Genomic DNA, 230686 nt, shown 5'->3' on the forward strand with positions numbered 1-230686 from the left:
GATGCAAGACCGCCAGCAGCATGGCCAAGCGGTTTTGATCCAAGCCCACGGCGACGCGGCGCGGATTGCTAAAGGCGTCATCGACTAAGGCCTGCACTTCTACCAGCAATGGCCGCGTGCCCTCGCGCGTGATCATCACCACCGAGCCGGGAATGGGCTGGTCGTAGCGCGAGAGAAATATCGCCGAGGGGTTGGATACTTCGCGCAGACCGCGATCGGTCATGGCAAACACGCCGAGCTCATTGACCGCGCCAAAGCGATTTTTCACGGCGCGTATCAGGCGAAAACGCGAGTCGGCCTCGCCCTCAAAATACAACACGCAATCGACCATATGCTCGAGCACGCGCGGACCAGCAAGCGAGCCCTCTTTGGTGACATGACCAACCAAAAATAACGCACAACCCGAGCGTTTGGCATAGCGCGTGAGCATTGCCGCCGACTCACGAATTTGCGACACACCGCCGGGCGCTGAGGTCAGGCTATCGGTGTAGAGCGTTTGAATAGAGTCCACCACCAAGATGCGCGGGCGCTCCTGCTCAGCCGTAGCGATGATCGTCTCCACTTGCGTCTCGGCCATCACGCGCAGCTTATTGAGCGGTAACTCCAAGCGCCGGCCGCGCATGGCTACCTGCGATAAAGACTCCTCGCCGGTGATGTAGAGCGCCGGCGAGCTTTGCGCCAAATGCGTCAACGTTTGCAGCAAAATGGTGGATTTACCAATACCGGGGTCGCCACCAATCAGCACGACCGAGCCCGTCACTAAGCCACCGCCCAATACGCGATCGAGCTCCGAGAGTCCGGTGGCAATGCGCGGTGCGTCCTCGGTCGCAATGGCATCGAGCACGCTGACCTGCGCCACTGTGCCGGCATAGCCGACCGCCCGCGCTGCGGCTTTGCTGACCACGGCGCGCTGCTGCTCGGCGAGCGTGTTCCATTCGCCGCAGTCAGCGCATTGGCCACCCCACTTGCTGGCTTCTGTGCCGCAGGCGCTGCAAACAAAGACAGTGCGCACTTTAACCATTGGCTGGAATCTCCGTGCGTCGCACGCGTGGCGTAAGCCGACAAAATAATTCGTAACTGATGGTGCCTGCCGCTGTGGCGACCTCATCGGCTGGCAAGCCTTCGCCCCAGAGCACCACCTCGTCGCCGACATTGACGCTGTCATCGACTTGCACGGTGATCATATCCATCGACACACGACCCACGAGCGGGTGACGACGGGCATTGATCAATACCGGCGTGCCCGTGGCTGCATGGCGCGGATAGCCGTCGCCGTAGCCTACCGAGACCACCGCAATGCGCGTGCTCTGTGGCGCTTGCCAGCTGGCACCATAGCCCACACGCTCGCCGGCCGACACGGTAAAGACGCTAATCACCCGGGCGCGCAAGGTCATGGCAGGTCGCAAGCCAAACTGTGCTGCCGACCGATCGGCAAATGGCGAGCTGCCATACAGCGCGATGCCCGGGCGCACCCAGTCATCGGCGGCCTCAGGCCATGCCAATACCGCCGCCGAGTTTGCCAAGCTACCCGCCACTGGCCCGCCTTTATCGGCAGACAACGCTTGTTGTAGTGCACGAAAGCGGCCAATTTGCTGGTCGGTCATGGCCAGTACCGGCTCATCGGCGCAGGCAAAATGCGTCATAAGGCCTAAGCGATGTACGCCCACGCACTGACCAATCCGCCGCCACGCCAGCAGCGCTTGCGTTGGCCGAAACCCCAACCGATTCATGCCTGTGTTGACTTTTAACCACACCGCCAAAGGCCCGGTGGCTTCGTCGGCCTCGAGCACGGCAAGTTGCTCTGGGCTATGCATGACCAAGGTTAGGTATTTCGCTCGCGCCTGCGCCAGTTCTTCGGCATTAAAGACGCCCTCCATCACGGTGATGGTGCCGCCTACGCCGTGCTCACGCAGCGCCAATGCCTCACTCATGCACGCCACGCCCAAGCCATCGACGTGATCGACTAGATGACGCGCGACAGTGACCATGCCATGGCCATATGCATCGGCTTTCACCATGGCCAAGAGCTTCGCTTCCGGCATGTGTTCGCGCAGCACCGACACGTTATGGGCGAGTGCTTGAGGGTCGAGCGTTAGCCAACAGTCGCGCATGATTTAGTACTGCTCCGAGTCTTGATAATAGCCGGCGGCCAAATCCTCAAAACGCGTGTACTTGCCCAAAAAGGCCAGGCGCAGACTGCCAATTGGACCATTACGTTGCTTGCCAATGATGATTTCCGCGGTGCCTTTATCGGGCGATTCGGGGTTGTAGACCTCGTCGCGGTAAATAAACATGATGACGTCGGCATCTTGCTCAATAGCACCGGATTCGCGCAAGTCCGACATCACCGGGCGCTTATTGGGGCGCTGCTCAAGCGAGCGGTTGAGCTGCGAGAGCGCGATCACGGGGCATTCCATCTCTTTCGCTAGGGCCTTCAGCGAGCGCGAAATTTCCGAGATCTCATTGACACGATTGCTCTCCAAGCCGGGCACGCGCATGAGCTGCAAATAGTCGACCATGATGAGGCCAATACCGCCGTGCTCACGCGCCACGCGACGCGCGCGCGTACGCACATCGTTGGGACTGAGTGAGGCGGAGTCATCAATTAATAGCTTTTGCTCGGCGAGCATGGTGATGGTCGAGGTTAGCCGCGGCCAATCCTCTTCCTCGAGCTTACCCGAACGCACGCGACCCTGATCGATACGCCCGAGCGACGACAGCATCCGCATGACCAGCTGCTCTGCAGGCATCTCCATGGAGTACACCAACACGGGCTTGTCGGAGCGCATCATGGCGTTTTCCACGAGGTTCATGGCAAACGTGGTTTTACCCATCGATGGCCGTGCCGCGACAATCACCAAATCGCCTTTTTGGAGGCCTGAGGTGCGCTCATCGAGATCATTAAAGCCGGTACTCAAACCCGTGATCGACTCATCGGACTGAAACAGGGTATCGATACGATCGAGCGCCTTGGTCAGCAATGGCTTCAGCGCCTGCGGGCCGCCCGACTTTTGACTTTGCTCAGCAATCGCGAAGATCTTGCGCTCGGCTTCATCGAGAATGGCTTGCGCGCTCGCGCCTTGTGGCAAAAATGCCGAATCAGAGACTTCATTACTGATGCGAATGAGCTGACGCAGCACCGAGCGCTCACGCACGATGTCGCCATAGGCCGCAATGTTGGTCGCCGATGGCGTATTACGCACCAGCTCACCGAGATAGGCCATGCCGCCCGCATTTTCCAGCTCGCCCAAGCGCGTTAATGTCTCGGCGATAGTCAGCGCATCCCGTGGGCTGCCCTCGGTGGCCAGCAACATAATGGCTTTGAAAATCAGGCGATGATCGCGGCGATAAAAATCTTCCTCGCCAACACGATCCGAGACACGATCCCAAGCCTGATCATCGAGCAATAAACCGCCCAATACGGCCTGCTCAGCCTCGAGCGAATGCGGCGGCAACTTCAGCGCAGACAGCACGGCATCATCAGTGGATATAGGTGAGTTAGTCATCGGGCACATCTGAGCAAATAATGCCGTTAGCTTAGGCGGAAAGCCCGCCGCGACCAAGGCCTTGACAGCAATATTGCCGTCTCAGAAAAACAAAAAGGCGCTGGAGTTAGCCCCAGCGCCTTTTTGGTGAAGCCAGTGGTTGCGGCTTATTCGGCCGTGATCACCAACTTCAGTGTCGCCGCCACATCGCTGTGCACATACACAACAATGTCGAACTCGCCGGTATGACGCAGCGGGCCTTCAGGCAAACGCACTTCGGTTTTGTCGACCGCAACGCCAGCAGCAGTCGCTGCATCAGCGATATCACGGTTGCCAATCGAGCCGAACAGTTTGCCTTCATCGCCAGCTTTCGAGGCAATGGTGACAACCAATTCTGCCAATGAAGCGGCACGTGCATTGGCCGCGGCCAGCACTTCAGCTTCTTGACGCTCTAACTCAGCACGACGCACTTCGAAGTCGGCTAAGTTTTTGGCGGTGGCTGGCAACGCTTTACCCTGTGGGATCAAGAAATTGCGGCCATAGCCAGGCTTTACATCAACCTTGGTGCCAAGAGCGCCGAGGCCTTTAATTTTTTCTAACAAAATAACTTGCATCACGCACCCCAGCCTTAGATGTGGTTATCGGTGTAAGGCATCAAGGCCAGGTAGCGCGCTTGCTTAATAGCAAGAGTCAGCTGACGCTGGTAACGAGCCTTAGTACCGGTGATACGGCTTGGAACAATCTTGCCGTTTTCCGTGATGAACTGCTTCAGTGTCTCCACATCTTTGTAATCGATGTAGGTGACTTTATCGGCCGTGAAACGGCAGAACTTACGACGACGGTAGAAACGCGCCATGGCTTCCTCTCCTTAATCCTGTCTATGCAGTGACTGCGCATGCAGCACCAATTGCTCTTGGTCGCGATGGCTGGCCGTCGCCAGAAATCCCATCGTCTCCACTCGGTCGCCTAAGCCAAAAGACCTCAGCGCATCCACTAGGTCAGCGGCCACATGGACCTTGAGCACTAAATGGACTTCGCGTGCCGCACCCGCCTCTGTTTGTTTCGAGCGATGGCGCATTAAGAAATCTTGATGCGCAATGCCCGCAGGGCTCGTACGGCGTGGGTAGATTTTTTCAATCACCCCGCTAAACCGGAGCAGGTTTTGCTCCACGCAAATCGCTCTGCGAATCAGCTAGCCGACGCTGACGAATCTGAACCTTCATCGGCACGAGCGGCTTTACGAGCACGCTTCTCTTCTGCGCCTTTGGCAAGGATTGATTCTTCAGTGATGGCTTCTTCACGACGGATGATCAAGCTGCGGATCACGGCGTCGTTGTAACGGAAGGCTTCTTCCAGCTCAGCACGCACTGCATCTGAACACTCAATGTTGAACAGAATGTAGTGGGCTTTGTGGATTTTGTTGATTGGGTAAGCCAATTGACGGCGACCCCAATCTTCTAGACGGTGAATGCAACCGCCTGCATCTTTCACGATCCCGGTGTAACGCTCGACCATGGCGGGCACTTGCTCGCTTTGATCGGGGTGCACCAAGAACACGACTTCATAATGACGCATCGTATTGTGCTCCTTACGGATTAGTCAGCCCCGCCGACAGCCGGCAGAGCAAGGAGTACGAGTGTTTCGCTGGCACTAATAAAGCGCTGGCGAATGTCTCGCGACTTCAATGGGCTTGAGGCCTTATTGAAGGACGCGCGAGCGTATCGGAGTTGTGGTGAAAATTCAAGCAAAAGGTGGATTTGCTTATGTGCGTGGGGCTTATGGCTCAAAGAAACGTAACGAAGCCGAAGGCGAGAAGCACGCAGCAGGGAGGAAACCATGCGAGGCATGGATGCCGAGCTGAGCCCCCACGGATGGGTTCACGGCGAGTTTTATCCCTGCTGCGTGCTTCTCGCCGTCTCCCTTACTTACCCGTCCACTGGATCTTATAAAGATCCCGACGCCGATCCAAATAATTACGCACCGACCCCTCATTCTGTAGCTTCTTCAGCTTATCCAAATCCAAATCCACAATCAGCGTCATCTCTGTATTGGGCGTGGTCTCCGCCATAATAGCATCGTGCGGGAAAGCAAAATCTGAAGGCGAAAACACCGCCGACTGCGCGTACTGAATATCGGCGCCATCGACTTTCGGCAAGTTGCCCACGCTACCAGCAATCGCCACATAGCATTCGTTTTCAATCGCCCGCGCCTGCGCACAGCAACGCACCCGCAAATAGCCATTTTTGGTGTCGGTCCAAAAGGGCACAAAGAGGATTTGCATGCCCTCTTCGGACTGCAAACGCGCGAGTTCGGGGAACTCCACGTCGTAGCAAATCAGCACCCCGATTTTGCCGAAGTCGGTATCAAAGACTCTGAGATCATTGCCGCCCTGCATAATCCAGGCGCGCTTTTCGTAAGGCGTGGGATGGATTTTGTGCTGCGCCTCAATAGTGCCATCGCGGCGACACAAATACGCCACGTTAACAAGCTCATCGTCTTCAATAACCGGCAATGAGCCGGCAATGATATTGATGTTGTACGACACCGCCAGTTTGGAAATCGCCTCGATGATCTCCGGGCTATAGCGCGCCAGAGCTTTCACCGCTTCAATCGAATTCACATGGCTTTCAATGCCCATCAGTGGCGCGTTGAAAAACTCCGGAAACAAGGCCAAGTCGCATTGGTAGTCCGAGAGCGCATCGACAAAAAACTCGACCTGCTGAATCAGTTCTTCAACCGACTTCAGCGGCCGCATTTCCCATTGCACGCAGCCAATACGCGCTGAACTTCGCGTGGCGCCAATCAGCGGCGTTTTGCTGGCGTCGTAATATAAGTTGTTCCATTCCAGCAGCGTGGCGTAGCCGTGCGACTCTTTGTCTTCAGGCAAATAATTTTTTAATACGCGCTTGACCTCAAACTCATTGGAGAGCTGAAAAGTCAAAATAGGGTCGTAAATCTCTTTCCGCTTCACTTGCTCAATATAGGTCTGCGGCGACATCTCGTGCGCATAATCTTTGTACTTGGGAATCCGCCCACCAGCGACAATGCTCTTGAGATTTAGGCTCTGGCAAAGCTCTTTGCGCGCCTCATACAAGCGGCGCCCTAAACGCATGCCGTGATAATCCGGCGAGACAAAAACATCAACGCCATACAGCACATCGCCAAGCGGATCGTGCGTGGTCAAGTAGGCATTGCCAGTGATTTCATCGTAGGTGTGATGATCACCAAATTTGTCATAGTCCACGATGATGGCAAATGCAGCCGCCACCACCACGCCATGATCTTCGATGCAGATTTGTCCTTCCGGAAAGACTTTCAGCTGCGCACGAAACTTCTTTTCTGGCAAAACAAACGTGCCGCCCAACACAGGGTAGACCTTGTCCATGATGGCTTTAAGGTTGGCGTAGTCATCGAAGCAGAGTTGCCGCAGGCTGAGCTTATGTTCGGACTCATCAGTGGTCGAGGTAGTCATGGCTCATCTCCTATTAGATAGATTCGGGCTTAGTGTTTGCGCTGGCGTACCGCCTCAAACAGCGCCACACCGGTCGCCACACTGACATTGAGGCTTTCGATTTGGCCGGCCATGGGGATATACGCCAAATGGTCGCAGAGCTCGGCGGTGAGGCGGCGCAAACCACTGCCCTCCGCACCCATCACAATCGCGGTTGGCGCTTTCAAATCGGTCTCAAAAAATGGCTTCGCGCCAGCTTCCAAACTGGTGCCCACGACCCATACGCCCGCCTCTTTCAGCTGCTTCAGCGTGCGCGCCAAATTCGTCACCTGCATAAATGGCACGAGCTCCGCTGCACCACAGGCCACCTTGCGCACCACTGGCGTTAAGCCTGCGGCTTTATCGCGCGGGGCCACCACGGCATGCACACCGGCGGCTTCGGCGGTGCGCAAACAGGCGCCGAGATTATGCGGATCAGTGACGGCATCGAGAATCAATAAGAGCGCCGGCTCGGTGAGGTTATCGAGTAGCTCGGCGAGGTCATTGTCATCGCCGGGCTGACGCTCGCGCACACGCGCCAACACGCCCTGATGACGTCCGCCTTCGGCGAGCTGATCGAGTGCTGTGCGTTCACGAAAAGCCACGGCCAAACCAAGCTGGCGCGCCATTTGCACGATGGGGTTGAGCCGTGCATCTTCACGCGTGCTCAGCGCTTGCAGCTCCAGCACGCGCTCGGGCTCATTTTCCAACAAGGCTTGTACTGTGTGCAGGCCATATACCCAAGACATTTTCGACATAAAAAAACTCTTACTTGCGTTTGCGGGTACGTGGCTTCGACTTTGCGCCGCTGGGCGCTTTCGTGGCGGCCCGCCCTTTATCAGATTTTTGGGTCGGCACATCGCCCTCACGCAGACGTTCCCGCAATGAGCGCTTGCCCGTAGCGCCGCCGGTGAGCAACTCGAAGTCCATTTTGCGCTCGTCGAGATTCACCGCCGCCACCTTGATGCGCACCGGCTCGCCGATGGCATAGCGCTTACCGGTGCGCTCGCCGACTAGGCGATGGAAAGTGGCATCGAACTGGTAGTAGTCATCGCGCAATTGGCTGATGTGCACGAGGCCTTCGACATAGACATCCTTGAGCTCGACAAAGAAGCCAAAGGCGGTCACTGCAGCGATCACGCCATCAAAATCCTCACCGACACGATCTTGCATGTATTCACATTTCAGCCAAGCCATGACGTCGCGCGTGGCTTCATCGGCACGGCGCTCGGTCATGGAGCAATGCTCACCGAGGCTGACCATTTGCACCTCGCCCGCCAGTGGCTCGACCTTGCCGCCGAGCGCGCCTTTCACGGCACGGCTCATGCGCTGGCGGAATGTCGTCTCTGATTCACCGGCAATAATCGCGCGAATGGCGCGGTGCGTGAGCAAATCGGGGTAGCGACGAATCGGCGAAGTGAAGTGCGTGTAAGCCTCATAGGCGAGGCCAAAGTGGCCGATATTTTCCGGCGCATACACCGCTTGAGAGAGCGAGCGCAGCAGCATGGTCTCAATGATGTGTTTGTCTGGACGGTCTTCAATTTGCTTAATGAGCGCCAAGAAATCCGCTGGCTTCGGTTGCGCTGAGGCCGTAAAGCGCAGGCCCATGGCCTGCAGCGTGACGCGCAGCTTATTGAGCTTCTCGTTTTTCGGGCCTTCGTGGTTACGAAACAGCGCCGGCATTTTCGCTTTCAGAATATATTTCGCCGAGGCCACGTTGGCGGCGAGCATCATCTCTTCAATGAGCATGTGCGCTTTATTGCGCGTGACTGGCACGATACGTTCAATTTTACGATCGGCACCAAAGAGCAGGCGCGTCTCGCCGCTATCGAAGTCGAGCGCACCGCGCGCTTCGCGAACACTACGCAAGGTATTAAATAGCGCATACAGCGTGTGCAATGAGTCTTGCACCGCCGCCGGCCAGCGCTCGCCCAAGGCTTTAGCGGCCTTGCCATCGGGGCGCTCTAAAAAGTCACTGACTTGGTTGTAGGTGGTGCGCGCTTGCGAATGCATCACACCGGGATAGAACGTATTGCCGGTCATTTTGCCCGCGGCCGAGAAGGTCATGTCGCAGACCATGCACAGACGATCGACGTGCGGATTCAATGAGCACAGGCCATTGGAGAGAATCTCCGGCAGCATGGGCACCACGTGGCCGGGGAAATACACCGAGTTGCCGCGCGCTTTCGCTTCGGTATCGAGGGCGCTATCGGGGCGCACATAATGTGACACATCGGCAATCGCCACGACCAAGCGGAAGCCGCCGCCACGACGCTTTTCGGCATAGACCGCGTCATCGAAATCTTTGGCATCTTCGCCGTCTATGGTCATTAGCGGCATGGCGCGGATATCGACGCGGCCCGCCTGTGTCTTAGCGGCTTCATCGACCTCGGGCGATAGCGAGGCGACCTCGGCCTCCACCGCATCGGGCCAGGTGTGCGGGATCTCGTAGTTGCGCAGCGCAATATCGATTTCCATGCCGGGCGCCATAAAGTCACCTAATATCTCGACAATTTTGCCGCAGGCCAGGCTGCGAGCCGTGGGGTATTCGGTGATTTCAATGCTGACAAACTGATCAGGTTGGGCGCCAACAGGGCCAGCTTGCACAAGAATATCTTGCGTGAGTCGCGGGTTATCGGGCTGCACATAGGCCACGCCGTCTTCCTCACGGTATCGGCCAATGATGTGGCTGTAACGACGCGTCTCAACGCGTGCCACATTGGCCTCGCGGCGGCCTTTATGGTCGTAACCGGCAATGCGCGCTAGTGCGATATCGCCGTCAAAGAGCACGCGCATTTGCCGTGATGACAAAATCAGGTCGGCACCGCCTTCATCGGGAATCAAAAACCCGAAGCCATCTTTATGGCCTTGCACACGGCCGCGGATCAAATCTTCATCGCTTAATGGCTGATAGCTGCCGCGCCGGTCGGACTGCAGTTGGCCATCGCGGCTCATGGCGATTAGGCGTCGGCGCAACGCTTCCACGCGTTCGTCATCGAAAAAACCAAAGTGCTTGGCGAGTTGCGGATGCGTCAATGGCTTGCCCAACTCCTCCAACGTGGCCAAAATCAGCTCACGACTGGCCACCGGATTGTCGTAACGTTCGGCCTCGCGGTCGGCGTGCGGATCATCGGCATGGGGAGTGTTGGGGGGCTGTACGGTCATAAGCAATCTCAATAATTTTGGCCATTCTACACCAAGACAGTTGACAGCCCGAGGTTGCCTCACTATATTTCGCGGCCTCATCTGCCCGGATGGTGAAATTGGTAGACACGCCAGCTTCAGGTGCTGGTCCTCGCAAGGGGGTGGAGGTTCAAGTCCTCTTCCGGGCACCATATTGAAAAAGCCGATCATTGGATCGGCTTTTTTATGGGCGCAATTTGTTGAGCACAGCGCTTAATCGCAGCGCTTCATGCTCTCCATCAACTCGCTCACTAGGCGCTGATCACGCGGCAACAAGCCGTTATAGCTCGACATGACGCGTTGCTGCACAACAATATAACTTGATGGAACATCCTTCAGCGCAAGGTCTGTTTGCTCTGCCAAGTACTCCGCCAACAGAATAATGTTTGACACCGGCAGCCCAATGACCACGGCTATTTCGGACAGAAGCCGAACGCTCGGCATTGCTGATCCACGCTCAATATTTGAAATCCGGCCAGTACTTGAGTTCAGCTGATGCGCCAGTTGCTCTTGCGACAAATAGGCACTTTTGCGCAGCTGCTTAATGGCCTGGCCAATAAATTCATTCATAAGCCTATTGTGTGAATCGGCGACAGCGTACTCCATGGCAGTTTTGGTGTATTTTGAAATAGCAAAACTACTCGTATTTGGTTGGCTCAGGGAGTAGCCCATGACACAGCTTCATCACGGCAAACGCACAAGCGAGTATGTCACCGAATGGCCAGTTGGCGCGGCTTTAATGCGGGTTTGCTGGCAGCCGCCGTGCCTCATTCATGCCGTTAGCATCACACGGCAGCGAGACGAGACGACTGAATCTAGCCCGCCGCAGGATGACAAGGTGCTAGCGATGGTGTTTTGGCAAGCACTGGTTATCGCAGGGCATCGTTTAAGCCTAGATGATGGCTTGCAAGCGATGGTGGCGCAGGCGCGCCTAGAATTGGAGCGAACGCTCTTGAGCGCGGTGGCTTGGCATGACCAACGACCGTGTGATGACACGGCCGTTGCCAGACTTCCGCTTACAACATGAAGTGAATTTGCATCTCACCAACGAGGAAACCGAGCACCGCACCAACGGTAATCAAGGCCCATTCGTCTTCTTTAAATGCTGGCCGCAACATGCCTTCAAACTGCTCAGGTGAAAGCTCTTGCATGCGAGTGACCAAGGTATTGCGAACGTCCATGGCGTCGCCAGCATAGTTCTCAACATATTTCATGGTTTCCGGCATCTGATCCATGATGCGTTGCGCAATGACCCCTTTCATTTCAATATAGGTCTGGCTGCCCACGGCGTAGACCACCAGCGGACGCACCACGCCAGTTTGCTCATCGACCATCATTTTCACATTCTTATGGATGAGCTCCATGATGCGGTCGGCAAAGGCGCCACGAAACAGCTCTTCCATCATGTTTGCTGGGGTCAGTAGCTGCTTGGAAATGAGGTCCGCATAATCGGCGGCCACCTCTTTCTGACGCTTCAAAAACAAACCCTGCACGGTGAAGCCGAGAATCTTTTTCGGCAACTGCGGGCGAAACATCATCTGCAGCGCAATCCAGTCGCTGAAAAAGCCGACGAAACCGCCAAAAGCCGGCAACATCCACGGCTGCTTAAAGGCCAGCCAACAGACCATCTGCACCCAACCAATCGCGAAACCAAAATAAAAGCCAGCGTTGCTGAAAAACTTGAACTCTTGGCGGCCCACTTTTTGGAAAATCTCATTTAAGAGCTTTTTGTCGCGCATCAAGTTGGTGATCACCATGTGCTTAATATCGAAGTATTTATCGATATTGCCTTGCACCTCAGACATGATTTTCTCAACCATCATGGGCGCTTCCGCTTTCACCCGCGTGATGATTTTTTGTCGTGCAAACTCCGGCATGCCTTCCCACAAGCCCGGCTGATACTGCTGCGCTACTTCGCGGACAATATCTTCAGAGGCGGCCATCATGGGCACTTCAATTTCTTTGGCAATGCGTTTCGGGTCGAGTCGCGCAAAAATTTCGGCAGGCTTGATGAGCTGATTGGTCATCAGGTCGACCGAGATCATCGCCATCTTTTCCGCTTTGCGCGGCACAATGCCCTGCCAGCCAAAAAATGGCTTGATGCCGATAAACTCCATCGGCGCAAACATCATCTTAATGGCCACTACTTTGGTGATGTAGCCAATAAAACCGCTAATGAAGGGAATCGAGATGTAAAGCCACATATCGGCTTTAAAGTCAGTGATCATCTGATCTAGCATGGTGTCTTTCCTTAGTTATTATTTTCGCGAGATTATCCGCTCGCTCTGCATTACATAATGCCTAACTCAGTCGCAATGACAATAAACATCATGCCAAATTTTCATACCGCTCAGCTAAGATTTCACGACTCACGGCTTCATTCTGCGCGGCTTTAGCACGAATATCATCGGCAATAATGCTCGCCAACTTGCTGCCAATCAGCGGAATACTGCAGCTCACATCCCAGTGCAGCGTATTGGTTGTAATGCCCTCGCATTCACTAAGCTGCATGCTCGCCGCAATACTCAGCGCCGACACCGACTTATTAATCAGCTGCAATGAACCGCTGGCCGTTTCACGATCCCAGCGGTCGGTTTGCTCAACATCAACGGCTTGCTCACTGCTAATGAACTTTTGCGCCAACGCCGGCAGCTTCACACTGGGCTTGCCTGTGACTAGCGCGGTCAGCGAAAAATGCCGGCCATCATCGCTCGTCGATAACACCTCAAACGCCTCATAACCCATCCGCGACAAGCGCAAATGGGCATACTCGGTGCTTGAGATCATTGCCAGCACGCGCGCCAGTGGCGCCGGCCAAGTCATTGTAGTGACAAACTTCATGGCCGGACCTTAGTGAAATGGGTGGCGCAACACGATGGTCTCATCGCGATCTGGCCCCGTTGAAATAATGTCGATTGGGCAGCCCACCAAGGCCTCGATCCGGCGGATATACGCGCGCGCATTTTCAGGCAGATCTTCAAGCTTTTGCACGCCCACCGTGGACTCCGTCCAACCCGGCATTTCCTCGTAAATCGGTGTCACCCCAGATAGCGCGACCGCATCGCTCATCAAGGCCTCAATAGAGTCCGCCTCACGCGTTTCATATCCGGTGCAGACCTTCACCGTGGCCAGGCCGTCAAGCACATCGAGCTTGGTCAAACACAAGCCGGAAATCGAATTCAGCTCCACGGCACGGCGCAGCACCACGGCATCGAACCATCCGCAACGACGTGCACGGCCGGTAGTAGAGCCAAACTCATGACCCACTTTCGCTAAGCGCGCGCCGGTTTCATCAAACAGCTCGGTAGGGAATGGCCCAGCGCCAACACGCGTGGTGTACGCCTTGGTGATACCCAAGACATAATCCAAATACAGCGGGCCAACGCCCGAACCCGTAGAGACACCACCGGCTGTGGTATTGGAGGAAGTCACAAAGGGGTAGGTGCCGTGGTCGATATCGAGCAATGAGCCCTGCGCACCTTCGTACATAATTTGGGCGCCTTCGCGACGCAAATCATGCAGGATGCCCGGTACGTCGGCAATTAAACCGCGTAACTGCTCGCCCCACTCCAGCGCCATATCCAAAGTTTTTTGGAAGTCTACTGCCGGCACTTTGTAGTAATGCGTGAGCTGGAAATTATGATAATCAATAATTTCGCCGAGCTTGGCGGCTAATGTTTCACGGCGATACAAATCACCTAAACGCAGGCCACGGCGAGCCACTTTGTCTTCATAGGCCGGGCCAATGCCGCGACCCGTGGTACCAATGGCCGACGCGCCGCGCGCCGCTTCACGCGCCTGATCGAGCGCCACGTGATAGGGCAAAATCAGAGGGCAGGCAGCAGAGACCTTCAGGCGCTCGCGCACCGGCACGCCCTTGGCTTCCAAGTACGCCATTTCTTTCAAGAGCGCATCAGGCGCTAACACCACGCCATTGCCAATCAGGCATTGCACGCCAGCGCGTAAAATGCCCGAGGGAATTAGATGCAAGACGGTTTTTTCGCCATCGACAACGAGCGTATGGCCGGCGTTATGACCGCCTTGAAAACGCACCACCGCGCGTGCGTTATCGGTGAGTAAATCGACGATCTTACCTTTGCCTTCATCACCCCATTGGGTACCCAACACCACCACATGATTGCCCATGTTTTAACGCTCTCTTAATCAGTTAGGACGCCACTGCGCGTACTTGCCAGCACGCATCAGCAAAATAAAATTCACGATCGCAACCTGCTTCGCCGGCGCTCAATAAGGCACCGGGCAATTGCTGCACCACACGCTGCCCATGCGCGCGCGCTTGCGCGATGGCCTCGCGGAGCAAGGGCTCATCGCCAATGGGCGCGAGAATACCCTGCGCAGACAGAGCCGGCTGACTAAATGCCAGCCATTGCTTCAAGTCAGCACTAAAACCGGTCGCTGGTCTGGCGCGACCAAAGGCCTCGCCAATGTGATCATAGCGCCCGCCTTTGGCGATCTCGCGGGCATGGCCCGGCGCATATACGCTAAACACGAGCCCAGTATGGTAGTGATAGCCGCGCACATCGCCGAGATCGAGGGTCAGCACAACGTGCGGATGCGACTGCTCAATGGCATGGATGACGGCCTCTACATCGGCCAACGCCTGCGCCACCGCTGACGGTGCCGATGCCCAAAGTTCGCGCGCTTGAGCCAACACGGAGATATCGCCAGCCAGCTCAGGAAGTGGCAACAAAGCAGCCTGATGCTCAGCGTCAACACGTGCCGGAATCGCCTCACGCCATTCGGGCAATGATTTTCGCGTGAGCATGTCACGCAGGCTAGCTTCTGTGTCGCCATCGAGAGCGGCAAGCGCGGCCAACGCGCGAAACACACCCACATGACCGAGGTCGAGATGAAGCTGCTCAGCGCCAGCAATCGCTAGGGCATCGAGCAATAAACGGATAATTTCAATGTCACTTTCAACGCCGCTGTGGCCATAGAGCTCAGCGCCAATTTGCACCGGGCAACGCGAGGCGGCAATGCCCATGGGGCGTGTATGCAGCACGGTACCGGCATAGCAATAACGCGCGGGGCCTTGGCTAGGCAGGCAATGCGCATCTAAGCGCGCGACCTGCGGCGTGGTATCGGCACGCACGCCCATCAAGCGGCCACTGAGCTGATCGGTGATCTTGAACGTTAAGTCAGCAAGATCACGGCCCGAGCCAGATAGTAGGGACTCGAGATACTCCATGAGCGGCGGCAACACCAGGGCATAACCCCAGCGGCCAAAATGATCCAGCAACAGCCGTCGCAACGACTCTAAGCGCGCCGCCTCGGCTGGCAGCACATCGGCAACGCCATCGGGCAGCAGCCACGCATCCACGGGTTTTACCATGCTTCTCGCCACTCATTAGACACAAAAAAACCGAGCAGCACTCGGTTCGGTGGAGTTTATCACAGGCTTTGCGCGCTTGCCCAAACTCGGCGGCTCAGCGTGTAGCCGAGCCGCCGCAGGGGTTATTTACCCGGCTTGCGCATGTACTTTAGGAACTCACTGTCGCCCTTCAATACCAGCACGTCATCGCTGCGGTTAAAGCTGTTGCGATAGGCCTGTAAGGAGCGATAGAAGTCATAGAACTCGGCATTTTGACCAAACGCTTTCCGCGCAATGGACGCGGCATCGGCATCACCTTCACCACGCAGCGTCTCCGCCTGACGATAGGCATCCGCCAAAATCACACGCTGCTGACGATCGGCATCTGACTTGATGCGATCCGACATTTCCGTACCTTGCGCGCGATGCTCACGCGCCTCACGCTCACGCTCGGTGCGCATGCGGTTATAGATGGATTCTACGGTGGAGTTGGGGAAATCGACACGTTTAACGCGGACATCGACTACCTCAATACCAAATTCGCGCATGGCGACCGTATTCACTGCCTTGGTCAAGTCTTGCATGAGCTGCTCACGCTGACCCGCAACCACTTCATGCACATCACGCTCAGAGACGCGGTTTTTCAAGCCATCACGCACCAATGGCATGAGGCGTGACTCGGCTTCCAACGCCAAGCCGCCGGTCGCGGTGAAATAGCGCTTCACATCATTAACGCGCCACATCACATAAGCGTCGATGATCAGAAACTTGCTTTCTTTGGTCAAAAACTCGGTGCGTTCGGCATCGCTAACTTGCAAGCGCGCATCAAAACGACGCACCTCATGCACCAAGGGGATTTTGAAATGCAAACCGGGTTTCAAATCAGCATCGACGACTTCACCAAAACGCAGCAGCACGGCGCGCTCAGTCGCCTGCACGGTGAAAAACAAGCTGTTCGCTATAAATAAAACAACGAGGGTGGCGTATAACGCCGACATATTACGCGATGGCATTAGCGGGCTCCATCCAGTGAACGACCAGGACGTTGAACGTCTCGCAGGCTACCGGTATTTGCCGGCGGAATGTACTGCGCAGCACCCGAGTTCGGTACGGGTGACGTTGTTGAAGCAGCGGCCGCGTTGAGTTTATCCATGGGCAAATAAAGCAGCGGTGATGCGCCACCTGGCTCGACCACCACCTTGCGGTTTTGTGACATAACCGACTCCATGGCCTCGAGATACATACGCGTGCGCAGCACTTGCGGGTTCAGACGATACTCAGCCAACAGGCCTTGGAAGCGCGAGGCATTACCTGTCGCACGATCCACGACCTCTTGCTTATAGGCACTGGCGTCGGCGATTAAGCGCGCAGCCTGACCACGCGCTTCTGGCACGATGCCATTGGCATAGGTTTCGGCTTGGTTTTTCAAACGCTCTTTATCTTCTTTGGCGCGAATAACGTCATCAAATGCCGATTTCACATCTTTCGGCGGCAAGGCCTCCAAAATATTGACATTACGCACACTCAGGCCCGAATTGTAGCGATCTAAGTACGACTGCAAACGCGGCAACATGTCTTGCGCCAACTTGGCACGACCTTCGCCCAGAACTTGTGTCATTTTTGCGCTACCGACTTCATGGCGCAACGCTGACTCGGTGGCATGCGCCAAGGTCGACTCGGGGCTAGCGATCGCCAAGACATAACTTTTCGGATCGGCAATGCGGTATTGCACGGTCAACGAAATATCCACGATATTTTCATCTTCAGTGATCATGGTGGCATTTAGAGGCATCTGCTCCGTACGCTCCACGTTCACTTTGCGAATATTGTCCATCAGCGCTGGACGCCAGTGCAGGCCAGCCGCTTCCATTTTCGAATACTCACCGAAGCGGAACACCACCGCACGTTCGGCCTGTTCCACACGGTAAAAGCCAAACAACGCCCAGAGCACCACCGCACCCACCAGCAATAAGCGCGTCAGCTGCTTCTCGCCATCAGGATCGCCGCCACCAAATACTTTCTGCAGCTTATCGACCAAGGGGTTGCTACCACCACCTGAACCGCCGGATGGCTTGCGGCCACCCCACGGATCGCGATTACCGTTGGGGTCTTGCCCCGAACCGGGTTGATTCCACGCCATCTGGCACTCCTACTATTACGTCAATGTCTTAGCTTAGGTCGTTTTCCAACACGACATCTGCTCGAACCAAGCCTTCGCGTGCGAGGCATTGGGCTAAATCGGGCGCCTGAATGCGAACGGACAAACGGCTACCACCACAATCATTCGGAAGCTCTGACTCTACCACTCCTAACTCGTAGAATCGCGCCCGTAATCGCCCCAAATGTGGCGTCATGGCCAACACCAGCTGCTCCCAGGGCGATGACACACAGGCTTGCATCGCTTGCAGCAGCGCATCAACACCAACGCCGTCACGCGCGGAAAGCCACACAGCGTGCGGCCTGCCATCGTCATCATAATCAATGCGTGGCGCTTGATCGGGCAGTGCATCGAGCTTGTTGTACACCAATAAAACCGGCGCCGTGGCACCGACCTCCGCCAATACCGTCTCAACGGAGTCTAAGTGTAGCTGTCGATCAGGACTCGCCGCATCGACGATATGCAGGAGCAAATCGGCCTGCGCGGTTTCTTCTAGTGTGGCGCGAAATGCATCGACTAATTGATGGGGCAAGTGGCGAACAAAACCCACGGTATCGGCCAACACGACCGGGCCAATACCCTCTAAATCGATGCGCCGCAGCGTGGGGTCGAGTGTCGCAAACAACAGGTCTGCGGCATAGGCATCAGCACCTGATAGCCGATTAAACAAGGTCGATTTGCCGGCGTTGGTGTATCCCACCAGCGAGATGGTTGGCACACCGGCCTTTTGCCGCGCCGCACGGCCTTGCGCCCGCGTTTGACGGACTTTATCGAGCCGCTCTTTCAGCGCCTTAATGCGCAAACGCAGCAAGCGGCGATCGGTTTCCAGCTGAGTTTCACCGGGACCACGCAAACCGATACCGCCTTTTTGCCGCTCAAGGTGAGTCCAGCCCCGCACCAAGCGCGATGACAAATGATCAAGCTGCGCCAGCTCGACTTGCAATTTGCCCTCATGCGTACGGGCACGTTGCGCGAAAATATCCAAAATAAGCCCTGTGCGATCAAGCACACGGCATTGCAACACACGCTCTAAATTACGCTCTTGCGCCGGCGTCAGGGCATGATTAAAGAGCACCACCTCGGCGTTTAGTTGTTTCACGGCCTGTGCGATTTCTTCAACTTTGCCGGTGCCCGCATAAAATTTGGGGTCGGGACGTTGGCGTGAGCCGGTAATCACCGACAACACCGAGACATCCGCCGACTTGGCTAATAGCTGAAACTCGTCGAGATCTTCATCTTGGCCATGTTGGCGCAGCGATAAATGCACTAAAACGGCACCTTCGCCGCCGCTGGGGCGCTCAAAATATTCCATGAAAACTCTTAAGACAGACGCAATTGCGCCGCCAAAATGGCGGCGCTAAAACCACACAAGCGGGTTTATACAAATGCTGGCTGGGTATCGTCATCATCGTCGAGATCTTCTAGCGACGACCCCGGCTGACCCATTGCAGCGCCCATGGGCGCAAGGCTGCCCGGCAACGCAGTGCGCGGGTTACGCGCGGGCACCACGGTGGAGATGGCGTGCTTATAGACCATTTGGCTAACGGTGTTTTTCAACAGCACCACGTATTGGTCAAACGACTCAATTTGGCCCTGCAACTTAATGCCATTGACCAAAAAAATAGACACTGGAATGCGCTCTTTACGCAGGGCATTTAAGAACGGGTCTTGCAGGGTTTGACCTTTTGACATGGATAACTCCGGTGGCGAACGAGGCCACGTACGTAAAACAGCGTATAACCGCGATGGCGGCTCTCTGCAAAGCAGAAATAACGACACTCAAATCAGCGCGCCTACAAACACTATGGGGCCACTGCCGACTTTTTCAAGCACTCCGCGACAAAAGGTCTTCAACTCGCGTCTGCGTATCGGCAGCTAATGGGTCGAGCCAGATGGCTTCGGTGAAGCTGCGCAGCCACGTGAGCTGGCGTTTGGCGAGCTGACGAGTGGCGAAAATGCCGCGATTGCGCAGCTCGACGCGATCATAATGACCGTCTAAATGCTCCCACGCTTGGCGATAGCCGACCGAGCGCATCGAGGGCATGGTAGGCGCTAAGTCACCGCGCGCGCGCAAGCACGCCACCTCGGCAAGAAAGCCCTGCGCGAGCATGGCATCAAAACGCTGCGCGATGCGCTCATGCAGCACCGTGCGATCCGGCGGCGATAGCGCCAGCCAATGCATGTCATAAGGCAAAGGCATGGGCTCAGGCTGCTCGGCATGCCATTGCGTGAGGGTTTTGCCGGTGAGCATCCAGACCTCCAACGCGCGCTGCAGGCGCTGGCTATCGTGCGGGTTTAGACGCGCAGCGGCAGCCGGGTCGACCGCCTGCAGACGCGCATGCAGGGCCGGCCAGCCATCGCGCTCGGCATCACGCAGGAGCTCGGCACGCAGCTCGGCATCGGCCTCGGGCAGGCGCGCTAGACCATCACGCAAAACTTTAAAATAAAGCATGGTGCCGCCGACTAAAATCGGCACCTTGCCATTACTGCTAATGTCCGCCATGGCCGCCAATGCATCGCGACGAAACTCAGCCGCCGAGTAGGCCTCAGTCGGCTCGATGATATCGATAAGCCGATGCGGCGCCCGCGCAAGCTCATCGGCGCTGGGCTTGGCGGTGCCGATGTCCATGCCGCGATAAATGAGACTGGAGTCGACCGAAATGATCTCGCCAATGCCTTGCTCCACAAGCGCAATGGCCAGCGCAGTTTTGCCCGCCGCCGTCGGCCCCATGAGGCAGAGTGCCGGCGGCCGTTTTAGCGCATCCGATGGCTCGCTCACGACGACAGCACCGCACGATAGATCATGCTCAACGGCCCCGCATAAACAGTCGGTCAAGCTCGGCCATGCTCAGCCGCGTCCACGTTGGGCGGCCATGATTGCATTGACCGCTGCGCTCGGTGGCCTCCATATCGCGCAGCAAAGCATTCATCTCAGGGATGCTCAGCTGGCGGTTGGCGCGCACCGCGCCGTGGCAGGCCATGGTGCCGAGTAAGGTATTTTGCTGCTCCTGCACGCGCCGGGTTTGACCATGCACGAGCAAATCCGCCAGCACATCGCGCAATAGCGCAGCGGCATCGGCCTGCGCCAATACCGCTGGCAGCGAACGCACCAGCACCGTCTCGGGGCCCATGCGCTGCGTCTCAATGCCCATGCGCATGAGCGCTTCTTGCTCGGCCTCGGCAACATCGGCCTCGCGCTGACTGAGCGCGACACTCAATGGCACCAATAAAGGCTGGCACACGACACCGGCATCGGCCTGCTGCTGCTTGAGGCGCTCATAGACAATGCGCTCATGGGCGGCGTGCATGTCGACGAGCACCAAGCCCTCAGCGTTTTGCGCCAACACGTAAACACCATGTAGTTGCGCAATGGCATAGCCCAGCACCGGCGTGGTCGCGGGCTCGATGACCGCCGGCTGATGATTTTTCCCCGCACTTAAGTAGCTCGCGAACGCATCGCGCGCCGGGGCATTGCTGCGCCAGTCGAGCCCACCTTGCTGTGGGGCATAGTTGGCTTGCCATGCAGGCATGGTGGCTTGCGATCCAGCCTCTTGAGTCGCCGCGCCTTGACCTAACGCTGCCGCTCGTGAGGCGCCGTCTGTATCAGCCCCCGATGCCAATGAGCCCGTCGGCGGCGCATCATCGGGGCGCACCTCGGCCAGCGCACGATGCAGCCCGCGATAAATCAGGTCATGCACCAAGCGCTGCTCGCGAAAGCGCACTTCATGTTTGGTCGGATGCACATTGACATCCACCGTGCCCGGGTCGATATCCAAAAACAGCACAAAGGCCGGATGGCGCCCGTGATAGAGCACATCAGCATAGGCCTGGCGCACCGCATGGGAGACAACTTTGTCGCGCACCATGCGACCGTTGACGAAGAAATACTGCAAGTCAGCCTGCGCCCGCGAAAACGTCGGCAAGCCTAGCCAGCCATGCAGACGCGCGCCCGCAGCTTCTTGATCGAGCGGATGCGCGGCGGCGACAAACTGCGGCCCGCAAATATGACTTAAACGCCGCAACATCTCGGCCTCAGTCGTGGCCGGCTTGAGTTGCCAGAGCACGCGGGCATTGTGTGTGAGGCTAAATGACACCTGCGGTGAGACCAGCGCCAAACGCCGCACCACTTCTTCTAAATGGCGAAACTCGGTGGCTTCGGTGCGCATAAACTTGCGCCGCGCGGGGGTATTAAAAAATAAGTCGCGTACCTCCACCGAGGTACCGCGCGGATGCCGCGCCGGCTGGACTACCGCCGACATCTCGCGGCCCTCTGTGCGCACCGCCCAGCCTAAGCCACTGCTGTCGGTGCTGGAGGTTAGCGTCAGGCGCGATACCGAAGCGATAGATGCCAGCGCCTCGCCACGAAAGCCTAAGGTGGCCACCGCCTCTAGGTCATCGACATGATGGATTTTGCTAGTAGCATGGCGCGCCAAGGCCAGCGGCAAGTCGTCTTGGGCAATGCCATCGCCGTCATCGCGCACCCGCAACGAGGCTAACCCACCCTGTTCGACGTGCACATCAATGGCGCGCGCGCCGGCATCAAGGGCATTTTCAATCAGCTCTTTAATGACCGATGCCGGCCGCTCCACCACCTCACCGGCGGCGATTTGGTTGGCAAGCCGCGCCTCAAGTAGCGCAATGCGAGCCATCAATCAGCCTCGGTCAAACCATGTGCCGGGCACTGGGAATTGCTGGCAAAAGCGCAGCACCGCCTCGCCAACCGCTTGGGCAATATCACGCTGATAGCGCGCAGTAATCAGCTTACTTTCTTCACCTGCGTTAGAAATAAACCCAGTCTCCACCAGCAACGACACCATGCCAGGCTCTTTCAGCACAGCAAAGCCGGCTTGCTCAACACGCTTGCTGTGTAGGCGCTCCACCACCGTTGGTAAGGCCTCCAAAATGAGCTTGCCCATTTCTAGGCTGTGCTTCAGCGTGCCCTCGACCATCATGCCGGCGAGCATGTCGTTAAGGTCGTCGTTTTCAGCCACCACGCCGCCAATTAAATCGGACTTGTTTTCTTGCTCAGCCAATTGCTGCGCAAAGCGCGAGGTCGCACCTTTGGCCCCCTTCAGCGATAGCGCAAACACTGAGGCACCATGGGCTGACCGGTTCAACGCCGAGTCGGCATGAATCGAAATGAAAATGTCTGCTTTGTGGTCAAAGCGCGCAATCTTGCGGCGCTTTTGTAGCGGAATGAAGAAGTCTTGGTCGCGCGTTAGCCGTGTGCTAATGCCCTTTTGCCGACCCAAATAATCCGCCAGTGCTCGCGCAATGGCGAGCGTGACGTGCTTTTCATAAGTGCCGCGTGCGCCGATAGCACCGGGATCTTGGCCACCATGGCCGGCATCAATACTGACAATAATGTCGCGGCCACCCGGCTTGCCGGAAAAGATGCCGCCAAAAATACTATTTGATGCCGGTTTTGGCGCTGGTGAGGCAGCCGCCGACGCCACTTGCCCGGCGCTCACGGTGTCGAGATCTACCACCAAGCGATACACGCCCTCAGCGTTTACCGGCAGCATAAAAATCGACGCTTCGGCCTCTTCATTGAGGTCAATCAGTAGCTTTTGACCATCGAGGCTCATGCTCTGCAGCGGCCCCACGCGGCTCGGGAAATCATTCCGCGATAAACGCGTGCTCGCGCCCGGCACCACCACCACCAAGCGTCCCGGCGACGTTTCTTCACTGACACGAAATGCCGTGTTGCTAGCAAACTCAATGACCAGTCGCGTCTTGCCCTGAAAATTGCCCGTGCGTGCGCCCACCAATTCAGCCGCCTGCACCACACCTGCCAGCCCACAGACCATTAGCAGCAACGCGTGCTGCACCCACTTTTTCATATCAATCTCGCTAATAATTTCTCACCACGCGGCGTGTGCGCCGTGATGGTGGCTATTCGCCCGTCAGCTAGCTCCTCACTCACGGGCATTAATGTCATCTGCCAATCCGGCGTTGGCAACAACGGCTGGCCTTGACTCGGCCATTCCACCAACGTCAGCTGATCGGCCGAAAAGTAGTCGCGGAAACCGATCAGCTCAAGCTCTTCAGGGTCAATTAAGCGATACAGGTCAAAATGATTAACGCGACGCCCCTGCAACTCGTAAGGCTCAACCAACGTGTAGGTTGGACTTTTTACCGCGCCCTGATGCCCTAGGGCGTGCAGCAACCCGCGCACACACGTGGTTTTGCCAGCGCCCAAGTCGCCCTGCACATAAATCACCGCGCCCATGGCCTCGGCATCAGCCGCCGCGAAGCAAGCACGCGCAATATCTGCGCCTAAGGCCTCAGTGGCCTCGGCATTGGGCAAGGCGCGCGTGAGGCCCGCAGACACGGCTTGAGCAGAAGATAAACGACCTAACATGACAATGGCTTACGCATGGTGACTAACCGCTAAGGATGTCAGAATGTGCGCCATGACGCGAATCCCTTTACGCCCCGCCGCGAATTTATCGCCCCCCGACCTGCACGCACTAAAGGCTGACATAGCCGACTGGGCGCGCGCTTTAGGCTTTCAACAAATGGGAGTCAGCGGCATTGATCTTGGCGAGCATCCCGCGCATCTAAAGCGCTGGTTGGCGCAGGGCTTTGAGGCCGGTATGGGCTGGATGCATGAGCCTAAGCGCGCCTCGCCCGCCGAGCTGGTGCCCAACACACAACGCATCATCAGCTTGCGCATGGATTACTTGCCCGCCGACCCGCGCATTCTTGAGACGCTAGCCGATGGCGAACGCGCCTACATTGCCCGCTATGCGCTGGGCCGCGACTACCACAAGCTCATCCGCAAACGCGTGCAAAAGCTCGCCGATCGCATGAGCGAGGCCATTGGGCCATTTGGCTATCGCGCCTTTGTTGACTCGGCACCGGTGCTGGAGAAGGCCATTGCTAGTCAGGCGGGCCTGGGCTGGATGGGCAAGCACACGCTGATTTTGAATCGCCACGCCGGCTCGTATTTTTTCTTGGCCGAGCTATTTACCGACGTGGCGCTGCCCGTGGATGCGCCGGTCAGCAGCCATTGCGGCAGTTGTTCGGCGTGCATGAACATCTGCCCAACGCAGGCGATCATTGCGCCCTATGTGCTCGATGCCAATAAATGCATCAGCTATTTGACCATTGAGCATCGCGGTGTGATTGCCGAGCCGTTGCGGCGCGCCATTGGCAATCGCATTTTCGGCTGTGATGACTGCCAGCTGGTGTGCCCGTGGAATCGCTATGCACGCGCTAGCGCAGAGCCCGACTTTGTGCCGCGCCACGGCCTCGATGGCCCAGCTTTGCTGGAGTTATGGCACTGGGATGAAGCCACCTGGCAGAGCCGCACCGAAGGCATGCCGCTGCGCCGCACACGCTATGAAGGCTGGCTGCGCAATGTCTCGATTGCCTTGGCTAATGCACCAGCCAACGCAACAATTGTGCAGGCGCTTGAGCAACGCCGTGAGTCATTGAGCAGCAGCGAGCATCTCAACGCGGTGGTCGCCGAGCACATCGACTGGGCTATCAGCGAGCAAGCACAGAAGCTCAGTCTTCGCTAAAGCCCGGCAGCTTGAAAAAATACTGCCGGTAATAGCGCAACTCCTCAATTGAGTCTTTCACATCATCGAGCGCCAGATGCGAGCTTTGCTTGGTAAAGCGCTGCAATAAATCCGGATACCAGCGCCGCGCCAGCTCTTTCACCGTGCTGACATCGAGGTTGCGGTAATGGAAAAAGGCCTCAAGCTTGGGCATGTGGCGATATAAAAAGCGACGATCTTGGCAAATCGAATTGCCGCAAATGGGCGACTTTTTCGGATCCACAAAACGGCTTAAAAACTCCAGCGTTTGTGCTTCGGCCTCGGCCTCGCTGAGTTTGCTGCGGCGCACCCGCTCAGTGAGACCCGACTGGCCATGCTGGCGCGTATTCCACTCATCCATGGCATTGAGCACGATGTCTTTTTGGTGGATGGCCAACACCGGCCCTTCGGCCAAGACATTCAAATGCGCATCGGTGACGATGGTGGCCATCTCAATAATGCGGTCGGTGTCTGGATTAAGCCCGGTCATTTCCAAGTCTATCCACACTAAATTGCCGGCCTTCTGATGATTCATGGACACTCCTCGTCGCCGTCGATGGCACAATGACACTCGGTGAGTGCTGCGCGCGAAAAATGCAGCATAGCAGAGCGCGCCGACAAGTCAGCGCCCTGTTCATCGCTGTATGATCAGCGGTGTTTATTTTCTGGCCAATACCGGCCGCAAGAGCATGAGATCAGGCCATGAGCCAACGCCGCATCAGCCGCCAACAAAGTTTTCGCATCGATCGCATTCAGGCCGAACGCATTGCCCGCGCCAGCAAACGCGAGGCCAAAGCCGAAGCGCTGCTCGAAGGCGGCGCACTCGGCGCCGAGCAGCGCGGCCGCATCATTGCCCACTATGGCGTGCAGCTATTGGTTGAAGCGCTCGATGGCGAGCTTGCCGGCCAGCGCTTTCGCTGCCATCGCCGCGCGAATTTAGACGCCTTAGTTACCGGCGATGAAGTGATTTGGCAACCCGCTACCGAAGCCGCCACCGGCGTTATCACGGCGTTACTACCACGCCGCTCGGTACTGGTGCGCCCCGACCCCTACCATAAGCTCAAGCCAGTGGCCGCCAACATCGATCTGATTTTGCTGATCATTGCGCCTGAGCCGACACCTTCGGCAGAGCTCATCGATCGTTACTTGATTGCCTGCGAGGCAACCGACATTCAGCCTTTATTAGTACTTAATAAAGCCGACTTAATTAGCGAGGGAAATCGCGACAGCTTAACCGCCCTGCTCGCCAGTTTTGCCGCGCTAGGCTACGACACCCGCACACTCTCGGCGCACGGCGATACCGGCGATTTGGCCAGCCTCGTAGCGCAACACACGGTGGTGTTTGTTGGCCAATCCGGCGTCGGTAAGTCGTCGCTGATCAACACCTTACTGCCTGATGTCGCGCAAAAAGTGAAAGAAATATCCACCGGCTCCAAGCTCGGCCAGCACACTACCACCACGGCCTGTTGGTTTGATGTACCCACTGGCGGTGCGCTCATCGACTCGCCAGGCATCCGCGAATTTGGCGTCTGGCACATGAACAAAGACGAACTCTTGGCCGGCTTTATTGAGCTACAACCCTTTATTGGTGCCTGCCGCTTTCGCAACTGCGCCCATGCCAGCGAGCCGGGCTGCGCCTTCCAACAAGCCGTGCTCGATGGCCATGTGCAAGCTCGGCGCCTCGCTAGCTTCAAGCGCCTCGTCAGCGATATCGGCACGCGCTAAACAGCAAGTGCTAGAGCCTAAGGGGTGGCTTGCGTATACTGGCCGACTTTCACGCCACACTGAGACAGATCATGGATCGCGTTATTGAGTTTGCTAGCAATCATCTTTACTTAGTTACCGCCTTTGTGGCGCTTTTGGCTGCTTTTGTGTTTACCGAAATGCAGCGCGGCGGCAAGCGCATCTCACCCGCCGATCTCACCCGCTTGGTCAACGCCCAACAGGCTCGCGTAATTGATTTACGCAATGCCCCTGAGTTTCGTGATGGCCACATCACCGGCAGTGAAAATCTGCCGTTTAGTCAGGTCGCCAAAGAAGCTGAGAAGCTCGCCAGCGCCGGCAAGCCCATCATTTTTGTCTGCGCCATGGGGCAGACCTCAGGCAATGCTGCGCGCAGCGTCAAGCAAGCCGGCCTTAATGATGTGCATATCTTAAGTGGCGGCATTTCCACGTGGCGCCAACAGGGTCTGCCGCTGGTTCGCTAAACCGGCCAGCGCTGTTTATTTATCGAGACAGGAGAGACGAATGGCTAAGGTTATCATTTACACCACGCGCACATGCCCATTTTGCGTACGTGCGAAACAGCTACTGCGCAATAAAGCCATCAGCTTTGATGACATCGATGTGAGCAATGACCCCGAGCAACGCGCCGCGCTAACTGCACGCAGCGGCAGTCGCACCGTGCCGCAAGTATTTATTAATGACACCTTTATGGGCGGCTGCGATGAGCTTTTTGGCCTAGAGCGCAGCGGCCAACTCGACCAACTGACACAGGCCTAGCGCCACACTACTTGGCACTTTTGCCACTCACCGCCACACAATAAGAGAGATGACATGGCTGACAATCAACCGCAATTTGCCCTCCAACGCGTGTACCTGAAAGACACTTCATTTGAAGTGCCCGGCGCACCCAAAGTGTTTCTGCAGCAGTGGAATCCTGAGGTCAATATTGATCTCGCCACCGCGCATCAGCCACTCGAAGATGGCAAGCATTATGAAGTGCAGCTGGCGATTACCGTGACCGCAAAAAACGAAGGCGCTACCGCGTTTTTGGTGGAAGTGAAGCAAGCGGGCATCTTTCAAATCGAGGGTGTGGCTGAGGCTGAGCTCGGCCCACTGCTCGGCGCTTATTGCCCGAATGTACTGTTTCCATTTGCCCGCGAAGCCATCTCCGACCTAGTCGGCAAAGGCAGCTTTCCGCAGCTACTGCTGCAGCCGGTCAACTTCGACGCACTCTATGCCGATAGCCTACGCCGTAAAGCCGAGGCCGACGCCGGCGCTGAAGCCGCCGACACTACTCGCCCGCAATAAACCCTTGCTGGCGCCAAGCCTCATAGGCCATGACCGCCACACTATTGGATAAATTCAAGCTGCGACTGCCCGCCACCATGGGCAGTCGCAGTTTGTTTTCTGGCGCAAAGGTGGCGAGCAACTCGGCCGGCAAGCCGCGTGTCTCAGGACCGAAGACCAGCACATCGCCCTCGCGCAGCTCCGCGGCAAATGCCGATTGCGAGCCCTTTGTGGTCACCGCCCGCCAGCGTTTATCGGCCAAATAATCACGCGCCGCCTGCCAATTGGCGTGCACCTTAAGTCGCGACCATTCGTGATAATCCAAACCCGCACGCTTTAATTTGCTATCACTGAGCTCAAAACCTAACGGCTCAATAAGGTGCAGACGGGCGCCGGTGTTGGCACATAGCCGGATGATATTGCCGGTGTTGCCGGGAATTTCGGGCTCATAGAGCACAATGTCGATCATTCACTTTTCCAATACAAAGTCTGTGCTTATTTTAACCGTGGCGGCGTCAACCGCGCGCTAATTATGGCGTTCCTGTTCTCAGATGGCGAAAACGCCAGCATGCAGGAGTGAAGTGCCAATTATGCATCTTGTCGCCGAGGCCGGTCTCGCCTATGGTGTGCGCAACGCGCCACCGGTAAAACCCGCCATGCCAGCACGACCCGCCCCGCAGTCTATCGACGCCTTTTTACATGGCGTGAGTCGACGGGCACGCCTGAGCGCTGAGCTCGCTACCCGCGATCCCGACGCGGCCCAAGACATTGTGCAAGAAGCCATGCTCACCTTGGTGGCGAAATACGGCAATCACGACCCAGGCAGTTGGGGACCGCTGTTTCATCGCATTTTGCATAGCCGCTTAATGGATCATTTCCGCCGCGAAACCCGCAAGCGCAAATGGTTCACTAAATTAGAACCACTCGATGATGCGGGCGAAGAAGACCCGTGGCAGCACATCCCCGATCGCGTCGATAACAACCCGATCACCTTGCTGCAACGTGCCGACAATATGGATACCGTCTTAGCGGCGGTGGGCGAGTTGCCCTTTAGACAGCAGCAAGCCTTCTTGCTGCGGGCCTGGGAAGGCTATGACACCGCTCAGACAGCCGAGGCCATGGGCTGCGCTGAGGGGAGTGTAAAAACCCATTACTTCAGGGCCTTAAATAAAATTCGCGCCAAGCTCGACGGCGTTGGCACGACCGCGGAGGACATGACATGAACACTACCCCAGAGCTTTCCTTGGAAGATGCCCGCTTGGCTAAGCGCCTTGGCGAGACCCTCGATCGCGCCATCGCCGATGCCGATCCCTTGTGGGATGCGCGCGTCGCGCAAATCGTCGCGCAGGCGCAGCGTCAGCAGAAAAAGACGCATCGCTGGCAATGGTCAGGCGGCCTCGCTTTGGCCGCCAGCGTGGCATTTATGGTGGTGCTGCCCGGCGATTGGTTGATCAAAACCAGTGGCACGGAAACCACACAGGCACGGCCGGCGAGCAGCAGTATCGATGGTCAAATGCTCGAAGAAATTGACTGGCTGATGTCAATGGAGGAAGTCTCTCGTGACCAGCGCTGATCTTTGCCGCGGTCGCTGCGCGTCTCGACTGCTATTGCTAAGTGTGCTCGCACTGCCTGGCGCTGCGTGGGCAAACGATCTGAGTTGGGCGGCGCTGAGCGCAGAGCAACAAGTCACCTTAGCGGATTTTGAAGGCCGCTGGGATGCGCTGGATGAATCACGGCGTGCCCATTTGCTGGATCGTGCCGAGCGCTGGCGCAGCCTGCCCGATGCGCGTCGCCAAGCCATCATCGCGCGCTGGAATGAACTCAAAGCACTATCGCCGGAAGCGCGCCAAGCCCTACGTCAGCGCTGGAACTCACTGAGCACAGACGAGCGCCGGGAAGCGCTCAGCGCATCGCCGGCAGCGCAAGATGGCACCCTAACGACCTCTCTGGCGAATTAATCCTCGTCGTCATCCAGTGTGGCACTAAGCCCTAGCTCCTTGAGCTTGCGCGTTAGCGTGTTGCGGCCCCAGCCCAACACCACCGCAGCATCACGCCGCCGCCCGCCAGTAAACTGCAATGCCTCCGCTATCAGCACCCGCTCAAACGCCGGCGCGGCCTGATCGAGCAATGGCTCATGTGGACGCTGCTGTAATGCCTGCCGCGCCCATAACGCTAAGGCCTGCTCCCAGTTTGGCAGCACCGCATCGGGCTCTTGATCACTGCCGGGCTGCAACTCTGGCGGCAAATCACTGACCAAAACCTCGCGGCCCGTGGCCATTACGGTGATCCATCGGCAGGTATTTTCGAGCTGACGGACGTTGCCCGGCCATGGCAGTTTTTGCAGATACGCAGAAGCTTCGGCAGTCAATGACTTCGCCTCGACCTGCAGCTCCTTGGCCGCGCGCGCCATAAAAAACTGCGCCAAGCGCGGAATATCCACGTTGCGATCACGCAGCCGTGGAATGTGCACGCGAATGACATTGATGCGGTGAAATAAATCCTCGCGGAACTTGCCATCAGTCACCAGCTTTTCGAGGTGTTGATGGGTCGCGGCAATGATCCGCACATCCACGCGCACCGGCACATGGCCACCGACACGGTAAAACTCGCCATCGGCCAGCACGCGCAGTAAGCGCGTTTGCGTATCGATGGGCATATCGCCAATTTCATCGAGAAATAAAGTGCCGCCATCGGCTTGCTCAAAGCGGCCGGCGCGCTGCGTACTGGCGCCAGTAAACGCCCCTTTTTCATGGCCAAACAACTCCGACTCCATGAGATCCTTCGGAATCGCGGCCATATTGAGCGCAATAAATGGCTTACGCGCACGCGGCGAATGCTCATGCAGCGCACCCGCCACCAACTCTTTGCCGGTGCCCGACTCACCATTGATGAGCACGGTGATATTGGAGTTGCTGAGCCGACCAATGGCGCGAAAAACCTCCTGCATCGCCGGTGACTCGCCAATAATACTGGTCGAGCGCACCGCCTCCACGACCGCCTCAAGTGCCGGTGTGACTTGCTCTAAATGGTGCACCACGGCGCGCTGCACCAGCGCCACCGCCTCATCGACATCGAAAGGCTTGGGCAGGTATTCGAATGCGCCGCCCTGATACGATGCCACCGCCGAGCTCAAGTCCGAATGCGCGGTCATGATGATCACCGGCACCTGCGGATACTGCTCGCGCACCTGCGCCATAAACGCCAAGCCATCAATGCCAGGCATACGAATATCGCTGACCAAGGTCATGGGCTGCTCATGCGCGAGTTTCGCCAATGCCGCGCTGGCGTCCTCGAAGCTCGTCACCGCCATGCCTGCCTGCGTCAGCGCGCGCTCAAGCACCCAACGTATGGCGCGGTCATCGTCAATAATCCATACCGTGTGTTTAGTCATGAGGCTTTTCCAAAGGCAAATAAATGCTAAATAGCGTGCGCCCTGGATACGAGTCGCACTCAATTAAGCCGTTGTATTGATGAATAATATCTTGCGCAATCGACAGCCCAAGGCCATTGCCAGCGGCGCGACCACTAACCATCGGGTAGAAAATCGACTGTTTGAGCTCGGCGGGTATGCCCGGGCCGTTGTCTTGAATATCGATGCGCAGCACCAGTCGATGGCGCTTCGCACCGATGGTGAATTGGCGCATGGGCCGGGTTTTAAAGAGCAGCACCGGCGGATGCTTGCTGGGGTTTTCCAGCAGCGCTTGCAGGCCATTGCCACCAATATTGAGCATGGCTTGAATGAGCTGATCAGGGTCGGCTTCAATGTCCGGCAGCGAGGGGTCATAGTCGCGCACAATACTCACGCGACCATCTGCCTCGGCCTCCAACAGCCTCACCACACGCTCCACACATTCGTGCGGGTTCACCGTGCGCAATGTCGGCAATCGCCGTGGCCCCAACATGCGATCAGCTAGCACGCGTAGGCGGTCAGCCTCTTCAATAATCACGCGTGTGTACTCTTTCAGCTCGGCATCGGGCAGTTCGCGCTCAAGCAATTGCGCTGCGCCGCGGATGCCGCCGAGCGGGTTTTTAATCTCATGCGCCACACCACGCACCAACTTACGCATGGCCTGATGGCTGGCGAGCATGGCTTCCTCGCGGGCGATTTTCAGCAGCCGATCGCGCGGCTGAATCTCTATCAATAGCTCCGCTTTCGCGCTCGGTGTGGTGAGCAATGACACCGTGTAGTCCACGGTAATATCGCGCAGACCCACGCGTAATCTCGCCTCACGCTTGGTGAACTGATGACCACTGCGCAGTGTCTCGGCGAGCGCACCACCAGCATTATTTTCAAATTCAATGAGCACATCACTGAGCGGCAGGCCCACCGCACGGGTGTGACTGATGGCCAGCAAGCTCTCCGCCGCCGGATTCACATACGCCAACTTCAAGTCGGTATCGCACAGCAAAATGGCGGTGCTCAAACTCTCCAGCAGGCGTTTTGGTGATCGCTCGTCGCGCATACGCTGCTCTATTGTGGTAATGACCTAAGACTTTGCAAAATCCACACCATCTCGTGCAAATGCCGCACGCAAGCGGCCTGCACCAGCTAAGGACCGCTAACACGCAAACAAATGCACAATTTTAGTGCGTAAATCGGCGCACCAGCCTCGGCATTATGCACTGTTTTGGTGCCGGCGTAGTGCCCACTCATTTGTACCGCGTAGCCACCATCGACAGCATCGCCGCTCTATCGATTTACGCTACAATGCGCGCATTCTGATCACCCGGTTTGCCCCTCATGTCGCTCACTAATCCCCGCGTAGGTTTTGTCTCTCTTGGCTGCCCAAAAGCCCTAGTCGACTCCGAGCGCATCCTCACCCAGCTGCGCACCGAGGGCTATGAAATTTCCGCCAGCTACGATGGCGCGGACTTGGTGGTGGTCAACACCTGTGGCTTTATCGACTCGGCCGTGCAGGAGTCGCTCGACGCCATCGGCGAGGCATTAGCGGAGAATGGCAAGGTCATTGTCACCGGCTGCTTAGGCAAAAAAGCTGATGTCATCCGCGCCGCACATCCGAGCGTGCTTAGCGTCACTGGGCCACAGGCCTACGAAGCAGTCATGGGCGCTGTGCATCAATTTTTGCCGCCCAAACACGATCCGTTTATTGACCTCGTGCCGGCTCAGGGCATCAAACTCACGCCCAAGCATTATGCGTATTTGAAGATTTCCGAAGGCTGCAATCACCGCTGCACGTTTTGCATTATTCCGTCTTTGCGCGGCGATCTCGCCTCGCGCCCCGTGGGCTCGGTACTCACTGAAGCCGAGAACTTGGCGAAAGCCGGCGTCAAAGAAATTCTTGTGGTCTCGCAAGACACCAGCGCCTATGGCGTGGATCTGAAATATAAGCTCGATTTCTGGGGCGGCCGTCCGGTGAAAACCCGCATGCTCGAGCTCTGCGAAGCACTCGGCACACTCGGCGTCTGGGTTCGCCTGCATTACGTCTACCCTTATCCGCACGTTGACCATGTCATCCCGCTGATGGCCGAAGGCAAGATTCTGCCGTATTTGGATATTCCGTTTCAGCATGGCAGCCCGAGTGTTTTGAAACGCATGAAGCGCCCCGCGCATGCCGAGAATACGCTCGAGCGCATCAAGCGCTGGCGCGAGATTTGCCCTGATCTGATCATCCGCTCAACGTTTATTGTCGGCTTTCCCGGCGAGACCGAAGAGGAATTTCAAGATCTGCTCGACTGGCTGAAAGTCGCCCAGCTAGATCGCGTGGGCTGCTTCCCTTATTCGCCGGTTGAAGGCGCGCTCGCCAATGACGTGGCTGAGCCGGTGCCCGAAGACGTGAAGTTAGCGCGCCACGAGCGTTTTATGACGCTGGCTGCAGAGATTTCAGCGGCGCGATTGCAACGCCGAGTGGGTCGCGTGGAGCAGGTCTTGGTCGATGAGATCGATCATGAGGAAGGCGTGGCAATTGCGCGCTCGAAAGCCGATGCGCCGGAAATTGATGGCAATGTGTTTATTGAAGGCGCGGGTGCGGCGCAGTTGCAGCCGGGTCAGTTAGTGATGGTGCGTGTGACTGAGGCGGATGAGTATGATTTGTTTGCGGAGTTGGTGGTTGAGTGAACTGCTGCCTGGACCGAGGCAGACTGAGGTGGTGAAACACGCCGTGAATACGTCCGTGTAGGCTCGCAGGCGCCATCCATGGCGCCTGACGGTTTCACCGCCTCAGTCTGCCCCGGCCATCAAATATCAATTACGCTATCATGTGCTCTAATTTCCAATGGATTGAGACACTAGCGATGCCGTCAGCAACAATTAAGCTTTTCTTGACACAGGGCGACTCGAAGCGACTTTGTACTGCGGAAATGTCAAATTGGAGCGGCAAAGCACTTGGCGCTCCGCGCACTGAGTTTGATGAGTTTTTGTCGCGGGATGAATTAACGCAGTCCGGTGTTTATATTTTGACCGGCTTTAACCCAACATCCGGCGCGCCGCTAGCCTATATCGGAGAGGCCGAGGTACTAAAAGAGCGCTTGAAGGCGCATAAAAATAAGGAATTCTGGGTTCAAGCGATCGTATTTACTAGTAAAGATGAAAATTTAACAAAGTCGCACATACGATACTTAGAAGGTCGATTGATCGCCGAAGCTAAATCAATAGCACGTTTTGAGCTAGACAATGGTCAAGCTAGCGGATCAAGACTGCCTGAGTCTGATCGCGAAGATATGGAAATATTTCTGTCTAAAATTAAACAATTATTGCCAGTTTTAGGCTCTGAGCTACTAACCCCCATAGTGACTCGTGATAGTGACTTCACTGTAAAGGCTGACAAGTTAGTTTGCTTAATCAAAGGATTAGAAGCATTTGGCGAGCAAACCGCTACAGGCTTTGTCATTTTCAAAGGATCACGCGCTATTTTAGAGGAGCGACCTTCAGCGGCCACGCAACATCCTTTTGTGGTGACACTTCGGCAGAAGCTAATTGCCGATGGCAACCTGATACACGACACGGGCAGCTACTTGTTCACAAAAGATACCGAGTTTACTAGCCCAAGTTCAGCTGCAGCGGTTGTTCATGGTGGCGGAGCAAATGGGCTGACGGCATGGCGCGACTCACAGGGCAAAACCTTAAAAAGCCTAGAATCTTAGTCGAAATAAAGGCCTCTCTCAGCGAACGCAAAATTTACCTGGGCAATCAAGTACCGTGAATATCCAAAGCCGAGCGGTGGTGTGGGCTGCGGTGGTGAAACCGTCAGGCGCCATGGATGGCGCCTGCGAGCCTACATGGACGTATTCACGGCGTGTTTCACCGCCTCAGCCCACACCACAGACCATCTCAGCAAAACGAAATCCGCTCACCACCCTGCTCCACCACCACCCGCTCAAGTAGCGTTTGCAAACTCTCACCAGTAGTGCGGCAAAACCATTGTTCATCCTGCCAGCCGAGGTGGTAGCCGCCCGAGCGCGCCGCCACCCAAATCTCACAGGTCGCGACTTGGCGGTTGATGATGATCTTGCTGCCATTTTCGGCGGTGAGCGTAAGGATGCCCGCGCTCATTTCAAAATCGAGCTCGGTGTCGGCGTCTTCAACCTGCTGCTCAATGCTCAATAAAGTGGCCTCGGCCAAGGCGTTAAATTCGGATTCGTTCATAGGTCCTCGCAAAGATCGTGGGCTTGGGGAAATGCCAGCGCTGCCGCATAATAGCGCACTCTAATTTGGCCGCGGGATGATTGCCATGATTCGCCTCACGATGTTGCTAGCGGTTGGCCTACTCAGTGCCTGTGGCCAAAAAGGCCCGCTGTATTTTCCACCGGCCAATGCCGAGCCTTATCAAGCACCTGAGCGTAGTGCACCGCCGGAGTTTCCCGAGGCACCGGCAGCGACCACTGCCGAGCCAGAAGCGCCCGCCCAATAAATACTGACTAGTTAGGATTGCCATGACCGCGCTGCCCCTCATCGATGGCACACGCCAGCTCGAAGCCATTGCCCTAGAAAGCCTTGCCGAGCGCTTCGGCACGCCGCTCTACGCCTATTCGCGTGCGGCGCTGACCGCCAATTATCAGGCTTTCGATGCAGCCTTTGCCGGCGTTGATCATCAGGTTTGTTTTGCCGTGAAAGCCAATTCCAATATTGCCGTGCTCAATGTGCTGGCGCGTTTAGGCGCGGGCTTCGATATCGTCTCGGGCGGCGAGCTGGAGCGTGTCATTGCTGCTGGTGGCGAAGCTAGCAAGATCGTATTTTCGGGCTTGGGCAAAACCGAGGCGGAGATTGAGCGCGCGCTGGCACTGGGCATTGCCTGTTTTAACGTGGAGTCAGAGGCTGAGCTGGAGCGCATCAACGCCGTGGCAGCACGGCTGAATGTGCGCGCGCCGATTAGCCTGCGCGTGAACCCCGATGTCGATGCGCAAACGCACCCGTATATCTCCACCGGCTTGAAAGAAAATAAGTTTGGCGTGGCCATTGAGCGCGCGCCTGAGGTCTATCGCCGCGCCTTGGCGTTGGGGCATTTGGATGCCGTGGGCATCGATTGCCATATTGGTTCGCAGCTGACCAGCACCGCACCATTTTCCGATGCGCTCGATCGCGTGTTGGCGATGATTGAGCAGCTGAAAGCGGAGGGCATCGCGCTCACGCATATCGATATCGGCGGCGGCTTGGGCGTTTGCTATAAAGACGAGACGCCACCAACGCCGGCCGACTACGCCGCGGTGTTATTGCCACGCTTAAAGGCCGCCGGCCTGAAGGTTTATATGGAGCCAGGCCGCGCCATTGCCGCCAATGCAGGTGTGCTGCTGACGCGTGTGGAGTTCATCAAGCCCACCGAGCACAAGCACTTTGCCATTGTTGATGCCGCCATGAATGACCTGATCCGCCCGGCGCTGTATCAGGCCTGGATGGACATTGTGCCGGCCACACCGCGCAGCGAGACGCCAAGTCAGCGCTACGATGTGGTGGGCGCCGTGTGCGAGACCGGCGACTTTTTGGGCAAAGATCGTGACCTGAGCATTGCCGCCGGTGATTTGCTGGCGGTGACGGGCGCCGGCGCCTATGGTTTTGTCATGAGCTCGAACTACAACACGCGGGGCCGCGCCGCCGAGGTCATTGTTGATGGTGACCAAGCCTGGCAAGTGCGCCGTCGCGAAACCACCGCCGATCTCTTAGCGCTTGAATCGTTGCTGCCCTAACAACACAATGGACGGGTTCGCGAGTCGCTAGGCCATCAGGCCGCCAGACTCGCCATTAGTTTATGGAGGCATCGATGCGTCTGGAATTTACCAAGATGCATGGTCTCGGCAACGACTTTTTGATGCTGGACTTCGTATCGCAACGTGCGCGTTTGGATGCGCCGCTGATTCGCCGCCTCGCCGACCGCCACACCGGCGTAGGCTTTGACCAACTCTTGATTGTCGAAGCGCCAACTCGCCCCGATGTCGACTTTCGCTATCGCATTTTTAATGCCGACGGCTCCGAAGTGTCGCAGTGCGGCAATGGTGCGCGCTGCTTCGCGCGTTTCGTGCGCGACCGGCGCTTGACCAGCAAAACCGAGCTGCGCGTGGAAACCGCCAGCGGCGTCATTGTGCTCACTATTGCACGCAATGGTTGGGTCACGGTCGACATGGGCCAGCCGCGCCTCATACCCAATGACATTCCGTTTCAAGCCGAGGCCACAGCACTCGATTACGCGCTGCTGGTGCCTGAGTTAGTGGCGATCGACACTTCCGCAATCATCCCCGCGCCAAGCAATCAGACTTTGCGCATTGCCGCGGTGAGCATGGGCAATCCGCACGCAGTCTTGCGCGTGAGCGCCGTGGCACAGGCACCCGTGTCGACACTTGGGCCACTCATTGAGTCGCATGCGAGCTTTCCCGATCGCGTCAATGCCGGCTTTATGGAGGTTGTGCATCGCGGCCATATTCGCCTGCGCGTCTATGAGCGCGGCACTGGCGAGACGCAAGCGTGCGGAACCGGCGCCTGCGCGGCGGTGGTGGCCGGCATCCGTTGGGGCCTGCTCGATGCCGAGGTGCGCGTATCGCTACCGGGCGGCGAACTCAGCATCAGCTGGGCTGGCGCTGGCCATTCGGTACTGATGACTGGCCCCACGGCGCGCGTCTTTGATGGCCTGCTGCGCATTGGCGAGGGCGGATCATGACCGATGCTGACGTCGCCGCTTGGCTAGCCGATCACCCGACCTTTTTTGAGCACCACCCGGAGCTGCTCGCGACGCTGCATATTCGCCATGAACATCAGGGCCGCGCGGTGTCACTGATTGAGCGCCAAGTCACGCAGCTGCGCCGCCACAACGAAGAGCTCAGCGAGCGCCTCGAGGAGCTGGTGCAAACCGCTCATCTGAACGATGTGCTATTTGAGCAGCTCGGCAGCGTACTGGTGCGAGTGGTTGGCAGCGCCAGTATTGCGCAAATGGGCACGCGGCTCTTTAACGAGCTACGCGAACCCTTTCATTGCCAGCAAGTCTCGATGATTTTGTTTGCTGAAGATGCGCCCATGCCTTGGCGCGCCGTGGCCATGACACAGTTTGAGCAACGCCTTTCTGGCGTGCTCGGCAATCGTCGCGCGCTGGCTGGCAAATGGCGCCGAGAAGAACTGCGCTTTCTCTTTGGTGATGATGGCTTGCAGCTCAGCTCGGCGGCGATCATTCCGCTCTGTGCTGGCGAGCACGTCATTGGCGTGCTCAGCCTAGGCTCCACCGAAGCCAGCCATTTCCGCAGCAGCATGGACACGCTATTTATTTCGCACTTGGGCGATGTCATTGGTGAGCTGCTGGGACGCTTTTTACGCCACCCAACCGATGCCATTGCGCGATGAGTACGCGCGCCGATATTGATGCGTTTCTGCGCTACTTAAGCAGTCAACGCTTGGCCTCGACGCACACCATCAAGGCCTATTCCCGCGACCTGCAGGCGTTGGCTGACTTTCTCAGCACGCAGGGCATTGCGCAGTGGCGAGATTTTAACCGGCCGCTCCTTGAAGCGTGGATCGGCGAATGCCGTGACCGTGACTTAAGCACGCGCAGCATTGCCCGCCAGCTCTCGGCGGTGCGGCGCTTCTATGACCATCTCTCGCGCACAGAAGATGTTGGCGAGCATCCCGCTCGCGGTTATCAGCTCAAACAGCAACGCGTGGCGCTACCGCAAGTGCTCGATGTCGATCACATTCAGCAGCTGCTCGATGCGCCCGCGCCGCACGACGAAAAAGCGCTGCGCCTGTGGCACAGAGACAAGGCCTTGCTCGAGTTGTTTTACTCTTCCGGCCTTCGACTAGCCGAGCTTGCGCAACTGACGCTCAGCGATATTGACCTTCGTGCAGGCCTAGTAACGGTGCTGGGCAAGGGCCGAAAAGTACGGGTTTTACCCGTTGGCAAATTAGCCCGCGCAGCCATTGTGACGTGGCTCGGTACACGACCGGAGTTTGTTCGCGAAGGCGGCAATAACGCCCTCTTTTTGAGTCAGCGCGGCGATCGCCTGAGTGAGCGCAGCATTCAGGCGCGCCTGGTACATCAAGCCGCGCGCGTGGGCTTGGATAGAAAGCTCTATCCGCATTTGTTGAGGCACTCATTTGCCTCGCATCTGCTAGAGTCAAGTCACGATTTGCGTGCCGTGCAGGAGCTGCTTGGCCATAGCGATATTCGTGCCACGCAAATTTACACGCATTTGGATTTTCAGCACTTAGCGGCGGTTTACGACCAAGCTCATCCGCGCGCGAAAACTAAACCTTAAAGCGCTTAGGCGCGGAGTTTCTTGTGACCCCGATTCGCCTCATTACATTTGATTTGGATAACACGCTCTGGGATGTTGAGCCGGTGATTGTGCGCGCCGATGCCGCCATGAATGCGTGGCTTATCAACGCCCACCCAGCATGGCAGACGCTCGACCATTCGGATCTCTCAGCGTGTCAACGCGCTGCCCGCGAGCAACTGGCCAATGAGCACCACAACCTCACCGCGCTGCGCATTGCCACACTGGAAATAGCGCTTACGCAATGCGGTTTGGACGCCGAGCAAGCGAGCACTTCGGCGCGTGCGGCATTTGCCGTATTTCATGCGGAGCGCAACAACGTCACACTATATGATGACGCAATCGACATGCTGCAAACACTGGCCAATCGCTACGATATTCACGCCATCAGCAACGGCAATGCCGACATCACTCAGATGGCCATTGCGCCGTATTTTCGCGCGCACTTTTCTGCGGAAAGCGTAGGCGTGGCAAAACCGGATCCGGCTATTTTCGAGGCGGCACTGACGTATGCGGGCATTAGCGCCACTGGCGCCGTGCATGTTGGCGATCACCCAGAGCAAGATATCGCAGCGGCTCAAGCCGTGGGCATGCGCGCGATTTGGTATAACCCCAGCGGCGCGCCCTGGCCGTTAGCCGGCGCGCCGGATGCGCAAGTGCAATCACTGGCGGCACTGCCCGCAGCCATCATCGCCTTGGGCTAAACGAGGGGGATGCCTTAGTGGCGTTCGCGCTCCGCCATTGGCGCAAGATGTAAGGTAATGTCGCACTCGGGCAACACCGCCCGCACCGCATCTTCAAGCTCATCGCAGAGGGCATGTGCCTCGCCAACGCTGAGCTGGCCAGGCACGAGCAAATTGCCATCAACAAAGCGCCGGCGACCAGACTTACGGGTGCGCAGGGCACTAATAGCCGCATCGGTGGGCAAGGTGCGGGCCAGCGCTGCATCGAGCTTGCGCAGCTCATTGTCGGGCAATGCTTCATCCATCAGCCCAGCAATCGCTGGCGCAATCACGCGCAAACCCGTCATCAGCAGGTGTACTGACACTGCCAAGGCAATCACCGGATCGAGCCATGCTTGTGATGGCAGCAGCCAAATCACGAGCAGACCCGCCACGATCGCCATAGATGTCCAAACATCTGAGAGCAAGTGCTCTGCATCAGCGCGCAATACCAAGCTGTCTTCTTCGCGCGCAACACGAAATAGCTGCCACGCGGTGGCACCGTTGAGCAGCGAGGCCGCGACGGCAATCAACAAGCCGATGCTCATTTGGGTGAGTGCGGTAGGGTTTTGCAAGCGCGACCACGCAGCCAACATGATGCCAACGGCGGCAATTAAAATCAGTAAGCCTTCAGCGGCGGCAGAGAAGTATTCCGCTTTGTCATGGCCAAATGGGTGCTCGGCATCGGCGGGTTGGGCCGCGACGGTTAGCACATACAACGCGAAGGTCGCCGCCGCCAGATTGACCAATGACTCAAGCGCGTCGGATAAAATACTCACTGAGCCAGTCAGTGACCATGCCCACGCTTTGAGGGCCATGGTGGCAAACGCGGTGGCAATAGAGAGCAAAGCCATTTTTTGTAGGCGTGACAGGGCTCCCCAAGACCACCGCGATGAATCAATCAATCTTGCGAATCCGCATCCGGCGCGACTTCTCGGATACGCCCGCCCGACGCTAAAAACCGCTCCATTTCTGCCTCGAGTTCGCGGCGTAATGATTCTTTAGCGGAAGGGCTCAGGCTTTCTGCCTCAGCTATTTCACTGCGCTTGCGTGCAGCAACCTCAGGATCCACATCAGCCTCTGGCACGGCAGCGTCGTTGCTGTCATCGCCGTTGTCTTCGGTTTCATCGTAGTCGTAATCATTGTCAGCCATGGCGTCATCTCTACACACAGTTCAGTTGTAGATGCTGCAACGCTCGCCGGCGTTTGACTAGTGTTCTTGCGTAAAAAATGCACCATTGATCGAAATAAAAAAAGGGAGCCCGTAGGCTCCCTCGCACGTGTGCTCAACACGTTGCAAAACTTAAGCTCGCGTTATGACACTTTGCCGCGAGTAAACTCTGGGTAGGCTTCGAGGCCGCACTCGGCAGTATCGACACCGTTGTACTCTTCTTCTTCGCTAACGCGCAGACCGAAGACCACTTTGATAATGCCCCAGACGATCAGGCTGGCAAAGAATACCCAGGCAAAGATGGCGCCGATACCGAGCAGCTGAGCGCCCAGTGTGGCATCCGAATTGCTCAGGCAAACCGCCAACAGACCCCAGATACCGACCACACCGTGGACCGACAAGGCACCCACTGGATCATCGATTTTCAGCTTGTCGAAAGCTAGGATCGAGAACACCACCAGCACACCACCAATCGCACCAATCAGCGTCGACAGACCCGCACTTGGTGTTAATGGCTCAGCGGTGATAGCCACCAGACCAGCCAGTGCACCGTTGAGTGCCATGGTCAGGTCGGCCTTACCGAACAAACCACGTGCCAGTAAAAGTGCGGCCACCAGACCACCAGCAGCGGCCATATTGGTATTCACGAAGATGGCTGCCACGGCATTGGCATCATCGAAGGTCGACATTTTCAGCTGTGAACCGCCATTGAAACCGAACCAACCCAACCACAGAATCAGAGTACCCAAGGCCGCTAATGGCATATTGGCACCCGGAATCGGGTTGATCTGGCCATTGGGACCGTACTTGCCTTTACGTGCACCGAGCAATAACACACCCGCTAGCGCAGCAGCCGCACCCGCCATGTGCACCACACCGGAGCCGGCGAAGTCCAGGAAGCCGGCTTCGTTTAACCAGCCTGAGCCCCATTTCCAGTAGCCTTGCACGGGATAGATGAAACCAGTCATCACCACCGCAAAGGCGAGGAATGCCCAGAGCTTCATGCGCTCAGCCACGGCACCGGAGACAATCGACATACAGGTCGCAACAAACACGACTTGGAAGAAGAAGTCCGACATCACCGAGTAGTAGGGAGCATCGTCGCCCACCATGGCATCAGCGGTGTTTTCTGCGCCAATCATAAAGCTCAACGATGGCATCCAACCGGCTTCCGCACTGCCGTACATGATTTGGTAACCCACCAACATGTACATGATGCAGGCAATGGCATACAGCGCGACGTTTTTGGTGAGGATTTCAGCGGTGTTCTTGGCGCGAACCAAGCCCGACTCCAACATCGTGAAGCCTGCTGCCATCCACATCACCAAGGCGCCGCACATGAGGAAGTAAAAGGTATCAAACGCGTATTGTAGTTCAGTAAGTTCAGTCACGAGACTTCTCCTTAGATGGCATCGACGCCGGACTCGCCGGTACGAATGCGAATGACCTGCTCCAGCGCCGTGACAAAGATTTTGCCATCGCCGATTTTTCCGGTGTTGGCGGCCTTAGTGACGGCTTCGATGACTTGATCGACTTGCTCGTCGCCAATGGCGATATCAATTTTCACTTTAGGTAAGAAATCCACGACGTATTCCGCGCCGCGATACAGTTCGGTATGACCTTTTTGACGGCCAAACCCTTTCACTTCAGTAACTGTGATGCCCTGAACGCCTATATCTGAGAGCGCTTCGCGAACATCATCGAGCTTGAAGGGCTTAATGACGGCAGTGACCAATTTCATGGTGGCGTACTCCATTTGATGGAAGTGACTGCCCCGAAGGGCAGCCGAGTGTGCGTGGGATTAGAAGGATTTGGAGGCGGTGAAGACCATGCGGCCATCAGCATTTTCGCCATAGCCAGTTACTTCATCAGAGGCAATAGAGTCCGAACCGATATAAGCCGCCTCGAGGCCAATGCCTTTGAGTTCGGTGCTTAGCCCGACTTTATAGTCAAAGTAGGCATCGCTATTGCCACCAAGGAATGTGTTAGTGGCATCGTTGTCAAACTTGTTCCAACCCACACTAACGCTACCGCTGAGGTTTTCCATCAGCTCGGTGCTATAACCGGTATAGACATATAAATACTTACCAGTTTCGCCGAAGTAGTCATCCGAATACGCCACACCGAGCTTTGCGCCCGAGTAGGAAACAGAACCATAGACTTCGTTGTAGCTAATTGTCGTACCGGCATCATCGGCGCCGGGGTAGTTGTAGCGCATCACACCGACGTCATAACCCACGCCATCGGCGGTTTCACCGGCATAGCCAACGAGCGTATCGAGCTCTAAGCCAGAGGACGACGACACACCAGTTGCCTCAGTGCTAATGCTTGAGCCCCACGCGGTGAAGTACAAACCGGAATCGTGCGAGACCGTGAATGAACCTTGCACAGCCATGTTCTCGGCTGATTGCGAAATACCGCGGAATAAGTAATCGCTGGTCAAAGCCACCGAGCCCGAGGTGGTGATTTCAGCGTGCGCCATGGCACCAGCAGTCATGAGCGAGGCAGCAATTACAGCGTGTGATAATTTGGACAACTTCATGGTCAAACTCCGTTCACTCTAGTTAGGATGACTCGCGGTATTCGTTCCGCGATGTGCACTAGAGCCTTTGCAGCCGGCGTGCCAACTTTTATTTTTTGTTTGTTAATGACCGCGAATAGCCGCGATAAGCCGCGTAAACGCTCATTATATTTTTTCTAAGCCCCACTCATGCCCCGTCAAATCCAACACATGTCACAAGCACCAAAACGGTGCATGTCAGCCATTTATCGCTCCGCCAACTGGCAAAAGCACTGCTTTGGTGCGCGCCAGTAATCCTCGTCAGCGACGACTGCCATGCAGTAAACTGCGGACAATAAGGAGAGTGTTATGGCTCATGAAACATTGATTAATAAACTCGGTCAGCAGTTTGGCGAGCGCCTGCCGAGCAGCCTGCAAACCGCCAGAAGCGAGCTTGAGGGCACACTAAAAGGCCTGCTGCGCGATGCCCTGTCGCGCATGGATTTGCTCACGCGCGATGAGTTTGATGTGCAACAAACCTTGCTCGCGCGCACACGCAACAAAGTCGATACGCTAGAGACGCAACTGCGTGCGCTCGAAGCACAACTCACCGCCATCGAAAAAAAATAACGCCCGCGCCCTAGCGCGGTGGCCATCGCTGAGCCATACCTAGTGGTATCAGGGATGGAGAACTGCCGTGGCCTTAGCCAGTGTCGACAGCCGCGCCAGCGTTGGCCTGCAATCGCCGGCGGTGCGCATAGAAGTGCATTTATCGGCGGGTTTGCCGGGCTTGGCGATGGTCGGCTTACCGGAAACGGGGGTGCGCGAAAGCAAAGATCGCGTGCGCTCAGCCATCATCAATAGCGGTTTTACCTTTCCACAGCAGCGCATCACCATCAACCTAGCGCCCGCGGAACTGCCAAAAGAGGGCGCGCGTTTTGACTTGGCCATTGCGCTGGGTATTTTGGCCGCCAGCCAGCAATTGCCCGAGTCAGCGTTAGATGAACTGTGCTGTGTTGGCGAGCTCGGCCTGTCGGGCGATCTGCGCGCGGTGAAGGGTGTTTTGTCAGATAGCTTGGCGGCAGCGCAGGCAGGCCAGCGCTTACTGGTGCCGCAGGTGAATGCATCTGAGGCGCGACTGGTGAGTGAGGCGCGCGTGTTTTCGGCGAGTACCTTGAGTGCAGTCGTGGCTTTTCTGCGCGGTCAGTACGATGCGATTGAGCACCACGCCGCACACGAAATAGCCGTATCTAATGCCGCTTTTAGCCACGACCTGAGTCAAGTCAAAGGTCAATTCGGCGCGCGCCGGGCGCTGGAAATTGCCGCTGCCGGCGGTCACTCGTTGCTATTGTGTGGGCCACCGGGCGCAGGTAAAACCCTACTGGCCAGTTGCCTGCCAAGCATTTTACCGCCGCTCAGCGCCGAGCGTCAGCTGCAGGTCACGGCGCTGCATTCATTGATCAACCAGCCGCGCGCACTCTCCAGTCAACCGCCGTTTCGTGCACCACATCACAGCGCTACACGGCCAGCCTTGATTGGTGGCGGCTCAGGCATTCCGCGGCCTGGCGAAATTTCCTTAGCCCATGCCGGCGTACTATTTCTCGATGAATTGCCCGAATTCGATCGCCATGTGCTGGAGTCTTTGCGCGAGCCACTGGAGTCGGGCGAGGTGTGGATTGCTCGAGCCAAGCATCAGCTGCGCTATCCCGCGCAGTTTCAACTTATTGCCGCGATGAATCCGTGCCCATGCGGCCAAAAAGGGGCAAAGCCCGATACTTGTCGCTGCACACCAGAGCAAACCGCGCGCTATAGCGGTCGCATCTCTGGGCCATTGCTCGACCGCTTGGATTTATCGATCCGTGTGGATGCGGTGCCGCTGACCTTACTGCAAGCCAATAGCGCCGATGGTGAATGCAGTGCGGCGGTACGCCAGCGGGTATTAGCCGCTAGAGCGCGGCAAACCATACGCCAAGGCGAGGTACTGAATGCAAACCTGCCAGCGACCGACCTGCAAACGCACTTGAGCGCCAATGCCCAAGCCTTTTTGCAGACAGTTGGTGAGCGCATGGCGCTGTCGGCGCGGGCCTACCACCGCGTGTTACGAGTGGCACGCACGATTGCCGACCTAGCCGATGCCAGTGAAGTGGCGGAGACCATGGTGGCAGAAGCGCTGACGTATCGCCAACGGCCAAACTGAGCGCTGCCGCCAAATGCATCAGCTTTTGTTAATGCCAGCGAAAAAACTCAGACTCATCGGCCAAATAGCTGCGCGACAACACCATCTTATGGATCTCGCTGGCACCATCGACCAAGCGCGCTTGGCGAGCGTAGCGGTAGACCCATTCGACCAAGGTATCTTTCGAATAGCCTTGCGCACCCAAGAGCTGGATGGCGGTATCGGCGGCTTTGTGGAGCGTATCGGCAACCTGCACCTTGGCCATGGACACCTCTTTGCGGGCAAAGTCGCCTTGATCGAGCATCCACGCGGCGTTCATGGTCAATAGGCGGCCGATATGAATATCCATGGCGGCCTCGCCGAGCATCCACTGCACGCCTTCGTGTTCAGCCAGCGTGATACCAAAGCTTTGGCGCTGGCGGATATACGCACCAGCAATTTCCAAGCAGCGCTTGCTCAAACCCAGCCAGCGCATGCAGTGCGTGAGGCGGGCAGGGCCAAGACGAATTTGCGTGACTTTCAGGCCATCGCCGACCTCAAGCAGGCGCTGCTCATCGGGGATCATCAAGCCATCGAATACGAGCTCGCAATGGCCGCCGTGCTCCTCGGGCCCCATGATGGCGATGCGCCGCTCAATGCGCCAGCCGGGCGAGTCGGCATCAAATAAAAACGCCGTGAGGCCTTTGCGCTCGTCATCACTGGTGCGGGCAATGAGGATAAAGGTCTGCGCCCCCTCAGCGCCGGTGATAAACCATTTGCGCCCCGTGATGCGCCACTGATCACCGACTTTTTCGGCTTTCGTGTAGGTCAACGATGGATCCGAGCCGCAGCCTTTGGGCTCCGTCATGGCAAAGGCTGAGCGCACCTTGCCATCGATGATGGGCTGTAACCAGCGCTGCTTCAGCGCCTCGGTTTTCAAGACCTTATTGAGCACCTGCATATTGCCGTCATCAGGCGCCGCGCAGTTAAACACCACCGGGCCAAAGGGCGAGCGCGCCGCTTCTTCGTAGACCGCCGCCATGCCGACATGATTTAAGCCGCGACCGCCGCGCTCAATAGGCATTTGAAAGGCCCACAAGCCCTCGGCTTTGGCTTTCGCCCGCAAGCCGTCAAGCACGGTCTCGTCGATATTTTCGTGGGCATCCATAAAGCCAGTTTGCGACTCCAGCGGCAGCAACTCACGGCTAACAAACGCGCGTACCTGCTGGCACAACGCCTGTAACTCTGGGCTTAGCGAAAAATCCATTAGAAGGTTCCGATATAAAAGTCGCGTTGAATGTTGGCAAGCTGCGAAGGGTCGTTGGCGTAATGATCAAACTCGCTGACACCGACATGACGCAGCGCGGTTTCATCGAGCCAACACACTTCCGCACCAAAATGCTCACGCTCATTGAGTAGCGCGTAAGCGGCATCAGCCATGATGCTGGGTTTGCGCGACACCGCCAAGCCCGCCTCGCCAGCCGTGAGGCCAACCGCGGCAGTGGCAATTAACGTGGCGGGCCACAGTGTACGTACCTGCACGCCGCGTGCGCCGGCTTCCTGCTGCAAGCCTAAGCTCAGCAGCGTCATACCGTATTTGGTGCTGGTGTAAGGCGCAAACGCACCGAGCCAGCCGGGGTCGAGATTGATCGGCGGGCACAGATTGAGTACCTGACCGTTGCTGGCGGCCAAGTGTGGCAAGCATTCGCGCATGGTAATCATCGGCGCGCGCGTATTAAGGGCATGCATGAGGTCGTAATGCTTGGTTTGCGTGGCGGCAATCGGCGTGACGCCCAAAAAGCCGGCGTTATTGATGAGCACATCGATGCCGCCAAACTCGGCAACGGTCCGCGCAATGGCAGCGACTAGCTGCGCCTCATCGCGCGCGTCGACCACCAGCGCTAAGGCGCGGCCACCGGCAGTGTTTATTTCCTCAGCCACGCTGTGCACGGTACCCGGCAAGCGCGCATGCGCTGTGTCCGTTTTCGCCGCGATCACCACATTGGCGCCTTCACGCGCAAAGCGCAGCGCTATTTCGCGGCCAATACCGCGACTGCCGCCGGTCATAAAAAGAGTTTTGCCTTGCCATGCTGCCATGATGGATTCCTTCAGAGTGTTTGCTAATGCTCCGGCAGGCCGGCATTAGCAGCGAGGTGAAACGGATGAACGTACGATCGACCAGAGCACCGAAATACCATGAAAATTACGCGTGAAATGACGCGAGTCAAACAAAGCACATAACATAATGTGAAGATTACTTCGCATTCAATTCGCATTTGCATAAACCACAACAGGCTTACTGCAGTGGGCCCTATCTGTGCAAAAACCGCAACACGCGCACGCTCGCCAAAAATCCGACATGCTAGCTTGTCAATTTAAGTCATCGGTGTATATTTGACCAATACCGACAAATGGTGAGTTAGCCATGACTTCTCAAGCGAAAATTCTCAATCTGGTCAATCGCCCCACGCCACGGCGCATGGATTATGTCTTTGATGACAGCATTCCCATGGACTGGTTTGGCGGCAGCCCCTTCAAGTCCATGCTGTTAACCGCACTATCGGCGACATTCCCCGAAGGTGAGCGCTTTTTTGTCGACTCCGTGCGGCACTATCAAAAGCATGTGAACCCAGACCTCGCCAAGCAAGTCAGTGGCTTTATTGGTCAAGAGGCGCATCATGGCCGCGAACACACCGCCTTTAATGAGTTTATGGGCCGTAAAGGTTTGCCCATGGCCGAGATCGATGCTTTCGTTAAAAAAGGCCTGACATTCATGCGAGGCAAACTCTCGCCTGAGCGGCAACTGGCGATGACCTGCGCACTCGAACATTTCACCGCCGTGCTGGCCGAGCTGGCCTTGGAAAACCCCGAGTTTTTCGCGCCCATGGATGATCGCGTAAAAGCGCTGTGGTACTGGCACGCCATTGAAGAGAGTGAGCACAAAGCGGTGGCCTTCGATGTCTTCCAAGAGCAGGTCGGCAGCTACTGGATACGCAGCTCGCAGATGGTCATCAATACCGTGGAGTTCGCGTTTTTCTCGAGCTATCACACCTACCAGTTACTGAAAGCGCGTGGCATTCAGCGCGATTGGAAAATGCATCGCGAGGGCCTTAAAGAGCTGTTTGTGAAGCCCGGCTGGTTGCGCAAAATGGGCAAGGCGTATTTGTCGTATTACAAGCCCAGTTTTCATCCCTGGCAGCGTGACACCACGGCCGCGATGAATCATTGGAAGGCTGTCTACGGCATCGAATAAGCCTCTGCGTGCGAGACCGCCGCGGCGACCCTCGCATGCCACGCGCCAACCTCACACCCAACATCTGCTCGCAGGCGTGGAATAACCGAGCCCAGCCCACTACACTATCGCCCCGCCGCCCAGCTGCCCGGAAGTGTGTGTGAATCAGCTTAATCCTCGCCAACGCGAAGCCGTCTTAGCCATCTCTGGCCCCGTGTTGGTGCTCGCCGGCGCCGGCTCCGGCAAGACCTCGGTCATCACGCAAAAAATCGCCTACCTGATTACTGAGTGCGGCATTTCGGCGAATAAAATTCTCGCGGTGACCTTCACCAATAAAGCCGCGCGCGAGATGAAAGAACGCGCCGCCAAGCTGGTCAGCGGCCCAATTGCGCGCGGCCTCAGCGTATCGACCTTTCACACGCTCGGCTTGACCATGATCAAGCGCGCGCCCGAGCAGTTTGGCTTAAAGAAGAATTTCTCGATTTTCGATGCCGAAGACTCCAACACGCTACTCGGCGAGCTGTTGCACAAAGAAAATGCCAGCGACAAAATCAAACTGGTGCGCAGCCTCATCAGCAATTTTAAAAATGAATTGATCACGCCCGCTGAGGCCATTAGCCGCGCCGAGAGCGATGGCGACTTGTTTGCCGCCACCGTTTATGAAGCCTATGAGCGGCATTTACGCGCCTACAACGCCGTTGATTTTGATGACTTAATTGTCCGCCCCACGCTAGCCCTGCGCGACAACGACGCAGTGCGCGAGCAATGGCAAAACAAAGTGCATTACCTCTTAGTCGATGAGTACCAAGACACCAACTCCGCCCAGTATTTGATGGTCAAGCTCTTGGTCGGCAGTCGCGCCTGCTTTACCGCCGTGGGCGATGACGACCAATCGATCTACGCGTGGCGTGGCGCGCGACCAGAAAATATGGCGGAGCTGTCGAAAGACTATCCAGCACTGAAAGTCATCATGCTTGAGCAAAACTATCGCTCGACCAGCCGCATCTTAAAAGCCGCCAACGCGGTGATTGCCAACAACCCGCATGTGTTTGAAAAAAAGCTCTGGAGCCAGCACGGCATGGGCGCCACCATCCGCGTGGTGCAATGCCCCAGCGAAGATGCCGAGGCCGAAAAGGTCGCCACTGAACTGCTCAATCACAAGCTCATGCAACGCACCGAGTTCCGCGACTACGCCGTGCTTTATCGCGGCAATTTTCAGGCGCGCGCGCTGGAAACCAAGCTCCGTGAATTTCAAATTCCTTACAAAATCTCCGGCGGTCAATCATTTTTTGGGCGCTCGGAAATCAAAGATGTCATGGCCTATTTGCGGCTGGTCATCAATCCCGAAGACGACAACGCGTTTTTGCGTATTGTGAACACGCCAAAGCGCGAAATTGGCCCATCAACGCTGGAAAAACTCGGCAGTTATGCGCAACAACGCGAGTGCGCCATGCTGCTCGCCTGCGATGAGCTCGGGCTTGGCCTGCATGTGGGCGATCGTGCGCTGAGTCGTTTACAGGAATTTTCAGCGTGGATCGCTAGCACGGCGCGCGAAATCATTGATGGCAATGAGCCGCTCAACGCCATCAAGCAAATGCTCAGTGACATCGATTACAACGACTATTTGCTCGAACAATCAGCAACGCCGCAAGCCGCCGAACGCCGCATGGAATCGGTGAATAGCTTTTTGGCCTCGGTGCAGCGACTCTGGGAAAAGGCCGAAGACGAAGAAGATCGCGACATCGAGGCAGTAATCCGCAAGCTGGTTTTGCTGGACTTGCTCGAGCAACAAGCCGAGGAAGACGACAGCGACAAAGTTCAGCTAATGACCCTGCACGCCGCCAAAGGTTTGGAGTTTCCGCACGTGTTTTTGGTCGGGCTTGAGGAAGATTTATTGCCGCACCGCAATAGTATCGAGGCCGATACCGTGGAGGAGGAGCGTCGTCTGATGTATGTCGGCATCACGCGCGCCAAGCAAACCCTGACGCTAACTTATTCGGCCAAGCGCAAAGTTGCCGGTGAGATGTTACCGACCACGCCTAGCCGTTTCCTCGATGAGCTGCCCGCCGATGATCTCGACTGGGAAGGTAAAAGCAGCGGTAAAAGTGTTGAGCAAAAGCAAGCGATTGGTCGGGCGCATTTGACTAATTTGCGTGACTTGCTCGGTTAAACAATAGGGCGCCGAAAACAACCATGCCTTTAGAGAGCGGCATAAAAAAGCCGCCTCACTGGGCGGCTTTGGGGATCGGCAAATGCTTATTTCGCCTGTGCGATCATCACGTCAACTGCCGCGATGATTTCGTCATCGGAGCAGGTGCCGCAACCGCCCTTAGGCGGCATGCTACGAATGCCTTCCACGCCATGCTTGTGCAGTGTGGCGGTACCTTGTGCCAAACGCGGCGCCCATTGGACTTTATTACCAATGACCGGAGCACCCATCACACCGGCATTGTGGCAGCCTGCACAAACGGCGGTAACAATTTCATCGCCTGAGCGCGGACCGGCGGCAACGACAGGCGCCGCCACTGCAGCGGCGGCACAGGGATCGCCCTCATAGCAGACCGTACCCACCATATCGATACGTTCAATGGTTGCACGCTCGCTGAATAAGCCACGCTCACCCAACGGATATTGCGATATTTCTTTGGTCGATTTCGCTTGGGCTGCCACCGACAACACCAAACCAACGCCAGCCAGCATCAATGCAAATTTTTTCACGTCAACCTCACTTGGGCAAAGCGGTGGACCTACGGCCCTACCGAAACGGGAAAAGTATACCCGCATTTAGAGTGTGCCAAAAGCCTTTGCTGCTCAGCTACACAGACGTTAATCAATAGGTGTAATTCATACCAAATGTCACCTCGTATTGCCGCATATCGAGCGCTATTTCTTGGTCGCCACTGTCGATGCCCGCCGTCACCAAATTGCCATTGAGCAGCTGCACATTGCTCAATGGGTTGCGGCCACGCACCGGATCAGCGTCGGCATACATCATGCTCAAGTCGAAGCCCCAGCGCGGTGATGCCTGCCAATTCACGCCCAACGTGTAGTGCTGCTCGACCACGCCGGGCGCGAGAATATTCAGCGTGACCTCGCTCGATGGAATCGGCTGCGAATTCGGTTGGCTATAGCCGGCGCGCCACGTCCAGTCACCTTGGCTGTACTGATAGCCAAACTTGTAAATGTCCATGTCCTGCCAGCCAAAGCCGGGGCCGGTGTCGGCACCCAAGCACGACGGGCTCGGCGAGCTCAAGCCAGTAACTTTGCCCGCCAGTCGCGGCAATGCGCATTGGCTGACAAACGCCTGCGGGTTCAATGGCCGGCCAACAGAGGCCACTTCATTAAACGAGATATGCTGATAGTCGAGCAAAAATCGATGCTGCGGATGCGGCTGCCAAGCGAGGCCAAGATTCCACGCCGAGGGGATATCGAAATCGCCTTGTTCGGGAAAAAGGCCGGCGTACTCCTTGAATTTAGTCATGTGAATGCGCGACTGCCATGACGCACCAAAATCTAGGCCCGGTGCAATGGTGGCGAGCATGCCAATGCGGCCGCCACCGCCATAGGAAAAGCTGGTGCCATTGTCGGTGACTTTACCGGGCGCATTGGAAAATGGCGCGAAGGCGCTCAAGCCTTTGGCCTCGAAACGCTGCACAGCGAAAATCGGCGACAGACCAAACGACAAGCGCTCACTAACATTGATGGCCAAGGTTGGCGTGACAAATAGCTGGATCAGATCGACCGACGCTGTGCCGTTGCCATTGCCGCAAAAGCCCAGTAGATCGGGGTTGTTGGCCAGCGCATCACCACCACCGAAGGCGCCCTGGCAGCGGCTGCTGACCACGCCACCGACCAAGTTACCGGGATTTACGCCCAACCCATTTAATAAATTGCCAACCAAACCGGTATTACCCGGCTGGGCGGTATTCACGCCAAAAAACGTCGCGTTCGTCTCGCCTTGTTTGTAGACCGTGTTCAAACCGCCATTGCCATAGACCGCCAAACCGGCCGACAACGTGTCATTGATCGGGCCGGCAATGGCAAAGCCCGGAATCGCAAATAAGTTATGGCTACTTTTAACGCGGCCCGCATCGGTGGCGAAAATACCTAGGCCGGTGGCGTCGGGCGCTGTGGCCTCGAATTCGCGGCGCGGCACGAAGAGACTTAGGTTGGCATCCCAACGCAGGCTTTTTAAGCGGCCAATGCCGGCGGGGTTGATCGTCGCGATCAGCGCATCATCGCTGGTGGCAGTGCCGGCACCGCCCTGGGCGCGCTGCGAGGCGCTGTAGCCGTGGGCAAAATAGCCGTTGGTGGCAAATGCAGCGTTACTGCTCACAGATAAAATAACAACGGCCAATAGGCGTTTCATCTAATATTCCAAGCAGCCTAACGCCGCGACAAATCGAATTAGCGCGGATAATTCGCGTTTTTCATCGCGCTGTAAAATACTTTTACACCATGAGCTCATAAGTAAACGCTATAAGCACCATGGACGGCCTCAATGCCAATCGTTATGATGCGCAGCCTTAAGTTGAGCGACTTAAGACGATTTGCTCGCTATGCGCCCGTAGCTCAGCTGGATAGAGTATCGGTTTCCGAAGCCGGTGGTCGTGGGTTCGAATCCCGCCGGGCGCACCACCTTTCTGCTCGCGATGGCGTGTCCTATGGAATCGCTACTTCTCATTCCTATTTGTTTGTTTCTCGGTGTTGTGGTGGCGCGCGTGGCCACACCACCGGCCAATATGGTGCCCGCACTGAATTGGTGGGTGATCCAAATCGCGCTACCAGCTCTCGTGCTAGACCTGATTCCACGCCTGAGCTTCTCCGCCGACCTGTGGTTTTTGGCTGTCTCGCAATGGCTGGTGTTTATTGGCGCCGCCGTGGTGCTGCATAGCATCGGTCGCGTACTCGGATGGTCACGCGCTCGCATCGGCGCCTTAATCTTGGTTTGTGGCCTCGGCAATACCTCATTTGTTGGTTACCCCATGCTCGAAGCGCTTCGCGGCCGCGAGGGCTTGGCGCTTGGCGTGGTCGCCGATCAGCTCGGCTGCTTTATGATGCTCAGCATTGGCGGCGTGATGGTCGCGGTGATATACGGCGGTGCGGCCACTAGCCCCTCGGCTATTGCCAAAAAAATCCTCCTATTTCCTGCCTTTATTGCCCTGATGATCGGCATGATGGTCGGTCAACTGGGCGGATGGCCAGCGTCGGTCGATACGATACTGGCTCGTCTTGGCGCCACGCTCACGCCACTGGCCTTGTTTTCTGTGGGGCTGCGCCTACGCTTAACGCTCCACGCATATCAATTCGCGCCGGTAGCTATTGGGCTCAGCTGGAAGTTGCTGATGGCACCATTACTCATACTGAGCTTAGGCAGCCTGATGGCAGTTTCGGGCTTAACGTTAAGCATTTCAGTATTGCAAGCAGCCATGGCGCCGATGATTTCAGCGGCCATCTTAGCCGAGCAATATGACCTCGAGCCGGACTTAGCTAATGCCGTGCTTGGTGTTGGTATTTTGTTATCGCTCATTAGCGTGAGCGTCTGGAATCTGGCACTTCCCTAGACAAAATCGCTGCGCCCAGTCACATAAGCTATACAAAAAGTACCGTTCAGCGCACATTTATGCAGCTCATCGGATCTGGCACTGTCTAACTTGCCTTCTGTTTAGTTAATGATCAGTATTTCCCGACTTGTGTCAGGAATACAAAAATCATGCAAAAAATTTCAAAAACTAAACTCGCTCCGCTCTTCCTTGTTGGTACCACATTAGCACTCGCTGCGTGCGGTGGTGGATCCAGTGGTGGCGGCGGCTCCAGCGGCGTTAGCGCTCGTGAAACCGGCCAAGCCAACATCTCAGAACCAGACTGCGCTACAGAAGATTGTGCGCAGGTAGGTGGCTTTACACAGCCATTCGTAGAGCCTTTGGGCCCGAGCTCAATGAAGGCCGCAGCACGTGAAGTGGCGGACGAAGAAGCGGCAGCCGAGAGCAGTAATCCGCTCGATATGCTTAGTGGCCTGCTTGACTCCATGGGCTTGCTGACATCCAAAGGCAACCTAAAAAATCCATTGAAAATGGTGCCACAAGACGACCGCTGCTTACGCAATGAAGACGGTCGCCCAACCGAATGTAAGCCGACAGCTGGCTCCATGGCGCTTTTAGAAGATGACCGCATCCTCTACTTCAACGCCCTTGAAGGCACCGAAGATGCTGAGTTCTCCATCTTCTTTGAAGCCGGTGCTGTAGTCACAAACGACCAAACTCGGGTCATGAGCCTGCGCGGCCGCGAAGCAGGCTGGATGCAGCCCACACCGGTGGATGGCGGTGCCAATCCCGATGGCGCCGACTCCACAGTGCTACTCCCAGGCGGCATCCTCGATACCGCGGGTGCTCGCAACAACAACGATGGCGCGCTATTTTGTGCCGACCTCGAAATGCTTGCCGATGGCCGCATCATGGCCGTTGGCGGTACCGACTACTATTTTGAACCAGGCCTCGAAGGCCCGATTGCCTTTGGCTTATCAGAGTTAGAAGGCGTGAAGCAAGCACGTATTTTTGACCCAGCCGATAACAGCTGGTCAAAAACTGGCGACATGAAAAATGGCCGCTGGTATCCCTCGCTTACCACACTCGCAAATGGTGATGTCTTTGTAACATCCGGCGTTACCAAGCTTATTAAGCCTATATATCCCGAAAACCCACTGACGTCCGGCCGTAATGTCACCGAATCTGAGACTTATGATCTCGGTTGCGGTACCTGGTCGAGCAATGGTGGCGGTGGCGAACGTTCTTTACCACTCTACCCACGCCAGCATTTATTGCCTAATGGACACGTACTTTATAACGCCGGTGGCCAAGCCTTTAACCCCTTCGGCCAAGCCTACGACCAAGCCCTGTGGAATATCCTGGCTGCCTACAATCCAGACACGCAAAAATGGACTGACCTAGGCTATGCCGGCCTACCTCTTAAATTCAATAAAATGGGTTTAGATCGTATTGGCTCAGCACTGAACATTACTAACCCTGATGCAGTCGCAGACATTACTTCAACGCTGACCGGATTACTCGGCACAGTATTACAGGATCCAATGGCAGCACTTGAGCCATTAACCGATGCGCTAACTGGCGACCCTGTTGGCACGCTGATGAATGCGATTGGCTCTGGCTTCCGTGGCTCTACATTCTCCATCCAAATGCCGCTAAAGCCCAACGATCAGGGCCGCTACGATCACGCTGAATTCCTCACCGGCGGTGGCGTTTTGGGCTTGGTTACCGTAGGTAGCCCAGGCTCATACTTCCCCACCAACTTGTCGCGTATTGACCGTATCAATATTGCCGAAGACGACAGCATGGAATACGTCTCGCGCATCACCGGTAACATGACTGTGCCACGCTGGTACGGTACCGGCGTACTGCTACCAACCGGTAAAGTCATGGTGTTCTCAGGTGCTGACCGCGATGAAGTGGTGCTGCCCGGCTTGGGTGGCCCGATCAAAAAGTCGGAAATGTATGATCCCGAAACGGAAACATGGACTGAAATGGCAACGGCGCATAACCCACGCACCTATCACAACACCGCCATGCTGCTGCCCGATGGCCGCATCTTGATCGGTGGCCATTCGCCCATCAACACCGCATACCTGTTCTCGATCAACATTCCGGGTTTATCGCCCAATGACGGCCGTGACCCAAGCTTTGAGATCTACAGCCCACCCTATGTGTTTGGTCCGCGCCCCAGCATCACCAGCGCGCCATCGCGTGCCACACACGGCGACAACCTGAACATTGGTGTGGCTAATGCAGACAACGTGGTTGATGTGGTGTTAGTGAAACGCACCACCCTTACGCACATTGTCGATGGTGACCAACGCACGGTGTCATTACCGTTTACACGCTCCGGCAATACGCTTAATGCGCGCATGCCAACGCAAAAAGCGGTGACACCTGCAGGTGCTTACATGGTCTTTGTGATTACTGAAAACGCCAATGGTGAGCGTATTCCATCCGAGTCAACATCGCTGCGGGTGACCTCACCTGAAACCACCAATCCGGTCTGCACCGCGCAACCGGCTGTTGCGCAACGATGAACTCTTCACGCGTCGCAACGCGGCCAGGCTTACGCCTGGCCGTTGTTGTTTTAACTAGCCTTTTTAGCATTCAAGCGTGGTCTCACGGAGCCCATAACGAAGATCGCCGAGCCGCCATCGACCCGTTACCAAAGGCCCTCAATGGGCTCACCGTACAACTTGTCGACACCCTTGGCGCGCAACTCGTGATCGACAACCCAACCAGCAAGCCCTTGGTTATTTTGGCCAATGATGGCAAGCCGTTTTTGCGCATCAGCAAAGCCGGCGCTGAGGCCAATGTGCGTCATCAAACCTGGCTCGATAGCTACTTACCGGGTGGCCTGCCGCATCGTGAACCGGTGGCGGGTGAAGGCGACAAGCCGGACTGGCGTTTTGTTCGTAAAGCCTCGCATTGGGGCTGGTTTGATGAGCGCCTAAAAGCTGAGGTCGCGGAAGGCGATAGCTGGCGAATTCCTGTGCGCTATGGTGATACAGAGACGGCCATCACCGGCACGTTTGTTGCCGCACTGGCCAATGGCTTGTGGCAGGCGAACTGGCATAGCGCGCCGAAGCTACCGAAAGGCATCACGGCACTGCTGATTCCTGGACAGCCATTTGGCTTAATGCTGAGCAATAAAACCACGCAAACGGTTGAGGTTTTGGATAATCAAAAGCAACCATTTTTGCGTTTAAACGCTGAAGGCACGTTTGCTAATACGCACAGTGCACTGTGGCGAGAAACCGCGGCCACACCGTCATTGCGACAGATGCAGGTGCAGGCTTGGCAAAAGGTCTCAGACTCACCACGCTACACGTGGGTAGAGCCGCGCACCCTGCCGGCAGCGAATGCGTCGACTAAGAAGGTACAACGTTGGAATATCACCTTGAAGATTGATGGCAAACCAACAACCTTGGCAGGCTCAAGCCGCTGGGTAAAAGCGGCAAAACGCGATATCACACCAAGCACTACGCAATATCAGCAGTAACGCATGCTGCAACAAGTCCATCAGGCTTGTTGCAGTAGTTGCACCACCAATGGCTCGAGTTTCGTCAAGCCAAAGCGTCGGCCTTCAGCCAGCGCTTCCTCAACGCTCATGCCATTCAGCCAAAAGCCGCGTAGCGCAAACAGCGCACCGACACGGTTACCACTCATGCAATGCACCAATACGGGTGTCTCGCCGACGCTGGCGAGCAGTGCATCGAGCGCTTCAGCATTGTGGCGGTTGAGGTCGTGACCACCGACGATGGGCAAATGCACGTAGTAAAGACCGAGCTCCGCGGCTAAGGCGGCCTCATCGAAGCCGCCGTGTTCATGCTCGGGCAGCATATCGATGACGTGCGTGAAGCCACACGCCTTCACATCAGCCATCGTCTCTGGAGAGACAAAACCGGCGCTAAACTGATTTGGCGCGCCTTGCATGAGGTTGGGAATACTCAGGGTGGTGACATCAAGAGTCATAATAGTCTCGCGTTGTGCTAGAAGTCTTAGCGATTGGCCATTAAACGGTCATGAATCCACATGCCCGCCAGCAGCATGGCACAGAAAAACAATACATCGCCTTGGCCCGTGCCGATATTGACCAATGCGGGCCCGGGGCATAAGCCAGACAGCCCCCAGCCAATGCCAAATAACATCGCACCAATGACCAACTTGCGGTCGATGATACTGCTGTTGGGCCAGCTAAAGTGCGCCGCAAACAATGGCTTGGCGAGCTTACGCAGGAGCGCGAAGGCCGGCACAGTCACCGCCACCGCGCCACCCATAACGAAGGCCAGGGTGGCGTCCCATTGACCGGTAAGATCGAGAAAGTTTTGGACTTTATAGGGGTCGGACATGCCCGAATAAATCAGCCCCCAACCAAACAATGCGCCGGCGAGCAAGGCCATGATAATACCCATCTTAGAAGCCTCCATGACGCAGCAAATAAACGGTTACAAAGCCGCTGGTCATAAACACTGCCACGGCAGTCAGCGAGCGCATTGAGCGCCGCGCCAGACCACAAACACCGTGACCCGATGTGCAGCCGCTGCCTAAACGAGTGCCGAAGCCGACCATTAAGCCAGCCGCACCGAGTAGCCAGAAATTACCTTCGGTGGGCAGACTCACTGCTGGCGCCATCAGCGCGCCAACACCAATGAGCCCGACCAGAAAGGCGATGCGCCAAATACGCTCATCGTTGGGAAGGCGTTGCAGCAAACTGCCGGCAATACCGCTAATGCCAGCAATGCGACCGATGCTGAGCATCAGTACCACCGAGGCAAAACCAATCACCAGACCACCGACTAAACCAGCGTGAAAACTCTCGGGCAGACCCATTGCGCGCGCTCCATAATTTATATTTTTGTATTATGTGGGGCGATGATGCGTTTGTACACCCTCGGCACTGCCGAGCAATAAAATATCAGCCGGGCGCGCCGCAAACAGGCCATTGGTGACCACGCCGGTGAGATTATTGAGGCGCTGCTCGAGCGCCACGGGGTCGCTGATGTGCAGACCATAGGTGTCTAAAATGACGTTGCCATTGTCGGTGACAAAGCCGGTGCGATAGACCGGGCTGCCGCCCATTCTCACCAACTCGCGGGCGATCATCGAGCGCGCCATGGGAATCACTTCAATGGGCAATGGAAAGGTGCCGAGCGTGGTGACCCACTTGCTGGCATCGGCGATGCAAATAAACTTATCGGCCAACGCGGCGACGATTTTCTCGCGGGTGAGCGCACCGCCGCCGCCTTTGATCATTGCCAAGGCCGGCGTGATTTCATCCGCACCATCGACATAAATGCTGATGCGGTCGACCTGGTTTAAATCCACCACCTCAATGCCAATGGCCTCAAGGCGCTTGCGCGTGGCCTCACTGCTGGCTACCGCAGCGCGCACACGGCCTTTAATTGAGGCCAAGGCGTCGATAAAGGCATTGGCCGTAGAGCCCGTACCCACACCGAGGATTTCGCCGGGCTGCACATAGGCAATGGCAGCCTCAGCAACGGCACGTTTGAGGGCATCGGCAGACATCACAGCGGGCATAACAAACTCCACGAACAGCACAGGCAATGTCGCGTAGTATACTCACTGCCATTGCTTAAGGGTTGCCCAACCATGCTCGACGCTGTCGTCAAACGCATTTTACAAGCGCGTGTTTATGATGTGGCCATTGAAAGTCCGCTTGATGAGGCCGCGCAATTATCGAAGCGCCTGAAAAATCGCGTGCTTATTAAGCGTGAAGATTTGCAGCCGGTGTTTTCCTTTAAGTTGCGCGGCGCTTACAACAAAATTCGTCTGCTGCCTGAGGCCGATCGGGCGCGCGGCATTATTGCGGCGTCGGCGGGCAATCACGCCCAAGGCGTGGCGCTGGCGACCAAAAAGCTGGGCATTAAAGGCGTCATTGTCATGCCGCAGACTACGCCAGATATCAAGGTCAATGCCGTGCGAGCGTTGGGCGCGCAAGCCGTGTTGCATGGCGATAATTACGACGAGGCCTTCGCGCACGCCCAGCAACTCATGGCCGAAAAAGGCTATACCTTTGTGCATCCCTTCGATGATCCCGACACCATTGCCGGTCAAGGCACGGTGGCGATGGAGATTCTCCGCCAGCATAGCGGCGAGATCGATGCGGTGTTTATCCCCTGCGGTGGCGGCGGCTTGATGGCCGGCATGGCGGCATATATCAAGCATGTGCGCCCAGAGATTCGCGTGATTGCCGTGGAAGCCGAAGATTCCGCGTGCTTGGCGGCGGCCATGCAAGCCGGTCAGCGCGTGACCTTGCCCAGCGTCGGTTTATTTGCCGATGGCGTAGCGGTCAAGCTCATCGGCGAGCATACCTTTGCTATCGCGCAGCATTGCGTCGATGAAGTCATCACCTGCACTACTGATGAGATTTGCGCGGCCATCAAGGATGTTTTTGATGAATGCCGCTCCATCGCGGAGCCTGCCGGCGCGTTATCGATCGCTGGCCTGAAAAAGTATGTGCAGCGCGAGGGCGTCACGCAGCAAACCTTGGTGGCGATCAATTCCGGCGCCAATATGAATTTTGATCGCCTGCGCCATATTGCCGAACGCACCGAGCTCGGCGAGGGCCGCGAGGCCGTGCTGGCGGTGACAATTCCCGAGAAAGCCGGGGCGTTTAAGGCGTTTTGCCAGGCCATCGGCAAACGTAACGTCACCGAGTTTAACTATCGTTATTCGAGTGCGGCAGAGGCTCATGTCTTTGTCGGGGTATCGCTAAAACCCGGCCTCGATGCCCGCTTGGAGCTGGTCGGCAGCTTGCGCAAAAAAGGCTACGAAGTCTTGGATTTATCCGACGATGAAATGGCGAAATTGCACACGCGCCATTTGGTCGGCGGCCATGCTGGGCTTACCGATGAGCGTCTGTTTCGCTTTGAGTTCCCCGAGCGCCCAGGCGCACTCATGGCCTTTCTCAGCGAGCTTGGCGGGCAATGGAATATCTCGCTATTTCATTACCGCAACCATGGCGCCGCCTATGGCCGCGTGCTCATTGGCTTGCAGCTTGGCGATAAGCCATTGCGCGCGTTAATCAAGTCGCTGGAGGCCGTGGGCTACCCTTATTCGGATGAAAGCGATAACCCGGCCTATCAGCTGTTTTTGCGCTAAGTATCGAGCGCTTTAGTTTGTAGTTGATGGTGCACATAACCGACCAACTCGGGCGGAATCTGCACGGCAAAGCGCAGCGATTTCATCTCTGGGCAATTATAAAGCAAGCGCTCGACAAAGCTGTCATTGACCACATATCCCGCCGGCGCCATTAGCAAGCCACGCGGCGTATGCACGGCATCGAGCAACACCATGCCGGCGCGTAGCATAGTTGGCGGTAATTTCAGCTGCCGCGAAATATCCGACTGCGGCCCCAGCACCTCAGCCAGTATCGCCACCAGCTGCGCTTGATCAGCATAACGCTCGGCCAAGGTCGCCAACGCCACCTTGCTTGGCAAACCCGAAGCCTCTAATTGCGCATAGTGTTGTACTAGGGCAATGATCGCCGCCTGAGCCATGACGCCATCACTCAGAGGCCGCTGCTGTTTGTCGTGCAAGCTCGGCTCGATCGCTGCCAGCAGCTGACGCACCGGCTCAATGCGCGGAATCTTCGCCAACATAGCCCACGTACGCCGATGCGCTTGTGCGACATCGACACGCTCAGCAGCGCTTAATGCCAAGCCGCACATGACTTTTTCTTGCAGCAACTCAGGCAGTGCCACCAGGCCTAAATTTGCCAGCATGACCGCCATCGAGCTCGCCCATGACGGCGGTAGCTGCTGTGTCTGCATGACATCACGCACCAAATCGGCCATGCGCTGCGCTTGGCCAAAACTGGCTGGGCTAGCCATCGCCAAAGCATCGACCAAAGCCTGCATACAGCCCTGAACGGTTTGCTCAAGCAGCTCTTTTTCCGCCGTACGTAGCCGATACTGCTCCACGGCATCGTGTACGGATTGATGTAGCAGCTCGCGCGGGCACGGTTTGTTGAGAAAGCGGAAAATATGACCCGAGTTAACCGCGCGCATGGCGGCATCGATATCGCTATAGCCGGTGAGCAAGAGCCGCGTGGCCAAGGGCCGGCGCTCGCGACACGCCGCTAACACGGCGTCGCCGGCCATCACGGGCATACGCATATCGCAGATGATCGCCGCCAAATTTGGCAAACTATCGAGCATCGCTAGGGCTTGCTCGCCACTGCTGGCCGTATGTACTTCGCCGAGTTGCCGCAACGATAGCTTCAGGCCCTGCAGCACCTGCTCCTCGTCATCGATGCATAAAATCTGCACTAAATCGCTCATGCTCACGCTCCGTGTAAGGGTAGTTCGATAATAAATGCCGTGCCCTGCGGCAGTGCTGACTCGCACCACAGCCGGCCTTTGTGTTGATCGACAATTAAGCCACGACTAATGGGCAAGCCCTGACCCGTGCCTTGGCCAACGGCTTTGGTGGTGAAAAACGGATCAAATATTCGGTGGCGCATGGCCTCAGGGATGCCACAGCCATCATCCGCCACGCTTAGCCGCAAAACCTCACCCACCGCACGCAATGTAATACGAATATGGCCGCGCGCCGACTGAGTTTTCTGCCGTGTCGCGATGGCGTGTGCGGCGTTGGTGAGCAGGTTAATCAGGACCTGTACGATGTGGTCGCGACGGCACAACACCATCGGTACCGGTATTAAATCTAAAATAACATCAGCAACTTGGCGTATTTCATGGGTGGAAATAGTCACTGCCTCATGGATGAGCACAGCTAAGTCTTCCGCCAAAATGCCCTCGCTGATGTGCGTGAAACTGCGCATGCTATTGGTGATTTCGCGTACGCGTCGCACGCCATCGTGACTGCGCTGCACCGCCGCCGGCAGATTCTCACGGATAAAATCAGGATCCATCCGCCGCAGTAATTGTGCGAGCTCAGAATGGTTGCTGGCCAACGGCTGTACCAGTGCCAGCAGCGCCAATAAATCGCGGCAAGCCTCATCGATAAAGCTTAGGTTATCGCCCAAATATTGCAGCGGCGTATTGATCCCATGGGCAATGCCAGCGGCCAAACTGCCCATGGCCTCAAACTTTTGGGCCTGGCGCTTGAGCAGCTCATTGCGGTGATAATCGCGAAGATCGATGCCAATCAATACATATTGCCGCCTATTTTGCGCATCTCGCTCCTGCGCAATCGACAGCAGTAAAGGCACTGGCTCGCCGTCATAGCCACGAAACTCAGCTTCAACGGTGATTTCGGCATCGGCGGAATGCTGCACTTGCGCCATCAAGGCTGATGCCGTTGGCAACACCTCATGCAGCGGCCGCCCAAGCAAAGCCAGCGATTGCACACCGAGCAGTTTGCCGGCCTGCTCATTGGCATGCTGGATAGACCACGCCGAATCGATCACCAGCCACAAACCCGGTACTGGGCTTTTCAGGCCAGCAACACGCGCTGCAGCCTGGCTTAATGAGGCCTCGGGCGTATGCTCGGCAATCTCGTCAAGCGCACGCTCAAACAGCGCCACCTGCTGTTGCAGCAGCGCATGTGCAAGCTCCTCTTCCGACAAGGCATGCAGTAATTCCGGCAAGAGAACCTCGCGCGATAAACGTAGGGGTAACTACTGTATCGACACGCATGAGGCTTTCTTTAATAACCGCTGCTAGATCGGCAGCACCCGTGCAAACACTGCCTTCAGGTATTCGGTCTCTGGGATGGCCGGATGAATCGGGTGATCCGCGCCCTGATGGCCGTGATGAACAATCTGTGCTTGCCGATCGATATGCCGTGAGCTGGCGCGGATGACGTCGACGAGTTCGTGGCGGCCTAAATGCATCGAGCAAGAAGCGCTAACTAGTAGGCCATCGCGATTGAGCAGGCGCATACCGAGCTCATTGATGCGGCGATAGGCCTGCAGGCCAGCCTTGTGATCTTTGCGACGCGTAATGAACGCCGGCGGGTCGAGCACCACGACATCGAAGCGCTCGCCATCCTGCTTGAGCGCGGTGAGCGCGTCGAAGGCATCGCCCTGCAAGGTCTGCACGCGCGACTCGACGCCATTGAGCTTGGCATTGCGCATGAGCTGGTCGAGGGCTTTCTCGGAGCCATCGACACAATGCACTTCCGAGGCGCCAAAGGCCGCCGCTTGCACGCCCCATCCGCCCAAATACGAGAACACGTCGAGCACGCGCTTGCCTTCGACGAGGCCCTTTAAGCGGGCGCGGGCATCGCGGTGGTCGTAGAACCAGCCAGTTTTTTGGCCATCGCGCACGAGGGCCTCAAAGGCCACACCATTTTCGCGCAGGGCCACGCGGTCGGGCACTTCGCCGTAAGCGACTTCAACATAGGAGTCGAGCCCTTCAACGGCGCGCATCTTGCCATCGTTTTTAAAGAGCACGCCGCTGGGCTTGAAGACCTTCACCAGCGCATCGACCAAGGCCGACTTCAGGCGCTCCATGCCGGCGTTGGAAAGTTGCACCACGAAGATATCGGCAAAACGATCAATGACTACGCCCGGCAGGCCATCGCTGTCGCCATAAACTAGCCGATAATACGGCTCAGTGAACCATTGCTCGCGCAGGCTGGCGGCAATTTGCAAGCGGTGCACAAAGAGTGATGCCGACAACGGGTGCGCACTATCGCGGTTAAACAATCGTCCGCAAATCAGTGCATTAGGATTCACAATAGCCAGACCTAAAGCCTTGCCTTTGCTGTCCTCAACGAGCACTTGATCGCCGGCATTCATGGCTTTTAATGGCGTGGCAGCAATGTCGACTTCATTGGAGAAAATCCACACATGGCCTTCGCGCAAGCGGCGCTCTTCATTGATTTTTAAGCGCAAACGGGGCAGATCGGTCATGGCATTCTCACAATAAACAGCGTTTCAAAAAGGAGGTAACGTAAACAACAAGCCCCCAAATGGGGGCTTATCGCAGATCAGTTTAGCGTCTCTAGGCGGTTAAGCCTGTGGCCGCCACACCAGATCAAGCTCGCGGGCGGCGCGTACATCATCAAGGCGACGCACCGGCATGGTGTGCGGCGCATTGCGCACCATATCCGGTGTGGTGCGGGCCTCTTCCAAGATCTTGATCAAGGCCTCGGCAAAACCATCGAGTTCATCCGGCGACTCGGTTTCCGTAGGCTCGATCAAGAAGCACTCGGGAATAAGCAGCGGGAAGTAAGTCGTCGGTGCGTGATAGCCGTAGTCGAGCAGGCGCTTGGCAATATCCATCGCGCTCACGTTGAGCTCTTTAGCTTCTTTCGCGAAGCTGATGATGAATTCGTGCGAGGCGCGGCGCTCAGGATAGGCAAGCTGGAAGCCGGCATCGGCCAAGCGCTTCATCAGGTAGTTGGCGTTGAGCGTGGAGTATTCACCCACGCGATGCAATCCTTCGCGACCCAGCGCATAGGCATAGTACGCGGCGCGCAAGAGCACGCCGGCATTGCCCATATAGGTCGATAACCGGCCAATGGTGCCGGGAATGTCCTGCTCGGTGAGCCAACGATAGCTGCCATCGGTATTTTTACCGGCAATGGGCGTGGGCATGTAGGGCAGCAAGCGCGCACTGACACCGACGGGGCCGGCACCGGGGCCACCGCCGCCATGTGGCGTGGCAAAGGTTTTGTGCAAGTTCATGTGCAGCACATCGAAACCCATGTCGCCGGGACGCACTTTGCCCAAAATCGCATTCAGGTTGGCGCCGTCGTAGTACAGCAAGCCGCCAGCGGTGTGCACGGCCTCGGCGATCTCTTTGATCTGCTGCTCAAAGACGCCACAGGTCGATGGGTTAGTCATCATCAGGCCGGCAGTTTGCGGGCCAACGGCGGCTTTCAGCGCGTCGAGATCAACATCGCCATTGGCTAAGACCGGAATCTCGCGGACTTTATAGCCGCACATCACGGCGGTGGCAGGGTTGGTGCCATGCGCAGCAGCGGGGATGAGCATCTCGGTACGCGCGCTGTCGTTGCGGGCTTCGTGGTAGGCGCGAATCATCGCGACGCCGGCAAATTCGCCCTGCGCACCGGCCATCGGCGTTAATGACACGCCCTTCATGCCGGTAACTTCCATCAGCGTTTCTTGCAAGTCATGCAAACACGCCAAATAGCCTTGCGAATGCGTTTCAGGGGCTAAAGGATGGCGCTGCAAAAAGCCCGGCAACATGGCGGCACGATGCGCACCGCGCGGGTTGTACTTCATCGTGCACGAGCCGAGCGGGTAGAACATCGTGTCGATGGCAAAGTTTTTGCGCGACAGATTGGTGTAATGACGCACCACTTGCAGCTCCGAGACTTCCGGCAAAATGGCGCGTGTGCGGCGGCGCATGGCGTCTGGAATCGCCTTCAGCTCAACGCGTTGTTGTGGCGCTTGTGAGCTCGCGCAACGACCGGCTTCACCACGTTCAAAAATTAAAGTCATGATGATTACTCCGAAGCCAAAGCGGCGCTAAGCGCGGCATGGTAGCGCGCCAAATCGGCGGCATTTTTCGTCTCCGTGGTACACACCACGATGGCCGAACCCAATTCCGGATATTCCACACTCAAATCGACACCCGCTAATACGCCTTGCGCAGCCATCGCCGCTAAGACTTGCTCAGCAGGCTTGCTCAAGCGAATAACTTGCTCATGAAACACTGGCGACTCAAAGGCCTTAGTCGCACCAATGGGCAAGTCATCGGTAAGCGTGAGGATGTTGTCGTGCGACGCCAAAGCCACGCGCTCCAAGCCTTCAGCGCCCAATAAGCTTAGATAAATGGTCGCGGCGGTCATCGCCAAGCCTTGGTTGGTGCAAATATTCGATGTCGCTTTGGCGCGGCGAATGTGTTGCTCGCGCGCCTGCAGCGTGAGCGCATAGCCGGGCTTGCCATCGAGATCGACGGTGCGACCAATGATGCGGCCGGGCATTTGGCGGATATGCGCCATTTTGCAGCACATAAAGCCGCAGTATGGGCCGCCTGATGACAGCGGAATACCAAAAGGCTGAGCTTCGCCAACGACAATGTCGACGCCGCTCGCGCCCCATTCGCCCGGCGGCGTGAATAAAGCCAGGGCCATCGGATTCACCACAGCAATGACCAGCATGCCCTGCGCCTGTGCCCAATCGGTGAGCGCGTTCACATCTTCGAGCACACCAAAAAAGTTCGGCTGCGGAATCACTAACGCGGCAAAGTCTTCACCGTCAAACGCACCCAGTGAAGCCACATCGACACGGCCTTGGGCATGGTCATAATCAAATTCGACTAGCTCAATATCTTGCCCTTCGACAATGGCGCGAGCCGCGGCGCGATACATCGGCGATACCGTGCGTGGCATCAAAATGCGCCGTGATTTCGAGCGCTTATTGGCGCGAATGGCCATCAGCACAGCCTCTGCCAAGCCCGAAGCGCCGTCATAGACCGAGGCGTTGCTGGCATCCATGGCGGTGAGGTGGGCCATCATCGACTGAAATTCGTAAATGACTTGCAGCGTGCCCTGCGAGGCTTCGGCCTGATACGGCGTGTAGGCGGTGAGAAACTCGCCACGCGAGGCCAAATCCCACACTGCCGCCGGAATGTGATGCTCGTAGGCACCGGCACCTAAAAAGCACAACGCGCCGGCATCTTGCTCGCTACGCTCACGCATCATCCGCGTCACGTCCATTTCCGATAGGCCATCGGGCACGCCAGTCAGCGGCTTGCAGCGCAGCGCCTGCGGAATTTCATCAAACAGCGTGTCGAGCGATTCGGCACCAATGGTGTCGAGCATGCGGCGCACATCACCCGCGGTATGTGGGATAAACGGCATCAGTAACTCCGGCAGGCCAGCTTAGGCGCTGCGTATTCAAACGCCCTGAGTCATCAGGGCCGTGGGGACTTAGTGGTCTTGCTTAGCGGCGTATTCTTCAGCGCTGAGCAGCTCGCCTAGCTCGGCGGCATCGCTAATTTTGATCTGATACAACCAGCCACCGGCATAGGGCTCGGTGTTGACAATTTCTGGGGCGTCAACCAAGGCGTCATTGATAGCAATAATCTCGCCCGAGACTGGTGCGTAGATGTCTGAGGCGGCCTTCACCGACTCCACCACACCGGCTTCTTGGCCAGCGCTAACAGCATCGCCCACGTTGGGCAGCTCAACATAAACCAAGTCGCCGAGCGCATCTTGGGCATGATCGGTAATGCCAACGGTGACCACATCGCCATCGAGGCGCGCCCACTCGTGGCTGGCGGCGTATTTTAATTCAGCAGGTAATTGGCTCATGGTTTCTCTCATGCGGCCGAGGCCGTCTCACTAGGGTTTTAAAATTAACGGATGGCCGCGCCGCGGCGAGCAAACACGGGCTTCACAATGCGCACAGGCAGGAGCTTGCCACGCACTTCAACCTGCGCCTGCGTGGCATTGGTGACTGGCACGCGGGCGAAGGCGATGGCCTGCTCTAGCGTCGGCGAGAAAGTGCCGGAGGTGGTTTCACCATCGCCCACACCCTCAATAATCACGCGCATGTGCGAGCGCAACACCCCCTTGCCCTCAAGCACGAGACCCACGAGCTGATGGCTCACGCCAGCGTCGCGCTCAGCCAATAACGCCTCTTTGCCAATGAAGTCGTGACCCCAATCGATGCTCCAGGCAACGTTGGAGCTCAGCGGTGATTCGTTTTCGCTCAAATCATTGCCATAAAGCGGCATGCCGGCTTCTAAACGCAGGGTATCGCGCGCGCCCAGACCACAGGGCCGCACGCCAGCATCCACGAGTTGCTGCCAAAACGCCTCGGATTGCTCGGATGGCAGGAGTATCTCCAAACCATCTTCGCCGGTATAACCGGTGCGCGCGATAAACCAGTCATCACCACAGTCGACGCCCTGAAACAGTGCCAGCTCAGCAATACGCGCGGCTCGCTCAGCGCCAATCAGGCCAGCCACTGTGGCGCGGGCGTTCGGACCTTGCACGGCGATCATGGCCAGATCGGTGCGCTCTTTGAGGCTGATGCGAAAGCTCGCGGCTTGGCGCTGCATCCAGGCAATGTCTTTGTCGTGCGTGCCGCAATTGACGATGACGCGCCAGAGCTCGGGCTGCTCGGGTGTCGGCGCATAGGCGATTAAGTCATCGAGCACGCGGCCTTGCTCATTGAGCATCAGCGAGTAAATAGCCTTGCCCGGCAGCGTAATTTTGGCCACGTCATTGGCTAAAATATGGCGCAAATACGCCAGTGCATCGGGGCCGGTGAGCTCGAGCACGGTCATGTGCGAGACATCGAACATACCCTGATCGCGGCGCACGGCATGATGCTCATCGAGCACGGAAGTGTATTGCACCGGCATATCCCAGCCGCCAAAATCCACGACCCGAGCGCCCAGCGCGACATGTGCTTGATACAACGGCGTACGCTGACCCATCGAAACTCCTGTCATTAGCCCAGCGAACGTACCGCGTGGACTAATCTCTCATTCACAAAGTTGAGCATTTTACCTGCAGATGCCCACCGCTGACCACGGGCAAGCGGCGAACAAGTGAAATTCATTTACTCGCCATGGCTTTGGTCGCAGATCGCGGTTTTGTCCGCACTTTTGCGCCCCACAACAGGGCAATTTCGCATATAATCTGCGCGAATTGCCGTCGTCCTTTGGGTAAGCCACGTATCTTGTGTGGTCTGTTGCCGCAGGCACGGTTGTCATTCCCCTGCTTTGAGAGTTGTCATGACCGTAAATGCTCCCGCCTACGTCAAACATGCACGCCTAGTGGCGTGGGTCACTGAGATGGCCGCGCTGTGCAAGCCTGCCGCCATTCATTGGTGCGATGGCACCGATGCCGAATACGATGCCCTGTGCGAATCGTTGGTCGCCGCCGGTAGCTTCCGCAAGCTCAATCCCGAGAAGCGTCCCAACTCTTACTTGGCTTGGACTGACCCATCCGATGTCGCCCGCGTGGAAGACCGCACCTATATTTGCTCCGAGAAAAAAGAAGACGCCGGCCCCACCAATAACTGGATGGCACCGGCCGATATGCGCGCCACGCTAAACCCCTTATTTGATGGCTGCATGGCCGGTCGCACCATGTATGTGGTGCCATTTTCCATGGGGCCGCTGGGCTCACCGATTGCCCATATTGGCATTGAGCTCTCTGACAGCGCCTACGTTGCGGTCAACATGAAAATGATGACTCGCATGGGTCGCGCAGTGTTTGATGTCCTCGGCCAAGACGGCGACTTTGTACCCTGCATGCACACCGTGGGCGCCCCGCTGCAACCCGGCCAAGCCGATGTTGCGTGGCCCTGCAACCCCACCGAAAAATACATTGTGCACTACCCCGAAACCCGCGAAATCTGGTCGTATGGCTCGGGCTATGGCGGCAATGCCTTGCTGGGTAAGAAGTGTTTTGCGCTGCGCATCGCCTCCACCATGGGTCGTGATGAGGGCTGGTTGGCTGAACACATGCTCATCTTGGGTGTGACCAACCCGCAAGGTAAAAAATACCATGTGGCCGCCGCGTTCCCATCGGCCTGTGGTAAGACCAACTTCGCTATGCTCATTCCGCCAGCAGGCATGCCCGGCTGGAGTGTCAGCACCATTGGTGACGACATTGCATGGATTAAACCCGATGCCCAAGGCCAGTTGCGCGCCATCAACCCGGAAGCGGGTTACTTCGGTGTCGCCCCCGGCACCAATATGAAAACCAACCCCAACTGCATGTTGTCGTTGAACAAAGACGTGATTTTCACCAACGTTGCGCTGACTGATGACGGCGATGTTTGGTGGGAAGGCCTGGGTGAGGCGCCAGCGCATCTGGTCGATTGGCAGGGTAAGGACTGGACGCCCGATTGCGGCCGCAAAGCCGCGCATCCGAACTCACGCTTTACGGTGTCGGCGATCAATAATCCCGCGCTCGATAGCGAATGGGACAACCCCGATGGCGTGGTCATTGACGCGTTTATCTTTGGCGGCCGCCGCTCCAACACCATGCCATTGGTGACCGAGGCGCGCGACTGGGTCGACGGCGTCTATATGGCAGCGACCATGGGCTCTGAGACCACCGCCGCTGCCTTTGGCGCGCAGGGCGTGGTACGGCGCGACCCCTTCGCCATGCTGCCCTTTGCTGGCTACAACATGAGCGACTACTTCCAACACTGGCTCAACCTCGGTGCCAAACTCGAAGCTGCCGGCGCCAAACTGCCGCGCATCTATAAAACCAACTGGTTCCGCAAAGATGCCGACGGTCAATTCATCTGGCCGGGCTTTGGTGAAAACACCCGTGTCTTGAAATGGATGATCGACCGCATCGAAAACGAAGCGCAAGGTTGTGAGCACGCCATGGGCATTAGCCCGCGCTACGAAGACATCCGCTGGAATGGTTTAGACTTCGACAAGACGCTGTTTGAGCAAGTCATCAGCCTCGATAAAGCCGACTGGGATATCGAGATCAAACTGCATGAAGAGCTGTTTGAGAAACTCGCGCATAACTTGCCGCAAGACTTGGTGAAAGCCAAAGACCGTTTAGTGGAGCGCTTGGGCGCTTAACCATGCCGGCGGGCTGTCTTAGCAGATGGTGATGCAGGTAATAAAAAGGGCGCTTAAAGCGCCCTTTTTATTGGCTGAGACATTAGTTTTTAAGGGGTGCCAGCGCAGAATTCAACACAAAGCGGCCTTCCGGTACCGTGACAAATAAGCTGCCTGCCACTAACCCCCCCAGCGCACTAAGATTTGCAGACAAACGCACGCGATCAACGTTAATCAATCGCGCCGTTAAACGACCGTCTGGCAAAAACTCTACCGTACCACTCACGGCTAAGTTGGTAATGTCGGTATTGCTGCGTACGTCTTGCTCAATGGGAATGCCCAACAGACCAGTAATATCGCTCACGACCGGAATGCCAAGATCGGTAAGCGTTTGCAATAAACCCACATCAGCGCGCGCATCAAGCTCCGGAATATCGGTATAGAGGCTAATAGTTGTCGACAACATCGGGTTGTTGGGCACTCCATTGGTGCAACTACCGGTAATTTTCCCTGGGATACGCTCAGCCCGTATCGTGCCCGATAGCTGGCCATTGCTCTCTAGTGGTGCCAAATGCCGCATACGGAACACCAAAGGGCCGGTGAACAAGGGTTGCTCGACGACGATGGGAACAATCTGGTTCAGCACATCGGCGCCTTGCGAAATAGCGCCTGTTAAAATCGGCCCTAACACCGGGATTAAATTAATCAGCTCATTGACGACATTCGTGACTGGCGTTGCCTGTAGCGACAAGCCCAGTTCGGCATAGATATCGGGGCCATTGGTGACAATTAAGCCCGGGTCGATCAACACATCGATGCCGCCGCCCGTGGTAGCGGTTGCTGAGCATAGCGTGGCGAAGTCACTGGCCGTAATGGCGGTGTTGTCAGTTTTCGTAAAGCCTGACAGCGTTGCGGATAACGCCGAGCTTACGCGCAAGAACTGACGATCCTCGCAAACTCCACCGGTGGCTCCACGAGGGCAGCCCAAGGCAAAACTAGTGGCGGCACCGTTAAACGATGAGCCATTATTCGGTGAGCCTTCACCCACCGTTGTGTCCGGCAGTAGCAATGCGCCATTGGGTGTATCGCACGAACCGGAGTTTTCATTTTGCTCCACCACATCGCGGTCGTAGCTTTCATTGAAGCAAATAGGGCGTACCTCGCCACGGGCGGGCTCGTACCGGAAATTCGCATCCACATCCGCATTTGGCAAAAGACGCAACGCCACCACTGAGCCTGTTGCCGGAGTGGGCGAGACCTTAAACACGATCTCCATGGGCGGCCCGCCATGCTGTGGATTACTGACACTGGCAAATGACTGTGAGATCAACTGCGTTTGCAAGGGCAGATTATTGGTACCGCAAATACTGCTGGCGCTACAGGTCGCGCTGGATAAGCCGCTGGAGCCTAAGACATAGCGATAGACCTCGCCGGTCTGCCATGGATCATCGGGCGTAAATTGCAGCTCGCGTACGGTACCTGACAGCTGCCCAGGCACTGGCGCAATACAGTTTCCTGCCACGTCGATACGCTCTACGCGGAAATTGGCATTTGGGTCATTACACACAGTGCCCGTTTTCACCGCATTCATACCCGTGCGCTGAACACTTTGTGACAAGGTGACGGTGATGGCACGGCGGCTATCAATAAATGGCAAGGGGATGTCTTCATCGCTCATTTTGCCGCCAGCGCATTTGCCCTGAATATTGGCCGATACATTTCGCGTGCCCGCCATGACCCCACACGGGTAGCCCGGATACACACCCAACACAACCGGCGGGCGGCGAGTATCGGGACCACCATCGGGATTGGGCAAAGCATCTCCGGCCGCTAATGCTGGCAGTGTAAAGCTCAAATTTTGAGCCATCAGCGGCTGCCCATTTAAGGCTTTAATGGCACTGCCTAATTGCACCTGATACGACTCGCCATGCGCAAACGGCACCTCGGGCGTAATAATCAATGACACCCCGTCGAGGCGCCAGCTAAAGGGCACACCCGCACCGTTACGCGTCAGTCGCACGGAGGGCATGGCACCGGTGGATGTGAAGCTATTGATATCCATGACGCGGTCAAAATTCACAATGACCGGATCACCTGGGCGCAATAACTGACCACCTGCGACACGACCGCTGGCCGCCGACAAGATTTGGTTGGGGCCGGTATTAGCCGCATTGGCATCAACGAGCGGGATGCTTAGCTCATCCCGCAGACGAACAGTCTCACCGGGCACCCATGAGTCAACTTGTGGAGCCACACCGTCATCAGCAAACTCGGCATCGACGATAGGATCAGGCTTTAAATCGACGACCAGTTGCAGTGCTAAGACACCAATCGCGTTATCGGTGCCTAAAATTTTCAGCTCAATGGTGCCAACGGCATCGATGGTAATCAGGTCATTTTCAGGGTCAAAGGTGGCGAGTCCAGACACCGGCACATGCATGAGGTTTTGTGTGAACGCACCATTGGAGGTTTTATTTTTGGCCCCTAGCGCAATGTCCATCTCCAGTGTTACCAAGCTAGGCGCAACCGGTGAGCGGCTGTAGCGATTAGGCAATAGAAAGCCATTGGCATCTGAGATCATCTTGATGGTGAGCGTGTCTGTCTCGAGGTTTGCAGGCACTACGCCATCGAGCTTGACCACCAAACTGGCCGCTGTTAATTGACTATTTTTTCGCACCCGCAAAGGTGCCAATGCCGCATTAAACTGCAGATTCGCGGGCAGACCTAAATCCGCAATAAGCTGGCCTTGGGCCTGTGGTTTTGGTGCTCTGTCGCCTTGACCCAGCAAGGGCGAGGCCACAGGCACTTGATTGACCGGCGTGCCCAACAATAACGACAAACCCGACGTGGGAATTAGGCTTTTCGCGCTGGAGGCCTGCGCAGATGGCAGCGGTAGAAATTGAAAGTTAGCAAACGCTGATTGCGCACTGAACCGCTGACCTTTGAGGCTCATTAACTCCGAACCGATACGCAGACTGTACTGCTGCGATGGGTCGAGGTCAGCAATGGGGTCAATGGATAGTTGATTGCCATTTAATAAGACAGTGGCAGGTACAAGACCACCCGAGGCATCAAGCAAGCGCACCGTGTCGGTACTGGCGCTGCCATAGCGCAGACTTTTTGCGTTAATGGGCTGCGTAAACTGCAAGCGAATAGTGGAGAAGTCGAACAGACCAACCCCCTCATTGCCAAGAAAAAAGCTGCTGGGGTTGGGTGTGAGATGCTCAACATCAAAGCGTGCCGTATTGGTGCTGCGCGCATTAACCGGCCCCTCTAATGCAGCTCGGGTAGTGAAAATCAAGGGCTCGCCTAAGTTAGCAGCCTGCACAGAGACATTTCTTAACGTGCCCGCTGTACCATTTTCACCGGTATCGAGCATCAGGTTATTGCTACTCAAGCGATACTGGGTGCGCTCCTTCAACTGTTGCGCAGGCGTTAGAATCACACCACGGCGATCAACCGTTGTGCCCGAATTGGGCACAAAACGCGCCGACAAAGCCACACGACCAGTCGCCGAACACACGCCTTGTGCATTGACTTGTGCCTCCTCGCACAAGGTAAATGCAGCAGCCAAATTACTCGAGTTAAACTCAATGCCCACCGGATGTGAAAAACGCAAGGCAATTGGGGTCGCTGGAATGACTTCTGTTTGCCCCGGAGCAGGATAGGCATAAATCAAGCTTCGCTGCTGTGGCAAAACCTCGGCATTGGGCCCTGGCATGTCAGGCACGACGGGCGTTAGCGGGTTACCGCCCCCGCTGCCCCCACCGCTGCAGGCTGCAAGTACTAGGCTGGCTGATAGTGCTACTAACTTAATCCGCATAGTCATCTCTTAAAACGCCAGGTTTACTGAGGCATTGAACGCATGCACATTGCCACCGGAGGTGATGACTTCACAGCGCACGTTTTGGTTGCCATTGCAGTTTGCCGGTGGTGTTTGGTTGCCTGCTCCGGCATCCGTTACTAAGAGGAAATCGCGATCATCCAAAATGTGGTACTGATAGCCAAAATCCATACGCAGCGGCATCGATAAGAAAAGGGCCTGCTCGATTAAATAAGAGAAGCCAAAACCCAGCGTGACACGGTCATTGTCAACATAGTTCACATTCAATGAGTCCAGCGTTTCGAGCGGTGACTCTTCATAGCTCACCCCACCAATGATGCTAAAGACATTATTGAGGCGATACTCAAAGCCGGCACGTGGCACGATAGTATCTTTAAAGCGCAGATCGGCTTGATCTTTGATGGTGTCATTACGAAGCTTATCGTTGAGACCCGACCAAAGCTGATAATCCGCCGAAGCAGCTAGGCGAATTTTGTAAAAGTTGTACTGAATGCCGGCTGAAAACATCTCGGGTTGGTAGGAATCGATGGTACGAATCAGCAGTGGTAAATTCGATACCGCATTGCGTACGCTGGCATTCGCCGAAACGTTGGTGGAGAAGTCAGACTCATAGCGGTAGGTGAGTGCTGTCTCTAAGCCATTCGCCCAGCAGTATTTATCTTCAGGGCAGGCCAGCTGACCCCAGTTAATGTTAGCGCTCAAAATGGGCTGAATGGATGGTTTTGCGCTCACCACAAGACCCTCAGCGCTGGTTTGGCCATTGAGGCGCGCCTCGGCGCCTAGTTCAGCCTCAGCAGCCAACGTAATGCGCGTTGACGCACCCACATCGAGACCTGGAATAACGTTTAAACCCGCGCCCACACTCAAAAATAGTGACTGCTGCCCATAGCGCAATGATTGCGGCAACTGTGAGGTTGTCGATTTGAATGACAATAACCGCTCACCGGTTCGCTCAGCACCCAGCTGAAAGCCTAAGACCATCGCGCGATCACTTTTCAGCATCGAACTGAGGTCCGTTTTCAAGCCAAGTAGCACATTGTAGTTCGACGAGTCTTCAACCGTATCACCCGACTGAATAATGCTGTCGGGCATACCCCAGCCTTTCGCCGTAATGTCTTGCTCGGTAAATAAAAAGCCAGCGGACAACGCTCCACGACGATCCCGTGCTAAATACGCTGGGTTGTAATAGACCGCCGAGGGTTGATTACTAAACATCGACAGCGCTTGCGCCGAAGCCGTATCGGTTGGCGTTAACCCAAAATTCGTAGCAATAGTCCCCATGGCGGCCATGGATGTCATGGGCACGGCGGCGAGCAAGGCAATAGCAAGACGAGAGGCGGACGAAGTCATGGACGGCTTCCTAGTTATTGTTGTTGTGACTTATTAGTCGTTGGCTGACACTGTAGCTAATCATGCGCATGGTAGTCCAGCACGCGTGTGTTATCAATTTGTTACGCAACCACTGCCATTCACAACACATTGACATAAAAAAGGCGCTATCGGCGCCTTTCAGGGTATATCGGGCGGCGCTGATGGGCCGCTAAGGCGCCATCATGGCTACCGGTGCTTGGGCGGCGAGCTCAATTAAGGGCTCAGGGTACACACCAATCAAAAACATCAACCCCGCCATCAATAACACCATGAGCCCACCCACACGAAAGCCCCAGTTATTGGCAGCTACCATGCGGCGCGAACCCGGCGCTGGCATGAACAACGTAATGACCACCCGCAGGTAGTAATACAAGCCAATGGCGCTACCGACGACCAGCGCGGCCACCAGCCACCACAGGCCGGCATCAACCCCCAATGCGGCCACATAGAACTTGCCAATGAAACCCGCGGTCAGCGGAATGCCCGCCAGCGACAGCATCATCACGGTCATCACCGCGGTCAGGTAAGGATGGCGCCAAAATAAGCCGCGATAGTCATAAAGCGCATCGGCATCTTGCTGCTTATAGGGGCTGGAAGTCAGAGTCACGACCCCAAAGGCGCCAATGGTAGTCACCACATACGCGACCAAATACACCGCAGCAGCTTCTAGCGCGAGCTGTCCGCCGGCAACCACGACCACGAGTAAATAGCCGAGCTGCGCAATCGACGAATAGCCCAATAAGCGTTTGATATTGCTTTGATTTAGCGCAAGTAAGTTGCCAAGCACCATCGAGGCAAAGGCAATGACCGCAAAAATCATCCCCCAGACACTGCTGTGGGCGGCCGGTGCTTCAATAAGCAAGCGCAGCAAGACGGCAAACACGGCCACCTTACTGACGGTCGCCAAATACGCGGCCACCGGCGCAGGTGCGCCTTCGTAAACATCAGGTGTCCACAGGTGAAATGGCGCCAGCGATAATTTAAACGCCAACGCCGCCAAAATCAGCGCAATGCCAGCATAGGCATAAGGGCTCAGCATGCCAGCCTTGGCTAAGTCGCCGCCGATATCGGCCAGCAGCATGGAGCCGGCATCGGCATAAAGCAGCGCCATACCAAAGAGCATAAACGCCGAGGCCGCTGCCGATAAAATCATGTACTTAATGCCCGCTTCCAGCGTGCGCTTATTGCGGAAGGTGTAGGCCACCAAGCCATAGACCGGCACGGACATCAATTCCAGACCAATAAACAAGGCCGTTAAGTGGCGCGCACTAATGAGCACAAGCGCACCCAATACCGACAAGGTCAGCAGCAGGTACATTTCCTCTTTGTTGTCGTCATAGCCTTCAATGTAGGCGTGCATGAGCGTGGCGCAAGCGAGCGTTGCAAACAGCGCAATGGCCATATACAAGCACGCATGGGCGTCAATCATCAGCAATGGCGTGACTTGCTGCGGACCACCCTGCCACGCGAAATACACCGACACCAGCGCGGCATTAAGGCCAATCACGGTGATCGTGGCATTAACGTCGTGTTGGCGCTTAATGGCAATCGACAGCATGACCAACACCGCCGTGGCGCCGGTAATTATGATGGGCAATAGCGCAATGAGTTGTGCAACCGAAATCGTCATGGCGCTTACCAACCTGCAGTGGGCACAGTCGGCAACACCGACTGGCTATAAACGGAATGAAGAAATTGCATGCTCGCCACACTGGTGTCGAGCACCGGCTGCGGATACACGCCGAGACCCAGCAGCAACAAGGCCAATAGCACCAAGGTGCCCAGCTCACGCGGCGATAAGTCAGGCAATGCCGCCTCGCTTTTTGCCGGGCCATAGAAGGCTTTTTGCATAAACAGCAGGCCGTAAATGGCCGCTAAGATCAGGCCACCGGAGGCAATGATGGCGACCGTGGCATTGGCTTGGAAGGCACCGAGCAAGACCATAATCTCGCCGACAAAGTTGCCCAAGCCCGGCAAGCCTAGCGATGCCGCCGTGAACACCAACGCGATCGGCGGTAAATAGCGCAGACGCGTCCAGAGACCGCCCATCTCGCGCAAATCACGTGTATGCAGGCGTTCGTAGATCTCACCGCAGAGAATAAACAGCGCACCGGCCGAGAGGCCATGGGCGAGCATTTGCACCACCACGCCTTGCAGCGCGACCATATTGCCGGAGTAAATACCGATCAGCACGAAGCCCATGTGCGAGACGCTGGTGTAGGCAATTAAGCGCTTGATATCGGTCTGCGCACAGGCCAACACAGCGCCATAGAAAATGCCGATTACACCCAGCCACATGGCGATTGGCGCGAACTCCAGCGAGGCATTGGGAAATAGCGGCACGCCAAAGCGCAGCAAGCCATAGCCAGCCGTTTTCAGCAGCACACCGGCCAAGTCCACGGAACCGGCGGTGGGCGCTTGCGCATGGGCATCGGGCAGCCATGAGTGAAATGGCACGACCGGCAACTTCACCGCAAAGGCAATGAAGAAGCCGAGCATGAGGATCATTTCCACGGCCGGCGCCATGGGGGTGTTGAGTAGATCCATGTAGTTGAAGCTGAGCACACCCGTAGTTTGCGCGTTGATCAGCACCAAGCCGATGATGGCGAGCAGCAGCAGCAAACCGCTGGCTTGCGTGTAGATAAAAAACTTGGTCGCGGCACTGATACGACTGCGGCCGGTGGCGCCTTTATGGCCCCACAGCGCAATCAGGAAGTACATCGGCACCAGCATCATTTCCCAGAAGAAAAAATACAGGAATAGGTCGATGGCCAAGAACACGCCGGCCACGCCGCCTAGGTTCCAGAGCAGGTTTAAGTGAAAAAAGCCGACGTTTTTATCGATCTCTTTCCATGAGCAGGCCACTGCGAGCATACCGAGCAGGCCGGTGAGCAAGAGCATGATCAGCGATAGGCCATCGAGCGCTAAGTGAAAGCTGATGCCAAAGCGCGGAATCCAGTCACGTTGAAACTCGAGCTGCCATTGCGGCGTATTGCCGATGGCGTCGATGACCGCGCCGCCGCTATAGCCACCTTGCAGCCACAGCAGGCAGGTAATCACGAAGAAGCCGAGCATGGTCAGCAGGGCAATCCAGCGTGGCAAGGCGGCGCTGATGCGTTCAGTTTGCCAGGCCAATAAGCCGCCAATAAATGGAATCAGCAGCAACCACGGCAAAATTTCGGGAGCAAATACAGTCATGGTTTATACCAACAACATCACGGATAAAATGGCGAGGGCACCGAGCGCAAACGACGCGGCATACCAGCGAATCGAGCCGTTTTCAGTGCGCACCATGGCACGATGGCCAGCCTGAGCCAGCGCGGGCACGACATTGACGGCGGCATCGAGTGGGTCGCGCCGCCACCAGTGCACCAGCGCCATAAAGGGCCGTACAAAGACGCGATCATAGAGCCAATCGAAGCCCCAGGCATTGAACCAAAGCGGTGTGAGCACACGACCCACAGGGCTCGCACTAATGGCCTTCACCCAGCGGCGATCGCCGTGGTAGAGCACAGCGGCGAGCAAGATACCAAACACCGCGATGCTGCCGGAGACCCATTCGAGGTGATGACGGCCTTCGGTGGCGTACTCCAGTGCCAGCGCGGCCGATGGCATGGCTGGCAGTACATCGCCCAAAGGCTGCACCACCAACGCACCAACGGCAGTCGACAGCACCAACAAGACCGCCAATGGCAGCCAATACGACACGCCCTTGATGGGCTCGGCATGACCCACGGCATCGCCATGGAAAGCCACGAAAATGAGCCGGAAGGTATAGACCGAAGTCAGGAAAGCGCCAAGCAGGCCGGCATTGAGCAGCATGTCGTGACCGCCCGCCCAGACTTCAAAGAGGATTTCATCTTTCGAATAAAAGCCCGAGGTCACCAGCGGCAGTGCGGCAAGTGCGGCGCCACCGACCAAGAAGCAGACATAGACAAATGGAATCTTGTGGCGCAGGCCGCCCATTTTGAAGATGTTTTGCTCGTGATGCATGCTGACAATCACAGCACCGGCCGAGAGGAACAGCAGGGCCTTGAAAAAGGCATGGATCATCAGGTGGAAAATCGCGGCCGACCACGCGCCAACGCCGAGCGCGAGGAACATATAACCGATTTGGCTCATGGTCGAGTATGCCAAGATGCGTTTGATGTCGGTTTGCACGAGCGCGGCAAAGCCCGACAGCACCAGCGTGATGGCACCAATGATGCCGACTAGCAGCAAGATATCGGGCGCTAACAAAAACAGCTCGTGGCTACGGGCAATTAAGTAAACGCCGGCGGTGACCATGGTCGCCGCGTGAATCAGAGCCGACACTGGCGTGGGGCCCGCCATGGCATCGGCAAGCCAAGTTTGCAGCGGTAATTGCGCGGACTTGCCGACAGCCCCACCGAGCAGCAGCAGGGTCGCCCAGGTAATCCAGGTATCGCCTTCACTGACATATTGCGGCGCTAAGCGCATCACGTCTTGGATATTCAGCGTGCCGAGTTCGCGGAAAATAATCATCAGGCCGATGGCCATGAAGGTATCGCCAACACGCGTAACGATAAAGGCTTTGCGCGCCGCTAGGCCATTGGCGGCGTCTTTGTAATAGAAGCCAATGAGCAAATACGAGGCCAGACCGACACCTTCCCAGCCGAAATACAGGAAGAGAAAGTTATCGCCGAGCACCAAAAACAACATGCTGGCGACAAACAAATTCATGTATGAGAAAAAGCGGCCGTAGCCATCATCGCCGCGCATATACCAGGAGGCGAAGACGTGAATAAGGAAACCAACGCCGGTGATCACGCCCATCATGGTCAATGACAAACCGTCGAGGCGCAGCGCGAAGGTGGCATCGAGGCCATCGACAGCAATCCATGACCACAGCACTTGCGTGAAAGCACCGCCGTCGGGCGTGTGCTGCAAGAAGTCATAGCCCACGTATGCCGCCGCCGCTGCGGAGATGGCCATGCTACCGACGCCCACGAGGGAAGCCAGTTGCTCACTGATACGCCCGCGTGCACAGGCGAGAATCAAGAAGCCAATCAGCGGCGCCAGAAAGGTCAGGAATAAAGCGTTCATCCGCGCATCTCGCTAGCCGAATCGATATCTAGGGTTTTAAAACGGCGATGCAATTGCAGCACGATGGCGAGCGCGACCGACGCTTCCGCGGCAGCCAAGGACAAAATCATGATGAACATGATTTGGCCATCGGGCTGAGCCCAACGCGCGCCTGCCACGACAAACGCCAGCGCCGCGGCATTCATCATGACCTCCAAAGACATCAACATAAATAAGATATTGCGGCGCACCAGCAAGCCAATCACGCCAAGACAAAACAGCACAGCGGCCAACGCCAGGCCATGCTCCATGGGCACTCCAGTCATCACGAGACATCCTCCGAACGACCGAGGTGGTAAGCCGCCACCAAGGCTGCCAATAACAAAAATGAGGCCAGCTCAACCACCAACAAATACGGGCCAAATAAGCTCACGCCGACTTCGCGAGCATCGACCACGGTGTGGCCAGCGGGATTCGTGCCCATGCTATTGAGCGTGTAGAGCAGCACGGCAAATAGCGTGAGCGCGAGCAAGGCAGGCAAAATCCAGACTTTCGGACGCAGCCACGCGCGCTCTTGCGCCACCGTGGCGTCGCCTAAGTTCAGCATCATCACCACAAATACAAACAGCACCATGATGGCACCGGCGTAAACGATGACTTCCAAGATGCCGGCAAAGGGCGCGCCGAGGCTGAAAAACACCACCGCCACGGCAAGCAGCGAGACGATCAAGCTGAGCAGCGCATGCACCGGATTGGTATTGGTAATGACGCGCACAGTGGCCAAAATCGCCACCACCGCCGCTACATAAAACATAATATCCACGCGAGATTCTCTCTGGTTGGTGGCTTAGGGCATCAAGCCCTTAACACTGACGGGTGCGGCTTCATTTTGCGCGCCGCCTTTGGCTTTACCAGCAATGGCCATGCCCGCCACGCGATAGAAGTTGTAGTCAGGGTTTTTGCCGGGGCCGGAAATCAGCAGGTTTTCTTTCTCGTAGACCAAGTCTTGGCGGTTGAACTCGGCCAATTCAAAGTCAGGCGTGAGCTGAATAGCCGTGGTCGGGCAGGCCTCTTCGCACATGCCGCAGAAAATGCAGCGCGAGAAGTTGATGCGGAAAAACTCCGGATACCAACGGCCATCTTCGGTTTCGGCTTTTTGCAAGGAAATGCAGCCCACTGGGCAGGCCACCGCACATAAGTTGCAGGCCACGCAACGCTCTTCACCATCGGGGTCGCGCGTTAAGACAATGCGGCCACGGTAGCGCGGCGGGACATAAATCGGCACCTCTGGATACATCAAGGTCTCGCGCTTACGAAAGGCATGCGAAAACACCATGACAATGCTGCGGAGCTGCGTATAAATCCCGACCAAAATACCTTTGAGTGTCATGATCGTGTCCTCACTGCGGCGTATTGAGCAAGATGACCGCCGCGGTCACCAGCAGGTTAATCAGGGTTAATGGCAGGCACACCATCCAGCCGAATGTCATCACGCGGTCATAGCGCGGGCGCATAAGGGCACCGCGAATCAACACGAAAAACATGATAAAGAAGCCAGTTTTGGCGGCGAACCAGAAAAATGGTGGAATGCCTTCAAGATAGGGGATTGGCAGCGGCAGCCATCCGCCCAAAAACAGCGTGGCCAGCAGCGAGGAGACAACAACCACGCTAACGTATTCGCCGACAAAGAACATGCCCCATTTCAAGCCGGAATATTCGATGTGATAGCCTTCGGCGAGCTCCTGCTCGGCCTCGGGTTGGTCGAACGGATGGCGGTGTGTGACGGCGATACCGGCGACTAAAAACGTACAGAAGCCGAAAAACTGCGGCACGATATTCCACAGACCTTCTTGCGCAAAAACGATATCGCGCAGACTAAATGAGCCGGCTTGCGCGACCACGCCCAATAAGGCGATGCCCATAAAGACTTCGTAAGACAGCGTTTGTGCCGAAGCACGTAGGGCGCCGAGCAAGGCGTATTTGTTGTTACTGGCCCAGCCGGCAAAGAGCACGGCATAGACCGCGAGGCCGGCCATGGCGAGGAAAAACAGCAGGCCAATATTCAGGTCAATGACCATCCAATCGGGCGTAATTGGCACCACGGCCATGACCATCAGTAGCGATGACAGCGCAATGGCTGGCGCCAACCAAAAGATCATTTTATCGGCAAATGGCGGCGTCCAGTCTTCCTTGAAAAACATCTTGAGCATGTCGGCAGCGAGCTGCAACAGACCAAATGGACCAACGCGCGTAGGGCCGTGGCGGTCTTGCCAGAGCGCCAACAAGCGCCGCTCCACAAAACTCAAGAAAGCGCCCGAGAGCACCACGGCGAGCAAAATGATCACCGCTTTCGCGACTTGCGTGACGATGCTGATGAGGTCGGGCGTGAGCCAATCGAAAGTCATTAGGCATGATCTCCAGCAAGCGTGGCCCAGCTCGTCAGCGTCATGGCATAGCCCTGCGGCAGGCTCACCGCGCCATCGGCCAAGGTGTCACTGATCTGTACGGGCAGACTCAGCGCTTGGCCATTGAGTGTGATGCTGAGTTGCTCGCTGGCGTTGAGCTGAGCCGCCGTGGCCGCCGACAAGCCCGCGTAGGCGCTCGCGAGTTGCGGCGCCACCACCTCGGCGCGCGCGCTAAGCTCATCGCTACCGAATAAATGGTGGCGCGCTACGACGCGCAATTGGCCGCTAACAGCGGCAAACGCGGCAGGAATATCATCGAAATAAGCACTCTCAAAAGCACCGCTAAATAAGCGTGTGCCCTCATCACCACCACGCAGATGACCACCGACTTCATCTTGGAACTTGCTCCACGCCTGCGGCGAATTCCAGCCCGGCGCATGCGCAAATGGCACCAGCGGCGAGTTCTCATTGGGGCCGCTATAGCCTTCCATGGAAAACGCCAAGGCGGTGTCGATGTCTTGCGAAGCGCGCGGCTCATGCACGGAGATATTCGCGCGCATGGCGGTACGGCCCGAATAACGGCGCGGCTCACGGGCAATCTTCAGGCCTTTGATGCGGAAATTAGCGCCCGGTGCGGCATCAACAATCGCGGCTAAGGCCGGATGATGCGCGGCGGTCGCGCCAGTGGCCTCATCGAGCTGCGTCCAGCGCACATCCTGATCGATTAATGTGCTGCGCAAGGCATGCAGCCAGCGCCAAGACTCGCGCACCAGCACAGCGGCGTCGTAATAGGATGGGTCATAGACTTGGAAGAAGCGCTGAGCGCGGCCTTCTTGGCTGACCACCGTGCCATCGCCCTCGGCAAAGCTGGCCGCCGACAAAACCCAATCGGCGGCGTCTACGGTGGCCGTGTGTTGATGATCAACAACAACCACGGCGGCATCGGCTAAGGCCGCGCGCACCACATCGGCATTGGCGCGCAGAGTCAGGTCATTTTCCAAAATCACCACGGCATCGGCGCCACCGCTGCTGAGCTCAGCCAACGCGGCATCGAGCGATTGGCCACCGAGCAGGGTGGTGCCAAGGCTGTTGACCTCACGCACCACCAAGCTCAGGTTCGCGGCTTTCTCGCGCGCCACCAAGGCTTTGGTGATATTGGCGGCGGCTTGAATGACACCGGCGTGTTGAGCGCCGGTGCCGGAGAGCACCAGCGGCGCATCGGCCAGCAGCAGATCATCGGCAATGCGTTGTGCCAAGCTCGCGGTGACGCTATCGAGATCAGCCACCGCTGGCGCATTGGCATCGATGGCATGCGCCACCGCAAAGCCCAAGCGCGCGATGTCTTCTGGCGTGGCCTGATGCGTCGCAGCCGCGACATCATCCAAGCGGGTCGCCTCTACGCTGGCAATGTACAGCGGTGACAACGCACGCTGGCCAATATCGCGCACGCCAAGCGCATTCCAGGCCTGAATCTTTTTCTCGGCGGTCATGGCAATGGCTTTGTTTTTCACCGACTGACGCAAGCTCAGCGCCAAGCGCGGCGAGGTCTGCGTCACGTCTTCGCCGAGCACCAACACCGCATCATTTTTCTCGACCGCGCGCAGGGTCGGCACGCGATCGGCGTGCTGCTGCAATAGACCGAGTACGAGAATGTTTAGCGCTTGCTCGTCGGCATTGACGCCGGCATAAAAATTATCAGCGCCGACCAGCTCGATGAGCGCGTGATTGGCCTCGAGGCTGGCGCGTGGCGAGCCAATGCCGATCACGCGCTTGGCGGCTTTTAGTGTGCTGGCGATGCCATCGAGCGCGGCATCAAGACCACGCTTCTCGAAGCTACCGGCGACTTTTTGCAGCGGCTGGCGCGGGCGGTCATCGCGATTGACGAAGCCATAGCCGAAGCGGCCACGATCGCAGAGGAAGTATTGATTGACCGAGCCATTAAAGCGGTTTTCGATGCGACGCAGCTCGCCATAACGCTCACCGGGGCTAATATTACAGCCCGCCGCGCAGCCTTGGCAGATACTCGGCGCAAACTGCATATCCCATTTGCGGTTGTAACGCTCGCTATGAGTTTTGTCGGTAAACACGCCGGTCGGGCAGACTTCGGTGAGGTTGCCGGAGAATTCGCTTTCCAGCGTGCCATCTTCAACACGGCCAAAATAAACGTTGTCGTGCGCACCAAACACGCCCAAGTCGCCGCCACCGGCGTAGTCGTTGTAATAACGCACGCAACGATAGCAGCCAATGCAGCGATTCATTTCGTGATTAACAAACGGGCCCAAATCTTGGTTTTGGTGGGTGCGTTTTTGAAAGCGGAAACGCCGCGTGTTGTGGCCGGTCATCACCGTCATGTCTTGCAAATGGCAATGGCCGCCCTCTTCGCAGACCGGGCAGTCGTGCGGGTGATTGGTCATCAGCCATTCCACCACCGAAGCGCGGAAGACTTTCGCCTCCTCATCTTCAATGGAGATATAGGTGTTATCGGTCGATGGTGTCATGCACGACATCACCAAGCGCCCGCGCGTATCGTCGGCGTTGGCGTATTGCTTGACCGCGCATTGGCGGCAAGCGCCCACTGAGCCGAGCGCCGGATGCCAGCAGAAATAAGGGATATCGAGGCCTAACGACAAGCAGGCGCGCAGCAGGTTATCGCCGCCGTCTACTTCGTATGATTTGCCGTCTACGTGGATGGTTGCCATGTCGGGACCGTCTTAAAGCTAAAGGTGATTACGCGTTTGCCGCGGCGGCAGGGATTGCCACGCCAGCGATAAACTCATCGCGAAAATATTTGATGGCGCTGCCCAAAGGCTCTACCGCGCCAGGCGCGTGTGCACAGAAGGTTTTGCCAGGGCCCAAATGACCCACTAATTGCAGCAACGTTTCGATGTCTTGGGGCTGGCCTTCGCCACGCTCTAAGGCGCGCAGCAGCTTCACGCTCCACGGCAGGCCATCGCGGCAAGGGGTGCACCAGCCGCAGGATTCGCGCGCGAAAAACTCTTCCATATTGCGCAGCAGCGAAACCATATTGACGGTGTTATCGATGGCCAAGGCTAAGCCCGTGCCCATCCGCGTGCCGACCTTGCCAATGCCGCCGGCATACATTTGCGCCGATAAATGCTCGGGCAATAAGAAGCCGGTGCCGGCGCCGCCTGGCTGCCAGGCTTTCAGCGTATAACCATCGCGCATGCCGCCAGCGTAGTCTTCAAACAACTCTTGCGCGGTGATGCCAAAAGGCAATTCCCAGACGCCGGGGTTTTTCACTTTGCCGGAGAAACCCATCATTTTGGTGCCGTGATCTTCACTGCCAGGGCGCGCGATGCCGGTATACCACACCACGCCATTGCCGATAATCGCTGGCACGTTCGACAGCGTTTCAACATTATTGACGCAGGTGGGCTTGCCCCAAACGCCCACCGCTGCCGGGAATGGCGGCTTCGAGCGTGGGTTGGCGCGGCGGCCTTCCAGCGAGTTAATCAGCGCGGTTTCTTCGCCGCAAATATAGCGACCAGCGCCGGTGTGCACATACAACTCAAAGTTCACACCGGTACCGAGAATGTTTTGGCCGATATAGCCTTTGGCGCGCGCTTCATCGAGGGCGCGATTTAAGTTGCGTGCGGCATCAACGTACTCACCGCGAAGAAAGATATAGCCGGTCTCAGCTTCCAGCGCGCGCGCACTGATGATCATGCCCTCGATGAGCAAATGCGGCATTTGCTCCATCAGCAGACGATCTTTCCAGGTGTTCGGCTCCATTTCATCGGCGTTGCAGAGCAGGTAGCGCGGCGTCACGCCGTCATTGGGCGGCATCAAGCCCCACTTCACGCCGGTCGGGAAGCCCGCACCACCGCGGCCTTTAAGGCCCGCATCTTTGACCTGCGTGGCAATGTCTTTTGGCGCCAGGGTTTGCAACGCCTTTTTCATGGCGCTGTAGCCGTCTTTGGCTTCGTATTCGCTCATCCACACCGCATCGCCGTCATCACGCAAGCGCCACGTGAGCGGATGGGTTTCCGCCGAACGCGCGATGCGATTGGCCGGACCAACAGAAGAAAGCATCATGAGTACTGCTCCAACAAGCCAGGAATGACTTCAGCATTGAGGCCGCCATGGGTGTCGTCGTCGATCATCATGGTCGAGCCTTTGTCGCAATTGCCCAAGCAACACACCGGCAGCAGCGTGTAGCGGCCATCGGCGGTGGTTTCGCCGTAGCCAATGCCGAGCTTGGCGGTGATGGCGGCGAGCACGTCTTCATGGCCATTGACGTAGCAGGTCATGGAGTCACACAGGCGCAAAATATGGCGTCCGACCGGCACACGGAAAATCTGGCTATAAAACGTCGCCACGCCTTCCACATCGGCCGCCGGAATACCCAAGACCTCGGCAATCGCGGCAATCGCGCCATCGGGCACATAGCCGTGGTTGGCCTGAACGATTTTTAAGGCATCGATGCTGGCGGCGCGGGCGTCGGGGTAATGCCCCTTGGCATGCTCCATATCGGTGCGTTCTTGTGGCGACAAAGTGAATCGGCTGGTCGCAATCAGCGCTGAATTATCTGTTTGCATTATCGGTCAACGTCGGCCATTACGAAGTCAATGGATGCCAAATAGGCGATAAGATCCGGGATCATCGCACCGCGAATCACCGAGGGAATTTGCTGCAAATGCGCAAATGACGGCGTGCGGATACGTGTGCGATAGCTCATCGTGTTTTTGTCCGAGGTCAGGTAGTAGCTATTAATACCCTTAGTCGCTTCGACCATGATGCTAGCTTCGCCCTCGGGCATCACCGGCCCCCACGACACGCTGGTGAAATGATGAATCAGCGTTTCAATATCTTGCAGCGTGCGATCTTTCGGCGGCGGCACCGAGAGCGGATGATCGGCCTTGAAGGGGCCGGCCGGCATATTATCGACACATTGCTGAATAATGCGCAGCGACTGGCGCATCTCTTCGATACGCACCATGCCACGATCGTAAGCGTCGCCATTGTGCGCGAGCGGCACCTCAAACTCGAAGTTTTCATAGCCCGAATACGGCCGCGCTTTGCGCAGGTCGAAGTCGACGCCGGTGGCGCGCAAACCGGGCCCAGTCACGCCCCACTCAATGGCTTCCGCTGCGGAGTATTTAGCAATATCGATGGCACGATTTTTTAGCACGCTATTTCGCATGGCGGCTTTTTCGTACTCTTTCAAGCGCTTAGGCATCCACGCCAAGAACTCACGCACCAAGCGCTCCCAGCCTTGCGGCAGGTCATGCGCCACACCGCCAATGCGGAACCAGGCCGGATGCATACGGAAACCGGTCACGGCCTCAATGACGTCATAGGCCTTTTTGCGGTCAGAGAACATAAAGAAAATCGGCGTCATGCCGCCGAAATCTTGGATATAAGTGCCCAAAAACAGCAAATGCGAGGTGATCCGGAAAAACTCCGACATCATCACGCGAATAGTCTGTACGCGCGCCGGCACCTGAATGCCGGCGAGCTGCTCGACCGCCAGCACATAGGGCATGTTGTTCATCACGCCGCCGAGGTAATCAATGCGGTCGGTGTAGGGGATAAAGCTGTGCCAGGTCTGGCGCTCGGCCATTTTTTCCGCGCCGCGATGGTGGTAGCCAATATCCGGCACGCAATCGAGAATTTCTTCGCCATCGAGCTGCAGCACAATTCGGAACGCACCGTGTGCGGAGGGATGGTTGGGGCCAAGATTGAGGAACATGAAGTCCGACTCATCATTGCCTTTTTTCATGCCCCACTCATCGGGGTTAAAGCGCAGCGCTTCCTGCTCTTGGTCTTGGCGCAAGGCGGTGAGCTGGAAGGGGTCAAACTCGGTGGCGCGCGCGGGGTAATCTTTACGCAGCGGATGACCCACCCACGTTCGCGGCATGAGCAGACGGAAGGGCTGCGGATGGCCGGGAAAATCGATACCAAACAGATCAATGATCTCGCGCTCATACCAATTGGCATTGGCAAATACTGGCGTCACCGTGGGGATGCTCAGGTCATCGGCAGAGAGCGCGACCTTGATGCGCACGTCACTATTTCGCTCAATCGAGAGCAGGTGGTAGAACACCGTGTAATCCGCCGGTGGCAGGCCATAGCGGTGTTTACGCAGGCGCTCATCCACAGCCGACAAGTCATAGAGCATGCTGTAAGGCTTAGGCACTTGCTTGAGGAAGCGCAGCACATCGCGAATCAGGCTGCGCGGCACCCACAGTGTGGGCACACCGTCTTTGGTGGGCTGGAACACCAGCTGATCGCTACCAAAACGATCGCCGAGTTCGCGCACCACAGCAAACTCTGCGCCGGCTACGGGCGCGGCATTGGAGGTTATCGACAGGTCATCAGCCATCAGTCTAGTCGTCGCTCAAAAGTAATCGGGTAGGCCTTAGACGCTATCGGGGGTGCGTAAATTCACCACCTCGATGCGCTCAGCATTTTTCTCGTCGCGCTTGGGCGTGAGCTCGGGCTTATAAATGCCTTGATCGCCCACGACCCACGACAGCGGGCGACGCTCTTTGCCAATTTGCTCTTGCAAGGTCATCAAGGCCTGCAAAAATGCCTCAGGGCGCGGCGGGCAACCGGGAATATAGACATCGACCGGCAAGAATTTATCGACACCTTGCACCACCGAATAGATATCGTACATGCCGCCCGAGTTGGCGCAGGCGCCCATCGAAATCACCCATTTTGGCTCGAGCATTTGCTCATAGAGACGCTGCACCACGGGGGCCATTTTCATGAAACACGTGCCGGCAACCACCATCACGTCGGCTTGGCGGGGCGAGGCGCGGATGACCTCAGCACCAAAACGCGCCACGTCGTGCGGGGCGGTAAAGGCGGTGGCCATTTCCACATAGCAGCAGGAGAGGCCGAAGTTATACGGCCACAGCGAATTTTTGCGGCCCCAATTCACGGCACCATGAATCATGTCTTCGAGGCGGCCAAGGAAGATGCTCTTGTTGACCTGCTCTTCGACAGGGTCCATGACACCTTTGGTGGTTTGCTGAATAGGGTAAACGTCGTTGGCGGCGTTAGGATCAACTTTGGTGAGGGTGTATTTCATGGGCGTTGCCTCAGGATGCTTTTTTGTCGGCCGCTAAACGCGCCGCACGCTTGCGTCTAGCTTCGGGCGCCCAGTCGAGCGCGCCAATACGCCAGAGATAAAACAGACCGGCGAGCAGTACAAAAATGAAAATGGCGGCTTCAATAAAGCCCATCCAGCCGGCTTCGCGAATGGAAATGGCCCAGGCGTAGAGAAATAAGGCTTCAACATCGAAGATCACGAAAAACATCGCGACCAAATAAAACTTGGCGGAGACGCGCAGGCGCGCGCCACCTTGGGGCACGATGCCGGACTCGAAGGGATCATTTTTGGCTCGACCCCAATCACGACCGCCCAGCAAAAAGGGGACAAACAGCATGAAGCAACACATGCCGACAATGCCGAGTAGAAAGATGCCGAAAGACCAATAACTGGCTGTTTCCATGACGTCTGGCGTCATTGCTCACTCCTCAGTCGCACCGCTGTTAATGGCTGCTTTTCAGGCAAATAGGAAATTTGCTCAAAAATCAGCCACCACGAACTAGATTTGGCGCGGAGGATACGCTTTCAGGCGATTTAATTCCACACCACGATGGTGGCAATTAGCTAGCTGAGCATGACTTTTAAGCCGCCGTTACGCGACCCTCGCTGCCAAGGTCCTGCTCAATTTCCGCCAGCGCCTCGCCCAAATACACCGCAATTTTTTGCACATGTGGCAATGCCACGCGGCACGCCGTGAAGCCAAAGTGTAAATGGCCATCGTAAGACAGTAGCGTAATGTTGAGCGCCTGACCGTTGAAGATCAGTGACACTGGGTAGGCGCTGAGTAAGCGTGCACCATTTAGGTACAAGACTTCCATGGGGCCGGGTACGTTGGAGACCATGGTGTTGTACATGGGACGCTTGGTGCGCGCCGCCAAACCGGTCATCTGGCCAATCATAAATGGCGCCATGAGCAAGTTGGTGTAGAGCGTTAGCGCTGGCTTGGTCATGGTGCCGAGCAAGTCTTTATTGGCCTGCATGGACGCCTTGATGTGCTGAAAGCGCGCCTTGGGGTCGGCAATATGGGTACCGAGCGAGGCCAGTGCGAGACTGATGCCATTGCCTTCGCCCGCCTCTTCGCGCGTACGCAGCGACACCGGAATCGATGACACCAGCGGCTTGGCCGGCAAGTCGCCTTGCTCCAACAGATAGCGCCGCAGCGCGGTGGCACAGACCGCCAGCACGATGTCATTGAGTGTGCCGCCGGCGCGCTCGGCCACGGCTTTCATGCGATCGATGGGCAGACTTTGGGTGGCAAAACGGCGTTGCGGACTAACCACGGCATTGAGCGAGCAACTTGGCGAGCGGTAGGGCCCGATCAAGCCAGACTCGGGGGCGGCGCGCAGCATGCGCATCCACGCGCGAAATGACTGGCCCAAGACACTAAGCACGCTGGTGCGCGCCAAGGCTTGCGCCGACTCGGCAATGGCTTTTGGCACGGCGGCACTGGCGCGCTTGAGTGGCGGCATCGCCCAAAACGCGGGCATATCGAGGTTGCTGGGGTCGGGGCTTAGGCAGCGGCTCATGGTGCGCGAGCCGGACATGCCATCCATTAGCGCGTGATGAATCTTGAAATACAACGCGAAGCTGCCATCGTGCAGGCCTTCAATAACCGTGCACTCCCACAAGGGCCGATTTTTATCGAGCGGCTGGCTGTGCAAGCGCGAGATCAGCACGCCGAGTTCGCGTTCGCCACCCGGATGCGGCAAGGCGGCATGACGCAGGTGATAGTCAATGTCGATGCGCTCATCGGGCTCCCACGCCGGCGCGACTTTGCTGCCAACGCCGGTGCGCAAGCGCAGATTAAACGGCGACTGGTCGACCGGATACGTTTTCATGCGCGCGACCATTTGGCCGACCCACTCAGGGCCCGCGCCTTCTGGCAGCGCGTAGCGATGCAGCATGGCGACATGCATATAGGCATCGCGCGATTCGGCGTTAAGAAAAAACGAGTCGGCGAGACTGAGGCGCTTAGCGGCCATGGGGGCATCCTGCGGTGTTATTATTTTGCGCTAGGTTAGCGAACTCAGGCGCGTCCCTGCAATGCCGTCTGTGCTATGCGCTGTTTGATAAGGCCACTGTGATCAAACAGGCTCATGCCGCGATTACGCAGCACCCGCAGGGCCGGCAGCTCGCTGGCAAACAGCGCGTCGAATCCGCTCATGGCATGCATCATCAGGCTATTGTGACCGCGCCGGGCACGGCTGTACTGGCGCTGCGCCCGCTCATGCGACCACGGCAGACCGGCATGACGTTGCGCCACCAGCGCCTGCACCAGCGCCGCCGCATCAAGAAAGCCTAAGTTCACGCCCTGACCGGCGAGCGGATGAATGCTGTGCGCGGCATCGCCAATCAGCACCACACCATCGCGGCAATAATGCTCGGCCTGCTGTGCCACCAGCGGAAAACTCGCGCGCTCACCGAGTAGTTTCACGCCACCAAGCTGATGCTCAAAGGCCTGCGCCAAGGCCTGCTCAAACTCAGTCGTCGGCAGGGCTTCATAGGCCTTGGCCTGCGCCGCTGGCAAGGTCCACACAATCGATGACTGCTGCGGATGATCGGTGGGCAAAAATGCCAGCGGCCCGGTCGTCAAAAAGCGCTGCCACGCCGTGGCCTCATGCGGCTTGTCGTGGCTGACCGTGCACACCAAGCCGCGCTGATGATAGTCGCGCCGCGCCACGGCGATGCCGGCGGCCTCGCGCACGCGCGACTGCGCGCCATCGGCAGCAATGATTACTGGCGCGCTCAAGGTGTCGCCATTGGCCAAGGTCAGCTGCCAATCGTGTAAGCGACGCTCAAGACTCGTCCACGCCTGCGGCGCGTACACGTTTAAGCCCGGATCGGGCGTGAGTTGCTGCCAGAGCGCGGTTTGCAGCGCGGCGTTTTCCATCAACACGCCAAGGTGCTCAACGCCGGCTTGGCGCGCGGAGAAATGCACACGGCCGGTGCCATCGGCATCCCAAACGCGCATATCGCCATAGGGTGATGGCCGCAACAATGACCAATGCTTTTGCAGCCCCGCATCCTGCAAAAATTGCACACTCTCCGGCGACAGCGCCGAGACCCGCAAGCCCCAAGGCGCGTTGGCAGCGGCTGGTGTCGGCGGCAACGCCTGCTCCACCACGGCAATACGCAGATCGCGCGCAATGGCATGCTGGCGCAACGCCAAGACACAGGCGCTGCCGACTAAGCCAGCGCCAACCACAATGAGATCAAACACCGACGGTGTCGGCTCGAGTTCAGACATGGCTGAGCCCCATGGCATAGCGCGCCAACGCGGGTTTGGCGCCGGGCAGCACATCAAAACCGACCAGACCTACATTACGCAGCCAACTCACTAGCGGCTGCGCCGTGGAGAAGCCGCGCACCAAGCTGTCGGAGAAACGAATAATTTGCGACTGATCTTGCTCGCGGGCGGCGGCATAAGTAGCTAAATCGCCAGCATCGCCCAAATCTTTGCCCTGCTGATGAGCTTCGGCAAGCTGCGCACTCAGCACCAGGGCATCACGCACGCAGAGGTTATAGCCCTGACCGGCAACCGGATGCAGGCTGTGCGCGGCATTGCCCAAAATCACCGCGCGGCCTTGCACTTGCTGGCTGGCGACCATCAAGGCCAATGGGTAGGCGTGGCGCTGACCAACACGGCGAAAACGCCCTGCACGACGACCAAAGGCCTGCTGCAAGGCCTGCATAAAGCCGGCGTCATCGAGCGCCTGTACGCGTGCCGCTTCGGCATCGCTCAGCGCCCACACCAGCGAGCGCCGACAGCCGGGCTGGGCGGCATCGATGGCATCTGGCTGGTCGGGTAGCGGTAGCAAGGCAATCGGGCCATCGGCGGTGAAGCGCTCGAAGGCAACTTGCGCGTGCGGCAGGCTGGTTTCGCAGGCGGTCACAATAGCCGTTTGGCCATAAGGCTGACTGCGCACATCGACACCGAGCCAGGCGCGACTTTGCGACTGCGCGCCATCGGCGGCAATGAGTAGTGGTGTGGTTAACGTGATGTCGTCTGAGGCACTCATCGGCGCATTGATGGAAGCGCTGCTTGGGTCACTCGCAGCGGCCATGCTCGACGACATTTGTGCCGCTGGCCGATAGCGTACCTGCGCCATCTCACCCGTGCTCGTCACCTCGGTGACCTGCACACCGTCGATCAGCGTCACCGAGGGGCATTGACGCAGCGCCGCCAGCAACACCGCACCGAGCCAGGCATTTTCCACCACATAGCCGAAGCTATCGACATACTCTTCAGCGGCATTCAAACGCGCCATGCCGAAATGACCTTTGTCGGACACATGAATCTGATGAATCGGCGTGGCATGCGGTGCCAACTGCGGCCAGACACCGAGGTCTTTAAAGGCCTCAATGCTGCGCCGCGACAGCGCGGTATTGCGTGCATCAAAACTCGGCGTGTAGCTCGGCATCGCACCCGGCGCCAGCGCCGGCGGCAAGCGCGCAGCCTCTAGCAGGGTCACCGGCAAGGTTGGCGCGGCCTTGGCCATCAACAGCGCCAAGGTCACGCCCACCATGCCGCCACCAACAATCACCACGCCCGACTCACTCATGCGCTGCCCACCAAGGCTTCAATCTCGGCAATGGTCTTTGGCGCTTTCGCGGTCAACACCAGCGGCCCGGTCTCGGTGACCAGCACATCATCCTCAATACGAATGCCAATGCCCCGCCAACGCGCCTCCACGGTGTCGTCATCGGGGGCGATATACAGCCCCGGCTCCACGGTCAGCACCATGCCCGGCGCCAGCGCGCGCCACTGACCATCCACACGATAATCGCCGACATCGTGGACATCCATACCCAGCCAATGGCCGGTGCGGTGCATATAAAAGCGCCGATAATCGCCCGCCTCAATGACCGCCTCAAGCTCGCCTTTAAGCAAACCCAGGTCAAGCAATCCCTGACACAGCACGCGCACCGCCGCTTCGTGTGGCGCTTGCCAAGACTGGCCCACCTGCACTACCGCAATGGCCGCTAGCTGCGCCGCCAGCACCACATCATATAAGGCCTTTTGTTCAGCCGAGAAACGGCCATTGACCGGGAAAGTGCGGGTGATGTCGGCAGCGTAATACTGCAATTCGCCGCCAGCGTCGATGAGCACTAAATCGCCATCGCGCAGTTCGGCGTTGTTGTCGGTGTAATGCAAAATACAGGCATTCGCGCCGCTACCGACAATGCTGCCATACGCCGGCGCGATGCAGCCGTGGCGCGTAAAGCTATGCAGCAACTCGGCTTCGAGCTCATATTCATAGCGGCCCGGCTTCGCCACCGCCATGGCGCGGCGGTGGCCCTCAGCGCTCAAATCCGCCGCCGCCTGCATGATGGCAATCTCTGCAGCCGACTTAATCAGCCGCAGCGGGTGCAACGCGCTATCGATCGCGTGTAATGACTCCGGCGCTTGCACACCGGCGCGGCTTTGCGCCCGCACGGCATTCATCCAGCCGGCCAGCGTGCTATCAAAAGCTGTGCCCATGGGCGCAAAGACGCGCTGGCGGCCAGCGAGAAGGCCGGGCATCTGGGTGTCGGCCTCAGTCATGACAAAGGCCTGATCGGCGCCATAGTCACGCACGGCGCCCTCAGGCCCCGCCCGATAGCCATTCCAAATTTCCATGGCGCGGTCACGATCGCGGCAAAACAGCACAAATTCACCTTCTGCGCGACCGGGCAATAACACCAGCAGCGCCTCCGGCTCAGCAAAGCCGGTGAGGTAATAAAAGTCCGAATCTTGGCGATAGCGATACTCGGTGTCGCGATTGCGGCGATGATGCACAGCGGCGGCAATCACCACCGCAGCATCGGGCCCCACGCGCGCCATCAGCGCCGCGCGGCGGGCAGCAAATTCTTCTGGCGAAATGCCAAGCTGCATAAAAACCTCAGTGCAAAGTAGGGTCTGTGGACTCTGGCGCGTCGTGGGCATGCTCTTCGCGCGGCGCCATTTCCTCAAATAAATGCATGGCTGCCAAGCGCACAAACTCGTGCAATTCTAAATACGCCGCCTCACCTTCTTCATCATCGTCATCGACTGTATCGACTTGGGTGATGTGCGCGAGATCTTGCAAGGTCTCGCGCATGGTTTCCTCGGCCAGCACCGGGCTATTGGCCGGCGCCCCTAAGCCAATGCCGGCGAGCAGCCCGCGGCAAAAATCGGCGAGCGCCACCACACGCGCCGCAAGCGGCTCTTCGTCATCCGGCAACATGGGCTTATAGGCCAGCTCATCCGCGTTGAAGTCTTCTAGCGTTTGTAATTGCAACTGCCAGAGACTAGCGATCATGGCATCGTTAAATGCTTGCGCGGGATCGGCATGGCTTTCGAGCGTCTTAATTAAGGCATGACGATTGAGCCGTGCGCCAGACGCCAACAGCCCAGACATTAAGCCGTGCAGCTCCGAGCTACTGCAATCGGCATTTGCCTCGGTTAACGCGAGCGCGAGCGATTCAACGCTGGGCAAAAGAGCTGCTTGCATGATGACGGCCTCCTGTTGGCATGAGCTGAGATGAATCTTATAGTAGCGGCTGACTTTCTTCACGGCGAACCGAACATGCGTGAACAAGATTTCCAGGCACTGAGCGGTCATCTCGAGCAATTATTGGCGCGTTACCACGCCAGCCAACAACACTGCACGGCGCTTGAAGCGCGCATTCAGGCGCTAGAAAACGAACGCGAAGATTTAAAGCACCGCAATGAGGTGGCGCGCGATCGCGTCGAAGCCATCATTACGCGACTAAAAGCCCTCGACACATCGAGCTAATGCACACTTGAGCGCAGACCATTTATGAGCAGCGAACACCACACGCTCGATATTTTTATCCTCGACAAGGCCTATAAAATTGCCTGTCCGCCTGCCGAGCAAGACAACTTGCAGCGCGCTGCGCAGTTTCTCGACCGCAAAATGCGCGAGATTCGTGGCAGCGGCAAAGTTTTGGGCCTTGAGCGGATTGCCGTGATTGCCGCGCTCAACATTAGCCACGAATTACTCAGCCGCCAACAAGCTGAGCATGAGCCGCAAGTCGGTGCCGACGCCGTCGCTGGCCTATTAAAGCGTCTAGAAACTGCGCTGGCTGAGGACACATCAAGCACTTAGGCACTAAAACGCATTTGTTAGCAATCTCAGCACTGAAGAACAACGGTTTTATAACAGACAAGCCTTAGCAATCTGGCAGCAGATGCGTATACTAAATTTCTTCTCTGGGGTGTTCGCCAGTTTGTCAGATCCCCTGAGCCGATGTTTAAACCATTGGGATGCGTTCGTTTATAGCGGTGTGCATGTCCGCCCGTCGGAAAGCCTAATGTTATGACGCCGCCTCCCCCTTGAACCGCAGGGTTCAAGGGTGACGATAAACAGCGGCACGCTCGGAGAAACTTCGCTTCATGGACTTTTCGTTCAAGCACACGAAACACGCCCTCCGCCAGCATTTGCGCGCACAGCGCAGACAATACTCCGCCGCGCACCAGCAGCGCGCCGCTCAGCGACTTGCCTACTATTTACAGCGACTTGTCGGCCAGCACCGTTGGCAGCATGTCGCTTTGTATTGGCCCAGCGATGGCGAAATTGACCCCAGCTTGTTTGCTCGCTATTTACAGCGTCGCGGTGTGCGGTTGTATTTGCCGGTTGTCCTGCAGAGACACGGTCTTCGCTTTGTTGAGGCGCCCGCGCAAGCGTTCAGCGTGCGCCATCGTCAACAGTTGCGCCAACAACGCTGGCCCGGCAAACGCAATCGCTATGGTTTACGCGAGCCGATTGGGCGCGGCGCCATTGCCGCACACCAGCTCGATGCCCTGCTCATGCCATTGGTGGGGTTTGATCGCCAAGGTCAGCGCCTCGGCATGGGTGGTGGTTTCTACGACCGAGTCGTGGCGCGCTTGCATCGCCGCGTACGGCGCCCGCAGCTCATTGGCTTGGCGCATGCTACTCAAGAACACACGCAGCTAGTTAGTGAGCCGTGGGATCAAGCCGTCGATGTGGTGGTTACGGACGCGGGGCATCGGCGTCGCTAGCGAGCAACTGCAAACGCTCATTGGCGAGTACATCAAGCACGTGCAGCTTTTGCTCAAAGGTCATGCTTGGAATCAAATCCGCCCATTGCGTGCGTTGCTCGCTCGCGCGCTGATCAGCCTGCGTTAGGACATCGGTGAGCGCCGCATTGAGACGCGCAATGTCTTGATCTTGGGCAATTTCGGCAATGACTTTGTCTTTTTCTGCTGCGGATGCGCTCAGGCGCGTGGCATCCCGCGAGGTCAAGCCACTGACGCCGTTATTGAGACCGGCCCATTGCAAGCTGCATGCTGCCAATAACATCACCACACCAAACAAGCTGATTATGCGACGCATGATGATTCCCCAAGGCTCATTAAGCAGCTGACTTAATCACGAAGACTGAGTTGTTGCCAGCCCCGCTCATCGGCAATGCGTGACAACACGGCATCGGCATCGACTGCGACGGGATGCGCCACGCACTCGAGTAGCGGCAAATCATTGCGCGAGTCGGAGTAAAACCACGCTTCGTCGAGGCGGCCATGATGCGCGTTTATCCACGCCTTGAGGCGCGTGATTTTGCCTGCTTGGAAGCAGGGCGTGCCGTGCAGGCGCCCCGTGTAATGGCCACGCGCATCTTGCTCGGGTTCAGTGGCAATCAGATGCTCAACACCCAAGCGCTGCGCAATCGGCGCGGTGACGAAACGATTGGTTGCGGTAATGATGACCAGCGTATGGCCAAGGGCACGATGCTTGTCGAGCAACGCCTGCGCTTTCGGCAACAGCATGGGCTCAACACGCTCACGCATAAATTCAGCGTGCCATTGCGCCAAAGTCGCTGGCGTATTGCGCGCCAACACAGCAAAAACAAACTCGCAAAATGCGCGAATATCCAGCGTTCCGGCCTGATAATCGGCGAAAAAGCCATCATTAGCACGTGCATAAGCCGCTGCATCAACATGGCCTTTTTCAGCCAAAAATTCGCCCCATGCGTGGTCGGAATCGCCGGCCAACAGCGTGTTATCTAAGTCAAACAGTGCAAGCGTCATCGTCAGCTCAGCTTATGCGTTTAAGAATGCCAGCTAAGGATAACCACTTAGTGCGAAAAAATCGCGGCTCATCCTTGCCGATATGACGGCGCTGCGGTACTAATACAGTCAATAAACTCAAGATTTTCAAGGACTCTCCAGTGATCGACGGGGACGGCTTCAGGCCCAATGTGGGCATCATCATTTGTAATGCCATGGGCGATGTGTTGTGGGCTAAACGCTATGGTCACGACGCGTGGCAGTTTCCACAAGGCGGCATCAGCGAGGGCGAATCGCCAGAGCAAGCCATGTATCGCGAGCTCTGGGAAGAGGTGGGGCTAGAGCGCGATGACGTTAAAATCCTCGCGCAGACCCGCGGCTGGCTGCGCTACCGATTGCCTAAGCGCTTCATTCGTAACGATAAACCGCCGTTATGCATTGGCCAAAAACAGAAATGGTTTTTGCTGCAGCTGGTCGGCGCTGAGTCGCGCATTGCCCTCGATAAACAGCGCCCCGCCGAGTTTGATCGCTGGCAATGGGTGAGCTACTGGTACCCGCTCGACCAAGTGGTGTCGTTTAAACGAGAGGTCTACCGCAAGGCCTTAAAAGAGCTCCAGGCACGCGTGCCGGTTGCCACCGCCCAAGCAGGATAAGCTCATGCCATTGACCACCGAGCCGAGCATGCTGGAAATTCTTCGCCGCATCGTTCAGGAAGTTGACTCCGCTCCAACATTCCAAGCGGCGCTCGACGTGCTCGTGGCCTCGGTGCGCGACACCACCGGCACCGAAGTGTGCTCCGTGTATCTGCTCGACGAACGCAATAATCGCCTCGTGCTGATGGCCAACGAAGGCTTCAATCCGCGCTCCATTGGCGTGGTGAGCATGGCCATGGATGAGGGCCTGGTGGGCCTGTGCGCCAGCCGCGAAGAGCCTATCAACCTGCAAGATGCCGCCAAACACCCGCGCTATCGCTACTTTCCCGAGACCGGCGAGGAGCATTACAACGCCTTTTTAGGGGTGCCAATCATGCACCGCCGCAAGGTATTGGGCGTGCTGGTAGTGCAACAGTTTGATAACCGCCGCTTTGATGAGGGCGAGGTGGCCTTTATGGTCACGCTCTCGGCGCAGCTTTCCGGCGTGGTGGCGCATGCCAAAGTGCTGGGCCAGCTTGAGATTGTGAAGGGTTCACGCGCCACGCCAACGCAGGTTTATCAAGGCCTCACTGGCGCAGCGGGCGTCACACTTGGTCGCGCCGTGGTGCTCTACCCGCCAGCCGATCTGGACCAAGTGCCTGATCGTGCGGTTGACGATGTGGATAGCGAGCTGTTGCTGCTGAAAAACGCGCTCAATACGGTACGCGCCAATGTTCGCGCCCTCGACGAGCGCATGGGCGACAGCTTAATGCCCGAGGAGCGCGCACTCTTTGATGTGTACTTGCGCATGCTCGATGACAACGCGCTGGGCGGTGAAATTGCCGAGCGCATTGAAGGCGGCAACTGGGCGCAGGGCGCGCTGCGCGAAGTCATCGATACGCATATGCAAAACTTCGCCATGATGGACGATCCGTATTTGCGCGAACGCATGTCGGATGTGCGCGATCTTGGCCTGCGCTTATTGGCCCAGCTGCAAGAGCAAGAAAGCGATGAAACCCGCGAGTTCCCCGACAATAGCATCTTGATCGGCGAAGATATCTCCACCGCCATGCTCCTTGAAGCACCGCTCGATAAAGTCTGCGGCGTGGTCTCAGCCACCGGCGCGGCGAATTCACACATGGCCATTGTGGCAAGAGCACTGGGCATCCCGACCGTGGTGGGCGTGAGCGATATGCCCATCACCTCGCTCGATGACGCCGAGATGATCGTCGATGGCTATGTTGGCCGCGTTTATGTGCAGCCCTCGCGCGTGCTGCGCAAACGCTACAAAGACATCATCAAAGAAGAGCAGCAGCTGACTGCCGGCCTCGATGCCTACAAAGACCGTGAAGCGGTCACGCCCGATGGCTTTGCGGTGTCGCTGTGCGTCAATACTGGCTTGATGGCCGATGTCGCGCGCGCCAAAGAGCGTGGCGCCGAGGGCGTCGGGCTGTATCGCTCAGAAATTCCGTTTATGTTGCGCGAGCGCTTTCCCGGCGAGGAGGAGCAGCGGCAGATTTATCGTCAGCAGCTAGAAGCCTTTGCACCAAAGCCGGTGACCATGCGTACGCTCGATATTGGCGGCGATAAAGACCTGCCGTATTTCCCGATTGAGGAAGATAATCCGGCGCTGGGCTGGCGCGGCATTCGCATCACACTCGACCATCCTGAGATTTTCATGGTGCAAGTGCGCGCCATGTTAAAGGCCGCTACTGGCCTGAATAACCTGCACATTTTATTGCCCATGGTGACCTCGGTCAGCGAGGTAGAAGACGCCGTGGCGCTGATTCATCGCGCAGTGGAAGAACTGCAAGAGGAAAATGAGTTTGCCGTGAGCCTGCCGCGTATCGGCGTCATGGTTGAGGTGCCGGCGACCATCATCCAAATTGCCGATCTGTGCCGTTTGGTCGACTTTGTCAGCATCGGCTCCAATGACTTAACGCAATACCTGCTTGCCGTGGATCGCAACAACGCTCGCGTCGCCGACCTTTACTCGCCGTATCATCCGGCGGTGTTGCGCGCGGTGCGCTATGTGGTCAATGAAGTGCATCGCGTCGGCAAGCCGGTGAGTATTTGTGGCGAGATGGCCGGCGACCCGGGCACCGCCATTTTGCTGATGGCCATGGGCTTCGACACGCTGTCGATGAGCGCCAGCAACCTGCTGAAAGTGCGCAAAGCCATTTGCCTAACGCCGATGGCACAGGCGAGAGCCTTGCTCGAGCGGGTGCTGGCTTTCGATAAGCCCGAGGATATTCGCGCCGAAGTGGAAGAAGAACTCACGGCGCTGGGCTTGATTGACCTACTACGGCCGAGCACCAGCGCGGCGTAGCGGCGGAACCTATACACGCACAGTGCTAATGCTTACCGATCAATGCCAAACTGCAGTCGCTGACCGGTATTAAAATCTTCCTCATGCCAGCTAATGTGCTCGCGGCCAAGTCGCAGCCACGTTGAGTTACGCGTGCCGTAGGCCGATGTGCGAATACAAATGGGCGATAACGTGCGCTCCATGTCTAGGCCAACGCCGGTATCCGGCAGCTCGGCATCGGCTGCCGGCGACGTATCACTCAATAGCGCCAACGCGGCATCGGCTGGCGCAGCCGCATCAGCCCGCTGCTCGGCAACAAAGGTTTGCGCGCCCGCCAGCAAGCGCTGCAATTTCGGCCACGGCGTATTCACACGCGCATTCGACAAGCCATGCCAGCCAGCATCTAGCGCCTGCGCGTGGCCGCGATCATCGACACACCAGAGCTGCTGCGCATCACACAGCAATAAGTTAAAGCCTGCATAGTCAGATGCTTGCTCGGCAATGCGCGTGGCTGTAATGAAAGCCGACTCGTCGCCGGTTAAAAATTGCGCCACCAGCTCGCCACGACTGCGCAAGCCACCCTCACGCGTTGGGTCACGATAATTGGTCAATGCGGCAAAGCGCCCTGTGCGGGTTACACCCATCCACGTACCGCCCGCCACCAAGTCGCGACCGGCCAACACCTGCGGCGCCTCCAACCAATATTGTGTGGGTGCCGCCGGACGCGCGAGAAACTCATCGCGATTGGCCCACACTTGCAATGGCAAATCGCTATCAGGCTGCCAGTGGAACGCTAGTAAACACATGCGCATCTTCCTGTGTAAAAAAGCCGTGCAGATCGTCGCGCGATCAACCGCCACGCATGACCAGAGCCACTAAGTGTCTTATGATGCAGGCAGTTTGTAAAAGGATGCGTTCATGCTCACTTACCCGCATATCGACCCAATTGCCCTCAGTCTCGGCCCACTCAAAGTACATTGGTATGGCCTCATGTATTTGTTTGGCTTTGGCTCGGCTTATTTGCTCGCTTTGTGGCGCGCCAAGCGCATCGGCTGGAGCAATGACCAAGTCGCTGATCTGATTTTTTATGCGGCCATGGGTGTGATTATTGGTGGCCGCTTGGGCTATGTTTTTTTCTACGGCTTCGATCGTTTCATTAACGATCCGCTCTGGGCCTTTCGCCTCTGGGAAGGCGGCATGAGCTTTCACGGCGGCTTCTTGGGCGTCTTGGTCGCGGGCTTTTTATTCGCCCGCCGCTACAACACGCCCTGGCTAGAAATCACCGATTTATTTGCCGTTATTGTGCCACCCGGCCTGATGTTTGGCCGCCTGGGCAATTTTATCGGTGGTGAGCTGTGGGGCCGTCCGGTGACCAATCCCGAGCTACCGTGGGGCATGGTATTTCCGCATGTCGATGCGCTCGCGCGTCATCCCTCACAGCTTTATGAAGCGCTATTTGAAGGCTTGCTGCTGTTTCTGGTGATCTTTATTTTCACGCTTAAACCGCGCCCACGCATGGCCGCCTCGTCGCTATTTCTGATTGGCTACGGCCTCGCGCGCTTCATCATCGAGTTCTACCGCGAGCCCGACGTCGACCAAGGCTTTGTGCTATTCGACTGGATGACCAAGGGCCAAATGCTCACCGCGCCGATGATCGTGCTCGGCGTGGTGTTGCTGGCCATTTCCTATCGCAAAAGCAATGTCGCGCGCGTGGCTGAGCAAACACGAGCAGCACAGGCGAAACGGAGCCGCTAATCATGCAGCAATACCTCGACTTACTGGCTCGCGCCCGCCATCAAGGCACGTTTAAAAGCGATCGCACCGGCACCGGCACCTACTCCGTGTTTGGCCATCAAATGCGCTTTAATTTAGCCGATGGCTTTCCAGTGCTGACCACGAAAAAATTGCACTTGAAGTCCATCATCCATGAGCTGCTGTGGTTTTTGGCCGGCGACACCAATATTGCCTATTTGAAAGAAAACGGCGTGCGTATTTGGGACGAGTGGGCCGATGAAAACGGCGATCTCGGCCCAGTCTATGGCTATCAATGGCGCTCGTGGCCAGCGCCCGATGGCCGCCACATCGACCAAATCAGCCACGTGGTCAATATGATCAAGACCAACCCCGACTCGCGCCGGCTGATTGTTTCCGCATGGAATCCGGCGCTCGTCGATGACATGGCGCTACCGCCATGCCACGCGCTATTTCAGTTTTACGTGGCCGATGGCAAGCTGTCTTGTCAGCTTTATCAGCGCAGCGCCGATATCTTTTTGGGCGTGCCGTTTAACATCGCCTCCTATGCCTTACTCACGCTGATGGTCGCGCAAGTCTGTGGCCTGCAAGCCGGCGATTTTGTTTGGACCGGCGGCGACTGCCATCTCTACAGCAACCACGTGGAACAGGCCGATACGCAGCTCGCGCGCACGCCAGGTCCACTGCCATCACTGCGCATCAACCCCAATATCACCGATCTTTTTGCCTTTCGCTTCGATGACTTCACGCTCGAAGGCTACGAAGCGCAAGCGCATATTGCCGCCAAGGTAGCCGTATGAATCCTGAACTGCTGCGCGGGGAAGTCCCCGACGACCTGCAAGACTCATTGCCCGATGATGCCGTGCGCGTCTCGCTGATTGTCGCCATGGCCAGCAATCGCTGCATCGGCATTAATAACGAGCTGCCGTGGAAGCTGCCGGAGGATCTGAAATACTTCAAGCAGGTCACCAGCGGCAAAGCCATCATCATGGGGCGCACCACGTTTGATTCCTTAGGTCGGCCACTACCCAATCGCACCAATATCGTCATGACTCGCGATGCGCACTGGGAAGGCCCGATTGGCACGCGCGTCGTGCACTCGCTGGAAGCCGCGTTGGCGCTGGCCGAAGCCGTGGCGGTGAGTAACTATCAAGATGAAATCGTGGTGATCGGCGGTGCTGAAATCTACGCACAGCTGCTGCCGCAAGTTGACCGGCTCTACATCACCGAGGTGCATGCTGAGGTGGCCGGCGATGCTTTTTTCCCTGAGGTCGCCGCTACCGACTGGCAAGAGGTGTCGCGACGCGCCTGTCGCGACGAGACCAGCGGCATGGGCTACGACTTTGTCGTGTATGAGCGCGTGCTCGCCGCCTAACACATCGCCTTGATGGACCATCGTTGCTAACAGGAGTGGCCGCCATGGCGCACAGAAATACCGAATTTTTAAGCCATGTCGATGCCGCCGTCGATGCCATCATTGCGCGAGTCGGCAAGCGCTTGGTCGTCGGCATGCCGCTCGGTTTGGGCAAGCCGCCCGAGCTCATCAATGCGCTGTTTGAGCGCGCCAAAGCCGACCCAACGCTGTCGCTGACCATCCTCACCGCGCTCTCGCTAGAGATCCCTTCGCCGGGCAAAGGTCTGGAAGCTAGGTTCATGGCGCCGTTTTTAAACCGCGTGTTTGCCGGCGTGCCTGAGCTCTCTTATATGCGCGCACTGCGGCAAAATACGCTGCCGGCCAATATCGTGGTGTCGGAATTTTTCTTCAAACCTGGCAGCTTTTTAAACCACGCCCATGCCCAGCAGCACTACATCAACAGCAATTATTCGCACGCCGCCCGCGACGTCTTTAACAACGGCTGCAATGTCGTCATGCAGGCCATCGCAAAAACCGGCGAAGGCGCCAATGCGCGCTACTCGCTAAGCTGCAACCCCGACACGGGCCCTGAGTTGCTGGAGCTACTGGAAGCCAGCGATCGCGACTTTATGGTGCTCGGCGTGGTCAATACCGAGCTGCCGTTTATGGTCAACGATGCCATCGTTCCGGCATCCACCTTCGACATCATCGTCGACGACGCGGCGTATTACAGCGCGCTATTTTCGACGCCCAAACAGCCAGTGACTACGCCCGACTATTGCATCGGGTTGTACGCCAGCAGCCTCATTAAAGATGGTGGCACGCTGCAAATCGGCATCGGCGCACTCGGCGACGCCATTGTCTACGCCACGCAATTACGCCATCAGCACAACGCCCGCTACCGTGAGGCGCTCAACGACTTGGGCGCCACCACTCAGCATGGCGAATTGATCGAGCAGGTCGGCGGCGTTGCGCCCTTTGTCGAGGGCTTATACGCCGCCACCGAAATGTTTGTCGATGGCTTTTTGCACCTCATGGATGCCGGCATTTTAACGCGCGAGGTCTATGATTTTTGGGCGCTGCAAGTGCTCATCAATGACCAACGGCTCGACCCAAAAGCCATCGAGCCTGAGGCCTTAGAGGCACTGGAGTCGCTCGGCGTGCGGGTGATTCGCACGCAAGACTTCCAGCGCTTGCAGCATCATGGCTTTTTTAATGAGGCCACTCGCTACGACAACGGCTATATCATTGCGCCCGATGGCACCCGCGTGATCGCCAATGTCGCCGAGCCATCCGCGCGTGCGGTGATGGCTGCGCAATGCCTAGGTTCGGCGCTGAAAAATGGCGTGGTGCTGCACGGCGGCTTCTTTCTCGGCCCGCGCAGCATGTACGAGGCCATCCGCGCCATGAGCCCTGCCGAAAACGCGCGCATTTGCATGACTGGCGTCAATAAGGTCAACCAGCTCGACCTCAACCCGCGCTTGTATAAAGCCCAGCGCATCCACGCGCGCTTTATGAACACCGGCATCATGGCCACGCTCTCCGGCGCACTGGTCTCCGATGGTCTCGCCGATGGCCGCGTGATCAGCGGCGTCGGCGGCCAATACAACTTTGTCGCCATGGCGCATCAGCTGCCCACCGGCCGTAGCGTGCTAATGGTCCGCGCCGTGCGCGAAGGCGATACGCCGACCAGCAATATCGTCATGAATTACGGCCACATCACCATCCCGCGGCATCTGCGCGACGTCGTCATCACCGAATACGGCATTGCCGATTTGCGCTCAAAATCCGACGCCGACGTCATCAAAGCGCTGCTCAATATCAGTGACTCGCGCTTCCAAGATGGCCTGCTCGCCGAGGCCAAAGCCAGCGGTAAAATCGCCGCCGACTATGCTATTGCTGAGGCGTATCGCCAGAACTTCCCCGCCACACTCACGGCCAAACTCAGCGCGCATGCCTTGCCGAGCTTCCCGCTCGGCAGCGACCTAACGCCCGATGAGCTGCGCCTCGGCGCGGCGCTGAAGGCCATGAAAAAGCGCGCCGACGTCACGCCTAAATGGCGCTTATTGCTGGCACTACTGCGCTTTAAACCCGCACATATTGAACCAAGTTTAGCGCCGCTGCTCGAGCGCATGGGCTTAGCACAACCCATCACACTCGAAGATAAAGTCGCTCAAATGCTCTTGTGTGACGCACTTACGCAATAGCTACAGGTGCAACACAAATATTACAAATCCTTGTATTTGTAGGATAAATGCTACCTGAGCGTTTTTTATACGCATGCTCGCCTAAAATTAGACTCATCATGAGAGCATGACGAGTCACAGACATGGACAAGCACTGGCAGCACCCAAGACAGCGCGGGGCGACACTGATTTTTACGGTGTTGTTCATGATGCTGGCTGTCTTGAGTTTGGCGCTAGTCGTCGACACCGGCCGCTTGTATGTGGAAAAACGCAACCTACAGCGCATTGCCGACATTGCCGCCCTTGAGATTGCCTCACGCGGCGGCTGCGCACTCGATACTGCGCAAGACATTGCTGTCGAATCTGCTGCTCGCAACCAGTTTGTCAGCTCAGAAAGCCAGCGCATCACGGCGCGCTGCGGCTATATTACGGTTGAAAATCAGCTCCGCGTATTTACTGAAAGCGCAAGTGACGACCAGGCCGTAGAAGCTGAAGTGAGTCGCGACGTACCGGCCAGTCTTATTGTCGGTGGCGCATTTCGCGACCGCATTCGCATGAGTGCGCGTGCAACCGCCCTAAGTAGCGCGCCCACCACCGTGTTTCGTATTGGCTCCAAACTCATCAACACGAATCCAGCGGCACCGCTGATGTCGCTGGTCAAACTCGTGGGCCTCAATCTCGACGATACCTTAATCGGTTCCTACGGCGGCCTAGCAAATATTAAAGTCACACCATCTGGCCTGCTTAACGCATTAGGCATTCCGGTCGCGGCCAATATCACGGCGGCCGGCCTCAACGAACTGCTGGCGGTCAACACACTGAGCGTAGGTGATGTGCTTGATGCCGTGGTCACCGTAGCTGGCCAAGATGGCTTATTAGGTGCCAATGTTCAGCTCCTCAATGCCATTGAAGCCGACCTCGGCATTGATGATTTAAAAATTCAGCTGGGCACAGATCCCAGCATCAATAGTACCCCGGGCTTATTTGCCGTGGTCGACACCGTGAGCTCATCAGCCTCGTCGGCGCTCGATGTTGGCGTTGATGCCTTAGGGCTTGTCACGACGGCGCTGGGCATTGCCACCAAAGAGCAGGGCATCAAGCTTGATTTAGGCGGCAATAATATTTTGACCGGCCTGAAAGCCGGTTTGCGCGTGGTCGAGCCACAGTCGATTGGCGTTGGCGGCGTGGGCACGACCGCCAATAACGCGCAAGTACGGTTAAATATTGACCTCAACACCAACAATGGCTTAACCGGCATTTTGCAGTTGCTCGGCACCAGCATTAAGTTGCCGATCACCATCGATACCGTTCAAGCCGTGGGCACTGTGACGGAAATTAACTGCCAAGCTAGCCCGCGCACAGCGACTATTCGCGTCGACTCTGCTGTCGCCAACGCTTGCCTTGGTAAAATCGCGCCGTCAGCGATGTGGTCAACCAAAGAAGTCTGCGCGAGCTCCTTGCAAGACGAGACCTTTGTGCGGCTGCTCGGCATCAATATTTTGCGCGGTCAAGTGGAGCTGCCGGTACTCGCCGCCACGCCGGAGTTTGTCACGCTAGAGGTCGGTGAAACCAAATCCACATCGGCCAACACACTGGCGATTGGCACGCTGCTCGGTGACCTACTCGATGAGCTGCTGGATCTTTTAGGCAATAGTGATTTTGCTAGCGAGCCATTGAGCGAAAGCGACGCCACGCAAATTGCCGATACCTATTTGAGCTTGCCTGAGCTCGCACCTACAGGCTCCGGTGGCGCCTACGATGCTGGCGATTTGAATAAATTGCAAAACCGTTTAAACAACGATGGTATCAACTGGGATCGCCCCGCGTTTTTATTTACGGGCAATATGCTGTCGCAATGGCGTAATAGCGTAAACACGGGCTGCTATAATTTGTTTCCCTTACGCTATCGAACCGACTGCGTGCGTGACAGGCTCATCGATTCCTTGCAAACCGATGCCGCTCCCGGCTTCCTCGGCGCGCTACTGGGCGGCCTATTTGGCAGCGTGATTAAGCCGTTATTGGGCGCAATTTTATCGCCCATTGTCGACCTGCTCAGCGGCTTACTAAACGGCATCGGCAGCTTACTGTCGAATATTCTTAGTAATATCGTCGGTGTCGACCTTGGCCGCAGCGATGTCACCTTAGATTCGCTGAGCTGCGGTGCACCTGAGCTGGTGATTTGATGGCAAAGGACTGCTCGCAGATGTAATTTATGTTGTACGACAGCAGCACGAACATAACGACATTGGCGTCGTTTGGCGCTAATAAAGTTCCCTCTCTCACCCCGGAAAACTACAATCCATCTACTCGCGTGCTGCCTCTACCGTAAGTTGTAGTTCCCTCTCTCACCCCGGAAAACTACAATTGCATCCCTTACACCTACTTCCACCGTCTAGTTGTAGTTCCCTCTCTCACCCCGGAAAACTACAATCGCATAGGCTGTAAGTCCTCATCAGTCCAGGTTGTAGTTCCCTCTCTCACCCCGGAAAACTACAATCTTAGCCAAAGCAATCGCCCTGCACGGCATGTTGTAGTTCCCTCTCTCACCCCGGAAAACTACAATCCGCTGAAATCGATCACGAACGAGTGGCCGGTTGTAGTTCCCTCTCTCACCCCGGAAAACTACAATGGGGATTAAGCCTCCATCAATCACTGACTGGTTGTAGTTCCCTCTCTCACCCCGGAAAACTACAATACGGCTGGAACGAGCCACACACACCGGCGCGTTGTAGTTCCCTCTCTCACCCCGGAAAACTACAATCGCGGCTTGCGCAGGAATGGCCTCGCGTTGGTTGTAGTTCCCTCTCTCACCCCGGAAAACTACAATCGTAATGAATCTGAACAGTAGAGCCGTTCAGTTGTAGTTCCCTCTCTCACCCCGGAAAACTACAATCCGCATCGCTTTTTATATGCGCGAAGAGACGTTGTAGTTCCCTCTCTCACCCCGGAAAACTACAATAATTAGCTCGATTGAACCCCGATCATCGCCGTTGTAGTTCCCTCTCTCACCCCGGAAAACTACAATATTGATGAAATGATGCCGCCCACCGTTGACGTTGTAGTTCCCTCTCTCACCCCGGAAAACTACAATAAGGGCGCTGCGCAGGCTGATTATTTTCTGGTTGTAGTTCCCTCTCTCACCCCGGAAAACTACAATTTGGTCATCGGGTTTGTTTGCAGCCACCCCGTTGTAGTTCCCTCTCTCACCCCGGAAAACTACAATGTGACTTGTACAGTTCCGGCGCCGGCATTAGTTGTAGTTCCCTCTCTCACCCCGGAAAACTACAATTGTAACGACGGCCAAGTCATTAGTGGGTAGGTTGTAGTTCCCTCTCTCACCCCGGAAAACTACAATAGCATTGAGCATGGAGGAGCGAAAACTGTTGTTGTAGTTCCCTCTCTCACCCCGGAAAACTACAATGTGGCGAACGGCCAACTAGCCAGTCAGCATGTTGTAGTTCCCTCTCTCACCCCGGAAAACTACAATGCGACTTAATGCCGAGCAGGCCGGTGAATGTTGTAGTTCCCTCTCTCACCCCGGAAAACTACAATCAGGCGTGCGCCCACACTCTTTAGCGATCTGTTGTAGTTCCCTCTCTCACCCCGGAAAACTACAATCATTGGTTTGTGCTGCTGTGATGCGCTGCTGTTGTAGTTCCCTCTCTCACCCCGGAAAACTACAATAAGGAAAGATGCAGCACCTTATGCAGTTCCGTTGTAGTTCCCTCTCTCACCCCGGAAAACTACAATGCATTAGGCAAAACATCCTGCCAACGCTGAGTTGTAGTTCCCTCTCTCACCCCGGAAAACTACAATTCGAAGATTCGAGCGTTGAAGACTCGCTGCGTTGTAGTTCCCTCTCTCACCCCGGAAAACTACAATCGCTTTGATCTGTGCCTTGCTGATCTTGATGTTGTAGTTCCCTCTCTCACCCCGGAAAACTACAATCTGTGTTGAAGAATAACCAGAGTAATGATGGTTGTAGTTCCCTCTCTCACCCCGGAAAACTACAATCACTCATCCCACACAACCACACAACTCCACGTTGTAGTTCCCTCTCTCACCCCGGAAAACTACAATGACTCAAGAAGTATCGGGGGTCGATCTTGCGTTGTAGTTCCCTCTCTCACCCCGGAAAACTACAATCGTATACGAGCGGCTTAGCCTCTCGCACCTGTTGTAGTTCCCTCTCTCACCCCGGAAAACTACAATAGCCGTCTAATCTTCAATAACGCCTCAAGAGTTGTAGTTCCCTCTCTCACCCCGGAAAACTACAATATGAAGCCCGAGACAGTCCAAAACAAAGCTGTTGTAGTTCCCTCTCTCACCCCGGAAAACTACAATCGGCGAGCTTTTCAGCCTCTAGCGCGTCGATTCTGGGTTGTAGTTCCCTCTCTCACCCCGGAAAACTACAATGGTGGCGCAGTTCACAAGCATTCACGCAATGTTGTAGTTCCCTCTCTCACCCCGGAAAACTACAATACCCCCAATCCAAACCCTTGTAGCGCTTGCGTTACAGGGGTTTTTACTTAGTAAAAAGGCGCGCTAAAACAACAGCATTTGATCAGCATTAACCTTTTTTTCCTGTATAGATCGCGTGCCCACAAGCAGCTTCATGCTGGTAAACTGCTTCTCAGTGAGTTGCAAATAACGAATTGAGCCTTCTTTGGGCAGGTTATTTGCCAATCGTTTGAGGTGTTTTTCGGCACTATCGGTGCCGTTTACCACGCGGCCATACACCGACCACTGGATCATATCGTATCCGTCTTTCAGCAAAAACCGACGAAACACCACATAGGCACGCTTAAATGCCGGCGTAGTCACCGGGAGATCAAAAAAAACCAGTAGTCGCATAAATCGCCTCGTTTGCTTACTCATAAGTTAGCAGTCCTTCCCAACTAGTCTTGGCAACACCAGAGCGGGCAGTGACTTAGCGCCATCGCCGTGCATAAATGCTTTGACTAAGCTCATCACGGCTTTATCTATTGCCACCAAGATTGAACACTCGCCCATCGGGCCTGAGACGAGCGCCACATCGCTGTGCAATAGACCAATGAGCTGCGTCTTTTGCGCGGTCGTGAGTATGTCGTCAGATGGCCTTGGCATATTGATCACGCATTGATCAACAAAAGGCCGAAAAGGCTCAATGACGTCATCGGCTAAATTAAAGCTATTTTGCTCACTGCGATGAAACACACCGAGTGCAGGCAAGCAGCCATAGGCCACCAGGGCGCGAGCAATAGCAGCACGAAACACGGCATATCCATAATTTGAGGCGGCATTGAGCCAGTTAGTTTGCTGGCGCGTAAAATCCGCGCCATGCAATACTTTAAAATAGGCCTGCGCACCTTGAGCCTCTAAGTTGTCTGGGTCGCCTGAGCGCACCGCTTTCGACAGCCGATGCAGAAACTCACTACCACTATGCTCTTTCACGCGAGCCAAAAGACCGGCTTGGTTAGCGAGTTTTTGACGAATAATTTCTTGGTGTAGGCGCTTCGCTGCAGGCTCGCTCAGCGCCATTTGTGCGCGTAGTACTTTGAGCGCTCTGGAGTGGGGCAGAAAGGGTAGCAAACACCCATTGGGTAAAAAGCTTTTACCCAATGTAATCAACACGATTTGCGCATCTGCTAGCGCAGACAGGAGCTGACCCGTTAAGGTGATTTGCTGACTTTCCAGCACCAACACCGCGATATCTTCCAGCGGCACTTGAGCCTTTTGACCCGACTGGGCAATGCACAGCGCTTCATGCCCTAAGCTCAGCGCAGCGGGCTTGCTGATAACCACGCTGCGCCAGCTCATGATCAGATTAGCGGCTTGCCAGGGCGCGCTTTGCGCAACGGCTGCCTGACTTCTGGTTTGGCAAGAAATAAGCGACCGAGAAGATCGACATGGCACTTTTCAACTTTTAAGGCTGTCTTTATGCCATTGCTTCGTAACAGTCCATCCTTTGCAAGCTTTGTATTTCTATCATGTAGCCAGATATTTATATTCCCCGTAGCGCGATCTAAGCCTCCAAAATACCCCTCGCGAGCAGGCTGGTTTTTCAAAATAACTCGCACCCAGTCGCCCGAACACAAACTAAATAAAAACTGATAAGTCTCATCCATGTCAGGCCATTCACTTTCAGGCTTTGACTGTACAACGGCTCTATTCGGTAGCGTGTCGGCCACAGCATCGGCCACATAAAGCGGCACGGCATAAAACTTACCGGCTTTAGTAAATATGTCTACGCGTATCATTGCGCCGTTATCGGCAATACCGTGACGCACCGCCATGCCACTTTTTTGGGTGGACAAAAGCTTCACCGAGCGAATGACAGGTGCCACCTTGCCCGGCTTAGAGGGTTTCAAAAGGGGCGGCTGATCTGGCCCAAAGGCTTTTTTGCCATCGCCGCCGTAGGCTTTTAAGCGCTCACGCACAGCGTCAATGAGGCCTGCATTTCGGGGGTCTTCGGCACCGACAATTTTGTCTACATCTTTTAGCGACAAAGCCGACAGTGGGGTATTGATACTGGATTTGTTATCGGCCAGCAGTCGAGCCTCTTTGCCAGTAGAGCGAATCGTTTCTTTGTGCGCCTGGCCAATATTTCGACGCTGCGGTGCGCGGGATACACGAACTGGCATTAGATCACTTGGCCGCAACACATCGGGCAGCTTCTCTTCAAAGTAGCGGATGGGGTTGGGTGCTAATCGAGCCTCTAATTCCTGCCGGAAGTATGGCCAGGGTTGCGGAAAGCGATCGTCGAGCTTGAGCGCTTGTTGCTTCCTAAATGCGTCTATATCGAGGATTTCGCCTGTATCAGGGTCTATGTAGGACTCTTTGACCATCGCGAGCTCTTTTCGTTTGGCGTGCTCGGCCATGCGCTTAACAAAAGATCGGCTGGTTGCCGCCACCACGGCGGCATCTTGTGCATGATGCAAATCGCCATTTTGGCGCACTTTGGTAATGCCCCATCGCGCCCGCAGCAGAGACGTCAGTCGGCCAGCTACGACCACGCAGCGCTCGTGCCCCGCCGCTGATTCATGCCAGGTCAGGTGTGTCTCCAACATCTGCTTAAACTCGCGGCAGATATAACGCGTGTCGTTGAGATTACGGTCGCGGAACTCCTCGGCTTCTTCTTCGCCAAAGTGTTTGCGCAATAGTTTTAGTCTTTTGGGTTCTCTGTAAGCTGCCGTGCTTTTTACCCATGCTGAAAATGCCAACCACCGTGGGCTGTCGTCACTTGAGCCGAAGTACTCCCACGGGGTTCGGTTGCCTTTGTTGCGATTCTCCGCCGTTAACACCAGTACTTTATTGCTTAGGCTGTCATCGAAGCTGCGCGAGTAAGGCAACACATGGTCAACTTCCACATAGCCAGGCTCTTGAAGGCGCGCCGTATCAATTGGCTTTTGACTATATGCACACTGACCATTTTGCTCTCGGTACAAGCGCCACTTGAGCATATCTAAGCCATTGGGCTCTCGACCAAACTGCTCGGCATACATATCTCGAGCACCAGCGCGCTCGGCTTCATATTTCTTTTGATCGCTCTCAATTTTCCGGCGCTCGACTGGCCCGCGGCTTAAATCTCTGGCTAATTCAATATGAATAGCGGCAGGCGGGCCGTACTCTCGGACAATGGCATTAACCAATTTGCGGGCTTGGTTTAGCGCCCGATAAACAACCGGATTGATAATTTTGTCGCGGTCGGGAGCGGGCAAATACGTCGTACGTGCATTGGTGACTTGTACCTGACTGTGGTGATAGCCGGCACTGAGCACAGCTTCATCGTAACGCTGCCCTTGCTGCAAATAAGGTAAAATTTTCGCTAATGCTTTTTGTGACAAACGAATAAAGTCATCGAAGCTTTCCTCGAGCAAACTGTCGATCAATGCGTCATCAAAGTGATGTTCGAGCAGCCACGCTTTGCATTCTTTGTCATCTTTAAAGCAGGTCAGTGCGTAAGCAATTTGATCTAGTCTCTCGCCGTGATACACATCTTTTTGCCAGTCTGACGTGCGGCCAATACGTTCATACGCTTTAGCTAACCGGTGAAATGAGCCACTCTCGAAAAAAGTCGTTTCTTCGGGGTTTTTCCCGTTCGCTGAGCGATAGCTGAGTAAGTTAAAGCGCGTGTGTTCCGGCAAATCTAAAACCTTTCTCACTTGCTTGAAGGTCAGCTTCTTTTGCGTAAATGGCAGATTTTGGAGCGCCTCGCGCTGTGTCGCACTGAGCTCAACAGACTTACCACTGGTCACGATCTTTAGGTTATTAAGCTTGCTCAACCAAATAAAGCGCTGAGCCGAGTAACTCGCTTTGGGTGCTCTAAACTCTGCTGGCTCAAAAGTACATTTGCCAACCATTTTGAGCAGGTTTGCACCCGAAAGCGTGGGCCGACGCTGCAAAAGCAGCTCATGTACGCGATCGTGCAATGTCGAGGTGGCTAAGACATTACCCTGCCGCTGCTGCGCAGCAAATACCTCCGCCAACTCATACACAAGGTCCGCGCGCGCAAAGGTATGCGTGTAGGAACCGCCTTTATTACGCTTCGCTTCCTCGTAGGCGGCATCCTTTGCTGCCATTTCGCCTACCGTGCGGTAGTTTTTTTCTGTCATTAAAGCTTGGTTGGCTTTTACGCCACTGAGCATTTGGCCTGCTTTTTCATCAGACTTAAGCTCACTTTTTCGGTTCGACATAAAGCCGCGATGCTTGACCATGTGGTAGATGACCACAGCCAACTCTTGCCCAGTGAGCTTTTCATCTAATGATTTTGCGCGAAGCGCCCAAGGCGTGGCTGGCGTATAAATCAGGGCCATGGGGTCATTGGTGCTCAACAGGCCCTCGCGCTTTAATAAACGTCTTAGCCGCAATAATCGAAACGCCCGGCGACGAATGCGCCGTCGCGTAAGCCGTGACTCTCGACGCACTAAATTAAGCGAGTCGCCTTCTTTAGCCGTCTCAGCTTTATCGAATGTACGAACATGAAGTGCTTTGATGCTGTCGGAGTCAAGCAGGGCAGCACCAACAGAGGCCATGCCAATATCGAGCCCAAGGGTATAAGAAGTAGTTGTCATGAAGTCCATTTCCAGTTAATTTCGAATCTTGTAGTTTTCCGGGGTGAGAGCCGTTACTACAATAAGGTAAATGCCTTAGGGCATTACACCGAACCCGACCCAGCTGGTTTCAGCTGGGTCTTTTTATTTATACCCGCTTTACTTTACTTTTCAATCCCTTGAGCATTTGGCACGTTGTCCTTCATATTTCATTAGCGGTCATTAAATCGTTTTGCCAGAAAGGGTCGCTATACCAAGTGTCTTGAATGCCCATTGCCTGCAAATCAATTTCTATATACTCATTGAATAAATCCGCAAGGCACTTGCACCATTGAGTATGCGGACTCACCTGCCGCATGAAGTGCTGCAGAATCGCCAACACCATCGCAACACGAGTGTGCTGGTTTTCACCGCGAAGATAATCTGGCCACGAAAAGCCAGCCTGCTTAGGTCTTACGGGCTTAATAGCGAGCTCACGATTCCAGATTCTTGCATGGTGAGCACAAATATTGCGCACGACAGTAAGCGTATGTAGCCAAGAGTCTAGCAATGGCGAAGGGGCAGCAAGCTGCTGGCCAATAAATTTGCGGTCATTATCTTTGGCCAAGCCACGATATAAGTGTGATAAATCACCGATGGTCAACTCTTCCAACATGGCCCAACCGGGCATCAGCTCTGGAGAGTCATAAGTTAAAGCATAGTGTCGGGCATAGCTTTCATGAGCACGCCGATTTTTTAGCGCTTCCTTGCGAAGCGCGTCGGCATTAGTTAGGCGATCAATACGCGCTACTTCTCGGCGATAGTCTTGAAGTGCTTTTTGTTGCGCGTTCTCAATGGTGCTAATTAATCTCTCGTGATCATAGCGGTCTTTAAAATGTGAACGATTCAAATACCAGTGTGGACCATAAGCAGGCCCCATATAGTTTGAGATTGCCGACCTGATTGCCACCTCCGTGCGTTCAATCGCGTCCATGAGTAGCAATCGCAGCCGACGATCGAACTCATAAAGCTGGCTTATTTGACGAAAGCGGGTGCCTGGTAAAAAGGCATGATCTGCGTAACTCACCACCTGAAACGGACGCATATAAGGCGTAAGACGAAAGAAACTTACAGCGCTCAAAAAATCGGCTGCACGTGCTTCGTCACGAATATAAAGACCGCGACTTTTGAGCAGATCTACCTGCTCCAAAATAGAAATAGCGGGCTTAGCGAATGACCTCACGTCAACGCCGACTTTTTTAAAACAATAAAAAACCCGCACGATTTGAGCATGTCTACCGAGGTAGTCATAGGCTTGGCGGGTATGTTACAAACGAGTATAAGCAATCGATACGAGCTGAACAAGACAGCGCTGACTTCAAGACAAAAGCTCGTGCTAAGCGGCAGCCAGTTTAGCGCTAGGCCAAAGTCACTACTTTTCCTGTGCATTGCATACAAATCCTTTTGTAATAATTAATCAACGTTATAGTGCCGCAAACACCAAATCAACCAATCAGTCCCTCATGCCCACCACCCACATTTTTTGCAGCGTTATCGATAATTTCGGCGACCTTGGCGTGTGCTGGCGCTTGGCGCGGCAGTTGGCGGCCGAGTTTAGCGCTGAGGTCACGCTGTTGGTTGATGACCTCAGCGCATTTGCCGTGCTTGAGCCGAGCATCGATCCGGCGCTATCGGTGCAACCGCTGGGCGGCCTCACGCTCATGGCGTGGCAGCGCGATGCAGCACTTGCGCTGAGTCCGGCAGCGCTGGTTATTGAGGGGTTTGCTTGCACGCTACCAGCGACTTATCGCGCGCAAATCACCGCGCAAACGGTGTGGGTCAACCTCGACTATTTAAGCGCTGAGGCGTGGATAGACGATTGCCATGGCCTGAGCTCGCCGCAAACGCAGGGCGCCAGCACCACGTTTTGGTTTCCCGGTTTTAGCGCGCGCAGCGGGGGACTGTTGCGCGAGGCTGAGCTCATTCAGCGTTTGCCATCGCACGATGGCTTTTGCAACGACTCGCCGCCACGCATCTCACTTTTTTGCTACGAAACCGAGTCTGTGCAAGCGCTGCTGGCGGCACTGCACACCAGCCCCTGCGAACTGCTTATTTGCAGCGGCAAAGCCTTGCAAGTGGTCAATGCTCATGTGTCGCTTGGGGTGGGTGAGCGCGTGCGGCATGGCGCCAGCACATTACAGGCCTTGCCCATGCTCAGCCACGATGATTTCGATGCGCTGCTGGCCAGCTGCGACCTCAATATCATCCGCGGAGAAGACTCGTTTGTGCGCGCGCAGTGGGCGGGTAAGCCGCTGCTTTGGCATATTTATCCGCAAGATGAGCTCGCTCACGAAACCAAGCTCGCGGCCTGGCTGGCGCGTGTGACCACGCACGCAAAGGCACAGACGCACTCTGCTACGCGGCCAAAAGCTGCGCAGCAAACGCGTGCGCTAAGCAGCTGGCAAACCGCGCAATGGGCGTGGGTGCGCGGCACGCTCACGCCCGACCACCTGCACGCGCTATTGGCAGTGCTCAAGCCATTACACGAGGTCATGCTGCACTGGCGTGATGCGCTGACGGAGCAGCCCGATCTCGCCACACAACTGATGCGTTTTTATGCAAATCAGGTAGAATCTGTGCCCGAGAAAACCCACCCGGATTAGCTTTATGAAAACAGCGATGGAATTCCGCGCCGGCAATGTCATTAACATTAACGGCCAACCGATGATTGTCTTGAAATCGGAATACAACAAATCAGGCCGCAACTCGGCCGTCTGCAAAATGAAAATGAAGAACTTGCTCACCGGCCAAGGCCAAGAGTCGGTCTACAAAGCAGACGACAAGTTCGACCAAGTGATTTTGGACCAGAAAAAAGCCACCTACTCTTACTTCGCCGACCCCATGTATATTTTCATGGACGAAGAGTACAACCAGTACGAGGTGGAAAAAGACAACTTAGGCGATGTCATCAACTTCATCGAAGATGGCATGGATGATGTCTGCAACGTGGTGTTCTACAACGAGAAAGCGATTTCCGTTGAGCTGCCCACCACCATCGTGCGTGAAGTTGCCTACACCGAGCCCGCTGCACGCGGCGATACATCGGGCAAGGTCATGAAAACCGCCAAGCTCAACAACGGCTTTGAGCTGCAAGTGGCGGCGTTTATTGAGACCGGTGAAAAGATCGAAATCGATACCCGCGACGCCACCTTTAAGTCACGCGCCAAAGCCTAAGCCTTGGCAACTCGGCACACCTTAAGCGGGTGTGCCGGGGCGTATCACTGCCCGCCACAGCCTATGCCCGACCGGGCCGGCGCGACTAATCAGCAGCGCCATCAAGATCAAACTGCAGCCCACCAACTGCCAGCCGCTCATGGTTTCGCCAAGCCACGCCGCCGCCAGCAGCGCCGTCCATACTGGCTCAATGACCATAATCACCACGCCATGGCTGTGGTTCGACAAGCTTTGCGCATAGGTTTGCACCAAAAAACGCATGGATGAGCCAATCACCGCACTCGCCAATACCCAACCAATCATGGCGCCCGAACGCGATTCCCAGGTTGGCAACCACGGCTCAGTCAGCGCCGATAGCCCCGTGGTCACCACGCCCACCGTGGTCAGCACGATGGCGGTGAGCGCCAACGGCGGCACTTTCTCTTTCGCCTTCGATGTCTCGGTCGATGCCACGGTATTGGAGGCGCGCGTGTTGAGAATAAAAAACAGCGCAAAAATCACCGCGGCAACAATAAACCAGAGCTGACCCTGCGCCACGCTGAGCTCATGCTGCAAAAACAAAAGCGCCAAACCGGTACTGGCAATGGGCAGCGCCACCCAGGTACTGCGTGGCGTGGCCTCGTCGAAAATCAGCCAGGCCATGACCGGCACCAAGACCACGCCAAGACTGGTCAGAAACGCGCCTTCGCCAACATGCACGCCGGACTCGAGGCCCATGATCCAGCAGCTCATGCCGGCGGCAAACACCAAACCCACGCGCGCGCCACGACGCCATTGCGCCCGATGCAGGCGTTGTAGCTCGCGCCACCCCAAGGCCGCCAGCAGCAAGCCGGCAATCAGAAAGCGGCAGGCCATGAATAACAACGGCGGCATCAGCGCGATGGCCTCTTTCGAGAACATCCAACTCACCGCCGCCAGCAGCGTGACCACCACCAGCAATACATCGGCTTTTAGCTGCGCAGCAATCGCCATGGTCGCGCTCCTTAGGGAAAATGCGTTTTAATGCGCGACATCTTAGCGCATCTATTGAGCCAACTTATGACTTCCGGTAACTCCAAGGGCCGCGTGCTGTTTGCCAGCCTGATTGGCACCACCATCGAATTTTTCGATTTCTATATTTATGCCACGGCGGCGGTGCTGGTATTTCCCACGCTATTTTTCCCCAATGCCGACCCCACCACCGCCACGTTGCAATCACTCGCGACGTTTGCCGTGGCGTTTTTTGCGCGGCCTCTGGGCTCGGCCGTGTTTGGTCATTATGGCGATCGCATTGGCCGCAAAGCCACACTGGTGGCGGCGCTCTTGACCATGGGCTTATCGACGGTGGCCATCGGCTTTTTGCCAACCTACGCGCAAATCGGCGTGCTGGCCCCGGCCTTGCTCGCGCTCTGTCGCTTTGGCCAAGGCCTTGGTTTAGGCGGCGAATGGGGCGGCGCGGTCTTGCTCGCCACCGAAAATGCACCACCGGGCAAACGCGCCTGGTTCGGCATGTTTCCGCAGCTCGGCGCGCCCTTGGGCTTTTTGCTATCGAGCGGCACCTTCCTAGCACTCACGCATTTTCTCAGCAATGACGACTTCATGAGCTGGGGCTGGCGCATCCCCTTCATTGCCAGCAGCTTGCTGGTCTTTGTTGGCCTCTATGTGCGCTTGCGCATCACCGAAACGCCGGCCTTTACGAAAACCCTCGCTCGCAATGAGCGCGCCGAAGTGCCCATGGTCACGCTATTTCGCGAGCATGGCAGCGCGCTATTTCACGGCACAGTGATTGCGCTCACGGTGTTTGTGGTGTTCTACCTAATGACCGTCTTCACACTGAGTTGGGGCACCACAGCGCTCGGTTATAGCCGCGAAACCTTCCTCAAGTTGCAAATGTTCAGCATGGTGTTTTTCGCCGCCACCATCCCACTCTCGGCCATTGTTGCCGACCGCTACGGCCGCCGCGTTACCCTCATGGTGGTGGGCGCACTGACCATGCTCTTCGGTCTGGCCTTTGAGCCGCTGTTTGTCGCCAACGACCCCATCGCCTGCTTGGTATTTCTGATTTTAGGCTTAAGCGTGATGGGCTTGGGCTATGGCCCGCTGGGCACGTTATTAGCCGAGCTATTTCCCACGCGCGTGCGCTATACCGGCGCCTCGCTCACCTTTAATTTGGCGGGCATCTTCGGTGCGTCATTGGCACCGTACGCGGCGACATGGCTGGCCACGGATTTCGGTTTGAGCGCGGTGGGCGGCTATATGGCGCTGGCGGCAGGTTTATCGCTGTGGGCATTGAGCCGCACGCCGGAAACGCAGTATCGCGACGATTAAAAAAGGCCCGCCACTGGGGCGAGCCTTTTTGGGTTCACCGACTTAGTTTTTAAGCGGCCTCGACCTCATCCTCGCTCACTGAGCTGCGAATCAAATGATCAAACGCCGATAACGCCGCCTTCGAGCCTTCACCCATGGCAATGATGATTTGCTTATAGGGCGAGGTGGTGGCGTCGCCGGCCGCAAACACGCCGGGCACGGAGGTTTGGCCTTTAGCATCGACCTCAATCTCGCCGCGCGGGCTCAAGGCCACCGAGCCTTTCAGCCAATCGGTGTTGGGCAGCAGACCGATCTGCACAAAGACGCCATCGAGCGCAAGTTCGTGGGCGCTGTCATCGAGGCGATTTTTATAGGTCAGGCCGGTCATTTTGTCGCCATTGCCCAACACTTCGGTGGTCAACGCCGAGGTGATGATGGTGACGTTGCTTAAGCTGCGCAGCTTTTTCTGCAGCACGGCATCGGCACGCAGCTCTTTATCGAACTCAATGAGCGTGACATGCGCAACGATGCCGGCGAGATCAATCGCGGCCTCTACGCCGGAGTTGCCGCCGCCAATCACGCCGACTTGCTTGCCCTTAAACAGCGGGCCATCGCAATGCGGGCAATAGGCCACGCCACGGCCACGGTACTCTTGCTCGCCGGGCACATTCATTTCACGCCAGCGCGCGCCGGTGGCAATAATCACTGACTTCGACTCAAGCACCGCGCCATTGGCGAGCGTGATGCTCACTTGCTTACCGGCGCTCAGGGCCGTGGCGCGTTGGGTGTTCATGACATCGACGTCGTAGTCTTTGACATGCTGCTCCAACGCGGCGACCAGTTTCGGACCCTCGGTTTGGCTCACCGAAATAAAGTTTTCAATGCCCATGGTATCGAGCACCTGGCCACCAAAACGCTCGGCTACTACACCCGTGCGAATGCCTTTGCGGGCGGCATAAATAGCGGCGGCAGCACCGGCGGGGCCACCACCCACAATCAGCACGTCGTAAGGTGCTTTCGCGTTGAGCTTTTCGGCATCGCGGGCACCGGCATTGATGTCGACTTTGGCGAGAATTTCTTCCAAGGTCATGCGGCCTTGGCCGAAGCTTTCACCATTGAGATGCACGCTGGGCACCGACATGATTTGCTTGCGCTCAACTTCGTCTTGAAACAGCGCGCCATCGATCATGGTATGCGAGATGCCGGGATTAACCACGGCCATCAGGTTGAATGCCTGCACCACGTCGGGACAGTTGTGGCAGCTCAGCGAGATGAATGTCTCGAAGTGCAGGCCGGCGGGTAACTCGCGGATTTGCGCCAATACGTCATCGCTGACTTTGGGCGCGTAGCCGCTGACCTGCAACAAGGCCAGAACCAACGACGTGAACTCATGGCCCAAGGGAATACCGGCGAAACACACGCCCGATTCCTCGCCCGGCTTATTGACCGCAAACGAGGGCCGGCGCGCATCACTGCCGTCTTCGCGCACAGCGATTTGCGGGTTTAGCGCGGCAATGTCGTGCAGCAAGGCCAGAAGCTCTTGCGACTCAGCACGCTCATCGAGGCTGGCAACCAGCTCAATGGGGCTGACTAAACGTTGTAAGTACGCGGCTAATTGGGTTTTCAGTTCAGCATCTAACATGATGGGTCTGCCTGGTTACAGAGGTTTACGGTCACTCCGGGGCTTGTGGCCCCGAAGCGTTTTACGCAACGCGGCTTAGATTTTGCCGACGAGGTCTAGCGAGGGCTTCAATGTTGCCGCGCCTTCTTTCCACTTGGCGGGGCAGACTTCACCGGGGTGAGCGGCAATGTATTGCGCGGCTTTGACTTTGCGCAGCAGCTCGCCGGCATCGCGGCCAATACCGTTGTCGTGCACTTCGCAGAGCTTGATTTCGCCTTCGGGGTTGATCACGAAGGTGCCGCGGTTAGCCATGCCATCTTCTTCGATCATGACTTGGAAGTTGCGGCTGATACGACCTGTTGGGTCACCGATCAATGGATATTGCACTTTTTTGATGGTGTCTGAGGTGTCGTGCCAAGCTTTGTGGGTGAAATGCGTGTCGGTCGATACGCCATAGATTTCCACGCCCATTTTTTGGAACTCGGCGTAGTTGTCAGCCAAGTCACCCAGCTCGGTGGGGCAAACAAAGGTGAAGTCGGCAGGATAGAAAAATACCACCGACCATTTGCCGGTCAGCGTGGCTTCCGTGACCGGCACAAATTTGCCTTCGTGATAGGCGGTGGCGGTGAAGGGCTGTACTTTGGTGTTGATCAAATTCGTCATTTAAAAGCTCCTTAGGTCGTACTCGGCCAGTGGGCTCGCTTTCTGGGCGCTGGCCAGTGGGATCAGGGAATTCCTGCCCGAGCATAGTAACCAAGGATGCTAATAATGTTAAATTGATTATTTGCTGGATTTCGATAGGCATTAGCTATGAATCTAACCTACGCCAGAGAAGGCCGCACAGACTGTGCGCGAAAACATATCGGCCACAAAAAAGCCCCGATCACGGATCGAGGCTTTAAAGTTTCAATAGATGGTGGCCTGGCCCAGAATCGAACTGGGGACACGCGGATTTTCAATCCGCTGCTCTACCAACTGAGCTACCGGGCCACACGAGGGGCGTATTAAAGCTGCGCGAAGGCCTAGCGTCAAGCCTAACGAGCCTTAGGTGTCCAGTTTTTTCGATTATCGGGGGCTGGCACGCGTGCATCTGCTGCTTTTTTGCGCGATAAGCGCGTGCTCAGCGCAGGTGTCGCGCGCCGTAACCATAATTCTAAACTCACCAAGCGCGCCACCAACCACACCCACACCACGGCAATAAGCACCGCCAGCACCAAGCTCATCTCAAGCGAGGTATTACCCCAGCTAATCAATACATAGCCACTGTCTTGACTCATCGCCGTGACTGACAGAGTCAGCACGACGACCAGCACACACAACCACGTCAGTAATCGCATGGCTAGCGCTCCCCACCCAAACTAGGCAATGCCGTTAACGCGGCGCGACTAATCAGCGCCGGCTCATCGCGGGTAATAATTTGCGCCTGCAAATCCTCAAGCTCAGTGAGTAATGCTTCAGTTTGGGCCACTGGCAATGCCGCTAGCCGTGCCTGCACGCGACGCATCGCGGCGGCTAATGCTTCCCGGTAAACCGTCGCATCACCCTGCAAAAGCGCCACTTGCGCCTGCAAAACCTGGCTATCAATTTGGCTGCGCAATACATCCAGGCGTGCATCATCGAGCACTGGCGCCAATGGCTCGTCGTGGTGACGCACAACAATGAGCTGGCGGAATTTCGCCACGCCTTGTTGCCATAAATCAGCCATGGCGGAGTTTTCTTGGGGCGATGTCGGCGCCGGCTTAGGCGTCGGCGCGCGCACAGTGCTGACCTTCAACGCGGCAATGTCTTGCTGTACTGCCGATAACCGCAAGTACAGCGCGCTGGTATCGATCGGCTCAAGTGCCGCGAGCGTCTTGATGTCTTGTTTTAGGGCGCGATGCAGTGCGTCGAATGACTCAAAGCGCTGCTCATTAAGCAGGGCATCGACACTGAGCAAAGCACGGCGTGCGGCCACGGCGTCATGGCGCAGTTGCAAGGCGCGCTCGGCAACTGTCACGGCGGCATCAATGCGATCGGTGAGCCAGCGTTGGCGCAGCGCCGGACCATCGAGCAATAACGTCTGAATAATATCTTGCTGTTGCTTAAGCTGCGCGTCACGCAGCGATTCCCGCAAACCCATCGACTCTAATTCGCCACTGACCCGCGCCAATGACGCATCGACTGCACGCAAGCTACTGCGCGCGCGCTTGTGCTCCTGCTCGCTATGCCACGCCATGATGCCGGCCGCAATCGTGAGCAGCGTCAGAAACAGCAGCACCAGCTTAAAACCCATACTTAATGGCCGTTTAATGGCGACCGAGGTCACCAAGGGTTGACGGCTAGAAGATGTCGCCATGAGATTGTCCTTATTATGCTCAATGACAGGATGTCTTTGCTTACTCGCCAGCCAATGCTTGCACTGCGGCGAGCCAATGCGCCGGCTGCGCACCACCCGCGCAGAGCACACGCTCAGCACCAGCGTCACGCACGCGATCAGCCAAACGCTCACTGACCGTGATCAACCAAGGCTGCGTGGCCTCAGTGCCGGCAATCTGCTGCCAGTTTTGCCACATCATGGCGCTGCTTAATATCACCGCATCGGGTCGAGGATAGCAGCTGGCCCATGCGCCGCGCGCAGCATCTGGCAAAAATCGCCGATAAAGCGCCAAGGTGTCGACGGTTGCGCCGCGCGCACGCAGCGTAGTTGGCAATAATTCGCGGCCATCCTCACCCCGACAGACGAGCCAGCGCTGACCAGCTACCTGCTGTAAAACAGCAAGCGCAAGCATACCCTCGCTGTCTTCTTGCGCGGCAATATGCACCTGCAAGCCCTCGGCTTCGAGCACCGCCGCCGTGGCCTGACCAACCGCCACGCAGGGCAAAGGCTGAGGCCATTGCGGCCAATAATCCGTGATCGCGCTGACCGCGTAGCGCGCGGCATTGGCGCTAACAAAAACCACGCCATCATAGCGATCAAGCGCCATGATCTGGGCCCGCGCTTGTGTGCTCAATGCGAGCGGCTCAACCGCCAGCAACGGCAGCTCAATCACCGCATGGCCCGCGTCGCGCAAGGTCTGCGTAAGCGCCGCCGCTTGCCGCGCCGGGCGTGGATTAAGAATGCGCATTAGCGCGTACTCGAGCGCCCATACACGGCATCCAAAATCTCGCCAGCACCTTGCGCCAACAGCTTTTCAGCCAACTCAACACCGAGGGCTTCCGCATCATGTTGCAGGCCCTGCACACGGTCAATAATCATGCGCTGACCATCGACACTCCCCACGCGGCCTTCAATCATTATGTGCTCGCCATCGAGCGTGGCATAGCCGGCAATCGGCACTTGGCAGCCGCCTTCTAAGCGCGTATTCATGGCGCGCTCAGCCATCACGCGGATGGCCGTGACCGGATCGTGCAATGGTGCAAGCAATGCCTGCGTTTGCGTGTCGTCGCTGCGGCATTCGATGCCAACAGCGCCTTGGCCTACCGCCGGCAGCATCAGCTCAGGATCGATGCTGCAGCGAATGCGGTCGTGCATATTGAGACGCATGAGTCCGGCGCAGGCCAAAATAATCGCATCGTATTCACCGGCATCGAGCTTGGCTAAACGAGTTTGCACATTGCCGCGTAAATCTTTCACCACGAGGTCGGGGCGCGCGCGGCGGATCTGGCACTGGCGGCGCAGACTTGAAGTGCCCACCACAGCACCTTCGGGCAGCGCCTCCACCGATGCCGCGTGATTGCTGACAAAGGCATCGAAGGGGTTTTCGCGGGGGCAAATCACCGACAGGCCGAGGCCATCGGGGAAGGCCATGGGCACATCTTTCATAGAATGCACGGCGATATCGGCACGGCCATCGAGCATGGCGGCCTCCAGCTCCTTAACGAACAAGCCTTTGCCGCCAATTTTTGCCAATGGCACATCGAGGATTTTGTCGCCTTGGGTGACCATGGAAACCAGCTCAACCACGAGGCCGGGGTGGTGACGACGCAGCTCATCGGCTACGTAATGAGCCTGCCAAAGGGCCAGCGGGCTTTGACGCGTGGCGATGCGCAGGGGCTTCGCCGATGTACCTATGGACATAAAAAACCTCGGAACCGATCACTGCGAGCGAGTGTATCAGCCCCGAGGCATTGCTGCGTGAAGCAGGCGACTTAGACGCGGTGCAGGGTTTCGCGTAGCTCGGGCAAATGCCGGCGGCTAACCACTAAACGTTCGTCGAGACCGCGAATGCGCACACGGTATTGGCCGGTTGAAATGACTTCGAGGCCTTCCAAGAAGTTCAATGACAACAGGGCATTACGGTGGATGCGAATGAAACGATCACCGAACTCTTCTTCGAGCTCTTTGAGGGTCTCATCAATCAAGACTTCGCCTTGCTCATGACGCACGGTGACGTATTTATGATCGGCGAGAAAATAGCGCACTTCATCGATAGGAATTAGCTCGATGCCGCGATGCGTACGCGCGGTGATGTGGCTGCGATGTGTGCTGCGCTCGGTGACCGCCGGCTGCTGACGCAAAACGCCGAGCTGTAATTGGCTCACGCGGCAAGCGCGCGCTAAGGCCTCACGCAAACTTTCACGGTTCACTGGCTTCAGCACATAGCCAGCAGCGGTGACCGAAAAGGCTTCGAGCGCATGCTCATCGAAAGCGGTGCAAAAAATGATCGCCGGCGGCGAGTCACGATCGGCGAGTTGGCGGGCGCAGGTCAGGCCATCCATCACCGGCATGCGCATATCCATGAGCACGATATCGGGCGCGTAGTCATTTACTAGCTCGATGGCTTGCTCGCCATGTTCGGCTAAGCCAACAAGCTCATAACCACCAATATCTTCAAGGAGTCGCACTAAGCGTTCGCGTGCTAGACGTTCATCATCACAAATAATGACCCGTGGTTTCATTCCCTAAACCTCACTTTTTTCTTGTTATGGGCGGCCTTGTGGCTCGCTCTTTTTTTATTAAGCCAAGTGTCGCGGGTAGCTCAACTCGGTGACAAAATAGCCTGCCTCTGGCGCCGCATCAAGCTGCACGTCGGGACCAAAGCGCGCTTTTAATCTCAGCAGCACATTGCGCATAGACATTTGATTGCCTGGACGCGCCGGAGACTGCGGCAGCGGATTCGTCATTCGTATCCTAACCCAATCGGGCGAAATCTGAACAGCTAATGTGATTCTGCATGGCGTTGAAGATAACTCGGCGCCATGGCGGATGGCATTTTCCAAGAGCGGCTGCAGCGTTAATAGCGGAATCCGCACGCCGCCAATATCGGCCGGAATTTGCCAATCGATATTGAGGCGATCGCCCAAACGCAGCTCTTCAATATTGGCGTAGCGCCGGCACAGCGTTAGCTCATCGCGCAAACTCACGTCGGCGCTGTCTTTGAGGCTGGCACGAAATAGCGCCGATAAATCCTCGACGACCTGCTCAGCCTTGTCAGGATCCGAAGCAATTAAGCTGGCAATAATGTTCATCGAGTTGAATAAAAAATGCGGCTCAATGCGCGCCTGCAAAGCTTCTAAGCGCGCCTGTAATGCAGCTTTTTCGCGATTTCTGAGCTGCGCTTGCAAGGTTAAATAGCGCATAAATAAGCCGGCAAATAAGCCACTCATCAGCAAATGTCGGAAAATCGCGGCATATTCATTGCTGACAAACGACAGCATGGGCAGCTCTAGCGCATCGAGCAGCATAAAACCGCCCAAGCTCAGCCACAGCAAATTAATCATGATGATGGCAACGACGGTCGCCGATACGGCCAAATGTCGCCACGCCATCATGCGTTGCCGCCAGCGACATATCAGAAAAAAGCTGGTGCCCATGACGCTGCCGGTCAGCAGCAATAATAAAATGTAGTCCCAGAGCGGGAAGGGCCATAAGACGGGCGTTTGCGCGAGCAATAAAAAAAGCGAAATCACTACGCAGATCACGGCGATACGAAACGTGAAGGTGCGCGAACAGAAATCGGGCAGCCAAAACTCATTGCTGTTGAAGTCGGCGGGCGAATGGATGAGCGTGGATTTATTGTTTTTGGACATGAACTCAGTGTGCCCGAGGCAGCCCCGCGTTCACAAGCAGCGCACAGCATGGGTGATGTATACTAAGCGACTTATTTTTAAGCGCATGGCTTACCCGATTTCCGGAGCCCTGCTTATTTTGAGCAAGACGCGCCCAGCAGGCGCCATAAGGTTTAGTCATGAGCACCCCATCATCGTCCATGTGGGGTGGCCGCTTTGCAGAGGCCACCGACCAGTTTGTTGCGCAGTTCACGGCCTCCGTGCAGTTTGATCAGCGCATGTATCGCCAAGACATTCGCGGCTCTATCGCACACGCCACCATGCTCGCCGAAGTCGGCGTGCTGAACGTGGCTGATCGTGATCTGATCATCGATGGCCTGAACGCCATTGAAGCGGAAATCGCGCGCGGTGAGTTTGTCTGGCGCGTGGAGCTCGAAGATGTGCACATGAACATCGAAAGCCGCCTCACCGATCGCATCGGCATTGCCGGCAAGCGTTTGCACACCGGCCGCAGTCGCAACGACCAAGTCGCCACCGATATTCGCCTGTATTTGCGCGATGAAATCGACGCTATTCGCGGTGAATTAAAGCGCCTGATGACCGGCCTCATTGATCTCGCCGAGCGCGAAGCCGAGACCATCATGCCCGGCTTTACGCATTTGCAAACCGCGCAGCCGGTGACTTTTGGCCACCATTTATTGGCCTGGTTCGAAAACATTAAGCGCGATGACGAGCGCCTTGTTGATCTGCGCGTACGCGTCAATCGTATGCCCTTGGGTTCGGCCGCACTGGCCGGCACGACCTATCCCATCGACCGCCGCATCACCGCCAAACTGTTGGGCTTCGATGGCCTCTGCGAAAACTCGCTCGATGCCGTCTCCGACCGCGACTTTGCCATCGAGTTTTGCTCCGCCAGCGCCTTAATCATGATGCACCTATCGCGCTTCAGCGAAGAGTTGGTGCTGTGGGCCTCGGCGCAGTTTAATTTTGTCGATCTGCCAGACCGTTTCTGCACGGGCTCGAGCATCATGCCGCAAAAGAAAAATCCCGATGTACCCGAGCTGGTGCGAGGTAAAAGCGGCCGCGTGTTTGGCCACCTGATGGCGCTGCTGACGCTGATGAAAGGCCAACCGCTGGCCTACAACAAAGACAACCAGGAAGACAAAGAGCCGCTGTTTGATGCCGCCGATACCGTCATGGGCTCCCTGCGTGCCTTTGCCGATATGGTGCCGGCGCTGGTGCCGCGTCGCGAGGTCATGCGCGAAGCCGCACGCCGCGGTTTTGCTACCGCCACCGACCTCGCTGATTATTTGGTGAAGCGTGGCTTAGCTTTCCGCGACGCCCATGAGGTGGTCGGCAAAGCCGTGGGCTATGGCGTTTCAAGCGGCAAAGATTTAGCTGAGATGAGCCTCGCTGAGTTGCAAAATTTCTCCGCCGATATTGGCGAAGATGTCTTCGATGTGCTCACGCTCGAAGGCTCCGTCAACGCCCGCGACCACATCGGTGGCACGGCACCCAATCAAGTGCGCGCCGCTGTGGTGCGCGCCCGTCAACGTATTAATTGAGATGATATTGATGAAAAAATTTCTCGTGATCGCCGCTACCTGCATCAGCTTATCGGCCTGCGCTGGTCTCGGCGGCGGTGGCAGCACTGGTTCCGCCAACAGTGCCTCGCAAACGCAATCGTTTATTCAAGCCGTGGAAGCAAAACGCGGCACGGCGCTGGGCGTGGCTGAAAAGATCCAGCTGCAAGGCCTGGTCGGGGCCACCAAATCCGGCATCAATGGCGTGCAGGATAAATTTCTCGACAATGTGGCGTCACGTATCGGCCTCAGCGGCCCAGCCGTGGCCGCATTATTTCCTGCAGCCGGCACGCCGATCAGCGAATCATCAGCCGTGGCGAAAGTTGAGAAAGCCTTGGGTTCGCGCTTAAGCGCGGCCGACAGTGCCGCCGTGAAAGCCGCCACAGCGCTGCGAAATGACACCGGCGAGAGTCTGAAAACCGGCTTATCGAAGCGCATCGGTGGCTTAGTCGGCCTTGATGGCGCATTCATTGAATCGCTGTTGCCACTGCTCGGCTTCTAAACGTTATACCTCGGCGGGCCAATGTGCCCGCCGCCCATCTGCGCGCTTGCCGTGCTGGAGTGATGTGATGAGTTTGCTACCGCCGGTCGCCAAAACACCGCTGTTTGGTTACGACCGCTATTGGGCGGAATGCTTTGGGCCGGCGCCATTTTTGCCCATGTCGCGCGCCGAGATGGACCAGCTCGGCTGGGATTCTTGCGACATCATCATTGTCACCGGCGATGCCTATGTTGATCACCCAAGCTTCGGCATGGCCATCATTGGTCGCTTGCTCGAAGCGCAGGGCTTTCGCGTCGGCATCATCGCGCAGCCCGACTGGCAGTCTGCCGATCCCTTTAAAATCTTAGGCAAGCCCAACCTATTTTTCGGCATCGCCGCCGGCAATATGGATTCGATGATCAACCGCTACACGGCCGATCGCAAAATCCGCTCCGACGATGCCTATTCGCCTAATGACGAAGGTGGCCGCCGCCCCGACCGCGCCAGTCTGGTCTATGCCCAGCGCGCACGCGAGGCCTATTCCGATGTACCACAAGTCCTCGGCGGCATCGAAGCCTCGCTGCGCCGCATCGCACACTATGACTACTGGCAAGATAAAGTTCGCCGCTCGATTTTGCTCGATGCCAAGTCCGATATTTTGCTCTATGGCAATGCCGAGCGCGCCATCGTTGAGATTGCTCATCGCCTAAGCCGTGGCGAAAACATCCGTGACATCACGGATATTCGCGGCACGGTATTTTTGCGTCGCGATACACCGGCCGGCATGTTCGTGCTCGACTCCTCGCGGGTCGATGCACCTGGCCGCGTCGATCGCATTCTCAACCCGTATGTAAACACCGCCGATCTCGCCGCCTGCGACATTGAAAAGCAAAAGGGCGCAGCCACTTATGCCGGCAGCGCGTTTTCCAGCGAGCTCAGCGACGCGGCTAGCGAACGCGGCTTCGGCACATTTTCTGGCAATAGCATGCCCGGCGCCAATGACATCGGCGCGCCCATCAAGGTCACGCCCGGCGCTTGGGGCGAGCTTGGGGCATTGCCCGAAGACACCACGTTGGTTGAGCTTTTGCCATCGGGCAGTGACAGCAAACGCAGCAAGTTACCCGCGCGCGATGACACGGTGATTCGCCTGCCATCCTATGAAAAAGTCAAAGCCGACCCGGTGCTCTATGCCCACGCTAACCGCGTGCTGCATTTGGAAACCAACCCCGGCAACGCTCGCGCGCTAGTGCAGCGTCATGGCGAAAATGATGTTTGGCTGAACCCACCGCCGATTCCCTTGACCACCGAAGAGATGGACTACGTTTTCGATCTGCCCTATGCCCGCGTGCCGCACCCTGCTTATGGTGGCGCGCGCATTCCGGCCTACGAGATGATTCGTTTCTCGGTGAATATCATGCGCGGCTGCTTCGGCGGCTGCACCTTCTGCTCGATTACTGAGCATGAGGGCCGCATCATCCAGAATCGCTCGGAAGACTCGATCATCCGCGAGGTGGAAAAAATGCGCGAGGTGCCGGGCTTCACCGGCATCGTCTCCGATCTCGGCGGCCCCACCGCCAATATGTATCGACTGGCCTGCAAGAGCCCGGCCATTGAGGCCGCCTGCCGCAAGCCATCGTGTGTTTATCCGGGCATTTGCGAGAACCTCAATACCGACCATGACCCGCTCATCAAACTCTATCGCCGCGCCCGTGAGCTCAAAGGCGTGAAGAAGATTTTGATTGGCTCCGGTCTGCGCTACGACCTCGCCGTGCAATCGCCGGAATACGTGCGCGAGCTGGTCACGCACCATGTGGGTGGCTATTTGAAAATCGCGCCCGAGCATACCGAGGGTGGGCCGTTGTCGAAGATGATGAAGCCCGGCATTGGCAGCTACGATCGCTTCAAACAGCTGTTCGATAAGTTCTCGAAAGAGGCCGGCAAAGAGCAGTTTTTGATTCCCTACTTCATCGCCGCGCATCCCGGCACTACCGATGAAGACATGATGAATCTGGCCATGTGGCTGAAGAAAAATGGCTATCGCGCCGACCAAGTGCAGACCTTTTATCCATCGCCAATGGCCACCGCCACGGCGATGTATCACAGCGGCAAAAACCCGCTGCGCAAGGTCATGCGCGACTCCGAAGCGGTGGATGTGGTGAAGGGCGACAAGCGCCGGCGCCTGCACAAAGCCTTTTTGCGCTACCACGACGCCAATAATTGGCCATTGCTGCGGGAAGCCTTAACGGCGATGGGGCGCGCCGACTTAATTGGCAATAGCAAACAGCACTTGATCCCGACCTGGCAGCCCGCCACCGATGGCCAGTACGCGAGCCCGCGCAAGAAGAACGGCAGTGCTGGTGATGGCGTGTCGCTGAAGGTACAGAAAACTGGAGGCTCGGCACAGCGGCCAGCACGCGTGCCGCGCAAAGGCCAGATTCAGACGCAACACACCGGCTTGCCGCCGCGTGATGATGGCAGTCGGCCCGCGCGGCGGCCCCAGCGTTCGCGCTAAGCCTCAGTCCCAGCGCGCTGGTCCGCCAGCGCCATGGCAATCTGACGAAACACCTGCGGGCTAAACACCATGCCTAAATGTGAGCAGCGCGCCTCCACGTGGCGCGCCTGCGGCGTGACTCTATCGATGGTCGCCGGCCAACTCACCACGCCATCAACGCGACTAAAAATCAGCGTCATCGGGCATTGAATCGGCACGCTGTCGCGGCTAGCGATATCGCGCTCAATGGCGTCTAAATCAAAACCCATCTTAATGTACTGCTTGGCCGTGAGCGTGTATTTCGGGCCACCCACCACCGGCGAGCCCAGTGCGATCACGCCAGCAATTTGCTCTGGCATATCGCGGGCTAATTCGCGGGCAATATAACCACCCAATGACCAACCAATAAGACTCACCGGCTGACCCAACTGCGCTGACCAATCGCGGATGCGTGTTTTTAGCGGCGGGACGAGCTTGTGTACTGCCCCATGATTTTTGCCCTGACCCCATTGCCGCACCACATAGCCTAGGCTGCGCAAACGCTTCGCCAACAAGCCCATAGCCCGCTCACTGGTGCCATAGCCCGGCAGCAACATGACCGGATGGCCCGCGCCAAGTGGTAGGTCATTGAGCAAGCGTTTGCGCAGGCGCAGGCCATCAAGCAGCTCCAAACCCACGCGCGCCTCGGCGGCCACCTCAAACCAGCGTGGGGTTTTGCTCGGCAACTCAGCGGGCAGATGACTCAAGTAACGCATGCGGGGCTCTCCGGGGCATGAGATTGCAAGTCGCGACGCCGTTTACGGGGTGTTGACTACGGCTTTGCAGACTAGGAAGCCATCCATGCAGATGGCAGAATGAACGAATATACCTCAAGTGAGCAGCGTATGAATGAATCAATAGTGGTGTTAGGCGGCGGCTGCTTTTGGTGCCTCGATGCGGTCTATCGCGAGGTGCCCGGCGTACTCGAATGCGTCTCCGGCTATGCCGGCGGGGCGCGCCCCAACCCAAGTTATGAGCAAATCTGCACCGGCGCCACCGGCCATGCCGAAGTGGTGCGACTGCGCTACGACAGCGCGGTAATTTCGCTCAATGAGCTGCTGCGAATTTTCTTCACCATACACGATCCCACCACGCTCAATCGCCAAGGCAATGATGCCGGCACGCAGTATCGTTCTGTGGTGTTTTGCCAAGATGATGCCCAGCGCGCAGCAGTCACTGATTATATCGATGGCATTCGTGGCGATTACAGTGCACCGATTGTGACTGAAATTGCCGACGACACGCCATTCTGGCCAGCCGAGGATTATCACCAAGATTATTTCCGTCATAATCCAGGTCAGGGCTATTGTCAGTTTGTGGTGGCGCCAAAAGTGCTGAAATATCGGGCCATGAGCGCGCGCTGACTAAAGCCAGGCATAAAAAAAGCCCTCTAAATAGAGGGCTTTTTCATAGCGCACAACGCGTTTATTTGCGCTTCATCATGTCGAAGAATTCGTCGTTGGTTTTTGCGTCTTTGAGCTTGTCGAGCAAGAACTCAATGGCCGCGACTTCATCCATTGGATGCAGCAGCTTGCGCAAAATCCAGACCTTCTTCAATTCATCATCGCCAATTAAGCGCTCTTCGCGACGCGTACCCGACTTCTTAATGTTGATGGCCGGGAACACGCGCTTCTCAGCAATGCGACGGTCGAGATTAACCTCATGGTTGCCAGTCCCTTTGAACTCTTCAAAGATGACCTCGTCCATTTTCGAGCCGGTGTCGATGAGCGCGGTGGCGATAATTGTCAGCGAGCCACCCTCTTCGATATTACGCGCGGCACCAAAGAAGCGTTTCGGTCGCTCCAGTGCATGCGCATCGACACCGCCGGTGAGTACCTTGCCCGAGCTCGGAATGACGGTGTTATAGGCACGCGCCAAGCGAGTGATGGAATCGAGCAAAATAATCACATCTTTCTTGTGCTCAACCAAACGCTTGGCTTTCTCGATGACCATTTCGGCGACTTGCACATGGCGCATCGGCGGCTCATCAAAGGTGGAGGCAATCACTTCGCCGCGCACCGTGCGCTGCATTTCGGTGACTTCCTCTGGGCGCTCATCAATCAGCAGCACGATCAGATACGCTTCAGGGTTATTTCGCGCAATCGACTGTGCCAGCGTTTGCAGCAACATGGTTTTACCGGCTTTTGGTGGCGCCACTACTAATGAACGCTGGCCTTTACCGTATGGCGACACCAAGTCGATAGTACGCGCGGTTAAATCTTCCGTGGAACCATTACCCAGTTCCATAATTAAACGCTGCGTAGGAAATAGCGGCGTTAAATTTTCAAATAGGATTTTATTGCGCGCACTTTCCGGCGCATCCAAATTGATTTCATTAACTTTCAGCAGCGCGAAGTAGCGCTCCGATTCTTTCGGCGGTCGAATAGTGCCGGCAATCGTATCGCCGGTGCGCAAATTGAAACGACGAATTTGCGAAGGACTAACGTAAATATCGTCAGGGCCGGCTAAATACGAACCTTCGGCGGAACGTAAAAAGCCAAAGCCATCGGATAAAATTTCTAAACAACCATCGCCAAAAATTTCTTCGCCGTTTTTCGCGTGCGTTTTTAATATGGCAAAAATGATGTCTTGTTTACGGTTACGGGCCATGCCTTCTAAGCCCATGGATTCCGCAATTTTAATGAGTTCGCCTATCGGCTTTTTCTTGAGTTCGGTGAGATTCATACCGTGCTGTCAATTGGAGGGTAAGGGCAACCCAATCACTCTATGGCCAGTGCGTGGCGAGGTCGTTCAGCAGGAATTCACTGCGCAGCACAACGGCGGTCGGCTGGAGGTCGTGGGGAACGTAAAAGAGTAATCTGAGTTGAAACGAGGCGATGGTGCCGGGAGCAGCCATCGCCAATAGGACTTATATAGAGGAGTCGATAAACGCTGTCAACTGTGACTTAGATAGTGCGCCCACTTTCGTGGCAGCAATTTCGCCCGATTTAAACAGGGTTAGCGTGGGAATACCGCGCACACCAAACTTGGCGGCTGTCGCGGCATTTTCGTCAACATTGACCTTAACGATCTTCACGCGGCCTTGATACTCGCTGGCTAACTCATCAAGCACGGGTGCGATCATTTTGCAGGGACCACACCATGGCGCCCAATAATCAACCAATACAGGCACGTCGGCTTCTAATACATCGGCGGCAAAATTCGCATCGCTGGTGTTGACGATCAGCTCACTGCTCATCATGGCACTCCGTTTTATATGGATAAATTAACGAGGTGATACTAGCACACCGACGAGAAAATCATGCAAGTGCCTCGCGGTGCGCTACAATTATCGACTGAATTTTTCATTGTTGGGCCACCAGGAGCATCCTTATGCCGCGTAGCCAGGCTTTAGATGACGGCTTGATGGCCGCTGTTGATATGGGCTCCAATAGCTTTCATTTGGCCATCGCGCGGCTCGATCATGGCGTGGTGCGACTCACCGACAGCCTGTCTGAAAAAGTTCAGCTCGCCGCCGGCCTTGATGAGAACCAGCAACTTACCGATGAAGCCATTGACCGCGCCATGGCATGCCTCTCGCGCTTTAGTCAGCATCTAGCCGGTGTTGAGCCACAACGTTTGCGCATTGTCGGCACCAATGCGCTGCGGGTAGCGCGCAATGCCCGACGCTTTGCTCGCGCCGCTCAGGAAGTGCTCAACCATCCCATCGAAATTATTGCCGGTCGTGAAGAAGCCCGTCTGATTTATGTCGGCGTCTCGCAAACGCTGGCAGGCCAAGGCAAACGGCTGGTGGTTGATATTGGCGGCGGCTCGACCGAATTTATCATCGGTGAACGCCATGAGCCGCTGCTCACCGAGTCCTTACACATGGGCTGTGTCAGCTACACCCAGCGCTTTTTCCCCGATGGTCAAATCACTGAAAAAAGTCTGAATCGCGCCATCACTAGCGCACAGCAAGAACTGGCCTCCATTGCGCGCGCGTATCGCGATATGGGTTGGGATAGTGCCGTTGGCTCATCGGGCACCATCAAGGCCATTCGTCATGTGGTCAATAGCTTCGGCTGGGCCACGCCCGAGGGCCATATACCTGCCGATGCAATCGCGAAACTACGCGAGTTATTACTGAGCGTTAGCGATATACGCGAGTTACAGCTGCCTGGCCTGAAAGATGATCGCCGCCTACTCATGCCTGCGGGCTTTGCCATTGTCAGCGCTATGTTTGCCTCGCTGCATATCGATACCCTTGGTTTTTCCGAGGGTGCGCTGCGCGAAGGCGTACTTTACGACATGCTTGGTCGTTTCGGTGAGGGCGACATCCGTGAACGCAGCATTGTTTCCCTGCAGCAACGCTATGGCATTGATGGCGAATTCAGTACTCGCGTGTGCAACACCGCCAGCGAGTTGTTTGCACAATTACAGCCCGTCTTTAATTTTAGCGAAGATGATCTAGGCACACTGCTTCGAGCCGCACAGCTGCATGAGATCGGCAAAGCCATTTCGCACACCGGCTACCACAAGCACGGGGCGTATCTACTTTTTCATGCTGACTTAGCCGGCTTTTCCAAGCCCGAGCAAGAAGCGCTCTCGCTGATGGTTGGCTCGCACCGCCGGCGTCTACGCACGGAAAACATTGATGCGTTGAAAGCCGCTGGCGACGTAGTGCTGCTGCAACTCACTCTGATCTTGCGCTTAGCTGTGCTGCTCAATCATAGCCGCAGCCGCGATGACGCTGCACTGCCAAGGGTACGCTCCGATGGCCAACACTATCGTCTCGATTTCGCCAAAGACTGGCTCAAAACGCACCCGCTAACACTCGCTGATCTTGAGCAAGAAAGTGGCTACTTTCAAAGCGCTGGCTTTAAGCTCACGGTATATTAAGTGAGCTTTTCCAATAGCTGCTGCTGGGCATTGCAAGGCTTGCTGTTGCCGGGTGTGGCCCGTTGCCAACTGCCGTCGGGCTGCATATCCCAAGCCTGCGTGTTGTCTTTCAAATAGAGCATCAGGCCTTGCTCGATAACGCGCTTTTTAGCCCCCGGTTCAAGAAACGGAAAGCAAGTCTCCACACGCTGATAGAGATTGCGATCCATCCAATCGGCGCTTGAGCCATAGACCAAGGGCTCACCGGCATTTTCGAAATAAAACACCCGCGTATGCTCCAGAAAACGCCCAACAATAGAGCGCACACGAATATTGTCGGTGACACCCGCCACCCCCGGACGCAGACAGCAAACCGAGCGGATAATGAGATCTATCGACACGCCAGCCTGCGACGCGCGCATTAAGGCTTGCATCAGCACCTGCTCAGTGAGCGCATTGACCTTAATAATAATGCGCGCCGGCACGCCCAACTGCTGATTTTTAATCTCCTGCTCAATCAAGCCGAGCAGTTTTGGATGCAGCGTAAATGGGGCGTGCAAGAGCTGCTTTAAACGCAGCACTTTGCCCATGCCCGTGAGCTCTTGGAAGATTTTATGGATGTCCTCACAGACCTCTTGATTCGCCGTGAGTAGGCCATAGTCGGTGTAGAGTCTGGCATTGCCAGCGTGATAATTACCGGTGCCTAAGTGCCCATAACGCATGAGTTTTCGGCCTTCACGACGCACTACTAAAATCATTTTCGCATGCGTTTTATAGCCCACGATGCCATAGACCACGATAGCGCCGGCTTGCTGCAGCTTGTTGGCTACCTCAATATTTGAGGCCTCATCAAAGCGAGCGCGCAACTCAATGACGGCGGTAACTTCTTTGCCATTACGTGCAGCATCGGCAAGCACATTGACGATTTCCGAGTCAGGACCCGAGCGATACAACGTCTGCTTGATGGCCAATACATGCGGATCGCGTGCGGCTTGGCGAAGCAGATCTATCACCGGCATAAACGACTCAAACGGGTGGTGCAAAAGAATGTCGCCCTGGGCAATGGTCTCGAAAATATTTTCTGACTTCTGCAGAATATCTGGCATACGAGGTCGAAATGGCGTGAAGCGCAAACGTGGTCGATCAAAGTCTGTTAATAGCCGCGACAAATTTACTGGGCCATTGACTTGATATAGCGCCTCGTTTGTTAGCGAAAATTGTCTTAACAAATAATCAATAATTTGTCGCGGACAGTTATCAGCCACCTCAAGACGCACCGCGGCGCCATAGCGCCGTGACAATAGCTCGCCTTTGAGGGCCGAGGCTAAATCTTCGGCATCTTCATCGACTGTCATATCGGCGTTGCGCGTGACTCGAAATTGGAAGCAGCCATTGGCTGTCATGCCCGGAAATAATTCGGAGACATGCTCGTGAATAATCGATGACAGCATGACGTGCTGGTCGCCGCCATCGACAATGTCATCGGGTAGGCGTACCACGCGCGGTAACGAGCGCGGCGCCGGCACCACAGCCAGCGACATTTGTCGGCCGAAGGCATCTTTGCCATCGAGCGAAACGATAAAATTCAACGACTTATTGACCAAGCGCGGAAACGGGTGTGCCGGGTCAAGGCCAATCGGCGTTAGCACTGGCAACACCTGCTCTTTAAAATATCTACGCACCCAAGCCGACTGCTTTTCTGTCCATTCGTCACGACGCAAATAGCAAATACTTTCAGCTGCTAGCGCCGGTAGTAAGTCCTCATTGAGGATGCGATATTGACGCTCCACCGCGGCATGGCAGATATCGGATATGAGCTTCAATACCTCCTGGGGCAGTAAGCCATCGGGGCCCGACTTAATATGACCAAAGGAGACTTGCTGTAGCAGTCCAGCCACGCGAATTTCAAAAAACTCATCGAGATTACGCGAGAAAATTAGCAGAAAATTTAAGCGTTCAATGAGTGGATGGCTAGGGTCAGTGGCTTGCTCAAGCACGCGCATATTAAAGTCGAGAATGCTTAGCTCACGATTTAAATACAGCTCAGGACTGGTTAACTCAAAAGCCTCAGTGCTCATGGTAAATCCTACTAAAAATAATTTTTCATGCTATCGCCGCTCGATGTCAGTTCGATGACGCCTGCAATAATCGTGCGGCGTCCACCGCAAAATAAGTCAATATGCCATCGGCACCGGCACGCTTAAACGCCAGCAATGATTCTAAAATCACGGCATCGCGCGCTAACCAACCACGCTCAAACGCCGCCATATGCATGGCGTATTCGCCACTGACTTGGTAGGCAAATGTCGGTACTTGAAACTCTGCTTTCACCGCCTGCAAGACATCGAGATAGGGCATGCCAGGCTTGACCATGACCATGTCGGCGCCTTCGGCTAAATCCAGTGCGACCTCGTGCAACGCCTCAGCGGAATTACCGGGATCCATCTGATAGTTTTTCTTGTTGCCGCCTTTAAGATTGCCGGCCGAGCCGACTGCATCACGAAATGGCCCGTAGTAGCTTGAGGCGTATTTGGCGGCATACGACAAGATACTCACGCGCTCATGGCCAGCGGCTTCCAGTGCGGCTCGAATGGCACCGATGCGGCCATCCATCATGTCGGAGGGCGCAACGATATCGGCACCAGCCTCGGCATGCGACAGCGCTTGGCGCACCAGTGCCGCCACGGTGATGTCATTGGCGACGTAGCCGCTGTCGTCGAGAATGCCATCTTGGCCATGGGTAGTGAACGGATCGAGCGCCACGTCGGTGATGATACCGAGCTCAGGATAAGCCGCTTTCAGCGCACGGGTGGCGCGCTGCGCAATGCCATCGGGCGACCACGCGGCGGCGGCATCGAGGCTTTTGTGCGCGCTTGGCGTGACCGGAAATAAAGCCAAGGCCGGGATGCCCAGCGCCACCCATTCGGCGGCGGCCTCAACCAGCAGATCAATAGACAGCCGCTCAACCCCGGGCATTGAGGCCACGGCTTCGCGCCGCTGCGCGCCATCGAGCACGAACACCGGATAGATCAGATCATTGACGCTGAGCTGATGCTCGCGCACCAAGCGGCGCAGCCACGAATGAGCGCGGGTACGGCGAAGACGGGTGGCAGGGTATGGCGCACGGCTAGCAACGATCATGGTCAGCTCTCACAAAAGAATGTCAACAGCTTAGCTGAAAGCGCTGCGCTTTCGTAGCAAGCGCACACCAACGAATCCTGATGACGGCTAAGCCTAGGCTTGCTACATTGCATTACACATTTTTGGCACTTTAAGCATATGAGCGAAACAAATACCCTAACACCAGAGGCTCGTGCTGAGCGCTTGGCACAGCGTCGTCAACAGCTCATCGACGGCTTCAATAACATTCCATTTGTGGTGCATGTTGGTGCTCAACTGGTCTATCTCGGTGAAGATGAAGTCCGTGCCGAAGTTGCCATGGCACCTCATTTGGTCGGCAATACCTTCCAGCAGATTTTGCATGGTGGCGTGATTGCCACCTTGCTCGATAGCGTTGCTGGTGTGGCCAGCATGGGAGCGGCTTATGCGCGACTGAAAGGTCAGCCGCGCGAAGAAAAAATGCGCCGCATGGCCCAGCTCGGTACCATCGACATGCGCATTGATTATTTACGCCCCGGCCGCGGCGAGCGTTTCATCGCCGGCGCGAAAGTCGTGCGCATTGGCAGTAAAATCTGCGCCACGCAAATGACCTTTCACAACGAAAAAGACGTACTGATTGCCACCGGCAATGCCGTGTTTCATTATTAAGTGTTGAGCTGCTCCAGCAATTCGCTCGCCGCTAACCACTCGGCCTCCGCCTGCTCAAGATCTTGCTGCGCCGCTTTTTGTTTCTGCAGCACCTCGGCCAGCTCGGCGCTATTGGCCGGCTCATAAAGTGTGCTACCGCTAAGTGTTGCCGATAGCCTTTCAAGGCTGAGCTGGGCATCAGCCAGTGTTTGCTCAGTTCGCGCTACTACTTTTTGTGCGGCACGAATGTCGGCTGAGCGCACAGGCTTTTTCGCCACCATGGCCTCTGGCGCTTCGGGAGCCTGCGCGGCGGATTTAGGAGTGGTTGTTGCTGCTATGGCAGCTGCCTCAGGCAAGCTCGCTGGCGCTGCAGCGGCCTCAGCCACTGGCACCACACTGCCGGCGCCGCCGGTCGCGGCTTGCTTCGCACGCCAAGCACGCAGCCATTGCGCGTAGTCATCTAAGTCGCCATCAAAGCGCTCGGCCTTGCCACTGTTGATTAGCCACAGCTCATCACAGGTCACAGAGACCAAATGTCGGTCGTGTGAGACCAACACAATCGCGCCCTCAAAGGCTTGAATAGCTACCAGCAATGCATGACGCAACGCCAAGTCGAGGTGGTTGGTGGGCTCATCGAGAAGCAGCACATTGGGGCGCTGCCAAATAATCAGCGCCAACGCCAAACGCGCTTTTTCGCCCCCTGAAAATGGTGTGATTTCGGCGCAGACGCGATCGCCGCCAAAGCCAAAGCCGCCAAGGAAATTACGCAGCGTCAGCTCATCGACCTTAGGACTTAAGCGTTGAATCAAGACCAATGGTGTTACCGAGGCATCGAGATGGTCGACCTGATGCTGGGCGAAGTAGCCTATGCGTGTGTGCTCGCTGATTAAACGCGTGCCTGAAAGTAGCGGCAAATCGCCCACTAGCGCGCGCACTAAAGTGGTTTTGCCGGCGCCATTGGGGCCGAGCAGACCAATACGCGCACCCGGATACAAACCCAAATCGACATCGTTAATTAAGGGTGTTTTCGAATGCCCAATAGCCGCCTCATCAAGCCGCAGCAGTGGGCTGGCCAAACGATCCGGCGCACGAAAACGAATATCGAGGCCTGATTCAATTTCTGCTGGTGCACTCAATGTCATGCGCTCGAGTGCTTTTAGGCGACTTTGCGCTTGCCGAGCTTTGGTGGCCTTTGCGCGAAAGCGATCAACATACGACTGCAAATGCGCCACCTGCAGCTGTTGTTTATCGAAAGCTTGTTGCTGCTGCGCCAAACGCTCGGCGCGGGTGCGCTCGAACGTCGAGTAATTACCGCGATAATGCGTGATGGTGCCTTGCGCCACATGCAGAATATGCTCAACCACGGCATCGAGAAAGTCGCGGTCGTGCGACACCATGACCAAGGTGCCGGGATAGGCGCGCAGCCAATCTTCCAACCACAAGATGGCATCGAGATCGAGATGGTTAGTCGGCTCATCGAGAAGCAATAAGTCAGAGCGACACATCAACGTTTGCGCCAAGTTCAACCGCATGCGCCAACCGCCAGAAAAGGCGGCGACCGGGCGCTGCATATCAGACTCGGAAAAACCTAAGCCGGCAAGGAGCTGGGCGGCGCGTGAAGGCGCGGTATAACCATCAATGCTTTCGTAGCTGGCAAATACATTGCCCATGGCGATGCCATCAAGCGCGTCGAGATCATTCAGCTGATTATCGAGCTGACGCCACTCGGCATCACCATCGAGCACATAGTCCAACGCCGACCGATCGACCGCCGCCACCTCCTGCTTCATATGCGCCACGACCCAGCCTGCTGGGCGCGACAAACTGCCGGTATCGGCTTGCAGTTCGCGCAATAGCAAAGAAAATAACGAGCTTTTGCCTGCGCCATTATTGCCAGTAAGACCAACATGCCAGCCGGGATGGATAGCAAAGCTGGCGTCAGAGAATAAGGGGCGGCCGCCGCGAAGCAGTCCGATTTGCTCGGCAAGAATCATGTGTGTCTCAAGAGGGCTGTGCGAGTTTAACCGTGCAGAAATGACAACGGGCCCGAAGGCCCGTTGCGCATACTAACCGAAATCGCTTATTTGGTCGTATTGGTCTCGGCTGCATCAGCTGCTGGCTTTGCAGCCGGCTTAGCCGCTGCGGGCTTTGACGCTGGCTTCACGGCGGGCTTCACGGCGGGCTTTTTAGCCACTGGCTTTTTCGCGGCCGGCCTTGCTGCAGGTTTGGCTGCAGGTTTGGCTGCAGGTTTGGCTGCAGGTTTGGCTGCAGGTTTGGCTGCAGGTTTGGCTGCAGGTTTGGCGGCGGGCTTAGCGACAGGATTTTTTGCAGCAGGTGTAGCCGCTGGCTTAGCGGGCGCTTTTGCTGCTGCCTTGGCCGCTGGCTTCGCTGCCGCTTTTGCAGGCGCTTTGTTCGCTGGTACTTTGGCAGCCGGCTTTGCACTGACGCCTTTCAATTTCGCCTGCAAAAATGCCTTTAATTCACTTTTTTGCGAAGACTTCAAAATCGCGCGGCGCGCTTGATAATCTTTTTTAGCCGCGGCAATCGCAGCTTTTGCTTCCGCCTGAACTTGTCGAATGCTGTTTTTGATCATCGCAACCATTTCTTTATCGCCGGCGGCTTTTTTCAACTGCGCTTGCAATTTATCAATGGCATCTTTGGCACTGGCTTCAGCTTTCTCAATCAGCTTCATGCCGGCCTCAACATAGCTTTCAGCTTCTTTCTGCGCTTTGTCGACAGCTTGTTGAAGTTGCTCACCAAGCTTGCCAGCGTGCTTTTCTACGTCGGCTTTGATTTTTTCCACTTGGCTCGCTGCTTTAGCAGCGTTGGCCTTAATGGGCGATGCTTTTTTCTTTGCAGCGGGCATGGGAAATTCCTCTAATGGTCTATGCAAAGTGGAAGTTAAACGAAGATCGTACAAATTGCGAGGATGACGCACGACCTTTTGCGTCATTCTGTCGGAACTTAGTCAATTGGCCAGTGGTCACAAGCAAGTCTTGTGCTTATGCTGAGTGAAATTTTTCAACAAGGAGTTATTCATGCGCCGCCTCTTATTAGCTGCAGCCATTGTCTTCAGCTCGACTATCGCCCAAGCCGAAGCCGACATTGCGCCGAGTCGTTTTGCACCCGCGCCGACGCTGGCACCCAACGATGGTAAAAAGCCGGTTGTCGATAAATCACAGTTTGCCTATAGCATTGGCTATATGAATGGCCAAGGCAGTGCAGAGCAAATCCCTGACCTAGATGTTGAAACGTTTATTCGCGGCTTTAAAGATGCTGTGGCTAAAAAGCAAAGCCTGCTGACTGAGGAAGAGCGCAGCACGGCCATTAATCGATACAAAGCGCAACGCATGGCGCAATTGGAAGCCGACCTAAAAGTCATTGCCAAAGAAAATGCTATTACTGGTGCGGCATTTTTAGCAAAAAATAAAGATGCCGATGGCATCACCGTCACCGCATCGGGCTTGCAATATCGCGTGTTAAAAGACGCCCAAGGCAAGAAGCCTAGCGCTAAAAATACGGTGAAAGTGAACTACGAGGGCGCCTTTCTCGATGGCACGGTGTTCGATAGCTCCATCCAGCGTGGTGAGCCTGTAGTGTTTGCCATGGATCAAGTCATTGCCGGATGGACCGAGGGTTTGCAGCTGATGCCCATTGGCTCGATTTATGAGTTTTTCATTCCCGCTGATCTCGCCTATGGCGAAGAGGGTGCCGGACCTATTCCGCCCAATGCGGTACTGAATTTCCGCATCGAACTGCTCAGCCTTGAGAAGCCTGAGGCGGCGAAAAAGAAGAAGTAGCTTGCCCTGATGTGCAGCAGCTGATGCTCAGAGCTGCTGCATAGGCCGCATCGATTAATGCGGCACTGTCTTCTTAGACCTGCATAGTTTTAACGGCGAACGAGCTGATACAACGCCACCGCCGTCATGCCGACAAACATAGCGAGTGTCCATTCTGGCAAGCTCAAGCCCAACAAGCTCCAGTCAATCACCGCACATTCGCCAGAGCCTTTAAAAACCTGATCAATGACCTGCTTTAAAGGCAGCGCTTCCAGCCAATAATCCAAGCCCGGACCGCAGCTCGGCACTTGGTCGGCGGGTAAATGTTGTAGCCAGACATGTCTGCCCGCGACCACGATGCCGGCGGCGCCTGCCAGCGCTGCCAAAAATGCATATATGCGTCGGCCCACGCCTTGGCGATTATGCGCAAAGGCCATCAGGCTGATGGCACCGAAAGCGATCACCGCCACGCGCTGAAACACACACAGCGGGCAGGGCTCAAGACCTTGATAATGTTGAAGATATAGAGCAAAGGCCATGGCCACACTGGCACTGAGCATCATGGCGAAAAACACGCGTTGCGTCGTCAACATTTAGGTCACTCCGGTTGGGCTATCGGCAAAATACTGTCGCAAAAACTCGTCAAAACTGGGCGCGGGCTGTGTTTCCAAATCGGCTTGGCGCTGCAATGAGGCTTCGGCGACATCGCGGAAAGCCTGCGCGCGTTCAGCGGCCAATGGCCGTTGCGCATAGTGCGCTTTCACGCGCTCAGCACGGTCCATGGCGAAGCTGTAGAAGCAGCCCTGCCATTCGTCCAGCGCCTTAATGACCATGGCCGAGCCGGTCAGCGCCGGCTCTTGCAGCTTGGCAATTTGCGCGGCCAGCGCAGCACTGTAGGCACCAGTCACGTGCGCGGCGTCGAGAATGTCCGCCACCGGTCGCAGCTCGGCAAATAGCTGCGCGGCCAGGTCACGAAAGCGTCGCGACTCAGCGCCCATATCGAGCGTTAAATCCGGGTTACGGCCCGCCTCGACCATGGCCTGTTGGTTTAATGGCAGGCGCTGATAGTCGGCCTCGCTAAACTGCGGGCTATCCGCCAACAAACAATGCAGCGCAAAGACCTCGAGAAAATGCGCACTATCGCGGCTAATACCGAGCGGCTCAAATGGATCAAGGTCAACGCAGCGAAGCTCAACATATTCCACGCCACCACGTGCCAGCGACTGTGTGGGTCGCTCACCCGAGGCACCATTGCGTTTCGGGCGAATCAGCCCGTAATACTCATTTTCGATCTGCAAAATATGGCCGTTGATTTGGCTGTAGCCATCGCCTTTTTTCACGCCCATGGCCTCATACGGCGCATACGGTGTGCGGATGGCCCGATCGAGATCGCGCACATACTCATCGAGGTGGTTATAGGAGACTTTTAAATCCGACTGCGCATCGTTTTGATAACCCAGCGAGCTCATGCGCAACGAGGTGGCATAGGGTCGATACAACGTGCCCGACGGCATGCTGTCGAGGCCATGATTACGACCCTCTAAAAACGTGCCGCAGACCGCCGGACTGGCGCCCAGTAAATACAGCAGCAGCCAGCTACGGCGTTGAAAATTGCGAATTAAATCGAAGGATTTTTCCGAGCGAAAATCGACGAGGCTTTGCGTGCTGCCACTGGCAGTTTGCCACGCCTGCCAAAAGCTATCGGGAAATGACAAGTTGTAATGAATGCCGGCAATGGTCTGCATGCGCCGGCCATAGCGCAGGCCCAGGCCATGGCGATACAGCGTTTTCATGCGGCCAATATTAGAACTGCCGTATTGCGCAAGCGGAATTTGCGCATCGGGACCGAGCTTGCAGGGCATGGAATTGACCCACAGCCGCTCACTGCCAAGCTGCGAATACACATAATTTTGCACTTCATCGAGGTAGCCAAACGCTGTGGCAATGCTGTCGCACGGCGGCGTGATGAGCTCCAGCAGCGCCTCCGAATAATCCGTGGTGATGCTTGGATGCGTGAGCGCCGAGCCCAGCGCCGCCGGATGCGGGGTTTGTGCCAACCAGCCATCACTGTCGATGCGCAACGACTCTTTTTCCAAGCCGCGCTTCATGCCCTGCAAGCAACTGGCTTGCTGGCTGAGCCAATCAAGCTGCGTACGTAATTCGCGGTCCATCGACCTCTCCTCAATCACTCGTTTTCGAGTGATGACAATCTATTAATTCGAGACACCGGCTTTGCGAAATAAATCGCCGAGCGTCCCCGACTTCAGCGGCGTGCTGCCCTGCGTTTGTCGGCCAGATGAACCCTGGCGCGATGGCACCTTACGCTGGCTGGCATTGGCAGGTTTTTCGCTCGGCAGTGGGGCATCGAGCTTGCACGATAACGCAATGCGCTTACGCGGCAAGTCCACCTCCATGACTTTCACCTTAACAATATCCCCGGCCTTCACTACCTCGTGCGGATCCTTCACGAAGCGCTCGGCCAAAACCGAAATATGCACGAGACCATCTTGATGCACACCGACATCGACAAACGCGCCAAACGCGGTGACGTTGGTCACCACCCCTTCGAGCACCATGCCGGGCAGCAGATCTTTCATCTCGGTCACGGCGTCATCGAAGGTGGCCGCGCGAAACTCGGGGCGCGGGTCGCGGCCAGGCTTTTCGAGCTCGCTGAGCACATCGGCCACGGTAATGGCGCCAAACTCAGCAAACTGCTCGGGCTTGAGTGATTTCAGCAGCTTTACGTTGCCAATGAGCGCCGCTAAATCGCAGTTTGCCGCCGCTTGAAACGTCGCGACCAGCGGGTAAGACTCCGGATGCACCGCCGAGGCATCGAGCGGGTTGTCGCCCTGCGCGATACGCAAAAAGCCGGCGGCCTGCTCAAAGGTGCGCTCACCCAAACGCGGTACCTTTTTCAAATCTTGGCGGTTGCGGAACATGCCATTGGCATCGCGAAAACTCACGATGTTTTGCGCCAGCGTCGCATTGAGACCGGCAATGCGCGTGAGCAATGCCGCGGAGGCCAAGTTGACATCAACACCCACAGCGTTCACGCAATCCTCCACCACGGTATCGAGCATGCGCGAGAGCTTGAGCTGATTGACATCGTGCTGATACTGACCGACACCAATGGCTTTCGGGTCGATCTTCACCAACTCGGCTAGCGGATCTTGTAAGCGCCGGGCAATCGATACGGCACCCCGGAACGTCACATCGAGCGAGGGAAACTCTTGTGCGGCTAATTCCGAGGCTGAGTACACCGAGGCGCCGGCCTCGCTCACAACAATTTTAGTCAGGCCTAGGGCCGGGTATTTTTTCATCAGCTCGGCGACAAGCTTGTCGGTCTCGCGAGAGGCCGTGCCATTGCCGATGGCCACGAGCTCCACACCGTGCGTTTTGCAAATCTCCGCCAGCGCGTGCACGGAACCATCCCAATCGTTACGCGGTTGATGCGGGAAAATCGTGCTATGCGCCACGAGCTTGCCGGTGCCATCAACCACCGCCACTTTGACGCCGGTACGCAAGCCAGGATCCAGACCGAGTGTCGGTCGCAGGCCTGCCGGTGCCGCCATCAGCAGATCTTTCATATTGCGCGCAAACACGCGAATAGCCTCTTCCTCGGCCTGCACGCGCAGCTCACCGAGCAGGTCACTTTCCAAATGCGTGAGCAATTTCACCCGCCAAGTCCAACGCACCACTTCGGCCAGCCACGCATCGGCGGCGCGACCAGCCGCCTCAATGCCGACATGATGAGCAATTAAATGCTCACAGGGATGCACGCCGTCATCACTGTCGGGCAGCGTGAAATTGAGCGACAAAAAGCCTTCGTTGCGGCCACGAAACATGGCTAGCGCGCGGTGCGATGGCACTTTTGCAAAAGCCTCATCGTGGGCAAAATAGTCTTGAAACTTCGCCGCGGCCGACTCTTTGCCGGCTACCACGTGCGCACTCAGTTGCGCTCGTTGCGACAAGTATTCACGCAACAACGCCAGCAAATCCGCCTGCTCAGCAAAGCGCTCCATCAAGATGTGCTTGGCGCCATCGAGCACCGCTTTTACATCGGGATAGGCCAAACCACCTTCGGCTGCCTCAGTCACGATAAACGCCTGCGCCTCAGTCTCGGGCACACGCGTCGGCTCGTTAAAAAGCAGATCGGCCAATGGCAACAAGCCCGCGGCAATCGCTTGCTGACCCTTAGTCACGCGCTTGGGCTTATACGGCAGGTATAAATCCTCCAAGCGCGCCTTGGTCTCTGCGGCCAAAATCTGCTCGCGCAACGCATCGCTGAGTTTGCCCTGCTCCTCAATGCTGGCGAGGATGGCCGTGCGCCGCTCCGTCATTTCACGCAAATAGCCGAGCCGCTCTTCGAGCTTGCGCAGCTGCGTGTCATCGAGCGCACCGGTAATTTCTTTCCGATACCGCGCAATAAACGGCACCGTGGCGCCGCCATCTAACAGGGCAATAGTGGCCTCGACCTGCTCGGGTCGTACGGCTAATTCACGGGCAATTTGCAAGGCTAACGCAGACATACTCACTCACTGTTCACAAACGGTTTTACGTTGCGCAATTAAAGCACGCGCACTGCCGCCTGTGTCAGCCAAAAGCGGGCGTGTTCAAATGCCGTGGGCCTGCGTACACTCAAGGCATTGGCTTATACCCCGAGATGAGGATGGCATGGACAGCGATGCCCAGAAGATTTTAGTCGTCGATGATGATGTGCGCCTGCGTACGCTGCTGCAGCGCTTTTTAGAAGATCAGGGCTATGGCGTAAAAACCGTGGCCGATGCCGTGCAGATGGATCGTGTGCTTGGCCGTGAGCTGTTTGCGCTCATCGTGCTCGACTTTATGTTGCCCGGCGAAGATGGCATTGCCATTTGCCAGCGCCTGCGCGAGTCCGGCAATAACACGCCGATCATCATGCTTACCGCACGCGGCGCCGACAGTGATCGCATCAACGGCCTCGAGGCCGGCGCCGATGATTATTTGCCGAAACCGTTTAATCCGCAGGAGTTACTCGCGCGCATGAAAGCCGTGCTGCGCCGGCAAACCCGCGAGCTCCCCGGTGCGCCCTCGCAAACCAGTGAAGTGGTGAGTTTCGGGCCATGGACATTGGACTTATCGACCCGCCAGCTTAGCAATGCCGGCAACTCTGTCTCGCTCACCACCGGCGAATTTGCCGTGCTGAAAGCGCTGGTGCAGCATCCGCGCGAGCCATTAACGCGCGATAAGCTCATGGCCTTGGCTCGCGGGCGAGAGTGGGGCGCCATGGAGCGCTCCATTGACGTGCAAGTCTCGCGCCTGCGCAAACTCATTGAGACCAACCCCGCCAACGCCCGCTACCTGCAAACCGTGTGGGGCGTGGGCTATGTGTTTGTGCCCGATGAGCTGAGCTGATGTTCAGTACACACGCACCGACCGAAGCGAAACGCGGCCTGCTGCAATGGCTGAAGCCGCGCTCGAGCGCCATGCGCACTACCTTGGTCATTGGCGTGGTGGTGTTGATTAGTCAGGTGCTATCGATCGCGTTTTTTTGGCAGAACTTATACCTGCCGGAGATTCGCCAACACGCGCATAGCTCGGCAATTAAGATGCTCAAACTACGCGATGCCGAGCGCCAAGGGGTCGCCGCCGAGGTTATCGATACCGCGTTGCGCGAATACGGCAATGTTGAAGTGGTACGCGATGCCGAGCGTTTTCCATCGCCGCGTGAAAAATGGTTTGCCGAGCTCTTCACTGACCGCTTCCAAAAGCAGTTGCGCCGCGAAATTAACTACCCATCGCTGGTGTATTTTGAGTTTCGCCCGGTGCCTACATTGTGGATCAGCGCCGATACCGAGCAGCCCATGTGGGTACGCGAAGAGTTGTCGTTTATGCAGCAATACAGCCCCGGCATTATTTTGGGCTGGGTGTTTGGCGTGCCGCTGCTGTCGGTGGTGGCGATTGTCATTTTGGCGCGGCAGCTCAACCGCCCCTTGAAGCGCCTACAGCTTGCCGCCATTCGCGTGGGTCGCGGGCAGCACAGCACGCAGCTTGATGTGCACAGCGGGCCCACGGAAATTCGCGCCGTGAACCGTGCATTTAATCAAATGACGCGGCAAATCCATCTCGCCGAACAAGAGCGCACGGTGATGCTCGCCGGCATTTCGCACGATCTGCGCACACCGCTGACACGCTTACGTCTCACCGCCGAGGTCATGCGCGATCGCGAGCTGGCTGAGGGCATGATTACCGATGTCGAAGATATGGATGCGATTTTGGATCAGTTCATCGCGTTTATGCGCGATGGCTCCGAGGAGCAGGCCGATCTCATCGATCTCAATGCGCTGGTGCGCGAGGTCACGCAGCAATTTGGCCATTTGGCACGCATCGACACGGCACTCAGCGATATCCCGCTGCTGCGGCTGCGTAAGCTCTCGTTTAAGCGGCTCATTGGCAATTTAATTCAAAATGCGCTGCGCTATGGCCAAGCGCCGGTGCTGTTTAGCACCGAGGTGTTGCCGCAGAGCATTGTGCTGCGCTGCCGCGATCATGGCCCCGGCATTGCTGAGGCGCGCATGACCGAGCTGCAAGAGCCGTTTCGGCGCGGCGATAGCGCGCGTGGCTCGCAGGGTTCGGGACTGGGCTTGGCCATCGTCTCGCGCATCGTGCAGCAGCATCGTGGCCAGCTGCATTTGAGCAATCACGCCGGTGGCGGTCTTGAGGTGAGCATCACGCTGCCGAAGCCACGACTCTGGCAGCGCAAACTCAGCTAGGCCTCACTGAATATGATTGGGCGCATCGCTCACGGGCTGAAACAGCTGCTCAATATCGACGCTATCGAAGCGGTAGACTTGATGGCAGAACTGGCAATCCACAGCTATCTCGCCGCCTTGCTCGGCGGCAACGTCACGCAGCTCATCGAGACCGAGTGAGGCCAGCGCATTCGCACTGCGTTCGCGCGAGCAAGAGCAGCGAAACGCCAGCGCACTCGCGGCAAACAACTCCACGGTCTCCTCGTGAAATAGCCGATAGAGCAACTGCTCCGGCTCAATGTGCAGCAGCTCGTCGTCTTTTACCGTGGCGGCGAGTTGCGTGACGCGTGGCCACAAATCTTCGTCGTCGTTATGGCCCGGCAGCACTTGCAGCATCATGCCCGCGGCCATATCGGCAGTGGCGGTAAGCAGAAACTGTGTCGGCAGCTGCTCGGATTGTTGAAAATAATAGCCTAAGGCGCTCGCCAAACTATCGCCCTCAAGCGGCACAATGCCCTGATAACGCTCTCCGTCATCAGGCTCAATGGTCAGCAGCAAACGGCCCGCGCCAGTCAGCGCCGTCCATTGGGTATCGGTGTAGGCAGCCTGCTCATCAAAGCGCGCAATGGCACGTAGCTCACCCCGCTGATTGCACTCGGCCATGATCAAACTCACCGGGCCATCGCCCTGTATTTGCAAAATCAAGCTGCCCTCGAGCTTCAATGTCGCAGTCATTAAAGCCACCGCGGTCATGGCCTCACCGAGCAACTCAGCGACCGGCTCAGGGTATTGGTGCTTAGCGCGCACGGCCTGATAGGCCTCGCTCAAACGGCATAACTCACCGCGCACTGGCGTGGGTTGAAACTGAAAACGTTGGATAAAATTAGGCGCCATAAAAACCACTTTGGTCGGATTAAATCGAGTAATTACGCCATGTTGGCGCATTGAACTAAACTTGACCAGTTTACCTCATGGCATTACTCTACGATTCGTTACATCTAGTAATTATTTGTTTACAAGGATATTTGACTATGAAATTGCATCGTCTCGCTGTGGCAACCTTCCTGGCTACAGCTGCCATGGCAGCTCATGCCGAAATCACTGTCAGCCCTATGGTCGGCTATCACATGTTCGACAACGATAAGAATATTGATGACGAAGCTGAATCATCTTTGGCCCTTGGCTACCGCGTTAACCCCAACGTGGGCTTAGAACTGCGTTATGGCTTTGCTAACCCAACCAGCAAAACCAGTGGTGCCGGCGACGTTCGTCATGAAATGGCAACGTTAGATACCTACTACCGTTTCAACGTTGAAAACAAACTGCAGCCATACGTGTTGATTGGTGGTGGTTTGGCTCGCGGCACCGGTTCTGGTGGCGCTGGCTACGTGGAACACACCATTGCTAACGTCGCAATCGGTACATTCTACGAAATCTATGACAACTTAGCGTTCCGTGCTGAATTGCGTGGCGTTGAAGATATGCAAGAAAGCGATCACGACGGCATTGCATCGATCGGTGTTACGTATAGCTTCGGAGGCGCAGAGCCAGCCGCTATTGCACCAGCTGCAGTTGTCGCGCCAGTGGCTGTTAAAGTCGACGGTGACGACGACAAAGACGGCGTGCTCAACAGCGCCGACAAGTGCCCAGGCACACCAACTGCTGTGGTTGTTACAGCCGATGGTTGCCCGAAAGTGCTGATGGAAACTGTTAGCCGCGAAATGCGTGTGCTGTTCGACACCGACAAATCAATCGTGAAGCCTGAATTCAATGATGAAATTGAAGGCGTGGCCAAACTGCTGAAAGAATACCCAACCGCCACGGTTGAGATTCAAGGCCACACCGACTCACGCGGTAGCGCTTCTTACAATGACGCGCTGAGCCAACGTCGTGCCGATGCAATCGCCAATGTCTTGGTGAAAAACTACGGCATCGCTGCAAACCGTATCAGCACCAAAGGTTACGGCGCTAGCCAACCTGTTGCCGATAACAAAACTGCCGAAGGCCGTGCGAAAAACCGTCGCTCAGTCGCTGTTGCTGAAGGCGAAGTGAAAGTCACCGTTAAGAAGTAATTCTTAATGTGATTTGAAAAAAGCCACCTTTGGGTGGCTTTTTTTTGCCTTAAACTGGCCCGCAAGAAACAGCAGGAGAATTGTCTCAAGAACTCAGGTATACTTTGCGCCCAATTTTTGACCGCTGCGCGAGACCTATCTTGTCTATCAAGCAAATCCGTAACATCGCCATCATCGCCCACGTTGACCATGGCAAAACCACGCTCGTTGATAAGCTCCTGCAGCAGTCCGGCACACTAGGTGACCGCGCTGGTGACGTTGAGCGCGTCATGGACTCCAACGATTTGGAAAAAGAGCGCGGCATTACTATTTTGTCGAAAAACACCGCAATCAAATGGACTGACCCACGCGATGGCCAAGAGTACGGTATCAATATCGTCGACACCCCTGGCCACGCCGACTTTGGTGGTGAAGTTGAGCGCGTACTGTCGATGGTCGACTCGGTGTGCTTGCTCGTCGACTCCGTTGATGGCCCCATGCCGCAAACCCGCTTCGTGACCATGAAAGCCTTTGCCCGTGGCCTCAAGCCCATTGTTGTACTGAATAAAGTTGACCGTCCTAGCGCGCGTCCGCATTGGGTCATGGACCAAGTCTTTGAGCTCTTTGATAACCTCGGTGCTACCGACGAGCAGCTCGACTTCCCCGTAGTCTACGCCTCAGGCCTCAACGGCATCTCTGGCTACGAAGCCGATAAACTCGGCGATGACATGACCGCCTTGTTCCAGACCATTATCGATCGCGTCAGCCCACCCGCTGTGGACCCTACCGGTCCATTTCAGATGCAGATCTCATCGCTCGACTACAACAGCTATGTTGGTGTGATCGGCATCGGTCGTGTGACGCGCGGCTCAGTGAAAACCAACACGCCTGTGGTTATTGTCGATAGCGAAGGTAAACGCCGTAACGGCCGCATTTTACAAGTCATGGGCTATCACGGCCTCAACCGTGTTGAAGTGCCTGAAGCCGAAGCTGGCGATATCATTTGCGTGACCGGCATGGAAGGCTTGGGCATTTCAGACACACTCTGCGATCCACAATGCGTCGAAGCCTTGCCCTTGCTTTCGGTCGACGAGCCAACCGTGAGCATGACCTTCCAGGTTAACAACTCGCCATTTGCTGGTCGCGAAGGCAAATATGTGACCTCGCGCAATATCAAAGATCGTCTCGACAAAGAGCTGATTCACAACGTGGCATTGCGTGTTGAGCCTACCGACAGCCCAGACCGCTTCAAGGTCTCAGGTCGTGGCGAGCTGCATTTGTCAGTGCTGATCGAAAACATGCGTCGCGAAGGCTTCGAGATGGGCGTGTCGCGTCCCGAAGTGATTTTCAAAGAAATCGATGGCGTGAAATCTGAGCCGTTCGAAAACGTCATTTTTGATGTTGAAGAGCAGCATCAAGGCGGCGTCATGGAGCAAATGGGTCACCGCAAAGGCGACATGACCAATATGGTGCTCGACGGCAAAGGCCGTATTCGCATCGAAGCCACGGTGCCATCACGCGGCTTAATTGGCTTCCGCTCCGAATTCCTGACCATGACCTCCGGCACCGGCATTATGACTTCCAGCTTCTCGCATTATGGCCCGCTGAAGTCGGGTGATGTGGCGAAGCGTCAGAATGGCGTGCTGATCTCCATGGTCCAAGGTACCGCGCTGGGCTATGCGCTGTGGAACTTGCAGGAGCGTGGTCGCCTCTACCTTGGCCCACAAACTGAAGTCTACGAAGGCATGGTCATCGGCCTAAATGCACGCAGCGATGACATGGTCGTCAACCCCACCAAAGCCAAGCAGCTCACCAACGTGCGCGCTTCCGGCACCGATGAAAACATCGTGCTGACACCGCCTGTTCGTTTCACGCTGGAGCAAGCACTTGAGTTCATCGAAGATGATGAGCTGGTGGAAGTCACGCCCAAGTCGATCCGCTTGCGTAAGCGTCATTTAACCGAAAATGATCGCAAACGCGCTAGCCGCAACTAAGCCTTGCACATAAAAATGCCGCTCATTGAGCGGCATTTTTGTTTGCCCCATGAGCAGCTCTAGGTCAAAGCCGCTAAGGCCTCTCTGAACCAAGCCGGCATCGCGACTTTACGCCCGGTCTGCGGACTCACGCAGACCTGCGTGGTCTCGGCCTCAGCCGCCACACGCTGCATGTGCTCGCTAAACAGCGCGTAATGAAAAACGATTTTATCTTCACCTAATAAGGTAACCCGCACGCCAATATGCAGCGTATCGGGATACACCACAGGCGCTTTGTAGCGACAACTTGCATCGGCAATGACCAAACCTGTGCCTTCATGAAACAGTCGCGGGAAAATGCCCAACTGCTCCATCACGCCCAGTCGCACATCTTCTAGATAGCGAAAATAAGTGACGTTGTTCACGTGACTGAGCGCATCCATATCGCCCCATTGCACCTTGCGCGCCACGATCATTGGGTACAAGGCCTGCAGCGCATCTAAGGAAGCCGGGCCGCGTGTTGGCGGCAATGTGCTCATGAACTTTTCTCGGGCGTCCAGCCTTGTGGCCGCTCATAATCATCGCCACTTAAAAACTTCTCCAACTGCTCGTCGAGAAAGGCTTTGGCCTGCGGGTCGAGTACGCTCAAGCGGTTTTCATTGATCAGCATGGTCTGGTGGCGCAGCCATTGCATCCACGCCTCTTTCGACACCGTGTCAAACAGCACTTGCCCACGCTCACCGGGAAATGGTGCAAAGGCCATACCCTCGAGCTCTTGCTTTAATTTGCGACAAAATACCGTGCGCATCATCAACACACCTCCTGGCGCGCGCCTAAGCGCTGCAACAATGAATAAATAGGCGCCGGAAATCCCAGCGCCGGCAGGTCGGAGAGTGTAACCCAGCGGCCATTGGCATCGGAAACACCGAGCACCGCGCGGCTCGAAAAAAGCACAGGCCTGATGTGTAAGCGGAAATGCGAAAACACATGCATAAAGGCTGGCAAAGGCTCGGCCTGCTCAGGCAGCTCGGCATCGGCGGGCCATTCGGGGAAGCTCCACAGCCCACCCCAAATGCCCGTGCTAGGACGCTGCTGCATCCACACTTGGTCATGCTGGCGATGGATCATCAAAATCGCCTCACGCGTGGGAACGGCTTGCTTGCGCTGCTTTTCGGGGTAGCGCGTAGGCTCACCCTGAGCATAGGCCATGCAACTCGTTTGTACTGGGCAGCGCGAGCAGGCCGGCTTACTGCGCGTACACAGCGTGGCGCCCAAATCCATCATGGCTTGTGTGTAGTCAGCACAGCGCTGTGTCGGCGTGAGGGCGTTGGCTAGCGCCCAAAATGCTTTGCTGACTGCAGCCTTTGCCGGATCACCGGCCAAGGCCTGATGGCGCGCCAAGACACGTTTCACATTGCCATCGAGAATGACCGCACGCTGACCAAAGCCGAGCGCCAAAATGGCACCGGCGGTGGAGCGGCCAATGCCGGGCAACGCCATCAGTGCATCGAGCGTATCCGGCAAGGCACCGGCGTAGCGCTCGCACGACAGCTGTGCGGCTTTATGCAAATTGCGACCACGGGCGTAATAGCCCAAGCCCGTCCAATGATGCAGGACTTCATCGATCGGTGCGCGAGCAAGATCAGCGAGCGTGGGAAAGCTTGCCATGAAGCGCTGAAAATACGGCAGCACGGTGCTGACCTGCGTTTGCTGCAGCATGATTTCCGAGACCCAGACGCGATACGGCGTGACGGCCTGCTGCCAAGGTAAATGTTTGCGGCCGGCATGGTCGAACCATGCCAACACCGCATCGGAGAACTTAGCGTTTGAAAAGGTCAAAGATTTGCTTTACAGCCTCTTTTTGCGCGGGTGCCAATTTTTCGGTGAGCTTCTCTTCAAGCTTACCTTTCTGTTTTTCTACCTCTTCACTGAGACGAGCTTTGGCCACTTGCCCTACCAGGCTTTGCATGCCGGACTTATCGAGGCCGCAGAGCGTGGCGAGGCTACCGGCGAGATTGCCATTACAGCGCACGGGGATGGCATAGTCGGCCATCTTGGCGTATTTCTCGCCCCAATACTTTTTGTCGAGTTTCAGCTGGAAGCGGTAATCCACGTCATTGGACTGCAAATTGAATGTGCCTGAGCCACCGACTTGGATATCTTTGAGGTCGGCTTTCATGGACTCGTTACGCACCACGCCCTGATCGAGCGTGATCTCACCCAACAAACTGACAATGTCAGTGTTGCCAATTTTCGACTTTAAGCTATCAATATCGCGGCCAGTGAGCGCGGGCAGCAACGCTTGATACTGACCGAGCGCGTTAAACAGGGCATCGCGAACATTGACGCCTTTAATTTGACCATCGTTGAGGCGCAGCGTGTTGGGGCCTTTAGCCGAGGCAATCCAGCTATCCACATCATTGCCGCGCACGGTGACATCGCCGTTGAAATTCATGCGGCCGGCAAAGACATCTTGGTTGAGGGCTTTTTGCGCAATCGGGCCCAGATCGATTTTATTTAGTGTGGGCTTGAGCGTGATGACCGGCTGCTTGCCACGCACATCGATTGTCGCAGGCACACTAAAGCTGCCATCGGCAACCTGACCACGGAACTCGCTGACATTGACTAGGCCATCACGCGCAGCGGCTTGCAGGCTCAACTGTGTAATCGGGTAGGACATGATGGTCAGCGCACCGGCCTTAAAGCCAATGTCGAGGTTTTGCTCGCGCAGCAGCTCAACAGGCAATAGCGCCTCGACTTGCTGCTTGGTCTCGCTTTTGTCGGCGGGCGCCTTTGCGGTAGCAGCGCTTTCGGGCGGCAAATAGTTATCGGCGTTCAGCTTGTCGAGATTCAGTCGCGCATAAATTCGCGCCTTCGGTAGCTCACGCACGCCGGCCTCACCAGAAATAGTACTGCCATCGAGGGCAATACGCAGATTCTTGGCTAACACGGCACGCTCATCACCCGTTAAGTTGGCGCTTAGGCTGACGCTGCTCAGCGCTTTCGGGTCTTTAGTGACCGGCGGCGTGATGCCTAAGTTCGCCATCACATCACGCGGATTAAAGGCGTTAGTGCTGAGCTTACCGCTGACTTTCATGCCGGCCATGATATTTTCAGCGCCGCTTGCTAGCGCCGGTAATTGCACGCGGGCATTGGCCTCCAAGCGGATCTTATCGAGCGTGGCAACCAGCTTAGGCACCGAAATATCACCCACTTTCCAGTTTGCCGTGACTGCGGTATCGAGTGCCACGGCCATTGGTTTCGCCAAGGCTTTATCGGTCACGGTGGTGGTCACGCGCAACGGACTAATACTCGCTTCACCTTTCGCCACATCGGCTTTGATATCAGCACTGATGTTCGCGCTAATCGGCGCTGGCCGGCTCGGATCAGCATAGGTGACATCAAGATTTAAGCCCGCCACCGCATGTTGCTGAGCCGCTAAATCGGCATCAATGGTCTGCGCATTGAGCGTTAAGGTGATGGGTGCCGGCAGCATATTGCCAGACAGCGCGCTGTTGAGTGTGAGGTCTTCAATATGCGGTTTTTGCGCGTCTAAATTCAGCGTAATAAGCGCCTTCAGGCTATTTTCAGCGAGGAAATTTTTACCGGCGTCATCGACTTGCGAGATATTAAAACTGGCCGACAGCGGGAAGGCGTTAGTGGGATCGATGTCACTTGCTTGCACGGCAATTTTGTCGACTTTACGCGTCACGCCAGCGGCTTTGTCGACCAAGGTTAACTGAGTATTGCTAATGTTTAAGCTATCAACATTAAATGCCACTTGCTGCGATGGCTTGTCTTCCTCTGGGCTTTTGAGCTTAGCAAGCAGCGTATCCCAGCTGGTTTTGCCGTCGGCATATTGCACGAAACGCACACTGGCGCCATCGAGCTCAACGGCATCGACAGAGGCCGTACCTTTCAGCAATGGCAGCAACTCGACCGAGACACTGGCTTGCTTCACGGCTACCAAGGTTTCATCGAGTGTGGCGTCTTTGAGGCTGGTCTCGCCTAATGAAATGCCGATGCTCGGGTAGAGCTTCCACGCCAGATCGCCGGTCAGGGCTAAGTCCATATCGGTTTTTTGCTTGACCACATCGGTGAGGGCCTGCTTGTAATCATTAGGGTCGAGCACGAAGACCACATAGGCCGCCAGCGCCGATACCGACACCACCAACAGGGCCACGATGCCAGCTATCCATTTCAATACGCGCTTCATACTTACTCCTCGCCAACGACACTGTGCAGATGGTTAACGACTCTACAGCGCTGTGGATGACCCCGCCACTGTTTGCGAGACGGCGCGCGCCGCCGGCAACAAAATAGCATTTGACAGTCGCCACGCGAAATCTCACAATTCTAAGAATCATTCTCATTTCTGATGCCGAGTTGCCGTGCGTCTCTCTGAATTATCTCGTTTTCAATCCGCCGTGGTCGAGCAAGTGGAAGCCATCAGTTCGCCAGATGCTATTGCTCAACGTCTCAATGACATCGGCTTTGTGCCCGGCGAAACCGTGCGCATTACCGCCACGGGCCCTATCGGCGCAGACCCGTTACTGGTGCAAGTAGGCTTCACGCGCTTTGCGCTCCGCCGCAGCGAAGCCGCTCGAGTGGTGGTATCGCTGGAGGACTCATGAGCACGCGCATCGCCTTGGTAGGCAACCCTAATTGCGGTAAAACCTCGCTGTTTAACCAGCTCACCGGCACGCGCCAGAAAGTTGCCAACTACGCCGGCGTGACCGTGGAGCGCAAAGAGGGGAAAATCCTGCTGCCATCGGGCCAACACATCATTGCGCTCGATTTGCCCGGCGCCTACAGCCTAACCTCAACCAGCCCAGATGAAGCCATCACGCGCGCGGTGTGCTTGGGCGAACTGCCCGATGAGCCATTGCCAGATCTGATTGTCTGCGTAGCCGATGCCACCAACCTGCGTTTGCACTTGCGCTTTGTGTTGGAGGCCATGCGCTTAGGCAGGCCCATGATGTTGGCGTTAAACATGATGGATGCCGCCAAACGACGCGGCATTGAAATCGACGTGGCGGCGCTAAGTTCAGCCTTGGGCATTGAGATTATTGAGACCGTCGCGACCCGCAAAGGCGGCGTGGAGCCATTAGTAAACGCGCTCGATAGACCCCTCACGCAAACTCTGCCAACGCCAGTCAATGGCGACTTGCATCAGGCGGTGCGCGCCATGCTCGCTGACTGTGTGGTGATGCCACGCAGCACTGACGCCCGCGATGACGCCATTGATCGCTTCACGTTGCACCCAATTTTCGGCCTCGCGCTACTGGCTACGCTGATGTTTTTTATCTTCCAAGCGGTGTTTTCGTGGGCCGAGCCATTTATGGGCGGCATCGAGTTTGGCATTGGTGAACTGGGTACATTGACCACACAAACCCTGCCTGACGGCCTGCTTCGCAGCCTGCTCAATGACGGCATTTTCGCCGGTGTTGGCAGCGTATTGGTGTTTTTGCCGCAAATTCTCATTTTGTTTTTCTTTATTTTGCTGCTCGAAGAATCGGGTTATTTGCCACGCGCGGCGTTTTTGCTCGACCGCTTGATGTTTAAAGCCGGCCTCACCGGGCGCGCGTTTATTCCGCTGCTATCGAGCTTCGCCTGCGCCATCCCCGGCATCATGGCCACCCGCAGCATCTCCGACCCACGCGACCGACTCACCACCATCATGGTCGCGCCGCTGATGACCTGCTCCGCACGCCTACCGGTCTATACCGTGCTGATTGCCGCGTTTATTCCGCCACAAAGCGTCTGGGGTGTGCTGAATTTGCAAGGATTGGTGCTTTTTGCGCTGTATTTCGGCGGCATTGCCAGTGCGCTGCTTGTCGCCTATGCCATGAAATGGTTGCAGTCTGATCGCAGCGAACACGCACTATTGCTGGAGCTGCCAAGCTATCGTCTGCCCGATTGGCGCAGCATTGCTCTTGGCTTGTATGAGCGCATGATGATTTTTATTCAGCGCGTGGGCGGCATCATTTTCGCAGTCACCATGCTGCTCTGGTTTCTGGCGAGCTTCCCAGCTGCACCCATCGGCGCCACGCTACCGGCCATTGAATACAGCTACGCCGGCCAGCTCGGAGCATTCTTGGCCGTGATTTTTGCGCCCATCGGCTTTAATTGGGAGATTTCCATCGCGCTGGTGCCGGGCTTAGCAGCGCGCGAGGTAGTGGTCGCCGCGCTCGGCACGGTCTACGCCATGTCGGGCAATGAAGATTTGGTCGCTAATCAACTCAGCACGCTGATCTCGCAGCAATGGTCATTGGCCACCGGCCTGTCATTACTGGTGTGGTTTATTTTCGCACCGCAATGCTTGTCGACACTCGCCACGGTACGTCGCGAAACCGGCTCATGGCGCACTGTCGGCATCATGACCGGCTACTTGTTTGGGCTCGCCTACCTGGCGTCGTTTATTACCTATCAGCTGGCCTTGTGGTTGCTATGAGCACCTCTGCGTTGGCTCCCGAAGCGTTGCTGCAATGGCTAATTGTTACGCCGCTATTGCTCTGGAGCGTCTGGCGTGTGGCCAAGCAATTTGCCCCGAGCGCCATGGCTAACGGTCAAAATCGGCTGGCGCAGCATGTTGTGCAACACGGCTATGCGCGCCTCGGTAGCTGGCTCCAAAGCGGCAGCACCGAGGCGGGCTGTGGCAGTGGTTGCGCGAGCTGCAATAGCTGCGCACCCGAGCCGTCAGCGCCGGTCCGCTGGCGCGATAGTGGGCGGAGTTAAGGGCTTAGGCGCAAACGTCATGGCCTGCGCCAGTGTGTGATAGAGCGGCGGACTGAAAATGCGCGCCACCAATGATGACAGCAGTGTCACCGCCATCAAGCTCAGAACCATCTCATGGCCATCAATCATTTCCATGACAATGATAAATGAGGTGATTGGCGCCTGCGTCACCGCCGTCATAAAAGCGGCCATGCACAACGCATAAATGCTGCCGGCCACAGCGAAATCACTCAATAACGGCTCAAGATCACGGCCAATACCAGCGCCGATGGCCAAGCTCGGCGCAAAAATACCGCCGGGAATGCCGCTGAAGTACGACACCACGGTGGCCAATAATTTTGCCGGCGCGTAATACCACTCCACCAAGATGTCATTGCTGAGCATAGCTTGCGTGGTCAAATACCCTGAGCCATGCACTTCGCCGCGTGTGAGTAGCCCCAACAACGCCACCACCAAGCCGCACAGGCCAGCAAAGATAATCGGCTTGCCATGCCGCACACGACCTAGCAGCCCGCGCCACGGCGTCGTTGAGTACAGCAATAAGCGACTCATAATGCCGCCCGCCGTGCCGCAAACTATGGCGCAAATCAGTACGGGCCAGAGGATACGATGATCAATCATCTCCACCGATAAATGCCCAAAATACAAGTAATTACCCTGCAGCGAGATAGACACCAGGCCAGCCAAAACAATGGCGGTGAGCAAGACACCATTGGTGCGCTGCTCAAAGCGTCGCGACAACTCCTCGATGGCAAAAACAATGCCCGCCAACGGCGTGTTAAACGCCGCGGCAATGCCGGCCGCACCGCCGGCAAGCATCATGTCGCGGGCACGGATGCTATGCCCACGCGGCAACAGTCGCCGAAACGCATACATAATGCTCGCGCCCATTTGCACGGACGGCCCTTCGCGCCCCACCGAAAAGCCACCCGCCAAAGCGGCAGTACCAAGCCAAAGCTTGCCAAAGGCGATGCGCAACGATAAAAATCGGCCGCGCTCAACCGTGCCTTCGGCTGCCTCTAAGGCGGCAATAGTTTGTGGAATACCGCTACCTTCAGAGCCGGGAAACCAGCGCCGCGCAATGGCGACAATGGCCATGCCTGCGAATGGGGTAATGAGGAGGCCAGCCCATGGGCTGAGCGCGTGAGCATGAGCGAAAATCTCGCCGGCCCAATCGCCTAACCGCGCAAATAAAACGATGACGGCGCCGGTTGCAACGGCGGCACCCCAAATAACTAAACGCTCGTGCCAGGCCTGCCATTGCGTTAGGCGTTGAGCACGGAAAGCGCGAGAAATTCCCTGCACGGAGATCTCCTCTACGGAGGGCACATGGAGCGGGTGATGGGAATCGAACCCACGGCTCTAGCTTGGGAAGCTAGGGTATTGCCATTATACGACACCCGCGCGGTGAGTTTCTGCGCACAAGCGGCGGCTAGTTGCTGCGTTTGCTAGTGTATCGAGGCGATCGCCGGTGGTCGAGGCTATTTCTTCAGACTTATTAGGCCGACGTCTTGGCTGCGGGGTCAGTATCGAGCGCAGCAAAGTCATCGCTGCTTAACACGCGATGACCTAGCTCATTTTCCTGTTTGCGCACCGCATCGGCTAATTGCGCCAAAACACTTCGCCCGCGCGTGGCGGCGTGAATGCCGAAGCCCGATAATGTGCGCGCATCATTGCCACCACATGCCCAGACCGCGGCGATCGGCTTGGTATTAAACCAGCCAATATAAAGCGTGGCATCGGACGTGGGTGGCGCGCTTACTGGCGGTTGCAAACGCGCTAAGCGCTCAGCCACGTCGGCATCTAACGGCAGGTTATGGGCTTTCGCAATTAAGGGCATGGCAGCGACTCAAACAATTTTCGCCAGTGTAGAGCACGCGCGCGGGCTCAGACCATGCCGTTTGCAGCGCGATGAGGCTATAATGCATTTTTTCTCGGCCAAGTTGAGGATGAGCATGAGCGTTCGTCAAGCAGAAGTGGTGCGCAACACCAAAGAGACCAAAATTCGTGCCGTCATCAATCTCGATGGCACCGGTCAGGGCAACCTGCAAACCGGCATTGCCTTTCTCGACCACATGCTCGACCAAATCGTGCGTCACGGCCTCATCGACATCGATATTGTCTGCGATGGCGATAATTTCATCGATGACCATCACAGCGCCGAAGACTGCGGCATCACGCTAGGCCAGGCCTTCGCCAAAGCGCTTGGCGACAAAACCGGCGTGCGTCGTTACGGTCATGCCTATGTGCCGCTCGACGAAGCACTCTCGCGCGTGGTCGTCGATCTCTCTGGTCGTCCAGGCTTGGAGATGCACTGCGAGTTTACCCGCAGCCACATCGGCCAATTCGACGTCGATCTATTTTTTGAGTTTTTCCAAGGCTTCGTCAATCACGCCGGCGTGACCTTGCACCTCGATAATTTGCGCGGGCGCAACGCGCACCATCAGGCCGAAACGCTGTTTAAAGCCTTCGGTCGCGCTCTGCGCATGGCCGTTGAGCTCGACCCGCGCATGAGCGGCCAAATGCCATCGACCAAGGGCTCGCTGTGACCTCAGTTGCGGTCCTCGACTATGGCATGGGTAATCTGCACTCGGTCGCTAAAGCACTCGAGCATGTCGGCGCCTCAAGGGTAGTCATTAGCGATGATGTCGCGACGATTCGTGCCGCCGATCGCGTCGTGCTGCCCGGTCAGGGCGCCATGCGCGATTGCATGGCGGCCATGCATGAGCACGGCATTGCTGCATTGGTCGACGAGCTCGTGCGCAGCAAACCTTTACTCGGCATCTGTGTCGGCATGCAGGCCATGCTCACGCGCTCGGATGAAAATGGTGGCGTCGATGGCCTTGGGCTGTACACCGGTCAGGTTAAGTGTTTCAACGACGTGCCCACCATCGAGGCGCAGCGTTTAAAGGTGCCACACATGGGCTGGAATACTGTCTCGCAGCAGCGTGAGCACGCGCTCTGGGATGGCATTGCCGATGGCGCGCGCTTCTATTTCGTGCACAGCTATTATTGCCTGCCCGATAATCCTGCGCTGAGTGTTGGTCGCTGCGATTATGGCCTGCCATTTTCCTGCGCCATTGCGCACGAGAATGTCTTTGCCACCCAGTTTCATCCCGAAAAAAGTGCGCAGGATGGCCTTCGCCTGCTGCAAAACTTTCTGCGCTGGAACCCCTAATTTCGCTGGCCATTAGGCCTTCGCGTTGGAGCATTCGATGTTAATTATCCCCGCCATTGATCTCAAAGACGGCGCCTGCGTGCGCCTTAAACAGGGCCGCATGGAAGACGACACGGTGTTTTCCAACGACCCCATCGGCGTGGCCGCGCAATGGGTGGAGCAGGGTGCTCGCCGGCTGCATTTGGTCGACCTCAATGGCGCCTTCGCCGGCGAGCCGGTCAATGGCGAGATCGTGCGCGCTATCGCCACGCGCTGGCCATCGCTGCCGGTGCAAATCGGCGGCGGCATTCGCTCGCTGGAGACCATCGAGGCCTATGTTCGCGCCGGTGTCTCATATGTCATTTTAGGCACCAAAGCCGTGAAAGAGCCCACGTTTGTACGCGACGCTTGCCGCGCATTTCCCGGCAAAATCATTGTTGGTATTGATGCCAAAGATGGCTGGGTCGCCACCGATGGCTGGGCCGAGGTATCGAGCGTGCAAGCCGTCGATTTAGCCCGTCAATTCAAGGCCGATGGCATTAGCGCCATCGTCTACACCGACATCGCCCGCGATGGCATGATGCAGGGCGTCAATGTTGAAGCCACTGCCAAGCTCGCGCGCGACTCCGGCCTACCCATCATCGCCTCCGGCGGCGTGACTAATCTCGACGATATTCGCGGCCTGCTGAAAGTCCGTGGCGATGGCGTGATTGGCACCATCACCGGTCGTGCGATTTATGAGGGCACGCTGGACTTGGCCGAAGCACAGCAACTCGCCGATGCCTAAGCGAACCGTGATTTGTTGAGTGCAAACGCTCAGACACATTGCCCGGCGGCATGACCAGACGCCCATGCCCATTGAAAATTATAGCCACCGAGCCAGCCGGTAACATCAAGCACCTCGCCGACAAAATACAAGCCTTGTTGGAGTTGGCTCTCGAGTGTGCGTGATGATATTTCGTCGGTCGCCACACCACCGAGTGTCACCTCCGCGGTGCGATAACCCTCGGTGCCCGACGGCAGCAATGTCCATTGCGTCAGTGCCTCTGCAACGCGCTTCAGCGCGGCATCGGGCCAATCGGCCATGGGCTTTTCAGCCTCAGCTGGCCACAACAACATCTGTAGCTCAAGCACCAAGGCTTTCACCAAAAATGGCGTCAGCAGCGTGCGCAGCAAGACCTTCGACTGCGCCTTTTTCTGCGCAATCAACCAGTCGCTCAAACACATCGCACCCCATGGCGAGCCAGGCAGCAAATCGATGCTGATGCGCTCGCCGAGCTGCCAATAATTAGACGCTTGAATCACCGAAGGGCCACTGATGCCGCGGTGCGTAAACAAGAGATTTTCCTGAAAGCTCGGGGCATCGCGCTGCGTACTCACCACAGTATCGAGGGCAATACCGCTGAGGCGCTCGGTCACCGCTTTCATCCCATCGCTAAACGTCATCGGCACCAGACCGGCGCGCGTGGGCAGCACCTCGTGGCCAAATTGCCGAGCAATGTCATAGCCAAAACCGCTTGCACCCAGCGTCGGAATCGACAGCCCACCGGTGGCGACCACCAGTGATTGGCAGCGTATGCGCTCATCACCAATGCTCAGCGCAAAGCCTGAGTCGTTGGCGCTGATCTTGGTCACCTGCGCCTTTGTGCGAATCTTCACGCCCACGGCCTCGCATTCGCTCACCAGCATCGCCAAGATGGCCTTCGCTGAATCGTCGCAAAAGAGCTGGCCATGGCGGCGCTCGTGATAGGCAATGCCATGCTTTTCCACCAGCGCAATAAAATCCCATTGCGTATAGCGACTCAGCGCCGAGACACAAAAATGCGCATTTTCACTAATGAAATGCTCAGGCTCGACCGTGTAATTGGAGAAGTTGCAACGCCCACCGCCCGACATCAAAATCTTTTTGCCGATTTTATTGCTGCTATCGAGCACCAGCACACGGCGGCCGCGCCGGCCCGCCGCCATCGCGCACATGAGACCCGAGGCACCGCCACCGATAACCACCACATCGACTTGTGTAGACGCCTGCGCCACGCATTACCCCAGCTCATCATGAAGGCCGCAAGTATAGTCGCTCGCGACATCGGCACCCATGATAAAATGCGCGCTGACTTTCAATCGGTACTCCGCCATGACGCTCGCTAAACGCATTATTCCCTGCCTCGATGTCGATCAGGGCCGCGTCGTCAAAGGCGTGAAGTTTCTCGACATTCGCGACGCCGGCGATCCTGTTGAGGTCGCCAAGCGCTACGACGAGCAGGGCGCCGATGAGATTACCTTTCTCGACATCACCGCCAGCGTTGAAGGCCGCGACACCATGGTGCGCACTGTCGAGCGCATGGCCTCGCAAGTATTTGTGCCGCTCACCGTTGGCGGCGGCATTCGCGAAGTCGCCGATATTCGCCGCATGCTCAACGCCGGCGCCGACAAAGTCAGCATCAACTCGGCCGCGGTCAAACGCCCCGAATTTGTGCTTGAGGCCTCGCAACGTTTCGGCGCGCAATGCATCGTTGCCGCTATCGATGCCAAACGCGTCTCCGCCGATGGCGAACCCGGTCGCTGGGAAATCTTCACGCACGGCGGCCGTAACCGCACCGGCATCGACGCCGTGGCTTGGGCCGAACGCATGGCCGACTATGGCGCCGGCGAAATTTTGCTCACCAGCATGGACGCCGATGGCACCAAAGCCGGCTACGACTTGGCGCTGGTGAAAGCCATCACCTCAGCCGTGCGCGTGCCGGTTATCGCCTCCGGTGGCGTCGGCAATTTGCAGCATTTATGCGATGGTATTGTGCAGGGCGGCGCCGACGCAGTACTGGCGGCGAGTATTTTCCATTTTGGCGAATACACCGTGGGCCAAGCGAAAGACTTCTTGGCCGTCCACGGCATTTGCATGCGCCGCTGAAGGCCACACGCTACATAAATTTGCTAAACGCTAGTGCATAAAAAAGGGCGCTTCTTGATAAGCGCCCTTTTCATTAGCCTAGTAATTACACCAGTTGCCCGGCTGACTTGGCCGGCCGCGCAAACGCGTTTCGAAATACAAGCCGGTCTCACCCTCACTGCCATCGCCCACGCTCGCCACCGTTTGGTTGGCCGAGACGCTATCGCCAGTTTTCACAGTGATGCTCTGGTTGTAGCCATACAGCGACATAAAGCCGCGACCATGGTCAACAATGACCAGCTTGCCGTAGCCGCGCAGGAAGTCGGCGTAGAGCACCTTACCGCTTTTCACTACCTTCACCGCGGCACCACTGCTCGCCGCAATGACAATGCCATTCCAGCGCAAACCGCCGCCACGATCGGCACCAAATTGTGCGCGGATACCGCCACTCGCGGGCAATGAGCAGTTGCCGCGATAGGGCACGGAATAGTCCGGCTCCTGGCTCCACACCGGCTTTTCTTTGGTCGATGGCGCCGGCTTATTTTTAGCCGCCGCTTCACGCGCACGCCGCTCGCGCTCTAGGCGGTCAGCCTCGCGTGCCTGGCGCTCCAGGCGGCGCATCAAATTCTGTAAGGCTGCTTGGTTTTTCTTCAGGTTTTTAAGCTTCCGGTCTTGGTTAGCAATATCGCTATTCAGCACTTTCAGGGCCGAGGCACGTTGCGTTTTAGCCTTCTCAAGCTGACCTTGCTGACGCTCTAATTTACGCTCCAAGGCAGCGAGCTTAACGATTTGCTCAGCCTCTTCTTTTTCCACTGCGGCAAGCTCAGCCATGGTGGCATCAAGCTCATCAATGCGTTCGCTTCGTGCTTTTTGCACGTAGCTAAAATAGCGTAATTGCCGCGATAACAGCGCCGGATGCTCTTGATTGAGCAGCAGCTTAAAATAATCGTCGCGACCGGCGCGATAAGATGCCTGCATATCGGCCTTCAAACTCGCTAACTGCTCACGCTTGGCCTGCGACAGCGCTACTTGGCGTTTACGCAACACCGCCACCCGCGACTGCCGCTCGCGCGTTTCTTTTTCTGTCGCTGAAACAGAGGTTTGCAACTTGCCAATCGCTGCTTCGGCTTCCTTTAAGGATTTTTGCTGTTTGTTGCGCTCAGCTTGGGTCAGTCGCAGCTTTTTCGTGGCGGTGCGAATTTCATTTTTCACGGAGTCTAAATCAGACTTGGCGGAGTTCGCCTCACTGCGTAGTTGGCTACCATCGGCCGCATAAACAGCGCCAAAAAATCCGCTCAGCAATACGGCTGCCACTAGGCTTTGGCAAAACACTCGCTTCATGCCGGCACCACTAGATTCCGGCCTGTCATGTCGCTGGGCTGCGGCAAACCCATTAGGCTCAATAGCGTGGGGGCAACATCCGACAACACGCCATTTTCGGCAATTCGCACGGCGCTTTGTGTGCCCACATAGACAAACGGCACGCGCTCGCAGGTGTGCGCCGTATGCGCCTGGCCAGTGGCGCTGTCACGCATTTGCTCAACATTGCCGTGATCAGCGGTGACGAGCATCTCGCCACCCACTTGCTCAATTGCTGCACGCAAGCGCCCCAAACACTGATCTAACGTTTCGCAGGCGGCTACGGCGGCGTCGAAATTGCCGGTATGACCAACCATATCGCCATTCGCGTAATTGCAAATGAGGGCGTCATATTCGCCGGAGGTAATGGCGGCGAGTAGCTTGTCGGTGACCTCGGCCGCGCTCATTTCGGGCTGCATATCGTATGTTGCGACTGCCGGTGAGGGCACGAGAATGCGCGTTTCGCCAGCGTACGGCTGCTCCCGCCCCCCGCTAAAAAAGAAGGTCACGTGTGCGTACTTTTCAGTCTCTGCAATACGTAACTGCGTCTTACCTAAACCCGCCAAATATTCGCCCAATGAGTTGTGCAATGCGCTTGGTTTGAACGCCACGGGCGCTTTAATGCTATCGGCATACTCGGTGAGCATGACAAAGTCGGCAAGCGCTGGACGCTTCACGCGATTAAAGCCCGTGAAGTCATCATCGACAAACGCGCGAGTAATTTCACGCGCACGATCGGCGCGAAAATTCATAAACACAACGGCATCGCCATCGCTAATGATTGCTGGCGCCGCGCCCTCAGGAACTATGCACGTTGCAGGCACAAACTCATCGCTAATGTCGCCGTCGTATGCGGCTTGTAAGCCAGCTACTGCACTGCTGACTTGGCGCGTTGCCATGCCTTCGGTAAGCAGTCGATACGCGGCCTCAACACGATCCCAGCGATTGTCGCGGTCCATGGCAAAATAGCGACCAACGATACTCGCCACACGGCCTTTGCCCGTTTTCGCGAGATGCGCTTCCATCGCTTCTAACGACGCATGCGCCGAGCGCGGCGGCGTATCGCGGCCATCTAAAAATGCATGCACATAAACTGCTTGGGCACCGCGGGCAACGGCCATATCGACCATGGCGTGCAAATGATCTTCATGGGAATGAACCCCGCCAGGTGACAACAGTCCGAGAATATGCACCGCACGGCCAGCACGGATTGCGCGATCTAATGCCTGCACCAGCACGGGATTTTGTTGAAACTCGCCATCGCGCACGGCTTTGGTGATGCGCGTAAAATCTTGGTAAACAACGCGACCGGCGCCTAAGTTCATATGACCGACTTCAGAGTTGCCCATTTGACCATCTGGCAAACCCACATCCTCGCCTGAGCCCGACACTAGCCCGTGCGGGCAATCGTTGAGCAGTGCTTGCCAATTGGGCATATGAGCGGCGCGAATGGCGTTTGAGTCAGAGCTTTCGCTGTGGCCAAAGCCATCTAAGATGATTAATACATGCGGTTTGCGTGTCACGGATTTCCCCGATGTGGCCGGTAGCTCGCTAGTGTAACAGCCTCGGACAAGCCGATGCAGTCAGCACGTTTAGTCTTTCTTGTTGATGTTTTTCTGCGTGGCAATTTGATCTTCTACACTTTCAATCAGGCCCGTTGCCAAGTCGCCAACCTCACGATTTACGCGACGAATGGCATCGTAGACTGTGCCAATTGTGTCGGCATGCGACTGCTTGACGCTTTCGGCTTTGTCTTCCAATAAGCCACGCTTAGCCAGTGCATCGAGTGGCATGGAGGCAATGGCTTGATGAATTTGCTCAACACTGGTGGCGCCTTTATCGACAGCCTCTTGAATCAAGTCTTTGATGGCTTCAACACGCGTTAAAAATGACATGATCATGACCTCTCTAGTGAACATCCGTGCGCTAATGCTAAACTAGACGCCGTTTAGAAGGGGCCCTTATGGCACTGCGCGAAGAAAAAAAACTGCAAACGCGGCAAGCACTCATGGACGCTGCCCTCACGCTCATGCACGAAGGCGCAGGCTTTTCCGGCCTCAGTTTGCGCGAGGTTTCTCGCCAAGCAGGCTTGGTGCCTACCGGGTTTTATCGGCATTTTAGTGATCTCGATAGCCTCGGTGAAGCCCTAGCTATTGAGGCCTGTCATCAGCTCCGCGTGATCATGCGCCAAGTCCGCCAGCAGGCTCAAGGTGGCGCGGCCATAACTGAGTCTGTGGCAGCGCTCGTCGGCTTTATTCGCCACAACCCGCTGTATTTTGAATTTCTGGCGCGCGAACGTGCCGGCGGCCCACCGAAAGTTCGCGAAACCATTCATCTGGAAATGCGCCAGTTTGTTGCTGAGCTTGCCGATGATCTCGCGCAATGGCCGACTTATGCCGGCCTACCGCATGATGATCTCAGCATGCTTGCTGACTTGGTCGTCAACACGGTCATTCACTTGGCGCTTGACCTGCTCGCGCTACCATTTGATGCCCCAGATGTGGAACACATTGAGCGCTGCACCAAGCAACTGCGTTTAATCATGCTCGGCGCACAAGCGTGGGCACCAGAAAAAGGCGCTTAAAAGCGCCTCATTCAAACTGACTATTTGCCAGATCGCTCTTGAGCAACGAGCGCTTTGACCACAGCAATGGTTCGCGCGCCTTCACCCGGCACCAAATACTTGCCATTGACAACCATCGCTGGCACGCCCGTGAGTTGATAGCGCATGGCGAGATTGCGCGATTGTGCGACCTTGGCACTGACCGTAAAGGAATTATAGAGACCGTTAAAATTTGCCTCTTTAACACCAAAGCCGGCATAAAACGCCGCCAAGCTCTTTTGCGAAAATAAGCGCTGTTTATCTACCTGAATAGCAGCAAACAACGGCCCATGCGTTTTTTCAACGATGCCTAGCGCCTCGGCTACGTAATAGCCGCGGGCGTTAGCCTCCCAGACGGCATTGAGTGCTGCGGGGCTGCGTTCAAATCGAACGCCCTCAGGCTTAGTTTTTAACCATGCCGCCACATGAGGCTCTAATGTGTAGCAGTGCGGGCAGCCATACCAAAAAAACTCACGCACTTCGACTTGGCCATCGCTCAATGCCGGCGTTGGGTTCGTCAACACGGTGTAATCTTTGCCGGCAACCGGCGTTAGCGCCATCGCCCAGGTTGGCAATGTGAGCAATAAAATCGCGAAAAACTTCTTCATCATTGTTTTGTCCTTCAGTCATCGTTAGACGTATAACGCTAGGTCGGCAACTTCGCTGACAGAAAAAAGCCCGCGTCGGCGGGCTTGATTCAAATCAACTACGAAGCTTAGTGCAAGCCCTGAATATAAGACGCCAATGCTTCAATGTCTTTATCAGAAAGCTTTGCCGCAATCATCTGCATGGGGCCCAGCTCACCAGGTTTGCTACCGTCGTTGTTGCGCTTCTCATCGGTCAGATCATCACGACCGGCAGCGCGGAAGTGGCGAAGCTGTGTGGCCGTGTATTCGGCATGTTGGCCGGATAAGCGCGGGAAAGCAGCAAATTCATTGCCTTTGCCGGCTGGGCCGTGGCAGCCCGAACATGCGGTTAAACCAATCTCTTTGTCACCGCCGCGATAAAGCTTTTGACCACGCTCAACCAAGTCTTTCTTGGCGCCGCCAATCGTGCCCTTTTGTTGCGCGTAATAAGCCGAGATGTCCGCCATATCTTGGTCGTTTAACGCAGTGGCCATTGGCATCATTAAGGCGTTTTGACGAGCACCTGACTTGAAGTTTTGCAGCTGCTTATAAAGGTACTTAGCATTTTGGCCGGCTAACTTAGGAAAGTTAGGCGCAGCGCTATTGCCATCGGCACCGTGACAAGCGGCGCAGACCGCAGACTTACCTTGACCTGCATCGGCGTCACCTTTCGGCATCACTACGGCAGCGTGGCTGAATGAGCTAGCGCCCAAGAGCAGCGAAACAACAGCAACAAACTTTTTCATAAGAGCACTCGTAGCAACTTACTGAGACATGTATTTAATGAGCGCCTTAAACTCGGCGTCTGTACAGTCATTGCACAAACCCATCGGCGGCATCATCTTATAACCCTGTTTAACGTGCGCAACCAAGGTTGCTTCACCTTTTTTCAAGCGCGGCGCCCAAGCGGCTTTATCGCCTTTTTTCGGCGACTGCATAACGCCTGAGGCATGACATGCGGCACACGCTTGCGTATAGCGCTGCTCAGTTGTCGCTGCCTGCGCCATCGTGCTTGCACCACAGACCAACGCTAACATCACTAAATGCTTTTTCATGACATGCTCCAGCGGTTGATGGGATCGCTGCCGGGCAGCACCCAAATCTATCCAAAGAAATAACCACACGCTTTTTGCACTGAAGAGTATATCGCAGTGCCCATACGCGGTGTAGCCCTATAAACTATCAGCTTTTAGAAAAGAGCAAACACCATGACGGATGCTGAACACATGTTGATTGCGCTGGCGCGCGCGCAGTTTCAAATCAGTGCGCCAACGCTCGCGCTGTGTCCGCCGGAGATGGGTCATGAAGTGGCTTTTGCCGGCCGATCAAATGCCGGTAAGTCTACTGCTATCAATATCTTAACTCGCCAACGGCAACTTGCGCGGGCGTCAAAAACACCGGGGCGCACGCAGCTCATCAACTTTTTTGCGCTCGATGAAGAGCATCAATACCGGCTGGTTGATTTGCCTGGTTACGGCTATGCGAAAGTGCCAGAGGCGATGAAAATTGCGTGGCAAAAACATTTAGCGCATTACTTACGCGAGCGCATCACGCTGCGCGGGCTCATTTTATTGATGGATTTACGCCACCCACTGTCGGTTTTTGACCGAAATATGCTGGACTGGGCCAAGCAGCGTAATTTGGAAGTGCATATCTTGTTGACCAAGGCCGATAAGCTTAATCGTGGGCCTGCACTGACGGCGCTCAGTGCCGTGCGCAAGTCACTCAAAGCGCTCGATTACCATGGCAGCGTGCAGCTTTTTTCAGCCACTGCACGCATTGGTTTAGATGAAGCCGCGCTGAAAATTGGCCATTGGCTCGAGATGCCGATGCCCTCAAGCACACCGCCAGCATAAGCTAACGGCAACACGCAGCTGGACCCAGTGGCGCTTAATGCGCCTCGTCCCAGTTCTTGCCAACGCCCACGTCTACCTCAAGGGGCACGGCGAGGTCTGCAGCGGCTGCCATTTCGCGCTTTAACAACGCCGTTACAGCCTCAACCTCAGTCTCTGGCACTTCAAGCACCAGCTCATCGTGGACTTGCATGACCATGACCGCTCGCAGGCGCTCTGCCGCTAACGCCGACTGCACGCGCAGCATCGCACGCTTGATAATATCGGCGGCTGTGCCCTGCATCGGCGCATTGATCGCCGCGCGCTCAGCGGCTTGCCGGAGCATGGGTTTCGGCGAGCGGATATCACGCAGCATCAGCCGACGACCATAAAGCGTTTCCACATAGCCTTGCTCATGCGCCTGTGCACGCGTGCGCTCCATGTACTCCTGGACACCGGGGTAGCGGGCAAAATAGCGGGCAATGTAATCAGCCGCCTCACTACGAGAAATATCCAACTGCTTGGCTAAACCAAAGGCCGACATGCCGTAAATCAGGCCAAAGTTTACCGCTTTTGCGGCACGGCGCTGCTCATGCGTTACCGCATCGACAGCAACATCTAGCACCTCAGCAGCGGTGGCTTTATGCACATCGAGGCCATTTTGAAACGCACTCAACAAACCCGCATCGCGCGATAGGTGCGCCATGATGCGCAGCTCAATTTGAGAGTAATCTGCCGCCAGAATTACGCAGCCCGGAGGTGCCACAAAGGCTTGGCGAATACGCCGACCCTCTTCCGTACGAATCGGGATGTTTTGCAAATTCGGATCGCTCGATGATAAACGACCCGTGGCAGCAACCGCCTGATGGTACGAGGTATGCACGCGCCCGGTTTTGCGCTGCATCATTTCTGGCAGCTTATCGGTGTAGGTCGAACGCAGCTTCGCCAAACTCCGGTGCTCAAGTACCAGCGCGGGCAGCGGGTGGGCTAGCTGCTCAAGCACGTCTTCGGCTGTCGAGTATTGACCACTGGCTGTCTTTTTACCGCCAGCAATGCCGAGTTTTTCAAACAAAATCACTCCGAGTTGTTTCGGCGAGCTCAGGTTAAACGTCTCGCCGGCGAGCTCATAGACCTGTGTTTCCAGCCAATGCAAGCGCGACGTCAGCGATAGCGTTTGTACACGCAACACCTCAGGATCAATCAGCGTGCCGTGGTACTCCATGGCTTGCAACACACGTTGCACCGGCAACTCAAGCTCAAGCAGTAACGCCTGCAAAGCCGGTGCTTTTGCCAACTCAGCGTCGAATAGATTGGCCAGCTGCAAGGTGAAATCAGCATCCTCACCGGCATACGGTGCCGCCTGCTCAATAGCGATACGCTCAAAGGTCACCGCTTTCGCGCCCTTGCCGGCAATATCGCTAAAGTTGATGCCTTGGCGACCCAAATAATAGCTACCGAGGTCCGCTAAATTATGCCGAGTCGCCGTGGCATCAAGCACATAGGAGGCGAGCATCGTGTCGCAGCTCACTCCGCGCAAAGTAATACCTTCGTTGGCCAAAATATGCATGTCGTATTTGGCATGTTGCAGCACTTTGGCATATGACTCAGATTCCAGCAGTGGCTGAAAGGCGGCTAATACTTCGGCTTTTGGTAGTTGCTGAGGCGAGACTTCTCGCGCATGACCAACGGGCACATACCAAGCCTCACCCGGCGTGATGGCCACCGAAATGCCGACAAGCGCCGCCTCAATATAATTTAGGCTGGTGGTTTCCGTATCAATGGCAAATCGTTTTGCCGCCGCGAGCTGTTCGATCAGTGCCTGCAAGGCATCGCTGGTAGCGACAATATGCGTCTGCGTTTTCGCATCACTTGGCGGGGCAGGGAAGCGGTTATCGGCCTCGCTTGCTACAGCCGCTGGCGCAGCAGCCGTTCGCACTGCCCATTGGTTGGCGCCGCGTGAATTCGGTACATGGCCATCGGCGCGTAACTCATTGGCCCAGCTGCGAAACTCTAGCTCGTCGTACAGCGCTAATAGCTGACCTTCGTCACTGTCTTTTAATGCGAAATCCTCTAGCGCCTCGGCGATCTCGACATCACATTTAATGGTGACGAGCTCGCGCGTCATGCCAAGCTGCGGCATAAAATCACGAAACTTTTCGCCGACCTTGCCCTTAATGTCGGCAGCATGCGCTTCAATATTTTCTAGCGTGTCGTAGGCCGTTAGCCATTTCACCGCGGTTTTTGGCCCCACGCTGGGCACGCCAGGAATGCCATCGGAGCTATCGCCGATGAGCATCAGGTAGTCGATGATTTGGTCGGGGCGCACACCGAATTTCGCCAGCACTCCAGCCTCATCGAGCACCACATTGGTCATGGTGTTGACCAAAGTGATATCGGCATTGACGAGCTGCGCGAGGTCTTTGTCACCGGTCGAAATCAACACCGGCCAGCCTGCTTGCGCGGCGCGCTGCGCTAACGTGCCAATGACATCATCGGCCTCCACGCCTGGGGTACATACCAGCGGCAAGCCCAAGGCCTTAACCATCGCGTGCAATGGCGCAATTTGCGTGCGCATATCGTCGGGCATGGGCGGGCGGTGCGCTTTATATTCGGGAAAGATGTCATCGCGAAATGTTTTGCCGGGCGCGTCAAATACCACGGCCACATGCGTGGGGCCGACCTGTTTGAGCAGGCTTTTCAGCATATTTACTACGCCCTTGATGGCGCCGGTGGCTTGGCCACTTTGCGTGGTCAACGGCGGCATGGCGTGATAAGCGCGGTACAGATACGACGAGCCATCAACAAGAATGAGAGGAGGGCGTTTGGTCATGGGGTGGCTCGCTTCGAATTCATGGCGATATGTTACACTGTTGCGTCTCGTCATTTCAGGCTAATGCGTTATGCCCGCCGTTTTTCGTCCACTTTCTGCGCCCGACCCCGAACACGGTACGCCAGCGCAGCGCAGCCCGGCACTTGCTCACGACCATTCGCGCTGCGTAAACAGCGCGTTGGCCTCGGCGGAACGACTTTGCTTGGCGGCGGGTGCGCGCCTAACGCCGCTCCGTAAACGCGTATTGGAGCTGGTTTGGGCCAGCCATAAACCATTAGGCGCTTATGAGCTGCTCGATCAACTCGCGCAAGAGGGCCACAAGCCGGCACCACCGACGATTTATCGCGCCTTGGACTTTCTCTTGCAGCATCAACTCGTGCATCGCATCACCAGCCTCAATGCTTTTTTGGGCTGCACCCACCCTGAGCACGCGCATGGTGGCTATTTCCTCATTTGCCAGCACTGCAACACCGCGCAAGAGCTCGATGCGGTGGCGGGCATTACCTCAGCCATCGATGCCGCTACCGCAGCAGCTAACTTCACCGTGACTCATGGTGCATTAGAGCTTATGGGTACGTGTCAGGCCTGCCAACACAGCGCCGAGCTTAGCCATGACAAAAACTGAGTGCTTGCTCAATTTGCAGCAAATCAGCTGGCATATCGATGGCCGTAGTGTGCTCGATGGCGTTGATTTGCGCCTGCAGCGCGGCGAAATCACCACTATTATTGGCCCCAATGGCGCCGGTAAAACTTGCCTCATTCGTATCGCGCTCGGATTGCTACCGGCAAGTGCTGGCACGCGGTGGTTAGCGCCGAATTTACGCATTGGCTATGTGCCGCAGCGCTTCCCTATTAATCCGTATTTGCCGCTTACGGTGGCGGACTTTTTGGCATTGCCAGGTCCGAGTGGGCAAGCCTCACGCTGGTGGCCAGCACCTCGCCAGCGCTACGCGCAGCAAGACATTCTGGCGGCTCTGCGCGAAGTGGGCGCTGAGCACTTGCTTTTGCATCCAGCGCTAACGCTCTCCGGTGGCGAGCAGCAGCGCGTACTGTTAGCGCGCGCATTGCTGCGCAAACCGGATTTATTAGTGCTCGATGAGCCTGTGCAAGGTGTCGATTTATCTGGACAAAACGAGCTCTACGCACTCATTCGCAGGCTTCGCGAACGCCATGGTTGCGGCGTACTGATGGTCTCGCACGACTTGCATGTGGTGATGGCGGCGACCGATCAGGTGCTCTGTCTCAATCGCCATGTGTGTTGCACCGGCCATCCTGAAGCCGTGAGCCAACACCCTGAATATCAGCGCTTATTTGGCACCAGTAGCAGCCGCGATCTCGCCATTTACACGCACCATCACGACCACCACCACAGTCTGCAAGGCGACGCCACCGACTGCCACGCCGGATGCACACATGATTGAATTACTCATGCCGTTATTGGGCGGTATGCTAACGGCACTAGTCGCCGGACCACTCGGAAGCCTACTGCTCTGGCGGCGCATGGCGTATTTTGGCGACAGCTTAGCGCACGCCTCGTTGTTTGGTGTGGCGCTGGCCCTCATGCTGGATCTACCCATGGGCGCTATGGTGGCGACGGTCTGCGTAGTGGCGGCGCTGGTGCTGAGTCGACTGATGCGCCAAAGCGAGCACGGTGTCGATACCTGGCTGACGATCATGGCGTATACCGGCATAAGCTTGGCATTGCTGATGACCGCCAGCCAAGATGATGAGCACAGCGGCCACGCACTGGAAGACTACTTATTTGGCAATTTACTGAGCTTAAGTGCCAATAGCATTACGTGGATGTGTGTTGGCTTGGCCGTGGTGGCGCTACTGCTCTGGCGGCATTGGACTGGCTTGGTGGCCGCCGCCATCCATGAAGAAACAGCCGCGATTGATGGCTGGCCAGTGCATTGGCTGCGCCCCTTGTTGCTTCTTATGCTGGCCGCCGTGGTCGCCGCTGGCGCGAAGGTCATGGGGGTGTTGTTAATCAGCGCGCTGATGGTAATACCAGCGGCGGCAGCGCGGTATGTAGCGCGTAGCCCGGGGCAAATGGCGCGCCGCGCCAGTGCCATTGCCGTGGCTTGCATGGCCTTGGCTGTGCTGATTGGTCAAGCCTTGGCATTGCCGGTGGCGGCCTTGGTGGTGTTATTGGCGCTGACAACTCTACTGCTGAGCTGGCTAATGCAGCGCTGGCAACGCCGCCGCCTTGCCGTGACCCCAGCCGATTAAGGCTTAAAACGCACCACGCTGGTGCTGTCGTCTCGCGACTCATCAGGCTCTTTCATGGTGACTTCGGTGGGTCGTACATCGGTGTAGTCGCAACGCACGCACGCTACCCATTCGCGACCTTCCTCGGTGCAAAGCTGGAGCTTATCTTCGAGACCACAGCCTGGGCATTTTGCGCCGGCAATGAAGCGCTTGAGCACAGTCATGCCGCTAAACCAGTGTGCCGCAGCAGGGCATCGGCCGATGGTTCACGCCCCATAAACTGCTGGAATAACTCCGCCGCCGGCCGGCTACCCCCTTGCGCCAAAATAGCCTGACGGAAGCGCGCACCCGTCTCGGCATTAAACACACCCTCTTGCTCAAAGGCCGAGAAGGCATCTGCCGATAATACTTCTGCCCATTTATAGCTGTAATAGCCGGCAGCATAGCCACCGGCAAAAATATGGCTAAAACTGCAGGGGAAGCGGTTCCACGCCGGCAAAGGCATGAGGCTGGTGAGCTCTCGCACCTCGCGCAAAATAGTCATTAGTGTGGCGAAATCAACGCCGGGGCGGCGGTGAATGGCGAGGTCAAACAACGAAAACTCAAGCTGGCGCAATGTCATCACGCCGGACTGAAAGTTTCGTGCCGCCAATAAGCGCTCAAGCATGTCTGCAGGCAGTGGCTCACCACTCTCCACGTGGGCAGACATCAAGGCAATACCCTCAGCGGTCCAGCACCAGTTCTCCATAAATTGGCTGGGCAGTTCAACAGCATCCCATGCCACGCCATTAATGCCCGATACTGCGGCAACATCGACCTCGGTCAGCATGTGATGGATACCATGGCCAAACTCATGAAATAGCGTGGTGACTTCGTTGTGCGTGAGTAATGCCGGTTGATTGCCCACCGGCGGATTGAAGTTTCCGGTTAAAAAAGCAACTGGCTTTTGCAGCTCGCCACTGGCTAAGCGCCGACGCACACGAGCATCAGCCATCCAGGCGCCGCCGCGTTTGTTGCTACGCGCATACAAATCTAGGTAAAACCACGCCCGTGTTTCGCCGTTTTCAACAATGGCATAGGCGAGTACGTCTGGATGGTAAGTGTCGAGCTCGGGTGCTGGCACGACATCGAAACCAAACAGTTTTTTGGCGACAGCAAATAACCCGTCGATGACGCGGGGCGCGGGAAAATAGGGTTTTAATTCTTCTTGCGATAACGCATAGCGCTGCTGTTTTAAGCGCTCGCTAACATAGGTCATATCCCATGACTGCAAGTCATCAATGCCGCATTCATCAGCTGCAAACGCTTTCAGCTCAGCAATATCTCGCTCAGCGCCTGGGCGCGCTTTGACAGCTAGATCGTGTAAAAAAGCATGCACTTGCTCAACGCTATCGGCCATTTTTGGCGCCAATGACAGGGCGGCGTAATGCGCATAGCCTAAGAGTTCGGCGAGCTCATGACGTAGCGCCAAAATCTCAGCAATGAGCGGACCATTATCAAACTGGCCGGCATGCGGACCTTGCTCCGAGGCGCGCGTGGCATAGGCGGTGTAAATACTTTCGCGCAGGTCGCGGTCATCGGCAAATGTCATCACGCTGATGTACACCGGCATATCTAAGGTCAGGCGATAGGCCGAGTCATGTGCTTGCGCCAGCGACGCCATCAGCGCTAAGCCGCTCTCCGGAATGCCACTCAGGCGTGATGCATCGGGCAAGTTCATGGACCAAGCTTGCGTGGCATCTAAGACATGGTCTGCAAATGTCGACTGCAGTTGCGACAAACGCTCACTGATCGCCGTAAAGCGCTGCTTTTTTTCGCTGGGCAAGCCAATGCCACTGAGGCGAAAATCCCGCAGCGTATTGCGAATCGCCTGCTGCTGAGCGGCGTTGAGCTGAGCGAATTCTGGGCCATCGTGAAGTGCCTGCCATGCGGCAAAGAGCTGCTCATGTTGACCCATTTCCGTGGCGTAGGCAGATAACTTGGGCAGGCTGCTGTTGTAGGCTTCTCGCCAAGCCTCGCTGTTGACCACGGCATTGAGCTGCGACACCGGCGACCACGCGGCATTGAGCCGATCATCAATCGCCTCTAATGGCGCGGCTAAACTGGCCCAGGTGGGGGTGCTTTGCGTTGCCAAGGCCGCCACCTGCTCGCGACTTTCAGCCAGCAATGTGTCGATTGCCGCCGGCACATCCTCGGCGCGCAGGCTGGCAAACTCTGGGATCACAGGGGGCGTCAACAACACGTTCATGGCAAACCTCGGGGCAAATAGTGGGCGGGCTAGATCTTAAAAGGCGTAGCTCAGGCTGATCGTGGTCAAGGATAAGCGCTGATTATTGTCACTAAACTCACGCTTCACGTCATAGCCAATAGCCAAGCCAAGCTCCTCGCGCAGCTGCACACGCAACTCCGTGAGTGAGCGCGCAATAATGCTCTCGGTGCCGCCCTCAACGCCAACGCGCTGATGAAAGCTGGCGGTTTTGCTAATCGCGTATTTATAGTCCAAGGCGCCCGTACCGACCGGCGATGTCTCAGCCTTACCCACTCGGCGCTTGCTATAACGCACACCAATACCGAGCTCGCCCGTGAGTGTATGCGCGTCATTTTTGATGAGTTCGCGGCCATAACCCCCGGTGATGTTCATTTGGTAGCGAAAGTCACTGGTACTGTCTTTTTCCCATTGCTCTTTGAGGAATAAATACTCGCTTTCAGCAATCTTTTTGCTCTGCTTGCTGCTCAATAAATAGCGCGCGGTACCTGAGTTGGCTTTGTCATCGGAGGCACTCACGGCTTGTGCCTGATTTTCCACACGATACTCGCCAAAATTGCGCGCTGCCTCAGCCTTCGCGGTCAGGCTTTCTTTGCCACCGCCGCTGCCAGATTGCGAGAAATAGCCAAGATCGGCTCGGCCCGTCCAGCCCTCGTCAGACTCAGCGGCTTGACCAGCAACACCACAGACACCTAAAACCACTCCACATAACACGCGCATGTACATCGTCATTCCTCACTTAAATTAGTCCAGCTCAGCTCGTAAGCTCGACAGTAATGCCTGAGTGTCAGGGCGCACACCGCGCCAAACATAAAAGGCCTCGGCCGCCTGCTCAACTAACATGCCGAGGCCATCGCGGCGGCGGCTAATCTGCTGACCGCGTGCCCACGCTAAAAAGGCGGTATCAAAGCCGTACATCATGTCATAAACCGCGCTTGATTCACGATACCAACTGGCGCCGATGTCAATGCTTTTGCCTTGTAAGCTGGCACTCGTGGCATTGATGATAAGGTCGTAACTGGCACTGTCGTTGCTCTGAGCCAGCGCTGAGCTAGCCGCTGTGCTCACCGAGCCCATGCCGGCAAATGCAGCCGCCAGCTTGTCGGCCTTCGCGAGCGTTCGATTAGCAATACAAATATGCGCCACGCCCGCCGCCAGTAACGGCCCCAATACACCAGCCGACGCGCCACCAGCACCAAGCAATAAGACGCGCTGGCCGGCCAGCTGCCATCCGGCGTTTGTCTCGATGTCGCGCACGAGACCGGCGCCGTCGGTATTGTCGCCACGCACTTGACCATCGGCCAACACGCTTAGCGTATTCACAGCGCCGGCGAGCTCAGCACGATCACTGAGCTGATCGCAAAGCGCCATAGCCTCTACCTTAAAAGGCACCGTGATATTGGCGCCACGGCCTCCGTTTGCGCGCAATGTGGCCCACGTTTGCGCTAAACCATCGAGCGGTGACAGCAGCGCCTCATAGACCATGCGCTGACTGCTGGCCTTAGCGAAAGCGGCATGTATACGCGGCGACTGACTATGCTCAATGGGGTGACCGATCACCGCATATTGATCAAACGGCTTCTCAGCAATTACCGACTCACTCATAGCGCCAACCACTCTTTCGGGGTTAGAAAATCCGTCAGCAAGCGTGCCTCCACGCTACCGGCCTCGGGCTGATGCTCATAGCGCCAACTGACCGCAGCGGGTAGGGACATCAAAATCGACTCCGTGCGCCCACCGCTTTGTAAGCCAAACAATGTGCCGCGGTCCCAGACCAAATTAAATTCCACGTAGCGGCCGCGACGGATCAATTGAAATTCCCGCTCGCGTTCACCGTAGGGCATATCTTTGCGGCGCGTGAGAATGGGTAGGTAGGCGGGCAAATAGGCATCACCAACGCTTTTCATTAAGGCAAATGCGTGGTCAAAATTGCCGGCTTGCCAGTCGTCGAAAAATAAGCCGCCAATACCGCGCTGCTCGTCGCGATGCTTTAAGTAGAAGTAGTCATCACACCATCGCTTAAAACGCGGGTAGATATCCTCGCCAAATGGCTCACACGCCGCTTGCGCTGTGCGATGCCAATGCACACAGTCATCCTCAAAGCCGTAATACGGCGTGAGATCAAAGCCACCGCCAAACCACCAGACAGGCTCGGCGTCATCGGCTTCCGCGACAAAAAACCGCACGTTGGCGTGCGACGTGGGGGCGTAGGGATTGCGTGGATGAATCACCAGCGACACACCCAAGGCTTGGAAGCGCCGTCCAGCTAACTCGGGACGATGCGCCGTAGCCGACGCGGGCAGCTGTTGGCCGGAGACATGCGAGAAGTTCACGCCACCTTTTTCAATGACATTGCCCAGCTCCAACACACGCGTACGACCGCCACCCGCCAGCCGTTCACCAGGGCCGCGCTGCCAGCTGTCCTCACTAAATGCCTGACCATCGACCTCACTAATTGCGTCACAAATACGGTCTTGTAGATCAAGCAAATAGGCTTTTACTGCGTCAATATGTGGTGCCGACATGTGGACTCCTAACTGCCTGCACGCATAACGCGCTGGCTGACTAAATCGATAATTTCACTTGGTCGTTTGGCGCCGGAGACTTGCCCCGGCAGACAAGCATCCACCTCATCGGCGAGTCGTAAATGCACTTGCAGCGCCGTTTTGCAGGCGGGTTGGCCGCTGCGATTGGCGCTGGTTGACACCAATGGGCCACCCCAAGCATTGCATAGCTGCCGCACGCCAGCATGCGCACTGACGCGCATAGCTAAGGTCTCGTGCTCGCCGCGTAGCCATTGCGGCACCTGATCGGAGACCGGCACCAGCCACGTGGTCGGCCCCGGCCAGCGGCTTTGCATTAATCGGCGCTGCTCATTAGTGACTTGATCGAGCAATGGCATGAGCTGAGCGATATCGCTGGCGATCAAAATTAAGCCTTTTTGCCATGGCCGTTGTTTGATTTCGAGCAATTTATTGACGGCTTTAGCTGACCACGGGTCGCAGCCGAGCCCCCATACAGATTCGGTGGCGTAGGCAATAACGCCATCGTTTGCTAACGCATTAAGTGCGCGTCTGAGAGGAAATACTGCTGCCATCGCTGCTACTTACACCTGTTATCCGATCAAGCGAGGCACCGAGTTTAGCACGCAGCAGCACGAGGATTCTGTCTCGCTTAAGGCGCAATACGTTGATAACCACCAGGCACAGACTCGATCCAACCCATGACCTCCAGCTCGCCGAGCAGCGCTAGGAGTGTGGCCATCGGCAGGGCTTGGCTTTGCGCGAGGCTATCAATGCTATGGCCTTGCCAATCGAGGCTATCACGCAGTGTCGCTGCCGCCGCGCTGGGCTCACGACGACCGTCACGATTTGCGGCTAAGGCGCGTGAGGGCGCCTGCAGCTCCAAACCAAACCATTGCGTAATACGCGGCAAAACATCACTCAATACATGCGCGCTGGTTTCCACCAACACGGCTTTATTGTCTCGAATGAGCTGATGACAGCCGCGCGATTGCAGTTGAGACAACGGCCCAGGCACCGCCCATATATCTCGGCCTAAGTTGCCGGCCACCCGCGCCGTGCTCATCGAGCCGCTATTGGGACCGGCCTCAACCACCAGCACCCCCAAGCTGAGCGCGGCAATCACCGCATTACGGCGCGGGAAATGGAATTTTTTTGCCGGCGTATTGGGGGCAAATTCTGAGACGATTAAGCCGCCGTCATTGACCAGCGTCTCGGCCAGCCCGCGATGTTGAGGCGGGTACATACGATCAATCCCTGCCCCTAAGACCGCCACGGTTTTACCGCCCACAGCCAGTGCGCCTTGATGCGCGGCGCCATCGATGCCACTAGCTAGACCGCTGGTGATGGCAATACCGGCTTGCGCAAGCGCGCCGGCCACGTCTGTTGTCCAGCGCAAGCCCGCCGCACTGGCGGCACGGCTGCCAACAATGGCCACTTGCGGCAGGCCCATGAGGTTGTCATCGCCGCGATAAAATAGCAGTGGCGGGCGCTCGCGCTCAGCACAGCGCGCAAATCCTGGCGGCCAGCTTAGCTGGGTATCGCTATCGGCATCGAACCAAATACCGTTGCCAGGCTGCGCTAACCAATCACAGCTATGCTGCCATTGCGCCAATGCCTCTGCGGCATGGCGCCCATTGGGCCAGTCGCGACAGGCCGCAATCATCTCTGCATTTAAATGCAACGCGGCATCAGTGCGCTGCAATAACGCCATGCCATGTTCTGGGCTGCGTGCCAACGCCTGCCAGTGGCGATAGCGCTTGGGCTGCTGATCTAACAAGATATACGCCGCCACCCGTGTGGCAATGTCGGCATCCAGTGCCATAACTGCTCCTTTTTCTACGCCATGCAACGCCAACGCTGAGTCGCACCCCAGCGTTTTGCAGCCTATAATGTCGCCAATCTGTGTAGCCGCCTGTACTAGGTGTAGTTGCACCGCGCATAAAATGCCAACCGCTGGAGTGTATAAATGGCGCTGTTACCCATTTTAGAGTTTCCCGATCCTCGTCTGCGTACCATTGCCAAGCCGGTCAGTGAGGTCACTGAGGCGATTCGGCAACTCGCTAAAGACATGCTGGAGACCATGTACGCCGCACCCGGCATTGGTCTTGCGGCCACGCAAGTGGATCACCACATCCGCATGCTGGTTGTCGATGTCAGTGAAGATCAGTCGCAACCGCAAGTGCTCATCAACCCAACATTTGAGCCACTCTCCGCAGAGACTAAGCCCTACGATGAAGGCTGTTTGAGTGTGCCGGGATTTTATGAAAGCGTAGAACGCACCGATGCTATTCGTGTCAGCGCTCTTGATTTACAGGGCCAGCCGCAAACGCTCGACGCCGATGGCCTGCTGTCTGTGTGCATTCAGCATGAGATCGACCACCTCGATGGCAAGCTATTTGTCGACTATATCTCGGCGCTGAAACGCAATCGCATCAAGGCAAAGCTCGAAAAGCTGCACAAATCCCGCGCCTAAGCGCCCCAAGAGAGACACGAGACCGCATTGGAAAGTCACTTACGCATCGTCTTTGCAGGAACACCTGAGTTTGCCGCCGAAAGCCTGCGCGCACTGCTGCAAGGACACCACGATGTCATCGCTGTGTATACGCAGCCCGATCGTCCTGCCGGCCGCGGTCGCGCACTCAAGCCCAGTGCCGTGAAAGCGCTCGCCGAACTGCGCGAGATTCCCGTATTGCAGCCAAACAGCTTGAAAGATGCTGATGCTCAAGCTGAGCTCGCCGCGCTGCAGCCCGATCTCATGGTGGTGGCTGCTTATGGTTTATTGCTGCCGCCCGAGGTACTCGCCATTCCGCGCTTGGGCTGCATCAATGTGCATGCGTCATTATTGCCACGCTGGCGCGGTGCGGCGCCCATTCAGCGGGCTATTTTGGCTGGCGATACCAGCACGGGCATTACCATCATGCAAATGGATGCGGGCCTCGATACCGGCGCCATGTTGGCGAAAGCGAGCTGCCCTATTTCACCACGCGACACCGGCGCCAGCCTGCATGACCGCTTGGCGCTGCTCGGTGGCGATGCGCTGCTCGGTGTGGTCGATAGCCTGCACGATGGCGAGGCGCTCGTCGCTGAAGTCCAAGACGATGCGCTGGCCACCTATGCCAGCAAGCTCAACAAAGAAGAAGCATTGATCCAATGGCATCAGGATGCCGAACATATTGCCCGTCACATTCGCGCCTTCAATAACGTGCCGGTGGCGCACACCCGCCTTCATGACGAGCCCGTGCGTATTTGGCAAGCCCGTGTGCTGAGCGATGACATCAGTGTTGAGCAGCCGGGCACGATCATTCGCGCCGATAAACACGGTCTAGCCGTGGCCTGTGGTGATGGCAATGTGCTATTGATCGAAATACTTCAGTTAGCCGGCGGTAAAGCGCTGCCGATTGCGCAGCTACTGAACGCCAAACGCGACATTTTCAGCCCCCTCACGGTATTTGGTTTATGAGCTCGTTATCTGCAAAAACGCACACCAGTGTGCGACGCGGCGCCAACGCCAAACGGCCATTGGGTGTGCGCGCCTTAGCGGCGCAAGCTTTGGCGCCGGCACTCGCTGGCGAGCGCTCACTCAGCGCAACATTGCCGAGTGCACAAAAGGCATGTCGTGGCGAAGACGTGGGTTTGCTGCAGGAGCTTGTGCAGGGCACGGCACGTTTTGCCATTTATTACCGCACGCTCATCAAGCCCTTGCTGCAACGCGCCACCAAAGACCATCAGGTGGAGGCTTTACTGCTGCTCGGTGCGCACCAACTGCTCGCCATGCGCATTCCCGATCACGCCGCCTTGGCTGAAACCGTTGAGGCCGCGCGCCAACTCGGCATGGACAAACTCACCGGCTTTATTAATGGCGTGCTGCGCAATTTGCAGCGTCGCGAAGCCGAGCTTGTGCATGCCGCCACGGTTCAGCGCCATGCCCATCCGGCGTGGTTGCTGCGCGCCATTGAGGCCGACTGGCCTGCCGAAGCGAAAGACATCATTGAGGCCAATAACAGCGCTGCGCCAATTTGCTTGCGTGTCAATCGTCTGCAGCACACGCGCAGTGATTTACTGGTTGAACTCATCGAAGATGGCTTGCCGCTCGAGCCCACACGCTTTTCGCCTGATGGCCTGCGTTTGATCGAGCCCTTGCCGATTCATCATTTGCCTGCATTAGCCTCGGGCGCACTGTCGGTGCAAGATGAGGCTGCGCAATTAGCGGCGCACTTACTGAACCCACAAGCCGGTGAGCGTGTGCTCGACGCCTGTGCCGCGCCCGGCGGTAAAACGGCGCACCTACTTGAGCTAATGCCCAGCATGGCAACCTTAGTGGCTATCGATAACGATGCTGAGCGGCTGCGCCGTGTGCAGGAAAATATCGACCGCGCCACGCTTGCCTGTGCGGATCCCTTACCAGTCGCTATTGAAACGATTTGCGCCGATGCCGACGACATTAGCCACTGGTGGGATGGCACGCCTTTCGATGCGATTTTGCTGGATGCGCCCTGTACGGCCACCGGCGTCATTCGTCGCCACCCGGACATCAAGCTATTACGTCGCGCCACCGATGTCGCGCAAACCACGGCACAGCAAGCGCGCCTGCTCAATATGCTGTGGAAAACGCTGCGTCCGGGCGGGCGCTTGCTATATGCCACCTGCTCGCTATTAAAGGCGGAAAACGAAGACCAAATCGTGTCATTTTTGGCGCGCACGCCCGATGCGCAACCCGTGCCATTGAAAAAGTCCGGCGAAATGCCCGGTCAGTGGCGACCACAAGGGCGTCAGTTATTGCCTGAGATTGATGGTCACGATGGCTTTTATTACGCCATGCTGATGAAAGTCTAATGCAGTTGTTGCCGAGCTTTATTGACGCGGCTTTTATGCGTGACCTGCTCATCACCAGCGTTTATTTTGCGCTGTTGCTGGCCATTCGCATGAGCGTGCGTCACGCTATTTTAAAACGTGACAGCATTGAGCCGGAAATGAAGCGGCGCTGGCTAGTCACTGTGCGTAATGTCACCTTTTTGCTGCTCTTAATTGGCCTGGCGCTTATTTGGGCGAGTGAAATTGAGACTGTCGCCGTCTCCATGGTGGCGGTAGCGGCGGCCTTAGTGCTTGCCACCCGCGAAATGATTCTGTGCTTACTCGGTGCGCTCTACCGTGGCAGCACCAACGCCTATAAGTTGGGTGATCGCATTGAAATCAATGGCTTGAAAGGTCAGGTCATGGATGTGGATATGCTATCGACCACGGTCATTGAAATTACGCCGGCAAGCGTCACCAAAGGCAGCGTCGGTCGCGTGGTGACCATCCCCAATAGTCAGCTGCTAACGCAGTCCGTGTTTAACGAGAGCCAGCTGGGGCGCTTTGTCATGCACACCGTGATGCTTCAGCTGCCGCGCGCCGATAACTGGCAAGCCGTCGAGGCCGCCATGCTGCAAACCGCTCGCGATGAGGTTGGACGCTACGCCAGTGATCTGGTTAAACATGCGCGCGACCTGCAGCGTCAGCACGGCCTAGGTGTGCCCATGCTGACGCCGCGTATTCGCTTGATGTTTGAGAACTTCGAATTTACCGAGCTGCAGGTGTATTTGCCTGTGCCATTGGTGGAGCGCTTTGACATTGAGCAGCGCATCATTCGTGCTGCCGCCGAAGCCGCTCATCCATCCCCGATGGAGCCGAAACCACAGCCGTCACTATAAGTGTGAGACGAAAAAAAACAGCCGACTAGCGGCTGTTTTTTATAACGACTTAGCGACCTAAGATATCGCGCGCAACCACTTCTTTCATGATCTCGCTAGCACCGCCGTAAATGCGCTGAATACGCGCATCAACGTAAGCACGAGCCACCGGATATTCCATCATATAGCCATAGCCGCCGTGCATTTGTAGGCAGGCATCAGCAACACGACCCTGTAATTCAGTGGCGTAGAGCTTCACTGCCGCACCAGTGGGGATGTCGAGCTTGCTGTCGGCATGAAGGTCCACGCAGTTGTTGACAAAGGCACGCGCCGCGAGAATATCTGTCTTGCAAGTTGCCAATGTGAAACGGGTATTTTGCAGCTGTGCCAACGGCTTGCCAAAGGCTTTGCGTTCTTGCACATACGTGATGGTGTCTTCGAGCACACCCTCGGCGGCAGCGACGGCAATCACGGCAATGTTCAAGCGCTCACGCGGCAGCTCATTCATCATATAAGCGAAGCCTTTGCCTTCTTGACCGAGCAGGCAGTTCACCGGCACGCGCACGTTATCCATGAAAAGCTCGGATGTGTCTTGCGACTGCAGACCCATTTTCACCAGCTTTTTGCCTTTGTTAAAGCCGGGCAGGGAGGTATCAATGAGCAGCAAGGACACGCCCTTAGCGCCAGCGCTTGGGTCCGTTTTAACCGCCATGATGACGATATCGGCATGTTGGCCATTGGAGATGAAGGTTTTCGAACCATTCACCACATAATGATCACCGTCGCGCACCGCACTAGTACGAATGGCCGCGAGGTCAGACCCCGCACCGGGCTCCGACATGCCAATGGCCGACACCGCTTCGCCAGAAGCCATGCGCGGCAGCCAATAATCTTTCACGGCCTGCGTGCCCAAATGCTCAACATAAGGTGCACAAATATCCGAATGCACACTCACGCCAGTGGCGAGTGAAGACAGGCCCATTTTCGACATTTCGTTGAGAATGACCATGGAATACTGGAAGGGCACACCAACGCCACCGTATTGCTCGGGCTGATCAACACAGAGCAGGCCATTGTCACCGAGCTTGTTCCAAAACTCACGCGGCATCCACGCGTCTTTTTCCCACTGCTCATAGTGCGGGTGAATTTCATTTTCCAAGAAGCGCTTCACGTTGTCGCGAAACAGTTCGAGTTCGGCAGTGTCGATAGCGGCCATAATCTTCTCTCAAGTCAGTGGGGGTATTGGCAATTCGTCGCGCATTTTATGTCATTTAATGAACAATCGGTACCATACGACAGGTCTCGGTCAAGCCATCAAGCCGCTACACTAGGATTCAATATTGCCTAGGAAGACTTTTATGACTGATGATTTACTGCGTGCTGTCCGCGAAAAAACTGCAACCTTTGCATATGTCTTGGCACATATTCAAACGCATTATGAATATTCCCCCACAGCGTTTCGCAATGGCAACTCGGCCAATTCCGCCGGCCAAAACGAGGGGGCTTGCCGAGTGTTTGCCTATGCTCAGCTCGTCGGCTTAAGCGAAAATGACACGTTGCTGTGTTTCGCTGAGCATTACGCTAGTGTGTTGGCCTCACCATCGGGTAGCGATCATGCCAATATTCGCGCCTTTATGGACAGCGGCTGGGCGGGTATTGCTTTCGACACGCCCGCCCTAAGCGCAAAAACTTAAGTAAACCATCCACGGGTGTTGACGTTTTGTTGACACACTGATTATACAAATGAGGTTTTTATGAATCGCACTGCATTAGTTACCGCATTACTACTCGCTACCACCAGCGCCTATGCACTCGATGCACGTATCAACACGGGTCTACAAATCGCCGGCATGACTGCCGAGGGTGATGCCAACGCCTCGGTTGATTTAAAAGCCCAGAAGGAAGCCGCTGCGAAAGCCGCTGCGGCAGCAAAAGCCAGCGGCAACGCGGCCATCAGCGATGCCAAAGCCCAAGCCGAAGCCAAAATGGGCGCTGCCCAAGCCTCGGTTGCCGGCTTCAAGCAAAGCGCTGAAATGAAAATTGGCGCCAAAGATCGCATCGCCCTAGCCAAGCATTACGCCAGCGGTAAAGCCGCCAACAAACTGATGGGCAAAATGTTTGGCAGCACTGATGCCTCTGCACCGGAGGCCGGTTATGAGTCTAAGCTGGTGCTCGGCGCCAAGCTCGATGCCGGCTTAGCGAAATCAGCGGTTAATGTCGATGCCAGCTCGGTAGCCAAGCTCGGCAAACAACCCAAGGGCACTGAGCTGAAAAAGATTGGCGATCATGTGGTCCGTGTCGATGCCAAAACGCAGGTGGTATTAGACGTGGCGGCTATTAGCCCGAAATAAGCCATCTGGCTTAGAAAAAGGGTCAATGCCAATACCGCATTGGCCCTTTTTTGTGCCGATTGAATCGGCCTCAGCTATACTTACGCGTTCGATTGCCGCCTAGCAGCCATGGCTGCTCAGTGCTTGCCGCCCTACGACGTCAGGAATAGCTCATGAGCGATACCGCACAACCCATCCAAACCTTTCAAGGCCTGATTTTAGCGCTGCAGCGCTATTGGGCGGAGCAGGGCTGCTGCATTTTGCAGCCCTATGATATGGAAATGGGCGCTGGTACCTTCCACACCGCAACGTTTCTGCGTGCCATTGGTCCGGAAGCCTGGCATGCCGCCTATGTGCAGCCCTCGCGCCGGCCATCCGATGGTCGCTATGGCGAAAATCCCAATCGCCTGCAGCACTATTACCAGTTTCAGGTTGTGCTAAAGCCCAATCCGCCGAATATCCAAGAGCTCTACTTAGACTCATTGCGCCATATTGGCATTGACCCCACCGTGCACGACATCCGTTTTGTTGAGGATAACTGGGAGTCGCCCACGCTCGGTGCCTGGGGCTTAGGCTGGGAGATTTGGCTCAATGGCATGGAAGTCACGCAATTTACGTATTTCCAGCAAGTCGGCGGCCTCGAATGCTACCCCGTAACCGGCGAAATCACGTACGGTCTCGAGCGCCTGGCTATGTATCTGCAAGGCGTGGATTCGGTTTATGACTTAGTTTGGACCGATGGCCCGTTTGGCAAAGTCACTTACGGCGATGCCTTTCATCAAAACGAGGTGGAGCAGTCGACCTATAACTTTGAGCACGCCAATATCGACGAACTCTTTAAGCTGTTTGACCTCTACGAGTCCGAATCCAACCGCATCATGGCGCTGAAATTGCCATTACCGGCCTATGAGTTTGTGCTGAAGGCCTCACATACGTTCAATTTACTCGATGCCCGCCGCGCTATTTCGGTGACCGAGCGTCAACGCTTTATTTTGCGCGTGCGTACCCTCGCGCGCGCCGTGGCTCAAAGCTATTTCGACTCACGCGCCGCACTGGGCTTCCCATTGGCCGATCCGACGCTGCGCGCTGAAGTGATGGCCCAAATCGATGCCCAGACGGCACCCGCAGCGGAGAAAAAAGCATGAGCCATCCATCGGTATTGTTTGAATTAGGCGGCGAAGAGCTGCCACCGAAGTCATTGCTCACGCTAGCAACGGCCTTACGCGATGGCGTGGAGCAGGGCCTACTCGCCGCCGGCCTCAAGTTCAGCGGTGTGCAGTTTTATGCAGCGCCGCGACGACTGGCTATTCGCATTGAAGCATTGGCACCACAGCAACCCGATCGCGATGTGCGCGCCGACGGCCCGCCGATAAAGGCGGCATTTTCTGCCGATGGACAAGCGACGCCCGCGGCGCTGGGTTTTGCCCGAAAGCATGGGGTAGAGGTTGCCGATTTAGACCGCAGCGGCGAAAAACTTCGCTATGTTCGTACGGTGCCGGGTGAGGCCTCTGTTGCTTTGCTGCCGGGTATTTTTGAGCAGGCCATTAAACAGCTCCCCATTGCCAAACGCATGCGCTGGGGCAGCAGCCGGATTGAGTTTGTGCGCCCCATGCATTGGCTGGTCATGCTCTACGGCGATGCCGTGGTGCCGGCAACTTTGTTGGGTTTGTCGAGTGGCCGCGTTAGCCGTGGACACCGCTTTCATCATCCCGAGCCGGTTGAGCTGGCACATGCCGATAACTATCTCGATGCCATGAAGACCGCCTATGTGGTGGCAGACTTTGATGCGCGCCGCGAGCAAATTCGTCATTTGGTGAATGACTTAGCTGCGCAAGCCGGAGGGCGGCCTCTCATGCCCGATGCCCTGCTTAATGAAGTCACCGCATTAGTCGAATGGCCTGTGCCGTTGGTCTGTCGCTTTGAAGAGCGGTTTTTGAGTGTTCCACAAGAAGCGCTCATTTCCACCATGCAAGACAACCAAAAGTACTTTTGCCTAGTCGATGCCAATGATCAGCTCATGGCGCGCTTCATTACGGTGGCTAATATCGACTCCAGCGATCCTGAAAAGATTATTTCTGGCAATGAAAAGGTGGTTCGCCCACGCCTGACCGATGCCGAGTTCTTTTTTAGCCAAGACAAAAAAATCACACTGGCTCAGCGAAATGAGCGCCTCAAGCAGATTGTTTTCCAGGCACAGCTCGGCACCGTGTATGAAAAGGCGCAACGCGTATCGGCGCTGGCAAGCCATATAGCAGGGCTCATTGATGCCGATGAAGCGGCAGCGGAGCTCGCCGGTCTACTGTCTAAGTCTGATTTGGCCAGCGAGATGGTCAGCGAGTTTCCAGAGCTGCAAGGCATCGCCGGCTACCATTATGCGCGCCACGAAGGCTTGGCTGATGATGTTGCCTTGGCACTCACGGAGCAGTACTTACCGCGTTTTTCTGGCGATAACTTGCCGACCACGTCCACCGGCACGGCGGTTTCCTTGGCCGATAAACTCGACACACTGACCGGCTTATTTGCCATTGGTCAGCCGCCAACCGGCTCGAAAGACCCGTTTGCTTTGCGTCGTGCCGCGTTAGGCATCTTGCGCATGCTCATTGATGGAAACTATTCGATTGATTTACGCACGCTGGTTGCTACCGCTGTTGCGCAACACGGCGCTGCCGTGACGCAGGCGAATGCATCCGATGAAGTCTTTGCTTTCCTGCTGGGCCGCTACCGAGCCATGTTTGAAGAGCAAGGCATCAGTGCGGAAATCATTGCGGCAGTTCAAGCCTGCCAGCCTAGCGTGGCTGCCGATGTTGCACGGCGGGTTCATGCAGTGGCTAGCTTTAGTCAGCTGCCAGAAGCGGCGGCACTGGCGGCAGCCAACAAACGCGTGGCGAACATCTTAGCGAAAGAGCCTTCGATGACGGGCGAACTTGATGCCGCACTGTTGCAAGAGCCCGCAGAGCAAGCCCTTGCTGCAGAGCTCAGCGCATTACATGGACGATTGGCGCCTTTATATGCAGCCGGCGATTACACTGCGGCCTTGGGCTTGCTGGCCTCGCTTCGCGCGCCGGTTGACGCCTTTTTCGATCAAGTCATGGTGAATGCTGACGACCTTGCTATTCGGCATAATCGCTTATTACTGCTGAGCCAGTTACGCGCGCTATTTTTACGCGTCGCTGATATTTCCGCACTCAGCTAAGATCACGTTCAATAGCGTATAGACAAGACCAATTGTCCGATATGCCGGGCAATTGGTCGAAAACTGCCAATGACCGGTAGGTGTTATGTGCGTATAAGTTAACTGTCTTCAACTTATACGAGTGACAACATCATGCCAGCTTATAAAGCCCCCCTGCGCGATATGCGCTTTCTGATGAATGAAGTTTTCGATTACCCAACGCATTACGCCAACTTGCCGGGTGGCGAAGAAGCTACGCCCGATCTCGTCGACGCCATCTTGGATGAGTGCGCGAAGTACTGTGAAGAAGTACTTGCGCCAATCAACCAGTCAGGCGATGAAGAGGGCTGTCATTTTGCCGATGGCGTGGTGACTACGCCTAAAGGCTTCAAAGATGCCTACGATCAATACGTTGCAGGCGGCTGGCAAGGCCTGAACTATCCCGCTGAATACGGTGGCCAAGGCCTGCCGATGTCTATGGGTCTGCTGAAAGCCGAGATGATGGGTACGGCTAACTGGTCATTTACCATGTATCCCGGCCTATCGCTTGGCTGCATGAACACCATCATGTTGCATGGTGATGCTGAGCAGAAAGCCACCTATATGCCGCCACTCGTGGAAGGCCGCTGGCTGGGCACGATGTGCTTAACTGAACCACAGTGCGGCACCGACTTGGGTCAAGTAAAAACCAAAGCCGAAGCTCAAGCAGATGGCAGCTACAAGCTATATGGCACAAAGATCTTTATTTCTGCCGGCGATCACGACTTATCCGAAAATATTGTGCACATCGTGCTGGCTCGCTTACCTGACGCCCCTAAAGGCACGCGCGGTATTTCGTTGTTTATTGTGCCCAAATACAACGTCAATGCGGACGGTAGCCTAGGTGAGCGCAACCCCGTAAATGTTGGCTCGATTGAGCACAAGATGGGTATCCGCGCATCGGCGACTTGTGTGCTCAACTTTGACGGTGCAAATGCTTATTTGATTGGCCCGGCAAACAAAGGCCTTGAGTGCATGTTCACCTTCATGAACACCGCACGCATTGGCACCGCCGTGCAGGGCGTTTGCCATGCGGAACAATCTTTCCAAGGCGCATTACCGTATGCCAAAGATCGCCGCTCAATGCGCGCACTGAGCGGCAAAAAAGACACTGATCACGCCGCTGACTCGCTGATTCATCACGGTGATGTGCGTCGTATGTTGCTGACTCAGAAGGCCGTTGCCGAAGGTGGTCGGGCCATGGTCTATTTCGCCTCACAACTGGCTGACAATATGTCGGTCGGTATCATTAACGGCGATATCGAAACCTATGATTATTGGGATGATAAGCTCGGCTTCTACACACCCATTTTGAAAGGTGTGTTGACTGAGTTGGGCCTAGAAGCGGCTAATCTCGGCATGCAGGTTTTCGGCGGCCACGGTTACATCAAAGAGCACGGCATGGAGCAGTACGCACGTGACGCGCGCATTGCCACACTCTATGAAGGCACCACCGGCATTCAGGCCTTAGATTTACTCGGCCGTAAGGTACTGCTCGGTTCGCGCGGCAAAGTGGTTCGCGAATTCACCGCGGAAATTGCAAAGTTCTGCCGTGATAACGTGGCGAACAAAGCCATGCGTCCTTTTGTTTGGGAGCTAACCAAGATTGTCACGCAGTGGAACTACCTCACCGTGCGTATCATGCTGCAAGCTCGTAAAGATCGTGACTTAGTTGGCACAGCCGCTAACGACTTCCTAATGTATTCGGGCTACGCCATGTTGGCGTATTTCTGGGCCAAAATGGCTGCCGTTGCTTTCGACAAGCTCGAAAACGGTGGCAATGATGAGCCAGCATTTTACGAAGCAAAAATTCAAACGGCTGAGTTTTACTTCGATCGTTTGCTTCCACGCGCCAAAGGCCATGCAGACAGCATGCTGAAGCCGACAGCGTCTGTTATGCAGATGAAACCAGAGCACTTTAACTTCGGTTAAGTGTAACGGCTGAACCAAAAGGGGCTATACCGATGGTATAAGCCCCTTTTTTATTTATTCGCTGAAAATATATACCCGCCGATGCTAGCATGACACTTCGTTAGGAGAGCGTCATGATGGCTGGCACCACATATACATTGACCCGCGTTTTATTGCTGATTGTGCTCATATCGCTGGGCTATTTAAGCTACAACGTGTTGAGCCCGTTTTTTATTCCCATGGCATGGGCCGCCATTCTCGTCTTTGTGACCTGGCCGCTTTACCGCTGGCTCTACAATAAAGTTGGGCAACGCGAAAACATTGCTGCCGCCTTGATGACCACATTTTTGACCTTAGTTATGCTCGGGCCTCTCGCGTGGCTTTTAGTCCTTCTGCAGGCGGAGATACGCACAATTTATGGTCATATTGGTGAATTGCTAAGCCAAGACCAGCTACCTATTCCTGAACGATTTTCCACCGTCGTGCCCTGGCTGTACGAGGAGCTTGAGCGCTGGTGGACACAGGTTCATATTAATCCCGAGGCGACGAAAGAGAGTATTCGCAGCTTAGCCAGTCTTGGCTTACCACAAGCGAAACTTTTAGCTGGCGGCATTGGCCGTAATATGGCGAAATTAGCACTCACGGTATTTACAGCATTTTTCTTCTACCGTGATGGCCTCACCTTGATGCGTAGCACACGTAAAGCACTTTCATTGATTACTCCCGGGCAGGGCGATCGCTACATGAAAGCAGCTGGAGATATGACGCGCGCGGTCGTTTTTGGCATCGTGCTCACCGCCATCGCACAAGCAACACTCGCCGGTGCTGGCTATGCAGTGGCAGGCGCGCCTAACCCTATCTTCCTTGCGCTGTTGACGTTTGTGGTAGCCCTGGTGCCGTTTGGCACCCCGTTTGCGTGGGGCGGCGTATCGCTTTGGCTGCTTATTTCTGGCGACACCTTCAGTGCTATTGGCTTGATGATTTGGGGCGCGCTGTTTGTCAGCTCGGTGGATAACATCATCCGACCTTTAGTTATCTCTAACGCCACTAAAGTGTCGTTTCTACTTATTATGTTTGGCGTGCTTGGCGGCTTAACCGCTTTCGGCATGATTGGTCTGTTTATTGGGCCCGTCATTTTGGCGGTCATACTCGCCATTTGGAAAGAGTGGCTTGATCAGCCTGCGGAGGTTCAATCCGCCTCATCGTCAGAGCCTTGATGTGCTTTAAACGGCAGCTGCCATGAGCATTTCGGTTCGTGTTTTTATGCGCTTCACGCGATTGAAATGCGCTGCTGCCTCTGGGTAATGCAATGCCGTCATGGCTAGCCACTGCTTATATCGGCCAACGACACCGCTATCATTGCCTTGCATATTAATCAGAAATTGTTGTTGCAGCTGATGCACTGATGGCCAGCTTAGCGCGGTTGTGTCGCGATTAATTTGGTTAATTAAGCCGGGCTGACTCACCGCTGCGCGTCCTACCATTAACGTAGAGCAGCCAGTAATATCTCGGCAGGCATGCGCTGAGGCAACACTGACAATGTCACCGTTAGCGATGAGCGGCATGCCATTGGCGTGACATCGAGCATCAGCAATTGCTCGCCAATCTACGGGTGGACGATACCCTTGTGATTTCGTTCTAGCGTGGATTGTTAGCCAACTACTGTTGGCCTGCGCAACAGCCGCCACGTTGTCAAAAAGCTCTTGCGTATTATTTATCCCTAAACGAATTTTTGCGCTCACAGGTATTTGCTTCGGCACAGCTTGCCGTACGGCTGACATAATTTTATATATCAGCTCTGGCTCATTAAGTAGGGCTGCACCACCGCGATGCTTGTTAACTGTTTTAGCGGGGCAACCAAAGTTGATGTCTACCGCCGCTACACCAAGCTCAGCAGCTCGTGCAGCGCTTTCAGCCATAAGCTGAGGCTCGCTACCCAAGAGCTGCAAATGCACAGGCGTGCCATTGCGCGTTTGGCTTTTGCTGCACAATTCGGGCATATGACGAAGAAATGTTGATTCAGGCAGAAGCTGCTGGGTAATGCGCAGAAACTCTGTCACACACCAAGCATACGAGCTTGCCTCTGTAAGTGTTTGGCGCATTAAAAAGTCGGTAAGACCCTCCATTGGCGCCAACACTACGCGTAATTGTTCCACGTGAAACACCTACAGAGACAGTGCGCTGGCTAGCAAAACAGCGTCACCGCATAATCCGATTTATACATCGAGGTTCGTGACCAAAAGTGCGTTGGTTTCAATGAACTCACGGCGTGGTTCGACATTATCACCCATCAGGGTCGTAAACATTTGGTCAGCACCAATGGCATCCTCAATAGTTACACGCAGCATGCGGCGTGTACCTGGATCCATTGTAGTTTCCCAAAGTTGGTCCGGGTTCATTTCACCCAAACCTTTATAGCGCTGAACACCGAGACCGCGCTTAGACTCCTGCATGAGCCATTGATAGACCTGCTTAAAGGACTCAGCAGGCATTTCACGCTCACCACGACGCACTACCGCGCCCTTCACCATAAGCCCTTCTAACGCCTCACCTAGCGCCGATATTTGACGATACTCACCGGAGGTGAAGAAGTCGGTGCCCAAACGATAGGTGTATGGCACGCCGTGGGCTACAAGATCAATCTGTATGACATGACGACTGGTTTCGGTATCAAACACTGACTCAACCAAATAACGCTGGCTCGGATCAGCAGCAGCATTTAAGGCTGACTGCAAATGCTCAGCCCATACTGATGTATCAGATACCGAAGTAAGCTGCTCTGTGCTTAAGGTAGGCAGCAATAATAGCTGCTCCAGCATGACTTCTGGGTAACGACGACTAAAGCGTTCTTTCAGGTGTAAAAAGTTACGATAGCCATTAATGAGCTTTTCAAGCGCTAACCCAGAGATAGGAGGCGACGCCGGTGATACGCGAAGCTCAGCGCCATCGAGTGCTATCGATGTCTGGTATTGCTCCATAGCGTCATCATCTTTTAGGTACTGCTCCTGCTTACCTTTTTTGACTTTATATAGCGGCGGCTGAGCAATGTAGATATAACCTCTATCAATCAGCTCTGGCATTTGTCTAAAAAAGAAGGTCAATAACAATGTGCGGATATGCGAACCATCCACGTCCGCATCCGTCATGATGATGATTTTATGATAGCGCAGTTTTTCAGGGTTATATTCATCACGACCAATACCGCAGCCGAGCGCTGTAATGAGCGTACCAACTTCAGCGGAAGACAGCATTTTATCGAATCGAGCTTTTTCGACATTCAAGATCTTACCTTTCAACGGCAAAATGGCCTGCATTTTGCGGTTTCGACCTTGCTTTGCTGAGCCGCCTGCCGAATCACCCTCGACTAAATAAAGTTCAGACAAAGCCGGATCTTTTTCTTGGCAATCCGCTAACTTCCCTGGCAAACCAGCAATATCAAGTGCGCCTTTACGGCGTGTCATTTCTCGTGCTTTGCGAGCCGCTTCTCGCGCACGTGCTGCATCGAGAATTTTGCTAACAATGGTTTTCCCAGCAGATGGGTTTTCCAGCAAATATTCCTCGAACTTTTCATTCATGATGCTAGAAACAACGTTTGTCACTTCAGAGGAAACGAGTTTGTCTTTAGTTTGGCTAGAAAACTTAGGGTCAGGCACTTTAACCGAAACAATGGCCGTTAAGCCCTCACGCATATCCTCGCCTGCGGTGCTGACTTTTTCTTTTTTTAGCAGGCCTTCTTTTTCAACGTAATTATTTAAGGTGCGGGTGAGGGCTGTGCGAAAGCCTTGCAAGTGTGTACCGCCATCACGCTGAGGGATGTTGTTTGTGAAGCAATAAACATTCTCTTGGTAGCTGTCATTCCACTGCAAAGCCACCTCCACACCAATCCCGTGGCTGTGTTCATTTTGCGGGACAAGAAAGTGAAAGACATTGTTTAGTGGTGTTTTATTCACATTTAAATAGTTAACGAATGCGGCAAGACCACCCTCATATTGGAATACTTCCTCTTGGCCTGAGCGATCATCCTTGAGTGCAATACGAACACCTGAATTTAAAAACGAGAGTTCGCGTAGGCGCTTTGCCAGAATGTCATAATGAAAGTCGTTGTTTTCAGTGAAAATGTCTATATCAGGCTGAAAGTGAACCTCTGTACCACGGCGCTCAGTACTGCCGGTGACCTTCATGGGTGATGTTTCAACACCTCCGACCAGCTCAATATGACGGTCAATCACTTTACCACCTGAAAACTCAAGTGTATGAATCTTGCCATCACGGCGAACAGTTAAGCGGAGGTATTTGCTCAACGCATTGACACAACTGACACCAACGCCGTGCAAGCCACCAGAGACCTTGTAGCTGTTCTGGTTAAACTTGCCACCCGCATGCAAACCCGTCAGTGCGATTTCAGCGGCACTGCGCTTCGGCTCATGCTTGTCGTCCATTTTGACCGCTGGTGGAATACCACGACCGTTGTCGGTCACGGTAATGCCATTGTCAGTGTGGATTGTTATCTGGATCTCATCACAATACCCAGCAAGCGCTTCGTCTATGGAGTTATCAACCACTTCAAATACTAAGTGGTGAAGGCCAGTACCATCTGACGTATCACCAATGTACATGCCCGGACGTTTTCGAACCGCATCCAAACCCTCTAGTTGAGTGATACTGGATTCGTCATATGTTTCGCTCATTTTTCTTCTCCGGGCTCAGACTGCTCAGCAGGCCAACGTATTATTTTACCGTGTTCCACGTGAAACACAGCGTGTTCCTTATGCGAAATAAAAGGGGTCAAATAACGACTATCAATCGTAGTCAACCAAAGCTGTAAATCCATTTCCATCACCCAAGAAAGCACTTTTTCTCGGGAGCCATGATCTAGCTCAGAGGCTAAGTCATCAAAAAGCAAAATCGGCCTAGCGCTGTTGGCTTTTAGCCGCTCAATCAATGAAAGCTTTAGTGCACAGACACACAGCTTTAATTGACCGCGCGAGAGGCGTTCATCTGCTAGCACGCCATCAGCACGTATGCGTATATCAGCGCGATGATAGCCAAGCTGAGTAAACCCACGCTCACTATCTTTTTCGCGCGAGCACTCGAGCAGATCAATAAGCGCCTCAGTGGTATCCCAACCTGCTTGATATGAAATAGTGAAATCAAAGCCAGGCAGTAGACGCCTCATCGCGCGATCAATAAATGGCTGCCAAGAGGACATAAACGCCAATCTTGAGTTATGAATTAGCTCGCTAGCATCAGCCAGCTCACGACTCCAGACAGACAAATGATCGGCATTAATTTTAGCACTTTTTAGCAAAGAGTTCCTTTGTTGCAGCGCTCGAGATGCACGAGCCCACTGCATCGACAATCCGTGTTCCACGTGAAACACACCCCAGTCTAGTAACTGGCGTCTTGGCAAGCTTGGGCCAGACAACATATCGAGAGATTCAGGATCAAAGAGCTGCACAGGAAGTAACTGCGCAAGAGAGGAGAGCTTAGACGCTGTGCTACCGTTTAAACGCGCAATTGAAGAACCATCAAGATGTTTTTGCAGACCGAGCTTATGGCCATCGGCGGTGGCAATAAACAAAGTGCATGAAAGCTGGCCATCTTGAATGAGGCGCTTAACTTTAGTGGTACGAAAAGACCGACCTACACCTAGCACATAAATTGATTCAAGCAGCGACGTTTTGCCACTGCCATTGTCGCCAACAACAATATTTATATAGGGAGAAGGGGACAAATCGACCGGCTGCAGATTTCGCCAATGCTGAACCTGCAACCGTAAAACGCTCATGAATTAGCGCATTACAAGCGCATGGGCATAACAACGTATACCGCATTGGCTTGTTCTGAATCGTTATCACGAATTAATGCCGAGCTATTTGTATCGCCTAATATTGCCTGCGTATAGGCACCATCTAATGCGTTCAACACATCAAGCATGTAACCAACATTGAAACCAATTTCTAGCGAGTTACCGCTGTATTCAACGGCAAGTTCCTCTTCGGCTTCTTCTTGGTCAGGGTTAGTAGCAAGAATTTTGAGCTGCTGATCATTGATCTGAAGACGCACACCACGAAACTTTTCATTGCATAAAATAGCTGCACGCTGCAGCGCTGATTTCAGCTCTTCACGTCCGGCAACAAGCGTACGGTCGCCATTTTTTGGCAAAACACGCTCATAATCTGGAAAGCGGCCATCGATTAGTTTCGATGTAAATGTGACGTTATCAACAGTGACGCGAATGTGATTAGAACCAAGCGTTAATGTCACCTCAGCTTCATCGTCCGCAAGCAAACGCGAAAGCTCTTGCACACCTTTTCTTGGCACAATAACTTGGATTTTATCAGTTACTTGAGAAGATATCTCAGCATCACACATGGCCAGACGGTGACCATCCGTTGACACCACACGGAGAGTATTTGGCGTAACCTCAAAGAGCATGCCATTGAGGTAATAGCGCACATCTTGCTGAGCCATAGCAAACGACGTTTTGTCGATCATTTGCTTCAACACACGCTGAGTAAGTGTAACGGTGTGCGCATCATTTAAGCTTTCATCAAGATTGGGAAAATCATTGGCCGGTAACGTGGTCAACGTGAAGCGGCTTTTTCCAGATTTTAATAGCAGGCGATTGCCATCGAGCGATAAATCAACCTGAGCCATCGCAGGCAGAGCGCGACAGATGTCTAGAAGCTTACGGCAGGGCACCGTAATTTTTCCATCGCGTGACTCGTTTTCAAGGCTCTGTCGAGCTAGCAATTCCACTTCGAGATCGGTACCGGTCATTGCCATGTTGCCGCTATCGACAACGAGCAAAACGTTAGACAACACCTGAAGCGTTTGACGCTTCTCAACCACGCCAGACACTTGTTGCAATGGCTTTAATAATTGATCTCGTGACATCGACAATTTCATGGTCATCTTCCCAAAACTTACGCCTGTAATTGGCGTAACAACGTAGAGTAATCTTCATTTAATTGCGCGTCAGCTTGTCGCAAATTCGCAATTCTATCGCAGGCATGGATCACTGTGCTGTGATCGCGCCCATCAAATGCCAAACCAATTTCAGGGTAGCTATTTCCCGTTAGCTCACGCGACAACGACATCGCCATTTGCCGAGGTCGAGCAAACGAGCGATTACGTTTCTTACCTTTAAGATCGCGTAATGAGATCCCAAAGTACTCAGACACAACGCGCTGAATATTCTCGATAGTAAACTGCTTGACGCGCAGAAGCAGCAGGTCTCGCAAGGCTTCTTTAACTAATTCTAAGGTCACTGGAGAGCCTTTGAAGCGCGCGTTAGCAATGACTTTATTTAGAGCACCCTCAAGCTCTCGCACGTTACCTTGTACGTGCTCAGCAATAAAGTGAGCAGACTCTAAGGGAACTTCAAAACCGGCAGAATGAGCCTTCTTCAGTAAAATCGCGACGCGCGTCTCTTTGTCTGGCGGATCAACCTGGATAGACAAACCCCATGAAAACCGCGACTTCAAGCGATCATCCATACCCGAAATATCACGTGGGACACGGTCAGAAGTCATGATGATCTGACGGGAACCTTCAAGCAGGGAGTTAAAGGTGTGGAAAAACTCATCTTGCGTGCTTTCTTTCTTAGCGAAAAACTGAATATCGTCAATCAGCAACGCATCAAGCGATCGGTATAAGCGCTTGAAATCGGACATCATTGAACGCTGTAGAGCTTGGATAAAGTCACCTACAAAACGCTCGGAGGTAATGTACATAACACGAGCATTGGGGTTGCGCTTGAGCATTTCGTTGCCAACTGCGTGCATCAAATGCGTTTTGCCCAAACCCGTAGGGCCGTAGATAAACAATGGGTTCGAATGAGATGCCCCAGGATTATCGGCCGCTTGCAAACACCCAGCGTGGGCTAATTGAGCGCCTTTACCAGAAACAAAATTATTAAATGTAAACAATGGGTTAAGGCTGCTTGGCGGACGCTCAATCGGTTCTTGAGGAGCAGCTGCAGCACGCAATGGACTAGGCGAATTGACACGGTTTGAACTGCTTTGACGGGGCGCGACATCATCGCGGCTACCGACACGGATAGTCACATTGTTGATTCGTCCCTCACTGAGTTGTGCAACGATTTCACCAATACGAACAATAAATTTGTCATTGACGTGACGCACAAAAAAGGGGTTCGGTGCCAACAACGTTAAGTGCGTAGCAGACTCTTCAACCTGCAACGGGCGGATCCACATCTGAAATAAATTCGACGGATACTCCTCTTGCAGACGTTGCAATGCCGACAACCAAAGCGACTCACTCATAAAACAATCCACAGACCAAACTTTGATTCTAACGATCTTTGCTAGTGCTGCAAAAGACTTTATCCACAAGATATCAGACTATGTAGATAACTCTGGTGAGAACACCGACAAATTCATACGAATAGCTTGTGTTAAAGTTCAAAGTGCAAAGTTATCAACAATCATCCACAACTTATTAGTGCATTAGAAGAGCTATTTAGGTACAGCATTAGAGTAGTCATAGGTTACTGTTTTTATTAAAAATAAAGCGCTTATCCACAAAAAGTAACGGACACTATAAAAACAAACACTGCTCTTAAAATCTAAATAAGTATTTATTTATGAGAAGAGCAACAAGCTCTGAACACAAAAGACACGTCAGAACATGCGAACAACGAAGCAAAAGCATTGACAGACAACGCCTCCTTGCCTAGTATTCCGCTCCCTTGAGCCCAACTGGGCGCGTTGTTTAGCGGATTGCCATCATGAAACGTACTTTTCAACCCAGCACTATCAAACAAAAACGTACACACGGCTTCCGTGCTCGTATGGCGACAAAGAACGGCCGTGCAGTCATTGCTCGTCGCCGTGCAAAAGGTCGTAAGCGTTTAACAGTCTGAGCGATGTGACCACTCAGCGCTTTACCAAAGACCAGCGTCTGCTAACACCAGCAGATTTCAAGCGAGTCATGGATGGCGCTGAATTTAAAGCACATCACAGCAATTTTCTTTTGCTTGCCAAATCATCGGTTTTTCCCTCTGACCGAATTGGTTTCATCATTGCAAAGAAAAAAATCAAATTAGCGGTTGATCGAAACCGCGTGAAACGCTGTGTTCGCGATACATTTCGACGTCAACCAGCTGTAACGCAAGCACTTGATATCGTGTTTTTAGCAAAACCCGCCCTCGGTCTATTGTCTTCACACGACCTACACAGTGAACTTGCCAAAGGCTTGCAACAACTCCATCGAAAATACGCCAACACACTAAGCGGACAGTAGGTAAGCGCATGAAATGGCTGCTACTCGTCCCGATCCGATTTTATCGTTATATCATCAGCCCATTGATACCGGCACGCTGTCGTTATTTACCAACTTGCTCGGCGTATGCCGAAGAAGCAGTCCAGCGATTTGGTTTTTTTCACGGTGGATTCTTAGCACTAAAACGGATATCGCGCTGTCATCCATTCGGTAAACACGGCTATGATCCCGTACCGAAAGACATCACCCCTTCCGATCGTCAACAGGAATCGTGAGTATGGAACTCCGTCGCACCCTCATCATGGTGGCATTAGCCTCAGTCACGTATTTTTTGTTTTTATCTTGGCAACAGGACTATGGCACAAAGCCCACAACTGACGTGGTCCAAGAAAATGCCGAAACAACGAATAGCGTCGCGAACTCCGAGCTACCAACCGTTGCTACACCGAGCGCGAATACCGACATTCCGACTGTACCTGCGGTACAAAAAGCGGTTTCTGCTAGTGATCTAGCGATGGATTCAGCGACATCACCAACCGTACGCGTAGTGACCGATGTGCTAGATATCACGATCGATCGCCAGGGCGGTGATGTGGTTCGTGTGGCATTACCGAAATATACGCAGACCGTTGAGGACAAAACGCCGTTTGTCTTGATGAACCAATCCAATGCGCTAACCTACATCGCTCAGAGCGGTTTAGTTGGCGTTGGTAACGGCAGTGGTCTGCAGGGGCTCGATGACCAAGCCAGTGGTCGCCCAATCTATGACGTGAAGCAGGGCCAATTTACATTAGCCGATGGCGAAGAATCCCTAAATGTCGTGTTATCAACACGTACATCGTCTGGACTGGTGGTCAACAAAGTTTTCACGTTTAAGCGCGGTGACTATCGCATAAGCGTTGCATACGACGTGAAAAACACGAGCGACAAACCTTGGCAAGGTGTGATGTTTGGTCAAATCAAACGTGACAACAGCAAAGATCCAAGCAGCGACAACCACTCATTTGGCATGGTGACGTTCCTCGGTGGCGCGTGGTGGACTGCCGATAAAAACTACAACAAAGTGTCATTAAGCGATTTCGCCAGTGATGCCATGAGCCAACAAGTGACTGGTGGCTGGGTAGCAATGGTTCAGCATTATTTTGTCTCAGCATGGATTCCGCCAACACAGCAAATCAACCAAATCAGCACCCGAAAGAGTAGTAATGGCGCGGATAATTTTATTGGATTCACCACGAGTCCTTTGCTGGTGGCACCCGGTGGAGATGGACGTGTATCTGCGGATTTCTATGCCGGCCCGAAAATCCAAGACAGCTTGAAAGCTTTATCACCCGGTTTGGAGTTGACCGTTGACTACGGTTGGTTATGGCCGATCGCGCAATTCTTGTTTTGGTTGCTGAAATCGATCCATGGTTTCTTAGGAAATTGGGGCTGGTCGATTATTGTATTGACCATTTTGGTTAAGGCCGCGTTTTTCAAATTGTCCGCAACGAGTTATCGCTCGATGGCCAATATGCGTCGCGTCATGCCTGAAATGCAGCGCATGAAAGAGCAGTTTGGCGATGATCGTCAGAAAATGTCGCAAGCTATGATGGCCTTGTACAAAAAGGAAAAAATCAATCCACTCGGTGGTTGCTTGCCGATCTTGGTGCAGATGCCAGTATTCATTGCACTGTACTGGACGCTGATGGAGTCGGTTGAACTACGCCACGCTGACTGGATCTTATGGATCAATGATTTGTCATTGATGGATCCGTACTTCATCTTACCGTTGCTCATGGGTGTTTCTATGTTCGTGCAGCAGCAGCTGAATCCTGCGCCGCAAGACCCTATGCAGGCGAAGGTAATGAAGTTTATGCCTGTCGTTTTCACGATTTTCTTCTTGTGGTTCCCCGCCGGACTCGTGTTGTACTGGTTAATGAACAACTTGCTGTCGATTGCTCAGCAATGGGTTATTACACGAAATATCGAGAAGGCTGCGGCCCTTAAAACAGGTCATTAACCATTCATGGCGATGATCACGGATACGATCGCCGCCATTGCGACACCACCTGGCCGAGGTGGTGTCGGTATCATTCGCTTATCTGGCCCTGATGCGCAACGCATTGGTCGTGAAATGAGCAATCGTGTTGATCAGTCTGTGCTTGTGCCACGACAAGCCGTATTCACGTCGTTTTTTGATAGTCAGCAACAGGTCCTAGACGAAGGCTTGTTGCTGTATTTTCAAGCGCCACATTCCTTTACCGGTGAGCATGTCGTTGAGCTACAGGGTCATGGTGGCCCAGTTATTTTGGCGCTAATGCTGCAAGAAGTGATGCGACGTGGCGCACGCCTAGCGCGTCCTGGTGAATTTTCCGAACGCGCCTTTCTCAACGACAAACTGGACTTAGCGCAAGCTGAAGCCATTGCCGATTTGATCGAAGCCGGTTCAGAGGCCGCGGCACGTGCTGCTGTGCAAACACTTCAAGGCGCATTTTCACAGCGCGTTGATGAATTATTAGAAGCACTAATCCATGTGCGCTTATTTATTGAAGCCGCCATCGATTTTCCCGAAGAGGAAATCGACTTTCTTGCTGATGGCCAGATTCAACACCGTGTTGAAGGGCTTTTATCAACGCTTGATGGCGTTTTATCGCAAGCAAAACAAGGCGTGATTCAAAGCGATGGCTTGCGCGTAGTCATTGCGGGGCGCCCAAACGCTGGCAAATCAAGTTTACTGAATGCTTTGGCTGGCCATGATGCGGCGATTGTTACCGATGTTGCTGGAACGACACGCGATGTCTTGCGTGAGTTAATTGAAATCGACGGTATGCCATTACACATCATCGATACGGCAGGCTTGCGCGATAGCACAGATGCGATTGAGCAAGAAGGCATTCGCCGTGCCAAACGCGAGGTTGATGGTGCGGATGCGGTTATCTGGGTCTGGGATAGCCGTGAAGATTCCGCATCAATTGCAGATGAATTATCGCAGCAGTTTCCATCACGACCCAAAAGGCTTTGCGTGGTGCTCAATAAATGTGATGTCTCAGCAACAGCGTATGGCCATCAGACAGTGCTGTGCGATGGCCGAGAATTAGACGCCATCGGCTTATCGGCCGCCACTCAGCAAGGGCTTGATGCACTTCGTGCGTATTTGAAAAACATCGTCGGTTATCAGCCATTAGGAAGTGGGCACTTTTCAGCTCGCCGTCGCCATGTAGATGCACTAGAAAAGGCGAAAGCGCATATTGAACAGGCGCTTCATGCCCTTGTTGCGTTAAATGCTGGCGAACTAGCCGCAGAAGATTTACGGTTAGCGCAGAACAGTTTGTCTGAAATAACCGGTGCATTTAGTGCCGATGACTTGCTAGGCCGGATTTTTTCGTCATTCTGTATTGGTAAGTAAGCCGAAAGGCAAATAGAACAATAATTGACCACCTGATTAAATGGTACTATAGTACCAATCTGAGTGGCCGCAGGGCTTGTTAACGCATCATCGCTCGCCTGGAGTTTGTATGAAAAAGAATAAAATTTTGTATGCCGCGCTATTTGGCGCTGGCGCGTTTGCGCTGTTTACGGTGGCAACATTGCCTCCCGCACCCCCCGCGGTCCCCCCTGTACCAGAGACAGTGGCCATTCCAGATGTCCCGGCACTCACGATTTATGACATGCCAACAGGTAAAGTGAGTGTCAGCGATGAACCGTACTTATCAACTAATCGCAGCGTATCGCTAAGTGATCTGGCTGAGCGCAACCTCACCACGGGTGTATACACCGGCACGCCGTATTGGAAAAAACGTGAACAATGGTTCAAAGATCATTACTACGACACCTTAGCGGCACGAAAAGTGTGGGCGCCTGGCACCGGTCCTGACACGCATGAGCGTGGCGATAAAGTTACCTGGACGTCGGAGCCTATTCCACAATATGTGCCGCCACCCTGCGATCAGCCGCAGCCAACAGGCTACGATGCCGAAGGCTGCCGTTACGTAAATCAATTATTTAAAGATGTAGCGCTGACTGATCCGGCAAAAGCTCAGGCTATGCGCGATCAGGCGCGTCGCGGTCGTGATGTGTGGTTTAAAGGCACCTTTGGTAACCAAGACGAAAACTATTTATTGCAGTCTCGAGTTGTCGGTAAAGAAAACATGAATTATCCATGGCTCGATACCCGGACACGCTCAGAGCGTTTTAGCAAATGGGGGCTTATTAATGACCCCGATTGTAGCGAAGGCGATGCCAGCACCAACTGGTATGACAAGTGCCAAGACCCACATTCATCGGGTGTTTTGGGCTACCGCAAATACTACGCCGACCCGATTAAAAACGAAGACGGCAAAGTCATCTATAACCCGCAAACAGCGGCTTATAGCCCCGATGAAATTAAACAAAACAAGCGTTTTGTTATTGGTCATCCTTGCGTGCAATGCCACGTCGGTTTTGATCCAACAAACCCCCCAGAAAACCCCAACGAACCGCGTTGGGAAAATTTAAGTGCCACCATCGGGAACCAACATATCGTTCAGCCCGATGCGTTTTTTCATGGCGTTCCTGAAAGTAGTCCGGCGCGTCAGGTCCTGAAGGGTGGCCGCCTTGGTACCATCGATACATCACTGGTGGCCTCTGACTGGATGCACAATCCAGGCACGCAAAACAACATCATGGACTTTCAAAATAAACGTATTTTTGAACACGTGATGAAAGACCCTGTTACTGGCAAAATCAGTACAGCGAATACGCGTCATGTGCTGAAAGGGGCTGAAGACTCTGTCGGTGAACATCTCGCGTTGATCCGCGTTTACGTCAATATTGGCATGTGCACGGAAGAGTGTTGGACTCCTAATTTCCCGTACCCAGGACGTCTAATCGGTCGCGGCACTGAGCAAAGCCCAATGCGCATTATGCAATGTGCCGCTGAGTGCGACCCATGGAATTACGCCGATGCGAAAATGGATGATCTTGCCGCCTTTTTGATCACGGGTGGACCAACCTATCTGATGGCATCGAGTGATAATGACGGCACGCCAGGCGCTGAGTTTATCGACACCAACGCGGTGCCGAAAGGCCGCCACGTGTTCGCTCAAGAGTGCGCCACATGTCACAGCACAAAAATGGCGCCAGCAAATATTCGCAACGATAAAGTCGCCTTGGGTAAGTTCTATGAAGGCCATGTTTTTGGCAAAGAGGACTATTGGCAGCTTGAGTACAGCGAAGCACAACGTCGTGATCCGAAGTTTATCGCGCGTTATTTAAGCAAAGACAGCAATGGAAAGTTGCGTCCAACACAATTTGTTAACGATGGCGTGTTCGGTCAAGACTGGTTAGGCAACGATGAGCGCACACCGTTCAATATCATCGGCACAAACTTCTGCCGAGCACTGCATAACAATCACAACACAGGTCATATTTGGGAAGAATTTTCCTCAGAGACCTATAAAAACAGCCCATCGCCAGGCAGCGTGCCGCGCGTGTTGAACCGCATGATTCCGCTGATTGGCGGCATGAAAGTCGGTGAGCAGAAAGTCGAAGGCGGCCCCGGCTATATGCGCAATATATCCTTGCTGTCGGTATGGGCGACTGCGCCGTTTATGCACAACAATGCGATCGGTGAGGTCACCTATTTGCCAGATGGTTCGCCAGATTACACCGTGGCAGGGCGCATCAAGCAGTTCGAAATGGCCTATGACGAGCTGATGACATCGGATAACCCGAAAGACGAGAAGCATCGTCCGGCAAAAACTTTGGTGACAACGGAAGATACCAAGGTGACGGCGCGAGAAGACATGCAGGGTTGGCCAAAAATCCCTGTCCACAAGGGGACGCCAGTAGCCAATATTGCTTCGCAAAATCCGCACAAACCGCTGTTCATGGGCTGTGATGACCCTGTTGAAAACAAGGGCCATCAATTTGGTGTCGATTTAAGCGCAGAAGATAAATACGCCCTGCGAGAGTTCTTGAAATTAATGTGAGGCGCGGCTAATGCGAGTTGCGGCATGGTTAGCGTTATTGGTCGCTGCGGGTGTTGCGATGGCATGGTTGGTCATGCCATCGAACGACGCAACGATTACAACGCTGGCGCAAACCACAAAAGCGCCCGTTGGTTCGGTATCGGTGAATCAAATAGCGCAGACGGACTTACCGCCCGAGGGCACGCGCTCGCTATTTGATCACCTCATCGCTCAAAATGATGGCTTGCCGTATCCCTTCGATAAGCTCGTGAAGCTGCTGCAAGATCAGCACCCCGAAGCAGCACTACCGGTTAATGTGATGATTCCTCATGGCCGCTCGTTGCTAAAAGGCTTAGCAAATAATGCCCATCCGCGGGTTTTAATAGCCGCTGATTTTGAGTTAGCAAACAAAGCAGGTGGATTAGGACTGCGGCCACGCGGTCAACTTTTCATGGGCTTTGTTGAAAATGCCCATGAAATTGAGGTGCTGAGTTACAATGAAGTAGCTGGGCGTTTTGAGTTTCAGTTAGTGCAAAACTATTGCGCGGGCTGTGTGCCGCGCATTGTCTATGCCAAGCGCGCTATCTGCACAACCTGCCATCAGGGCGGCGGACCAATTTTTCCACAACGACCGTGGAATGAAACCAATGCTCAGCCCGATATAGCGGCGGCAATCGAAAAGGCGCGGGGAAACGACAAGCCGTATTTGTCATTACCCATTCATAATGCCTTGTCATCACCAGATCGTTTTGACCAGCTCACCGATGAAGGCAACTTTATCAATGTCACCCAGCGTCTATGGCTTGATGGCTGTGGCGAAGCGGGAAATGACTGCCGTCGAATCCTCTTGAAGTTAGCGTTGTTGTATCGCGACAGCCCAGGCAGCTTTGATCCCGAGCAGCCGCTTGCCCAGCAACTGAGGGCATTACAAGCCAAGCATTTCCCGGAGGATGGTATCGCAGTGCCTGAGTCGGACCTATTTAATCGAGACCCGTTGGCTGAACAGCGTGGCATTAAAGGCTGGTGGCACAAGCTGACGACCCGCGAAATACAGTTCGGTGAAGGCGCTCTAAATAATGAAGATTTAGATGCTTTCGAGCAGCTGCCAAAACTGCCGGCGCGTTTAGACCCACTGACGCGCCGCGCACCAAAGGCATTGCTGCGCTCGACCGATATTGATGGTGTCTATGGTGTGGCGGCGCTGTTTAGTAGTGCTGATATTGAGGCATTAAGTGAGCGAGCAGACTTTCAGCCAAAAGCGCTGATGGCACTCGTCGACAAGCTCCCCGACACTACATTTGCGCCAAAGCCGGTGAGCCGCGTGGCTTTTATGCGGGCCCTGTTAGGTAGCGAAATACCCTATTGCTGCTTATCAGTGGCGGATATGTCACCGCCACAAGCGTCAGGCGAGCCGGCCTTAGTCATCGAACAGCATGCTGTGCTGAAAGACTTTGAGGCGCATTGCTTCGCGTGTCATCGGGGCAACCCAGCAAAACGCCTAAACTTTATGGCCGGGTCAGATGAGGCAAGCGTATTGGCACGAATTGAAGCAAAAACCGAAATTCGTGATGCGCTGGATTGGTCGCGTTATGCCGGAACCGAAAAAGAAAATACGCTGATGCCGCCGCGTGATTCAATCCAATACGACGAGCTCATGGCTACGGGTGACTCAGGCGCCGCGTCACTACAGCGAATGCGCGAGGCTGTGCCCAGCCTGTTCGGCTTTTAAGGATATTTGCTATGAAAACAAAGCCCATGCTGCTTGTCTTGATGACGCTGTGCTTGCCAAGCTGGGCGGTCGCGATGCCAAGTTTGGCGCGCGACTACAAATTTGAAGCCGGTTACATGCCCTCATGCAATGCGTGTCATTTAGATGGTGGTGGTTCTGAACTGGCGCCATACGGCAAGGCGTTTAAAGCGGCGGGAAAAAATGCCGCCGCCTTCGCCAAAATTGCCAACACCGATAGCGACGGCGATGGCATCAGCAACCGTCTGGAAATTCAGGGAAAATCCAACCCCAGCGACAAGTCATCTACGCCGAAAGCGCCTGGCGATTGGCTTGATATCGCTAGTCTTATTCCGCGAGAGGTACGCCGCGCGTTTCCGGATGTGCTCACCTGGCTGCCCAAAGATGCCTTACTGACACCCGCAGACATTATGGCGGCTAAGGCGCTTGGCGCCACCTTAAGCACCGATGACGACAACACGATTTATATTCCGTTGGTGGCTCGTCGGCCTGCCGGCACCGGATTGATCTTTCCAGCGGTGTATCAGGGCAAAACCTTTTTCTTACTGATGATCACTGACCGTCAGTTAACCATTCGCGAGATTAGCGTATTGCATGCCGATAAAGTGCCGAGTGCCAAGGGCTTGTCTGTGTATCAGCAATTTGCCGGCCAGTCCGTCAAACACGTGAAGGCAGAGACTAAAACGGCATTGGAAAAATCCATTGAAACGGCCGTTAGGCATGCCGGTGTGCTGCTTTATGTGCGCTTAAAAGGAGCTTAACCATGGCGGACGCAGAGTTTGATTTCTTTAGCGATGCGCCTATTTCAGACGCTAGTATCATCCAGCTACCACCAGAGCCGTCGGCGTGGTTAAGTGTCGGTGGGCCAATAGCATTAGTGTTTATGTTTTTAGCGATCTGTTTTTTGCTGCGTTGGTTTATTCCTTATAAAGACCCCAAGCTGTCTTTTTCATTGCGCGATCTGCCCGTTGCTGCGCAGCGAGGCATTGGTTTGGCAACGATATTATTTGGCGTGGCGTTCTTTTTTGGCCTAGCTGAAGTGCACTATCAGATTGGCTTGCACGGCAGTACCGAGGCGTATTTCGCTAATATGAGTCATGGCAAGTTAATTGCCTTTACGCATGCGCATTTATTCGGCTTCACGACCGCCATTTTTATTATTGGCATTCCGTTTTCCATGCACTTTAACCGCCTGAATTGGTACCAATGGGTGTTTCCTGCCGGACTTGCTGCGGCGATGACAGACATTGTCTCCTGGTGGGGGATCAAGTACATTTCGCCAAATTTTGACTATGTCACCATGGCTTGCGGCGCGGTTTATGGTGGGGCGTATTTATGGATGTTGATTGGTATGATCCGCGTGATTTTTTTCCCCCAATTGCGCTGGTTTCCCGACTATCTCAACGAGCAGCGCGCACGACGGAATCCCTAGCACGGTTGAGCAGGCATGCTTTTCTATTGGCACTGCTTTTCGTTGCCCCCAAAAGCTACGCTGATCGCATCATCACTTACGCTATTGATTCAAAGCGTACTGAAGTCAGCATTTCTTGGCATTACCTTGGCGTGCCAACAGAAGGTGGGGCGTTTAGTGGCGTCACTGGCTTTATTTACGGCAACTTAGATCACCCAGAAAAGTCATGGGCCGAGGCGCGTATTCCAGTGAAAACGTTTGATAGCGGCTGGTCGATCATCAATCATCGCCTCGTGAAATCCGGCGATTTTTTTCAAACCAAGCAATATCCTGAGATTATTTTTCGCAGCCATAGCATCGACACGGTCAATAAGAAGTCGCGCGAACTGAGCCTCAGTGGTGAGCTGAGCGTCAATGGCATTGTGCGGCCGATGACGTTGTTCGCGGAAACGGCCGCGGTTGGTCCGCATCCATTTTATGGTGATGCCAATGCCGCGAGCTTGCGTGCGGTAACACGGTTTCGGCGCAGCGAGTTCGGCATGGATAAGTTTATGGGCATGGTCAGCGACGAAATTGTTGTCAACCTCACCGTCGAAGCGCTAGTGGTTAAAAACTGAACTGGCCGCGAGGCCGCGCAAACCGTATAATCGTTGCCCGTTTAAACCAGCGCCTGCGCGGGATTTCATCTATGTTGTACAGCAAATCTTACGATGTCATTGTCATTGGTGGCGGTCATGCCGGCACCGAGGCTGCACTCGCTGCCGCCCGCATGGGCTGCCAGACCTTGCTGCTTACCCACAATATCGAGACGCTCGGGCAAATGAGCTGCAACCCGGCGATTGGTGGCATTGGTAAGTCACATTTGGTGAAAGAAATCGATGCATTGGGCGGCGCGATGGCGTTGGCAACCGACATGGCGGGCATCCAATTTCGCGTGCTTAATGCGCGCAAAGGTCCTGCCGTGCGTGCTACGCGAGCCCAAGCTGATCGCGCGCTCTACAAAGCGGCTATTCGCGACATCTTAGAAAACCAAGCCAAACTGGATATTTTCCAGCAAGCGGCCGACGACGTAGTCGTTGAAGGTGAGCGCATTACTGGCGTTATCACGCAAACCGGCATTCGTTTTAACGCAAAAACGGTAGTGCTCACGACAGGGACATTTTTGGGCGGCACCATTCATATCGGCATGGATAACCATCGCGGCGGCCGCGCCGGTGATCCGCCATCCATCGCGCTTGCGGATCGTTTGCGCGAGCTACCATTGCGCGTGGGTCGGCTGAAAACCGGTACGCCGCCACGCATTGATGCCAAATCGGTCGATTTTTCCGTTATGCAAGCGCAGCCTGGTGACACGCCGTTGCCGGTGATGTCATTTATGGGTACGCGCGCCATGCATCCGCAGCAAGTAAACTGCTGGATTACGCATACCAACGAAGCCACGCACGAGATTATTCGCGGTGGGCTAGACCGTTCGCCCATGTACAGCGGTGTGATTGAGGGCATTGGTCCGCGCTATTGCCCGTCGATCGAAGACAAAATTCATCGTTTCGCTGATAAAAACTCGCACCAAGTGTTTATTGAGCCTGAAGGCTTAAAAACGCATGAACTCTACCCCAATGGTATTTCCACCAGTTTGCCATTTGACGTACAAATAGCGTTGGTGCGCTCAATTCGCGGCATGGAAAACGCGCACATTACGCGGCCTGGCTATGCCATTGAATACGACTATTTTGATCCGCGTGACCTCAAGCACACGTTGGAAACTAAAGTCATTGGAGGACTCTTTTTTGCAGGCCAGATTAATGGCACCACGGGCTATGAAGAGGCCGGTGCGCAAGGCCTGCTCGCCGGTCTCAACGCAGGCCGCCAAGCGCAAGGTAAGCCAGGCTGGTATCCAACGCGCGATCAGGCGTATTTAGGCGTGTTGGTGGATGACTTGATCACGCTCGGCACCAAAGAGCCGTATCGCATGTTTACTTCCCGTGCCGAATATCGCCTGATGTTGCGCGAAGACAATGCCGATACGCGGCTCACGGCCATCGGCCGAGAATTAGGCCTCGTGGATGACGTGCGCTGGTCAGCGTTTGAGGCCAAGCAACAAGCGGTAGCGCTGGAAACGCAGCGCTTAAAAGCGCAATGGCTGCACCCAGGCAGTGCCATGACGGCACGTTTTAGCGAGCTGACCGGTGAAGAAATCAAGCGTGAGTGTCATTTCTTAGATGCACTGAAGCGGCCTCAGGTGCGCTATGCGCATTTGGCCGAATTAAGCGCATCCGATGTAGTCGCTGATTTGCAGGAAGCCGTCGGTGAGCAAATTGAGATCGGTGTGAAATACGCCGGTTACGTCGATCGGCAAAGCCATGATGTAGCGCGCCTTCATCAGCAAGAGCAACTGGCGCTGCCGGCGGCATTTGATTATGACGGCGTGGTTGGTCTATCCAATGAGGTGCGGGCGAAGCTCAAAGACGCGCGCCCTGAAACACTCGCTCAAGCTGGGCGTATTCCCGGCGTGACACCAGCAGCGGTCTCGCTATTGCTCATTACGCTGAAAAAACTCAGCCGCCGCACAGCGCAGGTGGGCTAATGCCGGGGCCACAACTCGCCGCCGATTGGCCGCAGCAGGCTCGCATGCGTTTGCAGCAAGGCTTGGCCGACATGGCCTTGGCACTACCCGAAGCGCAGATAGATAGCCTCATGGCCTACCTTGAAGCACTGGTGAAATGGAATAACGCATTTAATCTCACGGCCATTCGTGAGCCATTAGCCATGGTCGACAAGCATTTGCTCGATAGCCTGAGCATTCAGCCGCATATTGGCCCAGATAGCTTGATCGATATTGGCACGGGCGCGGGATTGCCGGGCGTCATACTCGCCATCGTGAATACGCAGCTCGCGGTCACGGTACTCGATAGCAATAGCAAAAAAACCCGGTTCATCACGCAGTTTAAGGCCGCACACGGCCTCGATAACCTCACCGTGATTACTGCGCGCTGCGAGCAGCATCACGGCCAGTACGCGCAAATTTGCAGCCGCGCCTTTGCCAGTCTCCATGACATGGTGGCGGGTACGGAGCATCTACTCGCGCCCGATGGCCGCTGGCTGGCCATGAAAGGTCACATCCCGCACGATGAGCTGGCCGAGCTGGCCAGCACAATAACACTCGAAAATGCCCCCGCTTTACGAGTACCCTTTGCAGCACAAGCGCGCCACCTCATCTGTTTGGCGCGACAATAGTCAGCACGACCGCTGCGGTCGATTAAGGACAATGCATATGATTTTTGCCGTCGCCAATCAAAAGGGTGGAGTGGGTAAGACCACCACCAGTGTTAATTTGGCGGCCTCACTCGCAGCCACAAAGCGTCGCGTGCTGCTGGTCGATTTAGACCCGCAAGGCAATGCAACGACGGGCTCAGGTCTGCATAAAAATGAGCTTGAGCACACCGTGTTAGATGTGCTGCTGGCAGAAATTCCAGCCATCGATGCCATTAAAACCGGCTCTGGCGGCTTCGATGTGTTGCCTGCTAACGGCGACTTGACGGCAGCAGAAATTGAACTTGTTGATGGCGCCAATAAAGAGCAACGCTTGCGCCAAGCCTTGCTGCCACTGCAATCGCGCTACGATGCCGTGGTTATTGATTGCGCACCCTCTTTGAGTATGTTGACGCTCAACGCCTTGGTCGCCGCCGAGTCGGTGATTATTCCGATGCAATGTGAGTACTACGCACTTGAAGGCTTAGCGGCATTAACGCAGACCATTGAGCGCGTGCGCGATAGCGCCAACCCAGCGCTGCATATTGCCGGCATATTGCGCACCATGTATGACCCGCGAAACACGCTGGCGACAGATGTCTCGGCGGAGTTAAGCAGCCATTTTGGCGATGACGTACTCAATACCGTTATTCCGCGCAATGTGCGTTTGGCCGAGGCGCCCGCACATGGCATGCCGGCCTTGCAATACGATAAAACGGCACGCGGCACGATGGCTTATCTGGCATTAGCCACTGAGCTCATTCGGCGCCATAAGCGTCGTCAAAAACAAAAGGAAGCCTAAGTCATGGCAGCAGCAAAAAAACGTGGTCTTGGTGGTGGGCGTGGCCTAGATGCCTTGCTCGGCAATGTTCGCAAAGTCCAAGACGATGTCGACGCAGTTGCTGCGGGCGAGGCACCGGAGGGTGAGTTTCAGCAGTTACCCATCGAATGGTTGGCGCGTGGGCAGTATCAGCCGCGCCGCGATATGGACCCCGAAGCATTGCAAGAGCTGGCTGAGTCGATCAAGGCACAGGGCATTTTGCAGCCGATTATTGTTCGCAAAAGTGGCGATAAGGCCTATGAAATTATTGCTGGCGAACGCCGCTGGCGGGCAGCACAGCTAGCTCAGCTCGATACCGTGCCTGCGTTGATTCGTGAATTTTCAGACGAATCGGCGATTGCCCTGGCATTAATTGAAAACATTCAGCGCGAAGACTTAAATCCGCTTGAAGAGGCCTTAGCGATGCAGCGCTTTGCCGATGAGTTCAAGCTCAATCACGGTCAGGTCGCCGATGCAGTGGGTAAGTCGCGCGCGGCGGTGAGTAACTTGATGCGATTGTTGGGCCTGCACGATGAAGTGAAAAAAAATCTGGCTCACGGCGATCTCGACATGGGCCATGCGCGGGCGTTGTTAGCCTTGCCAACCAATAAGCAAGTGGCGGCAGCGCAGCAAGTCATTGAGCGCGGTTTATCGGTGCGCCATACCGAAGCATTAGTGCGTGCATGGCTTGAGAAAAAACCGGCAGCGGCAGAAAAAGCCATCGATCCCAATGTACGTCAGCTGCAAGATGACTTGGCCGGGCGCTTGGGTGCGCCAGTGCAGATCAATTGCAATGCGCGTGGTAAAGGCAAGCTTGTCATTGCTTACAACTCATTAGATGAGCTTGATGGCATTCTTTCGCACATCAAATAAGCGGCCGTGGCAGCATCTGCTAACACTGATTGGCGCCATGCTGACGTCGTGTCTGGTGTGGGCCGATGACTGGTCACTGCAGAAAGTCGATGAGCAACGAGACATCCGCGTGTATCAGCGAGCACACGCAAACTCGGCTTTTGATGATGTTTATGCCGTAACAGAGCTTGCCGGCAGACCCTCGCGAATTGAAGCTATTTTGACAGATGCCGTGGCGATGCCGGAATGGATCGCCCGCGTATCGCAGGCTAAAGTCATCTCTCGGCAACATCACGCCGCTATTTTGTACCTTCGTTATACGCTGCCGTATCCTTTTCGGGCCCGCGATGCTGTTTTGTTGTCGAAACGAGAACAGACCGCAACGGGCATGATCATCGAGGCAGAAGCCATTAGTGATAAATACCCAGTGCAGCCGGGGGTGGTGCGAATGCTCGGGGCAAAAAGCCGCTGGCAAGTAACCGCCTTGCCAGGTAATCGCGTCAAAGTGGAGCTGTGGGGCTCGGGCGAGCCGGGCGGGCTGATTCCATCGGTACTCTATAACTACAACCTTGCCGATGATGCCGTGCAAACCTTACGACAATTGCGACGAATGGCGTTGCGCGAAAAATACCAACGCGCAGAAGTCCGCGCAGAGGCCGCTCAAGCACACTAATGGCGTGTTTATTTACAAAAACGGCCTTTTCTTAGACCAGAGACTAAGCGCCGCAGTTGCCCTTAGCCTCGCGATTCCTCTATAATCCACGCGCTTTGACGCTAATGGCCGCTTCGGCAGTCAACATAAGTAGGTTCGTCATGACAGTAAGCAAGCCCCAGCCGCTGGTAGAGTATCGACCAGCACTGCAGCAGCTGAAATGGCAGGCCAGACTCATGGTAGCGTTATGGCTGATCGCACAACTGGCCGGCGGTACAGCTGCTGGTTTATCGGCACTTTCGGGGGCCGGCATTGCGGTGTTGGGGCAGGCGTATTTTGTGTTTCGCGCCTTCCGTCACGCAGGTGCCAGATCGGCACAACATATTGTGCAAGAATTTTACAGAGGCGAGGCAGGCAAGTTTCTGCTTACCGCGCTTCTCTTTGCCAGCGTGTTCATCTTTTACAAAAAAGTTGACCCCGTTTGGCTGTTTACTGGTTTTGTATTAGAACAGCTGGTCGCTTGGATTGTGCCCTTGGCCAACCGAAACACACAGCGCTGATGGGTAGAGACGAATGGCTGGTAATTCCACCGAATACATCAAGCATCACCTCACCAACCTGACCTACGGGAATCACCCGGAAAACGGTTGGGGTTTTGCGCATACGGCTCAAGAAGCAGCCGAAATGGGTTTTAACGCGATCCATGTCGACACCATGGGCTGGTCGATTGGATTAGGCATCTTATTTTGCTGGTTGTTTCGCAAAGCAGCAAAGCATGCCACTTCGGGTGTGCCCGGCGGTCTGCAAAACTTAGTCGAAGTCATTGTTGAGTTTGTCCAAGGCAACGTGCGTGATACCTATCACGGCACATCAAAAGTGATTGCGCCGCTGGCGTTAACCATTTTTGTTTGGATTTTCTTGATGAACTTGATGGACTTAGTGCCTGTCGATTTCATTCCAAAACTGGCTGAAATCGTCGGTGTCAGTGTCTTCGGTGCCGACCCGCATGCTGTATTCTTTAAGATCGTGCCAACCACCGACGTCAACGCCACATTGGGCATGGGCTTCTCGGTTTTCGCACTAATTATCTACTACAGCATTAAGATGAAGGGCGTGGGTGGCTTTGCTAAAGAGCTGACCTTCCACCCATTCAATACCATTTGGTTGAGCTGGTTTAACTTCTTGTTAGAAGGCATTGCCTTGATTGCTAAGCCAATCTCACTCGCTTTGCGTTTGTTCGGTAATATGTACGCTGGCGAACTGCTGTTTATTTTGATCGCACTGTTGCCCTGGTATGTGCAATGGACCTTGTCTGTGCCTTGGGCCATCTTCCACATTTTGATCATTACGCTACAAGCGTTCGTGTTCATGATGTTGACGATTGTTTACCTGAGCATGGCCTCGGAAAAACACGATCACTAAGAAAACCCCGTAACTTTAACGTTGAACCAACCCTGAAGAGGAAACTCACATGGAATACATCACTGGCCTTAACCTGATCGCCGTTGCCCTGTTGATTGGCATGGGTGCTTTAGGTACAGCTATCGGCTTCGGCATTTTGGGCGGCAAGTTCCTCGAAGGTACTGCACGTCAACCAGAGCTGGCTCCACAGCTTCAAGTTAAAATGTTCATCGTCGCCGGTCTGCTCGACGCCGTCACCATGATTGGTGTTGGTATCGGCCTGTTCCTGCTGTTCGCCAACCCGTTCATTCAATAATTCGGTTTAATCCCGAGCCACGACGAGCCCCAAGCTCGTGAATGAAACCGGAATAGAGGTGATAGCGTGAACATCAACTTCACAATCGTAGGCCAATCGATCTCTTTTGCGATCTTTGTTTGGTTCTGCATGAAGTTCGTGTGGCCGCCAGTCATGGCTGCACTGACGCAGCGCCAAAAGCTAATTGCCGATGGCCTGAATGCTGCCGACAAAGCCAAGCAAGACTTGGAAGTTGCGCATGCCCAAGTAGCGCAAGAACTGCAGGCCGCAAAGCAACAGTCAGCTGAACTGATTGAGCAGGCCAATCGCCGCGCCAGCCAAGTGGCTGACGAAGTGAAAGCGCAGGCAGCTGCTGAAGCAGAGCGTATTTTGACGCAAGCACGTGCCGACATTGAGCAGGAAACTGCCAGTGCGCGCGATGGCCTACGTCAACAAGTCGCAGGCTTAGCTATTGCCGGCGCGGAAAAGATTTTGCAAGCCGAAATCGATGCCGCCAAGCATGCCGCTATGCTTGATAAGCTGGCTACCGAGCTGAAATAAGAGGCGTTTGAACAGTCATGGCAGAATTAACGACCGTTGCACGACCCTACGCGAAAGCAGCTTTTCAGCTTGCTCAGAGCCAAGGCGCGCTAGCTGAATGGTCAGCGATGTTAGCGCTGGCTGGTCACGTCATTGCCGATGAAGCATTTGCAGCTTATGTTGCACGTCCTACATTGAGCGCGAAAGATCAAGCCGATGCGGTGTTGTCGGTGGTGTCTGATCAATTCAACGCTGAAGGCGAAAATTTTATTCGTCAGCTGGCGGGCAATAAGCGCTTAGCCGCGCTGCCTGCCATCAGTGCATTGTTTGATGAGCTCCGTGCGCAAGCCGAAGGCGCAGTCGATGTGGCAGTAACCGCTGCATTTGAAATGAGCGAGACGCAACAGTCAGCAATGGCACGTGTGTTAGCAGAAAAACTGTCGCGTCAGGTTAATTTGACGACGGCTGTCGACGCCAGCTTAATTGGTGGGGCCGTGATTCATGCCGGTGACTTAGTCATTGATGCCTCCGTACGAGGCAAACTCGGCAAGCTTCGCGCCACCCTGAATACTTGATAATTCCTTCGAGGAAGAGAGCATCATGCAGCATCTGAATCCCTCCGAGATCAGCGAGCTGATCAAGAGCCGCATCACAGACTTAAACGCGTCTGTGGAAGCGCGTAACGAAGGCACCATCGTTGGCGTTGCCGACGGTATCGTGCGTATTCATGGTTTGGCCGACGTTATGTACGGCGAAATGATCGAATTCGACGGCGGTGTCTATGGCATGGCCCTCAACCTCGAGCGTGACTCTGTTGGCGCCGTGGTTTTAGGTGGCTACCTATCGTTGCAAGAAGGCCAAAAGGCGCGTTGCACCGGCCGTATTTTAGAAGTGCCGGTTGGCCCTGAGTTGCTCGGCCGTGTGGTCGACGCGCTAGGCATGCCCATCGATGGCAAAGGTCCCATTAACGCCAAACTCACCGACGCCGTAGAAAAAGTGGCGCCCGGTGTGTGGTGGCGTCAGTCGGTCGACCAGCCTGTACAAACTGGCTATAAGTCGGTCGATGCGATGATTCCCGTTGGCCGTGGCCAGCGCGAACTGATCATTGGTGACCGCCAAACCGGTAAAACGGCGTTGGCTATCGACGCCATTATTGCGCAGAAAACCTCAGGCATTAAGTGTGTCTATGTGGCCGTTGGTCAGAAGCAGTCGACCATTGCTAACGTCGTGCGCAAACTCGAAGAGTTTGGCGCAATGGAATACACCACCGTTGTTGCCGCTGCGGCAGCTGATGCGCCATCGATGCAGTTCTTGGCACCATACTCTGGCTGCACCATGGGTGAGTATTTCCGCGACCGCGGTGAAGATGCACTAATCATTTATGATGATTTGTCGAAGCAGGCTGTAGCCTATCGCCAAATCTCCCTGCTGCTGCGCCGTCCACCAGGCCGTGAAGCCTATCCCGGCGACGTGTTCTATCTCCACTCCCGCTTGCTTGAGCGTGCATCGCGCGTGTCGGCTGAGTACGTGGAAAAGTTCACCAATGGCGAAGTGAAAGGCAAAACCGGTTCATTGACTGCACTGCCAATCATTGAAACGCAAGCCGGTGACGTCTCTGCATTCGTTCCAACTAACGTGATTTCAATCACCGATGGCCAGATCTTCTTGGAGTCATCGCTGTTTAACGCTGGTATTCGCCCAGCGGTAAACGCCGGTATTTCGGTGTCGCGTGTGGGTGGCTCGGCTCAAACCAAGATCATCAAAAAGCTTTCCGGTGGTATTCGTACCTCGTTGGCGCAATACCGTGAGCTGGCCGCATTTGCTCAGTTCGCATCGGACCTTGATGAAGCCACACGCAAACAGCTCGAGTTGGGCCAACGCGTGACCGAGCTAATGAAGCAGAAGCAATTTGCTCCGCTTAACATTGCCGACATGGCGTTGTCGATCTTCTCGGTCAACGAAGGCTATTTGAATGATGTCCCTGTCAACAAGGTATTGGACTTTGAAGCCGCCTTGCACAGCTTCTTCAATAGCGAAGAAAAAGCGCTGATGGACGACATCAATGCCACCGCTAATTACGATGGCAAGATCGAGGCGGCACTGCGTGCCGGTATCGATAAATTTAAGGCCACCCAAACCTGGTGAGCCACGGGAGGCCCGGTGTAATGCCGGGTCAACACCCAGTAACGAGTCGGTGAGGCTATGGCCAGCTTAAAAGAAATCCGCGTTAAGGTTGCGAGCATTAAAAGCACGCAAAAGATCACGAAAGCGATGCAGCTCGTGGCCGCCTCCAAGATGCGTCGGGCCCAAGAGCGTATGGTGGCAGGTAAGCCCTATGCGCAAAAAATTCGCCAAGTGGTAGCTCACGTTGCGCATGCAACGCCTGAGTACAAACACAGCTATTTGGTTGAACGCCCTGTGCGTCGTGTGGGCTACATTGTGGTGTCATCAGATCGTGGCTTATGCGGTGGTTTGAACATCAACTTGTTTAAACAAGTGGTGCAGTCTGTTCGTGATTACCGTGAGCAAGGTGTTGAGTCTGAGTTTTGTCTGATCGGCACAAAAGCCACCACATTCTTTAAGAATGTTGGCGGTAAAGTCGTTGCTGCAAAAACCCATATGGGTGATAAGCCTTCGTTAGAGGCGCTTATTGGCAGTATCAAAGTGATGTTAGAGCACTTTGATGAAGGCAAAATTGACCGCTTGTATTTGGTGTCGAATGAGTTTGTAAACACCATGACGCAAAAGCCGACTCTTCAGCAATTACTACCACTCGCTGGTGGTAATGCCGAAGACTTGGGCACGCGTACATACAACTGGGACTATCTCTATGAGCCAGAAGCAAAGCCGCTTTTGGATGCGCTGCTACTGCGCT

Annotated in this window: 213 protein-coding genes, 4 tRNA genes, 1 other RNA gene, 3 pseudogenes and 1 CRISPR repeat array (2 of these 222 only partly in view); of the genes and pseudogenes, 97 read left to right on the forward strand and 124 right to left on the reverse strand. The window is 55.7% G+C overall.

All coding sequences use genetic code 11. From position 1 onward, the window contains the following. The 10 genes from radA to rnr form a co-directional block, all read right to left on the reverse strand. Nucleotides 1–1021, reverse strand: partial view of a DNA repair protein RadA gene (radA, locus tag DFR26_RS00545; protein ID WP_116207003.1) — the 5' portion only. Its footprint begins 335 nt before the window's first position; the window shows 1021 of its 1356 coding nt (coding positions 1–1021); it begins with the start codon at nt 1019–1021; its stop codon lies beyond the left edge, outside the window. After that, nucleotides 1014–2111: an alanine racemase gene (gene alr, locus DFR26_RS00550; RefSeq protein WP_116207004.1), complete on the reverse strand. Its 1098-nt coding sequence runs from the start codon at nt 2109–2111 to the stop codon at nt 1014–1016. Before alr ends, radA begins: the two co-directional genes overlap by 8 nt. A gap of 3 nt (nt 2112–2114) precedes the next feature. Then, a complete protein-coding gene (gene dnaB / locus DFR26_RS00555) occupies nt 2115–3506 on the reverse strand; it encodes a replicative DNA helicase (RefSeq protein ID WP_116207005.1) in 1392 nt (463 codons plus the stop codon). A gap of 146 nt (nt 3507–3652) precedes the next feature. Next, nucleotides 3653–4099 carry a 50S ribosomal protein L9 gene (rplI, locus tag DFR26_RS00560; protein ID WP_116207006.1) on the reverse strand — a complete coding sequence of 149 codons (447 nt, stop codon included), beginning with the start codon at nt 4097–4099 and terminating at the stop codon, nt 3653–3655. 14 nt (nt 4100–4113) lie between these two features. Beyond that, nucleotides 4114–4341 (reverse strand): 30S ribosomal protein S18, encoded by a 228-nt coding sequence (rpsR, locus tag DFR26_RS00565; protein ID WP_116207007.1) that lies wholly within the window; start codon nt 4339–4341, stop codon nt 4114–4116. Between the two features lie 12 nt (nt 4342–4353). Further along, a complete protein-coding gene (gene priB, locus DFR26_RS00570) occupies nt 4354–4656 on the reverse strand; it encodes a primosomal replication protein N (protein ID WP_181898936.1) in 303 nt (100 codons plus the stop codon). 17 nt (nt 4657–4673) lie between these two features. Beyond that, complete coding sequence (gene rpsF, locus DFR26_RS00575) at nt 4674–5060, reverse strand: 30S ribosomal protein S6 (protein ID WP_116207009.1); 387 nt, start codon at nt 5058–5060, stop codon at nt 4674–4676. A 346-nt stretch (nt 5061–5406) separates the two neighbouring features. Next, nucleotides 5407–6957 carry a bifunctional GNAT family N-acetyltransferase/carbon-nitrogen hydrolase family protein gene (locus tag DFR26_RS00580; protein ID WP_116207010.1) on the reverse strand — a complete coding sequence of 517 codons (1551 nt, stop codon included), beginning with the start codon at nt 6955–6957 and terminating at the stop codon, nt 5407–5409. A gap of 29 nt (nt 6958–6986) precedes the next feature. Further along, entirely contained in the window at nt 6987–7733 is a 747-nt protein-coding gene (gene rlmB, locus DFR26_RS00585; RefSeq protein ID WP_116207011.1) for a 23S rRNA (guanosine(2251)-2'-O)-methyltransferase RlmB, read from the reverse strand. 10 nt (nt 7734–7743) lie between these two features. After that, on the reverse strand, nt 7744–10140 hold the full coding sequence (rnr, locus tag DFR26_RS00590) for a ribonuclease R (RefSeq protein ID WP_181898937.1): 2397 nt from the start codon (nt 10138–10140) through the stop codon (nt 7744–7746). An 83-nt stretch (nt 10141–10223) separates the two neighbouring features. On the opposite strand from rnr, the gene DFR26_RS00595 reads away from it, so the two are divergent. Further along, nucleotides 10224–10310 (forward strand) — tRNA-Leu (locus tag DFR26_RS00595). A gap of 61 nt (nt 10311–10371) precedes the next feature. Here the strand turns inward: DFR26_RS00595 and DFR26_RS00600 are convergent. Then, a complete protein-coding gene (locus DFR26_RS00600; RefSeq protein WP_181898938.1) occupies nt 10372–10728 on the reverse strand; it encodes a helix-turn-helix transcriptional regulator in 357 nt (118 codons plus the stop codon). Nucleotides 10729–10828: 100 nt separating this feature from the next. Between DFR26_RS00600 and DFR26_RS00605 the strand changes: the two genes are divergently transcribed. Then, the gene (locus tag DFR26_RS00605; protein WP_116207014.1) at nt 10829–11185 is read left to right on the forward strand and encodes a hypothetical protein; all 357 of its coding nucleotides are present in this window, start codon (nt 10829–10831) and stop codon (nt 11183–11185) included. On the opposite strand, the gene DFR26_RS00610 is transcribed toward DFR26_RS00605, so the two are convergent. The 12 genes and pseudogenes from DFR26_RS00610 to tsaE all read right to left on the reverse strand — a co-directional run bounded on the left by DFR26_RS00610 (nt 11175) and on the right by tsaE (nt 23982). Continuing rightward, a complete protein-coding gene (locus DFR26_RS00610; protein WP_116207015.1) occupies nt 11175–12398 on the reverse strand; it encodes a DUF445 domain-containing protein in 1224 nt (407 codons plus the stop codon). The two genes, DFR26_RS00605 and DFR26_RS00610, sit on opposite strands and share 11 nt — an antisense overlap. A gap of 88 nt (nt 12399–12486) precedes the next feature. Beyond that, nucleotides 12487–12999, reverse strand: a complete 513-nt coding sequence (locus DFR26_RS00615; RefSeq protein ID WP_116207016.1) for a DUF2505 domain-containing protein — start codon at nt 12997–12999, stop codon at nt 12487–12489. 9 nt (nt 13000–13008) lie between these two features. Then, nucleotides 13009–14304: an adenylosuccinate synthase gene (locus tag DFR26_RS00620; protein WP_116207017.1), complete on the reverse strand. Its 1296-nt coding sequence runs from the start codon at nt 14302–14304 to the stop codon at nt 13009–13011. A gap of 22 nt (nt 14305–14326) precedes the next feature. Then, nucleotides 14327–15511 carry an ATP phosphoribosyltransferase regulatory subunit gene (locus DFR26_RS00625; protein ID WP_116207018.1) on the reverse strand — a complete coding sequence of 395 codons (1185 nt, stop codon included), beginning with the start codon at nt 15509–15511 and terminating at the stop codon, nt 14327–14329. Nucleotides 15512–15633: 122 nt separating this feature from the next. Beyond that, nucleotides 15634–16503 (reverse strand): protease modulator HflC, encoded by an 870-nt coding sequence (gene hflC / locus DFR26_RS00630; RefSeq protein WP_116207019.1) that lies wholly within the window; start codon nt 16501–16503, stop codon nt 15634–15636. Next, nucleotides 16503–17630: an FtsH protease activity modulator HflK gene (hflK, locus tag DFR26_RS00635; RefSeq protein ID WP_116207020.1), complete on the reverse strand. Its 1128-nt coding sequence runs from the start codon at nt 17628–17630 to the stop codon at nt 16503–16505. The genes hflC and hflK overlap by 1 nt, the downstream gene beginning before the upstream one ends. Before the next feature lie 28 nt (nt 17631–17658). Then, nucleotides 17659–18960: a ribosome rescue GTPase HflX gene (gene hflX, locus DFR26_RS00640; RefSeq protein ID WP_116207021.1), complete on the reverse strand. Its 1302-nt coding sequence runs from the start codon at nt 18958–18960 to the stop codon at nt 17659–17661. A 113-nt stretch (nt 18961–19073) separates the two neighbouring features. Continuing rightward, a pseudogene (gene hfq / locus DFR26_RS00645) lies at nt 19074–19340 on the reverse strand (RNA chaperone Hfq); the annotation flags it as partial. 133 nt (nt 19341–19473) lie between these two features. Beyond that, a complete protein-coding gene (gene miaA / locus DFR26_RS00650; RefSeq protein WP_245952977.1) occupies nt 19474–20427 on the reverse strand; it encodes a tRNA (adenosine(37)-N6)-dimethylallyltransferase MiaA in 954 nt (317 codons plus the stop codon). Nucleotides 20428–20455: 28 nt separating this feature from the next. Next, nucleotides 20456–22297 (reverse strand): DNA mismatch repair endonuclease MutL, encoded by a 1842-nt coding sequence (mutL, locus tag DFR26_RS00655; RefSeq protein WP_116207022.1) that lies wholly within the window; start codon nt 22295–22297, stop codon nt 20456–20458. A gap of 3 nt (nt 22298–22300) precedes the next feature. Beyond that, nucleotides 22301–23491 (reverse strand): N-acetylmuramoyl-L-alanine amidase family protein, encoded by a 1191-nt coding sequence (locus tag DFR26_RS00660; protein WP_116207023.1) that lies wholly within the window; start codon nt 23489–23491, stop codon nt 22301–22303. Further along, nucleotides 23488–23982, reverse strand: coding sequence for a tRNA (adenosine(37)-N6)-threonylcarbamoyltransferase complex ATPase subunit type 1 TsaE (tsaE, locus tag DFR26_RS00665; protein WP_425453344.1), 495 nt, complete (start codon nt 23980–23982; stop codon nt 23488–23490). Before tsaE ends, DFR26_RS00660 begins: the two co-directional genes overlap by 4 nt. A gap of 82 nt (nt 23983–24064) precedes the next feature. On the opposite strand from tsaE, the gene queG reads away from it, so the two are divergent. Continuing rightward, the gene (gene queG, locus DFR26_RS00670) at nt 24065–25177 is read left to right on the forward strand and encodes a tRNA epoxyqueuosine(34) reductase QueG (protein ID WP_116207604.1); all 1113 of its coding nucleotides are present in this window, start codon (nt 24065–24067) and stop codon (nt 25175–25177) included. Here queG and orn read toward each other — a convergent pair. Further along, on the reverse strand, nt 25164–25730 hold the full coding sequence (gene orn, locus DFR26_RS00675) for an oligoribonuclease (protein ID WP_116207025.1): 567 nt from the start codon (nt 25728–25730) through the stop codon (nt 25164–25166). The genes queG and orn overlap by 14 nt on opposite strands. Before the next feature lie 167 nt (nt 25731–25897). Here orn and rsgA point away from each other — a divergent pair, with 167 nt between their 5' ends. From rsgA to secB, 4 genes are all read left to right on the forward strand, one after another. Continuing rightward, nucleotides 25898–26920 (forward strand): small ribosomal subunit biogenesis GTPase RsgA, encoded by a 1023-nt coding sequence (gene rsgA, locus DFR26_RS00680; RefSeq protein WP_116207026.1) that lies wholly within the window; start codon nt 25898–25900, stop codon nt 26918–26920. A gap of 71 nt (nt 26921–26991) precedes the next feature. Beyond that, entirely contained in the window at nt 26992–27402 is a 411-nt protein-coding gene (locus DFR26_RS00685; protein WP_116207027.1) for a rhodanese-like domain-containing protein, read from the forward strand. A gap of 40 nt (nt 27403–27442) precedes the next feature. Continuing rightward, nucleotides 27443–27697: a glutaredoxin 3 gene (grxC, locus tag DFR26_RS00690; RefSeq protein WP_116207028.1), complete on the forward strand. Its 255-nt coding sequence runs from the start codon at nt 27443–27445 to the stop codon at nt 27695–27697. Nucleotides 27698–27751: 54 nt separating this feature from the next. Further along, complete coding sequence (gene secB, locus DFR26_RS00695) at nt 27752–28228, forward strand: protein-export chaperone SecB (RefSeq protein ID WP_116207029.1); 477 nt, start codon at nt 27752–27754, stop codon at nt 28226–28228. Here secB and DFR26_RS00700 read toward each other — a convergent pair. Further along, nucleotides 28212–28676 carry a tRNA (cytidine(34)-2'-O)-methyltransferase gene (locus tag DFR26_RS00700; RefSeq protein ID WP_116207030.1) on the reverse strand — a complete coding sequence of 155 codons (465 nt, stop codon included), beginning with the start codon at nt 28674–28676 and terminating at the stop codon, nt 28212–28214. The two genes, secB and DFR26_RS00700, sit on opposite strands and share 17 nt — an antisense overlap. 121 nt (nt 28677–28797) lie before the next feature. Between DFR26_RS00700 and DFR26_RS00705 the strand changes: the two genes are divergently transcribed. Genes DFR26_RS00705 through DFR26_RS00715 form a run of 3 tightly spaced genes read left to right on the forward strand, consistent with a single transcriptional unit; the run spans nt 28798 to nt 30165 of the window. Continuing rightward, complete coding sequence (locus tag DFR26_RS00705) at nt 28798–29430, forward strand: RNA polymerase sigma factor (RefSeq protein WP_220375671.1); 633 nt, start codon at nt 28798–28800, stop codon at nt 29428–29430. Beyond that, entirely contained in the window at nt 29427–29780 is a 354-nt protein-coding gene (locus DFR26_RS00710) for a hypothetical protein (protein ID WP_116207031.1), read from the forward strand. The genes DFR26_RS00705 and DFR26_RS00710 overlap by 4 nt, the downstream gene beginning before the upstream one ends. Then, complete coding sequence (locus DFR26_RS00715; protein ID WP_116207032.1) at nt 29767–30165, forward strand: DUF3106 domain-containing protein; 399 nt, start codon at nt 29767–29769, stop codon at nt 30163–30165. The genes DFR26_RS00710 and DFR26_RS00715 overlap by 14 nt, the downstream gene beginning before the upstream one ends. Here DFR26_RS00715 and glnG read toward each other — a convergent pair. Then, complete coding sequence (glnG, locus tag DFR26_RS00720) at nt 30162–31598, reverse strand: nitrogen regulation protein NR(I) (RefSeq protein WP_116207033.1); 1437 nt, start codon at nt 31596–31598, stop codon at nt 30162–30164. The genes DFR26_RS00715 and glnG overlap by 4 nt on opposite strands. Beyond that, the gene (gene glnL, locus DFR26_RS00725) at nt 31591–32670 is read right to left on the reverse strand and encodes a nitrogen regulation protein NR(II) (protein WP_116207034.1); all 1080 of its coding nucleotides are present in this window, start codon (nt 32668–32670) and stop codon (nt 31591–31593) included. Before glnL ends, glnG begins: the two co-directional genes overlap by 8 nt. A gap of 278 nt (nt 32671–32948) precedes the next feature. Here glnL and rimO point away from each other — a divergent pair, with 278 nt between their 5' ends. Further along, entirely contained in the window at nt 32949–34283 is a 1335-nt protein-coding gene (gene rimO / locus DFR26_RS00730) for a 30S ribosomal protein S12 methylthiotransferase RimO (protein ID WP_116207035.1), read from the forward strand. Between the two features lie 176 nt (nt 34284–34459). Next, a complete protein-coding gene (locus DFR26_RS00735; RefSeq protein WP_116207036.1) occupies nt 34460–35308 on the forward strand; it encodes a GIY-YIG nuclease family protein in 849 nt (282 codons plus the stop codon). 187 nt (nt 35309–35495) lie between these two features. Here DFR26_RS00735 and cyaY read toward each other — a convergent pair whose 3' ends face one another. Beyond that, entirely contained in the window at nt 35496–35810 is a 315-nt protein-coding gene (cyaY, locus tag DFR26_RS00740) for an iron donor protein CyaY (RefSeq protein ID WP_116207037.1), read from the reverse strand. An 85-nt stretch (nt 35811–35895) separates the two neighbouring features. On the opposite strand from cyaY, the gene lptM reads away from it, so the two are divergent. The 6 genes from lptM (at nt 35896) to DFR26_RS00770 (ending at nt 40617) form a co-directional block, all read left to right on the forward strand. Continuing rightward, on the forward strand, nt 35896–36075 hold the full coding sequence (gene lptM, locus DFR26_RS00745; protein ID WP_245952978.1) for an LPS translocon maturation chaperone LptM: 180 nt from the start codon (nt 35896–35898) through the stop codon (nt 36073–36075). 22 nt (nt 36076–36097) lie between these two features. Further along, nucleotides 36098–37345, forward strand: coding sequence for a diaminopimelate decarboxylase (gene lysA, locus DFR26_RS00750; RefSeq protein WP_116207039.1), 1248 nt, complete (start codon nt 36098–36100; stop codon nt 37343–37345). A 74-nt stretch (nt 37346–37419) separates the two neighbouring features. Beyond that, entirely contained in the window at nt 37420–38310 is an 891-nt protein-coding gene (gene dapF, locus DFR26_RS00755) for a diaminopimelate epimerase (RefSeq protein ID WP_116207040.1), read from the forward strand. Continuing rightward, nucleotides 38307–38984 carry a DUF484 family protein gene (locus DFR26_RS00760; protein WP_116207041.1) on the forward strand — a complete coding sequence of 226 codons (678 nt, stop codon included), beginning with the start codon at nt 38307–38309 and terminating at the stop codon, nt 38982–38984. Before dapF ends, DFR26_RS00760 begins: the two co-directional genes overlap by 4 nt. Beyond that, nucleotides 38981–39895, forward strand: coding sequence for a tyrosine recombinase XerC (locus DFR26_RS00765; RefSeq protein ID WP_116207042.1), 915 nt, complete (start codon nt 38981–38983; stop codon nt 39893–39895). The genes DFR26_RS00760 and DFR26_RS00765 overlap by 4 nt, the downstream gene beginning before the upstream one ends. Before the next feature lie 23 nt (nt 39896–39918). Beyond that, the gene (locus tag DFR26_RS00770) at nt 39919–40617 is read left to right on the forward strand and encodes an HAD family hydrolase (RefSeq protein ID WP_116207043.1); all 699 of its coding nucleotides are present in this window, start codon (nt 39919–39921) and stop codon (nt 40615–40617) included. A 14-nt stretch (nt 40618–40631) separates the two neighbouring features. On the opposite strand, the gene DFR26_RS00775 is transcribed toward DFR26_RS00770, so the two are convergent. The 5 genes from DFR26_RS00775 to DFR26_RS00795 all read right to left on the reverse strand — a co-directional run bounded on the left by DFR26_RS00775 (nt 40632) and on the right by DFR26_RS00795 (nt 44348). Beyond that, nucleotides 40632–41489: a cation diffusion facilitator family transporter gene (locus tag DFR26_RS00775; protein WP_116207044.1), complete on the reverse strand. Its 858-nt coding sequence runs from the start codon at nt 41487–41489 to the stop codon at nt 40632–40634. A gap of 47 nt (nt 41490–41536) precedes the next feature. Then, entirely contained in the window at nt 41537–41788 is a 252-nt protein-coding gene (locus tag DFR26_RS00780; RefSeq protein WP_116207045.1) for a hypothetical protein, read from the reverse strand. A 161-nt stretch (nt 41789–41949) separates the two neighbouring features. Further along, on the reverse strand, nt 41950–43197 hold the full coding sequence (locus tag DFR26_RS00785; RefSeq protein ID WP_116207046.1) for an ammonium transporter: 1248 nt from the start codon (nt 43195–43197) through the stop codon (nt 41950–41952). A gap of 11 nt (nt 43198–43208) precedes the next feature. Then, complete coding sequence (glnK, locus tag DFR26_RS00790; protein ID WP_116207047.1) at nt 43209–43547, reverse strand: P-II family nitrogen regulator; 339 nt, start codon at nt 43545–43547, stop codon at nt 43209–43211. A 60-nt stretch (nt 43548–43607) separates the two neighbouring features. Then, entirely contained in the window at nt 43608–44348 is a 741-nt protein-coding gene (locus DFR26_RS00795) for a TorF family putative porin (protein WP_116207048.1), read from the reverse strand. A 327-nt stretch (nt 44349–44675) separates the two neighbouring features. Between DFR26_RS00795 and DFR26_RS00800 the strand changes: the two genes are divergently transcribed. Then, nucleotides 44676–44936: an accessory factor UbiK family protein gene (locus DFR26_RS00800; protein WP_116207049.1), complete on the forward strand. Its 261-nt coding sequence runs from the start codon at nt 44676–44678 to the stop codon at nt 44934–44936. Nucleotides 44937–45003: 67 nt separating this feature from the next. Beyond that, complete coding sequence (locus DFR26_RS00805; RefSeq protein WP_116207050.1) at nt 45004–46503, forward strand: YifB family Mg chelatase-like AAA ATPase; 1500 nt, start codon at nt 45004–45006, stop codon at nt 46501–46503. A 28-nt stretch (nt 46504–46531) separates the two neighbouring features. Here the strand turns inward: DFR26_RS00805 and DFR26_RS00810 are convergent, their stop codons facing one another. Both DFR26_RS00810 and DFR26_RS00815 read right to left on the reverse strand, forming a co-directional pair. Next, nucleotides 46532–47728 (reverse strand): acyl-CoA dehydrogenase family protein, encoded by a 1197-nt coding sequence (locus DFR26_RS00810; RefSeq protein WP_116207051.1) that lies wholly within the window; start codon nt 47726–47728, stop codon nt 46532–46534. Further along, a complete protein-coding gene (locus DFR26_RS00815; protein ID WP_116207052.1) occupies nt 47728–48558 on the reverse strand; it encodes an SDR family oxidoreductase in 831 nt (276 codons plus the stop codon). Before DFR26_RS00815 ends, DFR26_RS00810 begins: the two co-directional genes overlap by 1 nt. Before the next feature lie 328 nt (nt 48559–48886). Between DFR26_RS00815 and DFR26_RS00820 the strand changes: the two genes are divergently transcribed. Continuing rightward, on the forward strand, nt 48887–49714 hold the full coding sequence (locus tag DFR26_RS00820) for a metal-dependent hydrolase (protein ID WP_116207053.1): 828 nt from the start codon (nt 48887–48889) through the stop codon (nt 49712–49714). 139 nt (nt 49715–49853) lie between these two features. Further along, nucleotides 49854–51863 (forward strand): DNA helicase Rep, encoded by a 2010-nt coding sequence (gene rep / locus DFR26_RS00825; RefSeq protein ID WP_116207054.1) that lies wholly within the window; start codon nt 49854–49856, stop codon nt 51861–51863. Nucleotides 51864–51949: 86 nt separating this feature from the next. Here rep and DFR26_RS00830 read toward each other — a convergent pair whose 3' ends face one another. Next, nucleotides 51950–52411, reverse strand: a complete 462-nt coding sequence (locus DFR26_RS00830; protein WP_220375673.1) for a c-type cytochrome — start codon at nt 52409–52411, stop codon at nt 51950–51952. Between the two features lie 112 nt (nt 52412–52523). Continuing rightward, the gene (locus DFR26_RS00835) at nt 52524–54062 is read right to left on the reverse strand and encodes an OmpP1/FadL family transporter (protein WP_116207055.1); all 1539 of its coding nucleotides are present in this window, start codon (nt 54060–54062) and stop codon (nt 52524–52526) included. Between the two features lie 192 nt (nt 54063–54254). Here DFR26_RS00835 and DFR26_RS00840 point away from each other — a divergent pair. The 4 genes from DFR26_RS00840 to DFR26_RS00855 all read left to right on the forward strand — a co-directional run bounded on the left by DFR26_RS00840 (nt 54255) and on the right by DFR26_RS00855 (nt 58744). Further along, nucleotides 54255–54331: transfer RNA gene (locus tag DFR26_RS00840), tRNA-Arg, on the forward strand. Between the two features lie 26 nt (nt 54332–54357). Beyond that, on the forward strand, nt 54358–55257 hold the full coding sequence (locus DFR26_RS00845) for an AEC family transporter (RefSeq protein ID WP_181898939.1): 900 nt from the start codon (nt 54358–54360) through the stop codon (nt 55255–55257). A gap of 149 nt (nt 55258–55406) precedes the next feature. Beyond that, entirely contained in the window at nt 55407–57779 is a 2373-nt protein-coding gene (locus DFR26_RS00850; protein WP_116207057.1) for a galactose oxidase early set domain-containing protein, read from the forward strand. Further along, nucleotides 57776–58744: a hypothetical protein gene (locus tag DFR26_RS00855; RefSeq protein WP_116207058.1), complete on the forward strand. Its 969-nt coding sequence runs from the start codon at nt 57776–57778 to the stop codon at nt 58742–58744. Before DFR26_RS00850 ends, DFR26_RS00855 begins: the two co-directional genes overlap by 4 nt. Nucleotides 58745–58764: 20 nt before the next feature. Here the strand turns inward: DFR26_RS00855 and DFR26_RS00860 are convergent, their stop codons facing one another. The 4 genes from DFR26_RS00860 to rpiA are packed head-to-tail and all read right to left on the reverse strand — an operon-like array spanning nt 58765 to nt 60783. Beyond that, a complete protein-coding gene (locus tag DFR26_RS00860) occupies nt 58765–59217 on the reverse strand; it encodes a protein tyrosine phosphatase family protein (RefSeq protein ID WP_116207059.1) in 453 nt (150 codons plus the stop codon). Between the two features lie 26 nt (nt 59218–59243). Further along, nucleotides 59244–59657: a YeeE/YedE family protein gene (locus DFR26_RS00865; protein ID WP_116207060.1), complete on the reverse strand. Its 414-nt coding sequence runs from the start codon at nt 59655–59657 to the stop codon at nt 59244–59246. Between the two features lies 1 nt (nt 59658). Then, entirely contained in the window at nt 59659–60075 is a 417-nt protein-coding gene (locus DFR26_RS00870; protein WP_116207061.1) for a YeeE/YedE family protein, read from the reverse strand. Between the two features lie 30 nt (nt 60076–60105). Beyond that, nucleotides 60106–60783 (reverse strand): ribose-5-phosphate isomerase RpiA, encoded by a 678-nt coding sequence (rpiA, locus tag DFR26_RS00875; RefSeq protein ID WP_245952979.1) that lies wholly within the window; start codon nt 60781–60783, stop codon nt 60106–60108. A 72-nt stretch (nt 60784–60855) separates the two neighbouring features. Here rpiA and ilvA point away from each other — a divergent pair, with 72 nt between their 5' ends. Continuing rightward, complete coding sequence (gene ilvA, locus DFR26_RS00880) at nt 60856–62367, forward strand: threonine ammonia-lyase, biosynthetic (protein ID WP_116207062.1); 1512 nt, start codon at nt 60856–60858, stop codon at nt 62365–62367. Here the strand turns inward: ilvA and DFR26_RS00885 are convergent. The 7 genes from DFR26_RS00885 to gcvT all read right to left on the reverse strand — a co-directional run bounded on the left by DFR26_RS00885 (nt 62364) and on the right by gcvT (nt 70595). Next, nucleotides 62364–63548, reverse strand: coding sequence for a response regulator (locus DFR26_RS00885; protein WP_116207063.1), 1185 nt, complete (start codon nt 63546–63548; stop codon nt 62364–62366). The genes ilvA and DFR26_RS00885 overlap by 4 nt on opposite strands. A gap of 2 nt (nt 63549–63550) precedes the next feature. Further along, a complete protein-coding gene (locus DFR26_RS00890) occupies nt 63551–64819 on the reverse strand; it encodes a two-component system sensor histidine kinase NtrB (RefSeq protein ID WP_116207064.1) in 1269 nt (422 codons plus the stop codon). Between the two features lie 72 nt (nt 64820–64891). Then, a complete protein-coding gene (locus DFR26_RS00895) occupies nt 64892–66088 on the reverse strand; it encodes a class I SAM-dependent rRNA methyltransferase (RefSeq protein WP_116207065.1) in 1197 nt (398 codons plus the stop codon). A gap of 99 nt (nt 66089–66187) precedes the next feature. Next, nucleotides 66188–67645 (reverse strand): aminomethyl-transferring glycine dehydrogenase subunit GcvPB, encoded by a 1458-nt coding sequence (gene gcvPB, locus DFR26_RS00900; protein WP_116207066.1) that lies wholly within the window; start codon nt 67643–67645, stop codon nt 66188–66190. Between the two features lie 5 nt (nt 67646–67650). Further along, nucleotides 67651–69009 (reverse strand): aminomethyl-transferring glycine dehydrogenase subunit GcvPA, encoded by a 1359-nt coding sequence (gene gcvPA, locus DFR26_RS00905; protein ID WP_116207067.1) that lies wholly within the window; start codon nt 69007–69009, stop codon nt 67651–67653. Nucleotides 69010–69078: 69 nt separating this feature from the next. Next, nucleotides 69079–69462: a glycine cleavage system protein GcvH gene (gene gcvH, locus DFR26_RS00910; RefSeq protein ID WP_116207068.1), complete on the reverse strand. Its 384-nt coding sequence runs from the start codon at nt 69460–69462 to the stop codon at nt 69079–69081. Nucleotides 69463–69506: 44 nt separating this feature from the next. Beyond that, nucleotides 69507–70595, reverse strand: a complete 1089-nt coding sequence (gene gcvT / locus DFR26_RS00915; RefSeq protein WP_116207069.1) for a glycine cleavage system aminomethyltransferase GcvT — start codon at nt 70593–70595, stop codon at nt 69507–69509. Nucleotides 70596–70895: 300 nt separating this feature from the next. On the opposite strand from gcvT, the gene DFR26_RS00920 reads away from it, so the two are divergent. After that, complete coding sequence (locus DFR26_RS00920; RefSeq protein ID WP_116207070.1) at nt 70896–72713, forward strand: phosphoenolpyruvate carboxykinase (GTP); 1818 nt, start codon at nt 70896–70898, stop codon at nt 72711–72713. Between the two features lie 82 nt (nt 72714–72795). On the opposite strand, the gene DFR26_RS00925 is transcribed toward DFR26_RS00920, so the two are convergent. From DFR26_RS00925 to DFR26_RS01020, 20 genes and pseudogenes are all read right to left on the reverse strand, one after another. Continuing rightward, nucleotides 72796–76413: an Ig-like domain-containing domain gene (locus tag DFR26_RS00925; RefSeq protein WP_181898940.1), complete on the reverse strand. Its 3618-nt coding sequence runs from the start codon at nt 76411–76413 to the stop codon at nt 72796–72798. A gap of 111 nt (nt 76414–76524) precedes the next feature. After that, nucleotides 76525–77886: an OmpP1/FadL family transporter gene (locus DFR26_RS00930; RefSeq protein WP_116207072.1), complete on the reverse strand. Its 1362-nt coding sequence runs from the start codon at nt 77884–77886 to the stop codon at nt 76525–76527. A 190-nt stretch (nt 77887–78076) separates the two neighbouring features. Next, nucleotides 78077–79537 (reverse strand): NADH-quinone oxidoreductase subunit NuoN, encoded by a 1461-nt coding sequence (gene nuoN / locus DFR26_RS00935; protein WP_116207073.1) that lies wholly within the window; start codon nt 79535–79537, stop codon nt 78077–78079. 5 nt (nt 79538–79542) lie between these two features. Continuing rightward, nucleotides 79543–81105, reverse strand: a complete 1563-nt coding sequence (nuoM, locus tag DFR26_RS00940) for an NADH-quinone oxidoreductase subunit M (RefSeq protein WP_116207074.1) — start codon at nt 81103–81105, stop codon at nt 79543–79545. Nucleotides 81106–81108: 3 nt separating this feature from the next. Further along, on the reverse strand, nt 81109–82971 hold the full coding sequence (gene nuoL, locus DFR26_RS00945) for an NADH-quinone oxidoreductase subunit L (RefSeq protein ID WP_116207075.1): 1863 nt from the start codon (nt 82969–82971) through the stop codon (nt 81109–81111). Beyond that, entirely contained in the window at nt 82968–83276 is a 309-nt protein-coding gene (gene nuoK / locus DFR26_RS00950) for an NADH-quinone oxidoreductase subunit NuoK (RefSeq protein ID WP_116207076.1), read from the reverse strand. Before nuoK ends, nuoL begins: the two co-directional genes overlap by 4 nt. Then, nucleotides 83276–83764, reverse strand: coding sequence for an NADH-quinone oxidoreductase subunit J (gene nuoJ / locus DFR26_RS00955; protein WP_425453345.1), 489 nt, complete (start codon nt 83762–83764; stop codon nt 83276–83278). The genes nuoK and nuoJ overlap by 1 nt, the downstream gene beginning before the upstream one ends. A gap of 33 nt (nt 83765–83797) precedes the next feature. Then, the gene (gene nuoI / locus DFR26_RS00960; RefSeq protein WP_116207078.1) at nt 83798–84340 is read right to left on the reverse strand and encodes an NADH-quinone oxidoreductase subunit NuoI; all 543 of its coding nucleotides are present in this window, start codon (nt 84338–84340) and stop codon (nt 83798–83800) included. 10 nt (nt 84341–84350) lie between these two features. Next, a complete protein-coding gene (gene nuoH, locus DFR26_RS00965; protein ID WP_116207079.1) occupies nt 84351–85355 on the reverse strand; it encodes an NADH-quinone oxidoreductase subunit NuoH in 1005 nt (334 codons plus the stop codon). Then, nucleotides 85355–88054 carry an NADH-quinone oxidoreductase subunit NuoG gene (gene nuoG / locus DFR26_RS00970; RefSeq protein ID WP_116207080.1) on the reverse strand — a complete coding sequence of 900 codons (2700 nt, stop codon included), beginning with the start codon at nt 88052–88054 and terminating at the stop codon, nt 85355–85357. The genes nuoH and nuoG overlap by 1 nt, the downstream gene beginning before the upstream one ends. Before the next feature lie 28 nt (nt 88055–88082). Continuing rightward, complete coding sequence (gene nuoF / locus DFR26_RS00975) at nt 88083–89408, reverse strand: NADH-quinone oxidoreductase subunit NuoF (protein ID WP_425453346.1); 1326 nt, start codon at nt 89406–89408, stop codon at nt 88083–88085. Next, nucleotides 89408–89914 (reverse strand): NADH-quinone oxidoreductase subunit NuoE, encoded by a 507-nt coding sequence (nuoE, locus tag DFR26_RS00980; protein WP_116207082.1) that lies wholly within the window; start codon nt 89912–89914, stop codon nt 89408–89410. The genes nuoF and nuoE overlap by 1 nt, the downstream gene beginning before the upstream one ends. Beyond that, a complete protein-coding gene (gene nuoC / locus DFR26_RS00985) occupies nt 89914–91701 on the reverse strand; it encodes an NADH-quinone oxidoreductase subunit C/D (protein WP_116207083.1) in 1788 nt (595 codons plus the stop codon). The genes nuoE and nuoC overlap by 1 nt, the downstream gene beginning before the upstream one ends. 36 nt (nt 91702–91737) lie before the next feature. After that, nucleotides 91738–92415 (reverse strand): NuoB/complex I 20 kDa subunit family protein, encoded by a 678-nt coding sequence (locus DFR26_RS00990; protein ID WP_116207084.1) that lies wholly within the window; start codon nt 92413–92415, stop codon nt 91738–91740. 43 nt (nt 92416–92458) lie between these two features. After that, nucleotides 92459–92782 (reverse strand): annotated as a pseudogene (gene ndhC, locus DFR26_RS00995) (NADH-quinone oxidoreductase subunit A); the annotation flags it as partial. A 235-nt stretch (nt 92783–93017) separates the two neighbouring features. After that, entirely contained in the window at nt 93018–94418 is a 1401-nt protein-coding gene (locus tag DFR26_RS01000; protein ID WP_116207086.1) for a WS/DGAT/MGAT family O-acyltransferase, read from the reverse strand. 44 nt (nt 94419–94462) lie between these two features. Beyond that, nucleotides 94463–95683, reverse strand: a complete 1221-nt coding sequence (locus tag DFR26_RS01005; RefSeq protein ID WP_181898941.1) for a UbiH/UbiF/VisC/COQ6 family ubiquinone biosynthesis hydroxylase — start codon at nt 95681–95683, stop codon at nt 94463–94465. Next, nucleotides 95676–96998 carry an FAD-dependent monooxygenase gene (locus DFR26_RS01010; RefSeq protein ID WP_116207088.1) on the reverse strand — a complete coding sequence of 441 codons (1323 nt, stop codon included), beginning with the start codon at nt 96996–96998 and terminating at the stop codon, nt 95676–95678. The genes DFR26_RS01005 and DFR26_RS01010 overlap by 8 nt, the downstream gene beginning before the upstream one ends. Beyond that, nucleotides 96995–98311, reverse strand: a complete 1317-nt coding sequence (gene pepP, locus DFR26_RS01015) for a Xaa-Pro aminopeptidase (protein WP_116207089.1) — start codon at nt 98309–98311, stop codon at nt 96995–96997. Before pepP ends, DFR26_RS01010 begins: the two co-directional genes overlap by 4 nt. 7 nt (nt 98312–98318) lie before the next feature. After that, complete coding sequence (locus DFR26_RS01020) at nt 98319–98909, reverse strand: UPF0149 family protein (RefSeq protein ID WP_181898942.1); 591 nt, start codon at nt 98907–98909, stop codon at nt 98319–98321. A 30-nt stretch (nt 98910–98939) separates the two neighbouring features. On the opposite strand from DFR26_RS01020, the gene DFR26_RS01025 reads away from it, so the two are divergent. From DFR26_RS01025 to DFR26_RS01040, 4 genes are all read left to right on the forward strand, one after another. Then, nucleotides 98940–99194 carry a DUF904 domain-containing protein gene (locus DFR26_RS01025; protein ID WP_181898943.1) on the forward strand — a complete coding sequence of 85 codons (255 nt, stop codon included), beginning with the start codon at nt 98940–98942 and terminating at the stop codon, nt 99192–99194. 24 nt (nt 99195–99218) lie between these two features. Beyond that, entirely contained in the window at nt 99219–99527 is a 309-nt protein-coding gene (locus DFR26_RS01030) for a cell division protein ZapA (RefSeq protein ID WP_116207092.1), read from the forward strand. A gap of 98 nt (nt 99528–99625) precedes the next feature. Next, nucleotides 99626–99807: non-coding RNA, 6S RNA (gene ssrS, locus DFR26_RS01035), on the forward strand. A 7-nt stretch (nt 99808–99814) separates the two neighbouring features. Further along, a complete protein-coding gene (locus DFR26_RS01040) occupies nt 99815–100441 on the forward strand; it encodes a 5-formyltetrahydrofolate cyclo-ligase (protein ID WP_116207093.1) in 627 nt (208 codons plus the stop codon). On the opposite strand, the gene DFR26_RS01045 is transcribed toward DFR26_RS01040, so the two are convergent. After that, nucleotides 100413–100775, reverse strand: a complete 363-nt coding sequence (locus DFR26_RS01045) for a hypothetical protein (RefSeq protein ID WP_116207094.1) — start codon at nt 100773–100775, stop codon at nt 100413–100415. The two genes, DFR26_RS01040 and DFR26_RS01045, sit on opposite strands and share 29 nt — an antisense overlap. Before the next feature lie 32 nt (nt 100776–100807). After that, nucleotides 100808–101467 carry a histidinol-phosphatase gene (locus tag DFR26_RS01050; RefSeq protein WP_116207095.1) on the reverse strand — a complete coding sequence of 220 codons (660 nt, stop codon included), beginning with the start codon at nt 101465–101467 and terminating at the stop codon, nt 100808–100810. A 140-nt stretch (nt 101468–101607) separates the two neighbouring features. On the opposite strand from DFR26_RS01050, the gene rppH reads away from it, so the two are divergent. Continuing rightward, on the forward strand, nt 101608–102099 hold the full coding sequence (gene rppH / locus DFR26_RS01055) for an RNA pyrophosphohydrolase (protein WP_116207096.1): 492 nt from the start codon (nt 101608–101610) through the stop codon (nt 102097–102099). Nucleotides 102100–102103: 4 nt separating this feature from the next. Beyond that, nucleotides 102104–104407 carry a phosphoenolpyruvate--protein phosphotransferase gene (gene ptsP / locus DFR26_RS01060; RefSeq protein WP_245952980.1) on the forward strand — a complete coding sequence of 768 codons (2304 nt, stop codon included), beginning with the start codon at nt 102104–102106 and terminating at the stop codon, nt 104405–104407. A gap of 32 nt (nt 104408–104439) precedes the next feature. Here the strand turns inward: ptsP and DFR26_RS01065 are convergent, their stop codons facing one another. Then, nucleotides 104440–105192: an NRDE family protein gene (locus DFR26_RS01065; RefSeq protein WP_116207097.1), complete on the reverse strand. Its 753-nt coding sequence runs from the start codon at nt 105190–105192 to the stop codon at nt 104440–104442. Nucleotides 105193–105304: 112 nt separating this feature from the next. Here DFR26_RS01065 and lgt point away from each other — a divergent pair, with 112 nt between their 5' ends. The 5 genes from lgt to DFR26_RS01090 all read left to right on the forward strand — a co-directional run bounded on the left by lgt (nt 105305) and on the right by DFR26_RS01090 (nt 111861). Next, entirely contained in the window at nt 105305–106141 is an 837-nt protein-coding gene (lgt, locus tag DFR26_RS01070; protein ID WP_116207098.1) for a prolipoprotein diacylglyceryl transferase, read from the forward strand. Nucleotides 106142–106143: 2 nt separating this feature from the next. Next, entirely contained in the window at nt 106144–106938 is a 795-nt protein-coding gene (locus DFR26_RS01075) for a thymidylate synthase (RefSeq protein WP_116207099.1), read from the forward strand. Then, a complete protein-coding gene (locus tag DFR26_RS01080; RefSeq protein WP_220375674.1) occupies nt 106935–107513 on the forward strand; it encodes a dihydrofolate reductase in 579 nt (192 codons plus the stop codon). Before DFR26_RS01075 ends, DFR26_RS01080 begins: the two co-directional genes overlap by 4 nt. Before the next feature lie 44 nt (nt 107514–107557). Beyond that, complete coding sequence (locus DFR26_RS01085) at nt 107558–109699, forward strand: acetyl-CoA hydrolase/transferase C-terminal domain-containing protein (RefSeq protein WP_116207100.1); 2142 nt, start codon at nt 107558–107560, stop codon at nt 109697–109699. 122 nt (nt 109700–109821) lie between these two features. Then, entirely contained in the window at nt 109822–111861 is a 2040-nt protein-coding gene (locus tag DFR26_RS01090) for a pilus assembly protein TadG-related protein (protein WP_116207101.1), read from the forward strand. 80 nt (nt 111862–111941) lie between these two features. Then, nucleotides 111942–114160: direct repeats of the CRISPR family, unit length 36 nt; unit sequence GTTGTAGTTCCCTCTCTCACCCCGGAAAACTACAAT. Between the two features lie 63 nt (nt 114161–114223). On the opposite strand, the gene cas2 is transcribed toward DFR26_RS01090, so the two are convergent. From cas2 to DFR26_RS01110, 4 genes are all read right to left on the reverse strand, one after another. After that, nucleotides 114224–114532 (reverse strand): CRISPR-associated endonuclease Cas2, encoded by a 309-nt coding sequence (gene cas2 / locus DFR26_RS01095; protein ID WP_220375675.1) that lies wholly within the window; start codon nt 114530–114532, stop codon nt 114224–114226. Between the two features lie 27 nt (nt 114533–114559). Beyond that, nucleotides 114560–115477 carry a type II CRISPR-associated endonuclease Cas1 gene (gene cas1 / locus DFR26_RS01100; protein WP_116207103.1) on the reverse strand — a complete coding sequence of 306 codons (918 nt, stop codon included), beginning with the start codon at nt 115475–115477 and terminating at the stop codon, nt 114560–114562. A 2-nt stretch (nt 115478–115479) separates the two neighbouring features. Beyond that, nucleotides 115480–118731 carry a type II CRISPR RNA-guided endonuclease Cas9 gene (gene cas9, locus DFR26_RS01105; RefSeq protein WP_181898944.1) on the reverse strand — a complete coding sequence of 1084 codons (3252 nt, stop codon included), beginning with the start codon at nt 118729–118731 and terminating at the stop codon, nt 115480–115482. A 181-nt stretch (nt 118732–118912) separates the two neighbouring features. Next, entirely contained in the window at nt 118913–119971 is a 1059-nt protein-coding gene (locus DFR26_RS01110) for an Abi family protein (RefSeq protein WP_245952981.1), read from the reverse strand. 241 nt (nt 119972–120212) lie between these two features. Between DFR26_RS01110 and earP the strand changes: the two genes are divergently transcribed. Then, the gene (gene earP, locus DFR26_RS01115; protein ID WP_116207105.1) at nt 120213–121352 is read left to right on the forward strand and encodes an elongation factor P maturation arginine rhamnosyltransferase EarP; all 1140 of its coding nucleotides are present in this window, start codon (nt 120213–120215) and stop codon (nt 121350–121352) included. 4 nt (nt 121353–121356) lie between these two features. Further along, entirely contained in the window at nt 121357–121923 is a 567-nt protein-coding gene (gene efp / locus DFR26_RS01120; RefSeq protein ID WP_116207106.1) for an elongation factor P, read from the forward strand. A gap of 21 nt (nt 121924–121944) precedes the next feature. Here the strand turns inward: efp and DFR26_RS01125 are convergent, their stop codons facing one another. Next, a complete protein-coding gene (locus DFR26_RS01125; protein WP_181898945.1) occupies nt 121945–122895 on the reverse strand; it encodes a DMT family transporter in 951 nt (316 codons plus the stop codon). A 66-nt stretch (nt 122896–122961) separates the two neighbouring features. On the opposite strand from DFR26_RS01125, the gene DFR26_RS01130 reads away from it, so the two are divergent. Further along, the gene (locus DFR26_RS01130; RefSeq protein WP_116207612.1) at nt 122962–124230 is read left to right on the forward strand and encodes an MFS transporter; all 1269 of its coding nucleotides are present in this window, start codon (nt 122962–122964) and stop codon (nt 124228–124230) included. A 49-nt stretch (nt 124231–124279) separates the two neighbouring features. Here DFR26_RS01130 and ahpF read toward each other — a convergent pair whose 3' ends face one another. The 9 genes from ahpF to DFR26_RS01175 all read right to left on the reverse strand — a co-directional run bounded on the left by ahpF (nt 124280) and on the right by DFR26_RS01175 (nt 131839). Then, nucleotides 124280–125851: an alkyl hydroperoxide reductase subunit F gene (ahpF, locus tag DFR26_RS01135; RefSeq protein WP_116207107.1), complete on the reverse strand. Its 1572-nt coding sequence runs from the start codon at nt 125849–125851 to the stop codon at nt 124280–124282. Nucleotides 125852–125926: 75 nt separating this feature from the next. After that, nucleotides 125927–126493, reverse strand: a complete 567-nt coding sequence (gene ahpC / locus DFR26_RS01140) for an alkyl hydroperoxide reductase subunit C (protein WP_116207108.1) — start codon at nt 126491–126493, stop codon at nt 125927–125929. 251 nt (nt 126494–126744) lie between these two features. Next, a tRNA-Phe gene (locus DFR26_RS01145) sits at nt 126745–126820 on the reverse strand. A 44-nt stretch (nt 126821–126864) separates the two neighbouring features. Beyond that, on the reverse strand, nt 126865–127167 hold the full coding sequence (locus tag DFR26_RS01150; protein WP_116207109.1) for a heme biosynthesis HemY N-terminal domain-containing protein: 303 nt from the start codon (nt 127165–127167) through the stop codon (nt 126865–126867). 2 nt (nt 127168–127169) lie between these two features. Then, a complete protein-coding gene (locus DFR26_RS01155) occupies nt 127170–128165 on the reverse strand; it encodes a uroporphyrinogen-III C-methyltransferase (RefSeq protein ID WP_116207110.1) in 996 nt (331 codons plus the stop codon). 40 nt (nt 128166–128205) lie between these two features. Further along, nucleotides 128206–128934 (reverse strand): uroporphyrinogen-III synthase, encoded by a 729-nt coding sequence (locus DFR26_RS01160; RefSeq protein WP_116207111.1) that lies wholly within the window; start codon nt 128932–128934, stop codon nt 128206–128208. Next, entirely contained in the window at nt 128934–129887 is a 954-nt protein-coding gene (hemC, locus tag DFR26_RS01165; protein ID WP_116207112.1) for a hydroxymethylbilane synthase, read from the reverse strand. Before hemC ends, DFR26_RS01160 begins: the two co-directional genes overlap by 1 nt. A 71-nt stretch (nt 129888–129958) precedes the next feature. After that, nucleotides 129959–130708: a LytR/AlgR family response regulator transcription factor gene (locus DFR26_RS01170; protein ID WP_116207113.1), complete on the reverse strand. Its 750-nt coding sequence runs from the start codon at nt 130706–130708 to the stop codon at nt 129959–129961. 57 nt (nt 130709–130765) lie between these two features. Continuing rightward, nucleotides 130766–131839: a sensor histidine kinase gene (locus DFR26_RS01175; RefSeq protein WP_116207114.1), complete on the reverse strand. Its 1074-nt coding sequence runs from the start codon at nt 131837–131839 to the stop codon at nt 130766–130768. Nucleotides 131840–131997: 158 nt separating this feature from the next. Here DFR26_RS01175 and argH point away from each other — a divergent pair, with 158 nt between their 5' ends. The 3 genes from argH (at nt 131998) to DFR26_RS01190 (ending at nt 136394) form a co-directional block, all read left to right on the forward strand. After that, complete coding sequence (gene argH / locus DFR26_RS01180; protein WP_116207115.1) at nt 131998–133383, forward strand: argininosuccinate lyase; 1386 nt, start codon at nt 131998–132000, stop codon at nt 133381–133383. Between the two features lie 10 nt (nt 133384–133393). Then, complete coding sequence (locus DFR26_RS01185; RefSeq protein ID WP_116207116.1) at nt 133394–133903, forward strand: hypothetical protein; 510 nt, start codon at nt 133394–133396, stop codon at nt 133901–133903. 67 nt (nt 133904–133970) lie between these two features. After that, nucleotides 133971–136394: a YgiQ family radical SAM protein gene (locus DFR26_RS01190; protein WP_116207117.1), complete on the forward strand. Its 2424-nt coding sequence runs from the start codon at nt 133971–133973 to the stop codon at nt 136392–136394. On the opposite strand, the gene DFR26_RS01195 is transcribed toward DFR26_RS01190, so the two are convergent. Continuing rightward, complete coding sequence (locus DFR26_RS01195) at nt 136391–137128, reverse strand: alpha/beta hydrolase (protein WP_116207118.1); 738 nt, start codon at nt 137126–137128, stop codon at nt 136391–136393. The two genes, DFR26_RS01190 and DFR26_RS01195, sit on opposite strands and share 4 nt — an antisense overlap. 129 nt (nt 137129–137257) lie before the next feature. Here DFR26_RS01195 and msrA point away from each other — a divergent pair, with 129 nt between their 5' ends. Continuing rightward, nucleotides 137258–137776 (forward strand): peptide-methionine (S)-S-oxide reductase MsrA, encoded by a 519-nt coding sequence (msrA, locus tag DFR26_RS01200; RefSeq protein ID WP_116207119.1) that lies wholly within the window; start codon nt 137258–137260, stop codon nt 137774–137776. Nucleotides 137777–137837: 61 nt separating this feature from the next. Here the strand turns inward: msrA and rho are convergent, their stop codons facing one another. Both rho and trxA read right to left on the reverse strand, forming a co-directional pair. Next, complete coding sequence (rho, locus tag DFR26_RS01205; RefSeq protein ID WP_116207120.1) at nt 137838–139097, reverse strand: transcription termination factor Rho; 1260 nt, start codon at nt 139095–139097, stop codon at nt 137838–137840. A 184-nt stretch (nt 139098–139281) separates the two neighbouring features. Continuing rightward, nucleotides 139282–139611: a thioredoxin TrxA gene (trxA, locus tag DFR26_RS01210; protein ID WP_116207121.1), complete on the reverse strand. Its 330-nt coding sequence runs from the start codon at nt 139609–139611 to the stop codon at nt 139282–139284. Between the two features lie 134 nt (nt 139612–139745). Here trxA and ppx point away from each other — a divergent pair, with 134 nt between their 5' ends. Beyond that, a complete protein-coding gene (ppx, locus tag DFR26_RS01215) occupies nt 139746–141251 on the forward strand; it encodes an exopolyphosphatase (protein ID WP_116207122.1) in 1506 nt (501 codons plus the stop codon). Here ppx and ppk1 read toward each other — a convergent pair. Both ppk1 and hemB read right to left on the reverse strand, forming a co-directional pair. Next, a complete protein-coding gene (gene ppk1 / locus DFR26_RS01220) occupies nt 141248–143308 on the reverse strand; it encodes a polyphosphate kinase 1 (protein ID WP_116207123.1) in 2061 nt (686 codons plus the stop codon). The genes ppx and ppk1 overlap by 4 nt on opposite strands. A 46-nt stretch (nt 143309–143354) precedes the next feature. Beyond that, nucleotides 143355–144371, reverse strand: coding sequence for a porphobilinogen synthase (gene hemB, locus DFR26_RS01225; protein ID WP_245952982.1), 1017 nt, complete (start codon nt 144369–144371; stop codon nt 143355–143357). 138 nt (nt 144372–144509) lie between these two features. On the opposite strand from hemB, the gene DFR26_RS01230 reads away from it, so the two are divergent. Then, nucleotides 144510–144998: a thioesterase family protein gene (locus DFR26_RS01230; protein ID WP_116207125.1), complete on the forward strand. Its 489-nt coding sequence runs from the start codon at nt 144510–144512 to the stop codon at nt 144996–144998. Here the strand turns inward: DFR26_RS01230 and DFR26_RS01235 are convergent. Both DFR26_RS01235 and DFR26_RS11065 read right to left on the reverse strand, forming a co-directional pair. Continuing rightward, complete coding sequence (locus tag DFR26_RS01235; RefSeq protein WP_116207126.1) at nt 144995–146971, reverse strand: ATP-binding cassette domain-containing protein; 1977 nt, start codon at nt 146969–146971, stop codon at nt 144995–144997. The two genes, DFR26_RS01230 and DFR26_RS01235, sit on opposite strands and share 4 nt — an antisense overlap. 86 nt (nt 146972–147057) lie before the next feature. Beyond that, a complete protein-coding gene (locus tag DFR26_RS11065; RefSeq protein ID WP_181898946.1) occupies nt 147058–147843 on the reverse strand; it encodes a hypothetical protein in 786 nt (261 codons plus the stop codon). A 172-nt stretch (nt 147844–148015) separates the two neighbouring features. Between DFR26_RS11065 and DFR26_RS01250 the strand changes: the two genes are divergently transcribed. After that, nucleotides 148016–148777: an FKBP-type peptidyl-prolyl cis-trans isomerase gene (locus tag DFR26_RS01250; RefSeq protein ID WP_116207127.1), complete on the forward strand. Its 762-nt coding sequence runs from the start codon at nt 148016–148018 to the stop codon at nt 148775–148777. Between the two features lie 89 nt (nt 148778–148866). On the opposite strand, the gene DFR26_RS01255 is transcribed toward DFR26_RS01250, so the two are convergent. The 3 genes from DFR26_RS01255 to DFR26_RS01265 are packed head-to-tail and all read right to left on the reverse strand — an operon-like array spanning nt 148867 to nt 153285. Beyond that, complete coding sequence (locus DFR26_RS01255; protein WP_116207128.1) at nt 148867–149349, reverse strand: disulfide bond formation protein B; 483 nt, start codon at nt 149347–149349, stop codon at nt 148867–148869. Further along, complete coding sequence (gene gshA, locus DFR26_RS01260) at nt 149350–150927, reverse strand: glutamate--cysteine ligase (RefSeq protein WP_116207129.1); 1578 nt, start codon at nt 150925–150927, stop codon at nt 149350–149352. A 42-nt stretch (nt 150928–150969) separates the two neighbouring features. Next, on the reverse strand, nt 150970–153285 hold the full coding sequence (locus tag DFR26_RS01265; protein ID WP_116207130.1) for a Tex family protein: 2316 nt from the start codon (nt 153283–153285) through the stop codon (nt 150970–150972). Between the two features lie 145 nt (nt 153286–153430). Between DFR26_RS01265 and ompR the strand changes: the two genes are divergently transcribed. Both ompR and DFR26_RS01275 read left to right on the forward strand, forming a co-directional pair. Then, nucleotides 153431–154150 carry an osmolarity response regulator transcription factor OmpR gene (ompR, locus tag DFR26_RS01270; RefSeq protein WP_116207131.1) on the forward strand — a complete coding sequence of 240 codons (720 nt, stop codon included), beginning with the start codon at nt 153431–153433 and terminating at the stop codon, nt 154148–154150. After that, entirely contained in the window at nt 154150–155508 is a 1359-nt protein-coding gene (locus DFR26_RS01275) for an ATP-binding protein (RefSeq protein ID WP_116207132.1), read from the forward strand. Before ompR ends, DFR26_RS01275 begins: the two co-directional genes overlap by 1 nt. A gap of 3 nt (nt 155509–155511) precedes the next feature. On the opposite strand, the gene hslO is transcribed toward DFR26_RS01275, so the two are convergent. Then, nucleotides 155512–156381, reverse strand: coding sequence for an Hsp33 family molecular chaperone HslO (gene hslO, locus DFR26_RS01280; protein WP_116207613.1), 870 nt, complete (start codon nt 156379–156381; stop codon nt 155512–155514). A gap of 77 nt (nt 156382–156458) precedes the next feature. On the opposite strand from hslO, the gene DFR26_RS01285 reads away from it, so the two are divergent. Together DFR26_RS01285 and typA are read left to right on the forward strand one after the other, a co-directional pair. After that, nucleotides 156459–157559, forward strand: a complete 1101-nt coding sequence (locus DFR26_RS01285; RefSeq protein ID WP_116207133.1) for an OmpA family protein — start codon at nt 156459–156461, stop codon at nt 157557–157559. A gap of 140 nt (nt 157560–157699) precedes the next feature. After that, nucleotides 157700–159532 (forward strand): translational GTPase TypA, encoded by a 1833-nt coding sequence (gene typA, locus DFR26_RS01290; protein WP_425453336.1) that lies wholly within the window; start codon nt 157700–157702, stop codon nt 159530–159532. A gap of 59 nt (nt 159533–159591) precedes the next feature. Here the strand turns inward: typA and DFR26_RS01295 are convergent, their stop codons facing one another. The 4 genes from DFR26_RS01295 to DFR26_RS01310 are packed head-to-tail and all read right to left on the reverse strand — an operon-like array spanning nt 159592 to nt 163727. After that, nucleotides 159592–160050, reverse strand: a complete 459-nt coding sequence (locus tag DFR26_RS01295; RefSeq protein WP_116207134.1) for an acyl-CoA thioesterase — start codon at nt 160048–160050, stop codon at nt 159592–159594. Beyond that, nucleotides 160047–160322 carry an oxidative damage protection protein gene (locus DFR26_RS01300; RefSeq protein WP_116207135.1) on the reverse strand — a complete coding sequence of 92 codons (276 nt, stop codon included), beginning with the start codon at nt 160320–160322 and terminating at the stop codon, nt 160047–160049. The genes DFR26_RS01295 and DFR26_RS01300 overlap by 4 nt, the downstream gene beginning before the upstream one ends. Then, nucleotides 160322–161350 carry an A/G-specific adenine glycosylase gene (gene mutY, locus DFR26_RS01305; protein WP_116207136.1) on the reverse strand — a complete coding sequence of 343 codons (1029 nt, stop codon included), beginning with the start codon at nt 161348–161350 and terminating at the stop codon, nt 160322–160324. Before mutY ends, DFR26_RS01300 begins: the two co-directional genes overlap by 1 nt. Next, a complete protein-coding gene (locus DFR26_RS01310; protein WP_116207137.1) occupies nt 161331–163727 on the reverse strand; it encodes an AsmA family protein in 2397 nt (798 codons plus the stop codon). The genes mutY and DFR26_RS01310 overlap by 20 nt, the downstream gene beginning before the upstream one ends. A gap of 175 nt (nt 163728–163902) precedes the next feature. Here DFR26_RS01310 and DFR26_RS01315 point away from each other — a divergent pair, with 175 nt between their 5' ends. From DFR26_RS01315 to DFR26_RS01325, 3 genes are read left to right on the forward strand one after another with little or no spacing between them, the layout of a single operon-like run. Continuing rightward, a complete protein-coding gene (locus tag DFR26_RS01315; RefSeq protein WP_116207138.1) occupies nt 163903–164145 on the forward strand; it encodes a FeoA family protein in 243 nt (80 codons plus the stop codon). Continuing rightward, nucleotides 164142–165965 (forward strand): ferrous iron transporter B, encoded by a 1824-nt coding sequence (gene feoB / locus DFR26_RS01320; protein WP_116207139.1) that lies wholly within the window; start codon nt 164142–164144, stop codon nt 165963–165965. Before DFR26_RS01315 ends, feoB begins: the two co-directional genes overlap by 4 nt. Further along, nucleotides 165962–166249, forward strand: a complete 288-nt coding sequence (locus DFR26_RS01325; protein WP_116207140.1) for a DUF6587 family protein — start codon at nt 165962–165964, stop codon at nt 166247–166249. The genes feoB and DFR26_RS01325 overlap by 4 nt, the downstream gene beginning before the upstream one ends. Here the strand turns inward: DFR26_RS01325 and DFR26_RS01330 are convergent. The 3 genes from DFR26_RS01330 to DFR26_RS01340 form a co-directional block, all read right to left on the reverse strand. Continuing rightward, nucleotides 166211–167554, reverse strand: a complete 1344-nt coding sequence (locus DFR26_RS01330; RefSeq protein WP_116207141.1) for a chloride channel protein — start codon at nt 167552–167554, stop codon at nt 166211–166213. The two genes, DFR26_RS01325 and DFR26_RS01330, sit on opposite strands and share 39 nt — an antisense overlap. 25 nt (nt 167555–167579) lie before the next feature. After that, nucleotides 167580–167653, reverse strand: a tRNA-Gly gene (locus tag DFR26_RS01335). A 94-nt stretch (nt 167654–167747) separates the two neighbouring features. After that, a complete protein-coding gene (locus DFR26_RS01340; protein ID WP_116207142.1) occupies nt 167748–168089 on the reverse strand; it encodes an acetyl-CoA sensor PanZ family protein in 342 nt (113 codons plus the stop codon). Between the two features lie 115 nt (nt 168090–168204). Here DFR26_RS01340 and hisB point away from each other — a divergent pair, with 115 nt between their 5' ends. The 3 genes from hisB to hisA are packed head-to-tail and all read left to right on the forward strand — an operon-like array spanning nt 168205 to nt 170193. Beyond that, complete coding sequence (hisB, locus tag DFR26_RS01345; RefSeq protein ID WP_116207615.1) at nt 168205–168798, forward strand: imidazoleglycerol-phosphate dehydratase HisB; 594 nt, start codon at nt 168205–168207, stop codon at nt 168796–168798. After that, the gene (gene hisH / locus DFR26_RS01350) at nt 168795–169427 is read left to right on the forward strand and encodes an imidazole glycerol phosphate synthase subunit HisH (RefSeq protein ID WP_116207143.1); all 633 of its coding nucleotides are present in this window, start codon (nt 168795–168797) and stop codon (nt 169425–169427) included. Before hisB ends, hisH begins: the two co-directional genes overlap by 4 nt. A gap of 37 nt (nt 169428–169464) precedes the next feature. Continuing rightward, nucleotides 169465–170193: a 1-(5-phosphoribosyl)-5-[(5-phosphoribosylamino)methylideneamino]imidazole-4-carboxamide isomerase gene (hisA, locus tag DFR26_RS01355; RefSeq protein ID WP_116207144.1), complete on the forward strand. Its 729-nt coding sequence runs from the start codon at nt 169465–169467 to the stop codon at nt 170191–170193. 29 nt (nt 170194–170222) lie between these two features. On the opposite strand, the gene DFR26_RS01360 is transcribed toward hisA, so the two are convergent. Next, on the reverse strand, nt 170223–171443 hold the full coding sequence (locus tag DFR26_RS01360) for a BaiN/RdsA family NAD(P)/FAD-dependent oxidoreductase (RefSeq protein ID WP_281269864.1): 1221 nt from the start codon (nt 171441–171443) through the stop codon (nt 170223–170225). Between the two features lie 97 nt (nt 171444–171540). Between DFR26_RS01360 and hisF the strand changes: the two genes are divergently transcribed. Further along, nucleotides 171541–172314 (forward strand): imidazole glycerol phosphate synthase subunit HisF, encoded by a 774-nt coding sequence (gene hisF, locus DFR26_RS01365; protein WP_116207145.1) that lies wholly within the window; start codon nt 171541–171543, stop codon nt 172312–172314. 78 nt (nt 172315–172392) lie between these two features. On the opposite strand, the gene DFR26_RS01370 is transcribed toward hisF, so the two are convergent. The 3 genes from DFR26_RS01370 to DFR26_RS01380 all read right to left on the reverse strand — a co-directional run bounded on the left by DFR26_RS01370 (nt 172393) and on the right by DFR26_RS01380 (nt 175547). Continuing rightward, entirely contained in the window at nt 172393–173634 is a 1242-nt protein-coding gene (locus tag DFR26_RS01370; protein WP_116207146.1) for a murein hydrolase activator EnvC family protein, read from the reverse strand. Continuing rightward, a complete protein-coding gene (gene gpmI, locus DFR26_RS01375) occupies nt 173631–175175 on the reverse strand; it encodes a 2,3-bisphosphoglycerate-independent phosphoglycerate mutase (RefSeq protein WP_245952983.1) in 1545 nt (514 codons plus the stop codon). Before gpmI ends, DFR26_RS01370 begins: the two co-directional genes overlap by 4 nt. Before the next feature lie 69 nt (nt 175176–175244). Beyond that, complete coding sequence (locus DFR26_RS01380) at nt 175245–175547, reverse strand: hypothetical protein (RefSeq protein WP_116207617.1); 303 nt, start codon at nt 175545–175547, stop codon at nt 175245–175247. Between the two features lie 68 nt (nt 175548–175615). On the opposite strand from DFR26_RS01380, the gene DFR26_RS01385 reads away from it, so the two are divergent. Continuing rightward, complete coding sequence (locus DFR26_RS01385) at nt 175616–176236, forward strand: TetR family transcriptional regulator (protein ID WP_116207148.1); 621 nt, start codon at nt 175616–175618, stop codon at nt 176234–176236. Between the two features lie 20 nt (nt 176237–176256). On the opposite strand, the gene DFR26_RS01390 is transcribed toward DFR26_RS01385, so the two are convergent. The 3 genes from DFR26_RS01390 to DFR26_RS01400 all read right to left on the reverse strand — a co-directional run bounded on the left by DFR26_RS01390 (nt 176257) and on the right by DFR26_RS01400 (nt 177935). After that, the gene (locus DFR26_RS01390; RefSeq protein ID WP_425453347.1) at nt 176257–176862 is read right to left on the reverse strand and encodes a thiol:disulfide interchange protein DsbA/DsbL; all 606 of its coding nucleotides are present in this window, start codon (nt 176860–176862) and stop codon (nt 176257–176259) included. A gap of 107 nt (nt 176863–176969) precedes the next feature. Further along, nucleotides 176970–177626: a c-type cytochrome gene (locus DFR26_RS01395; RefSeq protein ID WP_116207150.1), complete on the reverse strand. Its 657-nt coding sequence runs from the start codon at nt 177624–177626 to the stop codon at nt 176970–176972. 18 nt (nt 177627–177644) lie between these two features. Next, nucleotides 177645–177935: a c-type cytochrome gene (locus DFR26_RS01400; RefSeq protein ID WP_116207151.1), complete on the reverse strand. Its 291-nt coding sequence runs from the start codon at nt 177933–177935 to the stop codon at nt 177645–177647. Nucleotides 177936–178097: 162 nt separating this feature from the next. Here DFR26_RS01400 and yihA point away from each other — a divergent pair. Then, nucleotides 178098–178736, forward strand: a pseudogene (yihA, locus tag DFR26_RS01405) (ribosome biogenesis GTP-binding protein YihA/YsxC); the annotation flags it as partial. Nucleotides 178737–178770: 34 nt separating this feature from the next. On the opposite strand, the gene polA reads toward yihA, so the two are convergent. Next, a complete protein-coding gene (gene polA, locus DFR26_RS01410; protein ID WP_116207153.1) occupies nt 178771–181542 on the reverse strand; it encodes a DNA polymerase I in 2772 nt (923 codons plus the stop codon). Nucleotides 181543–181612: 70 nt separating this feature from the next. On the opposite strand from polA, the gene DFR26_RS01415 reads away from it, so the two are divergent. From DFR26_RS01415 to DFR26_RS01425, 3 genes are read left to right on the forward strand one after another with little or no spacing between them, the layout of a single operon-like run. Continuing rightward, nucleotides 181613–182167 carry a Fur family transcriptional regulator gene (locus DFR26_RS01415; protein WP_116207154.1) on the forward strand — a complete coding sequence of 185 codons (555 nt, stop codon included), beginning with the start codon at nt 181613–181615 and terminating at the stop codon, nt 182165–182167. After that, complete coding sequence (locus DFR26_RS01420; RefSeq protein WP_116207155.1) at nt 182154–182963, forward strand: ATP-binding cassette domain-containing protein; 810 nt, start codon at nt 182154–182156, stop codon at nt 182961–182963. The genes DFR26_RS01415 and DFR26_RS01420 overlap by 14 nt, the downstream gene beginning before the upstream one ends. Next, the gene (locus DFR26_RS01425; protein WP_116207156.1) at nt 182956–183774 is read left to right on the forward strand and encodes a metal ABC transporter permease; all 819 of its coding nucleotides are present in this window, start codon (nt 182956–182958) and stop codon (nt 183772–183774) included. Before DFR26_RS01420 ends, DFR26_RS01425 begins: the two co-directional genes overlap by 8 nt. Here the strand turns inward: DFR26_RS01425 and DFR26_RS01430 are convergent. The 7 genes from DFR26_RS01430 to dprA form a co-directional block, all read right to left on the reverse strand. Next, entirely contained in the window at nt 183771–183977 is a 207-nt protein-coding gene (locus DFR26_RS01430; RefSeq protein ID WP_116207157.1) for a YheV family putative zinc ribbon protein, read from the reverse strand. The two genes, DFR26_RS01425 and DFR26_RS01430, sit on opposite strands and share 4 nt — an antisense overlap. Further along, complete coding sequence (locus tag DFR26_RS01435; RefSeq protein ID WP_116207158.1) at nt 183974–186001, reverse strand: M3 family metallopeptidase; 2028 nt, start codon at nt 185999–186001, stop codon at nt 183974–183976. The genes DFR26_RS01430 and DFR26_RS01435 overlap by 4 nt, the downstream gene beginning before the upstream one ends. 36 nt (nt 186002–186037) lie before the next feature. Next, the gene (locus DFR26_RS01440; protein WP_181898947.1) at nt 186038–186745 is read right to left on the reverse strand and encodes a DUF481 domain-containing protein; all 708 of its coding nucleotides are present in this window, start codon (nt 186743–186745) and stop codon (nt 186038–186040) included. A gap of 18 nt (nt 186746–186763) precedes the next feature. Beyond that, nucleotides 186764–187624, reverse strand: a complete 861-nt coding sequence (gene aroE, locus DFR26_RS01445) for a shikimate dehydrogenase (protein WP_116207160.1) — start codon at nt 187622–187624, stop codon at nt 186764–186766. Further along, entirely contained in the window at nt 187621–188544 is a 924-nt protein-coding gene (gene hemF, locus DFR26_RS01450; RefSeq protein WP_116207161.1) for an oxygen-dependent coproporphyrinogen oxidase, read from the reverse strand. Before hemF ends, aroE begins: the two co-directional genes overlap by 4 nt. 8 nt (nt 188545–188552) lie before the next feature. Beyond that, complete coding sequence (gene tsaC, locus DFR26_RS01455) at nt 188553–189116, reverse strand: L-threonylcarbamoyladenylate synthase type 1 TsaC (protein ID WP_116207162.1); 564 nt, start codon at nt 189114–189116, stop codon at nt 188553–188555. Nucleotides 189117–189193: 77 nt separating this feature from the next. Continuing rightward, nucleotides 189194–190366, reverse strand: coding sequence for a DNA-processing protein DprA (dprA, locus tag DFR26_RS01460; protein ID WP_116207163.1), 1173 nt, complete (start codon nt 190364–190366; stop codon nt 189194–189196). A 144-nt stretch (nt 190367–190510) separates the two neighbouring features. Here dprA and def point away from each other — a divergent pair, with 144 nt between their 5' ends. The 4 genes from def to DFR26_RS01480 are packed head-to-tail and all read left to right on the forward strand — an operon-like array spanning nt 190511 to nt 194234. Next, nucleotides 190511–191017, forward strand: coding sequence for a peptide deformylase (def, locus tag DFR26_RS01465; RefSeq protein ID WP_116207164.1), 507 nt, complete (start codon nt 190511–190513; stop codon nt 191015–191017). A gap of 27 nt (nt 191018–191044) precedes the next feature. Next, entirely contained in the window at nt 191045–192004 is a 960-nt protein-coding gene (gene fmt / locus DFR26_RS01470; RefSeq protein ID WP_116207165.1) for a methionyl-tRNA formyltransferase, read from the forward strand. Continuing rightward, the gene (rsmB, locus tag DFR26_RS01475) at nt 192001–193377 is read left to right on the forward strand and encodes a 16S rRNA (cytosine(967)-C(5))-methyltransferase RsmB (protein WP_116207166.1); all 1377 of its coding nucleotides are present in this window, start codon (nt 192001–192003) and stop codon (nt 193375–193377) included. Before fmt ends, rsmB begins: the two co-directional genes overlap by 4 nt. Continuing rightward, nucleotides 193377–194234, forward strand: coding sequence for a mechanosensitive ion channel family protein (locus DFR26_RS01480; RefSeq protein ID WP_116207167.1), 858 nt, complete (start codon nt 193377–193379; stop codon nt 194232–194234). The genes rsmB and DFR26_RS01480 overlap by 1 nt, the downstream gene beginning before the upstream one ends. Nucleotides 194235–194283: 49 nt before the next feature. Here the strand turns inward: DFR26_RS01480 and DFR26_RS01485 are convergent, their stop codons facing one another. Continuing rightward, nucleotides 194284–195429 carry an acyl-CoA dehydrogenase family protein gene (locus tag DFR26_RS01485; RefSeq protein ID WP_116207168.1) on the reverse strand — a complete coding sequence of 382 codons (1146 nt, stop codon included), beginning with the start codon at nt 195427–195429 and terminating at the stop codon, nt 194284–194286. 142 nt (nt 195430–195571) lie between these two features. On the opposite strand from DFR26_RS01485, the gene DFR26_RS01490 reads away from it, so the two are divergent. The 6 genes from DFR26_RS01490 (at nt 195572) to DFR26_RS01515 (ending at nt 202882) form a co-directional block, all read left to right on the forward strand. Beyond that, a complete protein-coding gene (locus DFR26_RS01490) occupies nt 195572–195907 on the forward strand; it encodes a HopJ type III effector protein (RefSeq protein ID WP_116207169.1) in 336 nt (111 codons plus the stop codon). 60 nt (nt 195908–195967) lie between these two features. Continuing rightward, nucleotides 195968–196564, forward strand: a complete 597-nt coding sequence (locus tag DFR26_RS01495; protein WP_116207170.1) for a hypothetical protein — start codon at nt 195968–195970, stop codon at nt 196562–196564. Nucleotides 196565–196716: 152 nt separating this feature from the next. Continuing rightward, the gene (glyQ, locus tag DFR26_RS01500) at nt 196717–197688 is read left to right on the forward strand and encodes a glycine--tRNA ligase subunit alpha (protein ID WP_116207171.1); all 972 of its coding nucleotides are present in this window, start codon (nt 196717–196719) and stop codon (nt 197686–197688) included. After that, nucleotides 197685–199736, forward strand: coding sequence for a glycine--tRNA ligase subunit beta (gene glyS / locus DFR26_RS01505; protein ID WP_116207172.1), 2052 nt, complete (start codon nt 197685–197687; stop codon nt 199734–199736). The genes glyQ and glyS overlap by 4 nt, the downstream gene beginning before the upstream one ends. A gap of 132 nt (nt 199737–199868) precedes the next feature. Beyond that, a complete protein-coding gene (locus DFR26_RS01510) occupies nt 199869–201686 on the forward strand; it encodes an acyl-CoA dehydrogenase C-terminal domain-containing protein (RefSeq protein ID WP_116207173.1) in 1818 nt (605 codons plus the stop codon). Between the two features lie 113 nt (nt 201687–201799). Continuing rightward, nucleotides 201800–202882, forward strand: a complete 1083-nt coding sequence (locus DFR26_RS01515) for an AI-2E family transporter (RefSeq protein ID WP_116207174.1) — start codon at nt 201800–201802, stop codon at nt 202880–202882. A gap of 6 nt (nt 202883–202888) precedes the next feature. On the opposite strand, the gene DFR26_RS01520 is transcribed toward DFR26_RS01515, so the two are convergent. Genes DFR26_RS01520 through dnaA form a run of 5 tightly spaced genes read right to left on the reverse strand, consistent with a single transcriptional unit; the run spans nt 202889 to nt 209956 of the window. Then, a complete protein-coding gene (locus DFR26_RS01520; protein ID WP_147300249.1) occupies nt 202889–203821 on the reverse strand; it encodes a tRNA dihydrouridine synthase in 933 nt (310 codons plus the stop codon). 60 nt (nt 203822–203881) lie between these two features. Next, nucleotides 203882–206353 carry a DNA topoisomerase (ATP-hydrolyzing) subunit B gene (gene gyrB / locus DFR26_RS01525; RefSeq protein WP_116207176.1) on the reverse strand — a complete coding sequence of 824 codons (2472 nt, stop codon included), beginning with the start codon at nt 206351–206353 and terminating at the stop codon, nt 203882–203884. Further along, a complete protein-coding gene (gene recF / locus DFR26_RS01530; RefSeq protein ID WP_116207177.1) occupies nt 206350–207453 on the reverse strand; it encodes a DNA replication/repair protein RecF in 1104 nt (367 codons plus the stop codon). Before recF ends, gyrB begins: the two co-directional genes overlap by 4 nt. An 11-nt stretch (nt 207454–207464) precedes the next feature. After that, complete coding sequence (gene dnaN, locus DFR26_RS01535) at nt 207465–208577, reverse strand: DNA polymerase III subunit beta (protein ID WP_116207618.1); 1113 nt, start codon at nt 208575–208577, stop codon at nt 207465–207467. Between the two features lie 17 nt (nt 208578–208594). Further along, nucleotides 208595–209956, reverse strand: a complete 1362-nt coding sequence (dnaA, locus tag DFR26_RS01540) for a chromosomal replication initiator protein DnaA (protein WP_116207178.1) — start codon at nt 209954–209956, stop codon at nt 208595–208597. Nucleotides 209957–210420: 464 nt separating this feature from the next. On the opposite strand from dnaA, the gene rpmH reads away from it, so the two are divergent. From rpmH to atpG, 22 genes are all read left to right on the forward strand, one after another. Next, on the forward strand, nt 210421–210555 hold the full coding sequence (rpmH, locus tag DFR26_RS01545; RefSeq protein WP_116207179.1) for a 50S ribosomal protein L34: 135 nt from the start codon (nt 210421–210423) through the stop codon (nt 210553–210555). 5 nt (nt 210556–210560) lie between these two features. Beyond that, on the forward strand, nt 210561–210935 hold the full coding sequence (gene rnpA / locus DFR26_RS01550; protein WP_181898948.1) for a ribonuclease P protein component: 375 nt from the start codon (nt 210561–210563) through the stop codon (nt 210933–210935). A gap of 8 nt (nt 210936–210943) precedes the next feature. Further along, on the forward strand, nt 210944–211189 hold the full coding sequence (yidD, locus tag DFR26_RS01555; protein ID WP_116207181.1) for a membrane protein insertion efficiency factor YidD: 246 nt from the start codon (nt 210944–210946) through the stop codon (nt 211187–211189). Nucleotides 211190–211191: 2 nt separating this feature from the next. Then, complete coding sequence (gene yidC / locus DFR26_RS01560) at nt 211192–212916, forward strand: membrane protein insertase YidC (RefSeq protein ID WP_116207182.1); 1725 nt, start codon at nt 211192–211194, stop codon at nt 212914–212916. 12 nt (nt 212917–212928) lie between these two features. Beyond that, nucleotides 212929–214302 carry a tRNA uridine-5-carboxymethylaminomethyl(34) synthesis GTPase MnmE gene (gene mnmE / locus DFR26_RS01565; protein ID WP_116207619.1) on the forward strand — a complete coding sequence of 458 codons (1374 nt, stop codon included), beginning with the start codon at nt 212929–212931 and terminating at the stop codon, nt 214300–214302. Between the two features lie 109 nt (nt 214303–214411). Further along, a complete protein-coding gene (locus tag DFR26_RS01570) occupies nt 214412–216865 on the forward strand; it encodes a hypothetical protein (RefSeq protein WP_116207183.1) in 2454 nt (817 codons plus the stop codon). A gap of 10 nt (nt 216866–216875) precedes the next feature. Then, a complete protein-coding gene (locus DFR26_RS01575) occupies nt 216876–218573 on the forward strand; it encodes a hypothetical protein (RefSeq protein WP_116207184.1) in 1698 nt (565 codons plus the stop codon). A gap of 11 nt (nt 218574–218584) precedes the next feature. After that, nucleotides 218585–219352, forward strand: coding sequence for a thrombospondin type 3 repeat-containing protein (locus DFR26_RS01580; RefSeq protein ID WP_116207185.1), 768 nt, complete (start codon nt 218585–218587; stop codon nt 219350–219352). 2 nt (nt 219353–219354) lie between these two features. Beyond that, entirely contained in the window at nt 219355–220023 is a 669-nt protein-coding gene (locus tag DFR26_RS11015; RefSeq protein WP_147300250.1) for a hypothetical protein, read from the forward strand. 26 nt (nt 220024–220049) lie between these two features. Further along, nucleotides 220050–220619, forward strand: a complete 570-nt coding sequence (locus tag DFR26_RS01585; RefSeq protein WP_181898949.1) for a YceI family protein — start codon at nt 220050–220052, stop codon at nt 220617–220619. A gap of 71 nt (nt 220620–220690) precedes the next feature. After that, nucleotides 220691–222586 (forward strand): tRNA uridine-5-carboxymethylaminomethyl(34) synthesis enzyme MnmG, encoded by a 1896-nt coding sequence (mnmG, locus tag DFR26_RS01590; protein ID WP_116207187.1) that lies wholly within the window; start codon nt 220691–220693, stop codon nt 222584–222586. Then, complete coding sequence (gene rsmG / locus DFR26_RS01595) at nt 222586–223236, forward strand: 16S rRNA (guanine(527)-N(7))-methyltransferase RsmG (protein WP_116207188.1); 651 nt, start codon at nt 222586–222588, stop codon at nt 223234–223236. The genes mnmG and rsmG overlap by 1 nt, the downstream gene beginning before the upstream one ends. 31 nt (nt 223237–223267) lie before the next feature. Then, nucleotides 223268–224053 carry a ParA family protein gene (locus DFR26_RS01600; protein ID WP_116207189.1) on the forward strand — a complete coding sequence of 262 codons (786 nt, stop codon included), beginning with the start codon at nt 223268–223270 and terminating at the stop codon, nt 224051–224053. A 3-nt stretch (nt 224054–224056) separates the two neighbouring features. Beyond that, nucleotides 224057–224944: a ParB/RepB/Spo0J family partition protein gene (locus DFR26_RS01605; protein WP_116207190.1), complete on the forward strand. Its 888-nt coding sequence runs from the start codon at nt 224057–224059 to the stop codon at nt 224942–224944. After that, on the forward strand, nt 224919–225596 hold the full coding sequence (locus DFR26_RS01610) for an START domain-containing protein (RefSeq protein ID WP_181898950.1): 678 nt from the start codon (nt 224919–224921) through the stop codon (nt 225594–225596). Before DFR26_RS01605 ends, DFR26_RS01610 begins: the two co-directional genes overlap by 26 nt. Before the next feature lie 104 nt (nt 225597–225700). After that, nucleotides 225701–226135 carry an ATP synthase subunit I gene (locus DFR26_RS01615; protein ID WP_116207192.1) on the forward strand — a complete coding sequence of 145 codons (435 nt, stop codon included), beginning with the start codon at nt 225701–225703 and terminating at the stop codon, nt 226133–226135. Between the two features lie 13 nt (nt 226136–226148). Further along, entirely contained in the window at nt 226149–226997 is an 849-nt protein-coding gene (gene atpB / locus DFR26_RS01620; RefSeq protein ID WP_116207193.1) for a F0F1 ATP synthase subunit A, read from the forward strand. 49 nt (nt 226998–227046) lie between these two features. Further along, a complete protein-coding gene (gene atpE, locus DFR26_RS01625; protein ID WP_116207194.1) occupies nt 227047–227292 on the forward strand; it encodes a F0F1 ATP synthase subunit C in 246 nt (81 codons plus the stop codon). 66 nt (nt 227293–227358) lie between these two features. Continuing rightward, nucleotides 227359–227832: a F0F1 ATP synthase subunit B gene (locus DFR26_RS01630; protein WP_116207195.1), complete on the forward strand. Its 474-nt coding sequence runs from the start codon at nt 227359–227361 to the stop codon at nt 227830–227832. A gap of 17 nt (nt 227833–227849) precedes the next feature. Next, entirely contained in the window at nt 227850–228386 is a 537-nt protein-coding gene (locus tag DFR26_RS01635; protein WP_116207196.1) for a F0F1 ATP synthase subunit delta, read from the forward strand. 25 nt (nt 228387–228411) lie between these two features. Next, nucleotides 228412–229956 (forward strand): F0F1 ATP synthase subunit alpha, encoded by a 1545-nt coding sequence (gene atpA / locus DFR26_RS01640; protein WP_116207197.1) that lies wholly within the window; start codon nt 228412–228414, stop codon nt 229954–229956. Nucleotides 229957–230013: 57 nt separating this feature from the next. Next, a protein-coding gene (gene atpG, locus DFR26_RS01645; RefSeq protein WP_116207198.1) for a F0F1 ATP synthase subunit gamma crosses the window boundary here: on the forward strand, nt 230014–230686 show its 5' portion. The gene runs 197 nt beyond the window's last position; the window shows 673 of its 870 coding nt (coding positions 1–673); it begins with the start codon at nt 230014–230016; its stop codon lies off the right edge, out of view.

This window comes from Paraperlucidibaca baekdonensis, assembly GCF_003387535.1.
GTDB lineage: Bacteria > Pseudomonadota > Gammaproteobacteria > Pseudomonadales > Moraxellaceae > Perlucidibaca > Perlucidibaca baekdonensis.

What these genes read in the sequence shown, in the direction of transcription:
- alr (WP_116207004.1), bottom strand. Translation starts at nt 2,111, where the DNA reads ATGCGCGACTGTTGGCTAACGCTCGACCCTCAAGCACTCGCCCATAAC.
- dnaB (WP_116207005.1), bottom strand. Translation starts at nt 3,506, where the DNA reads ATGACTAACTCACCTATATCCACTGATGATGCCGTGCTGTCTGCGCTG.
- rplI (WP_116207006.1), bottom strand. Translation starts at nt 4,099, where the DNA reads ATGCAAGTTATTTTGTTAGAAAAAATTAAAGGCCTCGGCGCTCTTGGC.
- rpsR (WP_116207007.1), bottom strand. Translation starts at nt 4,341, where the DNA reads ATGGCGCGTTTCTACCGTCGTCGTAAGTTCTGCCGTTTCACGGCCGAT.
- rpsF (WP_116207009.1), bottom strand. Translation starts at nt 5,060, where the DNA reads ATGCGTCATTATGAAGTCGTGTTCTTGGTGCACCCCGATCAAAGCGAG.
- DFR26_RS00580 (WP_116207010.1), bottom strand. Translation starts at nt 6,957, where the DNA reads ATGACTACCTCGACCACTGATGAGTCCGAACATAAGCTCAGCCTGCGG.
- rlmB (WP_116207011.1), bottom strand. Translation starts at nt 7,733, where the DNA reads ATGTCGAAAATGTCTTGGGTATATGGCCTGCACACAGTACAAGCCTTG.
- rnr (WP_181898937.1), bottom strand. Translation starts at nt 10,140, where the DNA reads ATGACCGTACAGCCCCCCAACACTCCCCATGCCGATGATCCGCACGCC.
- DFR26_RS00600 (WP_181898938.1), bottom strand. Translation starts at nt 10,728, where the DNA reads ATGAATGAATTTATTGGCCAGGCCATTAAGCAGCTGCGCAAAAGTGCC.
- DFR26_RS00605 (WP_116207014.1), top strand. Translation starts at nt 10,829, where the DNA reads ATGACACAGCTTCATCACGGCAAACGCACAAGCGAGTATGTCACCGAA.
- DFR26_RS00610 (WP_116207015.1), bottom strand. Translation starts at nt 12,398, where the DNA reads ATGCTAGATCAGATGATCACTGACTTTAAAGCCGATATGTGGCTTTAC.
- DFR26_RS00615 (WP_116207016.1), bottom strand. Translation starts at nt 12,999, where the DNA reads ATGAAGTTTGTCACTACAATGACTTGGCCGGCGCCACTGGCGCGCGTG.
- DFR26_RS00620 (WP_116207017.1), bottom strand. Translation starts at nt 14,304, where the DNA reads ATGGGCAATCATGTGGTGGTGTTGGGTACCCAATGGGGTGATGAAGGC.
- DFR26_RS00625 (WP_116207018.1), bottom strand. Translation starts at nt 15,511, where the DNA reads ATGGTAAAACCCGTGGATGCGTGGCTGCTGCCCGATGGCGTTGCCGAT.
- hflC (WP_116207019.1), bottom strand. Translation starts at nt 16,503, where the DNA reads ATGCCATCGCGTAATATGTCGGCGTTATACGCCACCCTCGTTGTTTTA.
- hflK (WP_116207020.1), bottom strand. Translation starts at nt 17,630, where the DNA reads ATGGCGTGGAATCAACCCGGTTCGGGGCAAGACCCCAACGGTAATCGC.
- hflX (WP_116207021.1), bottom strand. Translation starts at nt 18,960, where the DNA reads ATGGAATATTTTGAGCGCCCCAGCGGCGGCGAAGGTGCCGTTTTAGTG.
- mutL (WP_116207022.1), bottom strand. Translation starts at nt 22,297, where the DNA reads ATGGCTCGCATTGCGCTACTTGAGGCGCGGCTTGCCAACCAAATCGCC.
- DFR26_RS00660 (WP_116207023.1), bottom strand. Translation starts at nt 23,491, where the DNA reads ATGAAAAAGTGGGTGCAGCACGCGTTGCTGCTAATGGTCTGTGGGCTG.
- queG (WP_116207604.1), top strand. Translation starts at nt 24,065, where the DNA reads ATGACGCGAATCCCTTTACGCCCCGCCGCGAATTTATCGCCCCCCGAC.
- orn (WP_116207025.1), bottom strand. Translation starts at nt 25,730, where the DNA reads ATGAATCATCAGAAGGCCGGCAATTTAGTGTGGATAGACTTGGAAATG.
- rsgA (WP_116207026.1), top strand. Translation starts at nt 25,898, where the DNA reads ATGAGCCAACGCCGCATCAGCCGCCAACAAAGTTTTCGCATCGATCGC.
- DFR26_RS00685 (WP_116207027.1), top strand. Translation starts at nt 26,992, where the DNA reads ATGGATCGCGTTATTGAGTTTGCTAGCAATCATCTTTACTTAGTTACC.
- grxC (WP_116207028.1), top strand. Translation starts at nt 27,443, where the DNA reads ATGGCTAAGGTTATCATTTACACCACGCGCACATGCCCATTTTGCGTA.
- secB (WP_116207029.1), top strand. Translation starts at nt 27,752, where the DNA reads ATGGCTGACAATCAACCGCAATTTGCCCTCCAACGCGTGTACCTGAAA.
- DFR26_RS00700 (WP_116207030.1), bottom strand. Translation starts at nt 28,676, where the DNA reads ATGATCGACATTGTGCTCTATGAGCCCGAAATTCCCGGCAACACCGGC.
- DFR26_RS00705 (WP_220375671.1), top strand. Translation starts at nt 28,798, where the DNA reads ATGCATCTTGTCGCCGAGGCCGGTCTCGCCTATGGTGTGCGCAACGCG.
- DFR26_RS00710 (WP_116207031.1), top strand. Translation starts at nt 29,427, where the DNA reads ATGAACACTACCCCAGAGCTTTCCTTGGAAGATGCCCGCTTGGCTAAG.
- glnG (WP_116207033.1), bottom strand. Translation starts at nt 31,598, where the DNA reads ATGACTAAACACACGGTATGGATTATTGACGATGACCGCGCCATACGT.
- glnL (WP_116207034.1), bottom strand. Translation starts at nt 32,670, where the DNA reads ATGCGCGACGAGCGATCACCAAAACGCCTGCTGGAGAGTTTGAGCACC.
- rimO (WP_116207035.1), top strand. Translation starts at nt 32,949, where the DNA reads ATGTCGCTCACTAATCCCCGCGTAGGTTTTGTCTCTCTTGGCTGCCCA.
- DFR26_RS00735 (WP_116207036.1), top strand. Translation starts at nt 34,460, where the DNA reads ATGCCGTCAGCAACAATTAAGCTTTTCTTGACACAGGGCGACTCGAAG.
- cyaY (WP_116207037.1), bottom strand. Translation starts at nt 35,810, where the DNA reads ATGAACGAATCCGAATTTAACGCCTTGGCCGAGGCCACTTTATTGAGC.
- lptM (WP_245952978.1), top strand. Translation starts at nt 35,896, where the DNA reads ATGATTCGCCTCACGATGTTGCTAGCGGTTGGCCTACTCAGTGCCTGT.
- lysA (WP_116207039.1), top strand. Translation starts at nt 36,098, where the DNA reads ATGACCGCGCTGCCCCTCATCGATGGCACACGCCAGCTCGAAGCCATT.
- dapF (WP_116207040.1), top strand. Translation starts at nt 37,420, where the DNA reads ATGCGTCTGGAATTTACCAAGATGCATGGTCTCGGCAACGACTTTTTG.
- DFR26_RS00760 (WP_116207041.1), top strand. Translation starts at nt 38,307, where the DNA reads ATGACCGATGCTGACGTCGCCGCTTGGCTAGCCGATCACCCGACCTTT.
- DFR26_RS00765 (WP_116207042.1), top strand. Translation starts at nt 38,981, where the DNA reads ATGAGTACGCGCGCCGATATTGATGCGTTTCTGCGCTACTTAAGCAGT.
- DFR26_RS00775 (WP_116207044.1), bottom strand. Translation starts at nt 41,489, where the DNA reads ATGGCTTTGCTCTCTATTGCCACCGCGTTTGCCACCATGGCCCTCAAA.
- DFR26_RS00780 (WP_116207045.1), bottom strand. Translation starts at nt 41,788, where the DNA reads ATGGCTGACAATGATTACGACTACGATGAAACCGAAGACAACGGCGAT.
- glnK (WP_116207047.1), bottom strand. Translation starts at nt 43,547, where the DNA reads ATGAAATTGGTCACTGCCGTCATTAAGCCCTTCAAGCTCGATGATGTT.
- DFR26_RS00795 (WP_116207048.1), bottom strand. Translation starts at nt 44,348, where the DNA reads ATGAAGTTGTCCAAATTATCACACGCTGTAATTGCTGCCTCGCTCATG.
- DFR26_RS00800 (WP_116207049.1), top strand. Translation starts at nt 44,676, where the DNA reads ATGGCTCATGAAACATTGATTAATAAACTCGGTCAGCAGTTTGGCGAG.
- DFR26_RS00810 (WP_116207051.1), bottom strand. Translation starts at nt 47,728, where the DNA reads ATGGATTTTTCGCTAAGCCCAGAGTTACAGGCGTTGTGCCAGCAGGTA.
- DFR26_RS00815 (WP_116207052.1), bottom strand. Translation starts at nt 48,558, where the DNA reads ATGGCAGCATGGCAAGGCAAAACTCTTTTTATGACCGGCGGCAGTCGC.
- DFR26_RS00820 (WP_116207053.1), top strand. Translation starts at nt 48,887, where the DNA reads ATGACTTCTCAAGCGAAAATTCTCAATCTGGTCAATCGCCCCACGCCA.
- DFR26_RS00835 (WP_116207055.1), bottom strand. Translation starts at nt 54,062, where the DNA reads ATGAAACGCCTATTGGCCGTTGTTATTTTATCTGTGAGCAGTAACGCT.
- DFR26_RS00845 (WP_181898939.1), top strand. Translation starts at nt 54,358, where the DNA reads ATGGAATCGCTACTTCTCATTCCTATTTGTTTGTTTCTCGGTGTTGTG.
- DFR26_RS00850 (WP_116207057.1), top strand. Translation starts at nt 55,407, where the DNA reads ATGCAAAAAATTTCAAAAACTAAACTCGCTCCGCTCTTCCTTGTTGGT.
- DFR26_RS00855 (WP_116207058.1), top strand. Translation starts at nt 57,776, where the DNA reads ATGAACTCTTCACGCGTCGCAACGCGGCCAGGCTTACGCCTGGCCGTT.
- DFR26_RS00860 (WP_116207059.1), bottom strand. Translation starts at nt 59,217, where the DNA reads ATGACTCTTGATGTCACCACCCTGAGTATTCCCAACCTCATGCAAGGC.
- DFR26_RS00865 (WP_116207060.1), bottom strand. Translation starts at nt 59,657, where the DNA reads ATGGGTATTATCATGGCCTTGCTCGCCGGCGCATTGTTTGGTTGGGGG.
- DFR26_RS00870 (WP_116207061.1), bottom strand. Translation starts at nt 60,075, where the DNA reads ATGGGTCTGCCCGAGAGTTTTCACGCTGGTTTAGTCGGTGGTCTGGTG.
- rpiA (WP_245952979.1), bottom strand. Translation starts at nt 60,783, where the DNA reads ATGCCCGCTGTGATGTCTGCCGATGCCCTCAAACGTGCCGTTGCTGAG.
- ilvA (WP_116207062.1), top strand. Translation starts at nt 60,856, where the DNA reads ATGCTCGACGCTGTCGTCAAACGCATTTTACAAGCGCGTGTTTATGAT.
- DFR26_RS00885 (WP_116207063.1), bottom strand. Translation starts at nt 63,548, where the DNA reads ATGAGCGATTTAGTGCAGATTTTATGCATCGATGACGAGGAGCAGGTG.
- DFR26_RS00895 (WP_116207065.1), bottom strand. Translation starts at nt 66,088, where the DNA reads ATGACCGATCTGCCCCGTTTGCGCTTAAAAATCAATGAAGAGCGCCGC.
- gcvPB (WP_116207066.1), bottom strand. Translation starts at nt 67,645, where the DNA reads ATGACTTTAATTTTTGAACGTGGTGAAGCCGGTCGTTGCGCGAGCTCA.
- gcvPA (WP_116207067.1), bottom strand. Translation starts at nt 69,009, where the DNA reads ATGCCGTTTATCCCACATACCGCGGGTGATGTGCGCCGCATGCTCGAC.
- gcvH (WP_116207068.1), bottom strand. Translation starts at nt 69,462, where the DNA reads ATGAGCCAATTACCTGCTGAATTAAAATACGCCGCCAGCCACGAGTGG.
- gcvT (WP_116207069.1), bottom strand. Translation starts at nt 70,595, where the DNA reads ATGGGTCAGCGTACGCCGTTGTATCAAGCACATGTCGCGCTGGGCGCT.
- DFR26_RS00920 (WP_116207070.1), top strand. Translation starts at nt 70,896, where the DNA reads ATGACCGTAAATGCTCCCGCCTACGTCAAACATGCACGCCTAGTGGCG.
- DFR26_RS00925 (WP_181898940.1), bottom strand. Translation starts at nt 76,413, where the DNA reads ATGCCAGGGCCCAATGCCGAGGTTTTGCCACAGCAGCGAAGCTTGATT.
- DFR26_RS00930 (WP_116207072.1), bottom strand. Translation starts at nt 77,886, where the DNA reads ATGACTTCGTCCGCCTCTCGTCTTGCTATTGCCTTGCTCGCCGCCGTG.
- nuoN (WP_116207073.1), bottom strand. Translation starts at nt 79,537, where the DNA reads ATGACGATTTCGGTTGCACAACTCATTGCGCTATTGCCCATCATAATT.
- nuoM (WP_116207074.1), bottom strand. Translation starts at nt 81,105, where the DNA reads ATGACTGTATTTGCTCCCGAAATTTTGCCGTGGTTGCTGCTGATTCCA.
- nuoL (WP_116207075.1), bottom strand. Translation starts at nt 82,971, where the DNA reads ATGAACGCTTTATTCCTGACCTTTCTGGCGCCGCTGATTGGCTTCTTG.
- nuoK (WP_116207076.1), bottom strand. Translation starts at nt 83,276, where the DNA reads ATGACTGGAGTGCCCATGGAGCATGGCCTGGCGTTGGCCGCTGTGCTG.
- nuoJ (WP_425453345.1), bottom strand. Translation starts at nt 83,764, where the DNA reads ATGTTTTATGTAGCGGCGGTGGTGGCGATTTTGGCCACTGTGCGCGTC.
- nuoI (WP_116207078.1), bottom strand. Translation starts at nt 84,340, where the DNA reads ATGACACTCAAAGGTATTTTGGTCGGGATTTATACGCAGCTCCGCAGC.
- nuoH (WP_116207079.1), bottom strand. Translation starts at nt 85,355, where the DNA reads ATGACTTTCGATTGGCTCACGCCCGACCTCATCAGCATCGTCACGCAA.
- nuoG (WP_116207080.1), bottom strand. Translation starts at nt 88,054, where the DNA reads ATGGCAACCATCCACGTAGACGGCAAATCATACGAAGTAGACGGCGGC.
- nuoF (WP_425453346.1), bottom strand. Translation starts at nt 89,408, where the DNA reads ATGCTTTCTTCTGTTGGTCCGGCCAATCGCATCGCGCGTTCGGCGGAA.
- nuoE (WP_116207082.1), bottom strand. Translation starts at nt 89,914, where the DNA reads ATGCAAACAGATAATTCAGCGCTGATTGCGACCAGCCGATTCACTTTG.
- nuoC (WP_116207083.1), bottom strand. Translation starts at nt 91,701, where the DNA reads ATGGCTGATGACCTGTCGATAACCTCCAATGCCGCGCCCGTAGCCGGC.
- DFR26_RS00990 (WP_116207084.1), bottom strand. Translation starts at nt 92,415, where the DNA reads ATGAAATACACCCTCACCAAAGTTGATCCTAACGCCGCCAACGACGTT.
- DFR26_RS01000 (WP_116207086.1), bottom strand. Translation starts at nt 94,418, where the DNA reads ATGGCCGCTAAGCGCCTCAGTCTCGCCGACTCGTTTTTTCTTAACGCC.
- DFR26_RS01005 (WP_181898941.1), bottom strand. Translation starts at nt 95,683, where the DNA reads ATGTCTGAACTCGAGCCGACACCGTCGGTGTTTGATCTCATTGTGGTT.
- DFR26_RS01010 (WP_116207088.1), bottom strand. Translation starts at nt 96,998, where the DNA reads ATGAGTGAGTCGGGCGTGGTGATTGTTGGTGGCGGCATGGTGGGCGTG.
- pepP (WP_116207089.1), bottom strand. Translation starts at nt 98,311, where the DNA reads ATGCAGCTTGGCATTTCGCCAGAAGAATTTGCTGCCCGCCGCGCGGCG.
- DFR26_RS01020 (WP_181898942.1), bottom strand. Translation starts at nt 98,909, where the DNA reads ATGCAAGCAGCTCTTTTGCCCAGCGTTGAATCGCTCGCGCTCGCGTTA.
- DFR26_RS01025 (WP_181898943.1), top strand. Translation starts at nt 98,940, where the DNA reads ATGAATCTTATAGTAGCGGCTGACTTTCTTCACGGCGAACCGAACATG.
- DFR26_RS01030 (WP_116207092.1), top strand. Translation starts at nt 99,219, where the DNA reads ATGAGCAGCGAACACCACACGCTCGATATTTTTATCCTCGACAAGGCC.
- DFR26_RS01040 (WP_116207093.1), top strand. Translation starts at nt 99,815, where the DNA reads ATGGACTTTTCGTTCAAGCACACGAAACACGCCCTCCGCCAGCATTTG.
- DFR26_RS01045 (WP_116207094.1), bottom strand. Translation starts at nt 100,775, where the DNA reads ATGCGTCGCATAATCAGCTTGTTTGGTGTGGTGATGTTATTGGCAGCA.
- DFR26_RS01050 (WP_116207095.1), bottom strand. Translation starts at nt 101,467, where the DNA reads ATGACGCTTGCACTGTTTGACTTAGATAACACGCTGTTGGCCGGCGAT.
- ptsP (WP_245952980.1), top strand. Translation starts at nt 102,104, where the DNA reads ATGCCATTGACCACCGAGCCGAGCATGCTGGAAATTCTTCGCCGCATC.
- DFR26_RS01065 (WP_116207097.1), bottom strand. Translation starts at nt 105,192, where the DNA reads ATGTGTTTACTAGCGTTCCACTGGCAGCCTGATAGCGATTTGCCATTG.
- lgt (WP_116207098.1), top strand. Translation starts at nt 105,305, where the DNA reads ATGCTCACTTACCCGCATATCGACCCAATTGCCCTCAGTCTCGGCCCA.
- DFR26_RS01075 (WP_116207099.1), top strand. Translation starts at nt 106,144, where the DNA reads ATGCAGCAATACCTCGACTTACTGGCTCGCGCCCGCCATCAAGGCACG.
- DFR26_RS01080 (WP_220375674.1), top strand. Translation starts at nt 106,935, where the DNA reads ATGAATCCTGAACTGCTGCGCGGGGAAGTCCCCGACGACCTGCAAGAC.
- DFR26_RS01085 (WP_116207100.1), top strand. Translation starts at nt 107,558, where the DNA reads ATGGCGCACAGAAATACCGAATTTTTAAGCCATGTCGATGCCGCCGTC.
- DFR26_RS01090 (WP_116207101.1), top strand. Translation starts at nt 109,822, where the DNA reads ATGGACAAGCACTGGCAGCACCCAAGACAGCGCGGGGCGACACTGATT.
- cas2 (WP_220375675.1), bottom strand. Translation starts at nt 114,532, where the DNA reads ATGCGACTACTGGTTTTTTTTGATCTCCCGGTGACTACGCCGGCATTT.
- cas1 (WP_116207103.1), bottom strand. Translation starts at nt 115,477, where the DNA reads ATGAGCTGGCGCAGCGTGGTTATCAGCAAGCCCGCTGCGCTGAGCTTA.
- cas9 (WP_181898944.1), bottom strand. Translation starts at nt 118,731, where the DNA reads ATGACAACTACTTCTTATACCCTTGGGCTCGATATTGGCATGGCCTCT.
- earP (WP_116207105.1), top strand. Translation starts at nt 120,213, where the DNA reads ATGCCCACCACCCACATTTTTTGCAGCGTTATCGATAATTTCGGCGAC.
- efp (WP_116207106.1), top strand. Translation starts at nt 121,357, where the DNA reads ATGAAAACAGCGATGGAATTCCGCGCCGGCAATGTCATTAACATTAAC.
- DFR26_RS01125 (WP_181898945.1), bottom strand. Translation starts at nt 122,895, where the DNA reads ATGGCGATTGCTGCGCAGCTAAAAGCCGATGTATTGCTGGTGGTGGTC.
- DFR26_RS01130 (WP_116207612.1), top strand. Translation starts at nt 122,962, where the DNA reads ATGACTTCCGGTAACTCCAAGGGCCGCGTGCTGTTTGCCAGCCTGATT.
- ahpF (WP_116207107.1), bottom strand. Translation starts at nt 125,851, where the DNA reads ATGTTAGATGCTGAACTGAAAACCCAATTAGCCGCGTACTTACAACGT.
- ahpC (WP_116207108.1), bottom strand. Translation starts at nt 126,493, where the DNA reads ATGACGAATTTGATCAACACCAAAGTACAGCCCTTCACCGCCACCGCC.
- DFR26_RS01150 (WP_116207109.1), bottom strand. Translation starts at nt 127,167, where the DNA reads ATGCGATTACTGACGTGGTTGTGTGTGCTGGTCGTCGTGCTGACTCTG.
- DFR26_RS01155 (WP_116207110.1), bottom strand. Translation starts at nt 128,165, where the DNA reads ATGGCGACATCTTCTAGCCGTCAACCCTTGGTGACCTCGGTCGCCATT.
- DFR26_RS01160 (WP_116207111.1), bottom strand. Translation starts at nt 128,934, where the DNA reads ATGCGCATTCTTAATCCACGCCCGGCGCGGCAAGCGGCGGCGCTTACG.
- hemC (WP_116207112.1), bottom strand. Translation starts at nt 129,887, where the DNA reads ATGTCCATAGGTACATCGGCGAAGCCCCTGCGCATCGCCACGCGTCAA.
- DFR26_RS01170 (WP_116207113.1), bottom strand. Translation starts at nt 130,708, where the DNA reads ATGAAACCACGGGTCATTATTTGTGATGATGAACGTCTAGCACGCGAA.
- DFR26_RS01175 (WP_116207114.1), bottom strand. Translation starts at nt 131,839, where the DNA reads ATGTCCAAAAACAATAAATCCACGCTCATCCATTCGCCCGCCGACTTC.
- argH (WP_116207115.1), top strand. Translation starts at nt 131,998, where the DNA reads ATGAGCACCCCATCATCGTCCATGTGGGGTGGCCGCTTTGCAGAGGCC.
- DFR26_RS01185 (WP_116207116.1), top strand. Translation starts at nt 133,394, where the DNA reads ATGAAAAAATTTCTCGTGATCGCCGCTACCTGCATCAGCTTATCGGCC.
- DFR26_RS01190 (WP_116207117.1), top strand. Translation starts at nt 133,971, where the DNA reads ATGAGTTTGCTACCGCCGGTCGCCAAAACACCGCTGTTTGGTTACGAC.
- DFR26_RS01195 (WP_116207118.1), bottom strand. Translation starts at nt 137,128, where the DNA reads ATGCGTTACTTGAGTCATCTGCCCGCTGAGTTGCCGAGCAAAACCCCA.
- msrA (WP_116207119.1), top strand. Translation starts at nt 137,258, where the DNA reads ATGAATGAATCAATAGTGGTGTTAGGCGGCGGCTGCTTTTGGTGCCTC.
- rho (WP_116207120.1), bottom strand. Translation starts at nt 139,097, where the DNA reads ATGAATCTCACCGAACTCAAGAAAAAGCCGATAGGCGAACTCATTAAA.
- trxA (WP_116207121.1), bottom strand. Translation starts at nt 139,611, where the DNA reads ATGAGCAGTGAGCTGATCGTCAACACCAGCGATGCGAATTTTGCCGCC.
- ppx (WP_116207122.1), top strand. Translation starts at nt 139,746, where the DNA reads ATGCCGCGTAGCCAGGCTTTAGATGACGGCTTGATGGCCGCTGTTGAT.
- ppk1 (WP_116207123.1), bottom strand. Translation starts at nt 143,308, where the DNA reads ATGAGCACTGAGGCTTTTGAGTTAACCAGTCCTGAGCTGTATTTAAAT.
- hemB (WP_245952982.1), bottom strand. Translation starts at nt 144,371, where the DNA reads ATGATCGTTGCTAGCCGTGCGCCATACCCTGCCACCCGTCTTCGCCGT.
- DFR26_RS01230 (WP_116207125.1), top strand. Translation starts at nt 144,510, where the DNA reads ATGAGCGAAACAAATACCCTAACACCAGAGGCTCGTGCTGAGCGCTTG.
- DFR26_RS01235 (WP_116207126.1), bottom strand. Translation starts at nt 146,971, where the DNA reads ATGATTCTTGCCGAGCAAATCGGACTGCTTCGCGGCGGCCGCCCCTTA.
- DFR26_RS11065 (WP_181898946.1), bottom strand. Translation starts at nt 147,843, where the DNA reads ATGCCCGCTGCAAAGAAAAAAGCATCGCCCATTAAGGCCAACGCTGCT.
- DFR26_RS01250 (WP_116207127.1), top strand. Translation starts at nt 148,016, where the DNA reads ATGCGCCGCCTCTTATTAGCTGCAGCCATTGTCTTCAGCTCGACTATC.
- DFR26_RS01255 (WP_116207128.1), bottom strand. Translation starts at nt 149,349, where the DNA reads ATGTTGACGACGCAACGCGTGTTTTTCGCCATGATGCTCAGTGCCAGT.
- gshA (WP_116207129.1), bottom strand. Translation starts at nt 150,927, where the DNA reads ATGGACCGCGAATTACGTACGCAGCTTGATTGGCTCAGCCAGCAAGCC.
- DFR26_RS01265 (WP_116207130.1), bottom strand. Translation starts at nt 153,285, where the DNA reads ATGTCTGCGTTAGCCTTGCAAATTGCCCGTGAATTAGCCGTACGACCC.
- ompR (WP_116207131.1), top strand. Translation starts at nt 153,431, where the DNA reads ATGGACAGCGATGCCCAGAAGATTTTAGTCGTCGATGATGATGTGCGC.
- DFR26_RS01275 (WP_116207132.1), top strand. Translation starts at nt 154,150, where the DNA reads ATGTTCAGTACACACGCACCGACCGAAGCGAAACGCGGCCTGCTGCAA.
- hslO (WP_116207613.1), bottom strand. Translation starts at nt 156,381, where the DNA reads ATGGCGCCTAATTTTATCCAACGTTTTCAGTTTCAACCCACGCCAGTG.
- DFR26_RS01285 (WP_116207133.1), top strand. Translation starts at nt 156,459, where the DNA reads ATGGCATTACTCTACGATTCGTTACATCTAGTAATTATTTGTTTACAA.
- DFR26_RS01295 (WP_116207134.1), bottom strand. Translation starts at nt 160,050, where the DNA reads ATGAGCACATTGCCGCCAACACGCGGCCCGGCTTCCTTAGATGCGCTG.
- DFR26_RS01300 (WP_116207135.1), bottom strand. Translation starts at nt 160,322, where the DNA reads ATGATGCGCACGGTATTTTGTCGCAAATTAAAGCAAGAGCTCGAGGGT.
- DFR26_RS01310 (WP_116207137.1), bottom strand. Translation starts at nt 163,727, where the DNA reads ATGAAGCGCGTATTGAAATGGATAGCTGGCATCGTGGCCCTGTTGGTG.
- feoB (WP_116207139.1), top strand. Translation starts at nt 164,142, where the DNA reads ATGAGCACGCGCATCGCCTTGGTAGGCAACCCTAATTGCGGTAAAACC.
- DFR26_RS01325 (WP_116207140.1), top strand. Translation starts at nt 165,962, where the DNA reads ATGAGCACCTCTGCGTTGGCTCCCGAAGCGTTGCTGCAATGGCTAATT.
- DFR26_RS01340 (WP_116207142.1), bottom strand. Translation starts at nt 168,089, where the DNA reads ATGCCCTTAATTGCGAAAGCCCATAACCTGCCGTTAGATGCCGACGTG.
- hisB (WP_116207615.1), top strand. Translation starts at nt 168,205, where the DNA reads ATGAGCGTTCGTCAAGCAGAAGTGGTGCGCAACACCAAAGAGACCAAA.
- hisA (WP_116207144.1), top strand. Translation starts at nt 169,465, where the DNA reads ATGTTAATTATCCCCGCCATTGATCTCAAAGACGGCGCCTGCGTGCGC.
- hisF (WP_116207145.1), top strand. Translation starts at nt 171,541, where the DNA reads ATGACGCTCGCTAAACGCATTATTCCCTGCCTCGATGTCGATCAGGGC.
- DFR26_RS01370 (WP_116207146.1), bottom strand. Translation starts at nt 173,634, where the DNA reads ATGAAGCGAGTGTTTTGCCAAAGCCTAGTGGCAGCCGTATTGCTGAGC.
- DFR26_RS01380 (WP_116207617.1), bottom strand. Translation starts at nt 175,547, where the DNA reads ATGTCATTTTTAACGCGTGTTGAAGCCATCAAAGACTTGATTCAAGAG.
- DFR26_RS01385 (WP_116207148.1), top strand. Translation starts at nt 175,616, where the DNA reads ATGGCACTGCGCGAAGAAAAAAAACTGCAAACGCGGCAAGCACTCATG.
- DFR26_RS01390 (WP_425453347.1), bottom strand. Translation starts at nt 176,862, where the DNA reads ATGAAGAAGTTTTTCGCGATTTTATTGCTCACATTGCCAACCTGGGCG.
- DFR26_RS01395 (WP_116207150.1), bottom strand. Translation starts at nt 177,626, where the DNA reads ATGAAAAAGTTTGTTGCTGTTGTTTCGCTGCTCTTGGGCGCTAGCTCA.
- DFR26_RS01400 (WP_116207151.1), bottom strand. Translation starts at nt 177,935, where the DNA reads ATGAAAAAGCATTTAGTGATGTTAGCGTTGGTCTGTGGTGCAAGCACG.
- polA (WP_116207153.1), bottom strand. Translation starts at nt 181,542, where the DNA reads ATGACCAAACGCCCTCCTCTCATTCTTGTTGATGGCTCGTCGTATCTG.
- DFR26_RS01415 (WP_116207154.1), top strand. Translation starts at nt 181,613, where the DNA reads ATGCCCGCCGTTTTTCGTCCACTTTCTGCGCCCGACCCCGAACACGGT.
- DFR26_RS01420 (WP_116207155.1), top strand. Translation starts at nt 182,154, where the DNA reads ATGACAAAAACTGAGTGCTTGCTCAATTTGCAGCAAATCAGCTGGCAT.
- DFR26_RS01425 (WP_116207156.1), top strand. Translation starts at nt 182,956, where the DNA reads ATGATTGAATTACTCATGCCGTTATTGGGCGGTATGCTAACGGCACTA.
- DFR26_RS01430 (WP_116207157.1), bottom strand. Translation starts at nt 183,977, where the DNA reads ATGACTGTGCTCAAGCGCTTCATTGCCGGCGCAAAATGCCCAGGCTGT.
- DFR26_RS01435 (WP_116207158.1), bottom strand. Translation starts at nt 186,001, where the DNA reads ATGAACGTGTTGTTGACGCCCCCTGTGATCCCAGAGTTTGCCAGCCTG.
- DFR26_RS01440 (WP_181898947.1), bottom strand. Translation starts at nt 186,745, where the DNA reads ATGTACATGCGCGTGTTATGTGGAGTGGTTTTAGGTGTCTGTGGTGTT.
- aroE (WP_116207160.1), bottom strand. Translation starts at nt 187,624, where the DNA reads ATGAGTGAGTCGGTAATTGCTGAGAAGCCGTTTGATCAATATGCGGTG.
- hemF (WP_116207161.1), bottom strand. Translation starts at nt 188,544, where the DNA reads ATGTCGGCACCACATATTGACGCAGTAAAAGCCTATTTGCTTGATCTA.
- tsaC (WP_116207162.1), bottom strand. Translation starts at nt 189,116, where the DNA reads ATGGCAGCAGTATTTCCTCTCAGACGCGCACTTAATGCGTTAGCAAAC.
- dprA (WP_116207163.1), bottom strand. Translation starts at nt 190,366, where the DNA reads ATGGCACTGGATGCCGACATTGCCACACGGGTGGCGGCGTATATCTTG.
- def (WP_116207164.1), top strand. Translation starts at nt 190,511, where the DNA reads ATGGCGCTGTTACCCATTTTAGAGTTTCCCGATCCTCGTCTGCGTACC.
- rsmB (WP_116207166.1), top strand. Translation starts at nt 192,001, where the DNA reads ATGAGCTCGTTATCTGCAAAAACGCACACCAGTGTGCGACGCGGCGCC.
- DFR26_RS01480 (WP_116207167.1), top strand. Translation starts at nt 193,377, where the DNA reads ATGCAGTTGTTGCCGAGCTTTATTGACGCGGCTTTTATGCGTGACCTG.
- DFR26_RS01485 (WP_116207168.1), bottom strand. Translation starts at nt 195,429, where the DNA reads ATGGCCGCTATCGACACTGCCGAACTCGAACTGTTTCGCGACAACGTG.
- DFR26_RS01490 (WP_116207169.1), top strand. Translation starts at nt 195,572, where the DNA reads ATGACTGATGATTTACTGCGTGCTGTCCGCGAAAAAACTGCAACCTTT.
- DFR26_RS01495 (WP_116207170.1), top strand. Translation starts at nt 195,968, where the DNA reads ATGAATCGCACTGCATTAGTTACCGCATTACTACTCGCTACCACCAGC.
- glyQ (WP_116207171.1), top strand. Translation starts at nt 196,717, where the DNA reads ATGAGCGATACCGCACAACCCATCCAAACCTTTCAAGGCCTGATTTTA.
- glyS (WP_116207172.1), top strand. Translation starts at nt 197,685, where the DNA reads ATGAGCCATCCATCGGTATTGTTTGAATTAGGCGGCGAAGAGCTGCCA.
- DFR26_RS01510 (WP_116207173.1), top strand. Translation starts at nt 199,869, where the DNA reads ATGCCAGCTTATAAAGCCCCCCTGCGCGATATGCGCTTTCTGATGAAT.
- DFR26_RS01515 (WP_116207174.1), top strand. Translation starts at nt 201,800, where the DNA reads ATGATGGCTGGCACCACATATACATTGACCCGCGTTTTATTGCTGATT.
- gyrB (WP_116207176.1), bottom strand. Translation starts at nt 206,353, where the DNA reads ATGAGCGAAACATATGACGAATCCAGTATCACTCAACTAGAGGGTTTG.
- recF (WP_116207177.1), bottom strand. Translation starts at nt 207,453, where the DNA reads ATGAGCGTTTTACGGTTGCAGGTTCAGCATTGGCGAAATCTGCAGCCG.
- dnaN (WP_116207618.1), bottom strand. Translation starts at nt 208,577, where the DNA reads ATGAAATTGTCGATGTCACGAGATCAATTATTAAAGCCATTGCAACAA.
- dnaA (WP_116207178.1), bottom strand. Translation starts at nt 209,956, where the DNA reads ATGAGTGAGTCGCTTTGGTTGTCGGCATTGCAACGTCTGCAAGAGGAG.
- rpmH (WP_116207179.1), top strand. Translation starts at nt 210,421, where the DNA reads ATGAAACGTACTTTTCAACCCAGCACTATCAAACAAAAACGTACACAC.
- yidD (WP_116207181.1), top strand. Translation starts at nt 210,944, where the DNA reads ATGAAATGGCTGCTACTCGTCCCGATCCGATTTTATCGTTATATCATC.
- yidC (WP_116207182.1), top strand. Translation starts at nt 211,192, where the DNA reads ATGGAACTCCGTCGCACCCTCATCATGGTGGCATTAGCCTCAGTCACG.
- mnmE (WP_116207619.1), top strand. Translation starts at nt 212,929, where the DNA reads ATGATCACGGATACGATCGCCGCCATTGCGACACCACCTGGCCGAGGT.
- DFR26_RS01570 (WP_116207183.1), top strand. Translation starts at nt 214,412, where the DNA reads ATGAAAAAGAATAAAATTTTGTATGCCGCGCTATTTGGCGCTGGCGCG.
- DFR26_RS01575 (WP_116207184.1), top strand. Translation starts at nt 216,876, where the DNA reads ATGCGAGTTGCGGCATGGTTAGCGTTATTGGTCGCTGCGGGTGTTGCG.
- DFR26_RS01580 (WP_116207185.1), top strand. Translation starts at nt 218,585, where the DNA reads ATGAAAACAAAGCCCATGCTGCTTGTCTTGATGACGCTGTGCTTGCCA.
- DFR26_RS11015 (WP_147300250.1), top strand. Translation starts at nt 219,355, where the DNA reads ATGGCGGACGCAGAGTTTGATTTCTTTAGCGATGCGCCTATTTCAGAC.
- mnmG (WP_116207187.1), top strand. Translation starts at nt 220,691, where the DNA reads ATGTTGTACAGCAAATCTTACGATGTCATTGTCATTGGTGGCGGTCAT.
- rsmG (WP_116207188.1), top strand. Translation starts at nt 222,586, where the DNA reads ATGCCGGGGCCACAACTCGCCGCCGATTGGCCGCAGCAGGCTCGCATG.
- DFR26_RS01600 (WP_116207189.1), top strand. Translation starts at nt 223,268, where the DNA reads ATGCATATGATTTTTGCCGTCGCCAATCAAAAGGGTGGAGTGGGTAAG.
- DFR26_RS01605 (WP_116207190.1), top strand. Translation starts at nt 224,057, where the DNA reads ATGGCAGCAGCAAAAAAACGTGGTCTTGGTGGTGGGCGTGGCCTAGAT.
- DFR26_RS01610 (WP_181898950.1), top strand. Translation starts at nt 224,919, where the DNA reads ATGGCATTCTTTCGCACATCAAATAAGCGGCCGTGGCAGCATCTGCTA.
- DFR26_RS01615 (WP_116207192.1), top strand. Translation starts at nt 225,701, where the DNA reads ATGGCCGCTTCGGCAGTCAACATAAGTAGGTTCGTCATGACAGTAAGC.
- atpB (WP_116207193.1), top strand. Translation starts at nt 226,149, where the DNA reads ATGGCTGGTAATTCCACCGAATACATCAAGCATCACCTCACCAACCTG.
- atpE (WP_116207194.1), top strand. Translation starts at nt 227,047, where the DNA reads ATGGAATACATCACTGGCCTTAACCTGATCGCCGTTGCCCTGTTGATT.
- DFR26_RS01635 (WP_116207196.1), top strand. Translation starts at nt 227,850, where the DNA reads ATGGCAGAATTAACGACCGTTGCACGACCCTACGCGAAAGCAGCTTTT.
- atpA (WP_116207197.1), top strand. Translation starts at nt 228,412, where the DNA reads ATGCAGCATCTGAATCCCTCCGAGATCAGCGAGCTGATCAAGAGCCGC.